The sequence below is a fragment of the Thalassospira profundimaris genome (assembly GCF_003326755.1).
In the GTDB taxonomy this organism is placed as follows: domain Bacteria; phylum Pseudomonadota; class Alphaproteobacteria; order Rhodospirillales; family Thalassospiraceae; genus Thalassospira; species Thalassospira profundimaris_B.
On sequence record NZ_JPWH01000004.1, the window covers coordinates 57672 to 265922 of the forward strand.

The 208251-nt window shown below is 54.4% G+C and carries 187 protein-coding genes, 3 tRNA genes, 1 pseudogene and 1 riboswitch (1 of these 192 cut by a window edge); of the genes and pseudogenes, 92 read left to right on the forward strand and 99 right to left on the reverse strand.

What is annotated here, in order from left to right:
* Nucleotides 1–104 carry the 5' portion of a hypothetical protein gene (locus tag TH25_RS06360; protein ID WP_114087592.1) on the reverse strand. The gene continues 85 nt to the left of window position 1, outside the view, so the window shows 104 of its 189 coding nt (coding positions 1–104); its start codon is at nt 102–104; its stop codon lies beyond the left edge, outside the window.
* Nucleotides 105–744: 640 nt separating this feature from the next.
* Here TH25_RS06360 and rpmB point away from each other — a divergent pair.
* A complete protein-coding gene (gene rpmB, locus TH25_RS06365; protein ID WP_073953319.1) occupies nt 745–1038 on the forward strand; it encodes a 50S ribosomal protein L28 in 294 nt (97 codons plus the stop codon).
* A 414-nt stretch (nt 1039–1452) separates the two neighbouring features.
* Entirely contained in the window at nt 1453–2019 is a 567-nt protein-coding gene (locus tag TH25_RS06375; protein WP_114087594.1) for an HNH endonuclease, read from the forward strand.
* Between the two features lie 165 nt (nt 2020–2184).
* Here TH25_RS06375 and TH25_RS06380 read toward each other — a convergent pair whose 3' ends face one another.
* Both TH25_RS06380 and TH25_RS06385 read right to left on the reverse strand, forming a co-directional pair.
* Complete coding sequence (locus tag TH25_RS06380; protein WP_114087595.1) at nt 2185–2709, reverse strand: disulfide bond formation protein B; 525 nt, start codon at nt 2707–2709, stop codon at nt 2185–2187.
* 35 nt (nt 2710–2744) lie between these two features.
* On the reverse strand, nt 2745–3326 hold the full coding sequence (locus tag TH25_RS06385) for a YqaA family protein (RefSeq protein WP_114087596.1): 582 nt from the start codon (nt 3324–3326) through the stop codon (nt 2745–2747).
* A gap of 203 nt (nt 3327–3529) precedes the next feature.
* Between TH25_RS06385 and TH25_RS06390 the strand changes: the two genes are divergently transcribed.
* A tRNA-Leu gene (locus tag TH25_RS06390) sits at nt 3530–3615 on the forward strand.
* Between the two features lie 718 nt (nt 3616–4333).
* Here the strand turns inward: TH25_RS06390 and TH25_RS06395 are convergent.
* Nucleotides 4334–4744 (reverse strand): H-NS histone family protein, encoded by a 411-nt coding sequence (locus tag TH25_RS06395; protein WP_114087597.1) that lies wholly within the window; start codon nt 4742–4744, stop codon nt 4334–4336.
* A 1122-nt stretch (nt 4745–5866) separates the two neighbouring features.
* Between TH25_RS06395 and TH25_RS06400 the strand changes: the two genes are divergently transcribed.
* Nucleotides 5867–7357, forward strand: a complete 1491-nt coding sequence (locus TH25_RS06400) for a methyl-accepting chemotaxis protein (protein ID WP_114087598.1) — start codon at nt 5867–5869, stop codon at nt 7355–7357.
* 196 nt (nt 7358–7553) lie between these two features.
* Here the strand turns inward: TH25_RS06400 and TH25_RS06405 are convergent, their stop codons facing one another.
* From TH25_RS06405 to TH25_RS06420, 4 genes are all read right to left on the reverse strand, one after another.
* Nucleotides 7554–10298 carry a sensor histidine kinase gene (locus TH25_RS06405; protein ID WP_114087599.1) on the reverse strand — a complete coding sequence of 915 codons (2745 nt, stop codon included), beginning with the start codon at nt 10296–10298 and terminating at the stop codon, nt 7554–7556.
* 3 nt (nt 10299–10301) lie between these two features.
* On the reverse strand, nt 10302–10526 hold the full coding sequence (locus TH25_RS06410) for a hypothetical protein (protein ID WP_114087600.1): 225 nt from the start codon (nt 10524–10526) through the stop codon (nt 10302–10304).
* Between the two features lie 31 nt (nt 10527–10557).
* On the reverse strand, nt 10558–10947 hold the full coding sequence (locus TH25_RS06415) for a response regulator transcription factor (protein WP_258549057.1): 390 nt from the start codon (nt 10945–10947) through the stop codon (nt 10558–10560).
* Nucleotides 10948–11103: 156 nt separating this feature from the next.
* Nucleotides 11104–12675, reverse strand: a complete 1572-nt coding sequence (locus TH25_RS06420) for a helix-turn-helix domain-containing protein (protein ID WP_114087601.1) — start codon at nt 12673–12675, stop codon at nt 11104–11106.
* Nucleotides 12676–12879: 204 nt separating this feature from the next.
* On the opposite strand from TH25_RS06420, the gene TH25_RS06425 reads away from it, so the two are divergent.
* From TH25_RS06425 to TH25_RS06445, 5 genes are all read left to right on the forward strand, one after another.
* Nucleotides 12880–14244 carry a substrate-binding protein gene (locus TH25_RS06425; protein ID WP_114087602.1) on the forward strand — a complete coding sequence of 455 codons (1365 nt, stop codon included), beginning with the start codon at nt 12880–12882 and terminating at the stop codon, nt 14242–14244.
* 115 nt (nt 14245–14359) lie between these two features.
* A complete protein-coding gene (locus TH25_RS06430) occupies nt 14360–15376 on the forward strand; it encodes a branched-chain amino acid ABC transporter permease (RefSeq protein ID WP_114087603.1) in 1017 nt (338 codons plus the stop codon).
* A 1-nt stretch (nt 15377) separates the two neighbouring features.
* Entirely contained in the window at nt 15378–16544 is a 1167-nt protein-coding gene (locus tag TH25_RS06435) for a branched-chain amino acid ABC transporter permease (RefSeq protein ID WP_114087604.1), read from the forward strand.
* Nucleotides 16545–16547: 3 nt separating this feature from the next.
* Nucleotides 16548–17309 carry an ABC transporter ATP-binding protein gene (locus tag TH25_RS06440; protein WP_114087605.1) on the forward strand — a complete coding sequence of 254 codons (762 nt, stop codon included), beginning with the start codon at nt 16548–16550 and terminating at the stop codon, nt 17307–17309.
* Nucleotides 17306–18061, forward strand: a complete 756-nt coding sequence (locus TH25_RS06445) for an ABC transporter ATP-binding protein (protein WP_114087606.1) — start codon at nt 17306–17308, stop codon at nt 18059–18061. The genes TH25_RS06440 and TH25_RS06445 overlap by 4 nt, the downstream gene beginning before the upstream one ends.
* 85 nt (nt 18062–18146) lie before the next feature.
* On the opposite strand, the gene TH25_RS06450 is transcribed toward TH25_RS06445, so the two are convergent.
* The gene (locus TH25_RS06450) at nt 18147–18401 is read right to left on the reverse strand and encodes a hypothetical protein (protein ID WP_147252990.1); all 255 of its coding nucleotides are present in this window, start codon (nt 18399–18401) and stop codon (nt 18147–18149) included.
* A gap of 181 nt (nt 18402–18582) precedes the next feature.
* On the opposite strand from TH25_RS06450, the gene TH25_RS06455 reads away from it, so the two are divergent.
* Nucleotides 18583–19056 (forward strand): Lrp/AsnC family transcriptional regulator, encoded by a 474-nt coding sequence (locus tag TH25_RS06455; RefSeq protein WP_114087771.1) that lies wholly within the window; start codon nt 18583–18585, stop codon nt 19054–19056.
* Nucleotides 19057–19147: 91 nt separating this feature from the next.
* Here the strand turns inward: TH25_RS06455 and TH25_RS06460 are convergent, their stop codons facing one another.
* The 4 genes from TH25_RS06460 to TH25_RS06475 form a co-directional block, all read right to left on the reverse strand.
* A complete protein-coding gene (locus TH25_RS06460) occupies nt 19148–19687 on the reverse strand; it encodes a cytochrome b/b6 domain-containing protein (RefSeq protein WP_114087608.1) in 540 nt (179 codons plus the stop codon).
* Nucleotides 19688–19689: 2 nt separating this feature from the next.
* A complete protein-coding gene (locus tag TH25_RS06465; protein WP_114087609.1) occupies nt 19690–19968 on the reverse strand; it encodes a PepSY domain-containing protein in 279 nt (92 codons plus the stop codon).
* A 197-nt stretch (nt 19969–20165) separates the two neighbouring features.
* Nucleotides 20166–21413 (reverse strand): saccharopine dehydrogenase family protein, encoded by a 1248-nt coding sequence (locus TH25_RS06470; protein WP_114087610.1) that lies wholly within the window; start codon nt 21411–21413, stop codon nt 20166–20168.
* A 52-nt stretch (nt 21414–21465) separates the two neighbouring features.
* Nucleotides 21466–22563 (reverse strand): carboxynorspermidine decarboxylase, encoded by a 1098-nt coding sequence (locus TH25_RS06475; protein WP_114087611.1) that lies wholly within the window; start codon nt 22561–22563, stop codon nt 21466–21468.
* A 539-nt stretch (nt 22564–23102) separates the two neighbouring features.
* On the opposite strand from TH25_RS06475, the gene TH25_RS06480 reads away from it, so the two are divergent.
* Nucleotides 23103–23582 (forward strand): VOC family protein, encoded by a 480-nt coding sequence (locus tag TH25_RS06480; protein ID WP_114087612.1) that lies wholly within the window; start codon nt 23103–23105, stop codon nt 23580–23582.
* A 9-nt stretch (nt 23583–23591) separates the two neighbouring features.
* On the opposite strand, the gene TH25_RS06485 is transcribed toward TH25_RS06480, so the two are convergent.
* A complete protein-coding gene (locus tag TH25_RS06485; protein WP_114087613.1) occupies nt 23592–24629 on the reverse strand; it encodes a LacI family DNA-binding transcriptional regulator in 1038 nt (345 codons plus the stop codon).
* A 235-nt stretch (nt 24630–24864) separates the two neighbouring features.
* Here TH25_RS06485 and TH25_RS25690 point away from each other — a divergent pair.
* From TH25_RS25690 to TH25_RS06530, 9 genes and pseudogenes are all read left to right on the forward strand, one after another.
* A pseudogene (locus tag TH25_RS25690) lies at nt 24865–26069 on the forward strand (ABC transporter substrate-binding protein).
* An 86-nt stretch (nt 26070–26155) separates the two neighbouring features.
* Nucleotides 26156–27040 (forward strand): carbohydrate ABC transporter permease, encoded by an 885-nt coding sequence (locus TH25_RS06495; RefSeq protein ID WP_114087614.1) that lies wholly within the window; start codon nt 26156–26158, stop codon nt 27038–27040.
* Between the two features lie 8 nt (nt 27041–27048).
* Nucleotides 27049–27942 carry a carbohydrate ABC transporter permease gene (locus tag TH25_RS06500; protein WP_114087615.1) on the forward strand — a complete coding sequence of 298 codons (894 nt, stop codon included), beginning with the start codon at nt 27049–27051 and terminating at the stop codon, nt 27940–27942.
* A 5-nt stretch (nt 27943–27947) separates the two neighbouring features.
* A complete protein-coding gene (locus TH25_RS06505) occupies nt 27948–29033 on the forward strand; it encodes an ABC transporter ATP-binding protein (RefSeq protein WP_114087772.1) in 1086 nt (361 codons plus the stop codon).
* Between the two features lie 40 nt (nt 29034–29073).
* On the forward strand, nt 29074–29820 hold the full coding sequence (locus tag TH25_RS06510) for a sugar phosphate isomerase/epimerase family protein (RefSeq protein ID WP_114087616.1): 747 nt from the start codon (nt 29074–29076) through the stop codon (nt 29818–29820).
* Nucleotides 29821–29832: 12 nt separating this feature from the next.
* The gene (locus TH25_RS06515; protein WP_114087617.1) at nt 29833–30981 is read left to right on the forward strand and encodes a Gfo/Idh/MocA family protein; all 1149 of its coding nucleotides are present in this window, start codon (nt 29833–29835) and stop codon (nt 30979–30981) included.
* Nucleotides 30982–31025: 44 nt separating this feature from the next.
* Complete coding sequence (locus tag TH25_RS06520; RefSeq protein ID WP_114087618.1) at nt 31026–32084, forward strand: sugar phosphate isomerase/epimerase family protein; 1059 nt, start codon at nt 31026–31028, stop codon at nt 32082–32084.
* A 91-nt stretch (nt 32085–32175) separates the two neighbouring features.
* Nucleotides 32176–33339 (forward strand): Gfo/Idh/MocA family protein, encoded by a 1164-nt coding sequence (locus TH25_RS06525; RefSeq protein WP_114087619.1) that lies wholly within the window; start codon nt 32176–32178, stop codon nt 33337–33339.
* 258 nt (nt 33340–33597) lie between these two features.
* On the forward strand, nt 33598–34170 hold the full coding sequence (locus TH25_RS06530; RefSeq protein WP_114087620.1) for a cysteine hydrolase family protein: 573 nt from the start codon (nt 33598–33600) through the stop codon (nt 34168–34170).
* A 78-nt stretch (nt 34171–34248) separates the two neighbouring features.
* On the opposite strand, the gene TH25_RS06535 is transcribed toward TH25_RS06530, so the two are convergent.
* From TH25_RS06535 to ehuR, 13 genes are all read right to left on the reverse strand, one after another.
* Nucleotides 34249–35442 (reverse strand): sulfotransferase family protein, encoded by a 1194-nt coding sequence (locus tag TH25_RS06535; protein WP_258549058.1) that lies wholly within the window; start codon nt 35440–35442, stop codon nt 34249–34251.
* Nucleotides 35439–36188 carry a hypothetical protein gene (locus TH25_RS06540; RefSeq protein WP_114087621.1) on the reverse strand — a complete coding sequence of 250 codons (750 nt, stop codon included), beginning with the start codon at nt 36186–36188 and terminating at the stop codon, nt 35439–35441. Before TH25_RS06540 ends, TH25_RS06535 begins: the two co-directional genes overlap by 4 nt.
* Nucleotides 36189–36212: 24 nt before the next feature.
* Nucleotides 36213–36488, reverse strand: a complete 276-nt coding sequence (locus TH25_RS06545) for a hypothetical protein (protein ID WP_114087622.1) — start codon at nt 36486–36488, stop codon at nt 36213–36215.
* Nucleotides 36485–37873 (reverse strand): arylsulfotransferase family protein, encoded by a 1389-nt coding sequence (locus TH25_RS06550; RefSeq protein WP_258549059.1) that lies wholly within the window; start codon nt 37871–37873, stop codon nt 36485–36487. The genes TH25_RS06545 and TH25_RS06550 overlap by 4 nt, the downstream gene beginning before the upstream one ends.
* A 365-nt stretch (nt 37874–38238) precedes the next feature.
* Nucleotides 38239–38733: an Lrp/AsnC family transcriptional regulator gene (locus TH25_RS06555; RefSeq protein WP_114087624.1), complete on the reverse strand. Its 495-nt coding sequence runs from the start codon at nt 38731–38733 to the stop codon at nt 38239–38241.
* Complete coding sequence (gene doeB / locus TH25_RS06560; protein ID WP_114087625.1) at nt 38730–39731, reverse strand: N(2)-acetyl-L-2,4-diaminobutanoate deacetylase DoeB; 1002 nt, start codon at nt 39729–39731, stop codon at nt 38730–38732. The genes TH25_RS06555 and doeB overlap by 4 nt, the downstream gene beginning before the upstream one ends.
* Before the next feature lie 87 nt (nt 39732–39818).
* The gene (gene doeA, locus TH25_RS06565; protein WP_114087626.1) at nt 39819–41000 is read right to left on the reverse strand and encodes an ectoine hydrolase DoeA; all 1182 of its coding nucleotides are present in this window, start codon (nt 40998–41000) and stop codon (nt 39819–39821) included.
* A 31-nt stretch (nt 41001–41031) separates the two neighbouring features.
* Nucleotides 41032–42024 (reverse strand): cyclodeaminase, encoded by a 993-nt coding sequence (locus TH25_RS06570; protein WP_114087627.1) that lies wholly within the window; start codon nt 42022–42024, stop codon nt 41032–41034.
* A 3-nt stretch (nt 42025–42027) separates the two neighbouring features.
* Nucleotides 42028–43056: a hydroxyectoine utilization dehydratase EutB gene (gene eutB / locus TH25_RS06575; protein WP_114087628.1), complete on the reverse strand. Its 1029-nt coding sequence runs from the start codon at nt 43054–43056 to the stop codon at nt 42028–42030.
* Nucleotides 43057–43070: 14 nt separating this feature from the next.
* A complete protein-coding gene (locus tag TH25_RS06580) occupies nt 43071–43853 on the reverse strand; it encodes a maleate cis-trans isomerase family protein (protein ID WP_114087629.1) in 783 nt (260 codons plus the stop codon).
* 89 nt (nt 43854–43942) lie between these two features.
* Nucleotides 43943–45226: a TRAP transporter large permease gene (locus TH25_RS06585; RefSeq protein WP_114087630.1), complete on the reverse strand. Its 1284-nt coding sequence runs from the start codon at nt 45224–45226 to the stop codon at nt 43943–43945.
* Between the two features lie 14 nt (nt 45227–45240).
* Nucleotides 45241–45825: a TRAP transporter small permease gene (locus TH25_RS06590; RefSeq protein ID WP_181847441.1), complete on the reverse strand. Its 585-nt coding sequence runs from the start codon at nt 45823–45825 to the stop codon at nt 45241–45243.
* Nucleotides 45826–45976: 151 nt separating this feature from the next.
* A complete protein-coding gene (ehuR, locus tag TH25_RS06595) occupies nt 45977–47374 on the reverse strand; it encodes a MocR-like ectoine utilization transcription factor EhuR (RefSeq protein WP_114087631.1) in 1398 nt (465 codons plus the stop codon).
* A 217-nt stretch (nt 47375–47591) separates the two neighbouring features.
* Between ehuR and TH25_RS06600 the strand changes: the two genes are divergently transcribed.
* Nucleotides 47592–48635 carry a TRAP transporter substrate-binding protein gene (locus TH25_RS06600; protein WP_114087632.1) on the forward strand — a complete coding sequence of 348 codons (1044 nt, stop codon included), beginning with the start codon at nt 47592–47594 and terminating at the stop codon, nt 48633–48635.
* Nucleotides 48636–48727: 92 nt separating this feature from the next.
* Here the strand turns inward: TH25_RS06600 and TH25_RS06605 are convergent, their stop codons facing one another.
* From TH25_RS06605 to TH25_RS06635, 7 genes are all read right to left on the reverse strand, one after another.
* Nucleotides 48728–49111, reverse strand: a complete 384-nt coding sequence (locus tag TH25_RS06605) for a hypothetical protein (protein WP_114087633.1) — start codon at nt 49109–49111, stop codon at nt 48728–48730.
* A 252-nt stretch (nt 49112–49363) separates the two neighbouring features.
* Nucleotides 49364–50761 (reverse strand): aspartate aminotransferase family protein, encoded by a 1398-nt coding sequence (locus tag TH25_RS06610; protein ID WP_114087634.1) that lies wholly within the window; start codon nt 50759–50761, stop codon nt 49364–49366.
* A gap of 39 nt (nt 50762–50800) precedes the next feature.
* Entirely contained in the window at nt 50801–52282 is a 1482-nt protein-coding gene (locus tag TH25_RS06615; RefSeq protein WP_114087635.1) for an NAD-dependent succinate-semialdehyde dehydrogenase, read from the reverse strand.
* Nucleotides 52283–52479: 197 nt separating this feature from the next.
* Nucleotides 52480–52746 (reverse strand): hypothetical protein, encoded by a 267-nt coding sequence (locus tag TH25_RS06620; RefSeq protein ID WP_114087636.1) that lies wholly within the window; start codon nt 52744–52746, stop codon nt 52480–52482.
* Between the two features lie 8 nt (nt 52747–52754).
* Complete coding sequence (locus tag TH25_RS06625; protein ID WP_114087637.1) at nt 52755–55946, reverse strand: ABC transporter transmembrane domain-containing protein; 3192 nt, start codon at nt 55944–55946, stop codon at nt 52755–52757.
* Nucleotides 55947–55989: 43 nt separating this feature from the next.
* The gene (locus tag TH25_RS06630) at nt 55990–56769 is read right to left on the reverse strand and encodes an MBL fold metallo-hydrolase (RefSeq protein WP_114087638.1); all 780 of its coding nucleotides are present in this window, start codon (nt 56767–56769) and stop codon (nt 55990–55992) included.
* A 325-nt stretch (nt 56770–57094) separates the two neighbouring features.
* Nucleotides 57095–58054, reverse strand: coding sequence for an acetyl-CoA carboxylase carboxyltransferase subunit alpha (locus TH25_RS06635; protein ID WP_114087639.1), 960 nt, complete (start codon nt 58052–58054; stop codon nt 57095–57097).
* 163 nt (nt 58055–58217) lie between these two features.
* Here TH25_RS06635 and TH25_RS06640 point away from each other — a divergent pair, with 163 nt between their 5' ends.
* Nucleotides 58218–58739 (forward strand): GNAT family N-acetyltransferase, encoded by a 522-nt coding sequence (locus TH25_RS06640; protein WP_114087775.1) that lies wholly within the window; start codon nt 58218–58220, stop codon nt 58737–58739.
* On the opposite strand, the gene TH25_RS06645 is transcribed toward TH25_RS06640, so the two are convergent.
* On the reverse strand, nt 58715–59128 hold the full coding sequence (locus tag TH25_RS06645) for a winged helix-turn-helix transcriptional regulator (RefSeq protein WP_114087640.1): 414 nt from the start codon (nt 59126–59128) through the stop codon (nt 58715–58717). The two genes, TH25_RS06640 and TH25_RS06645, sit on opposite strands and share 25 nt — an antisense overlap.
* Nucleotides 59129–59267: 139 nt before the next feature.
* On the opposite strand from TH25_RS06645, the gene TH25_RS06650 reads away from it, so the two are divergent.
* Nucleotides 59268–60290, forward strand: a complete 1023-nt coding sequence (locus TH25_RS06650) for a zinc-binding alcohol dehydrogenase family protein (RefSeq protein WP_114087641.1) — start codon at nt 59268–59270, stop codon at nt 60288–60290.
* A 66-nt stretch (nt 60291–60356) separates the two neighbouring features.
* Here the strand turns inward: TH25_RS06650 and TH25_RS06655 are convergent, their stop codons facing one another.
* Entirely contained in the window at nt 60357–61271 is a 915-nt protein-coding gene (locus tag TH25_RS06655; RefSeq protein WP_114087642.1) for a LysR family transcriptional regulator, read from the reverse strand.
* 97 nt (nt 61272–61368) lie between these two features.
* Here TH25_RS06655 and TH25_RS06660 point away from each other — a divergent pair, with 97 nt between their 5' ends.
* On the forward strand, nt 61369–62196 hold the full coding sequence (locus tag TH25_RS06660; RefSeq protein ID WP_114087643.1) for an NAD(P)H-dependent oxidoreductase: 828 nt from the start codon (nt 61369–61371) through the stop codon (nt 62194–62196).
* Between the two features lie 17 nt (nt 62197–62213).
* Here TH25_RS06660 and TH25_RS06665 read toward each other — a convergent pair whose 3' ends face one another.
* On the reverse strand, nt 62214–63200 hold the full coding sequence (locus TH25_RS06665) for an HpcH/HpaI aldolase/citrate lyase family protein (protein ID WP_114087644.1): 987 nt from the start codon (nt 63198–63200) through the stop codon (nt 62214–62216).
* A 689-nt stretch (nt 63201–63889) separates the two neighbouring features.
* On the opposite strand from TH25_RS06665, the gene TH25_RS06675 reads away from it, so the two are divergent.
* The 4 genes from TH25_RS06675 (at nt 63890) to TH25_RS06690 (ending at nt 70669) form a co-directional block, all read left to right on the forward strand.
* Nucleotides 63890–64726 (forward strand): GGDEF domain-containing protein, encoded by an 837-nt coding sequence (locus tag TH25_RS06675; protein WP_258549060.1) that lies wholly within the window; start codon nt 63890–63892, stop codon nt 64724–64726.
* A 177-nt stretch (nt 64727–64903) separates the two neighbouring features.
* Nucleotides 64904–66649 (forward strand): calcium-binding protein, encoded by a 1746-nt coding sequence (locus tag TH25_RS25630; RefSeq protein ID WP_181847443.1) that lies wholly within the window; start codon nt 64904–64906, stop codon nt 66647–66649.
* Nucleotides 66650–66744: 95 nt separating this feature from the next.
* Entirely contained in the window at nt 66745–68523 is a 1779-nt protein-coding gene (locus TH25_RS06685) for a calcium-binding protein (protein WP_114087648.1), read from the forward strand.
* Between the two features lie 76 nt (nt 68524–68599).
* Nucleotides 68600–70669 carry a calcium-binding protein gene (locus TH25_RS06690; RefSeq protein WP_114087649.1) on the forward strand — a complete coding sequence of 690 codons (2070 nt, stop codon included), beginning with the start codon at nt 68600–68602 and terminating at the stop codon, nt 70667–70669.
* A 97-nt stretch (nt 70670–70766) separates the two neighbouring features.
* Here the strand turns inward: TH25_RS06690 and TH25_RS06695 are convergent, their stop codons facing one another.
* Together TH25_RS06695 and TH25_RS06700 are read right to left on the reverse strand one after the other, a co-directional pair.
* Nucleotides 70767–71294: a glycine cleavage system transcriptional repressor gene (locus TH25_RS06695; protein WP_114087650.1), complete on the reverse strand. Its 528-nt coding sequence runs from the start codon at nt 71292–71294 to the stop codon at nt 70767–70769.
* 151 nt (nt 71295–71445) lie between these two features.
* Nucleotides 71446–71522, reverse strand: a tRNA-Arg gene (locus tag TH25_RS06700).
* Nucleotides 71523–71858: 336 nt separating this feature from the next.
* Between TH25_RS06700 and TH25_RS06705 the strand changes: the two genes are divergently transcribed.
* Entirely contained in the window at nt 71859–72974 is a 1116-nt protein-coding gene (locus TH25_RS06705) for a hypothetical protein (RefSeq protein WP_114087651.1), read from the forward strand.
* 153 nt (nt 72975–73127) lie between these two features.
* Nucleotides 73128–73538 (forward strand): DUF4169 family protein, encoded by a 411-nt coding sequence (locus TH25_RS06710; RefSeq protein WP_114087652.1) that lies wholly within the window; start codon nt 73128–73130, stop codon nt 73536–73538.
* A 234-nt stretch (nt 73539–73772) separates the two neighbouring features.
* Here the strand turns inward: TH25_RS06710 and TH25_RS06715 are convergent, their stop codons facing one another.
* The 3 genes from TH25_RS06715 to lipB all read right to left on the reverse strand — a co-directional run bounded on the left by TH25_RS06715 (nt 73773) and on the right by lipB (nt 76436).
* On the reverse strand, nt 73773–74306 hold the full coding sequence (locus tag TH25_RS06715) for a winged helix-turn-helix domain-containing protein (RefSeq protein ID WP_114087653.1): 534 nt from the start codon (nt 74304–74306) through the stop codon (nt 73773–73775).
* A 400-nt stretch (nt 74307–74706) separates the two neighbouring features.
* On the reverse strand, nt 74707–75720 hold the full coding sequence (locus tag TH25_RS06720) for a diguanylate cyclase (RefSeq protein WP_258549061.1): 1014 nt from the start codon (nt 75718–75720) through the stop codon (nt 74707–74709).
* A 32-nt stretch (nt 75721–75752) separates the two neighbouring features.
* A complete protein-coding gene (gene lipB, locus TH25_RS06725; protein WP_114087654.1) occupies nt 75753–76436 on the reverse strand; it encodes a lipoyl(octanoyl) transferase LipB in 684 nt (227 codons plus the stop codon).
* Nucleotides 76437–76555: 119 nt separating this feature from the next.
* Between lipB and TH25_RS06730 the strand changes: the two genes are divergently transcribed.
* The 5 genes from TH25_RS06730 to mgtE all read left to right on the forward strand — a co-directional run bounded on the left by TH25_RS06730 (nt 76556) and on the right by mgtE (nt 83218).
* A tRNA-Leu gene (locus tag TH25_RS06730) sits at nt 76556–76642 on the forward strand.
* 352 nt (nt 76643–76994) lie between these two features.
* Nucleotides 76995–78197 (forward strand): N-acyl amino acid synthase FeeM domain-containing protein, encoded by a 1203-nt coding sequence (locus TH25_RS06735; protein WP_181847444.1) that lies wholly within the window; start codon nt 76995–76997, stop codon nt 78195–78197.
* Nucleotides 78194–79090: a class I SAM-dependent methyltransferase gene (locus TH25_RS06740; protein ID WP_181847446.1), complete on the forward strand. Its 897-nt coding sequence runs from the start codon at nt 78194–78196 to the stop codon at nt 79088–79090. Before TH25_RS06735 ends, TH25_RS06740 begins: the two co-directional genes overlap by 4 nt.
* Before the next feature lie 279 nt (nt 79091–79369).
* The gene (locus TH25_RS06745) at nt 79370–81661 is read left to right on the forward strand and encodes an NADP-dependent malic enzyme (protein ID WP_114087657.1); all 2292 of its coding nucleotides are present in this window, start codon (nt 79370–79372) and stop codon (nt 81659–81661) included.
* A gap of 144 nt (nt 81662–81805) precedes the next feature.
* On the forward strand, nt 81806–83218 hold the full coding sequence (mgtE, locus tag TH25_RS06750; protein WP_114087658.1) for a magnesium transporter: 1413 nt from the start codon (nt 81806–81808) through the stop codon (nt 83216–83218).
* 99 nt (nt 83219–83317) lie between these two features.
* Here mgtE and TH25_RS06755 read toward each other — a convergent pair whose 3' ends face one another.
* Nucleotides 83318–85825: a bifunctional diguanylate cyclase/phosphodiesterase gene (locus TH25_RS06755; RefSeq protein WP_258549062.1), complete on the reverse strand. Its 2508-nt coding sequence runs from the start codon at nt 85823–85825 to the stop codon at nt 83318–83320.
* A gap of 428 nt (nt 85826–86253) precedes the next feature.
* Between TH25_RS06755 and TH25_RS06760 the strand changes: the two genes are divergently transcribed.
* Nucleotides 86254–87654: a class I SAM-dependent RNA methyltransferase gene (locus tag TH25_RS06760; RefSeq protein ID WP_114087660.1), complete on the forward strand. Its 1401-nt coding sequence runs from the start codon at nt 86254–86256 to the stop codon at nt 87652–87654.
* A gap of 89 nt (nt 87655–87743) precedes the next feature.
* Here the strand turns inward: TH25_RS06760 and TH25_RS06765 are convergent, their stop codons facing one another.
* Complete coding sequence (locus TH25_RS06765) at nt 87744–88244, reverse strand: SH3 domain-containing protein (RefSeq protein WP_114087661.1); 501 nt, start codon at nt 88242–88244, stop codon at nt 87744–87746.
* A gap of 200 nt (nt 88245–88444) precedes the next feature.
* Here TH25_RS06765 and TH25_RS06770 point away from each other — a divergent pair, with 200 nt between their 5' ends.
* Nucleotides 88445–89431 carry a 2-hydroxyacid dehydrogenase gene (locus TH25_RS06770; RefSeq protein ID WP_114087662.1) on the forward strand — a complete coding sequence of 329 codons (987 nt, stop codon included), beginning with the start codon at nt 88445–88447 and terminating at the stop codon, nt 89429–89431.
* Here TH25_RS06770 and TH25_RS24715 read toward each other — a convergent pair.
* Nucleotides 89423–89638, reverse strand: a complete 216-nt coding sequence (locus TH25_RS24715) for a hypothetical protein (protein WP_147252991.1) — start codon at nt 89636–89638, stop codon at nt 89423–89425. The genes TH25_RS06770 and TH25_RS24715 overlap by 9 nt on opposite strands.
* 69 nt (nt 89639–89707) lie before the next feature.
* Between TH25_RS24715 and TH25_RS06775 the strand changes: the two genes are divergently transcribed.
* The 6 genes from TH25_RS06775 to TH25_RS06800 all read left to right on the forward strand — a co-directional run bounded on the left by TH25_RS06775 (nt 89708) and on the right by TH25_RS06800 (nt 93661).
* The gene (locus tag TH25_RS06775) at nt 89708–90007 is read left to right on the forward strand and encodes a zinc-ribbon domain and TM2 domain-containing protein (protein ID WP_404969417.1); all 300 of its coding nucleotides are present in this window, start codon (nt 89708–89710) and stop codon (nt 90005–90007) included.
* Nucleotides 90008–90045: 38 nt separating this feature from the next.
* Nucleotides 90046–90507, forward strand: a complete 462-nt coding sequence (locus tag TH25_RS06780; protein ID WP_114087664.1) for an NINE protein — start codon at nt 90046–90048, stop codon at nt 90505–90507.
* Between the two features lie 190 nt (nt 90508–90697).
* Nucleotides 90698–91384, forward strand: coding sequence for a fumarylacetoacetate hydrolase family protein (locus TH25_RS06785; protein ID WP_114087665.1), 687 nt, complete (start codon nt 90698–90700; stop codon nt 91382–91384).
* Nucleotides 91385–91405: 21 nt separating this feature from the next.
* Nucleotides 91406–92203: an exodeoxyribonuclease III gene (gene xth, locus TH25_RS06790; RefSeq protein WP_114087666.1), complete on the forward strand. Its 798-nt coding sequence runs from the start codon at nt 91406–91408 to the stop codon at nt 92201–92203.
* A gap of 266 nt (nt 92204–92469) precedes the next feature.
* On the forward strand, nt 92470–93282 hold the full coding sequence (locus TH25_RS06795) for an AsmA family protein (RefSeq protein WP_114087667.1): 813 nt from the start codon (nt 92470–92472) through the stop codon (nt 93280–93282).
* A gap of 181 nt (nt 93283–93463) precedes the next feature.
* The gene (locus TH25_RS06800; protein ID WP_073954764.1) at nt 93464–93661 is read left to right on the forward strand and encodes a proteolipid membrane potential modulator; all 198 of its coding nucleotides are present in this window, start codon (nt 93464–93466) and stop codon (nt 93659–93661) included.
* Nucleotides 93662–93746: 85 nt separating this feature from the next.
* On the opposite strand, the gene TH25_RS06805 is transcribed toward TH25_RS06800, so the two are convergent.
* A complete protein-coding gene (locus tag TH25_RS06805; RefSeq protein WP_114087668.1) occupies nt 93747–95072 on the reverse strand; it encodes a deoxyguanosinetriphosphate triphosphohydrolase in 1326 nt (441 codons plus the stop codon).
* A 192-nt stretch (nt 95073–95264) separates the two neighbouring features.
* Nucleotides 95265–97154 (reverse strand): molecular chaperone HtpG, encoded by a 1890-nt coding sequence (htpG, locus tag TH25_RS06810; protein ID WP_114087669.1) that lies wholly within the window; start codon nt 97152–97154, stop codon nt 95265–95267.
* Nucleotides 97155–97414: 260 nt separating this feature from the next.
* Here htpG and TH25_RS06815 point away from each other — a divergent pair, with 260 nt between their 5' ends.
* Nucleotides 97415–97738, forward strand: a complete 324-nt coding sequence (locus tag TH25_RS06815; protein WP_114087670.1) for an HPF/RaiA family ribosome-associated protein — start codon at nt 97415–97417, stop codon at nt 97736–97738.
* Nucleotides 97739–97905: 167 nt separating this feature from the next.
* Here TH25_RS06815 and TH25_RS06820 read toward each other — a convergent pair whose 3' ends face one another.
* Entirely contained in the window at nt 97906–98538 is a 633-nt protein-coding gene (locus TH25_RS06820; RefSeq protein WP_114087671.1) for an NADPH-dependent FMN reductase, read from the reverse strand.
* Nucleotides 98539–98635: 97 nt separating this feature from the next.
* Between TH25_RS06820 and soxR the strand changes: the two genes are divergently transcribed.
* The 12 genes from soxR (at nt 98636) to ftsY (ending at nt 111141) form a co-directional block, all read left to right on the forward strand.
* Nucleotides 98636–99127, forward strand: a complete 492-nt coding sequence (gene soxR / locus TH25_RS06825; RefSeq protein ID WP_114087672.1) for a redox-sensitive transcriptional activator SoxR — start codon at nt 98636–98638, stop codon at nt 99125–99127.
* A 160-nt stretch (nt 99128–99287) separates the two neighbouring features.
* On the forward strand, nt 99288–102200 hold the full coding sequence (locus TH25_RS06830) for a helicase-related protein (protein WP_114087673.1): 2913 nt from the start codon (nt 99288–99290) through the stop codon (nt 102198–102200).
* Nucleotides 102201–102286: 86 nt separating this feature from the next.
* Nucleotides 102287–102700, forward strand: a complete 414-nt coding sequence (locus tag TH25_RS06835; RefSeq protein WP_114087777.1) for an RNA-binding S4 domain-containing protein — start codon at nt 102287–102289, stop codon at nt 102698–102700.
* Between the two features lie 281 nt (nt 102701–102981).
* A complete protein-coding gene (gene rpmH, locus TH25_RS06845; protein WP_073953396.1) occupies nt 102982–103116 on the forward strand; it encodes a 50S ribosomal protein L34 in 135 nt (44 codons plus the stop codon).
* A gap of 4 nt (nt 103117–103120) precedes the next feature.
* The gene (gene rnpA, locus TH25_RS06850; RefSeq protein ID WP_114087675.1) at nt 103121–103579 is read left to right on the forward strand and encodes a ribonuclease P protein component; all 459 of its coding nucleotides are present in this window, start codon (nt 103121–103123) and stop codon (nt 103577–103579) included.
* A gap of 17 nt (nt 103580–103596) precedes the next feature.
* Entirely contained in the window at nt 103597–103866 is a 270-nt protein-coding gene (gene yidD / locus TH25_RS06855) for a membrane protein insertion efficiency factor YidD (protein ID WP_258549066.1), read from the forward strand.
* A gap of 52 nt (nt 103867–103918) precedes the next feature.
* A complete protein-coding gene (yidC, locus tag TH25_RS06860) occupies nt 103919–105643 on the forward strand; it encodes a membrane protein insertase YidC (RefSeq protein ID WP_114087677.1) in 1725 nt (574 codons plus the stop codon).
* A 48-nt stretch (nt 105644–105691) separates the two neighbouring features.
* Complete coding sequence (gene yihA / locus TH25_RS06865) at nt 105692–106354, forward strand: ribosome biogenesis GTP-binding protein YihA/YsxC (RefSeq protein WP_114087678.1); 663 nt, start codon at nt 105692–105694, stop codon at nt 106352–106354.
* Nucleotides 106355–106404: 50 nt separating this feature from the next.
* Entirely contained in the window at nt 106405–107331 is a 927-nt protein-coding gene (gene argB / locus TH25_RS06870) for an acetylglutamate kinase (protein WP_114087679.1), read from the forward strand.
* A 159-nt stretch (nt 107332–107490) separates the two neighbouring features.
* A complete protein-coding gene (locus tag TH25_RS06875; protein WP_114087680.1) occupies nt 107491–108549 on the forward strand; it encodes a GGDEF domain-containing protein in 1059 nt (352 codons plus the stop codon).
* Between the two features lie 412 nt (nt 108550–108961).
* The gene (gene mtaB / locus TH25_RS06880; protein WP_114087681.1) at nt 108962–110209 is read left to right on the forward strand and encodes a tRNA (N(6)-L-threonylcarbamoyladenosine(37)-C(2))-methylthiotransferase MtaB; all 1248 of its coding nucleotides are present in this window, start codon (nt 108962–108964) and stop codon (nt 110207–110209) included.
* Complete coding sequence (ftsY, locus tag TH25_RS06885; protein ID WP_114087682.1) at nt 110206–111141, forward strand: signal recognition particle-docking protein FtsY; 936 nt, start codon at nt 110206–110208, stop codon at nt 111139–111141. The genes mtaB and ftsY overlap by 4 nt, the downstream gene beginning before the upstream one ends.
* Before the next feature lie 84 nt (nt 111142–111225).
* Here ftsY and TH25_RS06890 read toward each other — a convergent pair whose 3' ends face one another.
* Nucleotides 111226–112596, reverse strand: coding sequence for a diacylglycerol/lipid kinase family protein (locus tag TH25_RS06890; protein WP_114087683.1), 1371 nt, complete (start codon nt 112594–112596; stop codon nt 111226–111228).
* Between the two features lie 124 nt (nt 112597–112720).
* Nucleotides 112721–113224 carry a Dps family protein gene (locus TH25_RS06895; protein ID WP_114087684.1) on the reverse strand — a complete coding sequence of 168 codons (504 nt, stop codon included), beginning with the start codon at nt 113222–113224 and terminating at the stop codon, nt 112721–112723.
* Between the two features lie 194 nt (nt 113225–113418).
* Between TH25_RS06895 and TH25_RS06900 the strand changes: the two genes are divergently transcribed.
* Nucleotides 113419–113859: a hypothetical protein gene (locus tag TH25_RS06900; protein WP_258549063.1), complete on the forward strand. Its 441-nt coding sequence runs from the start codon at nt 113419–113421 to the stop codon at nt 113857–113859.
* 143 nt (nt 113860–114002) lie between these two features.
* Complete coding sequence (locus TH25_RS06905) at nt 114003–114596, forward strand: YqaA family protein (protein WP_258549064.1); 594 nt, start codon at nt 114003–114005, stop codon at nt 114594–114596.
* A 73-nt stretch (nt 114597–114669) separates the two neighbouring features.
* Here TH25_RS06905 and TH25_RS24720 read toward each other — a convergent pair whose 3' ends face one another.
* Complete coding sequence (locus tag TH25_RS24720) at nt 114670–114879, reverse strand: hypothetical protein (protein ID WP_147252992.1); 210 nt, start codon at nt 114877–114879, stop codon at nt 114670–114672.
* 347 nt (nt 114880–115226) lie between these two features.
* Here TH25_RS24720 and TH25_RS06910 point away from each other — a divergent pair, with 347 nt between their 5' ends.
* From TH25_RS06910 to TH25_RS06920, 3 genes are all read left to right on the forward strand, one after another.
* Nucleotides 115227–115754 (forward strand): RNA polymerase sigma factor, encoded by a 528-nt coding sequence (locus TH25_RS06910; RefSeq protein WP_114087686.1) that lies wholly within the window; start codon nt 115227–115229, stop codon nt 115752–115754.
* The gene (locus TH25_RS06915) at nt 115754–115996 is read left to right on the forward strand and encodes a hypothetical protein (protein WP_114087687.1); all 243 of its coding nucleotides are present in this window, start codon (nt 115754–115756) and stop codon (nt 115994–115996) included. The genes TH25_RS06910 and TH25_RS06915 overlap by 1 nt, the downstream gene beginning before the upstream one ends.
* Before the next feature lie 990 nt (nt 115997–116986).
* Nucleotides 116987–118456: an AMP nucleosidase gene (locus tag TH25_RS06920; protein ID WP_114087688.1), complete on the forward strand. Its 1470-nt coding sequence runs from the start codon at nt 116987–116989 to the stop codon at nt 118454–118456.
* Between the two features lie 66 nt (nt 118457–118522).
* Here TH25_RS06920 and TH25_RS06925 read toward each other — a convergent pair whose 3' ends face one another.
* From TH25_RS06925 to TH25_RS06950, 6 genes are all read right to left on the reverse strand, one after another.
* Entirely contained in the window at nt 118523–119956 is a 1434-nt protein-coding gene (locus TH25_RS06925; protein ID WP_114087689.1) for a serine hydrolase domain-containing protein, read from the reverse strand.
* Nucleotides 119957–120051: 95 nt separating this feature from the next.
* Nucleotides 120052–121209, reverse strand: coding sequence for an MFS transporter (locus TH25_RS06930; protein ID WP_114087690.1), 1158 nt, complete (start codon nt 121207–121209; stop codon nt 120052–120054).
* A 122-nt stretch (nt 121210–121331) separates the two neighbouring features.
* On the reverse strand, nt 121332–121916 hold the full coding sequence (locus tag TH25_RS06935; RefSeq protein ID WP_114087691.1) for a helix-turn-helix domain-containing protein: 585 nt from the start codon (nt 121914–121916) through the stop codon (nt 121332–121334).
* Nucleotides 121917–122017: 101 nt separating this feature from the next.
* Nucleotides 122018–122587, reverse strand: a complete 570-nt coding sequence (gene rsmD, locus TH25_RS06940) for a 16S rRNA (guanine(966)-N(2))-methyltransferase RsmD (RefSeq protein ID WP_114087692.1) — start codon at nt 122585–122587, stop codon at nt 122018–122020.
* Nucleotides 122587–124437, reverse strand: coding sequence for a pseudouridine synthase (locus TH25_RS25635; protein ID WP_114087693.1), 1851 nt, complete (start codon nt 124435–124437; stop codon nt 122587–122589). The genes rsmD and TH25_RS25635 overlap by 1 nt, the downstream gene beginning before the upstream one ends.
* On the reverse strand, nt 124434–125150 hold the full coding sequence (locus TH25_RS06950; RefSeq protein ID WP_114087779.1) for a gamma-glutamyl-gamma-aminobutyrate hydrolase family protein: 717 nt from the start codon (nt 125148–125150) through the stop codon (nt 124434–124436). The genes TH25_RS25635 and TH25_RS06950 overlap by 4 nt, the downstream gene beginning before the upstream one ends.
* A 294-nt stretch (nt 125151–125444) precedes the next feature.
* Here TH25_RS06950 and TH25_RS06955 point away from each other — a divergent pair, with 294 nt between their 5' ends.
* The gene (locus TH25_RS06955) at nt 125445–125879 is read left to right on the forward strand and encodes a nucleoside deaminase (RefSeq protein ID WP_114087780.1); all 435 of its coding nucleotides are present in this window, start codon (nt 125445–125447) and stop codon (nt 125877–125879) included.
* Between the two features lie 147 nt (nt 125880–126026).
* Here the strand turns inward: TH25_RS06955 and TH25_RS06960 are convergent, their stop codons facing one another.
* Complete coding sequence (locus TH25_RS06960) at nt 126027–126776, reverse strand: SDR family oxidoreductase (protein ID WP_114087694.1); 750 nt, start codon at nt 126774–126776, stop codon at nt 126027–126029.
* A 133-nt stretch (nt 126777–126909) separates the two neighbouring features.
* The gene (locus TH25_RS06965; protein ID WP_114087695.1) at nt 126910–127833 is read right to left on the reverse strand and encodes an AraC family transcriptional regulator; all 924 of its coding nucleotides are present in this window, start codon (nt 127831–127833) and stop codon (nt 126910–126912) included.
* 395 nt (nt 127834–128228) lie between these two features.
* On the opposite strand from TH25_RS06965, the gene TH25_RS06970 reads away from it, so the two are divergent.
* Entirely contained in the window at nt 128229–129737 is a 1509-nt protein-coding gene (locus TH25_RS06970; RefSeq protein WP_114087696.1) for a DASS family sodium-coupled anion symporter, read from the forward strand.
* A gap of 93 nt (nt 129738–129830) precedes the next feature.
* Here TH25_RS06970 and TH25_RS06975 read toward each other — a convergent pair whose 3' ends face one another.
* Nucleotides 129831–131438: an OpgD/OpgG family glucan biosynthesis protein gene (locus TH25_RS06975; protein WP_114087697.1), complete on the reverse strand. Its 1608-nt coding sequence runs from the start codon at nt 131436–131438 to the stop codon at nt 129831–129833.
* 267 nt (nt 131439–131705) lie between these two features.
* On the opposite strand from TH25_RS06975, the gene TH25_RS06985 reads away from it, so the two are divergent.
* From TH25_RS06985 to TH25_RS07000, 4 genes are all read left to right on the forward strand, one after another.
* A complete protein-coding gene (locus TH25_RS06985) occupies nt 131706–131960 on the forward strand; it encodes a helix-turn-helix domain-containing protein (protein WP_114087699.1) in 255 nt (84 codons plus the stop codon).
* 204 nt (nt 131961–132164) lie between these two features.
* A riboswitch (cobalamin riboswitch) is annotated at nt 132165–132365 on the forward strand.
* 155 nt (nt 132366–132520) lie between these two features.
* Nucleotides 132521–133546: an ABC transporter substrate-binding protein gene (locus TH25_RS06990; RefSeq protein WP_114087700.1), complete on the forward strand. Its 1026-nt coding sequence runs from the start codon at nt 132521–132523 to the stop codon at nt 133544–133546.
* A 2-nt stretch (nt 133547–133548) separates the two neighbouring features.
* A complete protein-coding gene (locus TH25_RS06995; RefSeq protein ID WP_114087701.1) occupies nt 133549–134583 on the forward strand; it encodes a FecCD family ABC transporter permease in 1035 nt (344 codons plus the stop codon).
* The gene (locus TH25_RS07000) at nt 134580–135362 is read left to right on the forward strand and encodes an ABC transporter ATP-binding protein (RefSeq protein WP_114087702.1); all 783 of its coding nucleotides are present in this window, start codon (nt 134580–134582) and stop codon (nt 135360–135362) included. The genes TH25_RS06995 and TH25_RS07000 overlap by 4 nt, the downstream gene beginning before the upstream one ends.
* Nucleotides 135363–135396: 34 nt before the next feature.
* On the opposite strand, the gene TH25_RS07005 is transcribed toward TH25_RS07000, so the two are convergent.
* The 3 genes from TH25_RS07005 to TH25_RS07015 form a co-directional block, all read right to left on the reverse strand.
* The gene (locus tag TH25_RS07005) at nt 135397–136023 is read right to left on the reverse strand and encodes a YfdX family protein (protein ID WP_114087703.1); all 627 of its coding nucleotides are present in this window, start codon (nt 136021–136023) and stop codon (nt 135397–135399) included.
* Between the two features lie 332 nt (nt 136024–136355).
* Nucleotides 136356–137099 carry a hypothetical protein gene (locus tag TH25_RS07010; protein ID WP_114087704.1) on the reverse strand — a complete coding sequence of 248 codons (744 nt, stop codon included), beginning with the start codon at nt 137097–137099 and terminating at the stop codon, nt 136356–136358.
* Nucleotides 137100–137656: 557 nt separating this feature from the next.
* Nucleotides 137657–138124, reverse strand: coding sequence for a hypothetical protein (locus tag TH25_RS07015; protein WP_114087705.1), 468 nt, complete (start codon nt 138122–138124; stop codon nt 137657–137659).
* Nucleotides 138125–138530: 406 nt separating this feature from the next.
* On the opposite strand from TH25_RS07015, the gene TH25_RS07020 reads away from it, so the two are divergent.
* Nucleotides 138531–139367, forward strand: coding sequence for a carbon-nitrogen hydrolase family protein (locus TH25_RS07020; protein ID WP_114087706.1), 837 nt, complete (start codon nt 138531–138533; stop codon nt 139365–139367).
* Between the two features lie 872 nt (nt 139368–140239).
* Here TH25_RS07020 and TH25_RS07025 read toward each other — a convergent pair.
* From TH25_RS07025 to purD, 5 genes are all read right to left on the reverse strand, one after another.
* On the reverse strand, nt 140240–140704 hold the full coding sequence (locus TH25_RS07025) for a hypothetical protein (protein ID WP_114087707.1): 465 nt from the start codon (nt 140702–140704) through the stop codon (nt 140240–140242).
* Between the two features lie 635 nt (nt 140705–141339).
* Nucleotides 141340–141807: a hypothetical protein gene (locus TH25_RS07030; RefSeq protein ID WP_114087708.1), complete on the reverse strand. Its 468-nt coding sequence runs from the start codon at nt 141805–141807 to the stop codon at nt 141340–141342.
* A 313-nt stretch (nt 141808–142120) separates the two neighbouring features.
* Nucleotides 142121–143581 carry a sigma-54-dependent transcriptional regulator gene (locus TH25_RS07035; RefSeq protein ID WP_114087709.1) on the reverse strand — a complete coding sequence of 487 codons (1461 nt, stop codon included), beginning with the start codon at nt 143579–143581 and terminating at the stop codon, nt 142121–142123.
* On the reverse strand, nt 143582–145039 hold the full coding sequence (locus TH25_RS07040; RefSeq protein ID WP_114087710.1) for a sensor histidine kinase: 1458 nt from the start codon (nt 145037–145039) through the stop codon (nt 143582–143584).
* A 119-nt stretch (nt 145040–145158) separates the two neighbouring features.
* Complete coding sequence (purD, locus tag TH25_RS07045; RefSeq protein WP_114087711.1) at nt 145159–146442, reverse strand: phosphoribosylamine--glycine ligase; 1284 nt, start codon at nt 146440–146442, stop codon at nt 145159–145161.
* Nucleotides 146443–146564: 122 nt separating this feature from the next.
* On the opposite strand from purD, the gene xseA reads away from it, so the two are divergent.
* The 3 genes from xseA to TH25_RS07060 are packed head-to-tail and all read left to right on the forward strand — an operon-like array spanning nt 146565 to nt 150651.
* Entirely contained in the window at nt 146565–148262 is a 1698-nt protein-coding gene (gene xseA / locus TH25_RS07050; RefSeq protein ID WP_114087712.1) for an exodeoxyribonuclease VII large subunit, read from the forward strand.
* Nucleotides 148262–149116: a M23 family metallopeptidase gene (locus tag TH25_RS07055; RefSeq protein ID WP_114087713.1), complete on the forward strand. Its 855-nt coding sequence runs from the start codon at nt 148262–148264 to the stop codon at nt 149114–149116. Before xseA ends, TH25_RS07055 begins: the two co-directional genes overlap by 1 nt.
* On the forward strand, nt 149113–150651 hold the full coding sequence (locus TH25_RS07060; RefSeq protein ID WP_114087714.1) for a gamma-glutamyltransferase family protein: 1539 nt from the start codon (nt 149113–149115) through the stop codon (nt 150649–150651). The genes TH25_RS07055 and TH25_RS07060 overlap by 4 nt, the downstream gene beginning before the upstream one ends.
* 8 nt (nt 150652–150659) lie before the next feature.
* Here the strand turns inward: TH25_RS07060 and TH25_RS07065 are convergent, their stop codons facing one another.
* The 7 genes from TH25_RS07065 to TH25_RS07095 all read right to left on the reverse strand — a co-directional run bounded on the left by TH25_RS07065 (nt 150660) and on the right by TH25_RS07095 (nt 157657).
* On the reverse strand, nt 150660–151148 hold the full coding sequence (locus TH25_RS07065) for a MarR family winged helix-turn-helix transcriptional regulator (protein ID WP_114087715.1): 489 nt from the start codon (nt 151146–151148) through the stop codon (nt 150660–150662).
* A gap of 120 nt (nt 151149–151268) precedes the next feature.
* Nucleotides 151269–151871: a hypothetical protein gene (locus tag TH25_RS07070; protein ID WP_114087716.1), complete on the reverse strand. Its 603-nt coding sequence runs from the start codon at nt 151869–151871 to the stop codon at nt 151269–151271.
* A 63-nt stretch (nt 151872–151934) separates the two neighbouring features.
* Nucleotides 151935–152834, reverse strand: coding sequence for a lysophospholipid acyltransferase family protein (locus tag TH25_RS07075; RefSeq protein ID WP_114087717.1), 900 nt, complete (start codon nt 152832–152834; stop codon nt 151935–151937).
* Nucleotides 152824–153798 (reverse strand): tetraacyldisaccharide 4'-kinase, encoded by a 975-nt coding sequence (lpxK, locus tag TH25_RS07080; protein WP_114087718.1) that lies wholly within the window; start codon nt 153796–153798, stop codon nt 152824–152826. The genes TH25_RS07075 and lpxK overlap by 11 nt, the downstream gene beginning before the upstream one ends.
* A complete protein-coding gene (locus tag TH25_RS07085; RefSeq protein WP_114087719.1) occupies nt 153785–155074 on the reverse strand; it encodes a 3-deoxy-D-manno-octulosonic acid transferase in 1290 nt (429 codons plus the stop codon). The genes lpxK and TH25_RS07085 overlap by 14 nt, the downstream gene beginning before the upstream one ends.
* Entirely contained in the window at nt 155074–155838 is a 765-nt protein-coding gene (locus tag TH25_RS07090) for a lysophospholipid acyltransferase family protein (RefSeq protein WP_114087720.1), read from the reverse strand. The genes TH25_RS07085 and TH25_RS07090 overlap by 1 nt, the downstream gene beginning before the upstream one ends.
* Nucleotides 155839–155842: 4 nt before the next feature.
* Nucleotides 155843–157657 carry an ABC transporter ATP-binding protein gene (locus TH25_RS07095; RefSeq protein WP_309471285.1) on the reverse strand — a complete coding sequence of 605 codons (1815 nt, stop codon included), beginning with the start codon at nt 157655–157657 and terminating at the stop codon, nt 155843–155845.
* Between the two features lie 247 nt (nt 157658–157904).
* Here TH25_RS07095 and TH25_RS07100 point away from each other — a divergent pair, with 247 nt between their 5' ends.
* A complete protein-coding gene (locus tag TH25_RS07100; RefSeq protein WP_114087782.1) occupies nt 157905–158732 on the forward strand; it encodes a BUD32 family EKC/KEOPS complex subunit in 828 nt (275 codons plus the stop codon).
* A 77-nt stretch (nt 158733–158809) separates the two neighbouring features.
* On the opposite strand, the gene TH25_RS07105 is transcribed toward TH25_RS07100, so the two are convergent.
* On the reverse strand, nt 158810–159943 hold the full coding sequence (locus TH25_RS07105; RefSeq protein WP_114087721.1) for a glycosyltransferase family 4 protein: 1134 nt from the start codon (nt 159941–159943) through the stop codon (nt 158810–158812).
* Nucleotides 159940–160872 carry a UDP-2,3-diacylglucosamine diphosphatase gene (locus tag TH25_RS07110; protein ID WP_114087722.1) on the reverse strand — a complete coding sequence of 311 codons (933 nt, stop codon included), beginning with the start codon at nt 160870–160872 and terminating at the stop codon, nt 159940–159942. The genes TH25_RS07105 and TH25_RS07110 overlap by 4 nt, the downstream gene beginning before the upstream one ends.
* Nucleotides 160873–161078: 206 nt before the next feature.
* On the opposite strand from TH25_RS07110, the gene TH25_RS07115 reads away from it, so the two are divergent.
* The 4 genes from TH25_RS07115 to TH25_RS07130 all read left to right on the forward strand — a co-directional run bounded on the left by TH25_RS07115 (nt 161079) and on the right by TH25_RS07130 (nt 163757).
* The gene (locus TH25_RS07115; RefSeq protein ID WP_114087723.1) at nt 161079–162035 is read left to right on the forward strand and encodes a diacylglycerol/lipid kinase family protein; all 957 of its coding nucleotides are present in this window, start codon (nt 161079–161081) and stop codon (nt 162033–162035) included.
* 136 nt (nt 162036–162171) lie between these two features.
* Nucleotides 162172–162519: an ArsR/SmtB family transcription factor gene (locus TH25_RS07120; RefSeq protein WP_114087724.1), complete on the forward strand. Its 348-nt coding sequence runs from the start codon at nt 162172–162174 to the stop codon at nt 162517–162519.
* Nucleotides 162509–163219 carry a glutathione S-transferase family protein gene (locus TH25_RS07125; protein ID WP_114087725.1) on the forward strand — a complete coding sequence of 237 codons (711 nt, stop codon included), beginning with the start codon at nt 162509–162511 and terminating at the stop codon, nt 163217–163219. Before TH25_RS07120 ends, TH25_RS07125 begins: the two co-directional genes overlap by 11 nt.
* A gap of 4 nt (nt 163220–163223) precedes the next feature.
* A complete protein-coding gene (locus tag TH25_RS07130; RefSeq protein WP_220151359.1) occupies nt 163224–163757 on the forward strand; it encodes an SRPBCC family protein in 534 nt (177 codons plus the stop codon).
* 216 nt (nt 163758–163973) lie between these two features.
* Here the strand turns inward: TH25_RS07130 and TH25_RS07135 are convergent, their stop codons facing one another.
* Both TH25_RS07135 and TH25_RS07140 read right to left on the reverse strand, forming a co-directional pair.
* Nucleotides 163974–165680: a methyl-accepting chemotaxis protein gene (locus TH25_RS07135; protein WP_114087727.1), complete on the reverse strand. Its 1707-nt coding sequence runs from the start codon at nt 165678–165680 to the stop codon at nt 163974–163976.
* A 230-nt stretch (nt 165681–165910) separates the two neighbouring features.
* Nucleotides 165911–167890, reverse strand: coding sequence for a BCCT family transporter (locus TH25_RS07140; protein ID WP_114087728.1), 1980 nt, complete (start codon nt 167888–167890; stop codon nt 165911–165913).
* Nucleotides 167891–168633: 743 nt separating this feature from the next.
* Between TH25_RS07140 and TH25_RS07145 the strand changes: the two genes are divergently transcribed.
* Nucleotides 168634–170787: a methyl-accepting chemotaxis protein gene (locus TH25_RS07145; RefSeq protein ID WP_181847448.1), complete on the forward strand. Its 2154-nt coding sequence runs from the start codon at nt 168634–168636 to the stop codon at nt 170785–170787.
* A 98-nt stretch (nt 170788–170885) separates the two neighbouring features.
* Here the strand turns inward: TH25_RS07145 and TH25_RS07150 are convergent, their stop codons facing one another.
* Complete coding sequence (locus TH25_RS07150; protein WP_114087730.1) at nt 170886–172235, reverse strand: TldD/PmbA family protein; 1350 nt, start codon at nt 172233–172235, stop codon at nt 170886–170888.
* Nucleotides 172236–172376: 141 nt separating this feature from the next.
* On the opposite strand from TH25_RS07150, the gene TH25_RS07155 reads away from it, so the two are divergent.
* Entirely contained in the window at nt 172377–173123 is a 747-nt protein-coding gene (locus TH25_RS07155; RefSeq protein ID WP_114087731.1) for a 2OG-Fe(II) oxygenase, read from the forward strand.
* Between the two features lie 94 nt (nt 173124–173217).
* Here TH25_RS07155 and TH25_RS07160 read toward each other — a convergent pair whose 3' ends face one another.
* Nucleotides 173218–174111 (reverse strand): AraC family transcriptional regulator, encoded by an 894-nt coding sequence (locus TH25_RS07160; protein WP_114087732.1) that lies wholly within the window; start codon nt 174109–174111, stop codon nt 173218–173220.
* Between the two features lie 157 nt (nt 174112–174268).
* On the opposite strand from TH25_RS07160, the gene TH25_RS07165 reads away from it, so the two are divergent.
* Complete coding sequence (locus TH25_RS07165) at nt 174269–174847, forward strand: hypothetical protein (RefSeq protein WP_114087733.1); 579 nt, start codon at nt 174269–174271, stop codon at nt 174845–174847.
* Nucleotides 174848–174886: 39 nt separating this feature from the next.
* On the opposite strand, the gene TH25_RS07170 is transcribed toward TH25_RS07165, so the two are convergent.
* Both TH25_RS07170 and TH25_RS07175 read right to left on the reverse strand, forming a co-directional pair.
* Nucleotides 174887–176410: a UbiD family decarboxylase gene (locus tag TH25_RS07170; protein WP_114087734.1), complete on the reverse strand. Its 1524-nt coding sequence runs from the start codon at nt 176408–176410 to the stop codon at nt 174887–174889.
* 209 nt (nt 176411–176619) lie between these two features.
* The gene (locus tag TH25_RS07175; protein ID WP_114087735.1) at nt 176620–177090 is read right to left on the reverse strand and encodes a hypothetical protein; all 471 of its coding nucleotides are present in this window, start codon (nt 177088–177090) and stop codon (nt 176620–176622) included.
* A gap of 245 nt (nt 177091–177335) precedes the next feature.
* Here TH25_RS07175 and TH25_RS07180 point away from each other — a divergent pair, with 245 nt between their 5' ends.
* Nucleotides 177336–177692, forward strand: a complete 357-nt coding sequence (locus tag TH25_RS07180) for a DUF4170 domain-containing protein (RefSeq protein ID WP_114087736.1) — start codon at nt 177336–177338, stop codon at nt 177690–177692.
* A gap of 12 nt (nt 177693–177704) precedes the next feature.
* A complete protein-coding gene (locus TH25_RS07185; protein ID WP_114087737.1) occupies nt 177705–178466 on the forward strand; it encodes a hypothetical protein in 762 nt (253 codons plus the stop codon).
* Between the two features lie 44 nt (nt 178467–178510).
* Here the strand turns inward: TH25_RS07185 and TH25_RS07190 are convergent, their stop codons facing one another.
* Together TH25_RS07190 and ubiA are read right to left on the reverse strand one after the other, a co-directional pair.
* Entirely contained in the window at nt 178511–179218 is a 708-nt protein-coding gene (locus TH25_RS07190) for a class I SAM-dependent methyltransferase (protein ID WP_114087738.1), read from the reverse strand.
* A 92-nt stretch (nt 179219–179310) separates the two neighbouring features.
* Nucleotides 179311–180255, reverse strand: a complete 945-nt coding sequence (gene ubiA, locus TH25_RS07195) for a 4-hydroxybenzoate octaprenyltransferase (RefSeq protein WP_114087739.1) — start codon at nt 180253–180255, stop codon at nt 179311–179313.
* Between the two features lie 58 nt (nt 180256–180313).
* On the opposite strand from ubiA, the gene TH25_RS07200 reads away from it, so the two are divergent.
* The 4 genes from TH25_RS07200 (at nt 180314) to fumC (ending at nt 184419) form a co-directional block, all read left to right on the forward strand.
* Nucleotides 180314–181114 (forward strand): 16S rRNA (uracil(1498)-N(3))-methyltransferase, encoded by an 801-nt coding sequence (locus TH25_RS07200; protein WP_073953464.1) that lies wholly within the window; start codon nt 180314–180316, stop codon nt 181112–181114.
* An 11-nt stretch (nt 181115–181125) separates the two neighbouring features.
* A complete protein-coding gene (locus TH25_RS07205) occupies nt 181126–182496 on the forward strand; it encodes a glutamate--cysteine ligase (protein WP_114087740.1) in 1371 nt (456 codons plus the stop codon).
* 107 nt (nt 182497–182603) lie between these two features.
* The gene (locus tag TH25_RS07210) at nt 182604–182906 is read left to right on the forward strand and encodes a chorismate mutase (RefSeq protein WP_114087741.1); all 303 of its coding nucleotides are present in this window, start codon (nt 182604–182606) and stop codon (nt 182904–182906) included.
* A gap of 121 nt (nt 182907–183027) precedes the next feature.
* Nucleotides 183028–184419 (forward strand): class II fumarate hydratase, encoded by a 1392-nt coding sequence (fumC, locus tag TH25_RS07215; RefSeq protein WP_114087742.1) that lies wholly within the window; start codon nt 183028–183030, stop codon nt 184417–184419.
* A gap of 74 nt (nt 184420–184493) precedes the next feature.
* Here fumC and TH25_RS24875 read toward each other — a convergent pair whose 3' ends face one another.
* On the reverse strand, nt 184494–184970 hold the full coding sequence (locus TH25_RS24875; protein WP_181847450.1) for a DUF2867 domain-containing protein: 477 nt from the start codon (nt 184968–184970) through the stop codon (nt 184494–184496).
* Nucleotides 184971–185255: 285 nt separating this feature from the next.
* Here TH25_RS24875 and TH25_RS07225 point away from each other — a divergent pair, with 285 nt between their 5' ends.
* The 4 genes from TH25_RS07225 to TH25_RS07240 all read left to right on the forward strand — a co-directional run bounded on the left by TH25_RS07225 (nt 185256) and on the right by TH25_RS07240 (nt 187688).
* Complete coding sequence (locus TH25_RS07225) at nt 185256–185804, forward strand: DUF2946 family protein (RefSeq protein WP_114087744.1); 549 nt, start codon at nt 185256–185258, stop codon at nt 185802–185804.
* Between the two features lie 40 nt (nt 185805–185844).
* Nucleotides 185845–186393: a copper chaperone PCu(A)C gene (locus TH25_RS07230; protein WP_114087745.1), complete on the forward strand. Its 549-nt coding sequence runs from the start codon at nt 185845–185847 to the stop codon at nt 186391–186393.
* A gap of 106 nt (nt 186394–186499) precedes the next feature.
* The gene (locus TH25_RS07235; protein ID WP_114087783.1) at nt 186500–186994 is read left to right on the forward strand and encodes a cupin domain-containing protein; all 495 of its coding nucleotides are present in this window, start codon (nt 186500–186502) and stop codon (nt 186992–186994) included.
* 49 nt (nt 186995–187043) lie between these two features.
* Nucleotides 187044–187688: a LysE family translocator gene (locus TH25_RS07240; protein WP_114087746.1), complete on the forward strand. Its 645-nt coding sequence runs from the start codon at nt 187044–187046 to the stop codon at nt 187686–187688.
* Between the two features lie 103 nt (nt 187689–187791).
* Here TH25_RS07240 and TH25_RS07245 read toward each other — a convergent pair whose 3' ends face one another.
* The 12 genes from TH25_RS07245 to tldD form a co-directional block, all read right to left on the reverse strand.
* Nucleotides 187792–188142, reverse strand: a complete 351-nt coding sequence (locus tag TH25_RS07245) for a hypothetical protein (RefSeq protein ID WP_114087747.1) — start codon at nt 188140–188142, stop codon at nt 187792–187794.
* Nucleotides 188143–188366: 224 nt separating this feature from the next.
* Nucleotides 188367–189362 (reverse strand): peptide ABC transporter ATP-binding protein, encoded by a 996-nt coding sequence (locus tag TH25_RS07250; RefSeq protein WP_114087748.1) that lies wholly within the window; start codon nt 189360–189362, stop codon nt 188367–188369.
* On the reverse strand, nt 189362–190351 hold the full coding sequence (dppD, locus tag TH25_RS07255; RefSeq protein WP_114087749.1) for a dipeptide ABC transporter ATP-binding protein: 990 nt from the start codon (nt 190349–190351) through the stop codon (nt 189362–189364). Before dppD ends, TH25_RS07250 begins: the two co-directional genes overlap by 1 nt.
* 6 nt (nt 190352–190357) lie before the next feature.
* The gene (locus TH25_RS07260; protein WP_114087750.1) at nt 190358–191302 is read right to left on the reverse strand and encodes an ABC transporter permease subunit; all 945 of its coding nucleotides are present in this window, start codon (nt 191300–191302) and stop codon (nt 190358–190360) included.
* Between the two features lie 14 nt (nt 191303–191316).
* The gene (locus tag TH25_RS07265) at nt 191317–192327 is read right to left on the reverse strand and encodes an ABC transporter permease subunit (protein WP_114087751.1); all 1011 of its coding nucleotides are present in this window, start codon (nt 192325–192327) and stop codon (nt 191317–191319) included.
* A 129-nt stretch (nt 192328–192456) separates the two neighbouring features.
* A complete protein-coding gene (locus TH25_RS07270) occupies nt 192457–194064 on the reverse strand; it encodes an ABC transporter substrate-binding protein (RefSeq protein WP_114087752.1) in 1608 nt (535 codons plus the stop codon).
* Nucleotides 194065–194457: 393 nt separating this feature from the next.
* Nucleotides 194458–195483: a threonine aldolase family protein gene (locus tag TH25_RS07280; RefSeq protein ID WP_114087754.1), complete on the reverse strand. Its 1026-nt coding sequence runs from the start codon at nt 195481–195483 to the stop codon at nt 194458–194460.
* A gap of 100 nt (nt 195484–195583) precedes the next feature.
* Complete coding sequence (locus TH25_RS07285) at nt 195584–196600, reverse strand: threonine aldolase family protein (RefSeq protein WP_114087755.1); 1017 nt, start codon at nt 196598–196600, stop codon at nt 195584–195586.
* A gap of 122 nt (nt 196601–196722) precedes the next feature.
* Nucleotides 196723–198990: a CHASE2 domain-containing protein gene (locus tag TH25_RS07290; RefSeq protein WP_114087756.1), complete on the reverse strand. Its 2268-nt coding sequence runs from the start codon at nt 198988–198990 to the stop codon at nt 196723–196725.
* Between the two features lie 26 nt (nt 198991–199016).
* Nucleotides 199017–200651, reverse strand: coding sequence for a FecR family protein (locus TH25_RS07295; protein WP_181847452.1), 1635 nt, complete (start codon nt 200649–200651; stop codon nt 199017–199019).
* Between the two features lie 13 nt (nt 200652–200664).
* Nucleotides 200665–202140 carry a surface lipoprotein assembly modifier gene (locus TH25_RS07300; RefSeq protein WP_147252994.1) on the reverse strand — a complete coding sequence of 492 codons (1476 nt, stop codon included), beginning with the start codon at nt 202138–202140 and terminating at the stop codon, nt 200665–200667.
* 264 nt (nt 202141–202404) lie between these two features.
* Nucleotides 202405–203838 (reverse strand): metalloprotease TldD, encoded by a 1434-nt coding sequence (gene tldD / locus TH25_RS07305; protein ID WP_114087759.1) that lies wholly within the window; start codon nt 203836–203838, stop codon nt 202405–202407.
* A 186-nt stretch (nt 203839–204024) separates the two neighbouring features.
* Here tldD and TH25_RS07310 point away from each other — a divergent pair, with 186 nt between their 5' ends.
* Entirely contained in the window at nt 204025–205299 is a 1275-nt protein-coding gene (locus TH25_RS07310) for a DUF3422 family protein (RefSeq protein ID WP_114087760.1), read from the forward strand.
* A 19-nt stretch (nt 205300–205318) separates the two neighbouring features.
* Here TH25_RS07310 and TH25_RS07315 read toward each other — a convergent pair whose 3' ends face one another.
* The gene (locus TH25_RS07315; RefSeq protein WP_114087761.1) at nt 205319–206386 is read right to left on the reverse strand and encodes a COX15/CtaA family protein; all 1068 of its coding nucleotides are present in this window, start codon (nt 206384–206386) and stop codon (nt 205319–205321) included.
* Between the two features lie 277 nt (nt 206387–206663).
* Between TH25_RS07315 and TH25_RS07320 the strand changes: the two genes are divergently transcribed.
* Complete coding sequence (locus TH25_RS07320; protein WP_114087762.1) at nt 206664–207221, forward strand: precorrin-2 dehydrogenase/sirohydrochlorin ferrochelatase family protein; 558 nt, start codon at nt 206664–206666, stop codon at nt 207219–207221.
* Complete coding sequence (locus TH25_RS07325; protein ID WP_114087763.1) at nt 207221–207964, forward strand: phosphoadenylyl-sulfate reductase; 744 nt, start codon at nt 207221–207223, stop codon at nt 207962–207964. Before TH25_RS07320 ends, TH25_RS07325 begins: the two co-directional genes overlap by 1 nt.
* The last annotated feature ends 287 nt before the right edge of the window (nt 207965–208251 follow it).

A 208251-nucleotide genomic window follows, 5' to 3' on the forward strand; every position in this document is an offset into this window, starting at 1 on the left:
CCCAGCGCGGCCAGGACATAACCGCTGAGATAGAGAACCAGGCCAATAACGGCGACCAGCAGGATGCCGATTAACGGCAAGGCGACTTTGGAATCGGTTTTCATCGATGCGTTGCTCCCCAAGCATGGGCCCATGAAAAGGGTCCCCTGAAAATCTGCCGGACTATACCACCGGGATTTGAAATCCGTTTTGACTAGGATCAATATCGGCGCGTGCTTTGTGTAAAGGGAAAAGCACTATTCTACCTGACCGTCAAATATTAACCGGTATCGAGTTTGCAAGGCGGGCAGGGATAGGGGAAGGAAAGGCCGTATTTTAGGCGCAACTTATTCGGTGTTGCGGATGGTGCGGGGCTTTTGTGCGGGGACTTTATATATAGGGCGCGATATATAGGTTGCGGCCATCCGGATGGGGTCGGCCGTTGACGAATCCTGATGTCATAATGGCGAATCCCGTAATATGATCGGGGCCGTGTTGGTGAGAGCATAAATATCGGGGCGGATATTTGTCGCTTTTGTCGATAAAACGGGGATTAATCGTGCCACAGGCAGGCGCTGCGCCGGGGCGAAACCGGTGAAAAACGACAATCGGCCCGGCAAACACAGAATTCCGCAGGAATTGGGGTAAATTGCACGGAAGAGGCTTGACGGCATCGGTTTGAGGCAGTATTAACCCGGCTCCAAGCGCGGGCCTGCGTGTTCAGGCCAAGCGTCCTTTTGCGAAATTAGACCAGGAGATCAGGTCATGGCACGTCGCTGCCCGGTATCCGGCAAAGGCGTTTTGGTCGGCATGAATGTGAGCCACGCCCACAATCGTACCAAACGTCGTTTTCTTCCGAACTTGCAGCAGACCTCGCTGTTGAGCGAAACGCTCGGCCGCTCGGTTCGTATGCGTCTGACCACCAATGCCATCCGCACCATCGAAAAACGTGGTGGCCTGGATGCGTATCTGATTGGCACGGCTAACACCAAGCTTGATGCCGATCTGCTTAAGGTTAAGCGTCAGATCGTTAAAGCTGCTGAAGCAAAAGCTGCCTAAGGCAATTTTGCTTTAACGAAGTACGAAGGTCCGTCTTTGGCGGGCCTTTTTGCTTTTTCAGATATGGCCGCAAGGCCGTAAAACAGCCGGACAATGCGTTCCGGCTGTTTTTACGTGTGCCGGGGCAATCGCGATTAAAGCGGATGAATTTGGCCATTCTGAACGGACGCGCTGCGGGCCGGTATTGTGGGAGGTTGCTGAAATATCGCCGGATTTTCCGGTGATTTTGCATTGCCGCGACTCGGCGTAAAAGCGGTTTTGCGCTTTTGGAAAAATCGTTTATAATCTTCTCAATCAGTGATTTATGCGTGCGTTACCACCCGTATGTAAAACGTCACAGGATATTCATCAGCCCCGTGTGACGAAGATGCTAGACAGGCGGTACGACTCTGTAAACACGGCGGAGCGGATGATATGTTTCTATCGCCCAATACGTGTCCGGCCCTTGTTCTTAACGCGGATTTTCGCCCGTTAAGCTACTTCCCGCTGTCTTTGTGGTCCTGGCAGGATACGCTAAAGGCGGTGTTCCTTGATCGCGTCAATGTTCTTTCCGAATATGACCGCGAGGTACGCTCGCCTTCCTTTAAAATGAAGCTGCCCAGCGTCATTTCCCTAAAAGAATATGTGCCGATCAAAAGCACACCTGCCTTTACCCGTTTTAACGTTTTTTTGCGGGACCGTTTTAGCTGCCAATATTGCGGCGAACGCCTGCCGGTCAATGATTTGACCTTTGATCATGTGGTGCCGCGCTCCAAGGGCGGGCGCACGAACTGGACCAATATTGTCGCGGCATGTGGTACGTGCAACCTGCACAAGGGAAGCCGATCGGTCAAAGAGGCTGGTCTTCATTTGCGCAGGCGGCCCGACCAGCCCACGATGCAGCAGTTGCAATCCATCGGACGCTCTTTCCCGCCAAACTATCTTCACGAAAGTTGGCGGGATTTTTTATACTGGGATACCGAACTGGAATACGATTTTTAAGGAAAGTTTTGCCGGGTGTATCGGGCGGAGGGCCTGAAAGCCCTTCAGAATATAAAAGCCGACGCAGGCAGGTGCGTCGGCTTTGCTGTTTTTTAGGGGGATCCCGCAAAAGGTGGTTTTGATTGGGCCTTGTGCGGGTATCGCTGGGTTCGTGGGATACCAGGCTCAGTTTTGGCCGATGGTGCGCATCATTGTGCTGCGGGGAGCCAAAAAGCAGAACACGGCCATCGCGATTGAGAAGAACAAATTGACCGTGGGCATGGTGATGCCAAACAGTTTCCAGTCAATTTTATCGCAGCGAACGATGGGTTGTGCCAAAAGCTGTGCCTTGAGGTCGGCAATGTTTGAGGCGCCGCTTGTCAGGCCGCCACACATTTCCGGGCCATCCCACCACAGTTCCTGAACGCCGACATGGTAAAAGGCAATGCCGGCACCAACGGCAAAGGCAACACCGCACAGATATATCAGCCCGCGTGACAGGCCTGGCTGACGGATCAGCAGCAGCGAAATAATGGCGAGACCCAGGACGCTGTAATAGGGGATGCGTTGATAGAGACACAGAATGCACGGCAGCAGTTTTTGAACATATTGCGCATAAAATGCAAAACCGAGACTACCCGCCGCCACCAGAAAAACAAACAGGCCAGGCAGCGGGGAGGGGGTGCGGCGACGGGAATATGAAGATGCCATCAGGCTTCCTCCATGACGCGTGTTGGTGACGTAGTCTAGATCAGGTATTTGATGGCGACAAAGCCGCCCACCAGCCCGACGATGAAAACCGTAAAGACAAGACCCAGACGTTTTTCGATAAAATCACGGATGGGCGGACCAAACTGCCAGATCAGCGCGGCAATCAGGAAAAAGCGAATACCGCGCGCCAAAACCGATGAGACCGAGAAAATGACCGGATCAAGCGATGTGACCCCGGAAAGGATCGTAATGACCTTGTAGGGGAAGGGTGTAACCCCGGCAATAAAAACGGCCCAGGCACCCCATTCATTATAATAGTCGCGAAATGTTTCAAACTTGCTGGCGTAGCCGTAAAAGGCCAATACGGGTTTACCGACACTTTCAAACAGGAAATGCCCGATTGCGTATCCTGCCAGACCCCCCAATACCGATGCGACCATGCAAATGGTGGCATAGCGCCATGCCTTGTTACGGGCGGCGAGAATCATGGGAATAAGCAGAATATCTGGCGGGATGGGAAAGAATGAGCTTTCGGCAAAGGCAATGATGGCCAGGGCAATGGTAGCATGGCGATGGGAAGCCAGGCTAAGGGTCCAGTCATATAGTCTGCGAAGCACCAGGAGCGACCTTTATTTCAGGCCGCATGGTTATGGGCCGTATGCTGAAGGATGGGGCGATGTAACTCTATTTGACGAGCCGCTGCAACGGTTTCTGACAGAAACGTGATCAACTTGTTTTTTTTACGCAAAGCCCCATTGACCAGCGTGAAATTCTCGCTATTATCCGCCCCCACGATGGACGGCGCATCAGGCGCCTTGCTGCCCCTGTGGCGGAATTGGTAGACGCGGCAGACTCAAAATCTGTTTCACTTTGTGAGTGGGAGTTCGATTCTCCCCGGGGGCACCATCGATTTTCTCTTCCCGGTATCTGCCAATGTTGGTTTTTGTGTCTGAAACGCTAGCTGCGTTGCCAGGCAGAATGTGCGTTTCCGGTGTTCCGGACAATGCCCGAATTTCCCACATCCCCTAAATTCCGGTGCGTCTTTCTTTTCCTGTCATGATAAAACCGGTTCCCCGATTTTGTTTGTTTTAAACCGGTTTTTGTCCAAACAGGGTTGAGCGCGCAACCTTTAAGGGTTATTTGAGCGAAAAATACATTGTTTTAGGGAGAGCCTTGGAAAAGAGAAAGTGCGTCTGCAAAATCTTTCGGGCAAGAAGGTGTATCGCCAGACGCAGGTCTTATGACACCATCGAGAGATTTTAGAGGGGGCCGTTTTGCGGGCATCGTTGGCAATGCCAACCGTGGTAAGAGCCCTTTTATATTTCATGCAAAACTTGAACAAAATGCGTAATTTCTGTGCTTAAACCGGTTTCGGGTTTAATCGAAAAGGGTGTCGGAGATGTTTCCCGGAAATATGAATTTGATTTTTCTCGGCAAAATTTTGTGCATCGAAAGCCGTGTTTGCATTGATCTGAGGGCGTTTTGAGCAAATGCGGCTTCGTCGCCGGATGCGAGAGTACGGGGTGGTACCTGCAACGGGCCGGATTTGTGTAAAATAAAACCTCCTGCCTGGAAAAGCAGGAGGTTTGGTCGTCAAAGCCACATTGCGGCGGCCCCGATATTCTTATTTTTCAAGTTCGGCAACGTGTGCCTTGTAGTTCGGATGTTCCGGATTGAGATAAGCCGGATCATTTTTAATGGCATCAACAGTCGTGCCTTTTTCTTCTGCCAGTTTCAGCACCCAACCGATAACGCGGCCACGACCCGTCCATGTTTCTTCGGGGTTAACCGGGTTGCGGTATTTCGGCGGTGTGGACTGTTTGCTTTTGGCCGGCGCAGAAGATGCAGCGGTTGCTTTAAAAACTTCCGGGTAAAGTTCGCGAATGGAAAAACCGGCATCGTTCAATTTCTGGTTAAATTCGGCGCGAAGGTCCTTGATGGCCTGTTCTTTTCGGTTCTCGACTTCTTCTTCCGTCTGCTCCATCAGCTCGCGCAGTTCTTTATAGCTCAGTTTTGAAATATCGATGGTGCTCATTATGTTTCTCCTGAAAACAATAAATTCATGTCCTACATAATGCCTATTCTTCCGGAGAGCAAGATGTTTTAAGAAATTTAAAAGCACGCCAAGATGCTTTTTTGATTATAGCAAATGTTACCCCGAATTGTGATCATTCCGTAAGCAACAATTTAAATTTGCTGATCATGGAGTTTTGTTGAAAAAATAATATGTAAAACAATGACTTGCGTGGCGTCGTTTGACTTTCTGATATGATGTTTCATATCGCACCCGTCGCGGTTTTTTCAAATAAAAACGATTCATCTGCATTTTTTGATACAATCATGAAATGGTTATGTGAAAAGCATATTTCTAAAATTGAATAAACGTCGCATACCGGAAGATAGATGATCTATATCAGTGTATGGTATTTTGCGATGTAACCGGATGTTGCGGTCTTTGACAGGTGGTTGGGAGTGCAGGAGCAGGGGGTGTCGTGCTCGCTATTGTATGCGGTTGTTTTGCATCAACAGGAACCAGCCTCAAAAAAATGAACCGACTATTTTGCGCCGAACCGCTCATTGGGTGATCGGTCTGGAACATCACGCGTATAATCAGGACAGATATGTGTTTTGCAGTGCGCCGTTTATCGGACAAGAAGGACAAACAGGGTGTTGATTGCGGCAAGCTGTTATTGTGCCGCCAAGGGCGAGGGCGAAAAACGGTCAGATTGATGAATTTGCGAATGAATGACGGCCCTGTAAGCCTGAAGTTTCGTTGAAATCGATCATCTCACAAGGAATTTACTAGCCAAAGGGGTTGGATTCTGTTTGTTTAATATACTAATGTATATTTCCTGATCTGGTTCTTTATTCTCCCCCGGCTTGTTTTGAGCGTGGTCAGGAGCTGGCTGATGAAATATCGGCAGTTTTCCGGCAAGCGGCACGATGCGGTTTGCGATCCGGCGACGTTTTTTCGTGTATCCAACGGTTCGTGTGATCCTGGGCCTGCTGCGGATTCAGCGGAACAGTTAACGCCAAAACAGGCAAAGAGATATTGACAGACGTGACGATGCCATTGGCGGATATGGGACATTTTGCCAGTTCCCAACATTCTTGATGAAACGATTGTAAAAAAAAATTGCTAGGGAAATAGCCAGTTATGTTCGGTTTAGGCCATATCAGTCAGCGCACGGCACGGGACTATCAACAGATCATCAGGGCGCTTGACAAGTCGGCGGCCGTTATTGAATTCAGCCTTGATGGATATGTTCTTCAGGCGAACGAAAACTTCCTGGCGGTTATGGGCTATCGTGCGGACGAAGTGATTGGAAAACATCACCGGATGTTTGTTGATGATGCCTATGCTCAAAGCACGGAATATAGCGATTTTTGGCGTAAACTTGCCAAAGGTGACTTTCAGGCCGCCGAATTTCGTCGGGTTGCCAGGGATGGGCGAACGGTTTGGATCGAAGCGTCCTATAATCCGATTTTTGATGGTGCCGGAAAGCCGGTAAAGATCATCAAATTTGCCTATGACGTGACGAAAAAGCGTGAGCAGCGCGCCGAGATGACCGGGATGCTGAATGCCATTCATAAATCGCAGGCGGTTATCGAGTTTGATCTTGATGGCACGGTGATTGATGCGAATGAAAATTTTCTGTCCGTTATGGGGTATCGGGGCGACGAAATTATCGGCCGTCACCACAGCATGTTTGTGACGGATGCAGAAAAAAACAGCCCTGAATACCGTGCTTTCTGGAAGTCTCTGAACGCGGGGCAATTCCAGGTCGGGCAGTTTCACCGGCTTGCCAAAGGCGGAAAATCCGTCTGGATCGAGGCATCTTATAACCCGATTTTCAATGCCGCCGGCGATGTTTACAAGGTTGTCAAATTTGCCACCGATATTACCGCGCAGGTTAATCTGCTTGTTGATCTGAAATCCATGATCGACAACAATTTTTCAAATATCGAGAACGCGATTGCCGATTTGCGTGGTATTTCCGGCCATGCTGTGGCGGCGTGCGGTGAAACGGTTGAAAATGTGCAAACCGTGACCGCCGGTGCCGAGGAAATGAGCCATTCAATCGCGGAAATTTCCCGGAATATGACAGAGTCACAAAATTCAACCGAGCAAATGGCGCGAGAAACCGTTGTTGCCGATGAATCAACCCAGCGCATGGCAAAGGTAGTTGATTCCATGACGGGAATTGTCGAGATGATTCAGGATATTGCCGGGCAGATCAATCTTCTGGCGTTAAATGCAACGATTGAAGCGGCCCGGGCTGGCGAAGCCGGTAAGGGTTTTGCCGTTGTGGCAAACGAGGTTAAAAATCTCGCCAATCAGGCGGCGCGCGCAACCAGTCAGATATCGACGGAAATTCAGGGTATTCAGGAAATCACATCCGAAGTTGTCAGCGCGTTACAAACAATTCGCAATTCGGTCGAAACCGTGCGGGATGCTGTTGGCGTGACATCGGAAGCATTGGGAGAGCAGAACCGTATTACCTCTGGTGTTTCCGAAAATATGCGTAACATGAACACGGCAGTTGGCCGTTTTTCGCGCAGTATTGAGGATATTCGTGAAACCGTTGAACGGGTCGCGCAATCGGTTGGGGAAACCCGCACGGCTGCGGAGGTCCTGGCGCGTTAAATTAGATTTTTGGGTTTTCTGCCGGTTGCAGCGTGATGGTCATCCTTGAGGGTTGGCTACCCCACAAGGGTCATCATAGTGACCCGGGAATCATGGTTGTTTTTCAGGGTCAAAAAATGTCCAGAAAGTGACGAATCTCGTGATTTGGAGTTTCGACTAACCATTTGTTATTACACAAAATATTTTTGCCTGATTTTTATCGTCTGGTCTTGGTGGCAGCCTGTGTGACGGGAATGAATACGTGAAATGTTGCGCCCTGTCCCTGCCTGCTTTCGACCCAGATGCGTCCGTGGCAATGTTCGATCACGTGTTTTGAAATGGCAAGACCAAGCCCGGAGCCCGACGGTCGGGGTTTGTCGCCGGGATATTTGCCGCCACGCGCAAATTTGTCAAAAATCAGCTCGGCCTCGTCAGGGGCAATACCGGTGCCATTATCGGATATTGAAACAAGGTAGCCATCCTTGTGTGTCGCCCCGCGCACAAAAACTTCCGGATTTTCCGGATTGGCAAATTTGGCGGCATTGGAAAGCAGATTAATGAAAACCTGTGTCAGGCGGTCCCGGTCAACAAACAGTGTTACGCTATCACCGCCAATATCGACCCGCAATTTGGCATTGCGGCTGTTAAGCAGGCCTTCCAGCGCATCAATGGTTTCGCGCAAGACGGCCTTGGGATTAATCTCGCTGGGGTGCCAGTCGGAATGGCCGGCTTCCAGGCGGGCCAGGTCCAGATGATCATCGATCAGGCGGGTCAGGCGTTCGCTTTCACGCACGATCACATTTAAAAACCGTTCGCTGCGCTCGGCTTCCAGGTCCGGCGTATCGACCAGAATTTCCGAAAATGACCGGATGGAGGTGAGCGGCGTGCGAAATTCGTGGCTAACCATTGTCAGGAATTCGTCCTTGAGTCGGTCGAGTTCCTTGAGCCGGTCATTGGCGGCGCGCAATTCGGCAGCGGCGCGTTCCAGCTCGCGCGATTTTTGTTCCAGCCGTTGGGAATGTTCAATGACATGCGAGGTTTCTTCAAGAATCTCGAGCACTTCATCGAGGCTGACCATTTCGCCCTTGGCAACGGATGATACCATCACCCGTGCGGATGCGGCACCAATGGAACCTGCCAGCAGCCGTTCGCTAAAGGCGATCATATCGGCATTGGCTTCGCCCTTGCCGCGCCAGGCGGTGTGGCGGGAGGTGCCATAATCGCGAAAGGCATGAAAGGCGCGTTCCCGGCCCAAAAACCGTTCGACCAGTTCATACAGGTCATCTATGGTGGCCGAAGACCGCCAGATCACGGTTTCCCCGCCCTTGCGCGAAAAGGCATCGACAAACAGGGTGGCCTGAATGCGTTCCAGTCCGCCCTGATTGGTAAACAGGCTAACGATAATAAAGCATCCGGCATTGAGCGCCATCGACCAGATCAGCGCGTGAGTCAGTGGCGAAAAATTATCCAGGCCAAACAGGGCCTCGGGCCGCAGCCAAGGGTGGCCAAAGGCGCCATCGGTGATCAGTTTCGGGTCAATCCAGCCGGAATCGGCAAAGGAAGGCAGCAAAAGCGTATAGGCCCAAATGGCAAAACCGGCGGCAAGCCCGGTCAGCGCGCCGGTTTTGGTGCCGCCCTTCCAAAAAAGTCCGCCAATCATGATGGGAATAAATTGTGCCGTGGCGGCAAAGGAAATCAGCCCGATTTCGGCCAGCGCATCGCCTGCCCCGGCGGACCGGTAATAGATATAGCCCATAAACACCACCAAAACGATGGAGGCGCGGCGGATAAACAATAACAGGCCGGTCAAATCGTCGCGTTCGGTCAGGCGCAACCATTTCAGGCGCAAAAGGGCTGGGATGACCAGGTCGTTACACACCATCGTCGAAAGGGCGATGGCAGCGACAATTACCATGCTGGTGCTGGCCGATAAGCCGCCAACATAGGCCACCAGTGCCAGAAAGGACTGCCCCTGGGAAAGCGGTACGGAGAGTACGAAAAAGTCCGGGTCGGCCCAGTCGGGCAGAAGACCCATTCCGGCAAGGGCAATGGGCAGGACAAACAGGTTCATGAGCAACAGATAGGCGGGAAACGCCCAGGACGCGGTGGCAAGATGGCGTTCATCGACATTTTCCACCACGATCACCTGAAACTGGCGCGGCAGGGTTAATATTGCCGCCATCGACAGCGCCATCAGGGTGAACCAGCGTGTCCCGCTTTCGGGTTGCAATTTAAGCAGGCTTGCCATTTGCGGGGTTTTGCTGGCCTGGCTAAACAGATCATCCGGGCCGGAAAACATGAAAAAGCAGACAAAAATGCCCACGGCCAGCAAGGCAAACAGTTTCACCAGGCTTTCAAAGGCTATGGCGGCAACCATGCCTTCGTGATGTTCATCGGCATCGATAAAGCGGGTGCCAAACAGAATGCCAAACAGCGCCAGACCCGTTGCCGCCCAAAAGCCGCTATCGGCAAAGATGTGGGATGTGGATACAAATGGTTCTGAAACAGAACTGCCCCAAACGGTTAACACGGTATAACTGGTGGCAACCGCCTTTAATTGCAGGGCGATATAGGGGGTGGTGCCAATCACGGCGATGAAGGTGACAAGAACGGAAAGCTGTGTGCTTTTGCCATAGCGCGATGAAATGAAATCGGCGATCGAGGTAATGCGGTGCGCCTTTGAAATGCGCAGCATTTTGCGCAGCAAAAACCACCATCCCAGAAAAATGACCGTCGGCCCCAGATAAATGGTCAGATATTCCAGCCCGTTGCGCGCAGCCGACCCAACCGCGCCATAAAAGGTCCAACTGGTACAATAAACGGCAATGGAAAGCGTATAGACCGTGGGGTTGCGCACCCAGGACCGCCCGGCGCGTGCGCGTTTGTCACCCCACCAGGCAATGGTATAAAGCAGGCCGACATAAATAAGCGATACGGCAATCACCATCTGGGAGGATAACACGGGTTATATATCCTCCGGCTGTTGGGCGCTTTGGCGCAATTTGCGGGTGATCCAGGCGCACAGGGCAATGAAAATCGCCCATCCGGCAAAAAAATAGACAAACAATACCGGTAGCCCGAACACAAACCCGTCCAGCGAAAACACGCCAACCAGTGGCGGTATCCAGGCCAGAAACGCGGTAAGGGCAAGAACCAGGGCACGTTCGGTCAGTTTTGCGGGTGGTCTCATGGCGGGGTGCCTTGTGACGGATGGCATGGCCTTAGGTGCTGGTGTTATCGCGTCCTAACAGAGCCTTTATGCGGGCCACAACATCACGGGTGGAAAAGGGTTTGGTGACAAAATCATCGACGCCGAGTTCCAGACCCTTGCGGCGGTCAATTTCGCGGGTCCGGGCTGTCAGCATCAGGATGGGAATGTGTTTTGTCTGCTCATTGGCACGTATTGTGCGGGCAACATCAAAGCCATCGCGTCCCGGCATCATGACGTCAAGCAGGATCATGTCAGGGATTTCCTGGCTGATCATGTCAATCGCACTTTGCCCGTTTGTGGCAATGCGCACGTCAAAGCCCTCCTTTTCCATCAGGAAGGCCAGGGATTCGACAATGGTTTCTTCATCCTCCGCAATCAGGACCGTTGGTTTGTCGGTCACGACGTTCTCCCCGATATTGGCTTTTTATGAGATGGGCCTTGTGGCGTTTATGCTTTTTATTTTGTTCGACTTTAAGGTGTGTCGGGCGGTTAAGCAATCGTGTTGATGTGAAAGCAGGGTATTTGGGCCGGTTTGGTCGGCCTTGGTCGTGTCTGCTCAGGTGGCCAGTTTGATCGGTTCTGACGGGGCGTGGGCCCGTTGCAGGCAGTCTGTTCGCGGGCATTGGCGACAATTGATGCCAACAGGAATGGCTGCCGATATATCATCCAGTGGCAGGCCGTCCGCATATACCACATCGCGGGCAAAGGCCGTGTCACAACCGATCATCACCGAATGCACCGATTGTGGCACGCGGTAGCCGCCTGTGCCGGTGCGGACCGCGCGCGCGATGAACAGATATTGGGTATGATCAGGCAATTGGATAAGTTGCGGGACGACGCGTTCTGGCGTCAGGTACGCCTCGTGAACCGCCCAGCGCGGGCAGGCCCCGCCATAACGCGGCAATTGCAGGCCCGATGCGGAAAACCGTTTGGAAATATTCCCGGCAATATCGGTGCGCAAAAAATGAAACGGGATGCCTTCCTGCCCCGGACGGCGCAGGGTGGTCAAACGATGGCAAATCTGTTCCCAGCTTCCGGCGAAACGCTGTTGCAGCATTTCAATATCATGGCGGAGTTCGCGGGCTTCGGCTGCGAAATTTTCATAGGGAAAAAGCAGGGAAGCCGCCAGATAGGAAAGCAAAGCCTGGCGGGCGCGGGTGCGGGCGGCATCTGTTGTCAGGCGGGATGAATTGAGGATGCCCTCAATTGCATCGGCCCCTTCAAGGTGGCACACCGCGCGTGCCGCGATAAACCGTGCCGATGTAATGGGCAGGGCACGGGAAAATTGCAGATGACGGTTTTTCCGGTTCCAGATATGGCCGCTGGCTGGCAGGTCTTCCGGGCGCAGGCGTTCAACAGTGGTCTTGTGGCGCGATTTCAGATGATTGATCAAGTCGGTTAAAAACAGCCCGCCAGAGCGGTCGATCCCGGCGCGTAATGTGTCGGCGCAATCTTCCAGTGTCGGGAAATGGTTGGCATTGTCATAAAGCAGGTCATCCACTTCCTCCGACGGGTTGGCAGCCGGGCGACCAGCGGCACCGCGCTCCAGAAAGCTGAAAATTTCGGTGGCCGATTCCGCGAGGCGTTCGGATTCCCGTACCAGCGTTGTGTTAAACCGGTCGCGCTGGGCCGGGGCCAGGTCGTCATAATGGTCAAAAATTTCGGCAACCGTGCGGATCGATGTGATGCGTGTCAGGATCGAATGGCTTGCTTCGGTCAGATAAGGGTCGTGGCTGAGACGTTCGGACAGCATATCGACATCGTCAAGGGCGCTGCGATAGGCGCGATAGAGCTTTAGCATCGCGTTGACCATTGCGGGCGCGGCAGAAATCGCGCCGGAAAATTCACCGCGATCAAGCGGGGCATCGCGAAAGACCGGGTCGGATGCCAGTTCGCCCAGATCGGAGAGCAGACGGCTTTCTTCCGATCCTGAAAGGGTCGAGGGATGAATTTGCAGGGCCTCGGCCAGGCGCAGCAGCAAGGCCCCGCCAATGGCCCGGCGGTTATGTTCAATCAGGTTAAGATAGGATGGCGAAATGCCTGCAGCGTCGGCAAGGGCGGTTTGCGTCATTGCCATATCCTTGCGACGGCCGCGAATGCGATGGCCGATGGGGGCCTGACGGGGCATGGCGCTTCCTTATTTTTGACAAAATTTACAAATTTTCATTTTCTTCATCCATATTTTTACAAAAAAAATGTTCTTAATCAACATGTTGTTGATTTATTTTCTTCCCCTCTTCATCCTCCTTGCAGGTCGCATAACAAAATAGCCACCAAAATTCCGGCCTTTGCATTTCACTGAAACGCATCCCAGCAATTGGGGAGGAACCCTATGTCCGAGAATAAAACCACCCGTCATGTCTCTCGCCGCACCGTTTTGAAGGGCTCGGCGCTGACGACGGGGGCGGCGATCATTGGTGCAAGTGCACCGATGCACTTTATTCGCAATGCCTATGCTGCTGATTCATTTCGCGGTGATCCCGGCAGCGGCAAAAGCGTTGTTTTGGGATTTAACGTGCCCCAGACCGGCCCTTATGCCGATGAGGGGGCCGATGAATTGCGTGCCTATCAACTGGCTGTCAAACACCTTAATGGTGAGGGTGACGGCGGTATGCTCAATACCATGAAGCCCAATAACCTTAAGGGAAATGGTATTTTGGGCAAAAAGGTCGAATTTGTTACCGGCGACACCCAGACCAAGTCGGATGCGGCCCGCGCCTCGGCCAAGCGCATGATTGAAAAAGACAATGTCATCATGGTCACGGGCGGGTCATCGTCGGGGGTGGCAATTGCCGTGCAGGGTTTGTGCCAGGAAATGGGCGTTATTTTCATGGCCGGGCTGACCCATTCCAACGACACCACCGGCAAGGACAAAAAACGTTATGGCTTCCGGCATTTCTTTAATGCCTATATGTCGGGCCAGGCACTGGCACCGGTGCTCAAGGATGAATATGGCACGGATCGCAAGGCTTACCATCTGACGGCGGATTACACCTGGGGCTGGACCCAGGAAGAATCGATCAAGGCGGCCACCGAAAAGATTGGCTGGCAGACCGTTAACACAGTGCGGACCCCGGTGGGGGCAGGTGACTTTTCACAATATATCACGCCTGTTCTTAATTCCGGTGCCGATGTGCTGATTTTAAACCACTATGGCAAGGATATGGTCAATTCCCTGACCCAGGCGGTTCAGTTTGGCCTGAAGGATAAAATGGTGAATGGCAAAAAGTTTGCCATTGTCGTTCCGCTTTATTCGCGCCTGATGGCACAGGGGGCGGGCGATGCCGCCAAGGGTATTTTGGGCACCACCAACTGGCACTGGTCGCTGACCGATGATGGCTCCCAGGCCTTTGTCAAATCCTTTGGTCAGGAATATGGCTTCCCGCCCTCCCAGGCGGCCCATACCTGCTATGTCCAGACCCTGCTTTATGCCAATGCCTGCGAAATGGCCGGGACCTTTGCGCCGTGGGAAGTGATCAAGCAGCTTGAAGGTTACGAGTTTGACGGCATGGGCAATGGTCCGACCCTTTATCGGGCGGCAGACCATCAGTGCTTCAAGGATGTGCTGGTTGTGCGCGGGAAGGAAAATCCGCAAAGCGCGTTTGACCTTCTTGAGGTCGTCAAGCATGTGCCGCGTTCCCAGGTGGAATATCCGGCCGATATGTTTGGCGGGGAACTGGGACCCTACAAGGTCTGATGTATCAAAAATGTGCCGGTGCCGGGAAAGTCCCGGCACCGTTTCTTTTCTTCGGGCCGGTTTGCGCGGTTCCGATCCCCAATTGACTTCAAATAGACGTTGTGGCGGATAGCTCATGGACGCGATTTTTCTGCAAATCCTGAACGGACTGGACAAGGGCGGGGCCTATGCCCTGATTGCGCTCGGTCTGACGCTGGTGTTTGGCACGCTTGGCGTGGTCAATTTTGCCCACGGTGCGATTTTCATGATCGGTGCCTTTTGCGCCGTCACGATGGAAAAAATTCTCACCCTGTCGGTCAAGGTCAAGGATACATCGGTCACTTTCTTTGATGCCTATAAGGAAACGCCCTATCTCGAACTCTGGTTTGGCAAAACCGGATCGGCCATCATTGACTGGGTCGTGCCAATTTCGATTGTTGTTTCCATTCCGGTGATGCTGGGCCTTGGCATTTTAATGGAACGCAGTTTGATCCGCTTTTTTTACAAGCGATCCCACGCCGAACAGATTTTGGTGACGTTCGGTTTGGCAATTGTCTTGCAGGAACTGGTCAAAAGTTTTTTTGGTGCCAACCCCATTCCGGTTAGTGCGCCTGATATTGTTGCCGGGTCGGCCGCGATTGGCAGTTGGATCGGCCTGGGCGATGCGGTGGTCTATCCGTGGTGGCGTCTGATTTATCTGCTGTTTTCCGTGGTGATTATTTCGGCTGTATTCTCGTTTTTGAATTTCACCACCTGGGGCATGGTGGTGCGCGCGGGCATGGCGGACCGGGCGACGGTGGAGTTGCTGGGCATCGATATTGAACGCCGCTTTACCATTGTTTTTGGTCTGGCAGCGGTGGTCGCGGGCCTTGCTGGCGTAATGTATACGCCCGTTCTGCCGCCCGATTATCATCAGGGTATGGATTTTCTGGTGCTGTCTTTCGTTGTTGTGGTTGTGGGTGGCATGGGGTCGCTGCGCGGCGCTGTCGCGGCGGGCTTCCTGCTGGGAATTTTGCAGTCTTTTTCCTCGATGACCGAGGTGAAATCGATCATTCCCGGCATTGACCAGATCATCATTTATCTGGTGGCCGTCATTATCCTGCTGACCCGTCCGCGTGGCCTGATGGGTCGCCGGGGCGTGATGGAGAGCTGACATGTCAAACACGCAAATTGCCACCCCGCGCCAGGACCTGATTTATATGGTCGTGCTTTCGGCGGTTGTTCTGACCATGCCGCTGTGGTTGCAGCCCTTTGGCGCGGCTTACCCCGACCTGATGCAGAAATTCATGATTTTTGGCATCTTTGCTGTCGGCTACAATATTCTGTTTGGTCTTACCGGCTATCTTTCCTTTGGTCATGCGGCATTTTTGGGGGTGGGGTCTTACACCGCTGTCTGGTCTTTCAAGCTTCTGTCGATGAATGTGCTACCGGCCATTATCTTTGCCGTTGTTCTATCCGGTTTGTTTGCGTGGTTGATCGGCTTTGTCTCGCTGCGTCGCTCGGGTATTTATTTCTCCATCCTGACCCTGGCCTTTGCCCAGATGTCCTATAATCTGGCTTATTCGGTGCTGACCCCCATTACAAACGGGGAAACCGGCCTGCAACTGGCCCAGGCGGACCCGCGCGTGCTGGATCGTATGGCCGGGATCGAGGCAACATCGGGCCTGCCCATGACCAATCTGTTCGGGTTGGAAGGCACGGGATATACCGGGTTTTATATTTGTGCGGTGATTTTGATTGTCTCGTTTTTCATCGCGTTACGGATTTTCCATTCGCCCTTTGGCATGAAACTGCGCGCGATCAAATCCAATCAGACGCGCATGTCCTATACCGGCTATAATACCCGGCCCTATTTGCTCACGGCCTTTATCATTTCGGGCATGTATGCCGGTCTTGCCGGGGCGCTTCTGGCGATGACGGACCCGCTGGCCGGGGCCGAACGCATGCAGTGGACCGCATCGGGCGAAGTTGTGCTGATGACAATCTTTGGCGGGGCGGGCACGCTGATCGGGCCGCTTTTGGGCGCCGGATTGATCAAGTATCTTGAAAACATCTTTTCGGCTTTCAACGATACGGTGTTGCACAATGCCTTTTCATTCCTGCCTGACTGGCTGAACAATATTTTAACCGCCATCATCAGCCCGTTTGTGGGCGAAGGCTGGCACCTGTTGCTGGGCATTGTTTTCATGCTGCTTGTGATCTTCCTGCCCGGCGGGTTGATGGAAGGCTATGGCAAAATCAGCCGCATGATCCGCGAGCGCCGGCAAAAACCCGCCAACGGAGCGTCTTCCGACAAACAGCATTCCACCGAGGAGGCGTGATCGATGGGCAATGTCATTCTCGATGTCACGGACGTCAACAAGCACTTTGGCGGGTTGCAGGCCTTAACCGATATTAATCTTCGGATCGAGGAAGGCACCGTTCATGCCATCATTGGTCCGAACGGGGCGGGAAAATCGACCTTTTTGAATGTGATTGTCGGCAGGCTAACCCCCAGCCGGGGGCGGGTGTTGCTGGGTGATCAGGTATTAACCGGCAAGCAGCCTCACGAGATCAACCAGCTTGGTGTGGCGCGGGTATTTCAAACGCCCGAGATTTTCCCGGATTTAAGCTTGCTGCAAAATGTCATGATTCCGGCCTTTGCCAAACGTGATGGGCAATTTGAATGCAGCATTTTCAAAAGTCTGTTTGGCGAACGCAAAATTCGCGAGGAGGCCGAACATATTTTGGAAGATGTCGGCCTGATTGCGGATCGCGATAAAATTGCCGGGTCGATGTCGCGCGGCGATAAACGCCGCCTGGAACTTGCCATGTGCCTGATCCAGAACCCGAAACTGTTTTTGCTTGATGAACCGACAGCGGGCATGTCGCGCCATGATACCAACCGCACGATCGAGCTTTTGCAACGCATCAAGCAGCGCGGCATGACCAAGATCATCATTGAACATGACATGCACGTTGTTTTCAGCCTGGCCGACCGCATCAGCGTTTTGGCGCAAGGGGCCATTATTGCCGAAGGCACGCCAGAAGAAGTGCGCAACAATCCCAAGGTCAAGGAAGCCTATCTCGGAGGAGAAACCCTATGAATGCACAGGTGCCAAAAACCAAGCCGGTTCCTGCCCGCGGTTCGTCTCCGGCGTTTTTTTCGGTCTGGGATCTGCACGCTTATTACGGCGAAAGCTATATCGTGCAGGGGGTGAGCTTTGACATTCGCGAGGGCGAAATTGTTGCCCTGTTGGGGCGCAACGGGGCGGGCAAAACATCCACCCTGCGCACCCTGGCCCGGATGGCTGACCCGGAATTAAAGCACGGCGAAATCTGGCTCGATCACCAGCCCCTGCACGACATGAAGGCCTGGCAGGCCGCACGCCTTGGCCTGCAACTGGTGCCCGAGGACCGCAGCATCATTCCCGGTTTGACGGTGGAACAAAACCTGGAGCTTGCACAGATTGCCCCACCACATGGCTGGAGCATCCAGCGTATTTACGAGCTGTTTCCCCGTCTTGGTGAACGCCGTTTGCAGGAGGCTGTGACGCTTTCGGGTGGGGAGCAGCAAATGCTGGCGATTGGCCGGGCATTGGCGCGGGATATTAAAATTCTGCTGCTGGACGAACCTTATGAAGGGTTAGCGCCGGTGATTGTGCAGGAAATTGAAAAAACGCTGGAAAGTGTCAAGGAACTGGGCATTACCACCATCATTGTCGAGCAAAACGCCATTGCCGCCCTGAAGCTGGCAGACCGTGCGATTATCATGGATAGCGGGCAGGTGGTGTTTGATGGCACCTCGCAGGAAGTGCTCGATGATCCTGAATTAAGGGATCAGTATCTGGCGATTTGATTGTTGCCAATATTTGAACCTCAAAAGGACCAGCATCGGCGGATGCTGGTCCTTTTCATTTGGGGGCGGGGCTGGCTGCGCGAAATCAGACGGGCCAGCAATCGCCTGTTTTACACGCGACATCAATTTGGTCGCGGGCAAGGCCAATATCATCAAGCAGTTCGGCAGGGGCATGTTTTAAAAAGGCGGTGTCGCGGGCAATTTTCCGTTTCTGGCGCCAGTGATGCCCCAAAAAAGGGAACCACGCCAGGATGCCCGTTATCAGTTCCAGCCCTGGGCGGGACTGGTGGCGGGCATGACGGGTTACATGATCAATATGGGTTGGCATATATCCTGACATGGCGGTGGCTCCCAGTTTGCTAATGAAGGATCGGAGCATTTCCGAACCTGATACAGACTAGAATTTTGGCCGTTCAAAAGGGTCGCAAAGTTGGGCAGATCTTGCGGTGTTTTCGCAAAATTTGTCGAAAAACGATTTCTTTTTGCAAGGAGCCTGGGCCATTGTCTGCAATGCGGATTGCATGCCGTATGACGATGATATTTGGGGAGAATTTGTTGTGGCGGCACTTGATCAGTTTGATCGCAAGATATTGGCGCTGTTGCAGGAAAATGCCCGCCTGACCGGCAGCGAACTTGCCGGGAAAGTGGGGTTGTCGGCGGCGGCCTGCTTGCGGCGCGTGCAGCGTTTGCGTGAAACCGGTGTGATTGAACGCGACATTGCTGTGGTGGACCCGCGGGTGTTTGGCAAACGCATGACCGTGATTGTCCTGCTGACATTAAACAGCGACCGGCCTGATCGCTATAATCTGTTGCGGGCGGAACTGGAAAAAACGCCCGAAATTGTACAATGCGATCATGTGACCGGAGCGCATGACATTGTTTTGCGGGTTCAGGTTGCCGATATGGAGGAATATGCCGCCTTCGTCGATCGTGTGTTGGTGCGCCCCTATATCAAACGCTATGAAAGCCTGGCGGTGCTGGGTCATATCAAGTGAGCCATCCCGGTTTTGCCGGTGACAAAGAAAAACCGGCGGAAAATGCCGCCGGTAAAGTTTGGGGATTTGGGGGAGAAGATGAAAAAGGCGATCAGCGAATGTCGCTGCTGGTGCCAAAGCGTTTTTTGCCGGTGATCATGGCACGCACCAGATTTTCGCGATGATGGTAACTGGCCATCACCACCCCGGCGACGTGGGCAATCACAAGCGCCAGCAGGGTATTTGCCAGAATTTCGTGGGTCTCCTGCACCCAGGCAACACCCCAGAAGGCATCGGTGGTTTGCATATAACCCGTGGTCGCCAGAAGCGCCATGCAGCCCAAAAGGGCCAAAATCATGGCACCCCCGGCAGGGTTATGCCCGAGATAGCGTTCCGCCTTGCCTGATGGAATATCGCGCAGATATTGCAGGGTTTTATCCGGACCATGCACAAACTGGCCAAAGCGGGCGTAATAGGGGCCGACAAATCCCCAGATCAATCGAAAGCCAATCAGGCCAGCGGCACAATAGCCGGCAATTTCATGCAGGTTTTTAATTTCGTCTGCGCTGAACCATGCCACCGCAAAAGATGTCACCAGGCTCCAGTGAAAAATGCGAACCAGCGGGTCCCAAACCTTTACGGTGGCTGCCATGATCAGTCCCCGTCTTTTTTGTTCACGGCTTCAAGCGATGCCGGGTCAAAAAAGGTTTCAACGCGGGCCCCTTTTTCATCCAGGGCATAAACTTCGTAACAGCCATCTTCGGTCTTGATGCGTTTGACCTTCCAGCCCTTGGCTTCCAGCATGGTTTGCAGGGCTTCGGGTTTTTGCCACTGATCCTTGGGGGCGTTGCAACTGATTTCTTCGGCCGAGGCCAGGGTGGGCAAAAAACCATAGGTGGAAAGGGCAACAACAGCAGCGAGAACTTTTAACATTGCGGGGTTCCTTGAAAACAGTGGAGTGTGAACAAGGGCAATGTGACGCGGTTATCTGACAGTTGGCTGAATTACCCGGTGTCTGACCTTCAGGCTGGTGTCAGCTTTATTTTGTGCCTGATATACGTTAAGCGCCATAAAAAAACGGCGGAACCTGCCCGCCGTTTTTCAAAATTCAAATGTTGTGTTTGCCGTGATCAGTTTGCGAAATCGAGGTCGCGGTCGCCATTGGCATCCTTGATGCGGGTCGGCAGACCCATATGGTTCAAAAGATGCAGGAACGGCTTTGCCGGCAGTTCTTCGATATTGGCCATTTTCTTCACATCCCATTCGCCCGATGCGATCAGCATGGCAGCGGCCACAGGCGGTACACCGGCGGTATAGGAAATGCCCTGGCTTCCGACTTCTTCATAGGCGTCCTTGTGGTCCGCCACGTTGTAAATCAGAACTTCGGTTTCCTTGCCATCCCTGGTGCCTTTGACAAGGTCGCCAATGCAGGTTTTGCCGGTATAGTCCGGTGCCAGCGAGCTTGGGTCCGGCAGGCAGGCCTTAACGACCTTCAGCGGCACAACTTCCTGGCCTTCGGCGGTCATGACCGGCTTTTCCGACAGCAGGCCGATATTGTTCAGCACGGTAAAGACATTGATGTAATGGTCGCCAAAGCCCATCCAGAAACGGACATTGGGCACATCAAGGTTTTGCGACAGGGAATGAACTTCGTCATGGCCGGTCATGAAGGTCTGGCTTTCGCCCACCACCGGCATGTCCCAGATTTTCTTGACCTCGAACATCTTGTTCGCCTGCCACTGGCTGTTCTGCCAGGAATAAACCGTACCGGTAAATTCGCGGAAATTGATTTCCGGGTCAAAATTGGTGGCGAAATATTTGCCGTGGCTTCCGGCATTGATGTCGATGATGTCGATGGACTCGATTTTGTCGAAATAGTCTTCAACAGCCAGTTTGGCATAGGCATTGACCACACCCGGGTCAAAACCGGCACCCAGAATGGCCGTTACGCCTGCTTTTTCGCATTCTTCGCGGCGTTTCCATTCATAGTTGGCATACCAAGGCGGCGTTTCGCAGATCTTGTCCTGTTCTTCGTGAATGGCAGTGTCAAGATAGGCCGCGCCAGTGGCGATACAGGCCGACATGACCGGCATGTTGATAAAGGCAGAACCGACATTGATGACGATCTGGCTGCCCGTCTCGCGGATCAGCTCTGCCGTTGCATCAACATTGGTGGCATCCAGCGCATGGCCTTTAAGAACACCATCCGCATTTTTAAGGTTCTTTTTGGCGTGGACGGAGTCAATGATCGCCTGGCATTTCGCAACGGTACGCGAAGCAATATGGATATCACCAAGGACGTCGTTGTTCTGTGCGCATTTGTGGGCCACGACCTGGGCCACGCCTCCGGCACCGATGATGAGAACGTTTTTTTTCATTTCAGGCCAAAAACTCCCTTTGCAAAACAGGTTAAATCTGTGGGTTCAGCCCTTAAGACAGGCTGGAAACGTAGTCATTGAAGTCGAATTCCCGAACAAGGCGTTCGGTCCCGTCAAGTTCGCGAATGGCGATCGAGGGCATGCCAACCCCGTTAAACCAGTTCTTCTTGACCATCGTGTAACCGGCCGCATCCTGGATCGAGATGCGGTCGCCGATTTCGATTTTGTTTTCAAAGCGAAATTCACCAAATACATCACCCGCAAGGCAGGATTTGCCGCAGATCATGTATTCATGCTCGCCCGTATTGGGGCTTACTTTGGCATTTTCACGGTAAATCAGCAAATCGAGCATATGGGCCTCGATCGAGCTGTCGACGATGGCAAGGTTTTTGCCATTAAACAGCGTATCAAGCACACTGACCTCAAGGGTCGTGCTTTGCGTGATCGAGGCTTCGCCTGGTTCGAGATAAACCTGCACGCCGAATTTTTCGGAAAATGCCTTCAGGCGGGCGCAGAATTTATCCAGCGGGTAGTTTTCACCAGTGAAATGGATGCCGCCGCCCAGGCTGACCCATTCCACCCGCGACAGCAGGCTGCCAAATTTGGTTTCAATATCGCCCAGCATCTGGTCAAACAGGCCAAAATCGGCATTTTCACAATTATTGTGAATCATGAAGCCGGAAATTTTGTCCATCACCGCCTCGACCTTGGCGACATCCCATTCACCCAGGCGCGAAAACGGGCGTGCCGGGTCGGCCAGGTCAAAGCTGGACGAGCTGACCATCGGGTTCAGGCGCAGGCCACGAACGATCCCTGATGCCTGATCGGCAAAACGGTTCAACTGGCTGATGGAATTGAAAATGATTTTATCGGCATTGTCGATGACTTCGGCAATTTCCCCGTCGCTATAGGCCACACTATAGGCGTGGGTTTCCTTGCCAAATTTTTCACGGCCCAGTCTGACTTCGTAAAGCGAGGACGATGTGGTGCCATCCATGTAATCGGCCATGAAATCAAAGACCGACCAGGTGGCAAAACATTTAAGGGCGAGCAACGCCTTCGCGCCGGAATGTTCGCGCACATAGGCGATCTTTTCCATGTTGCGCAGAAGTTTGGTCTTATCAATCAGGTAATAGGGCGTATGCAGCATCGTCTTCTAGTTCCTCGACCCAAGGCCCTGATGACAGGGACCGAAATACAATGCGGAAAACGTTTGTCTTGTGCAAAACGTTTCCAGTTTGCTTTGGCGTTCAAGCCCGATGCGCGCCAAGGCATTTACGTTCGTCGCAGGCGGGCATGACCGCCGCAATCAACTGTGTCGCGACCCAATAGCAGCGGGGGGCGTGGGGGTCAACACTATCGCCGTGTTCCCCGGCTTTGAGGAAATGGCGCAAAAGCATGCAACTCTCCGGATGCTGCCGGGGCGTTGATTATAATTGATTGAATTTATGTTGTAATTTTCCAATCGCAACCGCGAGATTTCGGTTTGATGAAACTTGTTTTTGAAAACATCCGCCTGGAGGGCAAATTGTTTTAACCGGGATTCTGGCTCGGGTGCCGATATGCAAAAGTGTTTCTGGCTAAAGGCTTTTTCGTGCTCTCTTTGCGTTTTGGCCACTTGATTGGCACAATTATATGCCTAAATCCTGTAGTGATTAAAAATACCAAGCGACAATAAAGGAGGCGCCCATGCCCGCACCTGTCAGCGTCGATCACTTGGCCTTTCCCGCGCGCGACCTTGCCGCCACGGACGACTTTTATTCCCGGGTTTTGAAAGCAAAACTGGTTCATGCCGAAAGTGGTTACAGTCCATCCTGGAAAAGCGATTATCTGTTGATCACGTTTGCCTTGCCAGACGGGACGCGCCTGTCCTTTTTTGACTGGCCTGCCGATACCGGCCCCTATCCCGATGACAGGGATATGCCCAATGATGTGTTTCATATCGGTTTGCGCTGTAATTCGCCGCAGGATGTGATTGCCTGGCAAAACCATTTGTTTCAGCATCGCATTGTCTATCACAGCGAGGATGACGGCAAAACGCGGCGTCTTTTCATCCGTGATCCAAATGGGATCCGGTTTGAAATTTTTGCATCTGACCGGGCCAAATCCTCTGATGACCAGGAACGGGCGGCCCGTGCTGTTTATGATGAATGGCAGGGAAAACCCTGAATTCCTGACCTAACACAGGGGCAGAGGTGCCGTACTGGCCCGTAAAACCAGTTCAAGTTCAAATACCGGCTGGGGGGGCATTGGTGCCTCTGCATCGCGGATTTTATGAATCAGGGCACGTGCGGCCGCCTCGCCGATTCGGCGGCGTGGCTGGTGAATGGTGGTCAGGGCCGGGATGCTGTGGGCGGCAAATTCCACGTCGTCAAAACCGATAATGGATAAATCATCCGGGACCTTGACGGCGTTTTGATGCAGTTCTGAAATCAGGCCGAAAGCCATTTCGTCGCTGGCGCAAAACAGCGCCGTCGGTCGGTTGTCTTTGGGCAGTGCCAACCAGTGTCGTGCCGCCTTCACCCCGCTTTCAATGGTGAAATCTCCGGTTATTTTCCAGTCCCGGGGGCAGGGCAGGTTATGTTTTTTCAGCGATTGCTCAAAACCCGCCAGTCGGTGCTGTGACAGAATGTTGTTTGTCGGGCCGGTGACATGGCCGATTTTACGATGGCCCAAACCCACCAGATGATCTGTTGCCATTACGGCACCGGCGAGGTTGTCAATGTGGAATGTTGTAACCGCACAATCGGAAATCCATTCGCAGGCAAAGACAAGTTGCGGTTTTTGCCGTGTTGCCCGTTTGAAATAGGATCTCGGAATATTCCCGTCCAGAATAATCGCGCCATCGATGCGGTTGGTATTGAAAAGGTTGCCAAAGGTGGCTTCGTCAATTGGCGGGAATTGGGAATCGGCAATCAGAATGTTAAAACCATACCCGGACGCAACCGCCTCAATGCCTTTCAGGACCCTTGAAAAGAAGCTGTTTGCCAGATTCGGTAGCAAAACCAGGATGGCGCCGGTGCCCCCCTTGCGCAGGTTTCTTGCACTGTGATTAATGGTATATCCGGTTTTTTCAATGGCTTGAAGAACCACTTCGCGGGTTGCCTCCGATACCCGGTCGGGAAAGGAAAGAACCCGGCTGACGGTTGCTGTCGAGACATTTGCCATTTTGGCAACATCTTGAATTCGTGGAATATTTCCTCTTTTTTCACTCATTTTTGTCCCCCCTAATGCCTCATGGCGGCAGCCTTGAGTTGAAAAAACCTTGACAGGTCACTGTAATCAGGTCATCGATAATGTAATCGATTACATAAACAGCTTAACGCATAATATCAATAATGTAATCGATTACATCGATCAGGGAAATTGTTCTGTGCTGGCACATCGGCAATTTCGTCATCGGGAGGAAAAAATGAAAACGTCAAGAATTGCACTTTTGGCCTCGGCATTGATGTGTTCGAGCGCATTTACAGCCCAGGCCGCAGATTTGGAAGTTATTCACTGGTGGACATCCGGTGGCGAGCAGGCAGCAGTTTCCATACTGGCAAAAGAATTTGATGCCAACGGCCAGGATCACTGGCGCGATTCTGCCATTGCCGGGGGTGAACAGGCCCGCGCTGTGGTGATGCAGCGCATTTTGGGCGGGGATGCCCCGCAGGCCGCACAATTTAACAACTCCCGCCAGTTTGAAGAACTGGCCGAGGCCGGGATGTTGCTGGACCTGTCTGACCTCGCAGAAAAGGAACACTGGCGCGATGTTATTCGCCCGAAAAGCATTTTGGAGCCGTGTGAAGTAGACGGCAAAATTTACTGTGTTCCGGTCAATATCCATTCCGATCAATGGTTATGGACCAACAAGGCCATTTACAAGGAAGTTGGTCTGCCAGAGCCGAAAAACTGGCAGGATGTGATAGATCAGGCCGATAAAATTCGCGATGCGGGCTATATATCCCGCTGGCCGTGGGTGGCCAGGGCTGGCAGGAAGACCTGACCTTTGACGACGTGTTTATGGGCGTGGGTGGCAAGGACCTGTGGAACAGGGTTTATGTTGATCGCGATGAAGACGCCGCCAAGAGCGAAGAAATGGCAAAGGTGTTTGAGACCTTTGGTAAATTGCGTGATCTGACGGACGAGGGATCGGCCGGTCGTAACTGGAATGATACCACCAGCCTTGTTGTACGTGGCAAGGCAGCAGCACAGGCGATGGGCGACTGGGCACGGGGCGAATTTGTTCTGGCCGGGAAAAAGGCCGGGGAAGACTATGGCTGTGTTCCCGGTCCGTCTGAAAATCCGGTTTTGACCACCGGTGGGGATGTTTTCATTTTCCCCAAACAGGATAACCCGGAAGTCGAGGCGGCACAGCTTCGTCTGGCCTCCATGCTGCTTGATCCTGATGTGCAGGTAAAATTCAACACCGCCAAGGGTTCCACACCTGTGCGTGGCGATGTCAATATGGCTTCGGCTGATGCCTGCATGCAAAAGGGTCTGGCCCTGCTGGAAAACGACGACAATATTGCGCTTCCAAAAAACGCGATCCTGTCTTCGGACACGGATGGGCGGATACAGGATCTTGTCAGTCAGTTTTGGACCACGCCTTCCATGACAATTGAAGATGTCCAGAACCAGTTTGCCGAAATTCTGCAGGATGGTTCCTGACTGTATCTGGTCGCGGTTTGGCCGCTTGAAGGCTGCCAAACCGTCCTTTTCATCTGACATTGTTGCCTTGGAACTGAGGATTTGCCATGAAACGCAAAACCCGGATGTGGTCCAATTTGTCTGCCAAGATTGCCAGCATTCCGATGCTGATCACGGCGGTGGGCGTTTTCATTCTCTGTGTTGCCTATTCGATCGCCCTGTCCTTTACCCCGTCCCGCTATTTCCCGAAATTCGATTTTATCGGGTTTGATCAGTATATCCGCCTCTGGACGACGGATCGCTGGACGATTTCGGTCTATAATCTTCTGATATTCGGTGTGCTTTTTATCGGTTTCTGTCTGGTGATCGGTTTCATTCTGGCCGTCCTGATTGATCGTAACATTCGGATGGAAGGCGTTTTTCGCACAATTTTCCTTTATCCCTATGCCTTGTCCTTTGTCGTCACCGGTTTGATCTGGCAATGGATGATGGATCCTGCACTGGGCATTCAGAATGTGGTGCGCAATCTGGGCTGGGAAAGTTTCAATTTTGCCCCGCTGACCAGTACGGAATACGCCATTTATGGCGTTGTTATTGCCGCCGTCTGGCAGGGGACGGGGCTGATCATGTGCCTGATGCTGGCCGGGTTGCGTGGTATTGACCGCGAGATTTGGAAGGCCGCACGGGTGGATGGCATCCCGCTTTGGCGGACATATGTTTTTATCATCATTCCCATGATCCGTCCGGTCATTGTCACGGCGGTTGTGCTCAAAGCGATCAGTGTGGTGCGGGTCTATGACCTGGTGGTGGCGCAAACCGGCGGTGGGCCTGGGATTGCAACCGAAGTTCCGGCCAAATTCGTCATCGATCATTTTACCGAGCGCGGCAATGTCGCCATCGCAATGGCGGCGGCAACCATGATGCTGTTGCCCGTGCTGCTGCTGGTTGGACCGTGGGTTTATAACGAATATGTACGCCGCGCGCGTGCCTAGGAGGAAACATGACACAGACACAAAATGCTGTGGCACGCGGCAGAAAACCCAAAAAAATGTCACCCGCCCGTTACGGCCTGTATGGCTTGCTGGTGATTTCGGCCACGTTCTTTTTAACCCCGCTTTACGTCATGATCGTCACCTCGCTTAAAACGCTGGATGAAGTGCGGCTGGGAAAACTGTTTGCCCTGCCGGAAACGGTGACATTTGATGCCTGGATCAAAGCCTGGAGCTCCGCCTGCACCGGTGTCACCTGCGAGGGGATTAGTCCTGGCTTCGTTAATTCCGTCCAGATCACGGTGGTTAGCGTCATCATCTCGGTCATGCTCGGCGCGGTGAATGGTTATGCCCTGTCATTCTGGCGCTATCGCGGCGCGAATGTGCTCTTTGGCATTTTGGTGATGGGGGCCTTTGTGCCGTTTCAGGCGGTGATTTACCCGTTGATCGTGTTTCAGCGCGAAATCGGTATTTTCGGTTCGCTCGCCGGGATCGTGATGGTTCACTGCATTTTCGGCATGCCCATTATCACGCTGATTTTCCGTAATTATTTTGCCTCGCTTCCGGAAGAACTGTTTAAGGCGGCGCGCATTGACGGGGCCGGTTTCTGGCAGATTTTTGTCCGCATCATGATGCCGATGTCTGTTCCCATCACTGCCGTTGCCGTGATTTTGCAAACCACGGGCATTTGGAACGATTACCTGCTGGGTCTGGTGTTTGGCGGGCGCGATAACCAGCCCATGACCGTGCAGCTTAATAACATCGTGACGACGTCGTATGGGGTGCGTGAATACAACGTCAACATGGCAGCGACCATCCTGACAGCCGCCGTGCCACTGGCGATTTATTTTCTCTCCGGCCGGTTCTTTGTCAAAGGCATCGCCGCAGGCGCAGTAAAGGGATAATGGCAATGACGCATGGTGTTTCAATACGTGATCTTTCGCTGAGTTTTGGCAGCCTTTCAGTGATCGATACCCTGAATATCGATATTCAGGAGGGCGAATTTCTGGTGCTGCTGGGGCCGTCGGGTTGTGGCAAATCAACCTTGCTCAATGTCATTGCCGGGTTGCTGGAGGCATCGGACGGCGAGGTCTGGATTTCCGGACGCAATGTGACGTGGGAGGAACCCAAGGACCGGGGTATTGGCATGGTTTTTCAGTCCTATGCCCTGTATCCGCAAATGACGGTGGAAAAGAACCTGTCATTTGGTCTTCAGGTTTCGGGCATGGCAAAGGCTGAAATTGCCAAACGGGTGGCCCGTGCGGCCGAAGTTTTACAGATTGAACCGCTGCTAAAACGTCGCCCGGCCGAACTTTCCGGCGGGCAGCGCCAGCGCGTAGCCATTGGCCGGGCCCTGGTGCGCGATGTTGATGTGTTTTTGTTTGATGAACCGCTGTCCAACCTGGATGCCAAACTGCGTGCGGAACTGCGTGTCGAAATCAAACGGCTGCATCAGAAACTTTCCAACACAATGATTTACGTCACCCATGACCAGATCGAGGCCATGACCCTGGCGGATCGTATTGCCATTATGAAGGGCGGGGTGTTGCAGCAGCTTGATACGCCACAAACCATTTACAGTCGTCCGGCAAACCGGTTTGTGGCCGGTTTTATCGGCTCGCCTGGCATGAATTTCCTGAATGTCGAGCTTGTTGAGGGTGAACATCCGGTCTTTATGATTGGCTCCACGTTTATTCCGGCAACCGGATATTCTTTTGATAGCAAAGGGTTTAAGGCCGGGCCTGTTACCTTTGGTGTGCGGCCCGAACATGTGGCAACCGGCGAGGCGGCAGAAAAACTTCCCTTCAGTATCGATGTCCCGATTGAAGTGATTGAACCGATGGGGGCCGATACGCTGGTCTGGTCCCGGTTCGAGGGACAGGAATTTACCTTTCGGATTGATTCCGAACATGACTTTCGGGTCGGCGACCAGGTTCGTATCGGTTTTGATCCCGCGCGGGCGTCGGTTTTCGATCCAAACGGCGACCGTTTGTAAGTTTTCATAAAAAGATATCGTAATCAGAGGAGACGAAGCGATGACTGTATCGTTCCAGCTTTTTAGTGCCCGTAACTTCCAGCCCTGGGAAGATGTTTTAAAACAGTTGGCCGGGCTTGGTTATCAGAATGTTGAAGGTTTTGGCGGTGTTTACGAAGACCCCAAGGCTTTTCGTGCCCTGATGGACCAAAACGGGCTGTCCATGCCCAGCGGCCATTTTTCCATCGATATGCTGGAAAACGATTTTGCCAAGGCGGCCGATATTGCGACCACATTGGGTGTGAAAACCATTATCTGCCCGTTTTTGATGCCCGATGCCCGCCCGGCGGATAAGGCCGGTTGGGTGGACTTTGCCCATCGTCTTGCGGCTGTGGGGCAAAAATGTGCTGACGCGGGATTCAAATTTGCCTGGCACAACCATGATTTTGAATTCAGAGCACTTTCGGACGGCACCATCCCGCAGGAAATTATCCTCGAACATGCGCCAGATATTGGCTGGGAAATGGATGTGGCCTGGGTCGTGCGCGGCGAGGCAGACCCGTTTGCCTGGATCGAACGTTTTGGTCCGCGCATTTGGATCGCGCATCTTAAGGATCTTGCCCCCAAGGGCGAATGTGCCGATGAAGACGGCTGGGCCGATTTTGGCGAAGGGGTGATGAAGTGGGGCGAGTTGCTTGCCGCCCTAAAGGCCCAGGGCCAGACCAGACTGTTTGTTATGGAGCATGACAAACCCGCCGATATGGCGCGGTTTGCCCGTCGTTCACTTCAGAATTTCAACCAGCTTTGAGGAGGGCGCGCAATGACCAGAACCCTGGGTGTTGGTATTGTGGGCTGTGGCAATATTTCGCAGTCCTATTTAACGCAGGCACCGCGTTTTCGCGGGATCGAAATTCGCGCCTGTGCCGATTTGAACGAGGATGCCGCCCGTGCGCGTGCCGATGAATTTGGGGTGCGTGCCGAAACCGTCGATGGTCTTCTGGCAAGCGACGATATTGACATCATCCTGAACCTGACCATCCCCTCTGCGCATTACGCGGTATCGCGCCAGGCACTGGAAGCGGGAAAACATGTTTATTCCGAAAAGCCCTTTGTGCTGGATGTTGCACAGGGGCAGGAACTGGCAAGGTTTGCCGAGTCCAAAGGGCTGCGGGTTGGTTCCGCCCCCGATACCTATTTGGGGGGCTCCCACCAGTTTGCCCGCCATTTGATTGATCAGGGTGTGGTTGGCAATATCGTGGGGGGCACTTGCCATGTCATGAGCCACGGTATGGAACACTGGCACCCCAACCCGGACTTTTTCTTTAAACCGGGGGGCGGGCCGATCCTGGATATGGGGCCATATTACGTGACCAACCTGGTGCAATTGATCGGCCCGGTCAAACGGGTGGCGGCAATTTCGTCCACCCCCGCGCCCGAACGCACCATTACCAGCCAACCTCGCAATGGCGAGAAAATTACCGTGGAAACACCCACCACCATTCAGGCGGTGCTGGAATTTGCCAATGGCGCGGTTGTGACGCTGGGGGCAAGCTGGGATGTCTGGAAAAACGGTCATGCCCCGATGGAGCTTTATGGCGCGAACGGCACGTTGCTGGTGCCTGATCCCAACTTCTTTTCCGGCGATGTATCGCACAGCGAAAGGAATGGCGATTTCGTAACCGGTCCGACGGGGTGGGATCATCCGTTTGGCATTGCCAATCGCGACCTGCCCGATGGTCGCAAGGTTGCCGATTATCGCACGGCGGGACTTGCGGATATGGCAATGGCGATTGTCGAGGGGCGGGTCGCGCGATGCGGGCTGGATGTTGCCCTGCATGTGATTGATGTTCTGACATCGATTTTGCGTTCGGGCGAAACCGGCCAGTTCGTCACACTGGAAACCACCTGTGACCGGCCCGAAGCCCTGGGGCCGGATGCCGCCCGTGCCCTGTTACACGATGCCGGTTAAATCGCGCGCCGTTAGAAAAACACACCAAAAATAAAGGAGGTCCCATGTCGCGAACATTAAAAGGACCGGCATTGTTTCTTGCCCAGTTTGCAGGGGATGACGCGCCATTCAATACCCTCGATAACATCGCCCGCTGGGCGGCTGGGCTGGGTTACAAGGGGGTGCAAATTCCCAGTTGGGACAGCCGGTTGATTGATCTGGAACGTGCGGCGACCAGTAAGGATTACTGCGATGAAATTCACGGTATCCTTGCCCGGCATGGTTTAACCCTGACAGAGCTTGCTACCCATCTTCACGGCCAATTGGTGGCGGTGCATCCGGCCTATGATGAATTGTTTGACGGTTTTGCCCATCCCTCGGTGCATAAAAACCCCAAGGCACGGCAGGAATGGGCGGTTCAGCAGATCGAACATGCCATTGCGGCATCGGCCAATCTGGGCCTGGGAAATATGGGGTCTTTTACCGGGTCGCTGGCCTGGCCTTATATTTACCCCTGGCCGCAACGCCCGGCAGGGTTGGTCGAGGCCGCCTTTGACGAACTTGCCAAACGCTGGCGGCCCTTGCTGGACAAGGCTGACGCGGCGGGGGTGAATATCTGTTATGAAATCCATCCCGGCGAGGATGTGTTTGATGGTGCCACCTTCGAGATGTTTCTGGATCGGTTGAAGGGGCATTCACGGTGTAATATCCTGTATGATCCCAGTCATTTTCAGCTTCAGATGCTCGATTATCTGGATTTCATCGACATTTACGCCGACCGTATCAGGATGTTCCACGTCAAGGATGCCGAATTTAATCCCAGCGGCAAACAGGGGGTTTATTCCGGCTATCAGGGCTGGGTCGGACGGGCGGGTCGGTTCCGCTCGCTCGGCGACGGGCAGATTGATTTCGGGGCGATTTTTTCCAAACTGACGGCACTGGGCTTTGATGGCTGGGCCGTGCTGGAATGGGAATGCGCCTTGAAACATCCGGAAGACGGGGCGCGTGAGGGGGCGGCCTTCATTCGCGATCATATCATTCGGGTGACGGAACATGCCTTTGACGATTTCGCCGGAAGCGGGGTGGATGATGCCACCAACCGGAAGATATTGGGCCTGTCCTGAGTGATCGGCTGATGACTGGCCTGGTCTGAAGCAGGCCAGGCCATTCCCAAGGCCACATAGACGCATAATAACAGACGACAAGGAGATTTCGATGGTTGGACCTGCAAACGACCCCGCAAGCCCGCCCCGCCGTTTGCGGCTTGGCATGGTGGGCGGGGGCCAGGGGGCCTTTATCGGCGCGGTACATCGTTTGGCCGCCCGGATGGATAACCGCTATGATTTGGTCGCTGGCGCTTTGTCATCCCGGTCGGATGTGGCGCGGGCATCGGCGGCGGAGTGTTTTATCGCCCCGGACCGCGCCTATGACGATTTTCGGGAAATGGCACAGCGTGAAGCCGAACGCGAAGATGGCATTGAGGTGTGTGCTATCGTCACCCCCAATAACCTGCATTTTCCGGCAGCAATGGCGATGCTGGATGCCGGGATTCATGTGATTTGCGACAAGCCGCTATGCATGAGCGTTGAGGAAGGCGAACAACTTGCCGCCAAAATCGAGGAAACCGGACTGCTTTTTGCCCTGACCCATAATTACACCGCCTATCCAATGGTGCGCGAAGCCCGCGACATGGTGCGCAGTGGCAAGCTGGGCAATATCCGGCTGGTGCAGGTGGAATATCCGCAAGGCTGGCTGGCAACGCCGGTCGATAACAAACAGGCAAGCTGGCGGGCGGACCCGGCCAAGGCCGGGCCGGGCGGAGCATTGGGCGATATTGGCACCCATGCCCATAACCTGGCGGATTTTGTCACCGGCTTGGAAATTTCCGAACTGTGTGCGGATCTTTCCAGCATGGTCGAAGGGCGTGCACTGGATGACAATGTTCAGATATTGCTGCGTTATAAAAACGGCGCGCGCGGCATGTTATGGGCCAGCCAGGTGGCCATTGGCCATGAAAACGGTTTGAAACTGCGTGTGTATGGCGACAAGGGCGCGATTGAATGGGCCCAGGAACATCCCAATCACATGTATTTCCGCCAACTCGATGAACAGCCCCGCCTGATGACACGCGGCGGGCCGGGAAACAGTGCCGCAGGCGGACGGGTACGTGTGCCTTCCGGCCATGCTGAAGGCTATCTGGAAGGCTTTGCCACCCTTTATACCGACTTTGCCGACCAGCTTTGTGCCCGGATTGATGGTCATATCCCCAATGCCGAGGCCGCCCTGGTGCCCGGTATTGCCGAAGGGCTGAACGGGATGCGCTTTATCGAGGCGGTGATTGCCTCCTCGCAGCGCGGTGCAAGCTGGACCAGTATGTAAGTCCTTTATAACGACATTCATGGCTGAATCAATGGCAATCGGGGCGGTACAGTGCGTAAGCGGGTACCGCCCTTTTTTCGTCAGGTTGGTGTTAAAGGCCGGGTGCCGGGGCCGGGTATTCAATGTAACGCATTATTCTGTTGGTCATGTTTGATCATTTTTGTGCTAAAAATTACATATCGATGTTATGAGGGGCATATTGTGAATGATGGACCATTATCCGTTTGCAGAGGTGGCCTTTGCTGGAAAGCTTGACGCATGAAAAGCGCCCTTTTGATTATTGATGTGCAAAAAGCCGTGCTGGCAGACGATGATTTGTTGCCGGATCGTCGCAAAATTGTGGACGCCGCGTTTGATAGAACGGTGGAACGGTTGCGCCAGCTTCAAATAAAGGCGCGAGTGGCAGATGTGCCGGTAATTTTGGTGCAGCACGATGGCGGCACGGGCGACTTGCTGGAACGTGGCAGCGATGGCTGGCAAATCCGTGACGAGATTGCACCGTTAGCTGGCGACATTGTTGTTGAAAAACGCAGTGCGGATTCCTTTTACAACACCTGCCTGTCGGCAGTTTTGGCGGAACATGGCATTACCCATTTGGTGGCGGGGGGCTGCATGTCGCAATATTGTGTCGATACCACGCTGCGCCGGGCAGTGTCGCTGGGCTATGACGTCACCTTGATTGGCGATGGTCACACCACGTCTGACACGGCAAGCCTGCCCTATGATGATATTGTGCGTCATCACAACGAAACACTGAACAATTTCCGGGCTGGGACCAGATTTATCCGGCTGGAAAATGCCGCCGATATTTCGTTTGCCAAATGTGACTAACTCTTTGGGCCGGGCCCAAACACACCTCGAAGCCGTGACTGCCTGGGGCGTGTTTGGGGTGCTTTGATCTCGGCAGGTTTAGGCGCGTTTGTTACTGTTGCCAATTTCGGCAGGTTGTTGGTCATCGGCCAGGTTTTCATAGCCAAACCGGGCGGCGGCGATGCCGGTCAGTTCGCGAATGGTGGTGATTTCCGCATCGCTGAATTTGGGTTTGTAATAGCCGGGGGCATGGATGGTCGGTGCGACGTCATCAATGATGCTCCCGGCATTTTCCATGTCAACATGGGCAAAAAGCCGTTCAAGCTGTTGGCGTGGCGCGGCAACAAAATCCTCGTAACGGACGACCAGGGTCGCCTCGCGCAATTTCGGATTGATCGACAGACGGTCAGCCAGGAAATGGTGCAGATTGGCCCAATATTGGGCCCAGCCTTCAACCTCGCGGCCTTCTTCCCACAGGGCGGCGATTTGCCGGGTGGTGTGGGTATCGCCAACATTGATCGGGCGGCGGTCCAGGCCAAATTCGTAATGGCCGACGCGCTGCATATGCGCCAGCGCGCGCGGATTACCCTCTTCACCTTTGCAAAACAGGCTGTGTTGCTTGGCAAGGGAGGCAATATGCCAAAGCGGGTCACGCACCGGTAGCACAAAGCGCGCATCGGGAAATATCGAGAGCAGATATTCCATGCGCGTGATCAGGTAATTGGCCTTTGAGACATAACGCGAGCCACCCCTAATCGCGATCATTTTACGGATATGGTCACGATAGAAATTTTCAAAGGCCTCGTTGCTGACCTCACTACCCAGCACGTTGCTGTGATTGATATCATGCAAATGGTCAAAAAACGCCATCCAGATCACTTCCTCGAAGGCTTCGGGGCTTTCGGGCGTGATATTGATGCCATCGGCATGGGTGCGTTCCACGGCCACCTGCTGGCGCGGTTTGGGGGCCAGGTCAACGAATTTGTTCCACAGATAGGGCGTAAAAACCGGCGGATAATCGCGGTAGCGATGGGTGGCTGCTGCCGGGTGCTTCGCCAGTGTTTCAAGCAGGATAGTACTGCCGGAGCGCGCCAGCCCGGCAACAAAAACCGGCTTTTCGATGGTGACATCGGCAATGGCGTCACCGGCCATTTTGGTGTCGAAATTGCCAAAACTGATCCAGCGTTGCGGATGATCGGCAATTTGCCCGCTAATCCAGTGATCCCACCCCGAAACATGAAAAGCGGCACCCTTGGACGGCTTCTGGTCGCTGGTTTGTGTCATGTTGTTCATTCGATGCGGAATCCTTTTTTAATCGCCACGGAAACCACAATCAGCATGACAAAGAATGTCAGCTCCCATCCACGCGCCCAGGACGGGCCGATAGGGATGATTTCCTGTGCCGGAAGGTCAAAACGGATCTGCTGGATCGGCGTGTTGTCGGGCAAATAACCCGCCGGATTACCGATCAGGGTATTCCACCACTGTTTATGCCCAATGACGGGAACAGCGGCCTGAAGGGGGATGACAATGTCGCTTTTGCCGGTATCGGTGGTGGTGGAAACCCGCACAATCGGGCAGGCCCCGCCATTTTCCGATACCGGGCGTGTGCCAATCTGTTCGACATGGGCATCGCCCGGCAGGGCGGTAATGGTGGTTTGGGTGCCCGGGGCCGGGCACGTATAGCCATATTCTTCATCCATCCAGACCAGCATGGAAAGGGCGGGCAGCGATGCCACCACTGCCGGGATCAGAATAACGCCAACAAGTTTCAGGGAATGTCCCAACTGGGCCTTTGCCAGGCGCATGCCTTCGCCAAAATCCTCGCCGTCATCCTCGGCCATTGCCTTGCGCGATTGGGCAACGTCCTCCTTGACCTTTTTGATGCGCTTTTGCGGTGACAGCACCGCATAAAGGGCCATCGAGATGATGGCGCAGATCACCGACCAGGCGATGATACGGCCCAGTGGGCCGAATGCGTCGGCCATAAGGGCATCAAGCCAGTTAAAGGCGGGGGCAGGCCAGTCAAAAATACCCATGAGATTTACCGTATTCCTGTTGGCTTAGGCACTGTGTTGATCAGACTTGGCGGCGGTGGCCTGTGCGTTTGCACTGGCAGAGGCATTTTTGCGCCGCTTGCTGCGCATCATTTTGCGGATCGGCCACAACAACACAAATCCAATTGCCACGCCAACAGCGGCAATAACAGCCCACAATGCGCTTAGCAGGCTTAAACCGGCACCCGGCCCGACATAGGCCTGGGCGGGCATGGCGGTCAGAAGCGGGGCCAGGGCAATAACGGCACCGGCAATGCTCAGGTTTTTAAGGGTCGGCTTCATTGGTCTTCTCCTTTCGTGGGGGAAGAGAACAGCGCGGCGCGGTCGTCAAAAATGCGCTCGGCCTGTGAAACGATGGGGATCAGTTTTTCGCCGGGTTTTTCGGGGTTGTCGCGGCGGATGGGGTTATAGAATTCCCATACAATTTCGCCATCTTTATTTACCTCAAACAGGCGTCCCGGCGTTGATTCCGTGATCAAAGTGTTGCCATTGGGCAAACGTTCCTGATCGGACCGGATGTCGCTATAGAAAAAGTGGTCTTTGTCGCCGTCATATTCCCAGGTAATGCCCCCGGTTTTCGGGTCAAACTGAAGGACTCGGGACATTCCGGCATCGGGGTCATCCAACTGGCCCTGATTGTCAAACAGCAGGATATCGCCATTGGGCAGAAGGTCCGGGTCATGCTGGCCCAGCCAGGGGCCGCGTGTTGCCCAGACGATTTTTTCCTGGTCCAGGTCCAGCACGGCAATAATGCCGAGATCGCGGAAGGACAGCAAAACGTCGCCTTCCTTGCCATAAGGGAAGTTTTTGGCCGTCTCGGCGGTAATCACCTCGATCGTGTTGGTGTGCAGGACGTCTTCCTTGGAATAATACGGCGCAAAATCCAGCAAATGGTCATAAGGCGAATTGATCATCGCATCGAGGATGGAAACCTTTTTGATCTCCTTGCCTTCGGGCGAGAGCACAACGGCAAAATCATCGAGACGCGGCGGTTTAAGCTGGGTACGATAGGGGTAGCTATTGTTGCGGAATTCCTGGGTCAGGGCATAAACCCTGCCATCCTTATCGACGGAAAAGTCGTGATGGGCCGTGCCCAAATAGCCCCAGACAACATTTGAATCCTTGTCGATCCTTGCCAGGCCATAGCCATAGGGCGTGTCGCCTGCGGCGGTATATTGCACAATCAAATCGCCATTGGGTTGCATCTTGGCGGTGTGCCAGTGCATATATTCGTCTTTTTGCGGGTTCTTGATCGGCGAGCTGTCATTGTAGATTTTGCTAAAGGGCGTGTTCCATTCATGAACAATGTTACCCTTCATATCGATCAGCACCGCATGGGGGCCATCGCCCGAAGAATAGAGCGTCAGGCCATTCTGGGCGCGGTTTTCATCATAAACGGTAACGCCCTTTTTGTCGTTCCGGGCGGGCGACCAGAAATCCAGTCGGCCAATGTCGTTATACTGGGTTTCCTTTTCCCACAGGGCGACACCGGCCTTCCACGCATTGCGCAAATATTGCGATGGCGGAATATCGGCCAGCATGATTGTAGCACCGGCCGAGAAGCTGAGTGCAGCAATGCCCACGATAAAAATGGCAAAAAAGCCGCGATCGCCACCTTCATCATCCGATGGGGGCGGTGTCCGGTTTTCTTTTTCTGGTGACGGCACGCCTAAAACCTCCAAATTCATCCATGCCCGAAGGTTAAACAGGCCGCGGGGCAATTTTACGGCTAATCGTCGGGTAAATAGGGCCTTTTAGCCGCTTTTTGCCCCGGTTTCGCCAAATAGTTTAATTTTTGTGGCGTTTTACACGGTTGTTCTTTTTTAATTTGCGGTGCATGGAAATAACGTCATTTTGCGATATTTAATCGATGTCTAAGGTTTTGAAATACGGTAAAAAATACGGTGGCATATGCTAATATTGCATTGCAGGACAGGGCGGCTTGATCGGCCAAAATAAAAGCCCTGTCGCCAGCGAATGGCGATGCAGGGCTTTTTGCCTTTGGGGCGGGGTAAAAACACCCGATTTTGGGTTATTTTTGCCGTTTCGGCAGGTCAATGAGCGATTCCAGCGGCGGATCAGGGGTGAATTTCACCTTTTTGGTGACGATATAGGTGAAATAGCGGTCAATGCCGATCCGCGCGATCAATAAACGGTCGATCAGGCGTTGATAGGAATCGACATCCCGACACAGAATTTTCAGCATGTAGTCCACACCGCCGCCAAGCGCGTAACATTCGGTGATTTCGGGAATGTCCTGCACGGCGCGTTCAAAGGTGCTGAAATCTTCGTGCTGGTGATTGCGCAGGGTAACTTCTGTCATCACCAGAGTTGGTTTGGTCAGTTCTTCAAGATTGATACGGGCGTGATAGCCGGAAATAACGCCCAGATCCTCTAGGCGTTTTAGCCGTTCCCAGCACGGGCTTGGCGAAAGGTTCACCGCCTCGGCCAGTTTGACCTTGGTGATGCGCCCTTCGCGTTGCAGCGTGAGCAAGATCTTCAGATCCTGTTCATCAAGCCGGATCATGCAGGCACCATATCGGCAATGACAGCAAGGCAATCGCCCATTTTGATTTGGCCGGGATAATGGCGGCAGGACAGGATGCCATCGCGCGGTGCCGTATAGACGGTGGCGGGCACACCGGTGCGCTCGGTGTCGTAAATCCGGGCCAAAACCTCGCCTTTTTTGACCGTTTCGCCGAGGTCAATACAGGGTTCAAACAGCCCGGTATTTTCGCTGGCAACAAAACAGCTGCCATCAGGCATATCCAGCATCACGCTTTTTTCCGGCAGGTCAATTTCGCCTGAAACAATCCCGGCATGGATCAGGAAATTGCGCACGCCACGGTCCGCAATGGCCACCCGTTCAGCCGTGGTCGCACCACCGCCGCCCAGTTCGGTGGTGACAAAGGTTTTACCGGCTTCTTCAACCACGGTGTCAAACATGCCAACACTGTCAAGTTCCAGCATCATCATCGAATAGGGGGCACCAAACGCCTGCATGGCGGCAACACAGGCTGCTTCCTGCTTTTTGTCGGGCAAAACGTGAACCGCCGCAAAGGGCACAAAATCCAGCGTTTTGCCGCCCGAGTGCATATCAAGGACAAAGTCTGCCTCAGGCACCAGATAGCGGAAAACATAATCGGCGATTTTTTCCGTGACGGTGCCATTGGGGCGACCGGGAAAGGTGCGGTTGAGGTTGCCCTTGTCGATGGGGGATGTGCGCGAGGCATTTTGAAAGGCCGGATAATTCATGGCGGGCAGAATAATGATGCGGCCGGTAATTTCTGTTGCCGCCAGGCTGCTAGCCAGTTTGAACAGCGAAACCGGGCCTTCATATTCATCCCCGTGATTGCCACCGGTCAGAAGGGCGGTGGGGCCCTCGCCATTTTTAATCACCGTGATGGGGATCATAACCGCACCCCAGGCGGAATCATCGCGCGAATAGGGCAGCTTTAAAAAGCCGTGAAAAACCCCGTCGGTATCGAGCGGGATGGTTGGCGTGATGGGGGAGGCATGTGTCATGGGCCGTAATCCTTGATGAAAAGGCAGGGTTGCCGCGACCTTCGGCAACCCCGGTTTATGGATATGTGCAACCGGTAGGCACGGGGGCTAGTTTTTCACGAACAACTGGCGTGGGAAGTTGGTCAGTGTTTTTGAGCCCTGTTCCGTGATCATCAGGCTTTCGGTAATTTCAATGCCCCAATCCTCGAACCACAGGCCTGGCATGAAATGGAATGTCATGCCCGGTTCCAGCACGGTACGGTCGCCAGGCCGCAGGCTCATGGTGCGTTCGCCCCAGTCGGGCGGATAGGAAAGCCCGATGGGATAGCCACAACGGCTGTCTTTTTCGATGCCGAATTTTTGCAATACGCCAAAAAACGCCTTGGCAATATCCTCGCAGACATTGCCGGGTTTTGCCGCTTCCAGACCGGCCTGAAGGCCTTCGATCAGGGCACTTTCGGCATCGAGGAATCGCTGGTCCGGATCGCCCAGGTAAACCGTGCGCGAAAGCGGCGCATGATAGCGTTTGTAACAGCCGGCAATTTCAAAAAACGTTCCCGCATCATGGGGGATGGGTTTGTCATCCCAGGTCAGATGCGGCGCACTGGCATCTACACCCGATGGCAGCAGGGGCACAATGGCCGGGTAATCGCCGCCAATGCCTTCAACACCGACAATACCGGTACGGTAAATTTCCGCGACCAGTTCGTTTTTCTTCATGCCCGGTTCGACAACTTCGATAATCCGTTCGTGCATATATTCGACAATACGCGCGGCCTGGCGCATATAGAAAATTTCCTGCTCGGATTTGACGGCGCGCTGCCAGTTTACAAGGGCGGTGGCGTCCTTGAAGGTGGCATTGGGCAGATGCGTTTGCAGCTGCAAATAACAGCGGGCCGAAAAATAGTAATTGTCCAGCTCCACCCCGATATGGCGCGTCCCCCAGCCGCGTGATTCAATAATCTCGGACAGGTAATCCATCGGGTGATGGGTGGTGTTTTGCACAAAATAGTCCGGATAGGGAATGATCCGGTCATGGGGCATGTAAACGGTGCGTTTTGCCCCGTTTGAATCCTGTGACCGTCCATACCAGATGGGATCATCCTCGATCGGGATCAGGACACATTGATGCACGTAAAAGGACCAGCCGTCATAGCCGGTAAGCCAGGCCATGTTTGACGGATCGGTCACGATCAGAAGATCAATGCCCTTTTCGATCATGGCTTTTTTGGTTTTATCCAGTCGCACGGCATATTCTTCGCGCGTAAAATTCAATTCAACCTGGCTCATTGCAGGCCTCCAAAGCAGGGCAGCGCCCTAATCAGGAAACGATCTCGGTGCCGGCATTCGATGCGTCGCATCTTTGCCGGGCGAGGGTGGCGATTGCGGTGTCCTGGACACCTGTTCCGGTCAGGTCGCAAAGCGTAATCTGCCGGGCGTCGCTGCGCCCCATCGCAGATCCGGCAATGACCTGACCCAGTTCTGTCTGGCGACTGTTGGCATTAGCCAGTCCGGCATCAATGGCGTGATGAAGTTCGCCAAGAATGCGGCACTGGGCCGTGCTGTCGCAGACATAAAGATCCGCCCTGGCAAACAGGGCCGGATCAATTTCGTTTTTATGTTCGGCGTCCGAGCCCATTGCCGTCACATGGGTGCCCGGGGCAATCCAGTCCGCCTGAACAATCGGGCTTCGGGCCGGGGTGGTGGTAACAACGATGTCCGCCCCGTCGCAGGCGGCCTTGCCATCGTCGGTGGCGGAAACGGCGATACCCAGATCGCGGCTGGTGTCGCGGGCGGCTTTTTCCGCCCTGGCAATATCGCGCCCCCAAATGGTGGCCGTGGTGATGGGCCGCACCAGTGCAAGGGCCGCCAGTTGCAACCGGGCCTGAACGCCGGTGCCAAAAATGGCGGCGTGGCTGGCATCCTTGCGGGCAAGATGACGGGCCGCAACACCACCCGCCGCAGCGGTACGAATGTCAGTCAAATAGCCATTATCAAGTAAAACCGCCTCCAAAAGCCCGGTTTTGGCGGAAAACAGGTTCATCAAGCCGTTGACCGAGGGCAGCCCCAGCTTGGGATTGTCAAAAAAGCCGGGGCTGATTTTAATCGCAAAGCTGTCTACCCCCGGCACATAGGCGGTTTTGACGTCAACTTCGCCGTTGTGATCCTCGATATCCAGGCGCAGGATGGGTGGCATGCGCACATCCTGTGTTGCCAGGGCATGGAACGCCTCTTCGACGCATTTGATGGCATCAAGGTCGAGGGTGACAACGTTGCGCAATTCGCTTTCGGTCAGAATCCGGATATTGGGCATGAGTCATGCTCCCTTTTCACTGGATGCTGGTTTGGACTGTTCTGCCTCTTGGGCAAGGTCAACATCTTCGCCGCCAATGATGCGGCGATGCAGGCCCATATCGATATTGCAGCCGGTGCTAAGTACTACGGTGCGACCGGGATTATCGATCAATCCGGCGCGAAGGGCGGCAATGCCAACGGCGGCAGCCCCTTCGATCACCTGTTGGTCATCGACATAGGCGGCACGAATGCCATCGGCAATCTGGGCTTCGTTGACCAGAACAAAATCGTCGGTCAGATCGCCGCACATATCGAATGTATACATATTGTTTTCGCCAATGCCACCACCCAGGCTGTCGGCAAGGCTGGGCCATTCGCGCACCGAGGTCGGCTTGCCCGCTTGCAGGCTTTCGATCATGGCGCAGCCGCGCTCCATCGAAATACCAACGACCCGGATGGCCGGATTAATCGACTTGGCCGCCAGCGCCACACCGGCCAAAAGTCCACCCCCCGAAAGGGGCACCAACAGGGTTTCGGCATCGGGCAGTTGCTCCAGCACTTCGACACCAAGGGTTCCCTGTCCGGCAATCACATCGGCATGGTCAAAGGGCGGCAGCATGATCATGCCGTCGTCTTTGACCAGGCGATCCACTTCCTTTTGGGCTTCGTCCTGGGACTGGCCCGAAATCAGGATTTCAGCACCCTGGGCGCGGATACCCGCGACCTTGTTTTCTGGTACCAGTTCGGACATGCAAATGACCGCACGAACCCCGGCATTACGCGCCGCATTGGCAAGTGCACGGCCATAATTGCCGGTGGAAACACCGACAACGCCTTTGGCCTTTTCATCATCCGTCAGGCTTAAAACGGCATTGGCCGCCCCGCGCAGTTTAAAGCTGCCGGTATATTGCTGGTGTTCGCATTTCAGCCACACCGGGCTTCCGACATGGTCAGATAGGCTCTGGCTGGGGCGAAGGGGTGTATTTATCACATGTCCGGCGATGCGCTTGCGGGCTGCAAGGATATCGCCAAGGGTAATCGGCTCTTTCATTGCGACCTCGTTGCTCAGGCGGTTGGTGGTTTATGGTCAAACAGGCTGCCAAAACCCGTGACGGGTTTGTCATAATTCATCAGGTTCAGGGCGTGCCAGACCAGGGCCTGATTGCTGGTAATGACCGGCTTGCCCAAAAGCTGTTCGGTGCGTTGCGCAATTTCGGCAGACCGGATGGCGGTGCAGGAAATGAACACCGCATCGGCATCATCGGTATTGGCCTTAAGGGCTGCTGCCATAATTACGTCAGGCGGGATGGCCGTCATATCCGGGTCGTTTTCCAGGCCAAAACCAAGGATACGGGTTGGCTCAAACCCCTGTTTGGCAAAGCCGTCGGCGACTGCGGCGGTTACATCCAGAATATAAGGGGCGACAATGGCAATTTTTTGCGCCTTCACGCTACTTAGCGCCATATGTGACGCCAATAAGGGATTGGTAACGTTGCAGCCCGGCATGCCTTCCCGGATCAGGGCGGCAATCCGGTCTGATCCGTTAACCACCGTACCGGATGTACAGCCGAAAATGGCAACATCAACACCAAAACCGGGCAACAGGGTGTGGGCGGCACGCGGTAAATCATCGGCCATTGCCCGCAGGCTATCAACCGTGATGGGGTTGGCATTGGCAATGCGCGTGGTGAACAGGCGTACATCATTTGGCAGGATGTGGCGCAGGTCATCTTCACTGTTAAAGTCGGTTGCCAGCGTAATCAGCCCGACCCGGCCTGCCGGGCCCACCGGGTCGGGTTTGTAGCTTATATCGGCCAGCTCTGGTGTGATGCCGGTAGGGGCTGACATCGTTTATTGCTCCGTCCAAACAGTAACGTCGTTGCCAAGGCCGAAAACCGGGGTTTCCGCCCCGGTTTTTTGACGGGGCGGAAACAGTGTTAACGGAAGGCGGTTTCAGGCAGAAAGGTTGCGATCTGCGGGAAGAAAATCAACAGAACCGCTACCAGCAACAGCATGCAGATAAAGGGTGGTGTGCCCTTGATGACTTCGGCATAGGGTCGCCTGAAGATGGCGATGGCCGTGAAAATGTCGCACCCGAACGGTGGTGTTGCCGACCCGATTGCCACCTGCAATGTCACCAGTGTCCCGACCAGGATCGGATCAATTCCGGCATTGTTGACCAGCGGCATGAAGATCGGCGTCAACACCAGAATGACCACAATCGGGTCCACGAACATGCAGCCAATGAAAAAGGCAATCGAGATGGCAAACAGGATGGTGTAGGGACCGGCACTATCAAGGGCCAGCGCGCCAATCACCGCCTGCGGGATCTGGGCGAAGGAAATGACAAACGAAAATGTCGTGCCTGCACCCACCAGAATAAACACCACAGCCGTGATCAGCCCGGTGGAGCGGGCAATTTCCAGCAGTTCGTGCCATTTGACGGACCGGAAAATGAGGACTTCAAGGATGATGGCATAAATTACCGAGACGGCGGCAACTTCGGTCGGGCTGACCCAGCCCAGATAAATACCGCCAACAATCAGCACCGGGAACATGATGGCGGGTCCGGCATTGATCACGGCCTTGCCACGTTCAAGCCAGGTGCGACGCGGGATGGTGGGAATGTCGTGGTGTTTCGCATACCAGACCGAATAGGCCGAAAACAGCAGCAAAATCAGCACACCCGGGCCAATACCGGCAATGAACAGTTCGCCGATGGAAACCTTGCCGACCACGCCAAACACGATCATGCCGATCGAGGGCGGGATCAGAAAGGCGATGTCACTGGCATTAATGATCAATGCCATTGTGAAGCTGTCTTTATAGCCCGCCTCAAGCATTTTGGGGCGGAGCGGCCCCCCCATTGCCACCACGGTGGCCTGGGTGGAACCGGAAACCGCGCCAAACAATGTACAGCCTAGTGCCGTTGTTACGGCCAGGCCGCCGCGGATATGGCCAACAAAGGTCATGGCGAGGTCGATCAGGCGGCTTGCGGTGCGGCCTTTGGTCACAATATCGGCCGCGAAAATGAACATTGGCACCGCAATCAGCGCAACGGGGCTGATACCGCTGACCATTTGCTGAATGATTATCTGGTGCGGGATGGGCATGAAAAACGCAAAGGCAATGACACTGGCCGCTGCCAGCGGCACCATCATGGGAAAGCCCAGCAAAAGCAGGCCCAGCATGACGATGATGATTGTTGTCCCTAAATCCATTGTTTTCCTGCCCCTTAAAGATGCGTATCAAGATTGTCGTCATACGTATCCTCGACCCGGTAAGACAGGTGCACACCTGGCTTGAGAATGTTGGTCAGGGCAGCAAGGACAAACTGGATGCCGGTTACAGTCAGGCCGAAAGGCACAATCAGCACCGTGTAATACATGGGAATGCGCAGCGAGGGGGTCAGGCGGTTGGTCTTGATCAGTCCGGCGACATAATCGATTGAATAATACGCCAGAATAAACAACAGGGTCGCCGTTCCAAGTGAAACGATGATCATCAGAATTTTGCTGGCAGCCGGTCCCAGCATGTCGGAAAAGGCCGACATGCGAATATGACGCCCCATGCGTGCCGCTTCCGAAATGCCGACAAAGGTGACAAGAATGATAAGGAACGTGTTGAGTTCCTCGGAGAAAAACAGGCTGGAACTGAAACCGAGGCGGGCAACCACATTGGCAACGGTGTTGATTGCCATGATGATGATGCTCCAGCCGAGCAACTGACGTTCGACAACCGAGAGCCAGTCATCGATTTTTCTAAGTACATGTAGCGCCGTGCGGGATTGCACAGGTGCTTCGCCGTCTGATCCTGACATACGACCTCCTTGCTGCGCGTGCGAGACATTCATTTGGAACGCGTTGTTATACGAACGGTTCCCTCCCACGGTTATTCAGTCTGCTTCACGCCGTAGTTCAGAATAGAAACGTGTTTGAACGGTTCAATGTAATTTTTGTGTCATGACAAAATCAGTACATCACATCGAACGCATGGACGCCGGGCATCTGTTCCATTGTATGGCGTATTTGCATGAGCCCGCGATGCAGGCTGGGTGTATCAATGGCACCGCCAATACAAACCCGGATGGCATTGGGCCGTTTGACCTTTACGGTCATGAAGGGGTCCGAAATGGTGACGGCGACGCCGTTTTTCCGCAATTCGGAGGCAAACCATTCTTCCTGCCAATGGTCGGGAATGCGGATCCAGGCTGAAAGCGAGGTGGGATGATGGCGAACAACGGCATCGCCCAAGACTTCGGCAACCAGGCTTTGGCGTTCGCGCATCAGGGCGCGCTGCACGGTGACGGCCTGGGCAACCACGCCATCCTCGATCCAGCGGGCGCCGATTTCGGCAATCAGCGGTGTTCCCATCCAGCCGGTTACGCGCAAAACGCTGCTTGCACGAATTGAAAGATGTTTGGGAACAACAAGGTACCCTGTTCTCAGGCCGGGCATGACAATTTTGGTCAGGCTGGAAATATGAAATCCCAATTGCGGGATAAAACTGGTGACAGGCGGCAGGTTTTGTTCCAGCAGTGGTCGGTAAACATCATCCTCGATCACGTAAACGCCATGCTGACTGGCAATTTCGGCGATGCGTTTGCGCCGTTCCAGGCCCATCAAACAGTTGGTCGGGTTGGTATAGACCGGGGTGATGACAAGGGCGCGAATGGCGCGTTGCTGGCATTCACGTTCAAATGCTTCGGGTAAAATGCCTTCGTCATCGGTCGGCAGCGCGCCCAGTTTAAAGCGCAAAACGCTGGCCGTGCCAATCACGCCATGATCGGTCAGGCTTTCGGTCAGTACCACGTCGTCGGGTTGCACGATGGAGGCCAGGGCAATAAAAACCCCCTGGGCGGCCCCATTGGTGACGATGGTATGTGACGGGTCCGCAGTGAGCCCCATCCCCGCCAGCCATTTAACGCCCACCTCGCGATGATAATCAAAACCGGCGACCGGTCGGCAGCTTTCCATCCACGGTTGGTGCGGGTCTTCCGCCAGGCGCTGGTGCATCTGGCGGGAAAGATCATTGTGAAAGTCGGTATAAGCGGCACGTACGATCGACAGATCGATCAAATCGGGCTGGCGATTATCCAGGATAAAGGATGCCGCCCGGTCGGTCAGGCGGGCCTGAACAAAGGTGCCGCGCCGTCGTTCGGACCGCAAATAACCCTGGCGTTCGACCTCTTTGTACGCGGCACTTACGGTCTGGACGCTGACTTTCAGGTGATAGGCAAGGTCGCGGTGGGTCGGCATTCGCACGCCGTGGCGCAAGCGACCGGACTCGATATCGGTAATGATTGCTTCGACCAGTGCCTTGTATTTCGGGCCTGTATCACCACTCAGATCCGTCGTTGGTAGCCACATTTTGCTCGTTCCACCCTGTGTTTTGAGACTAGCCTAACATGGTCGGGTGGCGTTTGGGTAGGTCGTTATATTTTTGTCATGAAACAAAACACTCATTGACCTGATGCAGGAACATTTCAAAACTTCGTGCGTTCAGACAAACGACGTATCTATGCAAACCGCCGCCTGCTCTGTTTGGACGCAGGGTTGTAGTGGCACAATAAGGGAGACTTCTGTAATGAGTTTGACAAAGCTCTTCAAGGCGACCCTGTCTGCCGCAGCCGTATTTGCGGTTGCAGGTACGGCAATGACTGCGCAGGCCGAGGAATGGAAATTCGCCATCGAAGAAAGCACCGGCGACGTCCAGGATTTGTACGCCCAGAAATTTAAAGAACTGGTTGAAGAAAAATCCGGTGGTGATGTTGATGTCACCATCTACACCTATGGCCAGCTTGGTACCGAAAATGACATCACCGAACTGACCGCATCGGGGGCGATCCAGTTCTCGAACGCATCGCCCGGCCATCTGGGCACGTTTGTGCCGGAAATCCAGGTTTTTGGAGTTCCTTATCTGCTGTCGCAGAATAATGAAGTGAACAAGGAAATCCTGTCGAAAAGCCCGACCATCTACAAGGGTCTTTCCAAGGATTTTGAAAGCAAGGGCCTGAAGCTTTATACCATGTATCCGGAAGGGGAAATGGTATGGACCACCAAGAAGGATGTGGAAGCGCCCAAAGACCTGAACGGGGTCAAATTTCGTGTGATGACATCGCCGATCCTGATTGACAGCTATAAGGCCTTTGGCGCCGATCCGGTGGCATTGCCGTGGGGCGAGGTGTATTCGGGGCTTCAGACCAGCGTGATTGATGCGCAGGTGAACCCGATTTTCTTCATCGAAAGTGCGAAATTCTATGAAGTAACCGATTATCTGGTTTATGCCGGTCAGCAGCAATATACCACCACGGTCGTCACCAACGACGCCTTCTACAAAGGTTTGTCGGACGAGCGCAAAGAGATGCTGAAAGATGTTAAATCGGAACTTGATGATTACATTTTCAAGGCTCAGGCCAAGCTGAATGATGAAGCACTTGCGAAAATCAAGAAAGCCAAGCCGAGCATCAAAGTCATCAAGCTGAATGCCGAGCAGCGCGCCAAGTTTGAAGAAGCATCCAAAGGTATTGGTGAGAAGCTGGTTCAAGAAGTTGGTGGTGACACCAAACAGGTTCTTTCCGATCTGCGCAAGGAAATTGCCGAGAAAGAAAAAGAACTTGGTAAAGAGTAAGGTGACTGTCTGACTGTTCACAATGCTTTTGAACGGTTAACCCTGTCGCATCCTGTGCGGCAGGGTTTTGTTTTGGTGTGACGGAGAAAAAATCAGATCGTAAGCATGGGAATGGGGCGGCGCAGGGTTATCCAGGCAAAAAGCCCCATCGAGGCAAGTTGCAGGAAGAAGCCGATATAGAAAGGCAGGGAAGGCCCCCCAATCTTGATGATTGCGATGCCGGCAGCGACAATCAGCGTGCCGGTAATTGCAAGAAAAACCTGGCTTTTATCCAGCCCGTCATAGTGTCGACGGCTGATGCGATAATAGGTGCCGTAAAGCGCCAGCCCGGTCCAGCCGACGAGAATGATGTAACTTGCCCCCGGTAGCACGGTTTCATGCACCGGATTGCTTAGAAGTGTTTGAAAGTTGAACAGCATTTCGCAAAAGGCAAGCCATGCGGCAGCTGTCCAGCATAGTCGCGGTAAATTGGTCATTTCAGTTCCATCTTTACAGTAGCGATAACTATGCTCTTATCCCCAAGAGTATATCGTTTATTCGTTTTTTATAATTCTAAAGGATAAGTTTTTGCCGCGCAATCGGCAGTATATATTATTTTTGTTGCATATGAGGCGTCGCGCTTGCGAAATTCGTTGAAGGCAAAGTGCTTTAAAATGCCAAACCGGGCCGAACACGTGTTCGACCCGGTCAGAAAAGCAGTTTTCAGGCGGTTGACGACTTGAAGAGATTTATTTTGCCGCCAGTTCGTCCGCCACGGCGTCAACTGCCTGTTTGGCGATATCGACAACCTTTTCAACTTCGGCCTTGGTGATGCAAAGCGGCGGGGCAAAGCCCAGGATATCACCATGTGGCATGGCACGCGCGATCATACCACGTTCAAGGCACGCGGCTGAAACCTTGGCGCCGACTTTCAGGTTCGCATCAAAGCGTTCCTTTTTGTCCTTATCGGCGACAAATTCCAGGGCGGCCATCAGGCCAACGCCACGTGCTTCGCCCACCAGCGGATGGTCATCAAAGGTTTCGCGCAGCAGTTTCTGGAAATAGCCGCCAGTTTCGGCGGAATTGCCGGTAAGGTTTTCGCCATCGACGATATCAAGGTTGGCATTGGCCGCAGCTGCACAAACCGGATGGGCCGAATAGGTCCAGCCATGCCCGATCGGCCCCATTTTGTCCGAACCCTGCTCCAGCACCTTCCAGACCCGTTCGCCAATGATAACACCCGACAGCGGCAGATAGCCCGAGGAAACACCCTTGGCAATCGTGATCAGGTCCGGTTTCATGCCGTAATGCTGGGATCCGAAATAGCTGCCGGTACGGCCAAAGGCGGTGACGACTTCGTCGGCAACCAGCAGAATGTCGTATTTGTTCAGAACAGCCTGGATGGCTTCCCAATAGCCCTTTGGCGGGGTGATGATGCCGCCCGTGCCCATAACCGGCTCGCCAATGAAGGCGGCAATGGTTTCCGGGCCTTCACGCAGGATCATTTTTTCCAGATCATCGGCACAGCGTTTGGCGAATTGTTCTTCGGTTTCGCCGGATTCCGCATTCCAGTAAAAATGCGGGCAGGTGGTGTGCATGATCGGCGCGCGCGGCAAATCAAAGGCGTTATGGAAGGTGGCAAGGCCGGTCAGGCTGCCGGTCATGATGCCCGAGCCATGATAGCCGCGCCAGCGCGAGATGATTTTTTTCTTTTCCGGGCGACCGAGGATGTTGTTGTAATACCAGATCAGCTTGATGTTGGTTTCGTTCGCATCGGACCCGGACATACCGTAATAAACGCGCTGCATGCCTTCGGGCGCACTTTTGACAATGCGTTCGGACAAACGAATGATCGGTTCGTTCCCATGCCCGACATAGGTGTGGTAATAGGCCAGTTCCTTGGCCTGGGCATAAATCGCATCGGCAATTTCGGTGCGACCATAGCCCACATTGACACAATACAGGCCGGCAAAGGCATCCAGCGTTTCCTTGCCTTCGGTGTCATGAATGTAAATGCCCTTGCCGCCATTGATGATACGGTTTGGGGTTTCACCGTCGGCGTGCTGGCGCATGTGGGTCGAGGGGTGCATGAAATGCGCCCGGTCCATTTTTTGCAGTTCGGCGGTGTTGTTTTTGATCACATTCATTTTCTTCTCCCGTTGAGGTTTGGAGATGTATTGCCAGCCTTAGAAGGCCGCGCAGACATATTTAAGCTCGGTGAATTCTTCCATGCCGTGGCGCGATCCTTCGCGCCCCAGCCCCGATTGTTTGACGCCGCCAAATGGCACCGACGCGCCGGTGATTTTCACGCAATTCAGGGCGACCATGCCGTATTCCAGCGCGTTGGCAACGCGATTGGCGCGGGACTGGTCGTTGGTATAAAGATAGGACACAAGGCCATATTCGGTATCGTTGGCGCGCTGAATGACTTCATCCTCGCGATCAAACGGGATAACCGCTGCCACCGGACCAAAGGTTTCCTCGTGATAGATCTGCATGTCTTCATTGACATCGGCCAGAAGGGTTGGGGCATAAAACAGCCCCCCCATTTTCAGGCCCCCTACCAGGACTCTCGCCCCTTTGCTGCGGGCATCTTCAACATGTTCTTCGCATTTGGCGACTGCACGGTCGTGCATCAGCGGGCCGATTTCGCTGTCTTCATCGAGGCCGTTGCCAACGCGCAGCTTCTGGATTGCGCTGGCAAAGCGTTCCAGAAAATCTTCGTAAATATCGCGATGAACAAAAATGCGGTTAGCTGCCAGGCAGTCCTGGCCGCTGGTGGCAAATTTTGCCCCCATCGCGTGGCTGACGGCCGCGTCAAGATCAACATCGGGGAATAGAATGAACGGCGCATGGCCGCCCAGTTCCATTGACATTTTCTTGACTGTCTGCGCCCCTTGCGCCAGCAGCAGCCGGCCAATCTGGGTGGAACCGGTAAAGGACAGGGCACGGACTGTCGGGTTGCCGCAAAGTTCGCCGACAACCGGGTTGGGATCGCCGGTGATAACGTTAAATACACCTGCCGGGATACCGGCCCGTTCGGCCAGTTCGGCCAGGGCCGTTGCCGAAAACGGTGTTTCGGTGGCCGGGCGCACGATCATGGTGCAGCCTGCGGCCAGGGCGGCGGCGGCCTTGCGCGTGATCATGGCACACGGGAAGTTCCACGGGGTGACAGCGGCCGTTACACCGACTGGTTCGCGCCGGATCGACATGGCGCGGTTGGGCAGGTGCGATGAAATGCTTTCGACATTTACCCGTTTGGCTTCCTCGGCATAAAATTCGACAAAGCTGGCGGCATAATCGATCTCGCCACGCGACTCATTAATCGGCTTGCCCTGTTCCAGGGTCATCAGCAGGCCGAGGTCTTCCTTGTTTTCAATCAGCAAGTCAAACCAGCGGCGCAGGCGTGCGGAACGTTCCTGGGGCAGCAGGGCAGCCCAGTCCGGGAAGGCCTTGTTGGCGGCTTCCACCGCACGGCGGGTTTCGGTGACACCCATATTGGGGACCGTCCCCAAAAAGCTGCCATCAAACGGGTTGGTGACTTCGATAATCTGGCGATTGTCCGCCGAGCACCAGCGCCCGTCGATATAGGCGTGTTCGCGCAGCAGTCGCAAATCGGTCAGATTGCTTAACGACACACAACGCTGTTCTTTCAATTGTGCCGTCATGGGAGCCTCCTTAAAAACGGCCCGGCCATTTTGGTTATGCCGGGTCTGCCTGTTGAACTAAAGGCAGCCTAACAATAATGGCGCAGAGGAGGTTTCCGAAGGTGGCGCTATTTGTTGCGTTTTTTTTGGCAAGGAGGGGGCTGGAGGGATGTTTTTTCTGCGAGCTCACGCAGAAGGGAGGCCAGGTGTGTGTAAACTTATCGGGTATCCTGATGATCTGCCTTGTTTTGTTCATCGATCCAGGACCTAAGCTCGCGGCGTTTTTTCTGCCGTTCAAACAGGGTCCGAATGATCAGGACCAGAAAAACCAGCACCAGCAGGCTGGTTGTGGTGGGAAAAGCAAAGGGAAGGCCGATCACCACCATGAGTGCGCCCGCCAGACTGCCGCCTATAACGGCAAAAAGGCCGAGAATAAGCAGCAGGGCAACAACGGCGGCAATCAGAATGGCGGCAATTTTATTCATCAGTCCCTTTATTCCCGGTTTGATAACTGTTTGGTGGTATGGTCCAGACGTTCGGCCAGAACACGCAGCAACTGAAGAGATACAGCCTGGTCTTCACGGACAAGACCCAGGAATTCCGCTTTATCGAGTTTCAGGACGGTCATGTTTTCGACCGCACGAATGGTGGCTGAACGGGGCTGATCCACCAGCAGGGCAATTTCGCCAATCACTTCCTTCGGTTCGACATCTCGCAATTTCAGGGTCTGGGCTTCGTCGGTTGTCAGCCAGATTTCACCGCGACCGGAAATCACGATAAAGGCTGCATCACCCGGTTCACCCTGTTTGACGATGACCTCGCCACGCTTATAGGTAAGACGCGGGCTGGTAAATGCCAGCAGTTTGATGACATTGGGGTCAAGTGCCGAAAAGAGCGGGATGGTGCGCAGCAGACGGACTTCTTCCTCGATGCTGCCATCTTCTGCCGAACCGATATCGCTTTCGGCGGTAATGGCGGCTGCGTCTGTTGTCGGGTCTTTGGCGGTGGTATCTTCCTGTGTGTCACGGCGTGTCAGTTTGCCGTTGGACATGTGCAGCGCAGTGGAGAAATGCTCGTTTGGCATATCGGCTCCGTCCACCCAGATCAGACTGAGATCGCTGGCATTTTGCGTCAGATATTTTACCACCTGGTCGCGGGTTTCATTGTCAATAGCCGACAGGGCCTCGTCAACGACAAGGATGTCGGGATTTTTGATCAGGGCACGGACCAGCGTGATTTTCTGGCGCAGGCTTTGTGACACGCGGCTGCCGCCGACACCAACATCGGATTCCAGGCCAAGCGCGATCAGGGCTTCATAAAGGCCACCATCGCGGGCAATTTCAAACAGGACCTCGCCAACCCGTTCTTCCGAATGCGCACGACCATAGGCAAATCTGCCAAACAGCAGGTTATCCAGGATAGAGGCTGCTGCCGTGTATTTTTCGGCATCAAAGAAGTCGATTTCGCTGGCGAGGTCGTCGGGGATATTTTCGTGGAATTTGGGGCGCGCCTTTAGCACCAGATCGCGGAAATTGTCGTCCATTACGCGCAGGCGGTGACGGGCCGGAGTCAGATTCATGGCGACTTCCAGAAGGCGCAGCCGGTCTTCTTCGCCAATATCATTAACTTCGACGCCCTCGATACGTTTGAGCATGTGTTTGACATCGCTCAGTTCGTCGGCGGAAATGAAGCTGTAGCGGTCAAAAAATTCGTGTCCTGGTGGCAGGCCGGTGAACAGCTCGATCATCAGATCAAGCATGTTGCGGCCCATTTGAATCATGGGCTCATACAGGCCGTTTTCGCGCAAAACCGCCTGGAAATAGGGGTGCGACAGAAAGCTTCGCCGTTCGTAATTGGGGTTGACCGCAACGCCGAAGATCAGGTTGATGCCAACAGTGGCGTTATCGTTATAGCGGTTGATGTCAAACGGTTCGACGAGATCGGCCAGTCCGCGTTCGGCCAGAAGTTCCTTAAGGCGCGGGCGGGCGGCAAGCACCGCCTGTGAAAGGTTGGGGCGCAATTTGGGATCAATGCGGCGGAAAAGACCAATGCGGTAAATGTCGCGGTCCAGATGCACGACAGAAAGCAGCGACAGCAATTCGCTGTTAAGCTGGTCAAGCGATTCATAACCAGGGCCGGTATAGTCGATCCACTGTCCGCTGGGGTCATAGGGGATATTGCCTGACCGTTTGATTTCATCAAACATTTCTGCCGTCAACTGATTGGGCAGATCGGTCGGCGATGCCAGTTTGATGTCCTCGACCAGATTGGGCGGGGGCAATGTGTCAATTTCGTTCTGGCTGTCGCCTTTTGCCGCGTCGGCATCAAACTCTATTTGCGGGCGGTGTTTTAAACCATAAAGCAGGTTGTCCGAAATGGTGCCGTGGAAAAGATAGGAATCCGGCCCGACATAGGCCATGCGTTGCCCCAGGAAGGATGCAGGCAATTGTGCTGCATTGACATCGGCAAACTGGATGCGCCCGCTGGTCGGGTTTAACAGACGTACCAGCAACCGGGCGAGATGGGATTTGCCACTGTCTGCCGCCCCTGTCAGCAGGGCCGACCCGGGCAGGGGCATGTTGAACGACACATTTTCAACCACGCGTGTGCCATCATCATCCATCCAGGAAACGGCATAGACATCCAGGGGCGATTTCAAATGATCCGCCAGCGGTGCGGTCAGTTCATGTTCCTGGTCCAGGTCGGGCAGTTCAAATTGTTCGTAAAGCTGGTCATATTTGATATGGGCGTCAGCCAGGCGCTGGTAATAGGCCAGAAGTTCCTTCCAGGGGGCGGACATATCCTTGTAGGCGGCAAGGGCGGCGACAAGCGCCCCAAAGGACAGATCCCCCTGAATGACCAGATAACCGCCAATCGAATAAAAGAAAAACGGGGTGATCTGGGCAATGAAGTTATTAAGGAATTTGATGAAAAACTTGCGAAAATAGATTTCCTTGCGGATTTCAAAAATCCGGCCCATGCGCTGGGTATAGCGCATGAGTTCATAGCCCTGGGTATTGTGGGCACGAATGTCGGTCGCGCCGCTGACGGTATCGCCGATATGTTCGGAAAGACGGCGGATATTTTGAACGCGATCCTTGCCAAGCTGGTTTACGCGCCGCTGCAATTTGGGAATGATATATCCCTGCAACGGGTAAAACGATACTGCCGCCAGGCCCATCAGCGGGTCCTGAATGAAGATAAAGGCCGAAATGGTAATCAGGATACCGCCCTGATAAACCGGCAGGGAAAAGGCCTCGCCAAAAAAACCGCCCAGAGGTTCGGCCTCGGCGGTGATCATGGAAACGATTTCGCCCTGGCTGGTCTTGCGGAAATGCGGCAGCGGAAAGCGCAGGACGCGTTCATACAGGATATAGCGCATCCGGCGCAAAAGCCGTTCGGCCATGACCCCGGTATAAACATTGATCAGGTATTTAAAGCCGCCATTAATGAAAACCAGGGCCAGAAAAATGCCCGACAGGCTGAACAGATATTCAACCTGGTTAAGTTCGATCCCCAGAATATCAAATGGTTCGCCTGCACCGCCAATCGCCTTGTTGACGATCATTTTGGGCAAATCGAGGGAATAATACAGAAACGGAAAAGACAGGACCGTAATGATCAGAAGAATGATCTGTTGAATGCGGCTGTGACGCCAGATATAGGCAAATACCGACTGCGGCATGCACGTTTCCCGTTATACTGCAATGCCCAACCGGGACATCCGGTCAGGCCAGGTCAAAGCTTTGTCCCGGCAAAATAAAACCGCAAAAACCGTCGGCGACGGCATCTGGCTTTGCATAGGCCGGATAATGATAAAGCCACATTTTGGCTTTGATATCGTCGGGCAGGGTTTTTAGCTCGTCATAATGTGCATGTACACCCGAACGGCGCGGCCCGAGTTCACAATCCTGAAAGATGATATCGGCCTTGCGATAATAGCCCATATGGGCGTCAGGATCGAAGATGGCATCTGTTGTAATAAAAAAGCGGTTTGACGGGGTTTGGCCAAACAGCGCGTATGACAGCATTTTGCCTTCTTCAGCAACAATGTGATCAACCGGCAAAATGGTGATATGTGCGTCGTGCCAGTCAAACGTGCCGGTTGCTGACAGGGGTTTGACGTTGAAATAGGTATCAAGTTTGCGGTCCCCCCGGTCGCTGACTTCCAGTCCCCCACGCAGGCTGTGTTCCCATAACGGGTCAATCAGCTCATCGACAACATACAGGTCCACCCGGTGCTGGTTGAAAATGAAATAGTTGCTCAACGCAATCCATTCCAACCCTCCGATATGGTCCGAATGAAGATGGCTGACATAAATGGCATCAAAATCCTTGGGCCATAACCCAAGGTGATGCAGCGCATGGCGTGCATCGGTCCCGCAGTCAATCAGCATCCGTGCCAACTTGCCGGTATCGGTATTTGTTGTTTCCAAAATCATATTGCTTTGGAAATTATCGGCCGCGGTACAGAAGGCAGATCCTGTGCCCGCAAACGTAAGCTTCATTCCCCAACTCCCCTTTCTTTGGGAAAATCTTAGACGAGGAACGCCCTGCAGAACCACCTTAATTTATTCAATTTTGCAGGGGGTGACGCGTTTTATCCGGCATCGTGCCGGTTTTTTGCCAATTTTCAGCTTTCAGTGCCGCGAAAATAACCCGAAATGATGGTCGCAGGCGAAATTTGACAGGGGAAACCAAACTGTCGCGCGTTACGATATCTTGTCATATCTGATGCGTCTGCATATCGGGGACTCGGCCTTGGGGCATATAATAAAAAAGGGTCAGCACCAAATCTGGCCTGACCCCTTTTTAAGATCGGAAAAAACTGGATCAGTTGATACCTTGACGTCCCATTTCCAGGAATTTGTCGCGACGGCGGGCCTTCAGAACGCCCCCTTCAAGATCGGAAAGTTCGATCAGCGCCTTTTCAATGGCATCGCCGACCATTTTGCAGGCATTTTGCGGTTCACGCTGCGCGCCACCCAGCGGTTCGGCGATAACATCATCAATCACGCCAAGCTGCTGGAGGTCCTGTGCCGTCAGGCGCAGGGCCTCGGCGGCTGTTTTGGCTTCGTCGCCGGAACGCCACAAAATCGAGGCGCAACCCTCGGGTGAAATGACGGAATAAATTGAATTTTCCAGCATCAACACGGTGTTGGCTGTGGCAAGCGCAATGGCGCCACCCGAACCACCTTCGCCGATAATGACCGAAACCAGTGGCACCTTGATATCAAGGCAGGTTTCAATCGACCGGGCAATGGCTTCGGACTGGCCGCGCGCCTCGGCATCGGCCCCCGGAAAGGCTCCGGCGGTATCAACAAGGGTGACAACCGGGATGTTAAAGCGTTCTGCCATGCGCATCAGACGGATGGCCTTGCGATAGCCCTCGGGCTTGGCCATGCCGAAATTGTGCTTCACACGGGTTTCGGTGTCACGGCCCTTTTCATGACCGATGACCATCACACTGCGACCGCGCAAACGGGCCAGGCCGCCAATGATGGCTTCGTCTTCGCCATACAGGCGGTCGCCTGCCAGCGGGGTGAAATCATCAAACAGATATTTGATGTATTCCACGAAATGCGGGCGATCCGGATGGCGGGCAACCTGGGTTTTCTGCCAAGGGGTCAAACGGCCATAGGTGCTTTGCAAAAGCTTGGTCAGTTTGTCTTGCAGGCGCGCAACTTCATCGGCAATATTGACTTCATCGTCATTGCCGCTTAAGTGGCGGAGCTCTTCGATCTTGCCTTCGAGTTCGGCGATCGGCTTCTCGAAATCCAGAAAATTGTGCATCAGGACGTCAAATCCGGCTGGGAAACAATGGTGCGGAACATACGTGATCAGTTTGCTACGTCAAGGGGCGAGCACAAAAAGGTGCGACAAATTCAAGATTCCATCCTATCATTGACCAAATTGCATGGAATTCGCGCCACAGATTTTGCTTGATGGAAAGAATATGTCTACAAATTTGCATATTGCCCAACTGGTTTCCCCTGATATTTCCGATTTTGACCGTCTTGTGGTTATTTTAAAGGAAGCCTTTGCCTTTCAGGACGGCATCGTTAATCCGCCCAGTTCCGTGACCCGTGTTGACACCGCCGAACTGCAATGGCGTTTTGAGCGCGACACCGTTCTGGTCGCGCGGGATATGGATCGTGGTGGTGTTATCATAGGCCAGGTCTGGATCGAACAAACCCCTGAAGATGCCTATCTTTACAAGCTGTCGGTGGATAAGGCCGCTCATGGGCAGGGTATTGGCCGGGCGCTGGTGCAGGCGGCACTGGAATATGTTGCACGTAACAGTACGATTTCCCGGGCGCGCCTGAATGTGCGCAAGGAACTGGATGGCAATATTGCCTTCTTCAAGCGTTGCGGTTTTGCCATTACCGACACGGGCACCCATGATGGTTTTGATCAGCCAACCTTTTTTATCATGACCCGCGATATCGGGCGTCATGAAACGCTTTCGATCGCCTGAGACGCGGGCGGCTTGCTGACGGCCCGGGGGGCTGGGGTCTCTTCGTTTTTTGCGGCGTAATAGGGAACATTCTTTTCGCCCCAGTCCTTTAACGCCAGAATGATGGCGCTCAGGCTGTCGCCCTTGGCGGTCAGGCTGTATTCCACGCGCGGGGGGACTTCGGCATAAACCTCGCGATGGATGATGCCATCCTGTTCCAGTTCGCGCAGCTGGCGGGTGAGCATGCGTTGGGTCACACCGGGCATGAGACGGCCCAGTTCGTTAAAGCGTTTGGTGCCGTCCAGCAGATGAAACAGCACAACGCCTTTCCATTTTCCGCCAATCACCGTCAACGCACCTTCCACAGGGCAGCCTGGGCTTCGGTCGGGCGGGCAGTTGAACTTTGTCATGCGTCCTCCAAAACGGCAGAAAAGCCCAATAGTATACAAAGTGTCACTAGTGGCTTAAATTGTGCGTACTTACCTTGACTGTGATTATCAGGTACTTAAATGGCATACGCAAATCAAACCTCGGTAAGGAGGAACGATCATGAAAGCCATTGGATTAAAGGTTGCCCGTCCCGTCAGCGATGAAAACCTGTTTGAACAGACCGAACTTGATGCGCCCAAACCGGAAGGGCACGATATTCTGGTTAGAGTCAAAGGTGTTGCCGTTAATCCGGTGGATTTCAAGGTTCGCCGGGGCAAGGCCGATGACGGAACCTTCAAGGTGCTGGGCTGGGATGCTGCCGGTATTGTTGAAGCCGTTGGCGACAAGGTTACGCTGTTTGGCAAGGGCGATGAAGTTTGGTATGCGGGCGATATTACCCGTCCGGGCTCAAACAGCGAATTACAGCTTGTTGACGAACGTATTGCTGCGTTGAAACCCAAAAAGCTGGATTTTGCAGCCGCAGCCGCCCTGCCGCTGACCACCATTACCGCGTGGGAAGCGATGTTTGACCGCATGAAGATTGATCGCACGGCCCTTGAGGCCAATCAGGGTAAAAGCATCCTGATTATCAATGGTGCAGGCGGTGTTGGGTCAATTGCCATTCAATTGGCAAAGATGGCGGGTTTGCAGGTGATTGCCACCGCATCGCGCCCGGAGACCATTTCCTGGGTGACGAAAATGGGGGCGGATCATGTCATCAACCATCACCAACCGCTTAAGGAACAGCTTGAAGGGGCGGGTTTTGCCACGGTGGATTATGTGCTGTGTACATCGGAAATCGACGATTATTGGGATGTAATGTGCGATCTGGTGGCACCACAGGGCCATATCGTCAGCATTACCGAGGCCAAAAACAACCATAATGTTGATTTGCTCAAGGCGAAATCGGCCAGTTTTTCCTATGAATTCATGTTTACCCGCTCAATGTTCCAGACCCCGGATATGATCGAACAGCATAAATTGTTAACCGAAATGGCCGCCCTGGTGGATGCGGATGCCATTCAGGTTACGACCGGCGACCATTTTGGGGCGTTAACCCCGGAAAGCCTGCGCAAGGCCCACGCCGTGCTGGAAAGCGGCAAGGCGATTGGCAAGATCGTTTTTGACGGGCTTGGTGCCTGAGAGCGCGACCTGCCGAATGACAGATAAAAAGGCCGGACCGGTGCAACTTTGCCGGTCCGGTTTTGTTTATCGGGTTTGGGCCGTATCGCGCATAAGCTGGTAAATCCGGTCCCGTAACCAGCGATGCAGTGGGTGGGTTGTTGTACGGTCATGCCAGACCAGCGCCATGTCAAAGCCCGGAACCGGCAGCGGCGGGGGCAGGATCTGCAGGCGGCCCTGGCGGTTTTCTGCGACCCGGCTGGGCACAAGGGCGATCATGTCGCTTTGGGCAATAATATCGGGCACAACCAGAAAACCGGGGGCGGACAGGCACACCCGGCGGGTTTTGCCCACCCCGGCCAGGGCGGCATCTGCCGGGCCTGCAAACCCGCCCCCCTCGGGCGACACCATGACGTGATCAAGCTGGCAAAAGGTTTCAAGGTCCAGCCTGCCCTTGATGGCAGGGTGGCCGGGCCGGGCAATGGCGACATAGGTTTCATGGTATAGATGGCGCATATGCAGGGTTTCGGGTGCGGTTTCCGGCGTGGTCAGGGCCAGGTGAATGTCGCCACGCGCCATTGTATCATCAAGCCGGGCTGTATCAATGGTGCGCCAGGACAGGCGAAGGCCCGGTGCCTCGTTTTGCAGGATGTGCAGCAAAGGCAGCAAAACCGAATATTGCACATAGTCACTGGCCGCAATGGCGATGGTTGCCGTGATGTTTGCCGGGTCAAACGGGCTGGTTTCGGCAATGACACGGCGCACGGCCTCAATCGCATCATGCAGCGGGGCCTGAAGCTCCAGTGCGCGTTCCGTCGGGATCATCCCGCGCTGGGATGGCAGCAATAACGGGTCATTTAACAGGTCGCGCAGCCGTGTCAGCCGGGTTGAAAGGGCCGGTTGACTTAGATTCAGGCGGCGTGCCGCGTGGGTCACATTGCGTTCGGCCAGCAATGTGTCGAGTGTGACCAGCAAATTCAGGTCCAGTTGCTCGATATTCATTGAATTTATACCAGAACATAAAAACTTCGATTTCAACGATAGCAGAGCAAGGCGCAATCATCATCCGATAATCTGATCGCTTAATAAGGATGACGTTGTGAAAAAGATTCTGATTGTCCATGCCCATCCCGAAGCCAAATCGCTGACCAGTGCGCTAAAGGATGTTGCGGTTGAAACCCTGCGGGCCAAAGGGCACGAGGTGCAGGTATCGGACCTTTATAAAATGGGTTGGAAGGCCTGTGCCGATGGTGATGATTTTACCGACATCACCCAGCCGGACCGGTTGCAATATATTGTCGAATCCCGTCATGCCTTTGCATCAGGCACGCAAAGCCCGGAAATTGAAGCCGAACAGCAAAAACTGTTATGGGCCGATGCGGTGTTATTTACCTTTCCCCTGTGGTGGTTTAGCGCACCTGCCATCTTAAAAGGCTGGTTTGACCGGGTATTTGCCTTTGGTTTTGCTTATGGCGTGGGCCAGCATGGCGGGGAACGCTGGGGGGATCGTTATGGTGAAGGCGTTATGGCCGGTCGGCGGGCAATGGTGATTGTGCCCATAGGCGGCCGCGCCCCGCATTATAGCGACCGTGGGGTGAATGGCAGCCTGGATGATATTTTATGGCCTATCCAGCATGGAACGCTGTTCTATCCCGGTTTCGAGGTGGTCCCGGCCTTTCCGGTGTATCAAAGCGACCGGATGGAGAATGAAAACTGGGGCAAGGTTCGGGCGGATTTGAAAGACCGGCTGGACCAGTTATTTACCATGCCAACCATTGCCTTTCGCACCCAGAATGGCGGGCATTATGATGCGCATCAGCGCCTGAAGCCCGGCCTTGGTGCGGGTGCGGGGGGCACGCATATTCATTTGCTGCAATCCGGGGATCCGGTTGAAACGGTTCCCCGGCCGGCGCGTACCCCCCGCTAACGCCTGTCAAGTGCCGCTTATTTTCCGTCTTTGGCGGCAATAATGTCGGCCTGGCGCACCATGACTTCGGCCTGCTTGATTGATGCAATATCGATCAGGCGGCCATCCAGGGCCACGGCACCGGCCCCTTCATTCTGGGCCTTTTCCATGGCTTCAAGAATGCGTTTTGCTTTGGTGACTTCGGCTTCCGACGGGGAATAAACCTCGTTGGCAAGGGTGATCTGGCTGGGATGGATGGCCCATTTGCCCTCGCACCCCAAAACCATCGCCCGGGCCGCCTGGGCACGATAGCCTTCAGGGTCGGAAAAATCGCCAAACGGCCCGTCAATCGGGCGCAGACCATTGGCACGGGCGGCCACCACCATGCGGGCAATGGCGTAATGCCACATATCGCCCCAGTGATAATCCCGCGGGGCATCGTCATTTTTATCGGTCAATACGCCATAATGCGGGTTGGGGCCGCCAATGCCGGTGGTCATTGCCTTGGTCGATGCGGCATAGTCTGCCACGCCAAAATGCAGGCTTTCATTGCGTTTGGAGGCGGCAGCAATTTCATGAATATTTTGCATGCCTAGGGCGGTTTCAATGATCAGCTCAAACCCGACGGGTTTTTTGCGCCCTTTGGCGGTTTCGATCTGGGTTGCCAGCATATCCAGGGCATAAATATCCGATGCCGTGCCAACCTTGGGGATCATGATCAGGTCCAGGCGGTCGCCTGCCTGTTCAAGCACATCCACCACATCGCGATACATATAATGGGTATCAAGGCCATTGATGCGCACCGATAAAACCTTGTCGCCCCAGTCGATATCATTGATGGCGGCAATAATGTTTTTGCGCGCCTGTTCCTTGTCGCGCGGGGCAACGGCATCTTCCAGATCCAGGAAAATCGCATCGGCCTTTGATTTTGCGGCCTTTTCAAAAAGTTCGATCCGGCTGCCGGGCACGGCAAGTTCGGAGCGGTTCAGGCGTGCGGGGGCCGGGGTCGGTGTGGTGAAGCTCATGTGTTTCTCCTTGCTGCATTGCGCAATGGCAGCGCCAAAAATGCGCAATGGCGATCAAACCTGTACCTGTACCGGGGCCTGCCTGGGCAGAAAAAGCGGTCTGTTGTGTTTTTGTGCCGCCTTGTTGGCCTGCATGTTAGCAACATTATTGCGCCCGCGTCCAATTCGACGTTGGTTGGAAGGCGGTATTAATATCGGATCGCGCGATGACAAGACATGGACCAGGACGTTTTTTCCCGTTTTGCGCGAAGGGACGAATAATCGTATGAATTTGAAACTATTGTAGGAATATGCCGGGTTTTAAACGTATATTGCCGGTCAATTTTCAAGAATAGACTCTAGCGGGCCAGGATTAAATGCGTCGAGCCTTCTTTGCCTGTATATCAGTTGCGTTGATACCGTTGTTGATTTTATCGGCGGTAACGGCACTGGCATTTTTGAACCGGGCAGGGATTCTGCCTGAGGGGCTTTTTGGTTTTGTCGAATATCGCCCGTTTTTGTTTGCAGGGCTGGGCGTTGTGCTTGGCGGATGGTTTAATCGCGGGCGTGTTGTTTACGCGATGCTGGTTCTGGTTATGTGTTACTGGTTTTTCGTCGGTGCCCAGGCCTTTTTATCGCCACAAGGCGTCAGATTCCTAAAAGTTGCGACACTATATATAATACCGGCCAATCTTGTCTTGATGGCGTTCATGTCTGAACGCGGGGTTTTTCGCAAACGCGGGGTTGCCCGACTCCTGGTGCTGGCATTGCAGTTTTTTGCCTTGATGTTGTTTGCGACCCGCCCGGATGTTTCAGATGGGCTCTATCGTTTGTTAAATATGCGGTTTATCACGCTGGGCGGTCCGGTCGATGCCTTGCCGCAAATGGCCCTGGTGCTTGCGTTTATCGCGACGCTGGTTCTGCTGGCACGTGGGCGGTCGCTTGAATTTGCCTTTTTCTGTACCTTGCCGCCGGTTTTTGCCGTTTTCCTGATGGATGCGCATTACATTTCCTTTGCCTATCTTGCCGCGACAGGGGTGATTTTGGGGGGCGTTGTCCAGGAAGCATGGCGCATGGCCTTTGTTGATGATTTAACCGGGCTTTCCGGGCGGCGGGCGCTGGGGCATGCAATGGCGGAACTGGGCGGAAAATACTGCATCGCCATGCTTGATGTTGATCACTTTAAAAAATTTAACGACAGCCACGGTCACGATGTGGGGGATATTGTTTTGCGCAAGGTTGCCCGCGAGCTGGCCCATTGTGGTGGGGGCGGCAAGGCGTTTCGCTATGGCGGCGAGGAATTTTCCATTCTGTTTTCCGGGCGCGATATGGCCAGAGTTTACGAAACACTGGAAAACCTGCGCAAGAAAATCGCCACCAGCAAAATTACCCTGCCGGAATCCACCCGTCAGGTGGGGATTACCGTTTCTATCGGTCTGGCTCAGTGCGCAGAAAATGAAACTGACCCCTGGGCAGTGTTAAAAGAAGCAGACGGCAGGCTTTATTGTGCCAAGGAAGCCGGGCGTAATCGCATATTTGCCGGTTGAAGCTGTTGTAATTCATAAATTACTTTGTAGTATTTCAATATTCATTTCAAATAACGACGAAATAACTTCCGATTACGTCATTTTTTGTTTGGATATATTTAGTTTTTATCCGTTTGTCTTGTTTAATTTCTGGTAGTAGCCTTTTCGCATTATTCACCTGCATAAAGGGATATGGCGATGGCGACCATTACCGGGACCAGCGGAAATGACGTGCTTGGTGGAACCAGCGACATTGACCGGATTGACGGTCTTGCCGGGGATGACCGGCTGACTGCCGTTGGCAATGGTGATGTGCTGATCGGTGGTGCAGGGGCCGATACCTTTGTTTTTAACGAACAGGGGCAAAATGCGACCCTGTCCTATGCCAGTTCAGCCACCGCGATCAGCGTTTTTTATGATCCCTATGCCGCCCGCCTTGATGCCAGCGGCGGCGATGCCACGGGCGATAGCGTTGCCAGCACGGCCGGCCGCGTTGATTTGACAATCGTGGGATCGGACCATGATGACAGCTTTGATGGCAAAAACGTCGTTTTTGAAGGCGGCGGCGGAGCGGACCATTTTGAAGGATATAATTACGTCAGCTATGCCCATTCCGATGCCGGGGTAAGCGTTAACCTGTCCACGGGGACAGCAAGTGGGGGCGATGCCCAGGGCGATAGCTTTGGCACCTATTTCGGCCTGCAGGGTTTGATCGGGTCTGCCCATGACGACCATTTGACCAATTCGCATTACAGCGCGCAATGGATGGATGGGGGTGCCGGGGATGATGTGCTGACCGGGTCATCATCGATGGATACATTGCTGGGCGGGGATGGGGATGACACCCTGCTGGGTGGCGGTGGAAATGATTACTTGGCAGGCGGTGCCGGTGCCGACCATTTTGAAGGTGGCGCGGGTATACTGGATTCCGTGCATTATGACACGGTCGACGCCACCACCGGCGTTTATGTGGACCTTGCCACAGGTGAAGGGCAGGGTGGTGACGCCACCGGCGATACCTATAGCGGTGTTGAAGTGGCCTATGGCACCAATTTTGAAGACACCCTGATTGGTGATGATGGCGGCAATGTCCTGAGCGGCCTTGGCGGTGATGATTTTATTTTTGGCGGCGGCGGCAATGATTTCCTGCGGGGCGATGAGTTTGGCGCGACCAGCAGTGATGATTACCTTGATGGCGGTGCCGGGAATGACGACCTGGATGGTGGAGGCGGCAGCGACATCCTGATTGGCGGGGATGGTAATGACATCCTGACCGGCGACCTTGGCGGGGACCTGTTAAAGGGCGGGGCCGGTATTGATACCCTTGATTACAACGACCACGGCGAAGGCGGTGTGCATGTCAATCTTGCGACCGGCCTTGCCGAAGGCGAAAGTGCCGATGGGGATGTGTTCGAGGATATCGAGAATCTGAGTGGTTCACGCTATGACGATATCCTTGTAGGGGATCAGGGCCGCAATATGATCGAAGGCCTGTTTGGCAATGATATTGTACGCGGTGGCGACGGGCATGATGGCCTGCGCGGTGGTGCGGGTGATGACACGCTGGTTGGCGGCGATGGCAACGACCTTCTGACCGGTGATGGCGAAAATGCCCACGGGGTTCATGGTGCCGATACCTTCCTGTGGGAAACTTTTGAAGGTGGTGCAGAGCGTGACCGCATCACCGATTTTGGCAGCGAAGACAAACTGCAATTCAGTGCGGAATTCCAGGACAAAGCTGGCATTCACGATTTCACCGATTTCCTTGCCCATGCCGAACAGAACGATACCGGCGTTTATGTCGATTTTGCTGATGGCCGGCATTACGGCTATGGCGTGCAGATCGATGGCATTGATTTGTCTGATCTGCGTGAAGTCAATGTGCAGTTTGATGCCTCCGATACAGACACAACGGACGCCGGGATGGGCGATGCCCTGATATAGGCCCGCACGCAGCAGGAACCGGGGCAGGACATTGTGCGAATGTCCTGAGGCATGCCCGTAAATCTGATTTAAATCTGGTGTAAGGGAGCAGGAAGATGACAACTACCATTATCGGAACCATTGGCAATGACGTGCTGACTGGCACAGAGAGCATTGACGAGATTTACGGCCTTGCCGGGGATGACCGGCTGACTGCGGTGGGCGATGGTGACACCCTGATCGGCGGTGCCGGTGCCGACCAGTTTGTGATCGAGGAAAGCGGTCACACCGCAACCCTGTCCTATGAAGGATCAAACGAGGCAATTACTGCCGTTTATGGCGGTTATTCGCGGCCTTATTTTTTGCTTGAGGGGGGGGATGCGACCGGTGATTCCCTTGATTTCCCCGAATATGGCACCGAACTTGGCATTATTGGCACTGACCATGACGATGTTTTTCGGGGCTACTGGACAGCCGCCGAAGGCGGTGCCGGGGCTGATCATTACTACAACCTGGGATATGACAGTTCGATCAGCTATGCCCACTCGCCCGAAGGTGTTTCCGTTGACCTTAATACCGGTGCGGCATCGGGTGGAGACGCCGAAGGCGATGTGATTGAAGTGGTGCATAATCCCCCCGGTCTGATCGGGTCGGAATTTGATGATTATTTGGTCGCACGGTTACGCGGCAATGCCGCTCTTTCGGGCGGTGGCGGCAACGATGTGCTGATGGGCGGTGATGCACACGATTTCATCCGGGCGGGTGACGGTGATGACATCATCCATGCCGGGCCAGGCAATGACAATATCACTGGCGGACCCGGTGCCGACCTTATTGATGGTGGGGAGGGGGATCGGGATGTCGCAGGTTATACCAATGACGATGCCGTGACAGGTGTCAATGTCGATTTGGGATCGGGCATTGGCTGGGGCGGTGATGCCCAAGGCGATATCCTGATCGGGATCGAGATTGTGCAGGGCAGCCCGCTGGATGACCTGTTGATCGGCGATGAAGGCGATAACGAATTGCGCGGGCGTAGCGGCAGCGATGTATTGATCGGTGGTGCCGGTAATGATCGCCTTGAGGGCGAAGCAAGTTATGATGAAACCAGTAGCGATGACACCCTGTTTGGGGGTGCTGGCGATGATGGCCTGCGCGGTGGTGGCGGCAACGATATCCTGATTGGCGGCACCGGCGATGATGGTTTTAATGGCGGCGAAGGTGCCGATATCATAGATGGTGGCGACGGAAACGATCTGGTTTCCTACGGTTATGGTCGGGTGGATGACCCTGCTGTGCATGTCAATTTAACCACCAATGAAAGCTATGGCGGCGAGGCCGAAGGCGACACCATCCGCAACATCGAAAACATTAATGGTGGCAGCGGTGATGATGTTCTGGTCGGAGAAGCCGGGCGCAATGTGCTGTATGGCGGTCAGGGCGAAGATGTGTTGCAGGGACTTGGCGGCCACGACCTGCTGATTGGCGGCGCCGGTTCCGATATCATCGAAGGTGGTGATGGAAACGATTATCTGGTCGGGGGATATATGAATAGCGACTATCTCGACCAGGGTGACAGCTTTGTCTGGAATGTTTACGAAGGCGGGGCGGAACGCGATCGGATCGTGGATTTTGTCGCGGGTAAACGCGGCGATCACATTGTTCTGGGTGAAGATTTTCAGGACAAAGCCGACATTCACGATTTCACCGATTTCCTTGCCCATGCCCAACAGAATGATACCGGTGTTTATGTCGATTTCGCCAATAACGCCCATTATGCCTATGGCGTTCAGATTGACGGCATTGACCTGTCTGATCTGACAGACGCCAACGTGGTGTTTAACGAACCGGATACGGAAACGGACAGTACCGGTTTTGACGATGCTCTGGTCTGAGCAATCGTTGCAGCGGACCCGGCAGTTTTATTCGATCTGTATTTTCCTTCACGAATGATTGGAGCGAGACGGAAAAATGGCAAGCATCATCGGCACCAATGGAAATGACGTGTTAACCGGTACGAATGGCCTTGATCAGCTTTATGGTCTTGCGGGGGACGACAGACTGATTGCAGTGGGCGACCGCGATGTTCTGGTGGGGGGTGAAGGGGGCGATACTTTTGTTATCGATCAAAGCAGGATCGAGGTAACGCTTTCGTATCAGGGGTCAGAGGAGGCGGTTCATCTTGATTATCGGTTAAGTGATGCCGCATCGCATGCCGAGGCGATTTTTTCGGCATCGGGTGGAGATGCAGAGGGCGACAGTATCGTTGCCCGGGAGTCGTTTGGTCGCCCCGAGATCAGCGTTATTGGCAGTGACGGTGACGACCATATCACGGGTGACTTCAGCTATGTTGAAGGCGGTGCCGGGGCGGACATTATTCACCTTGAAAAAGGCAGGTATCTGTATTCGCATCCGGTACTTGATTATGGGTCCTCCGATGCTGGCGTGCGGCTTGATCTGAATGACGGTATCGGGCATGGCGGCGATGCCGAGGGCGACCAGGTCACGCTTTCCGGTGAAGTTCAAAAGATTCAAATTCACGGCAGCGAATTTGACGATGCTTTTGTCGCGCAGAAGGATACTTTCACCGATTTTGAAAGTGGTGCCGGTGACGACATTTTGATCGGCAACTCCCAATTGGACCATTTCGATGGTGGCAGTGGTGATGACTATATGGAGGGCGGAGGCGGCAACGACACCTTTTTGGGGGGAGACGGGGCCGATTACATGCTGGGCGGGGCAGGTCAAAACAGTCTGGATTATCTCGCCTCCGATGCCGGGGTGAATGTGAATTTGCAAACCGGCGAGGGGCATGGTGGTTATGCGGAAGGCGATACCATTCTTGATATCCGAGATGTCAGCCTTAGCCAGTTTGACGACGTTGCCACGGGATCGGACGGGGATGATACCCTGTTTGGCCGGATGGGCAGCGATACCCTTTACGGTGGGGGCGGGGATGACAGGCTGAATGGCGAGACCGTATATGGCGGGGCTGGCGATGACAGCATTGGTAATGACAGCAATGAATTTGAGGGGGCGGATGAAAACCCCGATACCTATTATGACGGCGGCGCAGGAGATGACTCGGTTTTTGCCGACGGGGTTGGACACGACATTCTGCTGGGGGGCGCGGGCGATGACTGGATGGAAGCCGGTGGCCGTTTTGACCCTGCGGTGACAGGCAACGCCACCTTATGGGGGGGCAGTGGTGATGACTGGCTTTTTTCTCACGACGCTGGAAGTGATACCCTGTTTGGCGGCAGTGGCAATGATACCCTTTATGGGGGAGAGAATGGTGATGTCATGGATGGTGGCAGCGGTTTTGACACGCTGTTTGTAACAAGTGATCCCGACAGCCCCGTAACAGTAGACTTGGCGACAAGCGAGATTTCGGGCGGGCATTACGAGAATTCCACAATTCGAAACATTGAAAGCCTGCACGGCAGTAGCGGGGATGATGTTTTCCTGGGTGATAATGGTCGCAACCAGTTTTACGGAGGCTGGGGTAACGATACGCTTGACGGTCGGGGTGGCGATGATTTTTTGCGCGGCCTTGGTGATGATGACGACCTTATTGGGGGTGACGGGCGTGACCGGCTGGAAGGCGGGGGCGACAGTGATTATCTCGCGGGGGGAGATGGTCACGACGTGTTGCAGGGAGGCGAGGGTCGCGACATTATCGAAGGGGGGGATGGCAACGATTATCTGATTGGCGATGTGCATCACAGTGCGTTTGGTGTGGCCGCCGATACCTTTTTATGGGACGCGTATGAGGGGGGTGCCGAACGTGACCGGATTGTTGATTTTCAGGCCGATGGCCGCAATGCGGATTACATCAGGCTGTCCGAAAATTTTCAGGACAAATCGGGTATTTACGATTTTGATGATTTTCTCGCCCATGCGCAGCAAAATGATACCGGGGTTTATGTCGATTTTGCCAACGGATCCCATTATCAGTACGGCGTGCAAATTGACGGTATCACACTTGATGAGATTGACGAAGATCACGTCGTTTTCGCAGATGAAACAGTGCTGAGCTGAACGGCCAAACGCCCTGATGTGATATCAGGGCGTTGTATTTTGGTGTTTGGGCAGTAAAGCCGGGCCTGTCAGCATGGCAGATCAAAGACAAAACGCCTTATTTGCCAAGGGTGTCGAACTTGAATAACAGGCGCATCGACCCTGCCGTATTGGCAAGGGTTGCCAGGCACGCGGCGGCGCGATCCTCGGGGATGGCGACGGCAAAGCGGGTGGTGTAAACGCGGGAATCGTTTTCGTTGGTCGCGCTGGCGGCCAGTTGCACGATATTGGCATTAAATTCGATAAATATCTCGGATAACCGGGCAATCAGGCCGGGCTGGTCGATGCCGGAACATTCGATGAGATGGGTTGCGCCGGGGGTATCTGTCAACACAGGGGCCGGTTGAATGGCCTCGACGGTGATTTCGGCCTGCTCCATTGGCAGTTCACACAGGGCGGCTTCGCATTCGGTAATCGGGCATGTATCGGGAAGCTCGCATGTCGTAATGAAATTCGCGCGTCCCCGATCAAGCACAAAACTGGTCGCGCCAAGATTGACGCCAATGTCAAACAGACGGCTGGAAATGTCAGATACCAGGCCAACACGGTCAGCACAGGATATGGTGATGCGCGTATTCGCGTTCATTGATAAGGCTCCGTCATATCGAGATATGTCACAGACTATCAATGAATTGCCTCAGGCGCCATCACAGGCAGGGGGTGTGCCGTAATTATCTTGCTGTTTTGAATGCGGGCAAAATGACAAAGGCCCGACGCGTTAACGTCGGGCCTTTCAATGGCGCGCCCGGAAGGATTCGAACCTCCGGCCTTCTGATTCGTAGTCAGATGCTCTATCCAGCTGAGCTACGGGCGCTTCGTCTTTGTTTCCGCCGGGTTGCGATGTGTGCTCCCCGTCGGCGGAGCGGAACTTATGAAAACCCGTTGCCCTTTGCAAGCGGTAATTTTCAAAAAAGTGTATTTTTTCTTCGAGCCCGTAAAATATCGCCTCTAAGTGGCTTTGAGGGGCGCTGTTTTCCGCCAAGTTGGCGATTATCGCTATGTTACGGGGAAAAAAGGGGGAAATGCGTCTTGTTCCGGGGGGAACCCTCTATTAAGATGCTTTTCAATCCCAGGGGAGCAGGGGCTTGTTTATACATAAAAAAGCAGGCTCAGGGAGATTCGCTTATTCCTACTTAGGTAATTGATCGAAATGGCCGTTCGCAAAACCTACCTCGCCGTTTTCGGCGTCGCCCTGCTGCTAGGCGGGTGTTCCAATTCTACCGATGCCATGTGGCCGGCACTTAGCGGGGAGGATGCCGGATCATCGGCAACCCAAACCAGCACGGCACAGAGCGATATCGGAACCGGGGCCCCAGAGGCCGACGTGATGCGCAGCACACAGCCTTTGACGGGTATGTCCACGACGGGCACTTTTGTCGGGACCAAAGTTGAAAGCATGCGTCAGGAACTGAACCGCCTGAAATCCGCGCTCAATACCCACAACAATGAATTGCAAAGCCTGCGGGCCCAGACCGTAAGCCATTCGCAGGCTTATCATGGCACCGTGGCGGCGATTAATGCCCGCTTGCAGGTTGGCACGACGCCTGGCAATCCGGTGCTGGTGAAGCAGTGGAACCAGGCACAGCAGGAACTGGACCGCGTTAATGGCGACATCGCGTCGCTTAATTCGCTGGCAAATGATGTTGCGGCTGATTCGACCCTATCCACCTTCCTGCTGGAATCGGTCCGGTCTGCCTATCAGGTTTCCGGTGCGGTTGACGAGGATCACCGCCAGCTTGCGATGCTCGAAGATGAAACCAACCGGACTTCGGTGCTGATTGATCGTTTGCTAAGCGAGATCAGCGAGGATTTGTCCCGTCAGACCACCTATATCGCCAATGAGCGTTCAAATCTGAATGCGCTTTCGCTTGCCGTTAAAAATGGCGAGATTTTTGGCCAGTCTCTGGCGACAAAGTCCGCGCCGACCCAGCCGGTTGCAGCAAATCGCTCTTTGCCCGACTCGGAAGATCGCCCGCTGGTGGTGATTCGCTTTGACAGTGCCAGCGTGAAATACGAACAGGCACTTTATAACGCCGTGAATCGTGCGCTGGAACGTCGCCCTGATGCGACCTTTGATATTGTTGCCGTCACCCCGAACCGGGGAACACCGGCACAGGTCGCACTGAACAGCAGCAAGGCAAAGCGGGATGCACAAAGTGTCGTGCGGTCCCTGACGGATATGGGCATGCCCAATTCGCGGGTACGCCTGTCGGATTCAACCAGCTCGTCGGTTTCGGCGAACGAAGTACATGTTTACGTTCGCTAATCAGTTTCGATCCTGATCAGTTGAACGGCCGGAACAGGGCACCTCGCGCGAGGTGCCCTTTCTTTTTTGGGCGATCTCGCATGACACCAGGGCCCGCCATGTATGATAAAATCTGCTTTGCATGAGGCTCGGACAATGCAGGAGAGCGAGAAAATGGCGGATATTGTTAATCTGCGCCAGCATCGCAAGCACAAGGCGCGGGATGAAAAGGCAAAAAAGGCAGATGCCAATCGAATCGCCTTTGGCCGAACGCGGGAGGAGCGCGAGCTCAGTAAAGCCGCAAAAGAGATGGAAGATCGCAAATTGGCGGGGCATCGTCTTGCGCAGGACATGAACAAGATCGGAACGGAGGCAGAGCAAAAGGATGGAGGCAGCCTTGATCGGGCGAACGCCGCTGGAGCGAAAGCCGGGAAAGAGGCCGAGAGCGTGACTGCGGAACAAAATGATGCACCTGTATGTGCGATTAAAAAATCATCCGATACAGATGACAAAATCCTGTCGGATAAAAAACGCAGTGACAATGGGTCAAATATTGTATCGCTGAGCCCTGATACTCGGCAGTAATGCGGGGTCGCGATGAATTTTCGTCAACGCAGGAAACGTTGGCTGCCGGGCCCGGTAGAGAAAAATACTCCGGGCAATAAGACGGCATATTTTGGCGCGCCACCGCATCGTGCAGCTTTGCACAATGTCAGAGAATCTTTTTGTGCCCTTGCCTGAAAGTCGCAACAAAATCAGGTGCACGGCACATTTGGGATGTCAAATAACAGACAGTCGCAAAAACGGTCGCACGGGCAATTAGCCGAGCAGCGTTTCCTTTTCGCGTTTGTCCTGGTCCAGGGCCTCGTCCCAGCCCATCAGCCAGTCTTCATGTTCCCGGCTGTCAGCGGGATAGGGGTTTTCCGTCAGGCGGTGGGCACCAAGCCCGGCCGAAAAGCCGTAATTTACCGCAGCATTGGGAATCGCCCGGCTGGCCGGGGCATGTTCACGATAAAGTCTGTGGCGAAAGGCGGGTAAGGAGCACAAAACCCCGGCATCAATGCCGAGCGGATAGGTGATCAGCATGGCCTCCCCCAGCGGGGTGATGGATAATGTACCATCCTGGGCAATGTGGATCAGACCGGCCATTTTTAATTGCGATGAGGCATATTCAATGCGGCTGCACAGGGCGGGGGTATCTTGCAGGACGATCTGGGTTCCGTCTTCATCGCAGCAAAATAGCGACAGAACCTTTTCCTTCAGGGCTTGCTGACCCAGACCGGCCGACGCAGAGCGCAGCACCGTCAGCATCAGGGCGGGATCACCGGGGATATAGTCTGTTGTGGTCGTCATAATGGGCCTCCGTCTTTGGCGAAACGAATTCCCTCCCAAGGGTAATTTATAAACCGGCCTTAATATAAACAGCCGTGTTTTTATTATTATAGTTTGCAGATATGTTTCAAACTTGTGAAGACAAGAGTGCGCGGCAGTAGAATTTTTGTGAACTGTTGGTGAATTTTGCAATCACAGGTATGGGAAGCTGTTGTTTATACGCGAAAAATCGTATGTGTTTCCCGTTTAAGTAGTTTTTTGATGATCTTATAAAGGTTTTAATATTACGTTTGTCACGCTTTTAGGCGCGCTATCACAGCGGCAGTTATTATTTTCGGAATCCTGAAAGCTGTGAACAACCGTCACCGGCGCGGCATTTTATAAGAACGGGATCCCGCGGTTGGGCAGGCGGTGACGAATATTATTTGTTGCCTGTTTCGGCAGATTCTGGTGAACGCCACAGGCGTACACGATTGCGCCCGCTTTCCTTGGCGGCATAAAGCGCCCGGTCAGCCTTGTCGATGATCTGGTCAATTTTGCGATCCGGCAGGATGGGGGCAGCGCCGATTGATGTGGTGATGGAAAGCGAGACATCATTTTCCAGTGTGACCGGTGACGCCTCGATGACGCGACGCAGCCGTTCGAGAATGCGTGCTGTCTGGCGCATGTCGGCATTGGGCAGGCAGATCAGGAATTCTTCGCCGCCATAACGGTAAACCTTGTCAAAGGGGCGGACATGCGATTGCAAAATACCGGCAATTGTTTGCAGCACAAGGTCGCCTGCCTGATGCCCGTGGGTGTCGTTGACGGATTTGAAATGATCGAGATCGACAAGGGCAATCGCGGTTGGCGACTGAGTGCGAATCGACCTTTCCCGCTCGACTTCCAGGTCCGAGAGCATGGTTTGCCGATTATAGGCGCCGGTCAATGGGTCCACATTGGATCGCGCGGTGCGAAAGGCCCGTTCAAGGCGGCGGATTTGGCTGAAAAACGATTCGGCCCGCAAGGCCATGACATCATATTCGGCGACATCAATTTTGCCGTTGCGGTCAAAATGCTTCTGCACGCGCCGGGCGGCATTGTGAAGCTGTTCGTGTGTGGTGGCAAGGGCATGGATCGCAGGCTGGTCAATCAGCCGGTTATGCTGGTTCAGCGCATACCAGGCCCCAAAATTGCAGTCATGGTTGTTGGCATGGTCATGATCTGGCATGTCCGGAAGGCCGCTTGCGCGTGACTCCTCGTCCCCCACGATCAGGTGACGATTCCATTCCAGAACCAGCGCAATATGCTCCGAAAGGGCGGTTTCAAGTTCTTGCAAAATCTCCCGTTCCGCATCGACAAAATTGCCATCGGCGATGCTATCGGGCATGTCCGACTGTTGTCCGTCAGACGGATCAGACCTGCGGTTGCTCTTGTCGTTCTTCGGGTCAGGCATTTTGCGCGGTTCCATCGTGATGGTGGGGACTATCAGGCACCTTCGCCTTGTGACGTTGCTGATGGAAGCGGAAAAACGTCATCGAAAGTTTGTGTCAGCAGGGCATCAAGCTGCGCCATTGTCAGGTCGATTCCCAGGTCTTTCAGGCTGGTAACACCGTGTTCTGCAATGCCGCACGGGACGATGCCGCCAAAATGTGTCAAATCCGGGTTTAGGTTAATCGCAATACCATGAAATGTGACCCAGCGACGCACCCGTACACCAATGGCGGCAATTTTGTCTTCGCGGCCATTGCCCCGGTCAACCCAGATGCCCACACGGCCATCGCGTCGTTCGCCTGTAACGCCAGCCAGGGCAAGTGTGCGGATAATCCATTCTTCCAGATTATGCACATAGGCCCGCACATCGCGTCCGCGCTTGCGCAGATCCATCATCAGATAAGCCGTGCGTTGCCCCGGCCCATGATAGGTATATTGGCCGCCCCGCCCGGCGTTATAAACGGGAAATCTTTGCGGATCGACCAGATCCTCGATTTTTGAACTGGTTCCCGCCGTGTAAAGGGGGGGGTGTTCGACCAGCCAGATCAATTCGCCCGCATCGTTATGGGCGATGGCTTCGGCACGCGCTTCCATTTCGGCAAGGGCCTCGGGGTAGGAAACGAGCTCTTTTGCCACCCGCCATTCGGGCTTTTGGGCACTAAAATCGATACTTTTCATTTTTCCTGTCAAATAAATGAAAACTCCCCTTGATTGGGGGTGTCCTTTTTGCTATCTCCCTTTCCGCGCCAAGGCAAGCCCGCAACGTTACCTCACAGGGCTTGTTGCAAACATATTATGCGGTCGTGGCGGAATTGGTAGACGCGCAGCGTTGAGGTCGCTGTGGGCTAACCCCCGTGGAAGTTCGAGTCTTCTCGACCGCACCAAAAAGGCCTTTCTCTGGAAGCAGGGAAGGGCCTTTCTGATTCTGGCAGTATTTTCCGAAATAAAACAAAAACACCGTGATTTTGCGTTGGCCTGTGCTGTTGCTCTCGGAGGGCCTGTCGCGACAGTCCGTCGTTGTGTTGCTTTGCCAGGCCATTGAAAAATTTCTGCAATCAGTCATGGATAAATACCTACGCCTGTATATTATACAGATCGCTTAGGGGTATAAAAAGAAGTCAAGACCATTTCTAAATGCACCCGGATGACGAAGGCCTTTGTCGCACTATGACGGCAAAGGAATGGGGCGCTGTGATTGGGGATGTTTGCCGGATTGGGGGAGTGCACAGCAAAGCCATGTCTATTCGGATTAAAGTTGCCAAAACCGACAAAGAACTAAGTGACGTTTATCATTTGCGTTATCAGGTTTATCAAGACCACGGCCATTTTGCCGATAAATATGACGGGGCAGTGGTTGACCTGTATGACGCCGTTCCCTCTGTTGCGAATCTGATTGCCTATAGTAACGATGTTCCGGTGGCGACCATTCGGGTTAACCGTGATTCGGAACTGGGTTTACCGGCTGACCATGCCTTTGATTTTTCCGGCTATCGGCAAAAAGTAACGGAAGAACGACGCGTTGCAGGGCTTGACGCACCGTTATTTGCCAGTGCCGGTATGCTTGCCATTGCCGAAGAATGGCGCAACCGCCGCTACGTGTTTGGCGGCCTTCTAAGGATGGCGGCCGATATTGGTCATATGTGGGGCGTGACCCACATTCTGGCGACGGTCAATGTGACGACGGCGGGCATTTATGAAAGGCTGGGCTGGCACCGTTTGGCCGATCCGGTGGTAGTTGGCGGACTGGGTGTTGAAATTCTGCCTTTTGCCTCGCCAATGGAGCCGATGTATCGCTGGGCCTTTGGCATGTTCAAGGACCAGAAAGGTCTGTTGGACCAGTTTAGCGGCTGTTTTCAGTGGTATCTGGTGGATGGCGGTACGGAAATTTTTCGTCAGGAAGATGTCGGAGACGAGGCCTTTTTGATTACGAAAGGCAGTGTTGACATCATGCGCCACCATGACGGGTCGGACCGGACCCTGCGTTTGGCGAAGTTGGGGGCGGGTGACATGTTTGGTGAATTGTCATTGATCGATTCATCGCCCCGTTCGGCAACCGCCGTTGCCAGCCGCAATACCGAACTGGTTGTCATCAATCGTGATGTTTTTTGGCAAAAAAGCAATGAAGACCCGCAGCGCCTGAAGGACCTGATGCAAATCCTCTCGGAGCGGCTGCGCGATGCCAATAATCTTGGCATGATATATGCCTGCGGGTCGGATGACGAGAGACTGGCCTATTTTACCAATCGCGTGCGTCGTGGTGCCATTCCGGATCCGAGGGACCCGGAAATTTTAAAATCGCGCATGTCGATTGAAGAATTTGCCGATATGGCGCTGGTGACGGTGGAGCAGGCCGAACGATACCTGGGCCATTTGCAAAACCAGGGAATACTGGAATTTACAGCACGACAGATCACGTTTTTCGGGGGCGAAACGAAGTGAAAGAAGATACCGCAAGTTCAACGGCCTATACCGTCTTGCAGGGCCTGGTTTATGTGGCGCGACGCACACAACACAGCTATCTGGTGCCAGACAATGTAAGGCGGCTGGGCGAATGCGTTCTTTCCGCATCCGAAGAAGGGCGTGCCCGCCTGGCGGAGCTAGATAAACCCTTGGTCGGCCTGAAAGTCGGCATTCGTGAATTCATATTTCTGCCGGGCATTACCCTGCATTATATTTTGCGCAAACGCTGTATCGAGGATAAGGCCCGTGCTGCCATTGCCGGTGGTGTCACACAGGTGGTCAGCCTGGGGGCCGGGTATGACAGCCTGATCTTTCGCCTGTCCTGTGAGTTTCCCGATGTGAATTTTATCGAGATCGATCATCCGGCGACTCAGAAATTCAAGGCGGATGCGTTTGACAAAACGCCGGAATCGCAGGCTGGCCTGGCACGGGTGAATTATTTGAGTGTTGATTTCACCCATCAGAATATCGAAGACCGCTTGCGCGGCTTTGACCATTTTGACCCGTTCCGACCGACTTTGTTCATCAGCGAAGGTGTTACGGTTTATCTGACCGAGGAAGAGGTAACACATATGTTTGCCTCTATTCGCAATCTGTCGGGCGCGGGAACACAGTTTCTGTTTACCGTGGTGGAGCCGCATGGCAGCCCGCGCAGCAATACCCGCAAGGCGCTGGCCTGGTATCTGAACTTTATTGGTGAACCCCTGAAATGGACGATGGAAGCGCCGAATATGGAGGCGTACCTGAAAAAGCAGGGCTGCGAGCTGCATTCGCTTGATGCGACAGACCAGTTTCGTGAAAAATATATGGACCCGGGACGTCGTGCCCGTTTGCATCACGGCGAATATGTTGTTCTGGCTGAATTTGTCTGATCGCCCGCTTTATGGCATGGCAGGGGGGCGGGTAAGCCACCCCTGCAAAACCGGAATGATCTTATCGTTTTCAGAAGACCTTCGGGGCATGATATGATTGCCAGATGCCATTGGATTTTCACAAGGCACTACGAGAAATATTCTTGTGCAGGCGAACTGAATGCTTCTCTCGATGTGATAATTCCACTAGGTTGGCCGGTCCCACACGGCCAAGAATTTTCAGGGCTTAATCCACTTTAGGTTAATTTCGCCTAAATACCTGAAGTTAAAGGTATTAATATGACAAACAGAAACGACAAGCTGCGTGAAGCCGCTTTGGACTATCACCGGTATCCCACCCCCGGAAAGCTGGCAGTTACGGCAACCACCACCCTTGCCAACCAGCGTGATCTGGCGCTGGCTTATTCGCCAGGTGTTGCCTTTGCCTGCGAGGAAATCGTCAAAGACCCGGAAACGGCGGTGCATTACACCGCGCGCGGCAATCTGGTTGCCGTGATCAGCAATGGGACGGCGGTTCTGGGTCTTGGCCCGATTGGCCCGCTGGCATCCAAGCCGGTGATGGAAGGCAAGGCTGTCCTGTTTAAGAAATTTGCCAATATCGATGTGTTCGATCTGGAAGTGAACGAACTCGACCCGCAAAAATTCATCGATATTGTTGCTGCTCTTGAACCCACCTTTGGCGGCGTCAATCTTGAAGACATCAAGGCACCGGAATGTTTCATCATTGAAAAGGCGCTGCGCGAACGCTGCAATATTCCGATTTTCCACGATGACCAGCATGGGACCGCCATTTGCGTGGCCGCAGCCGTGCGCAACGGCCTGCGCGTTGTTGGCAAGGACCTGGAAAAGGTCCGGCTGGTGGCATCGGGTGCCGGGGCTGCGGCCCTTGCCTGCCTGAACCTTTTGGTGTCGATGGGCCTGCCGCGTGAAAATATCACCGTGACCGACCGATTTGGCGTGGTTTACAAGGGCCGTCAGGAAGAAATGGACCCGTGGAAAGCGGAATATGCCATTGAAACCAATGCCCGCACCCTGGATGACGTGATTGAAGGGGCGGATATTTTCCTGGGTCTTTCAGCACCCAACATTATGGGCGAAAACGAGCTGCGTAAAATGGGCGAACGCCCCATTATCATGGCGCTGGCAAATCCGACCCCCGAAGTCTCGCCGGAACTGGTCAAGGAAATCCGCCCCGATGCCGTGATGGCAACGGGCCGGACGGATTATCCGAATCAGGTGAATAACGTTCTTTGTTTCCCGTTTCTGTTCCGCGGCGCGCTGGATGTGGGGGCGACGGAAATTAACGAGGAAATGAAGATCGCGGCTGTCGAAGCCATTGCCGACCTGGCAACAGCCGAAGTTTCCGACATTGTTGCCACCGCTTATGGCGGCGAAGAACTGAAATTCGGGCCGGAATATCTGATTCCGAAACCGTTTGATCCGCGCCTGATGCTGGAAATTCCGCCGCGTGTTGCCAAGGCGGCAATGGATAGCGGCGTTGCCAAGCGCCCGATCGAGGATTTCGACGCCTATCGCCAGCAGCTTGAAGGCTTTGTGTTCCGCTCTGGCCTGGTGATGAAGCCGGTCTTTGATATGGCACGCAGCCACAAGAAACGGGTTGTTTACCCCGAAGGCGAATCGCGCCGTGTGTTGCAGGCCTGCCAGGTTCTGGTTGATGATGGTGTTTGTCATCCGGTCCTGATTGGCCGGCGCGACGTTATTCTGGAGCGGATTGCCGAACTGGGCCTGCGCATTGTGCCCGATGTGCATGTTGAAATTCACGACCCGGATGATAACCGCCATTTCGAGCAGGACTGGCAGGATTTCCACAACATTATGGGCCGTCGCGGGATTAACCCGGAATATGCCCGTTCCATTGTACGCACCCGTCCGACGGTGATTGCCTGTTTGATGCTGCGCCGTGGCGAGGTGGATGCAATGGTGTGTGGTTGCCAGGGCGGTTTCCTGCGACATTTGCGCTATGTGCGTAATCTGGTGGGCCTGCGCAAGGGTGTGACCGATTTCTCGACCGTCAATATGATGATCATGAAACATGGCACGTTCTTTTTGACCGATACCTATGTGTCGGTTGACCCCACGCCCGAACATGTGGCCGAAACCACCATCATGGCGGCCGATGTTGTGAAACGGTTTGGGATTACGCCCAAGGCGGCGCTGATTTCGCATTCCAATTTTGGCAGCCACGAAAATCCGTCGGCCTGCAAAATGCGCGATGCCCTTAAAATCATTCGCGTTCAGGCGCCGGATCTGGAAGTGGAAGGTGAAATGCACGCCGATGCAGCCATTTCGGAAACCATCCGCAACCGCATTTTCCCCAATTCGATGCTGAAGGGATCGGCCAACCTGTTGGTCATGCCGACCCTGGATGCGGCCAATATTTCCTATAATATGGTTAAAATGCTGGGGGATGGTCTGCCGGTTGGTCCGATTCTGGTGGGGGCGGCGAAATCGGCCCATGTTGTCAGCCCGTCGATTACCGTGCGTGGTCTGGTTAATATGAGTGCGATTGCCGTGGTCGATGCCAATGATCGGGAACAGTCCCGCATTTAAGCGCGTTAGTATTTTGCGGGCGTGTCCCGCACTTGACCAGGCAAAAACGATGGCGCAATAACAGCCGTGCCGGACGGATTGGTCCGGCACGGTTTTTGTCTAAAGGGCAGGCAAAACGGCACAGCAGCAACCGGGGAGGGGCCGATGACTGACATCAACGAACTTGATCGTCCGGAAAATACAGTGTCATCGGCTTCTGGTAGCGAGGATTACGTTGATCTGACCCCGGAATATGCCCGCGAAATTCTTGATGCCCTGCACGAAGAAGATACTCCCCGCGTCGAGGAACTGGTTGGCGAACTGCACTTTGCCGATATCGCCGACCTTCTGGGCTGGGCGGGCAGTTCGGAACGCCAGCAGCTTGTTGATGTTATCCGCCCGGATTTTGACCCGGAGCTTTTAACCGAACTTGATGACGAACTGCGTGAGGAAGTCATTGCGCAGTTGGGTACCGAGGTGGTGGCCGAAGCCATTTCCGAGCTCGATTCGGATGACGTGGTCGAGGTCATCGAGGATCTGGAGGAAGCAGACCAGCAGGAACTTCTGGGTGCCCTTTCGGAAATTGAACGTGCGCGTGTTCAGGAAGCCCTGTCCTATCCTGAATATACCGCTGGCCGTATTATGCAGCGCGAACTGGTCGCCATTCCCGATTACTGGAGTGTTGGCCAGACCATCGACTTTTTACGGTCTGCCAAAAACCTGCCCGAAGATTTTTACGACATTATTGTGGTGGACCCGCGTTATCGCCCGGTGGGGATGATGCCGCTGTCGCGCGCGATTCGCACCAACCGCCCGGTTTTGGTTCGCGATGTCATGGAAACCGATGATATGCGCACCGTTCTTGTTACCGAAGAACAGGAAAATGTCGCCCATCTGTTTCGTCAGCGCGACCTGATTTCGACACCGGTGGTCGATGATAATGGCCGCCTTGTTGGTGTGATCACGGTCGATGACGTGGTGGACGTCATTGATGAAGAATATGAAGAAGACATGATGCGCATGGCCGGTGTTGGCGAGGAAGATGACCTTTCCAGCGCGGTTCTCGATACCACACGATCGCGTTTTACCTGGCTTTTGGTTAATTTGGGCACGGCGATTGCCGCATCGATGGTGATTGGCCTGTTTGAACATACCATTCAAAGCCTGGTGGCGCTGGCTGTGTTAATGCCCATTGTTGCCTCGATGGGCGGCAATGCCGGTACCCAGACCCTTACCGTGGCGGTGCGTGCCATTGCCACCCGTGAACTGACCAGCACCAATGCCTGGCGCGTGGTGCGCAAGGAAGTGGCGGTTTGTACTCTCAATGGCCTGGCCTTTGCCGTGCTAAGCGGGGCGGTAAGCTGGTTCTGGTTTGATGATTGGCGCCTGGGGGGTGTTATTGGCGTTGCCATGATCATTAATTTGATCGTGGCCGGGGCCGCCGGGGCCATTATCCCGCTGGCGCTGGAACGTGCCGGGGTGGATCCGGCTGTGTCCTCGTCGGTGTTTTTGACCACGATTACCGATGTTGTCGGTTTTTTTGCCTTTTTGGGGTTGGCGGCGGCCTTTTTGTTATAATCCCAATTAGGTAACGTCGGGCAAGGTTTTGGGCAAGGTTCGGCCAGTGATGTCTGGCGACTCACCCGTTTGGCTTAATCGCCATGTTTATGGATCGTCTTATGATGGATCAGGGATTATCTGGCGTTTAAGAAACTTGACCGTGGCGGTGTTTGCCACGGGCGGTGAAAAAATAAAGCCCTGGATTTCATCACATTCGGCCGTGCCCAGCATGGCAAGCTGTTCTTCGGTTTCAACACCCACCGCCACGACGCGCCGGTTCAGGCTTTTGCACAACCGTGTTGCCGGGCCAAGAACGCTGTTTTCAGGCTGTTCATCCAGTTCGACGTCAAACAGGGTTTGTGACAGTTTAATGCGCTGAACCGGAAACCGTTTAAGATAGCGCAGCGAAGACTGGGTCGCCCCGAACTGATCGAGTGTCAGGCTGATGCCCGCTTCGGCAAAGCGATAGAATTGGGCCAGGGAATGTTCCGGGTCGCGCATGGCGACTTCTTCGGACACCTCTATTTCAATCAATCCTGGCTGAATGTCGTGTTGTTCGGTTTCTTCATGGATATTTTTAATGATGTCGGCCTGGATAAACTGGCGTCCGGACAGGTTGAGGGCGACAGGAACCGGCTGGTAGCCATCTGTGCGCCACTGACTGATTTGCTGACAGACCGATGAAATAATCCAGCGGCCCAGCGGCGCGAGAAGCCCCGTCCGGTCTGCAACCGCAATAAAATCATTGGGCAGGTGGCGTAGCCCGCTATCATCATGCCAGCGTAACAGGGCCTCAAACCCCGTAAGCGTATGATCGGACAGGCGGAAGCGGGGCTGATATTCCAGGGCAAACCGTTTTTCGTCCGCCGCACGGCGCAATTGTGCCTCCAGTGAGAGGCGTGCGTGCATGACATTGTTCATGGTTTCGACGAAAAAGCAGTAGGAGGATTCCGCCGATTTCTGGGCACGATACATCGCGGCATCGGCATTGGCCAGCAATTGCGAGGGGGCCCGTGCGTCATTGGGATAAAGGGCCACACCAACACTGACATGCAGGCGAATCTCCTCTCCACTAATCGGAATGGGATGGGAAATCGCCTCGACAATGCGTTCTGCAACCAGGGCGGCCCCTTCGGCTTCGGAAAGGTCCGTCGCGATAATGGCAAATGTGTCGCCCGACAGGCGCGAGCAGGTGTCTTTTTCGCGCACGGTTGCCCGTAACCGGCCGGAAATGGAGCGCAATGTCTCGTCACCGACATCGGACCCATATCGGTCGTTCACGGCGCGGAAATTATCGATATCGACCGTCAGGACCGATAACAGTTTGCCATAGCGTTTGGCATGGGCAACGGCCTGGTTCAGCCGGTCGTCAAACAGGGCCCGGTTGGGCAGGCCCGTAAGTGGATCGTGGGTCGCAAGATAGCGCAGCCGGTTGACCGCCGCATTGGCCGCCGGGTTATGATGCAGCAATACATCGATCTGATCGCTATTTTTGTCAGATGGCGTCATCAAAAGATCGCAGACGACGTGAACCCCTTCCGCGCTGCGTATGACCCATTCCCGGCGGACTTCGGTTTCGCCCTGGGTGATGGCCGAAAGCAATTTGTCCTGGGCGCGCTGGGATGACGTGCCGTCGGACTGAAATTCAGGGGCGAGATTATAAAGACGGATAAATCCGTAATCTTCTTCACGCAGGTCAAAAAAGCTGGCCGTTTCGCTGGACATGGCAAGCAAATGCCCGTCCGAACGATTGATGGTCAGGGCAAGGTCACTGATATTTTCGCGACCACGAATATGTTGCAATTTGTGCGGTGCCCGGGTTTCGCGGCGATTGGCATAAAAAAACAGTAAACCGGAAAACACGACTGCCAGAACAAGACCGGTGATCGAAACCATTCGCGGGGTGTTTGCGTTAATACCGGCGGTAACCGGGGCGGGGGTCACATCAATATCCCATTTATGTCCGGCCGCATTGACCCTGCTGCTGCGGGTCAGGTTCGGGTCATTGCCATTGCCCTGCATTTCAAACAATACGCTGGCATTTTCGCGCACGCGAATGGTGTAATCGGCCAGATAATCGCTGCCAAGAATGGTGGCAAGCATGGTGCGAATACGGAAAACGCCATTGACCATGCCGATGATTTCTCCTTCCGGGGTAATCACGGGCACATAGGCGGCAAAGCCCCGTCCGCCCTGAAGAAGTTCGAGCGTCGGGGTGATTTGTGTCTGGCGCTGGTCAAATGCCATATCAAGAACCGGCCCCGCCACGGGATGACGTTTCAGATCCGCCCCCATAGCCGAGACATTCCCCTTGATCGGCGCGACGTATTTTATGATGTAGTTGGGCGATATCCAGTTAACGGCCTGAAGAGCCTCGAAACGCGATTGCAGGGGGGCGGCCTGTGCGATGTATTGCCGTTCGTCCTCGGGCGCGTTGCCGCGCCAGTTATCGGCGAAATTTTCCAGCGCGTGCAAATTGGCATTGATGGTTTCGCCAATTCTGTCGGCCAGGTTCACGGCCAGTAATTCCGCATTTGCCCGCAGCGCCTGTTCATTTTCTTTTTTGATCTGTTGGGCAAAAAACAGCGATGCGCCACCAATCAGGCAGAAACAAACCGCTGCCATAATCGCAGCTCGCATGTTGAAGACCGACTTGTTTTGATCCCGACCCGTATCAGATATATCTGCTGCGTCCTGCATAGGCTCCCCATTTTGTTATGCAGGTTGGTGCGCCGGCCGTTTTTGTGGCCAGACCTTCCCCTTTTAAATGGCAATTGCAGGCAATTACCAATGTCCACTCGCGTATTGGGGGCGCAGCTTATCGGATTTCGGGCGGAATGTGTCGCAAAATGTGCAAAATGTTATGTCGTTCTCTCAATAGGGCGGCTTTCGTCATCGCGCAGCCGTCGCCCGTGATCCACCCTAGGCAGAAGGGCCCGGAACCCCTATAACGGGGCGGCGTTTCCCGGCGCATAACTGCCCTGGATTGAGCCGCCCTGTTTTGGTCGCCGTCGGGATGTAAAACAGGTTCATCCTGCAAAAGAGATATCGACATGAAAAACCGTTCGCGCAATTTCCGTTCCCGTTCCGGGCGTCGTGGCACCGCGCCACGCCGTGATCCGATGGTAGGCAAAGAGGTGGATGTCCGCATTGCCGATATTGGTGCGCGTGGCGATGGGCTGGCGGAAACCGCCGCGATTGATGGCAAATCGGTTCTGGTTTATGTCGATGGGGTGTTGCCCGGCGATGACGTGCGCGTCAAACTGCGGCAAAAGCGCGGGGATGGTTATGGCGCGGAGGTCATGGCTGTTCATGCCCGACCAAAGGCCCATGCCGATGCAAAATGCCCCCATTATGAAAAATGCGGTGGCTGTTCGCTGCAACATCTGCCCGACGATGACTATCGTATCTGGAAACGCCAGCGCGCCGTGCAGGCGGTAAGGCGCGCGGGTATTTCGGACGATGCCGAGGCGGAAATGCTGGTCGGGACGCTGGAAACATCCCCGCCATCAAGCCGTCGCCGGGCGGATTTTTCGGTGATTTGCACGCAGGATGGCGTGTTTGTCGGTTATGCAGAACGGTTTAGCCATCATATTGTCAATGTGCCGGGCTGTGCGGTTTTGGTGCCGGAAATTGTCGAATTTCGCAATCACTGCCAGTCATTTCTGGAAAGCCTGCCGCGTGACAGTGCCGGTATTGTCAAAAGCATTGTGATCAATGCCGCCGATAATGGCCTGGATGTGGTGATTTCCGCCAGCGCCGAACCGGACCTGGATATGCGCCAGGGCCTGGCAGAACTGGCTGATTTTGTCGATCTGGCGCGTATCGCCTGGAAAACCGGCGACAACCCGACAGAACCTTTGGCCCAGCGCCGTGTTCCCGAAGTTCATTTTGCCGGTGTCGCGGTACCTGTTCCCGCCGGTGGCTTTTTACAGGCGACCCGGCAGGGGGAAAAAGCCTTGACGGCTGCGATGGCCGATGCCCTGGCACATATCCCGGCCCGTCAGGTTATTGACCTGTTTTGCGGGATTGGCAGCTTTACCTTTTCGTTGGCCTTGCAGGGCGACCGCCGCCGGGTACTGGCCGTAGAGGGGGATGATACGGCTGTGCGGGCCTTGCAATATGCTGTTGGCCGTGCCGCCGCCCCGATCGAGGTTTCCCGGCGCGATCTGTTTCGTCAGCCGCTTGATGCGGATGACTTGAAAAATGCCGATGTCGTTGTGTTTGACCCGCCGCGCGCCGGGGCGCTGGCCCAGTGTGAAATTCTGGCAGATTTTGGCCCGGAATGGATTTTGGCCGTGTCGTGCAATCCGGCAACCTTTGCGCGCGATATTCGCCTTTTGCGCAATGGCGGTTATGAATTGCAAAAGGTGGTGCCGGTAGACCAGTTTTTATGGTCTGCCCATCTGGAACTGTTTGCCGTTTTGCGCCGTGCATTGCCTGCGGCGGCGTGAAACCCCGGCACGTAGCCCGCAGCCAATCGGGCAGGGTTGATATGATGAATTGATGTTACCGGCAGGCCCGCCTGCCGGGCGGCACGATGTTACTCGATGGCCTCGTTGTCATAAACGCCCCAGATACCCTCGCGCTGAACCCAGCCTTCGTAGTCCTGAAACTGGATCTGGCACCAGTCAACGCCTTTGGGGCAGGTTTCGACCTTGCCAACAACGCCGTTTTTAACCAGGGCAATGCGGCGCGCGCTTTTGTCGGCCGCGGCATACATGGTGATTTCATCAGCCGTGACAATCACATAACGGGTCCCGATCAACAGGCTTTGATGCACCCATCCCTCGCTGCCTTCCCAGTCCCGCACCTTGCGCCAGGTGTCAAATTCCGAAACCACCTCCATTGGCAAATGGCTGCGCTGATAAATCCAGACCTTGGGATAACGCAGGCCCGGCCCGGAACGCAGATGAACCTTGTCAGACCGCAGTGCAACAAAACGCGGAATCGGCAGGCCCGATTCCTGTGCGATGGCAAAATTCGGCAGCAAAATTCCGCAAAGAACGATCAGTGAAAGGAGCTTTCGCATCCTGGCAGGCATGGGGGTGGTTCCCTTTTCGTGGTCTGGTACCCGACTTTATGGTCAAAACCGGATGTGTAAGAAATAAAATTACAAAAAACGCGTCAAAATTCTTGCTTTCGTACCTTGGGACGTGGCATCACTGCAATGCGGCAAGATGTAAATGACCCCTTATCCGATTTTGCCAGCAAAAGAGTTAAAAGACCGCATAGGATCGGCAGATGACCAAGAAAAAGCCCCTCGTCATCGTGACCCGCAAGTTGCCGGAAGCGATTGAAACCCGCATGATGGAACTGTTCGACAGCCGTCTGAACATCGACGATACACCGATGGACAAGGCTGCCCTGATCGACGCGGTGAAACATGCCGACGTGTTGGTACCCACCGTAACCGACCGTATCGATGCCGCCGTTCTGGCGCATGCCGGGCCGAACCTGCGGCTGATTGCCAATTTTGGCAATGGTATTGACCATATCGACCTGCAAACGGCCCGCCAGCGCGGCATCACCGTGACCAACACCCCCGACGTTTTGACCGAAGACACCGCTGATATGACAATGGGCCTGATCCTGTCCGTCTCGCGCCGTGTCGGCGAGGGCGAACGCCTGATCAGGTCGGGCGACTGGAATGGCTGGGGCCCAACCCTGATGCTGGGGCATCGTATTTGGGGTAAAAGGCTTGGCATTGTTGGCATGGGGCGCATAGGCCGTGCCTTAGCGCGCCGGGCGAAGGGTTTTGGCCTGTCGGTGCATTATCATAATCGTCGCCGTGTTCATCCCGATATTGAAGAAGAACTTGATGCCACCTACTGGGAAAGCCTGGATCAGATGTTGGCGCATGTCGATGTAGTGTCGGTCAATTGCCCGCATACGCCAGCAACCTACCATCTGCTGTCGGCACGGCGGTTAAAGCTGTTGCAACCCCACGCCATTCTGGTCAATACGGCGCGCGGCGAGATTGTGGATGAAACCGCCCTGACGCGGATGTTGTCCAATCAGGAAATTGCGGGTGCCGGCCTTGATGTGTTTGAACATGAACCTGCCGTAAACCCGAAACTGATCGAGCTGAACAATGCGGTCTTGCTGCCGCATATGGGCTCTGCCACCATCGAGGGCCGGGTTGATATGGGCGAAAAGGTGCTGATCAATATCAAAACCTTTGTCGATGGACATACGCCACCGGACCGGGTGATCGAAGGGTTATTGTAATCCATCCCTTTGCCGGTTTTGCCGTGATTGAAAGCCTGCCGCTCTTTGAGTTGGCAGGCTTTTTTCTGGGAAGTATAGATTTTTTATACTTGTTATTAGTATTGCCGCTTTCTGCTCCTGCAAAGGTATAGATTTTAAAAATCTATCTTGTTTTTTGAATAATATTTGTTGTTTATTCCCGTCTGAAAACAAGGTTGGGCCTTCCATGTTTATTGATGCTTTCGATCAATGTGGAAGTCGATTACAAAAATATTAAAGAAATAAAAGGAACGACACGTGATTTATTGTACTTCCTGCGGAACTGAAATGTCAGAAGCTGCTGTTGCCTGTCCGAAATGCGGGCAGCCCAATTCGCTTGCTGAAGGGCCTGTTTCCCCCAAAGGATTCGTCCCGACATTACTGCTTTGTCTGTTTCTGGGTGTTTTCGGTATTCACCGGTTTTACGTCGGCAAGATCATCACCGGTATTCTGATGATTTTAACCTTCGGTGGCTTCGGGATCTGGTCGTTTGTTGACCTGATCATGATTATTGTTGGCAGTTTCCGGGACAAAAATGGTCTGCCGGTTAAACGGTAGGGTTTTTGTGTCGTCTCGTTTAAGTGCAGGTGAAGACGATGAATGAGACCAACGAAACAGACCATGTGCCTGATTTGCTTGCAAAGCCTGAAGACGGCAAGTTTTGCGCCATGTGCGGGCGAAAAATGCCTGTGGAAAGCCCGGCTTGTCCGGCGTGCGGGCATCCGTGTGCGCAACCGTCTTCGGGGGCGGCTTCGCGTTCTGATGATGTTAGTGAGAAGAATTTTGGTACGGCCGTGGCATTATGCGGGGTGTTCGGAGTGTTGGGGATCCATCACTTCTATCTCGGGAACATTTTGCACGGTATTGCAGACTTCTTGTTATGTATCGTCGCGTTTACCTGTTTTTTCAGCAATGATCCCTCGCTGATACCGATCGGGTTTCTTTTGCTGTTAACGGACCTTGCACATACCTTCTGGGTCATGATCCGGTTATTTACCGGCAAAACCCGCGATGGTTATGGCAAGCTGGTGCTGTATCCCGGGCAAATAAGATCTTGACCGGACCGGGCATTCACACAAAAAAGCACTTCGTTTCTGGCGGGGTGCTTTTTTGTTTGGCACGATCACGCAAAAGCCATCTGCTGACATATCCTGACAGGGGATAGGGAATTTTGCGTGTTGCGGCATTTCCTTTTGTCGCAGGCTTCGCTATCACTGGGGCATAAATGTTTTTCAGGGAGTTCCCCAGATGGCCTATCTGTTTGCGCCAGCCCAACCCGTGACCGTGCCGATTACGGGCAGTGATGATGTTTTTCCGGTAAACCGCATTTTCTGTATCGGCAAAAATTATGCCGACCATGTGCGCGAAATGGGGGCCGACCCGGCAAGCACGCCGCCCTGTATTTTCATGAAACCGGCCAATTGCCTTAAGGTTGGAAACGGTGCGCTGGCTTACCCGTCGGCGACGGATGATTTGCACTATGAGGGCGAATTGGTTGTGGCTCTGGCCAAGGGGGGCAAAAACCTGGATAACGCCGCGATAGAAGAGGCGATTTTCGGTTATGCCTGTGGCCTGGATATGACCCGCCGTGACGTGCAAAGTGACCTCAAAGACCGGCGCCTGCCGTGGGATATGGCAAAATCGTTTGACGATTGTGCTGCGATTTCCGCCATCCGCCCCAAGGCCGAATGTGGTACCCCGGCAGATACCAATTTGAAACTGTCGGTAAATGGGGAAGTACGGCAGAACGACACCACGGCCAAAATGATCTGGCCGGTGATTGATGCGCTGGTACATCTTTCCACCCTGATCGAACTTCGCGCGGGCGACCTGCTTTATACCGGAACCCCCGAAGGTGTTGGTGCCGTCTCCCGGGGCGATCATATGGATGTTGTGATCGAAAATGTCGGTTCCCTTTCAGTGACCCTTAAATAATTTAAATAAACGGAGCCGGTTTTGAAAATTGTAAGCTGGAACATCAATTCGGTACGTTTGCGCATTGACCAGGTGACGCAGTTTCTGCGTGACCAGCAACCCGATGTGCTGTGTCTTCAGGAACTGAAATGCCCGGACGAGCATTTTCCCCACGAGGCCTTTGAAGGGCTGGGATACAGGCATCGCCATGTGCATGGCATGAAATCCTATAACGGGGTTGCCATTGTCTCGAAGCTGCCTTTCACCAATACCGAGATCAAACATTTTTGCGCCAGGGAAGACCGCCGCCATTGTATGGCCACGTTTGAAAACGGCGTTGAAGTGCATAATTTTTATATTCCGGCAGGTGGCGATGAACCGGACCCGGCGATTAACGAAAAGTTCGCCCATAAACTGTCCTTTTTGCAGGAAATGACGCAATGGTGGACGGAGCACCTGCAGGCTGGTGCCGGTCGCAAGGCAGTTCTGGTGGGGGATTTCAACATTGCCCCGTCCGAATTTGACGTCTGGTCGCACAAGCAGCTTTTGAAGGTCGTCAGTCATACCCCGGTCGAGGTCGAGGCGCTGGAGCGGTTTCGCAAAAGTGGTGATTTCATTGATGCGGTTCGCGAAATCTATCCGGAACCGGAAAAGCTTTATAGCTGGTGGAGCTATCGGTCCCGCGACTGGCGCCAGTCCAACAAGGGGCGGCGTCTTGATCATGTCTGGATTACACCGGAAATGGCCGGATCAGTTACCAAGGCATCGGTATATGATACCGCGCGCGATTGGGTGAAACCGTCTGACCATGCGCCGGTGATTGTCGAACTTCGAGTCTGATCCCGTTATTTGGGGTCTTTTCCCCGCCTGTGGTGTGGCCTGATTTAGGGGGGAAGGCCCTTGGACAGGAATGGACATTTTTGCAGCACAGGCGGGGTATCTGCTTGAAAAAGGGTGAATTTTCTTCCGCCTGTGTCTGTTTTATGGGAAACTTTCCCCGGTTTATGGGGGATCATGTCATTATTGGCGATAAGCAGTTCAGGCGCGGGAGATGATTCCGGAGGCGGGCTGCTTTTTTCGTTTTGTCCGGAAGTAGGAACACAGAGATGCGCAAAATCCTGATCGGCCTGACGGTCATTGTTCTGATTGTTGTCGGGTTTCTGGTTTATGTTTATGCCAATCTCGATTCGATTGTGAAATCGACAATCGAGGATGCCGGAACCCGCGTAACCCAGGCGGAGGTGACGGTTGACAAGGTTAAAATCGAAACCACACAGAACACGGCCCGCATTACCGGGTTAAAAATTGGTAATCCGGCTGGCTTTTACAGTGATTATGCCTTTTCACTGGGCGATATTTCGGTCGTGATTGACGGAGCATCTTTGACCGGTCCGGTCATCCATGTGGAAAAGGTGGTGATCGAGGCGCCTGCCATTACTTACGAGGTGGGTGACAAGACCTCCAACATTGCAACGATCCAGCGCAATGTTGAAAGTTTCATCAGCCGTGTGTCCGGTCCGGCGGGGGAAAATGCCACCAGGGATGCCAAGGAAATCAATCAGGACCAGGAAGGTACCCGTGTGGTGATTGACAATGTCTATATCAATAACGGTTCGGTCGCGATTTCGGCCAGTTTTCTGGGCGGGAAAAAGCTTTCGACCGCGTTACCTGATTTGCATCTGACTGATATTGGCCGCGACAATAATGGTGCAACCCCGGCCCAGGTGGCCGAGGAAATTCTTTCTGCCATTAACACCGCCGTTATCAAGTCAGTATCCCGGCTGAATGTGGATGGTTTGATGCAGGGGGTCGGCAATTTGGGCAAAAGCCTTGGTGATGGCGGCAGCAACCTTAAGGATGGTGCTGATGCCGTGGGAAATGCGGTTAAGGGTTTATTTGGCAGCGATACGTCGAAATAGGCTAACATGCTGCCGGAAATGCGGTAATTGCCCCGCCAGTCGCGCAAATACGTCGTAAACTTGCCTGATTTTATTTGCTATAGTGTTTTCGAGGGAATGACCGTCAGACAAGGTTGCGCCAGCGGTTTTGCGATGAACTGTTTGGATGGTTTGCCATCCGTCCGACAACAAGGAAAATGAAATGCGTTTGCTAATTGCAATACTGTTGCCCTGGCTTCTGTTCTTTACCATCGGCCGACCAATTGCCGGTGTTATTTGCCTGATTTTGCAGCTCACCGTTGTTGCATGGATTGTGGCGGCGATTTGGGCTGTTTATGCCTTAAGCCAGTATAACACGGACAAGAAAATCAACTCGGCGATGGGCAACAGAACCTTTTAAGTCCGCCTGGCCGTTATTTGATCGTGTAACCGGCACAGGTTTCCTGTGCCGGTTTTTTATTAAATGTGCTGGTTTCGGGCGTTGTTTATCGGCCCTGCGACCCTCCAATGTCCCGTGTCAGGCGGGCGGCAAAGTCATCTGTCATGCCGGAAATGTAATCCAGGATGAACAGATAAAGGCTGTAAAGATTGCCGCCGATGGGCATGTCGTCCCGGCCAATCAGTTCACGCACACGTGCGGTTCGATAGCTGATATCAGTTTCGCTTTGCGCCTGATGCAGTTCCAGGGCCGCCCGGCAAAAGGTATCAAGCAGCACTTCTATGCAGGCAAAGGCACCAACCTCGATCTGGACCTTGCGCCGGTTCAGAATGATCTGCTGTTCGGAAAATGCCTTGGCCCGCAAAATCATGTCGTTGTAGGGACCGTCAACGTAAGTCAGAAGGTCGCCCTCCATTTCGCCCGCCAGCAGGGTTTCTTCATGGGTCAGAAACGCATCGCAAATGGCTGATAAAAGACCGGTCATGATACGGCCGCGCAGGAAATTCATTTTCCGGGTAAGGCTGGTTTCACGGTGATACTCGGCAGGAATATCGGTAATGCAGGGTTTGATCAGGTTTTCAAAAACCTGAAAATCGACAAGCTCCAGTTCAATGCCGTCTTCAATATCGATCAGGGCATAACAAATATCGTCAGCCGCCTCGACCAAATACACCAGTGGATGGCGGGCATAACAATGATGGCCCCGTTCAATCAGGCCGGTGACATCGGCGACCTTGGCGAGCAGCGGCACTTCCTGCTGAAAGGCGCCAAATTTGCGTTTTTCGGGAAAGGGGCTGTTAATCGCCGTCCACGGATATTTCACAAAGCTTGCAAGGGTCGCGTAGGTCAGGCGCATTCCCCCGTCATGCAGGCCGGTGCGCTTGTTGGTCAGCAGGCGAAATCCCTGGGCATTGCCCTCAAAGGTTAAAAGGTCGGCCTGCTCCCCTTCTGTCAGGGGGGCTAAAAATTTGGGGTCGGCTTCGGCAAACCACTGACGGATGGCATATTCACCGGCATGACCAAAAGGCGGATTGCCAATATCGTGGGCAAGGGCGGCGGCCTGGACAATGGCGGCCATGTGGTCTGCTTCCACATGGTCGGGTAGGTGTCCTTTTTCCGCCAGGCGATGTCCCACCATCAGGCCCATCGAACGGGCGACGCAGGAAACTTCTAGGCTGTGGGTCAGCCTTGTGTGGATATTGTCGTTTTCCGGCAGGGGGTGAACCTGTGTCTTGCGTTGCAGCCGGCGAAAGGCCGACGAGAAAATGATGCGGTCATAATCCTTGTGAAAGTCCGATCGCCCAAACGTCCCGACAGATGAATGTCTGGAGCCCAGACGGGCTGGAGAGAGCAGTTTTTGCCAGTTCATCATCTGTGTTGCTTCCTGAGGTGATCAATCCTGTGGTCCATCATGACCCACAGGTCTGACATAATCGTAAAAGAGGGCTTGTGAAAAGCCCTTGCCAGCGACTTTTTACCCGAAACAGGGGCAGGTATTTCCTGAATAAAAAGTGGCGCGTCTTACAACGCGCCACCATAATTTAAGGTCGGCTTTGTCTGATATTCAGGCCCCGAGGCCCTTTTCCATCACGCTATCAAGACGGCGGGCAAAGGCGACCGGGTCGGGCAGGGATTCGCCTTCCAGGATGCGTGCCTGGTCCAGCAAAAGCTGGGCGGCATCTTCTAAAACCGGGGCCTTGGCATCGGCCTTTGCCAGGTCCGAAAGTTTGCGGATCAGGCTGTGTTTCGGGTTGATTTCCAGGATGCGCGCGCTGACATCGTCAACGCGGTTATGCTGCTTCATCAACCGTTCCATCCGAAGGTCCATGTCGGTTTCATCGGCAATCAGGCAGCAGGCCGAACTGGTCAAACGGTCTGACTCGCGCACATCCTTCACATTGGTACCCAGCGCAATCTTGATGGCGGCAATCAGGGTATCAAGATCGGCATCGTTGACGGCTTTGTCTTCGGTGTCGTCCTTTTTGTCGTCGCTGGCATCATCGGCTTTGACGTCATTCAAATCGGCACCACCCCTTGTGACGGATTTGAATTCTTTATCGTCGAATTTGCCAACGGCGGGCATCCAGAATTCATCCACAGGGTCGGTCAGCAGCAGCACTTCAACGCCCTTGGCGTCAAAACCTTCAAGCTGCGGGCTGCGGCGCAGGGCATCCACATCTTCCCCGCTGATATAATAGATGGCCTTTTGGCCTTCTTTCATGCGGCTGACATAATCTTCCAGGCTGCTCCAGCCATCGACCTTCGATGATTTGAAACGTGCCAGTTTCAGGATGCGGTCGCGATTGGTGTAATCCTCGTAAAGGCCTTCCTTCACGACCGAGCCAAAGGCTTCCCAGAAAGTGTTGTAGCCTTCGACATCCTTTTTGGCACTGCTTTCAAGCTCGGAAAGCAGCTTTTTGGTCAGGCCGTTTTTGATTTTGGTCAGAAGCGGATGGTCCTGCAGCATTTCGCGCGACACGTTAAGCGGCAGGTCCTGGCTGTCGACCACGCCGGAAACAAACCGCAACCACGGCGGCAGCAATTCATCGGCCCCTTCGGTGATGAACACCTTGCGGACGTAAAGCTTCAGATGGCCCTTGCGTGACGGATCATACAAATCGAATGGGCGCATGGTCGGAATATACAGCAGGCCGGTATATTCAATCGCGCCTTCGGCCTGATAGTGGATGGTTTTCCACGGATCGTCGAACGCATGCGAGCTGTGCTTGTAGAATTCCTTGTATTGCTCTTCGGTGATTTCCGATTTCGGCCGGGTCCAAAGGGCCGAGGCCTCGTTCAGGGTTTCATCCTCGCCGTCCCCCTTCATCAAAACAACCGGAATGCCGATATGATCGGAATAGGTTTTGACGATATGGCGCAGGCGGTATTCTTCGGTGAAGTCCTTGGAATCTTCGGTCAGATGCAGGGTGATTTGCGTGCCATGCCCCTCCATCTCGGCTTCGGCGATGGTATATTCACCCTTGCCGTCCGATGTCCATTTCCAGGCCTGCTCTTCGCCCGCCTTTTTGGTGGTGACTTCCACCTTGCTGGCCACCATGAAGGCCGAATAAAAGCCGACGCCAAACTGGCCAATCAGATCGACGCTTTTTTTCGCGTCTTTTGCCTGGGTCATGGCCTCGACAAATTTGGCCGTCCCGGAATTGGCAATCGTGCCCAGATTTTCCACCAGGTCGGTTTTGTTCATGCCAATGCCATTATCGATAATGGTCAGGACATTACGCACATTGTCCGTCATCAGGCGAATTTTAAACTCGCTGTCTCCGGCAATCAGTTCGGGCTTGCCAATGGCTTCATAGCGCAGCTTGTCACACGCATCGGATGCGTTGGAAATGAGTTCGCGCAGGAAGATGTCCTTGTTGGAATAAAGCGAGTGGACAACGATGTCGAGAAGGCGGCTGACCTCTGCCTCGAACCGCATTTTTTCTTCCGTCATGACCTCTGTTTTCTCCTTTGGGATCAATGGACTTGCCATCACTTTACGAGGATAAAAATATATACCGCGTGATTGCAGCCTGCTTGATATGCGTCAACACATCTTGCAGCGCAAGCCCTGTATCCTACATCTAAAGGAACACGGTTTTTCCCGGCACCCGTAAAACGGTGTCGATCCTGCCCCGGGATGGGCAACATCCCGGATAAAAATGCAAGGTATCATACCTTGTGAACGTCCAAGGCTTAAACAGGAGGCCACATATGAAGGTTCCCGTGCAAATCACCTATCGTGATGTTGATCAGTCCGATGCGCTTGACGAGCGTATCCGTTTCAAGGTGGAGAAACTGGAAGAAACCTTCGATCGTATGACATCGTGTCATGTGGTTATTGAAAAACCCCATTCCTCCCATGCCCGCCCGCAATATTCGGTCCATTTCGGCATTAATGTTCCGGGTAAGGAAATCATGGTCAAGCGTGATAGCGCGGATCACGCCCACGAGGATGTCTATATCGCCCTTAAAAACAGTTATCAGGCCGCACGTCGCCAACTCAAGGAATATGCCGAAAAAATGCGCAACCATTAAACCGGTCGGTATCAGAATCATTCCCTAACGGGTTGTGAAAGGACAGGGGCGGCGATGATGCCGCCCCGTTGTTGTTTTCGGGGGCCGGTGCCGGCTGGTTGTCATTTTGGCACGCGGGCCTCGTGGAACCCGGACACCGGGTTTGGGCAATGCAATGGCGGCGATCATCAGGCAAACTGGTTCTGCAGCGCGCCAGACAGACCATGTGCTGTATGTGTTTCCGTTATGGCAGATTGTTCAAGCGTTCGCAGGGGCAGGCGTGCCTCGCGCAGGGCACGGGCCCACCATTTCAGATCGTCAAGCTGCCTTTGTACCGCCAGTTTCGCATTTGCCAGGTCATGGGGACGGCCATGATCGTCAAAACAGTCCCAGACATTGGCAAAGCTGACGGTTTCGCGAATGGTGGCGACATGCAGTTCGCCAAATACATTGCGCAATTGCTCGGCAGCACGCAGCCCACCGGAAATGCCGCCATAGGTAATGAATCCGGCTGGTTTGCGATGCCATTCCTCCCGTGCCGAATCGATCAGCAATTTCAGTTCACCGGTAAAGCTGTGGTTGTATTCCGGCGTGATAATCAGATAGGCGTCGGCTTCGGCAATGGCAGGGCGAATTTGGCTGCTGGCGGGGCTGTTAATCCGTCCCCCCTGAGGGGCATGTTTGATCTGGGCGGGGTCGATGGTTTCAATGAGAAAATCACCATCCTCCAGAATGATCGGAACCAGCCAGTTCGCGATGGTATCGCAAAATCGACTTTTGCCAGCACTGCCATACACGATTGCCAGATTCAAACGTTCCATCCTTGCATCCTCTGTTTTTTGTTCAGGGATACCTTTTCTAAAACCTCAACATATATTCAGGTCAAGTGAATTTATGTTTCTTGCGACGAGATAAAAAATGACCGCAGAAAAATCAGTATCCGGCCCGGCAAATGGTGCGGTTTTATCGGTTGGTGACGTGGCGGCGCGCACGGGTGTGGCGGTTTCGGCGATCCATTTCTATGAACGTCAGGGATTGATCCACAGCATTCGGACCCAGGGAAACCAGCGGCGTTTCAATCGGGGTGTTTTACGCCGGATCGGCATTATCAAGGTGGCACAGCGCACGGGCATCCCGTTAAACGAAATTCGCGAAGCCCTTTCCAGCTTGCCAATTGATCGCCCGCCAAGTGCACGGGACTGGCGCAATCTGTCGTCGCGCTGGCGTGATGATTTGAACACCCGTATCGAACAGCTCACCCGTTTGCGCGATCAGTTGGGAACCTGCATCGGGTGTGGTTGTTTGTCGCTGTCGGATTGTCCGTTGCGCAACCCTGACGATTATCTGGCCCGTGACGGGGCGGGGGCGCGTTTGCTTGAAAGCGGTGGCCACGACGAAGGCGCAACCTGACATGACTTAATGCCTGGCTGGGGCAGGGTGGAAAATGCTCCGGGACTCGGTGTTTTATTCCGGGTAGCGGGCTCAATGCTTGACTTCGACGGGGCAAAGTGTTGAAAAGCCCAAAGACCGGTGGTTTCCGTGTCCGGTAGCCACCTGCTGGAAGAGTTTTATGCAGATTTCAACCCGATCAGGTCCCCGTATCCTTGCCGTTCTGGGGCCAACCAACACCGGCAAGACCCATCTGGCAATGGAACGGATGTTGGCGCATACCACGGGTATGATCGGCTTTCCGTTGCGCCTGCTGGCGCGGGAAAACTATGACCGTGCCGTTGCCAAGGTTGGCAAGGGGGCCGTGGCCCTGATCACCGGGGAAGAACGCATTTTGCCGCCGCGTGCGCGCTATTATCTGTGCACGGTCGAGGCCATGCCGGTCAATATGCCGGTCGATTTCATGGCGATTGACGAAATCCAGATGTGCGCGGACCCGGAACGGGGCCATGTCTTTACCGACCGCTTGCTGCATGCCCGTGGGCGCTATGAAACCATGTTTATGGGGGCGGCAACCATTCGCCCGGTGATTCGCCAGCTTGTCGACAATGTCGAATTTGACACAAGGGCGCGGTTTTCGACTCTCAGCTATTCCGGCCCGAAAAAAATTCAGCGATTGCCCGCACAGTCCGCCGTGGTGACATTTTCCGCCCAGGAAGTCTATGCCGTGGCCGAACTGGTGCGCCGCCAGAAGGGCGGGGCGGCAGTGGTATTGGGCGCACTCAGCCCGCGAACGCGCAATGCCCAGGTCGAGATGTTTCAGAACGGCGATGTTGAACATCTGATAGCGACCGATGCCATTGGCATGGGGCTGAACCTGGATTTGCAGCATGTCGCCTTTGCGGCCCTGTCCAAATTTGACGGGCAGTTTCATCGCAATCTGAGTGCTGCCGAAACAGCCCAGATTGCCGGGCGCGCCGGCCGGCACATGAATGACGGCACCTTTGGCGTGACCGGCAACCTGAGCGGCATTGATCCCGATATTATTGAACAGATCGAAGCCCACGAATTTGATGCACTGACAAAGGTTTACTGGCGATCCGCCCGGCCCGATTTCCGGTCGGTTGAAGGATTGCAGAAATCATTGCGTCGCCTGCCTGACAACCCGACGCTGATCCGGGTGCGCGAGCCGGTGGACGAGATCATGCTTGATCATTTGTCGCATAGCGAAGACATAGCGCGTATTACCCGTTCGCCCGACCGGGTAAGGCTGTTATGGGAAGTTTGCCAGATTCCGGACTTCCGAAATATCCATACTGACGCCCATCCGCGCCTGCTTGCATCCATCTACAAATTCCTCTGTCAGCCAAAAAGCAGGCTGCCAACGGACTGGATGGGCGAACAAGTCTTGCGTATGGATCGTTATGATGGTGATATTGATCAGTTATCTTCACGGCTCGCGGGGATTCGCGTCTGGACATATGTTTCGCACAAGCATAGCTGGCTTGATGACGCGAATCATTGGCAGGAGCGTACGCGCGCCATTGAGGATAAGCTGTCAGATGTGCTACATGAACGGTTGACCCAAAGGTTTGTGGATCGCCGGACCTCGGTTTTATTGAAAAGTCTCAAGGACAAGTCTGAACTCATGTCTACCATCACTGCGAATGGTGAAGTCCAGGTCGAAGGTGAATTCGTCGGCCGATTGGAAGGATTCCGTTTCATTGCCGATGAAACAGATGCCGCTTTTGAAGGCAAGGCAATTGCCAGTGCAGCCCGTCGTGCACTGAGTGGTGAAATTGCCCAGCGTGTCAAAACACTGGAAACCGATGAAGATGGCCAGTTCGCCGTGAATGGCAAACTGGAGATCCTGTGGAACGGTGCGCCGGTCGGTACCCTTAAAAAGGGCGATACGGTGTTAAGCCCGGAAATCAGCGTCATCGACAGCGAATTTTTTGATGGCCCCACGCGCGAACGCGTGCGCGCGCGGTTGCAGACATGGCTCAACAGCCATATCGAAACCCGTCTTAAAATGCTGACCCGCTTGCGCGATTGTCAGCTTACCGGGCCTATTCGGGGTCTGTTGTTCCAGCTTAACGAAGGTTTGGGCTGTGTGCCACGTTCGGAACTTGAAAGCCTGATCAAGGATCTGAGTGACGAAGACCGCAAGGCGCTGGCAAAACTGGGTGTGCGCCTGGGCGTGGAAACGGTTCATGTGCTTGATGCCTTAAAGCCGGACCCCGTTGAACTGCGCGGTATTTTGTGGGCTGTTTCGCGTGAATTGGAAGAATTGCCCGAATTGCCGCCGGCTGGCCGCACCTCGGTTCCCAATGATCGCAGCAATTCCAAGGGCTTTTACCTGGCCGCTGGCTATATGCCGGTGGGGCCACTTGCGGCCCGCGTTGACATGCTGGAGCGTTTTGCCGCCCTGTTGCGCCAGAAAGCCCGTGAAAATGATGGCAAAGTGCGCCCTGATCCCGATCTGCTCTCGCTTTTGGGCTGCACGGTTGAACAGGCCGAAGGCGTGTTTACCGCGCTTGGCTGGCGGGCAGAGATTGTGAAGGTCAAAAAGGCCCCGGCTGTAGCTGAAGCACCTGCAGCCGAGGTTGCAGACAGTGCCAAAAGTGCTGAAGGCGATAAAACGGCTGAAAATGCTGAAATTGCCACGGCGGGCGAATCGGAAACTTCTGTTGTCACCGAAACACCGGTTGCGACCGATGCGGCAAATACGGCGGAGGCATCGGCTCAAGCCCCTGCCGCAACGACCGAATCGGCTGATGATGCGGCAAGCGGTGAAGACGAGTATGAAGAAGTTAAATTCTTCGTTCGGGTTGATCGTCGCAAACGCCATAACCCCGGCCAGAATGCCCGGGGTGCGCGTCATAACCAGCAGGCTGCTGGCGAAGGTCGTGGTGCTGGAAATCGTGGGGGCCAGAAGGGCGGGCCGCGCCATGCCAAGGGCGGGCCGAAATCGGGTGCCAAGGGCAATGGGCCGCGTTCCGGTGGCAAACCGCAGGCGGCAGCCAAGAACAATCAGATCAACGAAGATTCGCCCTTTGCCAAGCTTAAGGAAATGCTGGCCGCAAAAGGATAATTCCTGGTCGGCAGCATCAAACTGAATATCGGCCTGTTGTGGAAACGCAGCAGGCCGAAACTGTTTATAAACGGGAATTGCGTGCCATGATGTCTGATCCGGAAGGTGGAAAAATCCGCATTGATAAATGGTTGTGGTATGCGCGGTTTTTTAAAACCCGCTCGCTTGCCAGCAAGGCCTGCCAGGGCGGGCATATTGTGCTGAATGGAACAACCGTTTCCAAGGCCAGTGTTGCGGTGGGTCCGGGGGACCGACTCCAGTTTTTCCAGGGGCCGCATATTCGCATTGTTGAAATTGTGGCTGTGGGCATCCGCCGTGGGCCCGCCCCGGAAGCCCAGGCCCTGTATGCGGACCATTCACCACCCCGGATTAAAAAAGCCGACGCCAATGCCGATATTCGCACGGCTGAAGTGGCCGTGCGCGAAACAGGTAGCGGCCGCCCCACCAAGGCCGAAAGACGCGCCCTGGATCGTTTGCGTGGCGATGGCGGCCCGGATTGATCGCCGGAAACATGTTTTCTGTTGCCTGTGTGAACGGGCGATTCGGTAAAATGCGGCCATGTTGCGGTCGAAAGAGCGTTGACTTTGCAGGCGTCGCCGCTTATCCACTGCGATCTTGCGTTCCAATTTGATGCCGCGTGTGACAAAACCCGCCGCGATTGCCGGATTTCGGCGAAAAACGGCCTAAATGGCGGTGGCGTGATTGACAGCGCAAGTGGGAAGCCCTATACAGCGGACCTCGAATTTTATTGGATTACCTTCATTAGAACGGAGTATGTGCAGTGAAACGCACCTACCAGCCCAGCAAACTCGTCCGGAAACGCCGCCACGGCTTCCGTTCCCGCAACGCGACCGTCGGTGGCCGCCGCGTGATTACCGCACGCCGCGCCAAGGGCCGCAAGCGTCTGTCGGCCTGATCTTGTGACCGTTACGGTGGAACGCCTGAAAAAGCGTGCGGAGTTTCTTCGTGTCGCCGGGACCCGCCGTAAATGGGTTACAGATGGTTTGATCCTGCAAGGTGCACCGCGCCCCGGGGTCCAGCCAGAAGACCAAAGCGCCGGAGAAGACCGTTTCGCCCGAATCGGTTTTACCGTCACCAAAAAGGTGGGCAAGGCCGTCGTACGCAATCGCGTTCGGCGGCGTTTGCGTGCTGTCGCCGACCTGTTGGCACCTGAAATGGCTTTGCCCGGCTGGGATTATGTCGTGATTGGACGGCAGCAAACCATCGAGCGGCCCTTTGATGCCCTGGTCGAGGACATGAGAACTGCCTTGCGGCGTATACCTGACGCCAAACCATCCTCTGCTGACCGATCGCGCCCTGCACGGGGCCGGGGCAAGGCACGAGGGGGGCCGCGTCAGGCGGGAGGGTCGGTAAAATGAGTCCTCTTGCACGCCTCATGCAACTTGCCGTTCGCGGTTATCAGCTTTTTTTATCTCCCTATGTTGGGTGGCAATGTCGTTACCAGCCAACCTGCTCGGCCTACATGATGGAGGCTCTGGCGAAACATGGGGCATTGAAAGGCGGCTGGATCGGGTTTAAACGGATCATGCGCTGCCATCCTTGGGGCGGACATGGTTATGATCCCGTTCCCGATTGTGGTTGCGAACGCAAAGAGGCGCCGCCGGACAGAGACCCTCGGTCCTCGGCGCTTTCGTCATATAGATAGAATAAACAGCCGGTCAGGCCCCGTGGCCGCCGGACGAAAGCGGAAAGAGGCGATGAACGAACAACGTAACCTCTGGATTGCGATTGCAGTATCAGTCGTAATCCTGGTCGGGTTCCAATTCCTTTTCCCTCACAAACCTGATCCCCAGGTTCGCGAGGCGCAGGTGCGCGAGCAATTGGATGTCAATAAATCCACGGCGCCGCAGCCTTCCACGTCGAGCGCGGCCCCGTCGGCCCCGGGCGGTTCCACGGCCGCTCCGGTTGAGAACCGCAGCGAAGCCCTGGCAACCTCGCCGCGCATCGAAATTGATACGCCGCGTGTAAAGGGCTCCATTCGTCTGGTCGGTGGTCTGATTGACGATATCCAGTTGCAGGATTATCGGGAAACCGAAGACCCCAAAAGCCCGCTGATCCACGTTCTGAACCCGGCCGGGTCAAACGATGCCTATTTTGGTGAATTTGGCTGGGTTGCCGGCGAAGGCGAAAAAATCGCCCTGCCGGGCAACGACACCCGCTGGCAGGCTGACAGCGAAACGCTGACCCCGGAAAAGCCCGTTACCCTGACCTGGGATAATGGCGAGGGGCTGATTTTCAAGCGGACCATCTCGATCGATGACAATTACATGTTTTCGGTCAAGCAGTCGGTCACGAATAACAGTGGCAAATCGGTTTCGCTTTATCCCTATGGTCTGATTTCGCGTCGCGGTCTGCCGCACACCTCGGGCTATTACATTCTGCATGAAGGTCCGATTGGTGTTGTTGATGGCTCGCTTAAGGAAATCAGCTACAAGGACCTGATGGAAGATGACGGCACGGTTAGCGAGAAATCGACTGGCGGCTGGGTTGGCATTACCGATAAATACTGGCTGGTTGCCCTGGCACCGCCCAGTGACGAAAGCCTGACAGCGCGTTTCAGCCATCATATGGCGAACAATACCGACAAGTTCCAGGCTGATTATCTCGGCGCTGCGCAAACGATCGCCAATGGCGAAAGTGCGAGCACCGAAAGCCACATGTTTGCCGGGGCAAAGGAATATAAACTTCTGGAAGCCTATTCCGAACAGTACAATATTAAGCTGTTTGATCGTGCAATCGACTTTGGCTGGTTCTGGTTCCTGACCATTCCGTTCTTCCAGATCCTGCAATGGATCAACCATGTGATTGGCAACTTTGGTTTGTCGATCCTGGCCTTTACGGTTCTGGTCAAGGCGGTGATGTTCCCGCTGGCGAACAAGTCCTATAAATCCATGAGCGGCATGAAAAAGCTGCAGCCGAAAATGACGCAGATTCGCGAACAGTTCGCCGATGACCGTCAGCGTCAGCAGCAGGAAATCATGGCCCTGTATAAACGTGAAAAGATCAACCCGGCATCGGGCTGTCTTCCGATCGTTGTGCAGATCCCGGTATTCTTTGCGCTTTATAAAGTGCTGTTCGTGAATATCGAAATGCGTCATGCGCCGTTCTTTGGCTGGATCCAGGACCTGTCGGCACCGGACCCCACCACGCTGTTTAACCTTTTTGGTCTGATCGACTGGACCCCGCCGCATATGCTGATGATTGGCGTCTGGCCGCTGATTATGGGGATCACCATGTTCCTCCAGCAGAAGCTGAATCCGGCACCGGCGGATCCGACCCAGGCCAAGATTATGATGTTCCTTCCGATCATCTTTACCTTTATGCTGGCTAAATTCCCGGCAGGTCTGGTGATCTACTGGGCATGGAACAACACGCTGTCGATCATTCAGCAGCGATACATCATGTACCGGATGGGGGTCTGACGACCCCCGTCTTCGGGCCGCTCTTATGGCGGGCGGATACGGAAAATAATGACCGAAGCAAACATAACGGCATCCTTATTGGTGCCGACTTACAAAGAACACCAGATCGAAGCCGGGCGCCTGCTTTTTACGCGCCCGGTGACTTTCATGTTGGGGGTTGCCAAGCTTGAGCAACTGCCCGCCGAAGACAAGGTCGAGATCTGTTTTGCCGGCCGATCAAATGTCGGCAAGTCCAGCCTGATTAACGCGCTTTGTTCGCGCAAGGATATGGCACGGACATCGAATACCCCTGGCCGTACTCAGCAGCTTAACTTTTTTGACCTTGATGGTGCGTTTAACCTGGTTGATTTGCCCGGTTATGGCTTTGCCCAGGCGCCCAAGGATGTGGTGCGCAGCTGGCAGGGGCTGATCAGGCATTATCTGCGCGGGCGGGTCAAGCTGCGCCGTGTTTTCGTCCTGATCGATTCGCGCCACGGCTTTAAGGGTGCCGATCTTGAAATGATGAAAATGCTCGACGAGACGGCTGTTTCCTATCAGGTCGTGCTGACCAAGGCCGACAAACTGAAAAAAGGCCAGATGGAAAAGCGCATTGCCGAAGTGGTCGCAGCGCTGAAAAAACATCCCGCCGCCCTTAACCAGATTTTTGCGACTTCCAGTGAAAAAAATACAGGTATTTCGGAATTGCGTGCCGAGATCGCAAGCCTGTTATAATGATAGACGATCGCGTTTCGTAATACGCGTTGCATGAATTGGGGAGCCCTATGAGCGAAGATATCCGTCCGGAAGATGAAAATTCTGAATCCAGCGCATACCGGACTTTGGCCCGCGCCAAGGTTCTGTCGGAAGCTTTGCCCTATATGCGGCGCTATAACGGCCAGAAAATAGTGATCAAATATGGCGGTCATGCCATGGGCGACCCGGAGCTTGCCCGCCTGTTTGCCCAGGATGTGGTGTTGCTCAAGCAGGTTGGCATGAATCCGATTGTGGTTCATGGCGGCGGCCCGCAGATCGGCCAGATGCTCAAGGAACTCAATATCCAGTCCGAATTTGTTGATGGCCTTCGCGTTACCGACCAGCAAACGATTGACGTGGTTGAAATGGTGCTGGCGGGCAAGATCAACAAGGAAATCGTTTCCAACATCAATTCGTCGGGCGGGGTGGCAGTTGGCCTGTGTGGTAAGGATGCGCATCTGATTACCGCACGTAAACTGACCCGCACCAAGCGCGACCCGGAAAGCAATATTGAAAAGGTTCTCGACCTTGGCTTTGTGGGGGAGCCGGTTGCGGTGAACCCCCATGTGCTCGATTGTTTTGCCAGCACGGATATTATTCCGGTAATTGCACCCATAGGTGTTGATGAAAACGGTCAGACTTACAATATCAATGCAGATACCGCTGCTGGTGCCGTTGCAAAGGCAGTGGGTGCGCGTCGCCTTTATATGCTGACTGATGTGAAAGGTATCCTGGACCAGGAAAAGCAGTTGGTGCGCGATGCTGATGTTGAAAGCATCAATGCCATGATTGCCGATGGGACGATTTCAGGCGGGATGATCCCCAAAACCGAAACCTGCCTTGATGCGGTTCAGAATGGCGTGGAGGCCGCTGTCATTGTTGATGGACGGGCGCCCCATGCCGTGTTGCTGGAATTGTTCACCGAACGGGGGGCCGGTACGATGATCCGGGGATAATTCCCGGGCGCCCTGCTCTGCTGTTGATGGCAAAGATGTGTTTGTCGCACGGATTGATGTATAATCGCTGCTCGGTCACGCAAGGGGTCTGGGGTGCGGTTTTGCAGGTTGTTTGTGTGTTAAACTTTGCCGCAAAAGATTGTGTGGAGCACAAGTAAGGTGACAACAGAGTCTCCTCTTAAATCCCGTTATTGGGACACTGCGTCTGCGACGCTTGATGTATTGCGCGAATATAACCTTTCGCCGGTACCTGAAGTGTTCCATGTCTGGTTTGTTTATTTTGCCGATGAAAATCCGGATATTTTTCGTGCGCTGGATATTGCCCGCCAGCAGGGAACCCGGATTGATGAAAAGCAGCTTTTTGATCTTTATCAGCAGTTTATTCTACACCCGCAGATGGCTGAATTTTTGCTGCAAGGGATGGATGATTTTGCCGATGTCATTGATCATAGCGAGCACAGCATAGGTTCTGTCACAACCGAGTTAAATGTTTATGGCAAGGTTCTGGAAGAAGTTGATGCCGTGTTGCAGCGCGATGGCTGCAAGATGGAAGTTCTGGGGCTTGTTGCCCGTCAGACCCGCCAAATTCGCCAAAGCGTTTCGGCGCTAAGCGAACAGCTTGAAACCTATCATCAGCAAATTACCACTCTTCAGGTTGAATTGGAAAAGGCACGTGAACAGTCTTTTACGGATGGATTGACCCGCGTTTCCAACCGTTTGCATTTTGAACAATTGCTGAGCGGGCTTGCCGAGGACCTGGATAATGAGACCAATATCCAGCCCTTTTGTCTGATGCTGATCGATTTGGACCAGTTTAAACAGATCAATGACCGTTTCGGGCACCGGGTGGGCGATGAAATTCTGGTTCTGATCGCCGGAATACTGAAATCAACGATCAAGGGGCGCGATACGGTCGCACGTTATGGGGGCGACGAATTTACCATTCTGCTGCCGCAAACCAGACTTGATGAGGCGCAATCCCTGGCAGGAGAGCTTTGCAACTCAGTCAGGGTGCGTGAAGTGAGGGCGAAATCCTCGGGGGTTTCGTTTGGGCATATGACAGTCTCGATTGGCGTTGCCGAATATCAAAAGGGGGAAGGGGCCGCGTCCCTGGTCGATCGCACGGACAAAGCCCTGTATCTGGCCAAACAGGCAGGCCGGGATCAATATTGCGTTGCTTTCCCTTCGGTTGATACGGTCGAACCGGCAGGATGTTAAGTCGGTTTGACGATCAAAACATGCGCTGAAGCCTGTCGTGAAACCAAAAGGCGGACGCATGGCAGAATTGTGCGCATGATCATAATCGTCGCTCAGGTCTGTGGGGCGGTTTTGATTTATGCCGTGTTTATGTCAGAAAATTGATTTTTTCGTTCTATAACAACCCATTAAATCTGTTTGCTTGGGCGCGGTAATTTGGTTTTGTCGAAAGAAACCGCGTGCTTGAAGGCATGGTCGCACAGGGTCGGGTGCGGCTGCGGTCTTGCAATCATCGGTGCAAAAGCGTATGTAACCAGCGCCTGACAGCGATTGTTGCTGCCGGGCCATCTGGCGTTTGCGGCAGCGATGGACCGCGATAGTGCCAGAAACAGAATGTGTTTCCGTATTTACCGCCAGCCTTCGAAAGCCGAGCATGACAGAGCCGCGCGTCATTACATTTGGTTGCCGTTTGAACACCTATGAATCCGAGGTGATGCGCGACCACGCCAAGGCCGCGGGGCTGGATGATGCCATCATCATCAATACCTGCGCTGTTACGACCGAGGCCGAACGCCAGGCGCGGCAGAATATTCGTCGCCTGCGCCGCGAAAATCCGGATGCCAAAATTTTTGTGACCGGCTGTGCCGTGCAGGTAAACTCGGACAAATTTGCCGGGATGAAGGAAATCGACCGCATTTTTGGCAATGATACCAAAATGAAGGCGGAAACCTTCATGGATATCAGCCATGAGCGCGTGATCGTAAATGACATTATGTCGGTTGAGGAAACCGCCAGCCACCTTGTTTCCGGCTTTGAAGGCCGGGCGCGTGCCTTTGTCCAGGTTCAAAATGGCTGTGATCATCGCTGTACATTCTGCATCATTCCCTTTGGTCGCGGGAATTCACGCAGCGTGCCACTGGGCGAAATTGTCACCCAGGTGCGCGAACTGGTCGCCAATGGCTATGCCGAGGTGGTTTTGACCGGCGTAGATATTACATCCTATGGCCATGACCTGCCCGGCAAGCCGACATTGGGGCAAATGGCGCGCCGGTTGTTGGCCCAGGTGCCGGAACTGCCGCGTTTGCGTATTTCATCGGTCGATCCGGTGGAAATTGACGAAGATATTTTCCGCCTGATCGAAACCGAACCGCGCCTGATGCCCCATATGCATATCAGCCTCCAAGCGGGCGATGACATGGTGCTCAAGCGTATGAAACGCCGCCATCTGCGCCAGGATGTGATTGATTTTTGCCAAAAGGTTCGCGCACTGCGCCCCGATGTGACCTTTGGCGCCGATATTATTGCCGGTTTCCCCACCGAAACCGATGAAATGGCCGAAAATACCCTGCGCCTGGTTGAAGAATGCGGGCTGATTTACCTGCATGTGTTCCCTTATTCATCGCGCCCGGGCACACCGGCGGCAAAGATGCCCCAGGTTGCCAAGGAAAAGCGCAAGGAACGTGCGGCTGCCTTGCGCGATGCGGGCGAGATTCAGCTTGCGGCATTTTTGCAATCGCGTGTCGGCATGGTGGAAAATGTGCTGATCGAAAAGGAAAATACCGGCCATACGGAGCATTTTGCTCCCGTTGAGCTTGATCGCGTGATAGAACCGGGCACAATCGCCAAGGCCAAAGTCATTGGCCATAAAGACGGAAAACTGATTGCGGAGCTGATGGTATGAGTGAAGAGGGGAAAAAAAGCTGGTTTGCCCGATTGAAGGACGGGTTGAAACGGTCCTCCTCGAAACTGACCACCGGCATTGCCGATATTTTTACCAAGCGCCGTCTGGATGATGATGCGCTGGAAGAATTTGAAGATCTGCTGATCACATCCGACCTTGGCGTTACCACGGCGGCAAAGCTGAGTGGTGAATTGGCAAAAACCCGCTTTGATAAAGAAGTGGATTCGGCCGAAATCCAGGAATTCATTGCCGAGGAAGTCACCAAAATTCTGGACCCGGTGGCAAAGCCGCTGGTGCTGGACCCTGCACGCAAGCCTCACGTGGTGCTGGTGGTGGGGGTTAATGGCTCGGGCAAAACCACCACCATTGGCAAACTGGCAAAATCCTATAAGGATCAGGGACTGAAGGTTATGATGGCGGCGGGCGATACCTTTCGCGCCGCAGCGGTGGAGCAGCTTAAGGTGTGGGGTGAACGCACCGATTGCCCGGTCATTTCGCGTGATACCGGTGCTGATGCCGCAGGTCTTGCCTATGATGCCATTGAACAGGCAAAGCGCCAGGGTATGGATTTGCTGCTGATTGATACGGCAGGCCGGTTGCAGAACAAATCCCATTTGATGGACGAACTTAAAAAGATTGTTCGGGTGATTCGCAAATGCGATGAAACCGCCCCGCATGACACGTTGTTGGTGCTCGATGCCACAACCGGTCAAAACGCGCATTCCCAGGTTGAGCTGTTTTCGGAGGCTACCAATGTTTCCGGCCTGATCGTGACCAAGCTGGATGGTACGGCCAAAGGCGGTGTTGTGGTGGCGCTGGCAGAAAAATTTGGCAAGCCGGTTCATGCTATTGGCGTTGGCGAAAGTGCCGAAGATTTACGCCCGTTCGAGGCCCGTAATTTTGCCCGAAGTCTTGCTGGTCTGGCAGACTGATTTTTGTTTCCACATAAAAACGCCGCCAGGACATCGATCCAGGCGGCGTTTTTGTGGCGTTACCTTTTCACGATTGAAAAAGTGTCAGCCGGTTTCTGTCGAGGAGACGGCGGACAACTGGCCTTCAAGCTCTGTCAGCGTTGATTTCAGCGTCAAAAGGCTGGATTTGATCTGGTCGGGTTTGTCGTCGATGGGGCAGGTTTCAAGCGTGCCCAGAAGCGGCGCGATTTGATTGAGCAACCCGGTTGCCAGACGTTCATCAAGATCGTTTAAAACCCATGACAGTGCCTTGTCGCGCAGGGTTTCCAGGCTGTGGAAATCCGGGTCCGGCGAGGATAGGGGCAGGCCGTAGGGGCGCAGGTCCAGTTCAAGCTGGCGGACAATACCGCGCAGTTTGCGCGATTCATCGTGGCAAACGGCTTTGAACTGCGGGCTGGACGCAATGTTGTAAATTGCTTCAAGCCGGATTGTCAGGTCTTCGGTATCAATGGTGATGTCATTTAGGGCATCGGCATCCGGGATGTCATTTTCCCCCGGGGCGTCGCCAGTAAAGGCGTTGGGGGCAAACACGGTCAGGGCCGCACGGTCCAGCGTAAAAGTTGCCGGCAGTTTGCTAATGATTTCGCCATCCGCGAGGATGGGGTGTGGTTCAGCGCAGTCGATATGAATTTCGTCGCATTCCATTGTCAGGGCCAGTTCGGATTCATCGACGGATCCAAATAACAGGGCCGCGCCAATATCCATTCCCGAAAGCGTATCGACATCGGCCCGAATGGCAAACACATGCAGTTTGCCATCATCAAGGCGCTTGTTTTCGCGCGGGCGCAAACCGCCGCCAAAATACTGGCCGTTGGTAACGGTTAACTGGCGCAGTTTCAAATGCTGCTGGTCATGCCCCGCACAGGTTACGTCCAGTTCCAGCGGGGTCATTTCATGCCAGCTTTGCCAGTTGGCAACCGCATAGCTGATCGCCCCGGTCCAGCGTTTGAGGTCCGGATTAATGCGTTTGCGCGCATCGGCCGGTACGCCGATAGAGGCGGCATTGACAAAACTTTTGCCATTCACCCGGCCAATATCAAGCTGGGCCAACTGGCCGTTAATGGCGGCCTGGGCTGCTTGTATCGGGTCGTCGGGCAGTTTCAGGCTGCGGGCAAAATCATTGGCGGTGCCAAGGGGCAGGGCCAGCAAAACTGTGCCAGACTGGCAAATCGGGTCGATGACCGCATTGATTGTGCCATCACCGCCACCAATGGCGACAATATCGCCAGATGTGGTGTTGGTTTTGATTTGCCCTGTCATGGCCTCGGGACCGTCGCAGAAAACCAGTTCTGTCTGGTATCCGGCATCCTCGAATACACTGCGCAAAGCCTGGGCCCCGTCGCGGCGCCATTTTTCCGGGACCTTGGTGCGCGTCAGCAGCATCAGAACCTTGCCGGTAAGATCAGAGTTTTCCACCTTTGGGGTCTCCCTGTTGAGCAAAACCGCGGGAACGTAGCGTGCGGCACCTTACTATAGGACGTTAATATTCATAAAAAAACCGGCGCCTTTATGGCGCCGGCCGATTTTCGCGCAGGGATGTTTATGCCAAAGTGGCACGCAGCATCCAGGCGGCTTCTTCATGCACGCCAATGCGTGCGGTCAGCATGTCTGCCGTGGTCGGGTCATCAACACTGTCGGCCTCATTGACACCTTCGCGCAGAAGCTTTGCCATTTTCTCGTGGTCCTCAACCAGTTCCCGGATCATCTCCTCAGTGCTGAGAAGTTCGGTTTCGTCGGTAATGATCGAGTTTTTGATCATGGTCGAAAGGCCGGTCGGCGCATTAAAACCAATGGCACGAATACGTTCTGCCATGTCGTCATTGGCGCTGTGCAGGTCTTCGTACTGTTCTTCGGTCATTTTATGAAGCGAATAGAAGCTTGGCCCCACCACATTCCAGTGAACGCCGCGCACCTTTCCATACAGAACATGCGTTGATGCCACAATCTGGGTCAGCATTTCCGAGAGTTTGCGGCGATCCTTGCGCTCCACGCCGGTTTCAACGGGCAATTCCTGGGCGACGCTTTGCATATTGCTCTCAGCCATAAGTGACTCCTGTTTTTCGTGCGAGTTGGTAAGTTGCATCAACTTGATGATTGCCCATAGAACGCCTTTGAAAAGACAAGGTTCCAGATAAATAAATAACGGTGAACGGGAACATCATCTTGTCCATCCCGTTATCAGGTCAAGGCAACGTCAAATAAAGATGTCGCTTGATTAAACAAAAAACGGAGGTTGTGATGCTTGCAAAAGCAATGTTGATGGCTGGTACGATTATGGTTTCGTCGGCGGTTGTGCTTCCGGCATATGCAGATTCGATGAAAACCGATGACGCGATCGAACACGATGCAACCGAGATGAAGCAAGACGCCCAGAATAAGTATGAAGAAGCCAAGGACTTTACCTACGACAAGAAGTCCGAATTCATGGAATGGGCTCAAAAGCAGTCTGATGCTCTGGGTGAACAATATGACGAGATGAAAGAATCCGCATCCGACAAGGGTGACAGTACCTGGGATGCCGTAAAAGATGCCTGGAACGATGCCAAAGAAAACCTGAGTGCGGCAATGGACGATGTTCAGGAATCCTCTGCCGAAACCTGGGAAGATGTGAAGGCCGAGACCGTTGATGCCTTAAACGAGGCCCAAAAAGCACTCGATGACAAGTCCGACGCCCAATAACCGACATCACAACCATTTTGGGCGCGTGTCAGTCCAAGGGTGCTTTGACCCGCCCCGGCTTTTCCGGGGTGGGTCATTTTCATATGGAGACAGTCTCCGGTAAAAATTCCGGATTTATAGTGCGGCGATGAAAGCAGAGGCCAATGAACCAGATGCAGGGCGACGACATGAACGAAACCAGCCGTGGCGGACCCCGATGGTGGCGGCGTGTACGGCACTTGCTGGAAGGGCTTGCCAAAGGGAAGCGCGGGCTGGCCGGTGTGGCGACTGCTTCATTTCTGGAAACGACAATTATTCCCATTCCCGTCGAAATCATTGTCGCGCCCCTGATGGCCGTTTCACAGAAACGCGGCCTGAAAATAGCCACGGCGACCCTGATTGGCAGTGTGCTGGGGGCGGTTATGCTTTATTTTCTGTCGCTGTGGGTTTTTGATGATGTCGTTAATCCGTTCCTGGACTGGACCCAGGGGCATGAAGAATTTGATCAGCTCAAACAGCGCTTCCACGAAGGCGGTTTCTGGCTGGTATTTATTATTAGTGTGACACCCGCCCCCATGCAGCTTGCAGCCCTGGCCGCCGGAGCAACGGATTATTCATTCTGGATGTTTTTTACCGCGATTTTTCTGTCCAGGGCGATTCGCTATTATGGACTTTTCGCGATTGTTCACCTGCTGGGCGTTGGATATGTGCGTTACTTTGCCGGAAAAAAGCAGAAAAAATGGCAAAATAGTGCCTGAATATTGCAAGTAATTGCCTTGTTTCCTGAAACAAAAACGCCCGGTGAAATTTTCCCGGGCATTTTTTTTGCGGTTATTCGGCTTCGATGCGAAAATCCGTGGTGGTTTTACCCTCGACTTCGGGGGCGTCAACGTCCTCGGCGACCAGTCCCCGGCGAATTAATTCGCGGATTGCAGCTGCCCGGGTGGGCATTCTGTGCTCGAAACGCCAGTCATCAATGACCTTCAGTTCATCGTCATCGAGCATAATCTGGAGCTTTTCCGTCCGTTTTGAAGTGGGCACTTTGTGCTCCTTTGCTCATCCGCGCCCCTGGTTTGGGGGGGCGGAAACCATTGATATTCGTAGGTTTCAGAAATTTTTGAGTAAGTGACGTTACCTCCGTTTTCTCCGTAACTCAACCACAATACTGATTTTAATCAGAATACGGACATTCATCAATATAAGTAAAGTAATCAAAGTATATAAGGTTGGTATTGTCATGATGTTATTGAGAGTGTTGATGTTATTCACCCTGCGTTAGTTGTTTATACTGTGTATAGGGAGTGTGTTGATGTAGTGAAGTATACGAAATTACTTGGAATATCTCTGGTGTTTGTTAGGGTTGGTCATCAACAAAAACGGAGGTTGTGATGTCGGGCCAAGTAATGAATGAAATCGAAGATCATGTTCCTGCACTGCGTCGTCATGCTTATCGACTGACCGGGTCCCAGGACCGTGCAAACGATCTCGTTCAAGACACTCTGCTCAAAGCCATCAGCAAACAGGACAAATTTGAAGAGGGGACCAGCCTTAAGGCCTGGTTGCATCGTATTCTGTTTAACACCTTTATTTCTGAAGTGCGCCGCACCAAGACACGAGGCCATCATGTGGACTGGGATGATCTTGGTGATGTCTATGGGCATGGCAGCAATCAGATCGCGCGTTTGCAGCTTCGTGACGCGGATCGCGTTCTTGATGAACTTCCCGAGCAGGAGCGTCAGGCCATTCTGTTAACGACGGTAGAAGAAATGTCCTATCAGGACGCTGCCGAGTTCATGAATGTTGAAATTGGCACAGTAAAGTCGCGTGTTGGTCGCGCCCGCCGCAAGTTGCGTGGCATGGTTGGACAAATTGAAACACGTGAACATGTTTCCCGTTTTGTATCGGAGGCAAGTTAATGGCAGCAGTTCTTGCTATTTATGGCAGGGAAGACATTCTGAAGTATGTGCAGGGCAATATCGAAACGGATGCTGACAGGCACGAAATCGAACAGCTTGTCCAAAGCGATCCAATGGCAGCAAAAACCGTTATCGATATTGAAAAAGGTCATGTAAACGACACAAAAATGGTCGACTTTCTTCAATATCGCCGCGTACAACGGCTGAAGAGGTTAGCCAAGTCTGTTGGCCTGCTTCACTAGACTGTGACATACGGGATTGTCATCTTTTCCCTCAACGTCTTTTTTGTTCAATCCCGAATTGGGCCGGTTTCTTGTATAGAAGCCGGCCTCTTTTTATTTCGTGATTACTATTTTCTTCAATATTTGTATGTTTTTCAATATATTGGCGTCTTTTTTGTAGTGATGTTCCTACTTTTTCCCGGGTCGCGACTCGAAGATATTAAAGGAGCAGTTTCGTATGCGAGTCGCTCCGGGCGTGTGTTTTTTGGCAAATATGACCTCTGTCTTGCCAGGCTGTATCGTTGTGTCGGGTTTGGGTGCGGCAGCGATCTGGGGAAATATCTCTGTGTTATTTGATCCTGATGCCGGGGGCGAACGCTTTTCGGCGTGTTGGCAGGTTTGGAGCTCAATTTCCCGGTTTATTTGAAGCTTGCATCCGCACCATTTTTAGCGTATCAAAAACAAATGACCAGTAGTCATTTATTGGTTTTCGGCAAGTGTGCCTCTTGTCGAACTGGGGTTGTGGTCTTTTTCCTCAACGTCTTATCAGCCCCTTTCCTGGGTCGGTGCTATTGCTCCGGCCCTTTTTTTATCTGTATTTCTCTGTTGTTTGCTGGCTTTCCCCGCTTTGGGGAACGCTTGGGGGCATTTGTGCGTGATAATCCTTTTCTGACCCAATAAGTGACTATTGGTCATTTGTTGGGCGTTTGCCCCATTTCCTTCCTTTGACCCCTTGGCAGTCGCCGGGGTGTGAACCGCCGGGTGATGCGTTTCTTTGCCGATTGTGGCAAACTGTCATTTGGAATTTTTGAAAATTATGGGCAAAATTTATAATTGGTGTCGCCCAATGCCGTGGAATCAGGCGCTTTTTTGCACAATTCCGGTTTTTGGATTACTCGGGGCAGGCTGGGGGGGCATTTCACGATTGCGCAATTGGGGGGTTGCCAGAACCGGGTTGAGCGGTGATACATCTCTCGCTCACAACCAAAAAGAATAAAAAGGAGCAATATTATGGTATCCGGAATTCACGGATCGGTTCGCGATCTTTTTGAATTTACCGATGCAGACAGGGCACTGGCCCGTATTCGCGATATTTACGATACTGGCGCAACCGCCGTGCGCGAGGCCTTTACCCGCTTTGGCGAAGGGCAGCAAACGTCGCCTGTTCGCGCTTATTACCCGTATCTTGGTATCGAGGTTCCGCCCGAAAAGCTGCATGTTGAAAGCACGCTGTCCTATGGTGCGCCGCGTGATCCAGGGGTTTATGGCACCACGCTGACACGCCCGGACCTGTTTGAGGAATATTACCGCGAACAGATCGAGCTTTTGCTGAAAAATCACGATGTTCCGGTTGTCGTCGGGGTGTCCGAGCGGCCCATTCCGTTGCCGTTTCTGGTGGAAACCGCAACCGATGCCATCGGCCCGACCGACATTCGCCAGTTGCAGATGACCTTTGATATGCCCGATCTGGCGCGGACAGACGATGACATTGCCAATGGCGTGCATATCCGCACGGGCGATGTGCCCAAGCCCCTGTCGCTGTTTTCGGGCGAACGGGTGGATTATTCTCTGGCCCGCCTGCGGCATTACACCGCAACCCTGCCGGAGCATTTCCAGAAATTCGTTCTGTTCACCAATTACCAGCGCTATGTCGATGAATTCATCGAATATGCCAAATCGCAACTTGAAGACCCCAAAAGCCCCTATGTCGCCTTTGTCGAGCCGGGGCCGGCCGTGCATGTGCGCAAAAACGCCCCCAAAAAATGGCAGGCAGGTGGGGAAGCGGTTAAACAGCTTCCGCAAATGCCATCTTACCATTTGATCCGGGAAGATGGCCTGGGGGTGACGCTGGTTAATATCGGGGTTGGGCCCTCCAATGCCAAAACCGCGACCGACCATATCGCGGTGCTGCGCCCGCATTGCTGGCTGATGCTGGGCCATTGTGCCGGTCTGCGTCGCAGCCAGCTTCTGGGCGATTATGTTTTGGCACATGGCTATGTCCGGGATGACCATGTTCTGGATTCCGACCTGCCGCTGTGGATTCCGGTGGCACCGATTGCCGAGGTCCAGGTCGCCCTGGCAGATTCCGTTGCCAAAATCACCGGCCTGACAGGCAAGGAAATGAAAGCACGGATGCGCACCGGCACCGTTGCCACCACCGATAACCGCAACTGGGAACTGCGTTACAGCGAATTGTTCGTTCGCCTGAACCAGGCCCGCGCGATTGCGGTGGATATGGAAAGTGCCACCATTGCCGCCAATGGTTTCCGCTTTCGTGTACCCTATGGCACGCTTTTATGTGTGTCCGATAAACCGGTGCATGGCGAATTGAAACTGCCTGGCATGGCGAACAATTTCTATCGCCAGCGGATTGGTCAGCATCTTGAGATTGGCCTGCAAACCATCGAAACCCTGCGCGCTGAAGTTAATCAGCTCCATTCGCGCAAACTTCGTTCGTTGGACGAGCCTGCCTTTAGATAATTTTGTCGCCAGACAATGTTTTTCAAATAAAAGTGCCCCGCCAAAGATATTTGGCGGGGTCTTTTATTACTTGTTTGTGTTCCGGGATTCTTGCGCTTCGTCTTGCTTGTCCGCGTTTTCCTGATGCTCTGGGAACAGGGCAGCGATACCGCCGACAAATTTGTGCAGGTCAAAGGCCTTTGCCTTGCGGGTCAGGCCAAGCCGTACAATCACCAGATCTTTGGATGGAATAACGCTAAGCGATTGTCCATCATGCCCCAGCGCGAAAAAGGCGTCGGCCGGGATGGCCGGGGTGTCGGCGGGGTGTTGCCCGTCGGATGGCAGTTTAAGCCACCAATGTGCGCCATACATGCCGTTTGGCGCGTGCGGTGCCGGGCTGGTGGCATGGGTAACCCAGCCTTCGGGCAACAGGCGTGTGCCATTCCAGATGCCGTCCTGCAAATAAAGCTGGCCCAGTTTGGCCCATTCGCGCCCGGTTGCGTGCATGAAGCTCGATGCGACCAGATAACCGTCACTATCGGTCTCGACCACCGCATGATTCATGCCCAGTGGACGAAACAGCAATTCGGCCGGCAAAGCCTGATATTGCTGGATCGACCGGCTGAGATTGCGCATGGCGGCTGACAGGACATTGGTGGTGCCGGAACTGTATTGCCATTCGCTGCCCGGTGTTGCCACCAGCGGTTTGGATACGGCCAGTCCGGCGGCGCTGGGCGCGACAAACAGCATCTGCACCACATCGGAAATCGGGTTCCAGTAGCTTTCGTCAAATTCCAGGCCGCTGCGCATTTGCAGCAATTCATCATAGGTTATTTTGGCGCGCGGGTCGTCGGGCTGGGTATCCCATTCGTTAATGCTGACGGGATAATTAAGCGGCGGTAACATGCCGGTCATGCGCATCCGCCCCAAAATGGCGGAAAAGGCGCTTTTGGTCATCGACCAGCCGGTCAGCGGGGTGTTGACGGAAATACCACTGGCATAGCGTTCGGCCACAACCTGCCCTTTATACAGGATGACAATGGCGCGCGTGCGACGGCTGGGTTTCAGTTCGGGCTCATCCATTGCGGCGGCCAGAATATTGTTTAACTGGCGCCGGTCCACCGCCGGGGGTACGGGGGCTGTCATCAGGGGCTGGGGGGCAATCGGGCGCAAAACCGGGCTGCTGTTTTGCATGCTGGTCGCGTTTTCCGGGTTGGTCAGGGTACAGCCCATATTGGGCCGATAAACGGCAATCCGGGTCCGAAAGCCAAAGGCATGGGCACTTACGGTTTGGTGGCGCAAGTCAATATTGGCGGTAATCAGCGAGAGCATCGGGTTATTGTCAGCCAGCACATCTTCCTTAAGCGCGCGTTCCGAGGATAACCCGCTGACAAAGATGCGCGAACACATGACCTTGGCGGTGTAACCCGCCCCAACCGGGGCCAGCCAGATGAAAAAGCCGGAAACAGCAACAATAATCAGCAGTACCAAACCGACAAATATGGCTTTCAGCCAGGCCATTCCACATCCTTCACCCTTGTTTTGCGCAAGGGAAAGTCGCCCGCTTTGATCTTTTGGTCAAGGGGTGGTTACCGTAAGGATGTGAAATATCCCATTCATGCCACAATGCGGATCCGCTTGCCTGCAATGGTCATGGCCAGCAGATAGAACAGGGCAAAGGCCATTGCCGCCCCGTGCCAGGCAAAATCATCAATGATCAGGCCGGAAACCGGCGGAATGATCACGACAAATATTTCGGCAAATTGTGCAAGCATCCCTTGCAGGGCCGGCATGGAAAGGGTTTTGCCGGCAATGCGCGGCAACAGGGCAAAACACGTACCCGCGACGATGCCCTGACCGATATTGAAGGCACATAACACGGCAACCACCGTGATCAGGCCCGGGGCACTGTAAATGATGGCAATGCTAATCGCCATAAGGGGAAGACCGAACAGCAGCAATACCCGCCCCTGAACATTCCGTCCCAGCAAAATACCGCCCAACAGGGATCCGCCAATATTGCCAATGATGGTGGTGACACCAATGATGGTGGCGGCCATTGTCAGGCCAATACCCAGCCTGTCCATCAGCATGGCGGGCATAAAGGCCACGGTTGCCGATGTCGTACCGCCAAAAATGGCAAATGTCAGGGAAACGGCCAGGGCATTTTTATTGCGCAATACACCCGCGATGCCGCTGGTCAGGGACCGGCCGAAACCCTCGCGGGCGGGGGCGGTTCGCAGCATGAGCGGAAGAATGAAGACCAGCCCCGGAAGCGCACAACCCAACACCGCCGCCCGCCAGCCCAGCCACGCGCTTAACCCGGCACTGATCCAGGTGCCCAGCGCAATGCCGACCGGCACAAATGTGCCCCATAACCCCATCGCCAGTGCGACCACGCGCCGATTCCCCAGATGTGTCATCCAGCTTGGCGCGGCGACAACAATCAGCAAATAGCCAATGCTGGTCAGAAACCGGCCAAGATATAAAAAGGCAATATGATCAGCCTGTGAAAAAACCAGTGCGCCCAGGGCCATCGTGATGACCCCGGCCATGACGGCCTTCTTAAGGCCCAGCCGTGCTGCCCATATCCCGGAAGGCAGGGCGCAAAGGGCTCCGGCGGCGGTAATGAGCGATGCGACCAGGCCAAACTCGGCTTGCGACAGATCGAACTGGCCGCGCAGCATATTCGCAATCGGGCCGACCAGCCCCACCTGCATTGAGGCGCAAAGTCCGGTTCCATACAGAAAAACAATGGGCAAAAAGGCACGCATGGCAGTTCTTTCTGGTTTTGGATTGCGTGCTTTTAGCGTGTTGCGGCCATTAGGGCCACGTATGAAATATGCGTGTGAACCGGGGCAAGAGATGGCCTGCCGGTTTTGCCCATGAAAAGGTTTCAATCAGCGGTCGGTTTCTGGTCAAAGCCGGTCGTCAGGCGCACCGCCCGTCCGTCAGACAGATAAAACCGCTCCCATAAAATATAGCGGTCAACAATGCGCATGGGGGCCCCATCGCGCGGGGAATTGGCAAACAGGATATGGTCGGACTGGTCATCATGCCAGCCAATATGATGCAGCTTCTTTTCGGCAGCGGCAATTTCGCGATTGGCAAATCGCCACAGGGAAACACCCAGTAATTCGGTTTCATCGCGCTGCCATTCCTTTTGGCGCGGCCCGGATGAACATAACAGCCGGTGGCTGCGATCCTCGATCAGATGAACGCGCTGCCTTGATTGCGATACCAAACGTTTTAACGCCTGATCCAGGCGGAAATTGCGGTTGTGCGTCATCATGTCGCAGAGCAATTTTTGCTGAAATGGTGCGGGAGATTGAAGGTCCTTTTCCCAGCGCGAAACCGTTGCCTGTGTGACCCCCAAAATATCGGCCAGCCGTTGCTGTTTGATGTCAGCCGCGCGTCGCCAGTGCCGCAATTTCTGGCCAAAGCTGGCGATATTATCGGCTATGTCGCGGGTATGGGGCATGGCTGCGCGATACTGTTATGACAAGATCGACAGAATACCGCGCAGGCCCGCCCTCTTCAAGAAATTGGGCAGGTTTCCTGGCAATGGTTCTGCCCAAGCAGTCAAGAATATAACCGCATCATATCAATCTGGCAGCGGCCATATTTGCGGGTATCGAGAATATCGATGCCGGGAATATCGGTCATCGCGTCGCGCGGGTCGCGTTCGGCGATGATCAGGGTTTTATCATCAATCCATCCCGCTGCGCGCAGGGCCTGAATGGACGGCGTGATCAAATCCTGATGATAGGGCGGATCAAGGAAGATTAGGCTGGCAGGTGTGCTTGCCTTGACCGGCCTGGTGGCATCGGCGCGCCGGGCGCTGGCGCGGTCTTCCAGTTTCAGGGTTTTGATATTCTCGTCAATCGCGGCAAGGGCCTTGCTGTCGCGGTCAAAAAACACCGCCTTTTGCGCCCCGCGTGACAGGGCCTCAAGGCCCAGCGCGCCGGAACCGGCAAAGGCATCAAGCACAATCCCGTCATAAAGCGGGTTTTCATCCTCTTCATACCAGCGGCTGGCATGGGACAGAATATTAAACAGGGCCTCGCGAACGCGATCCAGGGTCGGGCGCACATCCTTGCCTGCCGGGCAGGCAAGGTTACGGCCGCGCAGGCTGCCACCAACAATGCGCATTAACGATCCCCTCCACGTCGGCCATTATTTCCACCACCGGGGCGGGAGGAACCTCTGGGGCCAGCAGGACGGTCGTTCTGGCGGTTATTCTGGGTGTTGCCTCCTGCATAACGCCCACGTCCCTTGTTGGTCGGGCGGTTCGTTGTATCGCGGCGGGTGTTATCGCCCTCGTCACGGTCACGCCGGGCATCGGGTTTGCCACGCCCTGCCGGACGGTCCGAACGTGCCTCGGGGCCGGACCCGCGTTTGGCATCATTGAAATCATCGCCACGGTTTTGCTGGTCACGGCGGCCGCTGCGGCCACCACGTCCGGCAAAGCCGCCGGTTTGTTGCTGGCTGCGGAAGGCATCATTGCGATCAGCATCATTATTGCGGTTCCGGTTGCCACCGAATGACCGGCTTGTATCGTTTCCATCGCGGTTATCCCGCCTGTCCCGGCGACCACGGAAGCTGTCGTTACGATCGCCACGATCATTGCGCTCGTTGCGGTCATCATGGCCTGCGCGGTTATCCGGGCGGCCTTGTCCGCGCGGTCCGCCGCTGCTCTGGCTGTTGCGGCCACGATAACTGCCTTCCGAACGTTCGCCACCGGTGGTGTGATCATTGCGGAAACCGCGATTGGGGTTTTGGTTCCGTTCCGTACGATCGCCGCGATCAGCGCGATTATCACGATCTCCACGATTCGGGCGATCATTCCGGCCGCTGCGGAAATCATTGTCACGGTTCCGGTCGCGTGCATCATCGCGGTTGCCAAAACCACGGCGCGCGCCAGTTCCACTTCCGGTATTCTGTTCCTGGCGGTCACGGTTAAACGGGCGTGCGCCACCACTGCGGTGCTGCGTCGAACCGCCAAAACCACCGGTATCATCGTCGCTGCGGTTCCGGTCAAACCGTTCTTTATTACGGTCTGCCGGTTTGCGGGCTGGAGCGGCCTTTTTCGGGCGCGGTTTGGTGGCACGGCCATCGCGGTCCGGGTCGGCCTTGCCGCCTTCACCGTTAAAAAAGCCGGCAAGCTGTTCTTTCATCACCTTGCCGGTGATTTCATCAATTTCACCCGGTGCCATTTTACCCAGATGGAACGGACCATAAGACAGGCGCATCAGGCGTGTAACCGGCCAGCCAAGATGTTCCATCACCCGGCGGATTTCGCGGTTTTTGCCTTCGCGCAGCGTTACGGTCATCCAGGCATTGGTACCTTTCTGAACGTCAACTTCCGCCTGGATCGATCCGTAATTAACCCCGTCAATCGTAATGCCGTCTTCAAGCTGTTTGAGCTTGGCGTCGTCAATAAAGCCATGCACACGCACACGATAACGGCGCGCCCAGCCGGTGGAGGGCAGCTCCAGATAGCGTGCCAGTTCGCCGTCATTCGTCAGAAGCAACAAACCTTCGGAATTCAGGTCCAGCCGACCGACCGAAATCACACGCGGCATATGTGGTGGCAGATTGTCAAATACCGTTTCGCGGCCCTGTTCGTCACGGTGACTTGTTACCAGCCCGCGTTTTTTAAACAGGCGCCACAGGCGCGGTTTTTGTTTTTCGGGCAGGGGGGCGTCATTGACATAAATAATGTCATTGTCGGTTACGGTAACCGCCGGAGTATCCAGGCGCTTGCCGTTCAGCTTGACTTTGCCATCCAGAATAAGCTGTTCGGCATCGCGGCGCGAACAAACGCCGGACCGGGCAATGCGCTTGGCAATGCGTTCACGCGGCAAGTCTTCTGCCGGGGCGCTTGCTGTGGCGTCTTTCTCTGCCTGTGCCCCCGCATCGTCCTGCGGCATTTCCGCATCAAATTCGTCTTCGATGTGCGGGTTTTCCTGTGACGGGGCGTTGTTTGCCTTGTCGGTCATTTCCGGGCCTCAATGATCAGGGCGTCGAAGATTTTGGCATCTCCGGTGCTGATGTGAAATTCGGGATGCCACTGCACCCCAAGGCAATAACGATAACCGGGATGTTCAATCCCCTCGATCACGCCATCAGGCGCGCGCGAATTGATGATCACGTCCGGTCCAACCTCTGCCACGGCCTGGTGGTGGGCCGAATTGACAGATAAATGATCCACATTGTCGCAAATGCGCGCCAGCAGGGTGCCTGCCTCCACTGTTACCTCGTGTCCGGCCTCGTCACGCGGGTTGGGCTGTTCATGGGGCAGGCAGTTTTCAACACTATCGGGGATATGCTGAATAAGCGTGCCACCCAAAATAACGTTCAGCAATTGCTGCCCGCCACAAATACCCAGTACCGGCATATTGCGCTTTAACGCGCCTTCGGCCATTGCCCATTCAAACTTTGTGCGGCGGTCCTTGGTGATCACGCTGTCATGGCGTTCCTCGGCCCCAAACAGGGACGGGTCAACGTCAAAGGCCCCGCCGGTCACAACCAGGCCGTCAATCAATTCCAGTAATTCGGGGACCAGTTCCACCTCGTGGGGCAGGGGCATGGGAATGCCGCCAGCGGCGACAACGGCCCCGGCATAATTCTGGCGCAGCGCATACCACGGAAATTTCGAATAGCCACCGGGCTCTTCGGAATCAAGGGTGATGCCAATAATCGGTTTTTTCATCTGATTGCTCATGGGCGCTGTTTAGCCTTCTCTCGGAATCGGGGCAACGGCTATCATAGGGTCGGGCTGGTTTATCGCGATTTTTAACATGCTTTTTCGCAATCATGTTCTGTCATGTTCTTAAACGGCCCGTTTCAGGCGATGGTGACAAGGCCCGATCATAGGCATTACATGACAAATTGAAAACAGGTCACTAAAACGAAGCGCGGGCAACGCACCTCAAATTTGCCGATTCATCGAACTTTTAACGGATGCAAACAAACCATGACGTCCCCCTTTACGGTCAATTCATTTATGGACCTCGCCTTGCAAGAAGCCCGCGCAGCGGCTGCACGCGGCGAGGTGCCGGTTGGGGCTGTGGTGGTGGATGGCACAACGGGCGAGGTTCTGGCATCTGCCGGGAATTTGACCGAAGCCAACAATGACCCAAGCGCGCATGCCGAAATTCTTGCCATTCGGGCGGCTGCGGCAAAACGTGGCGAACCGCGCCTGCCGGGCTGTGATTTGTATGTCACCCTTGAACCCTGTCCGATGTGCGCCACGGCCATTTCCTTTGCCCGCATTCGCCGGGTTTATTTTGGGGCCTATGACCCCAAAGGCGGCGGGGTGGATCATGGTCCGCGCATCTATCAAAGTTCAAGCTGCCATCACCAGCCCGAGATTTATGGTGGTATCGGGGAAACAGAAGCCGCCGATTTGCTGCGCGAATTTTTTGCTGTGCGCCGGTAATTCTGTGATTTCAGTGCCTGGGGGTAAAATAAAACCGGCCCGTTTATGGTGAAACGGGCCGGTTTTCCTGTTTATCGGCAGTCTTTAATTCGATGTTTGCCAATAAAGGTCAGTGTGCTTTGGCAAACCGCCTTGCCATTTGATGGCTTATTTAGACAGGGCAACCGCATCGGCCCCGGCTGGCAGGCGGGTCGGGCAGTTCGGGTCGGTTGCGGCCTGCCATACGGCTTTGGCGACGTCTTCGCTATAGGTCAACATATCGACCGGTTCCTGTTCGAAATTGGCAAAAACGTTTTGGATCTGGTCGTTATAGGCGTCGTGGAAACCGCCATTGTTATGGATCAGAACACGTGCATTTTGGCCAAATTTGGTTGTCGGCGCACGTCCCGGAAGAACAACACGGGCCTGCACATTAAAGGGTGCCAGTTCCAGCGCCAGGGAATCGGTAAAGGCATTTACCGCTGCCTTGCTGGCACTATAAACCGCAAGCATCAGAAGCGGTTTTAACGTGACCGACGAGGTAACGTTAATAACGACACCGCTTTTGCGGGCGCGGAATTGCGGCAAAAATGCCTGGGTCAGGGCGATGGTGCCAAATGTGTTGGTTTCAAAAATCTGGCGTACGATATCCATCGATGTGGCTTCAACTGCATTAATCCAGCCGATACCGGCATTATTGACCAGAACGTCAATTTCACCGGCGGCCTCGACGGCCTGTTTGATGCTTTCTTCGCTGGTTACATCCAGGGGCAGAACCTGCAGGTTTTCAGCAGGGGGTAAAACCGCATCATCGGGTTTGCGCATGGTCGCAATGACCTTCCAGCCCTGGGCGAGAAAATATTGGGCGGTTTCAAGGCCAAAACCGGATGAACAACCTGTAATCATTACCGTTTTCATGGACAGTCCTTTCTGTCGGGGGAACCGTTCATGATATAATTTGTAAAATCCGGATTATCTATAACAGGTAATCCATAATTCGTGCGAATCAGTCCAATCTTGCGATGGGGTGCCCAAATCGCATTCTGATGGATCATTCCTGTATGTCGGGTTCGGGGCTTTCCTGGCGTCCATATTGTGCCGGTGGGCAGCCAACATGGCGCGAAAATGCCACGCTAAATGCGCTGGCTGATCCATACCCCACCTGCTGGGCAACTTCGGCGATGGTGCATTTCTTCTGGCGCAGTATTCTTTGGGCCAGCGACATGCGCCAGTTCAGCAAATAATCCATCGGGGCTATGCCGACCGATTTTTGAAAACGGTCAAAAAAGGCGGAACGCGACATACCGGCACGTTTGGCAAGCTCGGCGATGGTCCAGCTATGACCCGGTTTTTCATGCAGGGCCCGAAGGGCGATGCTTAGTCTTTCGTCGCTCAGCCCGCGCAGCAAGCCAGGGTTTGCCTTCATTTCCGGGGCGGATCGCAGGGTTTCGATCAACAAGGCTTCCAAAAGATGTTGCAGGATAATTTCGCGCGCCGGGCGGTTTGCGCGGGCTTCGTCGGCGACCAGCTTTGCCAGTACACCCAGCCTGTTTTCGCCGCGCACCACGATCATGTCGGGCAGCAGTGGCACCAGCACGGCGGCATCGGGGGAATCAAACACGCAATAGCCAATTAATTGCTGGGTATCGGGCGGGCCATCCTGCCGGCCGACGCGAAATGTGCCATCTTCAAGTTTGACGGGTAATTGCCCCACTCCACGCGGTGGTGGTGCCGGGTCAACACTTGCCATGCTGAAACTGTAAGCTGCAGGGACTAACACAAAATCACCGGGACCAATAATGACCGGCTCTTTGTTTTCAACGTTCAGGCAGGCCTGCCCGCTTAGCATCATGCCATAATAGACCTTGCCGGTTTCATAACGCTCCACCCGCCAGCTTCCCGCTGCGCTGAGCATTTTTGAAAAGGGTGCATCGGGTTTTAACAGCGAAACAATTTCAGCAAGCGGGTCGGACATGCGGGAGAAGGTCTTTCATCGGGCATTGGATGGGACAATTCGTTAAACCAGCTTATCGCCTTAACCGCCAACGGCCAAAAAGAAACCTGCCATCAAGGCCGGGCTTGCATCGGATATTAATTTGAATCTCACTTTTCCAAGTCGGGAAGGTGCTGGAATATCCATGTGCCAGAAAGCGATTGAGCGGGCCAAGGGGCGCGCGTATTTCAAATCCCAAACAGCCATCACCAGCCCCAGATTTACGGTGATATCGGGGAAGTTGAGGCGGCGAGATTGCTCCGGGATTTTTTTGGATCTCTGCGCTAGATCAGAAAACTGGTTTTAATACAGGTTTAAGTTTCAATCAGATTTGGGGGACTTCCTTATCGGGATCACCAGAAGCTGATGGAAAATTGATGTCTGAAAAACTGCGTTCGGCCACTGATGACAAAATACCGTTGCGTGGCCCTGCAAGTGGGCTGAATTTCGGTTTAATTGCCGCGCTTGCCGCCTTTATTGCCATTATGCTGTTACCAACACCCGAGGGCCTGCCCATTGCCGGGCAGCGGATGTTGGCGATTTTTATTTTTGCCGTGATCATCTGGATTACCGAAGCAATTGATTTTGCCGTCAGCGCCATTGTTATCGCCGCCATGATGGCGGTCGCACTGGGGCTGTCGCCCGATGTCAGCAATACCGACACCCTGTTGGGCACCTCAAAGGCGCTTGGCACCGCCATTACCGGTTTTAGCAGCCGGGCGCTTATTTTGGTGGCCGCAGCCCTTTTGTTATCAGCCGCCATGACCCTGACCGGGCTGGATCGCCGTATTGCCATGATCGTGCTCTCGAAGGTCGGGGCCAGTGTCAGCCATATTGTAATTGGCAGCATTGTTGTTGCCACCCTGCTGGCTTTTCTGGTGCCCAGCGCGACTGCGCGTGCGGCGGCGGTTATCCCCATCATGATGGGCATTGTCGCGACCTTTGGTGCCGGGAAACAAAGCCGCTTTGCCGGTTTGCTGATCATGACAACGGTGCAGGCGGTCAGCATCTGGAATGTGGGTATCAAAACCGCTGCGGCCCAAAACATGGTTGCAGTCGGTTTTTTACAGCGCACCCTGGGGCTGGATATTACCTGGCTGGACTGGTTTGTGGCGGCTGCACCTTTTTCGTTGCTGATGTCGGCGGCGTTGTATTTTGTGATGATGCGCATGATGCCGCCCGAACATGAAACCGTACCGGGTGGTCGCGAAAGTGTGGCCGCCGCGCTTAAGGAAATCGGCCCGATGACCGGGGCGGAAAAACGCCTGTTAAGCGTTTCCTTGTTGCTGGTGTTTTGCTGGGCTACCGAGGGTGTGTTGCATCACTTTGACAGTGCAACCCTGACGGTTCTTGCCGTGACTTTCCTGTTATTGCCCGGTGTGGGCGTTATGAGCTGGAAACAGGCCAATGCCAAATTTCCCTGGGGCACGATTGTTCTTTTTGGTGTCGGTATCAGCCTTGGGTCGGCCTTGCTCAGCACCGGGGCGGCATCCTGGCTGGCAAAGTCGGCGGTGGATATGTTTGGCCTGTCGGGCTTTGGCACATTGGGTATTGTTGCCGTGCTGGGCGGTTTTTTGATTGTGATCCATCTGGGCTTTGCCAGTGCCACGGCCCTGGCTTCCTCGATGATCCCGATCATCATTGCCGTGCTTCAGCAAATGGATAGCGGCAGTGTCAATGTGTTTGGCACAACCATTTTGCTGCAATTTGTTGTCAGCTTCGGGTTCATTCTGCCGGTCAATTCCCCGCAGGGCATGGTCGCGCACGGGACGGATACCTTTGCGGTGAAGGACTTTGTCCGTACCGGTCTGGTGTTAACCGTGATTGCCTATATGTTAACGCTGGTCTTTACCGCCACCTATTGGAAATGGCTTGGGCTGGCATAGTAACCATATATCCAGAACAGACAAACCCGCCCTCAAAAGGCGGGTTCGCTGTGTCGGATGCCGGGGTTAATGCCGGTCCTGATACGGTGGTTGTTATTTTGAATCCCAGTTTTTCAGGCCGGGCAGATGCTGGAACATCCAGGTTTCAGACAGCGGCCCGTCGCCCCGTTTGAGATACATGCGCATATCAACCGGGTCATTGCCCTGAACTTCCAGGTCAAACATGGCACGCCACAGACGGGTATCGGGGATCGGTTCGGTTTTGATGCGTGACAGCTTGCCGCGTGAAACCGATACAATCGCTTCGGGATATTCGCCGTAAGCCAGGGTTCCCAGAATATCGCCTTCAAAATCGATCACAAATTTTGTTACGCCTGCCGGGCGGGGCAGGCCTTCCTGTCCGCCACGGCCCAGACGGGTGGCCTTGACATGGGCCAGTTTTTCCAGCGGATAGGGGTTATGTGCCTGCCAGTATAAACGATACCGGAAATTATAGGATTGCCCGGCTTTTGCCGGGGCCTCGGGCACCCAGAAGGCGGCAATATTGTCGTGAATTTCATCATCGGTCGGAATTTCAACAAGCTGCACGGCGCCTTTGCCCCAGGCACCCAGCGGTTCCACCCACAGGCTGGGGCGGCGATGATACAGCACCCCATCGAGATAATGTGTCACATCGCGGTCACGCTGCATCAGGCCAAAGCCACGCGGGTTATCATCGCCAAAGGCCGATGCGCGGGTGACTTCGGGGTTGTTAAGCTGCCGCCAGATGCGTTCACCGCCCCCGGTCCACAGGGCCAGCCCGTCGGAATCATGCACTTCCGGCCGCCAGTCCATACGGAACGGGCGGTTTTGCTCGGAATACCAGAACATGCTGGTCAGCGGGGCGACGCCAAAACGTTCGATGTCTCTGCGAATGAACAGGAATTTTTCCACATCCATCGTCACACCCTTGCCCCGCGTCAGGTAAAAACGATAGGCACCGGTGATGCTGGGACCATCCAGCAGGGCATAAACCGTGACCGGGTCTTCGGCCTTTTTCGCGGGTTCGATGTAAAATTCGGTGAAATCGGGAAATTCTTCGCCTTTCTGGGTGGCGGTATTGATGGCGATACCGCGTGCCGAAAGGCCATATTGCCCTTCATCGCCAATGGCCCGGAAATAGGATGCGCCCAAAAAGGCCGCCCAGTCCTGGGTTTTCCAGTCATCACGGTGAATGTCTTCATGCAGGCGGAACCCGGCAAAGCCGATATTTTCCGACAATTTGCGCGCCGGGCTGTCGGCGGGCATGTCAAAATAGTCGGTTTTGTATTTTACTTCCTGCGATTTGCCATCTTCAAGCAGGAACATATGCACCGGTTTCTGGAAAAACTGACCCATATGGAAATAGGTCACGGGATAAATGCCTGACCCGTCCGAGAACGGGGCAAAGTCCCGTTTGTATTTCAGTTTGCCATGTTCGGCATAATCAATCTGTTCCAGGATCGCCTTGTCCGGGGTTTTGGGAGCGACATAGGGTTTGGCTGCCATTTTGCGGGCACGTTCGACCAGCGCGTCAAAACTGAATTTCTGCTTTTTGCCCAGTTCCAGCTTTTTGACGGCATCGGCGGCAAAGGCCTGCTGCCAAAGCGACATGCCCGGCAAAACCAGACCGGCAGCCGCAGCGGACTTTAAAAATTGTCGGCGCTGTGCAGAAGTGTCCATCGAAATTATCCCTGTTATATTTTTGATTTGCACAAACTTGCGAAATAGTGTGGTGGCAATTCGGACAAAGAATGGCGAATTCGCGGCTAAATATATCAACGCGCAAGTTTTTGAATTGATCCCGTTTTCGATGGCTGCACACCATTTTGTGCGATTGACTTTTGGCGCGATGATGCAGCGTTAATTATACGGCTGTGAAGGGGATCTCATATTACGCTGTAGCGTAAAAAAATAAATTACGCTGTAGCGTAAAACGGAGAGGTTCCTATGAAAATCACGGCGCGAACGCCCGATCAAATTGGTAATGCTTTGCGCCGCGTGCGCAAGGCCAAAGGCATGACGCAAAAAGATGTCAGTGCGCGCACCAATTTACGGGTGGCGACGATTTCATCCCTGGAAAATGGGGACCCGGGCACGCAAATGCGCACAGTGATCAGTGTGCTGGCCGCCCTTGATCTTGAATTCGTTGTTCAGGACCGCATCCAGGAAAGCCAACCCAGCATAGAGGATATTTTCTCGTGAAGCCGGCACGACGTATTTGAGAAAACACTCGCCCTTTTACCCGATGATTTTCCGTTGGATTTATGCGAAGCGGTGGCAAGCGGCATAAAGACCCGACACCGGATATTGGGTTTGGGGCTTTCCAGGACGGGGGCAGGGCAGGGTTGAATGCCAATGTTTTTCCCGGCATCTGGTATCAAACGCCTTGACGATGGTCGGTCCTTATGGGACATCGTTTTTGCCGGTATCCTTTTTGGGATAGAGGGAATTCAAAACGGTTCGGTTCTTTCGGGCCGTTAAACGAAGCTGCCCCCGCAACTGTATGCGGCGAGCATGTCCTGATCACGCCACTGGGGTTTGCCCGGGAAGGCCAGGAACATGTGATAACCCGCGAGCCAGGAGACCTGCCGGCAATCGTGACGACAGACTGGGCGGGGTGCCCCGGAGATGTCCTGCTACTATCTGCCTGTTATGATACGATTGACATAACGGACTGGATTTATCGGGATTTTCTTTTAGTTCTCTGGTTCTTTGCCGGTTTGTCGCTGGATGTAACGGTTGTTCCTGTGAAAGGACATAACATGACCAGCGTTTTAAAACGGCTTGTCGCTGCCGGGGTGTTTGCAGCGGGCCTGTCTAGTGTTGCCGCTTCCGCGCAGGCAACAGATTATCCCCTGGAAATTCAAAATTGTGGCCGCACTGTTACCTTTGATCACGCGCCAAAACGTGTGGTCTCGCTGGGGCAAAGCAATACGGAAATTCTGTATCTTTTGGGGCTTTCGTCAAAGGTTGTGGGGACGGCGGTGTGGTTTGACCCGGTCATGCCGCAATTTGCCGAGGCCAATAGAAAAATCCCCCGCCTGGCGGATAATGACCCGTCCTTTGAAAGTGTGGTTGGACAACGCCCTGATCTGGTAACGGCGCAATTCCAGTGGCATGTGGGGCCAAGCGGTATTGTTGGCACAACTGCACAGTTCGACGAATTGGGTATTCCCGTCTATGTTGCCCCGGCTGATTGTGTGGGCAAGGATAACAGCACCGGTGGTGACGGCACGCGCACCGATGCCTTTTCAATGGATCTGATCTATAAGTCGATTCACGATCTTTCGTGTATTTTTGATGTCGAGGATCGTGGCGAGAAGCTGATTGCCGGGTTGAAACAGCGTGAACAGGCCGCAAAGCAGGATGTTGCCGGATTGGCGCATCGTGATGTTTCGGCGGTTTTCTGGTTTTCCAGTTCGGAATTGCATGCCGACCCCTATGTGGCCGGGCAAAAGGGCGCACCGGGATATATCTCTGGCGTGCTGGGTTTAAACAACGTGATCAAAAGCAATGATGAATGGCCGACGGTGGGCTGGGAAACCATCGCCCGGGCGGACCCGGACATTATTGTGATTGCCAAAATGGACCGGCGGCGTTACCCGGCCGATGACTGGCAACTTAAAATGAATTTCCTGAAAACCGACCCGGTCACAAGCCAGATGAAGGCGGTTAAAAACGGCCATATCGTGGTGATGGATGTGATGGGAATGGACCCGACCATTCGTACCATTGATGGTATAGAGCAACTGGCGGCGGCGGTTAAATCCTTTGGATTGGACAAATAGGCATGGGCCTGTTTGCGCGGACCGTTTTCTGGCAACGCATTGGCGCGGCAGGTATCGCGCTGATGCTGCTGGCTGCGGCAATGGCGTTTGCAACATCGATCGGTGAAACATCGATCCCGATCAAAACCGTGATCGATGCGCTCGCCAATCATGTTTTTGGTACGACGCACCCTGTTGATGCCATTGATGCCGGGATTATCTGGAATTACCGCCTTAGCCGGGCGGTGGTTGCGGCCTCCTGCGGGGCGGGGCTTGCCGTTTCGGGCGTCGTTTTGCAGGCCCTGCTGCGCAATAGTTTGGCCGACCCCTATTTGCTGGGTATTTCGGCCGGGGCATCGACCGGTGCCGTCAGTGTTGTGATCCTCGGCCTTGGTGGCGGGATGCTGTCGCTGTCAATGGGGGCCTTTGCCGGGGCGCTGGTGGCCTTTGTTTTTGTCAGTTTACTGGCCCTTCAGGCCGGGCGCTGTCCAGGGGCGATTATTCTGGCCGGGATTGCCGGGTCGCAAATGTTTAATGCGCTGACATCCTTTATCGTCACCAAATCGGCCAATGCCGAACAGGCACGCGGCATCATGTTCTGGCTTTTGGGCAGTTTAAGTGGTGTGCGCTGGCCCGATGCCGCCCTGGCCGTGCCGGTGATTGGGGCCGGTTTACTGGTGTGTCTTTGTTATGCCCGTGCACTGGATGCCTTTACCTTTGGCCGGGAATCCGCCGCATCACTGGGTATTCCTGTCCGGCGCGTCCATGTGTTGCTGATAGGGACATCGGCCCTGATGACAGCGGTGATGGTCAGCATTGTTGGTTCCATCGGTTTTGTCGGGCTGGTTATTCCGCATGCGGCGCGGTTTTTTGTGGGTGTGCGGCATGGTTTGTTATTGCCGCTGGCAGCCCTGATTGGCGCATTGTTTTTGGTCGGCGCGGATGTTGTTTCGCGCATTATTCTGCCTGGTCAGGTGGTGCCGATTGGTGTTGTGACCGCCCTGGTGGGGGCACCGGCCTTTGCCCTTATTTTGTGTCATCGGCGGGTGTTGCGATGAGCCTGGAACTGGTTGATGTTACATGGATGGCGGGCTATCGGAAGATTATTCACGATGTATCGCTGAAGGTCCGGCCCGGCGAGTTTTTGGGGCTGATCGGCCCGAATGGGTCGGGTAAAACCAGTTTGATGTCCATTCTGGCCGGGGTGCGTCGTCCGTTGCGTGGCAAGGCCCTGATGGGTGGGATGGAAATGCATAAAATGGGCCGTCGCAAGCTGGCGCAAAATATCGGCTTTGTCGAACAACAGGCCGATACCACCGATCGGTTGACTGTCCGTGAAGCTGTGTCGCTGGGGCGTATTCCCTATTTGAGCCTGCTTTCCCCCTGGTCATCGCGCGATGATGAACAGGTCGCCCGGGCGCTTTTGGATGTGGATATGGCCGATATGGCGGGTCGTTATTGGCAAACGCTTTCGGGTGGGGAAAAACAGCGTGTGCATATTGCCCGTGCGCTGGCCCAGGAACCAAAATTTCTGTTGCTCGATGAACCGACCAACCATCTGGATGTGCGCCATCAATTGGGTTTGCTGGAATTGGTGCGGGCTTTGAAAGTCACGGCGGTTGCCGCCCTGCATGACCTTAACCATGCTGCCCTGTTTTGTGACCGCATTGCTGTTATGAGCGAGGGACAATTGGTTGCCGTCGGTACACCGGCGGAAATCCTGACACCGGCACTTTTGCAGGATGTTTTTGGCGTTACGGCCGTGGTCGAACAGGACATGCAGGGAAAATGTCATATCCGTTATGCGGTATCTGAAAAACAAATGCCGGGCGCATGATGCGTCCGGCACTGCGGCGGAAATCAGAATTGTATCAGGAATGAGCCGGTACCACCGTGCTGGTGGTTGAAAATTGCGCGGTTTGAACGCCAAGATCCTGTTCAACCAGTCCAAGGGTCTGATTGGCCTCGCGGGGCTGGTTATTGGTTAACTGGGTATAGGCCAGGTCAAGATTACCACGGGTTTCGTCAAACGGCAGGATCACGCGGCTGATCTGGGCGGCATTGCTGACCTGGTTTCCGGCCGAAAAATCCTGGTCAAAAACAACCGGACCGGAAATGACGATATTGCCGGTAGCCCCATTGTTATACATGTCCGAAAGGGTGGCACGGGCATCATGCAGCAGTTGTCTGGCACTGTCGCGATCGCCGTTTGAAAGCGCAACCCGGGCCTGGTGAATCTGCTGCAAAACGGTTTCACCCTGCTGCGAAAAATCGGTTTTCATCGCCGGGCTATCGGAGTTTGGCTGTGCCATTTGGGTTTGTTTTGCCTGCCAGATGTCATATGCCTTGCGGCCACCATGCGCGCCGGCGGTGTTGTTCGGAACAACTGTCTTATAGGTGCCGTTTTCGGCAGCACTGGCAATGGCCGGGGTCATGGCAAGAGCGGAAACACCAAAAGCCAGCGTAACGATGGCAATGTTGCGAGACAGGTTTTTCATGAGGGTCATCCTTTGCGAGGGCGCGGTTGAAATAGTGAACAGGTGGGATGCAGCGAGACGGGCTGTTATGCGTGTCGTTGAAAGCGACATTTGCCAACAGCAATGCAGCGACTGTGCCAATTATTAACTAATTGAAAAATAATGATTTTATTTTGGGCGGCGTTGTGTATCGGGGTGGATGGTGGTTATTTCCACCATTTGGCGGTTGTTTTTGGGTTGTGAATGGTTGGCTTCATCTGTCTTTGGGGAACGGATGGTACTTGGCCCAGACCGATTAAAACAAATGCCGGGCGCACGATGCGCCCGGCTGTGAAGCGGTCAACAGGATAGGATCAGGAATTGGCAGGGGCCACGGTGCTGGTGGTCGAAATCTGGGCTGTCTGGACGCCAAGGTCCTGTTCAACCAGCCCAAGTGTCTGATTCGCCTGGAAAGAATGGTTGTTGATCAATTGGGTATAGGCCAGGTTAAGATTGCCAAGGGTGCTTTCAAACGGCAGGATCACCTGATTGATCTGGGCATCTCCCTTGATCTGGTTTCCGGCTGAAAAATCCTCGTCAAATACCAGCGGACCGGTAATCACGATATTGCCTGATGCGCCGTCATTATACATGTCCGACAGGGTGGCGCGGGCATTGTGCATCAGTTTTTTGGCGGTAACGTGGTCGCCAGCGGAAAGCGCGACCCGGGCCTGGTGAACCTCCTGTAAAACCGTTTCACCTTTTTGCGAAAAATCCGCCTGCATGGCCGGGCTGTTGAGGTTGGGCTGGGCAAGTTTGGCCTGCTGTGCCTCCCGAATATCATAGGCCTTGCGCGCACCATGCGGACCGGCATCATTGTTGGGAAGAACTTCATGGCTGACCTGCGGGGCTGCATTTTGGTCGCCCGATGTTTCCGGGTGGGTTGCCAGCCACATGTCATGTGCTTTGCGTGCCCCGTGGGCACCAGCGGTGTTGTTCGGCGTTATCGCCGGATACATACCGTTTTCCGCGGCATTGGCGATGCCAGGCGACATGGCGAGACCGGAAACACCAAAGGCCAGAGCAACGATGGCAATATTGCGCGACAGATTTTTCATGATCGTAGTCCTTTGCAATAACCCGATTGATTGAATAAACAGGCCGTCCCGGACGGGGTGATGGTCGGTGGGGCGCACTGCTTGTCGTTCAAAGCGACATCTGCCCAAGGAATTGCATATGGCGTGCCAGATATTAAGTTATTGATAAATATAACATTTATTTGCGGGTGGTATCGTGTCATGCGCAAGTTGGTGGTTATTTCCACCATCGGGCGAAGGTGCTGCGGAGAAGTGTGGTTCTTTTCACCGGTCCGTTCGCGATTATGGGCATGATCAATTTCTTAAAACACGGCTTTGTTGCGCCATTCTGACGGGGGCCGCATTTTTGCGGTCTTTGGTTTCTTCAAAACGGGCCCATCAAAAAAATGCCGGACGCATGGTGCGCCCGGCATGAAAGTGGTTCGTCATTGCTTGGGAAAAGCGGGAGAAGAGAGAAAAAGAGAAAAGGCGTTTGGGGCAGATTCTTCAGGCACGTTCAGAAGAGGGAGAGGGCACAGGTGCCAGGGGAGCGCAACCTGTGCCCGGTGAACCCTATGAAACAGGGGATCACCTTAGCTTTAATTGTTGACCGTCATGGCCTGGCTGCTGGCATCCGACTGAGCCGAAGCAGCCTGCTTTGCCAGCCAAATGTCATGTTCCTTATCGGCACCATTGGGACCGGCATGATTGTTTGGAGCAATCTGGTCATTCACCTGCTGGGCGGTATTGGGGTTGTAGGGGGCGTCGGGATGACTTGCGAGCCAGACATCATGTTCCTTGCTGGCCCCGTTCGGGCCGACATGGTTGTTGGGCAGGACTTCGTGGCTGACCTGCGGGGCCGCATTCTGGTTGCTGAAGGTTTCAGGATGGCTTGCCAGCCAGATGTCATGTTCCTTGGCACCGCCATTGGGACCGGCATGGTTGTTGGGGACAATTTCCGGATAGGTGACGTTTTCAGCAGCACTGGCAATGGCAGGCGTCATGGCGAGACCGGAAACACCAAAGGCCAAAGCAACGATGGCAATATTGCGCGACAGGGTTTTCATGATCGTAGTCCTTTGCAATAACCCGATTGATAAGGTGAACAGGCGGTCCCGGACGGGGTGATGGTCATTGAAGGGCCGTGCTGCTTGTCGTTTAACGCGACATCTGCCAAAGGAATTGCACATGCTGTGCCAGAATTTAAATCATTGAAAAATAATGATTTTATTTAAATGTGGCCTATTGCCATTGGTGAACTGGTGGTTATTTCCACCATTAGACAACTGCGTTGCGGGTAATTGTGGTGCTTTTCACCCGTTTGTTGGCGATGAAAGGAAAATGTTTGCTCTCGCTGGACGAAAAATTCCGGCCTTATATAGCAAGTGCCACAAAATGAACTTCTTGCAATTTCCAGGTTCTCAAAGCTCTTGAAACGATCGAGAATGCAGGTCTGAGTTCAGGAGAATATGTGTGAAAATTGCCGCTGCCCAAACTGCCGTTTCAAAAAACATATCAACGAACGCTGCACTCATTCGGCAGGTAATTTCGGACGTCGCCCAAGATGGGGTCAGGCTCGTTAATTTTTGCGAAGGGGCTCTGTCAGGATATTCGAAAGCGCAAATCGCCTGTCCGGACGATTGGCGGTCCTTTGACTGGGGAGTATACGAAGCGGAATTGAGGAGCATCGCCGATATCTGCGGCAGGCTCGGTGTTTTCGCAGTCGTCGGCGGAGCACACAGACTTTCGGCAATGAAACTTCCACACAATAGTGTTTATGTCTTCTCGGATTCTGGCGATCTGCTGACAAGGTATGATAAGAGGTTCCTCTCGAACAGCGAGGTCAACGGCTGGTACACGCCGGGAACCGAACCGATCATATTTGAGGTCGATGGGTACCGCTTTGGTTGCGCCATCTGCATCGAGTCTCAGTTCCCTGAAGTGTTTATCGAGTACGAACGGCTGGGAGCTGATGCAGTGCTGTTCTCGTCGTATGGAATTCCCGAGCATTTTCAAATTGCCCTCAGAGCGCATGCCGGTCTAAATTGCCTATGGATAAGCGCAGCGACACCTGCACAAGAAGCACACAAGGGTTCTGCGGGGATTATCGGACCGGATGGAAAGTGGGTTGCTCTTTGCCAGACGTGCGATGACATAAGCTTTACAACTTCCGTTCTTGACCGCCTCGATCCCGAATACGATGTCCCCCTTCAGAAGGCCCGTCCGTGGCGTGCAAAAGCGCGTTTAGGCGAAATTTACAGAGAGAAGATGACTGCGGATCACAGGAGCCGGAACCGAAATGGATATTGATGATCGAGACCTGCGGTTTCCTACTTCAGCTCTGCTCTTGCCGCGTCATTAACACCTCGTTAACTGGTTTACCAATGTCCGACTGATATGTGTCGAGCCTCCTGTCATTCAATAATCATGTTCAGAGAGGGACGACTGGAGTATCCGTCGTTGTCGTTTTCGCCGCGTCAGAGGATGTCGAGAACGACGTTGCGGTTGTTCTTGCTATTGAGAAGCTCGGTGACGCGCCCACTCGACGAGTGTCATGATAACGTGCGTTTCGCTTTCGGTCTTGCTGTGGGTGCCGTAGTTCTGAAATCCGGATCGTAGAACTGGATAACCTTCTCGAATTCGCCCTATGTTCTTCGAGGGGTGCTATCTGCGGGCGCAAATCTTCAAGCTGGGCAACGATACCGGCCAATTTCCCCTTCAAGTCACCGACATCTGCCGCCGTATGCAATACTCCTTAACCTCTTCAGGAAATAACACCGGACCTCATCAGAATCTTGTGGCACTTGCTATATAATGCCGAAAAATTCCGGGCGGATGTGTTTCTGGGGGATGGTTATAGCGTTAGAGGCGATAATGATAGTCCATGCACGCTAAGCGGCTTTCCCCTGGCATCTTTTTTGTTTTCCTTTCCAGCCCGCTATTTGACGCCCCGGAATTTTTGCATTCAGTCGCTAAAAACAAATGCCGGGCGCGTGAGGCGCCCGGCAATGAAGCGGTTTGGGGAATGGGGATAGAATTGGCAGAATGGAATTGGCGGGGTGAAAGGGGCATAGGGTATGGGGCAGCAGGTTCTACAAGCGGGGGGGAATGACACAGGTGCCACGGGAAGAAGCGACCATATGTCTGGAGAACCTGCTACAATACCATTCAGTTTCTTATTATTAATTGTTCGTCATGTCCTGGTTGTTGACATTTGACTGTGCCGAAGCGGCCTGTTTTGCCAGCCAGATGTCGTGTTCCTTGCGAGCCCCGTGTGCACCGGCGGTATTGTTTGGTACAATCTGGTCGTTGGCCTGCTGGACAGTATTGGGGTTGTAAGGTGTTTCGGGGTGGCTTGCGAGCCAGATATCATGTTCCTTGCGGGCCCCGTGTGCACCGGCAGTATTGTTGGGCACAATTTCATGGCTGACTTGCGGAGCGGCATTCTGGTTGCTGGCCGTTTCAGGGTTTTGTGCCAGCCAGATATCATGTTCTTTGCGGGCACCGTGCGGGCCGGCATGGTTGTTTGGAACAATTGCGGCATAGGTGCTGTTTTCTGCGGCACTGGCAATCGCAGGTGTCATGGCGAGAGCGGATACACCAAAAGCCAAAGCAACGATGGCGATATTGCGCGACAGGGTTTTCATGATCGTAGTCCTTTGCAATAACCCGATTGATTGAATGAACAGGTGGCCGCGGACGGGGTGATGGTCGGTGGGCCGGCTGTTTGTCGTTAATGCGACATCTGCCAAAGAAATTGCATATGCCATGCCAAAACATAAACTATTGAAAAATAATGATTTTATATAAATATGGCATTCCTGCTTGGCCGAAGTGGTGGTTATTTCCACCATTTGACGGCAAATGGTTATTTTAACGCGTCAGGGTGGCAAGATTTTCGCCGGTATCACCGGAAATGTTTGTCTCAGCGGCGGGATATGGCATTTTTTTTATGGTTAAGCTGGCTTTTCCGGCCTGATTTATCGACTGACGAGAGAATTCGATCAGATAATGTTACGCCCGGCCCTGAAGTGTTTGCTCGGGCCATCTTTGCGTGATTTTGCATTGTTTGTCTGATCGGCCCCAGGTCGCAACATGCCGGTTTTACAAGAATCAGCATTTCCGGGTGTACGACAAATGCCGGGCACAGAATGTGCCCGGCATTGATATGATTATACAGGTGATCAGAAGCCTGCTGGTATCAGGGGACGGTTTTTTAAAACCGCAATCCTGTTTAATTCGTGATCGCGAAGGCAACCGCCTGAAATCGGGTGTTACGCGTTTATTTGTTGCCTGCCGTTGCGGCGCTGTCAGAGTTTGTCTGTGTTTTGGCAGCCTGTTTGGCCACCCACATGTCATGTTCCTTGTCTGCGCCATTGGGACCGGCATGGTTATTCGGAACTACTTCGACATCTGCTTGTGGTGCGGTATTCGGGTTGTAGGCGGCGTCCGGATGCTTGGCCAGCCACATGTCATGTTCTTTGCTTGCACCGTTCGGACCGACATCATTATTCGGAACAACTTCATGGCTGACTTCCGGGGCTGCATTTTGCGCCGGGGCGGTTTCAGGGTGCGTTGACAGCCAAATATCATGTTCCTTGCTCGCCCCGTTCGGACCGGCATGGTTGTTGGGGACAATGGCCGGGTAGGTGCTGTTGTCGGCGGCACTTGCGATGGCTGGTGTCATGGCGAGCGCGGAAACACCAAAAGCCAGAGCAACAATGGCAACATTACGAGACAGCGATTTCATGATGGTCGTCCTTTGCAATAATCCGATTGATCAAATAAACAGCTGGCTCCGGTCAGGATGTTGGTCGGTGAGGCCCGGCTGTGTGTCGTTGATAACGACTTCTGTCAATGGAATTGCAGTTCCTGTGCCATATTCTAATGTATTGAAATTAAAAGTATTTATTCAAATGTGGCATTCCTTTATTTCGCCAATGGTGGTTATTTCCACCAAGTGGAAGGGGAATTGCGGGTGACGATGGTTCTTTTCACCCGCGTCGGTCTTATGAAAGTGGCAGGCGGATGACTTGCAGGGGGCATGGCGTGTCAGTTTGGTGTTAGTCCGTTTGCCCCGGTGCTTCCTCCAGGCCATATTTGCGAATGCGATAGCGCAGGGTTTCGCGGGTGGTGCCAAGGGCCCGCACGGTTGCCATGACATTATAGTCATTTAATTCCAGTGCTTTGCGAATGATTTTTTCTTCCATTTCCTCTAGCGACACTGACCCGTCCAGCGGCAGGGTGATGGCGTGTTTGGGCGTCGGCTGGTGCTGGTCCTGGTCCTGGTCCTGGTCCTGTGTCACAGGTTCGGATATGCTGGTGCCATCCTGTTGCGGCATCGTTGATGGCGACGGATGAATTCCCAACCATTCGCCGGGAAGATCCGGGCCATTTGCCAGCATGACCGATCGTTCAATCACATTGCGCAATTCCCGCACATTGCCCGGCCAGCTATAGGATTTCAGAATGTTCAATACGGCGGCAGGCACCCGTTTTACCTGTTTTCCCGAACGGGCATTAAATTCGACAATCAGGCTGTCAACGATGGGGGCGATGTCCTCGACCCGGCTGCGCAAGGCGGGCAGCGATAGTTCAAACACCGAAATGCGGTGATACAGGTCAAGGCGGAAATTACCCTTGGCCGATTCCGCCCGCAAATCGCGGTTCGAGGCGGCAACAAGCTGAATATCAACCGATATTTTTTCTTCCCCGCCCACCCGGCGAAAACTCTGTTCCTCGATCGAGGTTAAAAGTTTCGATTGCAGGCCAATATCCATTTCGCCGATTTCATCCAAAAACAGGGTGCCGCCGTCGGCCTGTTCCATCAGGCCGCGATGGCGGCCCTTGGCCCCGGTAAAGGCACCCGATTCATGGCCAAAAAGTTCGGATTCCAGCATGTCCTTGGGAATCGCGGCACAGTTAAGGTCAATAAACGGGCCTTCCTTGCGTTTTCCCGAATAATGCAGGATTTTTGCAACCAGCCCCTTGCCCGTCCCGGTTTCACCGCCAATCAGGATGCTGGTAATCGGCACATTGCCAAGCTGTCCCAGCATGTTGCGCACCTGTTCGGCGGCATCGCTGGGGCCGATAAAACTTTGCGGGCTGAATTTTGAAACGGCCTGTTGGGTGGTGTCGTTGATGCGCTGTCGGGCCTGTGCGCCGCGCGTCGCCGTGGCAATCGTCAGGTCCAGCTTGTGAAAATCCAGGGGCTTTGCCAGAAAATCCAGTGCGCCCAAGTCGGCTGCGCGTTCAATATCCTTGCGGGTGCCATAACCGGAAAGGAATATCCATTCCGATTGAACATTCTGCTCGCGGGCTTCTTCCAGAAAATCCAGGCCATTGCCATCGGGCAAATTCATGTCAGACAGGACGATCGCCGGGGCAAAACCCAGTTCTATAAACAGCCGCCTTGCATCCTCGATCCGCGGCGAGAGGGTGACGCGCCAGCCTTCGCGCTCGAACCGGCGTTTAAGCTCGTTTCCCAGAAGTCTTTCATCTTCGATGATGGCAATGGTTTTCATTTATTTGCCCTCGCATGGCAGAATGATTGTTGTTTGTGCACCGCCCAGCTCGCTTTTATCCAGGCGCATTTCACCGCCGTGACTGCGGACCAAATGGTCGATAATGGACAGGCCCAGCCCGGCACCGTTGGGTTTGGCCGATTGCAGGGGACGCAATCCCTTGCCCAGCAATGTTTCGGGGTATCCGGGGCCGGAATCCGATATTGTCAATTGGGCGGTGTTATCCTGTGTGACAAAGCGGACAAGGATTTTCCCCGGATGATCGCCCATTGCCTCGCAGGCATTTTTCAAAAGATTGAGCAAAATCTGGCGCACCGTATCACGCGGCAGAAAAACATCATCCGCCGTGATTTCCGATGTCATGGTGATATGTTCGGGCAGGCGATAGCCAAACAGTTTAATCACATCGCCAATCAATTGTTCCGCCGGGATTGTCACGGCCTCTTCATGCAGGAAAGGACGGCTTTGCAGCAGGGAATTTAACAACCGTGTTATCCGGTCCATTTCCTCGGTAATCAGGGTGATGCGTTCTTTATGGTCGGCATCGTCGATTTCGATTTCCAGATTATGCAGCGCCATTGAGATACCGGAAATGGGGTTGCGCAGTTCGTGCGCCAGCCGGGCGGAAAATTCGCCAATCGCGGCAAGGCGGGCACCATTTTCCAGTTCGTCCTGCTGGCGCAACAGGGTTTCGGCAGCGGCCCGCACCTGTGCCTGCAATTGTTCGGTATATTCGCTTTGTTGCCTGGCGGCATCGCGCAGGCGGGTGGTCATATCGTTATAATGGGCGTAAATCGGCGTTAACGGGTCATTGTCTGACAGCGGACGAATATTGGAAAATTCCAGGTTGCCCACATTATCAAGCAATTCGGACAGACGGTTAACCGCGCGAAAGGACCGTCGCTGGAACCAGACGATCAGGGCAATCGAACAAAATGGAATGATCGCCAGCGCCACCAGGGCCACGGTCATTTCCTGATTGGCCGACTGGCGTGCATTTTTGACGGTTTGCTGTTGCAGGCGGCTTTCTTCGGCATTGATTTCGCGGATCAGCGATAATGCACCCACAAGATTGCTGCGCGGATTGTCGATTGGCGGTTTCAGATAATCATCAGCAGCTTGCAAATTTTGTGGTGTTGCGTCCGACAGCGCGCCACTGGCGATTTGTAACTGTTCAATATTGTTGCGAATCTGGTTCAGGTCGGACGGATCCGGTGGAACCTGGTTGCCAAGATGCTGCACCAGCAATTTGCTGATCCCGACATCAATTTGCTGAAGTTTGTGAAGGTAATGGATGTGATGTTCCAGCGGGTCAAGCCGGCTTGCCGACCGCCATGCCGAATAGGCCAGAAAAGCCAGCGACATCATCAGTCCCACAGTGGCAAGCGTGATCGAGACTTTTAAAGGGCGCAGCAGTGTTTTTCGCGCCGAAGTGTGGCTTGCGCTGGAAGTTTTCATACAGGCTGTTCCTGAATAAGACGGAAGTGCCGTGACCTGTTCTGGCGAAAAGGTCACGATAGAGGCAGGAACAGACTGTACTAAAAAAAGATTACGGCAAACAGATGATTGCCGTTTCGTCAGTTCTTTTCCCGCGCAATGGCCCGCCAGCCAATGTCACGGCGGCAAAAACCCTCCGGCCAATCAATTTTATCAACCGCTTCATAGGCGCGTTTTTGTGCTTCGCGAACATTATTGCCCCGTGCGGTGATACCCAAAACCCGGCCACCAGTGGCGGTCAGGCGGTCGCCATCCATTTGGGTGCCAGCATGTAGGATTTTAACCTTGTCCAGCGCATCGGCTGCCGCAACATTGCGAATTTCCGTGCCCTTTTCATAGGACCCCGGGTAGCCCTTTGCGGCCATCACAACGACCATTGCGGTTTCATCAAACCATTCGGGTTTCACCTGGTCCAGCGTGCCGCTGGCGGCACCATCAAGAATATTAAGAATATCGGATTTCAACCGGCTCATCAGAACCTGGCATTCCGGGTCGCCAAAGCGAATGTTGTATTCGATCAGCTTGGGGTTTTCGTTTTCATCAATCATCAAACCGGCAAACAGCACCCCCTTGAACGGGTGGCCTTCGGCGGCCATGCCCTTGACGGTCGGTATGATGATATCGCGCATCACGCGTTCTTCAACGGTGGCGGTGAAAACCGGGGCGGGGCTATAGGCGCCCATGCCGCCGGTATTGGGGCCGGTATCGCCTTCACCAACCGCCTTGTGGTCCTGGGCTGCGACCAGCGGAATAACATTTTCGCCATCGCAAACGGCAAAGAAGGATGCTTCCTCGCCGGTCATAAATTCCTCGATCACGATTTCCGCGCCAGCATCGCCAAATTTGCCACCCACCATACATTCGTCAATCGCGGCGATGGCGTCGTCAACTGTCTGGCAAATCGTCACACCCTTGCCAGCGGCCAGGCCATCGGTTTTCACCACAATCGGCGCACCCTGTTTTTCAACAAAGGCTTTGGCATCGGCCGGGGTGGTAAAGCGGCCATAGGCGGCCGTCGGCACGCCGAATTTGGCAACCATATCCTTCATGAAACCCTTGGAGCCTTCAAGCTGGGCGGCCGCCTTTGAACAACCGAAGGATTTGATCCCGGCGGCGTCAAGGGCATCAACCAGGCCTGCGACCAGCGGGGCTTCGGGGCCAACAACCACCAGATCAACAGCATTGTCGCGGGCGAACGTAACCAGCCCTGCAATATCGCCATCGGAAATGGCGACACATTCGGCGGAATCGGCAATACCGGCATTGCCCGGTGCACACCACAGTTTGGTCAAACGCGGGCTGCGCGCAATCGCCCAGCATAATGCGTGTTCCCGTCCACCGCCGCCAACGACCAGAACTTTCATGACTTTTACCCCGACTGCTTGATGGTCCAGATGTGATCCTTTAGGCTTCACATCCTCAGTGCGTAACAAATTACGCAACCGCGTTAATAATTCACGCGGGCTTTTAGCATAAAGTAGCCTTGATGACGCAAGATTTGTTCGACCCATATGCCCCGCAACCGCAACAAACCGGCAATATGCCGGAATTTTCGGTATCCGACCTGTCCAACGCGCTGAAACGCACGGTCGAGGATGCCTTTTCATTTGTCCGGGTGCGTGGCGAAATTTCCGGTTTTAAACGTGCGGCCAGCGGCCATCTTTATTTGGCACTGAAGGATGACAATGCCGTGCTGGATGCGGTGTGCTGGCGCGGTGTTGCCAGCAAACTTGGCATTTCGCCCGAAGATGGCATGGAAGTGATCGTCACCGGGCGCTTAACGACCTTTCCGGGCCGGTCCAAATACCAGATCGTGATCGACAGCATGGAAGTTGCTGGCGAAGGCGCGCTTCTGAAATTGCTGGAAGATCGCAAAAAGAAACTGGCTGCCGAAGGCCTGTTTGATGCGGATCGCAAACGCCCCATTCCGTTTTTGCCCGAGGTGATTGGTATTGTTACCTCGCCGACGGGTGCCGTGATTCGCGATATTATGCACCGCCTGCGCGAACGTTTTCCGCGCCGGGTGTTGTTATGGCCGGTGCTGGTGCAGGGCAAAGGGGCGGCTGAACAGGTGGCCAATGCCGTGCGGGGTTTCAACGAATTACTGCCGCATGGCGATATTCCGCGCCCCGATGTGCTGATTGTCGCACGCGGTGGTGGCTCGCTGGAGGATTTATGGTCCTTTAACGAGGAAATCGTTGCCCGTGCGGTGGCGGACTCAACCATTCCCGTCATTTCGGCGGTGGGGCATGAAACCGATACCACCCTGATCGATTTTGTCTCTGATCTGCGGGCACCGACACCCACCGGGGCCGCCGAAAAGGCCGTACCCGTGCGGCTGGATTTGCTGGCCCAAGTCAATGACGACGGCCAGCGCCTGATTGGCGCGGTGCGCCGATTGGCGGGGGATAAACGCATGGGGCTGGAAAGTGCGGCCCGTGCGCTGGGCGACCCGCGTCGCATGCTCGAAGATCGGGCACAAAGCCTTGATAACTGGTCGGACCGGTTGCCGCGCGCCACGCAATCGGTTTTGCAGCAGGCACGCGCCCGGCTGAACGAAACCGCATCGCGCCTGGCAAGCCCGCGTGAACAGCTTTCGGAAAAACGCAACCGGCTGGAAAATGCCGGGTTGAAACTGCAAACCGTGATGGACCGGCAGGTGCAGCAGCAAAAATCCCGACTGGATCGCGCCGCAGCAGGCCTGCGCCCCAACGATGCCAAAAACGAGATTCGCCGCAATAACCGCCAGATCGAGGATTTGGGGGATCGTTTGAAACGTGCGGCGCAAAATGCCCTGGTTCGGGAACGCGAAGGACTGGCGCGGTATGATCGTTTGCTGGAAAGTTTTTCCTATCGCAATGTTTTGAAACGTGGTTTTGCCGTGGTGCGTGATGCTGACGGCAAATTGATCGATCATGCCGCCATGCTGGCAATGGGGCAGCATTATCGCCTGGAAATGCAGGATGGCAGTGCGGATATGCAGCTTGCCGGAGATCAATCTGTTGCAAACAGCCCTGCAACTGGCACCCCCACACCGCAGACCGAAACACCTTCCCGTTCCACGGCACCCGATCCGCAGGCCGAAACTGCTGCCACCAGTCCTGCTGTGGAAAAACCCAAAAAGCCGCGCCGTAAAAAAGACCCCACCCCCAAAGAAGATGACCGTCAAGGGAGCCTGCTATAATGCGTTCAAAATTTGTTGCCGTTGCCTTGACTTTGATGGGGGTGATGATTGCCGAACCACTGACCGCCCGCGCGGCGGAACCGGTTTATAAAGGCAGTTTTACCCAGGGCGGGATTGTTTTTGGTGAAACCACACCGGGTACGGCGGTAGAACTGGACGGCGAAAAAATTGACACCATCGCGCCAGATGGCAACTTTGTGCTGGGCTTTGCCCGCGATTATGAAGGTCCGGCCACGGTGACGCTGTTGCACAAGGATGGCAGCACCGAACAGTTTACCTATCCCATCACCCATCGCACCTTTGACATTCAGCGCATTGATGGCCTGCCCAAAAAAATGGTCACACCCGACCCGGCGGTGATGGACCGTATCCATGATGATTCCCGTCAGGCGCGCGACGCCCGGGTCGCCCGCTATGATCAGGAATATTATAAATCCGGGTTTATTTGGCCTGCAACCGGGCCGATTAGCGGTGTTTATGGATCACAGCGCATTTTAAATGGCGAACCGCGCGCCCCGCATTGGGGTGTGGATATTGCCGTGCCAACAGGTACGCCCGTTGTGGCCCCGGCTGACGGGGTGGTGACACTGGCCCATCCCGATATGTATTTTTCCGGGGCAACCCTGTTTGTGGATCATGGGCTGGGTGTTGTTTCGGCCTTTTTGCATCTATCTGAAATCGATGTCAAAGTGGGTGATGTGGTCCATAAGGGCGATGTTATTGCCCATTCGGGTGCCAGTGGCCGGGCAACCGGCCCGCATTTGGACTGGCGGATCAATGTGGGGCCAACGCGTATTGATGCGGCCCTGTTGGTACCGCCGATGGAACAGGTTTTGGCAGGGGCGAAAAAATGAAAATACGGGGCGCGGTGGCGGCAGGACATATCGAAACAGCCCGCGCCGCGTGCGACGTGCTGGAAGCTGGCGGGACGGCCTTTGATGCCATCATCGCCGCCATGTGGGCCGCCTGCGTTGCCGAACCTGTTTTGGCCTCCCTTGGTGGTGGCGGGTTTTTAATGGCCCGCCCGGCGGGTAAACCACCGCAGCTTTATGATTTTTTCGTTGAAACACCCCTGGCAAAGCGCCCGGCGGAACAGTTGGAATTTGAAAGCCGTATCGCCACCTTTGCCGGTGGCGTGGAGCAGGAGTTTCACGGGGGGTATGGCGCGGTGGCCACACCGGGTGTTGTGGCAGGTTTGTTTGCCGTGCATCGTGATCTGGCCTCTATGCCAATGGCTGATTTGGCAGCTCCGGCGCGCGGCCTTGCCCGTGATGGCGTGGTGGTAGACCCGTTTCAGCATTATGTGATGAATATCGTTACTCCGCTTTTGGGTTTTTGCGATGAAACCCGCAAAACATATGGTGCCCCCAAAGAAGACGGCGATGATTTCAAGGTGATCGCTGCCAATACCCGCCATCAGCAACCCGAACTGGCCGCATCGATTGATGAATTGGTGCAAAATGGGGCGCAGGGTTTTTATCGGGGCGATTTGGCCGCCGCATTGGTTAAGGCCTGTGCGCAATCGGGCGGGTATCTGACGGCGGATGATCTGGCGAAATACCGGGTTCTGATACGTGACCCGTTACTGATACGCGGGCGGCAGGGCAAGTTTGTGCTTAATCCGCCGCCAGCCTCCGGCGGGGTTTTGGCAGGCTTTGGCCTTAAACTGGCGCGGGATCTGGATTTGGGGGCATTTGGCGATGCCCGCCATCTTGATGCGCTGGCAGCTATTTTGAAAACGACCTCGGTTGTGCGCGGTGAATTTGGCGCTGCCCCCTCTATTTTGGGCGACGAATTTTGCGAAGGCTATCGCACGCTGATTGGCGATCGTCCCTTAACCCAAAACGGCACCACCCATATTTCCGTGGTCGATGAATTGGGCAATCTGGCCTCTGTCACCCTGTCTAACGGATCAACGTCCGGGCGGATGATTCCGGGAAGCGGTATTTTACTTAATAACATGCTGGGCGAGGCCGATTTATCGCCCGAAGGGTTTCACAACTGGCCGTGCGGCGTGCGGATGACATCAATGATGACGCCCGCCCTTTACCTTGCCAATGATGGCGCGCTGGTGGCCCTGGGCTCGGGTGGGTCCAACCGCATTCGGTCTACCATGATGCAGGTTTTGCTGAACCTGGATGTGTTTGACATGTCGCTCGAAGACGCGATTGTCGCCCCGCGTTTGCACTTTGACGATGATTTGCTGTCGATCGAGCCGGGCTTTGATACCGATATTCTTGATCACCTGCATTTAAACGAACAGCACCGCTGGCAGGAAAGCGATATGTTTTTTGGCGGCGTTCATGCTGCTTCGTTTAACAGTTTTAGCCACAAGCTGAATGCCGCCGGCGATGCCCGGCGAAATGGGTGCGGTTTCATACTCTCCTGAGCAACGGATTAATCCGGTTGCAGGACCGCGCCGACATCAAGCAATGGGGCGGCATCGATTTTTTCGGCATTCATCATCGCCGCGACCCGCTGCAGAGAGGATAACATTTGGGTTTTCTCCCAGACGGGCAGTTCTTCGAACTGGCGAATAAAATCTTCCTGCAACAGATTGGGGGCATTGGCGATAATGTCGCGGCCCGCCTGGGTCAGGTCGGTATTGACCACGCGCTTGTCGGTCTGGGAACGTCGCCGTTCCATCAAACCGCGCTGTTCCAGGCGGTTAAGGATGGTTGTCACCGTGGCCTGGCTTAGGGATACGTGGCTTGAAATGCGTTTGACCGTGACATTTCGCATCTCGCCAATGGCGCGCAACACCATGATTTGCGGAATGGTCAGCCCGTAAATTTTCATGATGCGTTTGGAATGCAGGTCCGTTGCGCGAATAATCTGTCGCAGGGTGACAAGAACTTCCTGCCAATAGGGGTGCTGCTGGTCCATTGGTGAATCTTTTATGCTGAATGTTTGGCGCACATTTGTTGAAAACGGTGGGCTGGCCCGCCAGTGCGCTATCGGTTAACGGTGTTTGGGTCCAGAATCAAAGAAAAAAGATAACAGGCTTTATCCTCGAAACCGGCGCAAATAAAAATAAAGGCCGCCAAAGACCGCACATAAAACAGCGATCCCGCACGCAAATACAACGAGTTTTTCGCGCCATAATGACCTGGACCGGCGGTCTTCCATGTATCCCAGCACACGTTTGCGCAGGTTGTCCATGTCGGGTGTCAAATTTCGTGCCGGAATAAAAAGTGGTGCGCCCGCGCGCGATAACAGGTCGTTGGCTGTATTGACCCGGTCCGTATAAATCGCAAACCGTTCCTCTACCGTCTCAAGGTCTTGCAGGGGGCTGTTTGTTGTTTTGGCCGATTGCGTTCGGGCCTTTATCATCGTGATCGGAGGCTGCATCAGGGTGTGATAGGGGCCAGTAAGACACGCCCGCAGGGTTCGGGGTTTTGACTTGCAGGCGATGACCTGACCGGATGCAGTATCAAGGGCGTTTTGCAGGCTTTGTTGCAAATCCAGCTCGAACCGGGCGATGGTGATACGCAATTCAATGGCTTTGTTCCGAATGTCGCTTTGTTCGGATGCGTGTGCTGGTATGATAAAAACAACCGTCAGCAACAGTATTGTGGTTATATTGCTCAGCAGGTGTCGCAGGCACACGGTAGGGACCTCGCGGGCATATCGAGACGCATCACATCATCAAATGCCGGTTTTGTCGCTGTCTTAATCGGGCCAGCGGCGATGTACCCACAGCCATTGGGCCGGGCGTTCACGAATCCAGCTTTCGATAATGGCGTTAACTTCCGTCATGATCTTCAGCATGTCGGCACGGCGATCATTTGTTTGAACGATATCGAGTTGCGGGTAGAACGTCATGCGGAAATGTGCCCCTTGCAGACGTTCCAGCCGTAGCGGGACGATCGGGGCATCGTATTTCAGGGCAAATTGTGCCAGCGAAGGGGCTGTCATGGCATCGCGGCCAAAAAAGGGCACGGCGATGCCATCATTCATTTTCTGGTCCACCAGCATGGCAATATGGCCGCCTTTGCGTAAAAAGGCGGTCAGTTTGCGGGCACCTTCCGGGCCCTTGCGGACCATTTCGCCTTTAAAACCGCGCCGGGCCTTGGTGAAAACACTGTCGACCCAGGGGTTGTCCGGGGCGCGATAAACACACATCATTTCCATGTCCATCGCGCGGGCCAGCAGCATGGCGACTTCCCAGTTTCCGGCGTGGGCGGTAAAAAACTGTCCGGCCTTGTCATCATTTTTTAACGCCAGACCATTTTCCAGGCCCACTACCTCCAGCCGGTCTGACCCAGGCTGGATTTTGTGAATATGGGGCACTTCGGCAACACTGCGGCCCAGGTTTTCCCACATGTCCCCCAGCATGGTTTCGATTTCGCCAGGGGATTTTTCGGGAAAGGCGCGTTCCATGTTGCGGCGCGCCCGGCGTGTGACTTTGATTTTTTTGCCAATTTTCCGCCCGATCCAGCCGCCAAAAGCCGATGCCGTGTCAATGGGCATCATGGCAAACAGCCAGTAAAACAGGTTTGTCACAAAGCCTTGCAGCGGATAGCTGACGTAATATTGAAATGTGCTGATATTTTTGGTTTTACGCGCCATTGGCAAATACTGTTTCGATTAATTGGGTTATGCCCGGCAAATCATCAAATTCGAGGGCGATACGCAGTGTCTTTATGCCGTGTCGATCGCCCAAGGGCAAGCGGACCAGGTCTTTTTCCGTTGTCACCAGCATGGCACCGGCCCGGCTGGCATCCTTGCGCAGGGCGGCCAGTTCGTCGGGACTGTAAAAGTGGTGGTCGGCAAAGTCGCGGGCAATAACCACCTCCGCCCCACAATCGCGCAAGGAGTGATAAAACTTCCCGGGACGCCCGATGCCCGCAAAGGCGAGGACTTTTTGATCGGTAAAATCGCTGGCGTTTTCTGGCCGGATTTTGGCATGAAATACCGCAACATGTTTTGGCATTTGCTTTGCCAGGCCGGTTTTATCCTTGCCAATGATAATGGCAGCGCGGACCCGTGAAAACCCGCTGGCAAGGGTTTCGCGCAAGGGACCGGCGGGCAAAACCCGGCCATTGCCAAATCCGGTTGCCCCGTCGATAACGACAATGCCCAAATCCTTGATCACGGATGGATTTTGCAAACCGTCATCCATAATGATCACATCCGCACCAGCCACGGTAATGGCATCGGCCCCGGCTGCGCGATTGCGCGAAACCCAGGCCGGGCCTTTCTGGCTTAACAAAAGCGGTTCATCCCCCACGTCGTGTGCGGTATCGGACGTGGGATCCACCCGATGCGGTCCTTTTTGCGTGCCGCCATATCCCCGGCTTAGAAAATGGGGCTGATGACCAACGCCTGCGAGAATGTCATATATCGCCTGTGCTGCCGGGGTTTTTCCCGCCCCGCCAACGGTAAAATTGCCCAGACAAATGACAGGGCACCCTGGATGCAGGGCCGTTGTGGTGGCATTGCGCCATGCCGCACCGGCCCGCCACAGCCAGGATGCGGGCGATAGGGCACGGGCGATCATATTATCGGTTTGCCAAAAATCAGGGGCGTGCATGTGGCCCCCGACTAGCCACCATCAAATCGTCAATCGCCGACATGGTTCTTTCCAGAACCTCGGCTTTGCTGTTGGCGTAATTGCGTGCCGCATCCGTCAGGGCATCACGGGCGGGCTGATTGGTCAAAAGCTGGTCAAGCTGGCGTTCAAGGTCGGCCTCATCGGTGCAGGGGCGTGCGGCCCGCTCCGCCAGCATTTCCTGGCTGATTTCGGCGAAATTGCTCATATCCGGACCATGCAAAATGGCACATCCCAGCCGGGCCGGTTCCAGCGGATTTTGCCCGCCGCCCACGCACAGGGTTTTGCCGATAAAGCAAATTGGTGCCAGCCGGTAGTAAAGGCCCATTTCGCCAATGGTATCGCCCAAAAACACATCGGTATCGCGCGATATGATATGATCCATGCTGCGCCGGGCGACGCGCAGGCCCTTGCCCATCAGCATGGCCTCAACGCCGGTGGCCCGGTTGGGGTGGCGCGGCACGATAATGGTCAGAAGATTGCGGTGTTTTTCGCGCAACCGTGCATGAATGGCCGCCGCAATGCTTTCTTCGCCTTCAAAGGTGCTTGATGCCAGCCATACCGGGCGATCGCCGATCTGGTCACGGTAGTGATGCAGGATCTTTTCATCAACCGGCAAGGGCAGGGCCGCAAATTTGAGGTTGCCGGTTGTCACCACATTGGGCGCACCCAGTTCGATAAAACGGGCGGATTCATCGTCGGTTTGGGCCAGAACAACACTGAAACAGGCCATGACCGGACGAATGAAAGAGGAAAAACGGCGATAGCTTTTAAAGCTGCTTTCGGAAATCCGGCCATTGAGCAGGGCGATCTGGGTGCCTGCCTTGCGGGCACGGGTCAGGATGTTGGGCCACAGGTCACTTTCCAGCCACAGGGCAACATCAGGCCGCCAGTGATGCAAAAAGCGGGCAACATAAACCTGCCGGTCCACCGGAATGAATTGGTGAATGACGTTTTTGGGCAGGCGTTCGTGCATCATCCGGGCCGATGTAACCGTGCCGGTTGTCACCAGAATGGCAAATTCAGGATAGTCGCGTTGTAAACGGTCAATCACGGGCAGCGCGGAAAGGGATTCGCCCACACTGGCGCCATGAATCCAGACAAGCGGGCCGTCGGGCCTGCGGCGACCGGGATGGCCGAAACGCTCGCCAATACGGCCGGGGTCTTCCTTGCCGCGGTTTTTACGCCGGTGCAAATACAGCCCCACAATCGGGCCCAGTATTCGTGTCGCTGCACGATAGGCGTAAAACAGGGGCATTATTCGCTCTCTCCCGCATCACGTGCCGCGCGTTTCTGTTTAACCGGTTCGTCTGGTCCGGCGGGTTCGATCACCTCAAGGCCATAATACCGGTCATGCTCCTGGGTCAGCTTGATCATGCTGTTTTCCAGTTCCAGCCGCTTGGCCTCCAGGCCGTCATTATCCATGTCAGTGGGGACATAAATCGGGGCACCCCAGCAAAATACGCCGCGCGAGAATGGCAGGGGGAGCACAAAGCGGTCCCAACTGCGCATGACCCGGCGTTTGGATGTGGAAAAAGTCAGCGGAAAAATGGGAACGCCGCTCAGGCGGGCGGCCGATATGATACCGTTGGAGGCGTGCATACGCGGTCCGCGTGGTCCGTCGGGCGTCATGCCAATAACGTGGCCCGCCTTAAGCGATTTCAGTATGGCGCGCAGGGCGCTTGCCCCGCCTTTTCCCTTGCCGGTAGAGCCGGCGATGGTGTGGATGCCGAAATGCCCGATGGTGCGCGAAATGATTTCGCCGTCCCGGTGTGATGAAATCAGCATGTTAAAGGGGACGTCCCCACCAACCACCCGCCAGGTATAGGGCATCATCAACAGGCGCTGATGCCAGAAGGCGACAATAAAGGGCTTGCCCTCGCGCAGCATTTCGCGAGGCAAATCGGTGCCTTTTTGTTCCCACCTGCCGGTGTAGCGGATTACACGAATGTAAAAGGCCGCCAAACGGCACAGGGTGGCCCGTGCCTGGCTGCTTTTGACGATTCCCTTATACCATGCCACGTTTTCAGTCCTGATTTTTCACCAGATGAGGATGTTTGCCCGGTTCTTCCGAGAATTGCAGGTTATAAAGGTTGGCATAGGCACCGCCAAGTGCAAGTAATTCTTCGTGTTTTCCTTCTTCGATTAACTGGCCACGATGAATGACACAAATTTTGTCTGCATCAATGATGGTGGAAAGACGATGGGCAATGACCAGGGTGGTGCGGTCTTTCATCAATCGGGCAAGGGCGGTCTGGATATGGCGTTCGGATTCCGTATCCAGTGCTGATGTCGCCTCGTCGAGCAACAGGATCGGAGCGTTTTTCAGCATGGCGCGTGCAATCGCGATGCGCTGGCGTTGTCCGCCCGAAAGTTTCACACCATGTTCGCCAACAATGGTGTCATAGCCGTTTTCAAGCTCCATGATGAAATCATGGGCGGCGGCATTGCGGGCGGCCTCGATGATTTCTTCTTCGCTGGCACCGGCCCGGCCATAGGCGATATTGGCGCGCACGGTATCGTCAAACAGCGAAACTTCCTGGCTGACCAGCGCGGTCGCACCACGCAGGGTGGCAAGCTGCACGTCGCGAATGTCCTGCCCATCCACCGAAATGCTGCCGCTATTGATGTCGTAAAACCTTGGAATCAGGTTCAGGATGGTCGATTTCCCGGCACCGGACTGCCCGACAAGGGCCACAGTTTGCCCGGCGGCAATATCGATATTGATGTCGATCAGGGCGCTGGTTTCGTCATCGCTGTTATAGGCGAAATCGACATGCTTGAACGTGATGCTGCCGCCCGAAACCTTTAACGGTTGGGCATCGGGTTTGTCTTTAATGTCGGGTTCAAGGTCCAGAATGGTGAAAACGCGTTGCGACGCAGCAAGCCCTGCCTGCAAATTCATATTGATATTTGCCAGGCGTTTAACCGGTTCATAGGCCATCAACAGGGCGGTAATAAAGGCAAAAAAACCGCCCGCGTCATTGCTGCCCTCGATCACGCGATAGCCGCCATAAACGATGATCACGGTCACGGCAACGCCGCCCAGTGTTTCCATGATGGGGGAGGAGCGGGCACGCACCTTTTGCGCCTTGAAATTCAGGCGGAAAATATAATCAACCAGTTTGCCGACCCTGGAGCATTCATATTCTTCCATGCCATAGGCCTTGACGTGGCGCACTCCGTGAAACGTCTGTTCAAGCAGGGTGGCAAATTCGCCGATTTGTTGCTGGGTATTGGCCGAAACCTTGCGCATCCGGCGTCCCAGCTTGGCAATGGGCATAATGGCAAGCGGAAAGACAAAAATCGCGATAAAGGCCAATTGCCAGTCTTTGGAAAACATGACACCAATCAGGAAAATCGCCGACATCAGGTCTTTGCCAAAACCGGTCAGACTTTCTGACACGGCCGAGCGCATGGCACCAACGTCGCTGGTAAAGCGCGCAATCAGCTTGCCGGTATTGGTGCCGTGGAAAAAGTCGATGTCCAGGCTCATCACCTGTTTATATAGCCGGTTTTGAATATCGGTCAGAATACGCCCGCCGACATAGCTCATCATCACCGATTGGCCGTAATTGCCAAACCCCTTTAGGGCAAAGGTAATCAGCACGGCCGCCCCAACGGGAAGCAGCATGGTGCCGTTTTTATTGATGAAGATCTCGTTGATCACCGGGTCCATCAGCCATGCCGATGCACCGGTTGTTGCGGCAACAACAACCATAAAAAACAGGGCCAGAACAATTTTGCCGATATAGGGGCGAACCGCTTCGCGAACGATCCGCTTGACCATCGGCCAGGTGTCCCAGTGATCGGCGGTATGATCGATATTCTGTTTGGACAAAAAGATATTCCTGACTTTTATGCGCAAGGTGATAACCGGCACGGACAAAGGCTGCCGGTTTGCCTTGATTTTGCCTTTTATCAAGGCCTGATTATGCCTGATTTTACGTGCAGTTTGCTATCATGCTGATGGCGCCACGGCAAGCATCCGTATATTGAAAGATAGTCACCAAAATGTAACAATAATGGTTGGGAATGCCCGCAGCAAATGCGGGCTCCATTGAACATGGTTGATTAAAAAACAAAAAATGAGCAAACAACTTAAGGCCGAGATCGAAGGCGCCCTGTTAATGGGGGCCAAAGGTCGTGTATTTCCGCTGCACTGGCAGGGCCGGGATTTGTGGGTCAAACAGGCGGTCGTTTCCAAGCACAAGGTCTGGCATCGCCTGCAACGGTTTGCGGCGGGACTATTGGCTATTCCCATGCTGCGCCCCACTGTGTCCCCCGGCGGGAAGCCCGGGCTGGATGAAGAAACCAGCCATCTTTTGCGGATGCGTGAACATGGCGTACAGGTTCCCGAACTGGTCATGACCGGAGAGGCCTGGATTGTGCTGGGCGATAACGGCAGTATTTTGAAAGATCATGTCAAAACCGCCCTTGCCAACGGCGAGGATGCGAAAGCCCGCGACCTGATTGAAAAGGCCGCCCGCGGCCTGGCTGATTTGCATATGCGTGATTGCGCGCATGGTGCGCCGCTTTTACGGAACATGACGCTGCGCCATGACGGCAGCATCGGTTTTATTGATTTCGAGGAAGACCCCGAAGGATGTATGCCCGTTGCCGATGCCCAGGCGCGGGATGTTTTGCTGTTTCTGTTTTCCATTCAGCGCGAAATAAAAAAACACCCCGATCTTTTGCATGTGGGATGGGAAACCTATCATGACCAGGTTGGTGAATATGCCAATGCCCTGCGTCCTTTATCAAAGGTGCTGCGCCGGATTTTCCCGATTTATCTGGTGTTGATGATGTTCCGCCGCTGGCTGGGAACCGATGCCCTGAATGCGGTGCAAACATATCAGATTCTGTGTCGTGATATTGATCCACGCCAGTTGGCGCGCAAACAGCGCCCGGCCTGACTTTGTGCCCACAAGCGCAAGGCACGCAATCGCGCGTCTGTTGATGATCCGGGTTTGCTCTTTAAAGACAAATGGCTTTATTGCGCCGGTTGAGGTTGCGGGGTCCTGATATCCTGTTCGCCGCTTTCGGTGTTATCCTCCGGCGCAATATTGGCGGTGGCAAGTCCCTCGGTAACAGAGATGCGTGTTGCGGTTTCACCGTCATATCCGCCCGAAAAGGGCGCAAGATTGTGCAAAAACTGCTGGGCCGAATTATGCCAGCTATAGTGTTCAGCCAGGGCACGGGCATCGTTCCGGTCCAGTTTCAGGGCATCAAGGGCGGCCTGGCGAAGGTCGTCGTTAATGGCACCGGCCTTGGTGTCGCGCACGATATCGGCCGGGCCCTGCACCGGGAAAACGGCAACCGGTGTGCCCGAGGCCAGGGCCTCGAGAATGACCAGGCCAAAAGTATCGGTCTTGCTGGGAAAAACAAAAACATCGGCCGAGGCAAAGGCAATTGCCAAGTCTTCACCGGTTTTTTTGCCAAGAAATTGCGCCTTGGGAAATTTGTGCTTTAAATCATTTAACTGCGGACCATCACCAACGACAAATTTGGTGCCGGGCAGGTCAAGATCCAGAAAATGGCCGATATTCTTCTCCACTGCCACCCGCCCGACAAATAACCAGTGGGGTTTGGGAAAATTACCAAAGCTGGCATCTTCGCGCGGATGAAACAGGTCCAGATCGACCCCGCGCGACCAGATATGCAGGTTCTCGAACCCCCAGTTTTTCAACTCGTCGCGCAGGGATTCCGTGGCAACCATGACGGATTGCGACTTGCCGTGAAAACGCCGCATCCCACGATAGGAAATCGATAGCGGCAATTTGGTGCGCGCATGCAGATATTCGGGAAAGCGGGTGTGATAGGCGGTGGAAAATGGCAATTTGCGCTTCAGGCAATAGGCGCGTGCGGCCTGTCCCAGCGGCCCTTCGGTGGCAATGTGGATGGCAACGGGCTGCATTGCATCAATCATGCGCGACAGCTTGCGCCGGGCAAAAATCGCCAGTCTTATTTCCGGATAGGTCGGACAGGGAATGGTTTTAAACTGGTCGGGCGAAATGATGCGTACATCATGGCCCTGTGCAATCAATTCAGCACGAACCGTTTCCAGCGTTCTGACAACACCATTGATCTGCGGGCGCCAGGCATCGCTGACAATCAGTATTCTCATGCTGTTTTACCAATCGGATTGTTGTTTTGGGTGTTTTTTGCCGTAACCCGGCCAGTGGCAGCCGACGGCGCAGTGTCCGGGGTGGTTGCGCTGCGAAACAGCGACATCAAACGACCCAGACCCGCACTTGCCGGGCTGCTGGCGGAAGTGCCGCCAATATAGCTCATTGCCATATTGCGCATATCGGCCCAATGCAGCAGTTCCAGCTCGCCATCCTTGTGTTCGACAAGGGCGGTGCAGCTTTCAACCCAGTCACCGTCATTGCAATAGAGCACATTGCCGATCATGCGTTTTTCAGCGTGGTGGATATGGCCGCACACAACCCCGTCCACCTTGCGTTTGGTGGCGGCATGGGCCACGGCATTTTCAAAATCGCAAATGAACTGAACCGCGTTTTTAACCCGGTTTTTCAGATAGGCCGACAGCGACCAGTACCCATATCCCAGCTTGCGCCGGGCGGCATTGAAATAGCGGTTGAGCATGATGGCAAGGTTGTAGGCCGTATCGCCGAGATAGGCCAGGCAGCGGGCATATTTGACCACCCCGTCAAACTCGTCGCCGTGAATGACCAACAGGCGTTTGCCATCGGCAGTGGTGTGAATATCGTTCATCCGCACATCGACATGGCCGAATGTCATGTCAACAAATTCGCGGGCAAATTCGTCATGGTTGCCGGGGACAAAAATCACCTTGGCGCCGTTTCTGGCTTTTTCCATGATATTGGTAATCACGGCGTGGTGGCTCTCGGGCCAATACCAGCTTTTCTTCAGGCGCCAGCCGTCTATGATGTCGCCGACCAGATAATAGGTGTCCGCCGTGACTTCATTTAGAAAATCTACCAGCAGTTCCGCCTGGCAGCCGCGTGTGCCCAGATGCACATCTGAAATCCATACCGTGCGGTAGTGGGGTTTCGTGTTCATTGCTGTCATCTTCGCCCTCCAGGTCCCCCGTGCAAAGGATGGTCAGGCACCTTGATTATTGGGCTCGACCAATATCTGAATAAAACAAAAGACACGAATATATAACCCGTTCACAGAAATTTATCAGTATTGAAAGGATTTCGTTACATAATTACTTTTTTATAGGACGTTCCGATAAATTATTTTTCATTTTTATTACAGGTAATATTTGTTTCATGATGGGTGATGGCATTACCATTATTTTCAATCCGCGGGCCGGGGGGAACAAGCAGCGTTTCCTGTCGGCGATTTTGCAACGTGCAGGGGTAAAGGCGGAATTGTTACAAACCACCCATCCCGGTCATGCCCGCGAGTTGGCACGGCGGGTGCGGGCCGGCCGCAGGCTGTATGTGGCCGGGGGCGACGGGTCGCTGAACGAAGCCCTGAACGGGTTGCTGGATGCGCAGATTGACGGGCACGAGGTGCCGCCCCTTGGGATCATTCCGCTTGGTACGGCCAATGTTTTGGCCGTCGAGGTCGGGCTGGGGGTAAATACCCGTGCTGTTGCCAGCTATATCCATGATCCGGTTTATGTCTGGGTGCGGCCGGGGCTGTTGAATGGCCGGGCGTTTTTTCTGATGGTGGGGATTGGGGCAGATGCCGACACGGTTGCCAATGTATCGCTAAGGTTGAAACGCCTGATTGGCAAGGGGGCCTATGTGCTTGAAGGTTTGCGCAACATTGCGTTTCCCCGTCATCGCGATTTCGAGGTGCATATTGGTCGCGATCAGTACCGTGTTGCCGGGGTTGTCGCCACCCATGCCAGCCACTATGGGGGTAAATTCATCATTTCGCCCGATGCGTCGCTAACCGAAAATAAGCTTGATGTGGTGATGATGCCCGCCAGCGGCAGCCTGGCAACGGCGCGCTATGGCCTGGCCCTGACGATGAACCGTCTGTTTCGCCAGTCCGATGTCAGTGTGGTGCGGACCGAACGCTTGACGATTACCAGCCATTGCGGCCCTGCCCCGGTGCAAATTGACGGCGAAAATGCCGGTGCCCTGCCCTGTGAAATCAGTTTGTCACCCTATCCGGTTCGGCTGCTGGTTCCGCGCGCCTATTTTAATGCCACCAGCCAGAAAGACGGGCAGATGGGGGCATCTTCCCAGCCACTGCAAATCGCCAGTCAGTGACGCCGATAAGCCCTGATCTGACGGTGTTCCCGCCTATGCCGGGTGCTTTGGCATGTTTCGGGTGATGCCGCAGGAAAAAATGGCGCCTTAATACTAAAGTAATTGCCTAACTATTTTTCTCGTGATAGTTAGGCATATGCTTAACCAAAAATCAGACCTTAATCGCCTGTTTGGTGCCCTTTCGGACCCCGCCCGTCGCACGATGGTTGAACGGCTTAGCCGTGGTCCGGCACCGGTGAGCGAGCTTGCCAGCCTGTTGCCGATGTCATTGCCATCGGTCATGCAGCATCTGGGTGTGCTTGAAAATGCCGGTATCGTCCGATCTGAAAAGGTCGGCAGGGTGCGAACCTGTTCGATCGCACCCGAGGCCTTCAGTGCTGCGGAACACTGGATCAATGCGCGCCGGACCCAGTGGGAACAGCGCCTGGATCGCCTGGGTACCTATCTTGCCAGCCAGTCAGAGGAGCCTGACGATGCCCCATGATCATGCCGGTTTAACGCTGCATATGCACCCGCTGGCATCCTATTGCTGGAAGGTGCTGATCGCGCTTTACGATGCCGATATAGCCTTTGAGGCTGTGCAGCTGGACGGGTTACCAAAAAACGACAGCGCCTTTACCGATTTATGGCCGCTGGCGAAAATGCCGCTGTTACAGCATGGCGCCAATGTGGTGCCGGAAACCTCGATCATTATCGAATATTTGCAACTGCATTTTCCCGGCAAGCTGCGCTTGATCCCGAAAAATCCTGATCAGGCCCTCGAGGTGCGGCTGTGGGACCGCTTTTTTGATCTTTATGTGCATACGCCGATGCAAAAATTTGTATCCGACGTGCTGCACCCCGAACAATCGCGCGATCCTGCCGGTGTCAGCGAGGCGGGCGAAACCCTTGAAACCGCCTATGCCATGCTGGAAAAACGGATGGAAACGCGGCGCTGGATGGCGGGGGATGTCTTTTCCATGGCTGATTGCGCGGCCTTTCCGCCGCTTTTTTACGCCGATGCCATCAAATCCTACCGTGCAACGCACCCGGCCCTTGCCGCCTATTTTGAACGCCTGTTGCAACGCCCGGCTATTGCACGTGTAATCGATGAGGCCCGGCCCTGGATGGCCTATTTCCCCTTTGTTGACGGGCTTGAACCCCGTTTTCGCCCCTTTGCCGATGTCCCCCCCAACAAGGAATGATGTTATGACCGATAGCAAACATGATAACGGCGATTTCATTGATGCCCATGCTGCCGCCCGGGCGCGTATTCCTGAGGGGGTAAAACGGTCTGTCGTGCATGCGACCTTTAGCCTGGAACGCACCTATGATGCCTCAGTCGCGCTGGTGTGGAAGGCATTGACCCTCCCCGAAGCAAAGGCGCAATGGTTTGGTGCGCCCCCCGAAGAACTTGAAGTTCTGGAAAGTAATATGGATGTGCGCCCGGGTGGGCGTGAAAGGCTGAAGGGCCGCTGGGTCAGCAATGTTGTTTCAACCTTTGATGCCACATATTACGACGTCATCGAAAATGAACGTCTGGTCTATTGTTATGAAATGCATCTTGATGACCACAAAATATCAGTTTCCATCGCGACCCTTCAATTACAGGCTATTGGCAAGAAAACCCGCCTGATGCTGACCGAACAGGGTGCCTTCCTTGATGGTTATGACGATGCTGGTTCGCGCGAACATGGCACCAACGAACTGTTTGACAAACTTGGTACTGTTTTAAGCCAGTAACTCCGGATTTTCGCGGAACGTGCGCGATGATGCGTGCGGCCTTTGTCGCGAATGGTAGATCGAAAGATATTCCGGCTTGATGCCATATGGACAAACCCAAATAAATACGGGCGCTAAGCAAGCGAATACTTGCATCTTGCAAACGAAGACCGGAACAAGCTGATCCCGGTCTTCGTTTTTCATGGGGACAAAGTCTTTAAGGCAGTCTCAAGGCTGTTAACCGGCCCGGACTTTGGCAATGAAGCTGTCTACTTCGCGCCGCAGGTTTTCTGCCGATGTTGAAAGTTCGCGTGCGCTTGACAGAACCTGTTCGGCCGCCGCCCCGCCTTCATTGGCGGCTTCGCTGACCTGGGTAATCGCACTGGAGACTTCCTGTGTCCCGGCGGAGGCCTGGGCGACATTTTGCGCGATTTCCTGGGTGGCGGTGTTTTGTTCCTCCACGGCCGACGAAATGGACGAGGCCGTTTCGCGGGTGCGCGAAATCACTTCGGAAATATCGCGAATGGCATCCACAGTGGTGTGTGTCACTTCCTGCACCTCGGCAATATGACTGGTGATGCTTTCGGTGGCTTTTGCCGTTTGGGTGGCAAGGTTTTTGACCTCTGATGCAACAACGGCAAAGCCTTTGCCCGCTTCACCTGCGCGCGCCGCCTCGATGGTGGCGTTTAGGGCCAGAAGGTTGGTTTGGGCGGCGATGTCCTGGATCAGATTTACGACCTCGCCAATTTTTTGTACCGATTCGACCAGCCCCTCGGCCGTGCGCTGGGTTTCGGCCCCTTTTTCCACCGCGATTTGTGTGACATCGGATGAATGAACAACCTGTTCGCCAATCTGGCGCACGGATGCGGCCAGTTCTTCGCAGGCGGTGGCAACGGTTTCAACATTGCTGCTGGCCTGTGTGGCGGCAGCAGAAACCGTACTGGATTGCGTGTTGGTTTCGTTGAGCGAACTGGTCAGGGTTTGGGCGGCTGTTTCCAGTTCGGTCGCGGTCGAGGCGACAATCGTCACGATGGCACCAACTGTTTGGTCAAACTGGTTGGCAAGGTCATTCATGGCCCGTTTTTTGTCTTCAAGGGCTTTTTGTTCGGCGCGTTCGGCGGCCTCTTCCATTTCCCGGTTGCGGATCATATTGGTCTTGAAAACTTCCATCGCACTGGAAATTTCGCCAATTTCATCGCTACGGTCCGTCCCATAGACCTCGACATCAAGCTTGTTGTTTGCCAGCGCGTTCAAGGCGCCGACGATCTTGCGGATCGGTTGAATAATGCCGTATCGCGCGATGACAAATCCCAACCCGATACCGAGGGCAAGACCAACAATCGCGACAATGATCATGACAGTAATGCCGTTGGTAAAGGTGTTGTCGGCGGCCGCAACAGCGTTTGACAATCTGTCCTGGGCATAACTGACATAGGTGCGAATGCTGTTATTAAGGTCCCTTGCCTCCTCGCGGTTGTCGCGGGCCTGTGCCAGAAGGCTGCTGGCAAGTGTTTGCCGGTCGGTATTGCCATCGCGGGCGTTGGCGATGGCCAGAAGCTCGTTAATGCTGTGTTCATAAATGTCGTAACGGTGTTTTACATCCTCCAGCAGTTCAAGCCGCCTTGGACCTGCCGTTTTTGATGTTTCCACGATTATGGCTTCAAACTCGGCGGTTTCGCTGGCGATGGTCTTGTTAAGATCCGCAATTGTTTCAGGCGAGGGATCTGCGGCAATCCGAAATTTGGCACGATTTAACGAAGTGATCAATCTGGTCAGGCGCAAGCCGTCCAGGGCCTCGTTTGCCGCAGTCTCCTGGATTTTGGAAGACTGATTCATGGTGTTTAAGCCGTGATAGCCGTTCACGGACACGGCGATAATCGCGATCGCCAGTACGGCTATGATGGCAAAGATCTTGGTTGCAATACCAAATTTTCCCAGTTGCATGTCTCGTCTCCCGATTTGGAGAAAAATGTCACCGGCTTGTGCCAGTCGTTTATATTTTAGTTAAGCAGGGTGGTTCCTTTTCAGGGTGTATAGATGCACTATACATTCAGCCATAAATTGAGGGCGCAGAAAAGAAAAAAACGATCCGGCGATATTGCCGGATCGTTTTGCAACCAAATGAAATGTTGTATCAGAAGCCCACCCCGTGACCGGGGTGGGGATGTCTGGTTTCAGGCTGTGGAATGCAGGAAGTGCCGGTGCTTTTCGTAATGATTGAGCACATCGGCAATAACCTGTTCCCTGTTATAGCCGTAAATGTCGTAATCCTGTCCGCCATCGAGCAGGAAGACTTCCGCACGGTAATATTTGCCGGATTTTTGCGGTGATTTGAATTCAGGGAACGCAAATTCCGGCATGGTATAGCTGCGCAGGCGCACGCCATAGACAAAATCCTGAACATCACCATGCGAGATTTCCAGCTTTACTTCGGTTTCAGTGTGGGTCACATCAACCTGAAGCTCTGTCTCCCGTAGCTCGACCGCGACGCTTTCCAGGGCCGGAATGGCGACTTCCGCCATGAAAACCTTGCATTTTTCAAGCTTCGGATAGCTGACAATGGTTTGCAGACGTTTGCGCCACGGTACATGGGCCCCATGAACCGATGTGACAGGCGCAAGTCCCATACTGTTCTTTTTGATTTTTTCTAGACGCAGTCCCTTTAGCAATCCGTAACACACAAACAGCATGACGGCCGAAAAGGGCAGGGCTGCTGTCAGAGAGGCGGTTTGCAGAGCGTTTAATCCCCCCATAACAAGCAGCACCGCGGCGACAACGCCTTCGGTAAGCGCCCAGAATATCCGCTGCCAGACCGGCGGATCTTCCTGGCCGCCCGATGTGATAATATCAATCACGAGCGAGCCGGAGTCCGATGAGGTGACAAAGAAGGTAATCACCAGAACAGTCGCGATCAGCGAGGACACACTTGCAAACGGGAAGTATTCAAGGAATTTGAACAGGGCTGTCGAGATTTTGTCGTCGACGGCTGCGGAAATCTGCCCGGCAGCGGATCCCATGTCCAGCCACATGGCGGCATTGCCAAAGAAGGTCAGCCAGATAAAGGTGAAACCAACCGGGACAAACAGGACGCCGATGACAAATTCACGAATGGTGCGACCGCGTGAGACGCGGGCAATGAACATGCCGACAAAGGGCGACCAGGCAATCCACCAGGCCCAGTAAAACAGGGTCCAGCCGCCAATCCAGTCATTGGGTTCATAGGCAAACAGGTTAAAGGTCTTGTTGACCACTTCGCTCAGGTACAGGCCAACATTCTGAACCAGGGTTTGCAGCAGATAAACCGTCGGTCCGACCAGCAGCACAAACAGCAGCAGGGCAAGTGCCAGAAACAGGTTCAGTTCCGAAAGACGTTTAATGCCGCTGTCAAGTCCGGCCACCACCGACAGGGTGGCACAACCGGTAATGACGGCGATCAGAATAAGCTGGGAAATTTCCGATTCCGGAATGCCGAACAGATAATTCAGCCCGGAATTAACCTGTAACACGCCAAGCCCCAGTGAGGTTGCCACACCAAACATGGTGCCAAGCACGGCAAAAATATCGACGGCATGACCAATCGGCCCGCGAATGCGTTCGCCAATCAGCGGATAAAGAGCGGACCGGATGGTGAGTGGCAGGTTGTGGCGGAAACTGAAATAGGCCAGCGACATGCCAATCACGGCGTAAATGGCCCAGGCATGAATCCCCCAGTGAAAGAATGTCGTGGACATCGCCTCGCGGGCGGCATCCATCGTGCCACCGGGCCCGACGGGCGGGTTGTCATAATGCAGGATTGGTTCGGCCACACCGTAAAACATCAGGCCGATCCCCATACCGGCACTAAAGAGCATGGCAAACCATGAAGTGTAGCTGTAATCGGGCTCGGAATCATCCGGTCCCAGTTTGATTTCCCCATAAGAGCTAAAGGCAAGTCCCAACGAAAAAATCAGGAAAACAGCCACGCTTAGCATGTAAAACCAGCCAAAATTGCCGGTCAGCCAGCCCTGAACAGTGTCAAAGGTATTCTTGGCTGTTTCCGGCAGGGCGATGGTAAACAGAACCAGCAGAAAAATAAGAATTGCAGAGCCAAAAAACACTGGCGGAGATAGCTGTGACTTCGGTTTGTCCGCCACCTCGTTTTCTGAAGTTGACATAAAATTTGCTCCAGATAGTCGGTTTCCTCAATTAACCCCGATCGGGGCCACATGTGTCTTGTCGAATTGGAAATGCCCCAAATGGACAGATGAATTGGTCCTGTCCGCCGCAATCATTTCATAGTCGTGCGTGATTTTCAAATCGCGCAAAGATGGAAATAATCATGGCTGAACGCTCCCCTTTTAAGTCAACGCGCCAAAAGTGTGGATTGTTCCATGCGTTGGTATGTGTCGTTATATGTCCGGGCGCGACTTAAGGAGGGAGGCTGTTCGTTTGCGAAAACTTTTGCTGAAAATTGCCGGTAGGAATGGCCATCTGCCATGACCGGGACATAGCAGCAAGGCGCAATCATGGCGTTTATACGGGTTGTGAAAAGACGATAAGGCTGTTTTTTCGCGATATTGCGAATCGGAAATGGCATTTTTGCGATGGGATTTTCCGACAAGTTACTATTATTATTTAAGTTTTTTATTTGAGCGTATTTAATTCAAATGTTGTTTTGTTGAAGGTCTGCAGATAGCATCAAATATAAATCATAAGTTTCGCTGTCGCATTTTTTATTATACTTTTGGGTGGGTTTGCGCGGCGAGCATGAATGGGTTTCAAATCGGGGGTATTCTGGTCTGACACCACGAGTTTCGGTACAGGCCAGTCAGCGACAGATTGTCATAAGCGACAGCATATCAGGTCTTTGGCAGGTTCTTGCGCTTGAAAAGCATCCCTATTGATGTTGAGCGTTACGATGACAAAACCGAAGTTACATCGCATTTCTTTTCGCTTACCGGCGATTTTGGTCGGTCTGATTGCTGCTGCCAGCCTTGCAATCGTCGCTATTTTGTCTTTCCGCTTTTACGAAGCACGGATATTCGAGATCGCCGAGCATCTGTCGGCAATGAACAATGCCAAGAAGCTGGCCCTTGATAATTATCTGGGCACGATCACCGAAGATTTGGATATACAGACCAAAAATCCAACAGTCTTTGCGGCGCTTGGCGACTTTAAAGCCGGTTGGGAAAAGCTGGGCGGGAATGCAGGCGAGACCCTGCAAAAACTTTATATTGCCGATAATCCCAACCCGCTTGGCGAAAAGCACCGCTTGGATGATGCCGGTGATGGCTCCGACTGGAGCGCCATGCACCGAATTTATCACCGCTATTTTCGGACCTTCCTGGAAGATCGGGGCTATTACGATGTTTTTCTGTTTTTGCCTTCCGGTGACTTGGTCTACACGGTTTTCAAGGAACAGGATTTTGCCACGAATGTGGTAAACGGCAAATGGCGTGATACCGGTTTGGGCGAGATTTTCAGGGCTTCGCTTGAGAAATCACATCTTGGCAAGCCGGTTTTCATCGATTTTCAGCCCTATGAACCCAGTTACGGTGCGCCAGCCAGCTTTATTGCCGAGGCCGTGTTGGACCCGCAGGGAAAAGTTGCCGGTGTTATTGCGTTTCAAATGCCTGTTAATCGCATTAATCGCATCATGCAGATGTCGGAGGGGATGGGAGAAAGTGGTGAAAGCTACCTTGTTGGCAAGGATCACCTTATGCGTACCGATTCACGCTTTTTGCCTGATTCAACAATCCTTCGCCAAACCGTGACAGGAGATACGGTGGATCTCGCCCTGGCGGGCAAAACCGGTACGAAGCATATTACTGATTATCGTGGTGTGCCGGTTATTTCCAGTTTTGCACCTTTTGGCTTTTTGGGGACCCAGTGGGCGCTGATCAGTGAAATGGACCAGGCCGAGGCCCTGGCACCAGTGAAAACAGCAATATTGTGGGCGGCGGTTATAACGCTGTTGATTCTTGTTGTGGCGGCGATTATCGCGCTGTTTTTTGTCAAGTCAATCACCCGGCCGATCAATCGTATTGTGGGAGGGCTGACAGAACTTGCCGAGGGCAACCTGGATATTCAGGTATATGGCGTGGGCCGCCGTGATGAAATTGGTGACATTGCCAATTGCATGGATGTGTTTAAACAGAACATGCAGCGTACCCGCGAAATGGAACGCCAGGCCGCAGAGGCAGAACAACAGGCCCGTGAAAACAAACGCTGCGAGATGGAAGCGCTGGCCAATGACTTTGAAAGCAGTGTCGGGGCCATCGTCAGGCTGGTGTCAACATCGGCCAGTGATCTTGAAGTGACGGCTAAAAACCTGACGGTTTCGCTGGATCAAACCAACAGTCAGGCCAGTGCCGTTGCTGCTGCGGCGGATGAAGCCAGTCGCAATGTCGAAAACGTTGCCGCCGCGTGCGAGGAGATGCAGCGCTCTGTCAAACAGATCGGGGATCAGGCCGGGCGTTCATCGGCACTGGCGACCAATGTGGTCAGCAATGCCAACAATACCCGCATCGCCGCAGAAGGCTTGGAGAGTGCCGTTTTGCGGATCGGCGAAATGGTTGACATGATCGAGGAAATTGCCTCGCAAACCAATCTGTTGGCCTTGAACGCCACCATTGAGGCCGCACGGGCTGGTGACGCAGGCAAAGGTTTTGCCGTTGTGGCATCGGAGGTTAAAAATCTTGCCAGTCAAACCGCGCGTGTGATTACCGAAATTACCGCGCAGATTGCCGAGATTCAGACCGTGACCCAAACAACGGTGGGATCGATCCGGGATATTTCCGGTATTCTTGACGAAAGCCTGCAATCGGCGGAAACCATTTCGGCAACGGTGTCCCAGCAGGACGCTGCCACAAGTGAAATTGCGCAAAACATGTCGGAAGCAGCCCAGGGCACCAATGAGGTGTCCGGGGCGATCACCCGTGTCAGCGAGGCGGCAATACGGGGCGGGGCGGCAGCGGCCCAAGTACTTTCAAGTGCAAGTGACCTGTCACGCTCGGCCGTGTCGTTGCAAAATAAAATGGAGGTCTTTTTGCGTCAGATTCGCGCAAACTGATCGATAGTTCCTGTGCAAATTAAAAAACGCCCCGCAAACATTTCGTTTGCGGGGCGTTTGACTTTTAACGGCGCATAATCTGGCCGTCCGTAATATGGTTATTGTCCGGCCACTGTCATGCCATCAATACGCAGTGTCGGGGCGTTGGTGCCATATTTAAAGGTCAAATCATTGGCCGGGGTGACGGCTTTGAACATTTCCTTCAGGTTGCCCGCAACCGTGATTTCGGATACCGGATAGGCCAGTTCGCCATTTTCAATCCAATAGCCGGATGCCCCGCGCGAATAATCACCCGTAATGCCATTCACGCTGCTGCCGATCATTTCCGTAATATACAGGCCCTGTTTGACATCGCCGATCAGGTCTTTGGGCGAAAGGGTACCGGGTTCCATATATAGGTTGGTGGTCGATGGCCCCGGCAGGCTGCCCGCCCCGCGCGATGCGTTGCCGGTGGATTTCAAACCAAGTTGGCGGGCGGATCGCAAATCAAGGATCCATCCCTTGAGAACACCATTCTCGACAAGGTTGCGCTTGCTGTTGGCGACACCCTCGGCATCAAACGGTTTGGAACGCAAGCCGCGTTTGCGGTGTGGATTATCTACAATGGTAATGCCAGGGCTGAAAATTTCCTTTTCCATCATATCGATCAGGAAACTCGTACCCCGGGCAATGCCAGACCCGTTAATGGCCCCCGCCAGATGCCCGACGATCGAGGCCGAGACCCGCGGGTCCATGATAATCGGTACCTGTGTGCTTTTGACCTTGCGCGGGTTGAGGCGACGCAGGGTCTTTTCGGCGGCCATGCGGCCAATGTCGGCAGGGTCGCGCAGGTCGGTTGAGAAAACCGCACTGTCATAATCATAATCGCGTTCCATTGCCGTGCCGGTCCCGGCCAGGACCGATACCGAAATATGGCTGCCGCTGCCGGCATAGCTGTTGGCAAAGCCGTTGGTGGCCGCCAGGGTAATCTGGTGGCGGCCCCAACCGGCGTCCGACCCTTCGGAATTGGTGATACCCTCAACCGAGCGGGCGGTTTCCTCGCAGGCGCTGGCCCAGGCGATCAGTTTGTCCTGGTCCACTTCGCCCGGTTCGCACAGTTCCAGCCCGTCAATATCGAATGTTTCGGCCAGTTCGGATGGGTCGGCAATGCCGCAAAAAGGGTCTTCCGGCGCGTTTTTCGCCATTGCGACACAGCGTTCCACCAGTTCATCAAGCGCGGCATCACTGGTATCGGATGATGAAACGACCGCCTGCTTTTTGCCAATCAGCACCCGCAGGCCCAGATCGGCCCCTTCGGATCGTTCCAGTTTTTCAAGCTTGCCCAATCGTTGCGACACCGAAAGCGAGGTGCCTTCGACGTAAACGGCATCGGCGTCGTCTGCTCCGGCTTTTTGGGCACGGCTCAGCAGGTCATTGATGCGATCAAGCGTCATGTCAGTTTTGGGCATGGATATTCCTTTTCACACAAAGTGTCTTCCCACCGTTATAGGTAGCCAAAGGCCATTGCGCAAAGGGGAACCGCCCATTTTACCGGTTTCACGGCAAATTTATCGGTCTTCTGGCGGTAAAAACAATTTTTCGGGGGAAAAATGAAAGGCACTATTCTGGAAAATGCCGGACGGGCGAAATTCTATCACGCGCCCTTTGTTCATGCCGTGATCGACGATGCCCTGGACCCGGCCCTGTTTGCGCAATTAAAGGCCAGCCGCCCAACAATGGCAGGACAAATGGCGTATGCGCAGTCAAAGGGAAATAATCGCATTCCGGTTTCAGCCCGTCTGTTTCGCGATCTGGATTTTTATCCGCCGTGCTGGCGTGCATTTGCCGCCCGTCATGCGCGGGCGGATATTTATTTTGCCATTCGCGCCCTGTTTGGCGATCTGTGGCCGGGCGATCAGCCCGTCCTTCAGGCCGGGCACACCCGGTTTGGTTTGCTCGAAGCCGACAGTTTTGAAAATCATGATGTTTTATGCGATGCAAGGCTGGAATTGATCAGCCCCTCGCGCGTGGCGGGCAGCCATCGCCGCGCCCATCTTGATGCGCCAAACCGCCTGTTTTCAGCATTGCTGTATTTTCGCAGTGATGATGACGATACCAAGGGCGGCGGCCTTGATTTGTTTGCCTGGAAAAACGGCCCGGTGCCCAACGCCAAAACCGCGTTCGAGGTGCATGACGCGGCGGTTGAACGGGTGCTGACAGTGCCCTATCATGCAAACCGTCTGGTGATTTTCCCCAATAGCATCAATGCCCTGCACGGAGCCGAGCCACGAGACGCCAGCACTCACGAACGGGCCTATATGTTTATTACCGCTGAAATGGAACAAGACTGGTTTTAAGGTGCTGGCCAAAATCAACACATCCGCCGCCCGGCAGAACTGCACTGGATTTAGTCCTTGAACCGGGCGACGGAATTTGGCGGACGGAATTGGTTTAGGCCGCCTTTTCAACAGGTATCCAGATTTCAACCCCACCGTTACCGGTTTCGGGGTCAAATTCCCGGCCATAGCATTCAAATTCGGGGGCAGAGAGGGGCCTTAGGTTTGATTTGGGTAAATAATCGTTCCAGATGGTAAAGGTTGTGGCGCGAATACCTGAAATATGCCCGCGATGGGTGAAAACGGCGTAGGTTTGCGGGGCAATGTCGATCACGGATAATTCCGGGTCGGTGATTTCGGCCGTCGCGGAAATGGCAACACCGCAAATATAATCAAAATAAACGGCTTTGTCGTTCTGCGCCGATGTGGGGGTGTCGTTTGTGATGTTGCTGCAAACACCATAGGTTTCATACCCGCTTTGCCCATCTATGTTGCCAATCCAGGGAATGAATTGCTGCCATTGCGCGGGGATGGCGGTGCTGCTTTCCACACTATAGCGGCGTTTTAGGCCGGCGATGCGCAAATGGTCGCGTTTTTCAAGGCGCGGTTCTTCAATTTTCACAATCATATGGTCCGACATGCGTAAACACTCCTGCAAAACAAGGGAATCAAGATGTCCACGACGACGAAGATCGTCCGGCGTTATCGCGAAATGGTCCCGAAAGGCACGGCTGAAGGCCTCGTGCGAGGTATAACCGGCTTCAAGGGCAATGTTTAGAATGTTTCGCCTGGCAAAATCCGGATGCACCAGTTTTTGCGCTGCGCGCGATAATTTGCGTGCCCGTGCATAACGCATCACCGACATGCCCGTGGCAATCGCAAAGGCCCGCATCAGATGCCGCGACGAGATGCTGCATTTTTCGGCCAGTTCGGTTAAATCCGGGCTGGTTTCGGCATCGGCCTCAATATGCGTTTCAATCAGCCAAACGGCCTTTTCTGCCGGTGTCATGCAACCTCCGTTGTGGATACATGTGTGCTATAGCCCTTGCCACGCCGCCAGATTTGATAAAAAGCGACCTTTATCCCGCTTTCGCCAGTCTTTTTTAACTTTGCCCTGTAATAGTCCTGCCCAAGGTCTGAAAAAATTATCCCCGATGGAGAGCACAATGTCCAAATTTGCCCCCCTGTTTGTTTTGTGTGCATTGGCAGGAGGCATTGTTACGAACGGGTCTGTCTGGGCGGCGGACACACTAAAAGGTGAAGGTGTAAAATCGCCAACTGAAAAACCTGTAACCGGGCCGGTGACAGATGCCGATCTTTACCATGAAATGCGCCTTCAGGCCGGGCAATATGCCGCGCAAAACCGGCATCAAATTCTGGTGGGGGATTTCACCTGTGACGGGCAGACCGACCGTATCGCAGGATGGGTGGACCGTGATCATCCCGACGGACCGTTTTTTGATGTCCTGTTTGTCACCCGCGAGGGCGGCAAGTTGGGTTCGGAACTAAAGCATATCCCCTTTGCCCAGGATAAACAGTTTGCCCTGTGTGTGGCCGATGATACCGCCCCGCCGCCCATGAGCTGGCAACAGGTGGAGCCCGACTATGTGCGCGATGTTGTGGGAAATGCCGATTTGTGCACCACGGCGGTGCGGATCGAGGATTTCATGTGTGATGCCCCGCAATTTTACTGGAACAAAACAGCGGATAAAAACGGCGATCACTGGGTTTTTTATCGTAACTGACAAAAACGGGCCGTTTGCAGGAAACGGCCCGTGAGTGTTTTACTTCCAGATTTTGCGACCGCTGCCGGGCAGGCCGTAGCGGTCCCATTTTTCATCAACACGATCAATGATGTCATCGGGCATATACAGCTTTTCGCCCCATTCGCGATGCGTTTCCGGCGGCAGCTTGTTGGTGGCATCCAGGCCGAGTTTCCCACCCAGTCCGCTTTCGGGGGATGCGAAATCCAGGTAGTCAATCGGGGTGTCGGTGACGGTGGTAATGTCGCGCACCGGGTCCATGCGGGTGGAAATGGCCCACATCACGTCTTTCCAGTCGCGCACATTGATGTCGTCATCAACCACGATCACGAATTTCGTATACATGAATTGCCGCAGGAAGGACCAAACCCCCATCATCACGCGCTTGGCATGGCCGGGATAGGCCTTTTTCATCGACACAACGGCAATCCGGTAGCTGCATCCTTCCGGTGGCAGCCAGAAATCGACAATTTCGGTAAATTGCTGCTGCAACAGGGGCACAAACACATCGTTCAGGGCCTCGCCCAAAACCGATGGTTCATCTGGCGGGCGGCCGGTGAAGGTTGAAAGATAAATCGGCTTTTTGCGCATGGTAATGGCGCTAATGGTGAAAACCGGGAAGTTTTCGACCGAATTATAATATCCGGTATGGTCGCCATAAGGGCCTTCGGGGGCATATTCGTCCAGCGAGACATGCCCTTCGAGCACGATTTCAGCGGTGGCCGGAACCTTGAGCGGGATGGTTTTGCATTCCACCAGTTCCACCTTTTCCCCGCGCAACAGTCCGGCAAACTGATATTCCGACAGGGTATCGGGCACGGGGGTAACGGCGGCCAGAATGGTGCCAGGGTCCGCGCCCAAAACAACCGCACAGGGCAGGGGCTCCTGTTTGCTGTTTTTCCAGCGGGCATGGTGCTGTGCGCCGCCACGATGCTTGAGCCAGCGCATAATTGCTTTGTCCCTGCCCAGCATCTGCATGCGGTAAATGCCCAGATTGAACACATCGCGCTTGTCACCGCCCTTCTCGCCCACACTGGGGCCCTGTGTGACTACCAGCGGCCAGGTAATCAGCGGGGCGGGTTCGCCGGGCCAGCATCCCTGAATGGGCAGTTTGCCAAGGTCAATATCATCGCCGGTTAGCACAACTTCCTGACAGGGGGCCTTGGAAACCGTTTTGGGCTTCATCGCCATTACGGTTTTTGCCAGCGGCAGCATCGAAAAGGCTTCTTTCAGGCTTCCCGGTGGTTCGGGTTGCTTCAGGAAGGCCAGGGTTTCGCCCACTTCGCGCAGTTCTTCGGGCTTGCGGTTCATGCCCGCTGCCACCCGTTCCACCGTGCCAAACAGGTTGACCAGAACCGGCATGTCATATTTGCGGCCATCCTCGCCCACAACATTTTCAAAAATAACCGCCGGTCCCCCCTCGGCCAGAAGGCGGGTCTGGATTTCGGTCATTTCGAGATGGGGCGAAACCGGTTCGCTGACACGAACAAGCTGGCCTTTTTTTTCAAGGTCGGCAATGAAATCGCGCAAAGACTGATAGGGCATGGCACCGCAATCTTGTGGGGCGGGCGGCGAAAGCAGGGCCCGCATGGGACAACATGGTCACAGGTGGTAATACGATGCGCGGGACTTGTCCAGTATGTGGCGTGTTTGCCCGGGCATATAAAAATTCCCGTGCAAAACCGGTTTGCACGGGAATGGTTTTGGGGCCGCATTGGGGGCGGCCTGTGTGGAACGCCCGATGGGCAGGGGCTTTATGACTGGGTCATATAACGAACGTCACCATCATTGTCGACGGTGGCAAGCTGCCCGGCCTTGGTATAAACAGTGGCGCAATCGTCATCTTCGCTGCGATCCCACAGGCACAGATATTTGCTTTGCTCGACGGTCCACAGGCGTTTTTTCATGCCGCGATCCCCGTCATCGTCGTTCCAGGTCAGGGAAGCGACACCATTTTCAAAATAGGTGACATTCACATTGGCATCTTCATCGCCATCCCGATAGGAAAAGGTGCGATTATTGATCGCCGATACCAGCGCTGTTCCCGTCAGGGGCTGATAGCCCTGATTGACCAGCACGGTTCCGGCCTCGGTCATGTCGGTGCTGTCAACGTCGATGTCGGTGCTGTTAACGGTGGTGGTTGATCCGCAGGCCGAAAGGGTTATCGCGGCCCCCAGCGAAATGACGCCAATCATACCGGCTTTTTTAATCTGCTTTGCTCGCATTATTCTTTTCCTTGTTCTGTTGTTTGAAACAAGTTCCGGGGCGGTTTGTTTTCAAACGCGCCGTATATGAAAGACTTGCCTGTAAACTTGTCGATTCCGCGACGGTCATGCGTCACTTGCATGGCAATATTATTGAAATTGTCGGTTTTGGTTCTTATCTCGATTGGTTATACAGTGGTCGGAATCGGTCGCATTTCCCACGAATGCGGTATTTCACATCATCAAGACAACGTAAGGACGCACAGATGGCCAATTACTGGGTTATCGGGGGCACCTATCAGGATACCGGTTTTGAAAAGCCGATTGGCGACGAAACCAGAGTAGGCCCGTTCGGAACATTTGAAGACGCCGAAAAAGAATGGTCGAAACTGGCCTGGCAGTCGGTTGACGATGCCAATTCGCGTTATCGTATCGAACGGCTGGACGAATACTGGGTCGTCGGCGGTGAATATGAAGATACCAGCTTTGAAAAGCCGGTTGGCGGTTCGGAAGAACGCCACGGTCCCTTTACCAGCTTCGAGCAGGCCGAAAAAGAATGGTCGAAACTGGCCTGGCAGCATGTTGACGACTGCAATTACCGTTATCGTGTTGTCGAAGGCTGACGGCCGAAACACATGTTTGCGGTTTCGGACACGCATTTTCTGGAAGATGAACATCTTCGCCATCAGGTTGAAGGCCATCCGCGCGCGCAGGAACTTCTGCGCGCGCTTTTATATCCCTATGCTGCACCGGACCATGACTATGTTTTGCGCAACCGCGCCGTAACCCCGCTTTATACGCGCGGCAGGTTCGATCATTATATTGATCGTTTTGTTGGCGGGCGCGTCCCGGTGATTGCGGCGGGGTCTAACCGGTCTCCGCGCCAGTTGGCGCGCAAATTTTCCCGGTTTTCCGGCAATACGGAAATTCCGGTGACAATGGGCTGGATGGAAAATTACGATATTGTTTATTGTGCCCATCTTACCAGTTATGGCGCGGTTCCCGCGACCATTTTGCCATCACCGGGCACGGTGGTGCGGGTGGCGATAAACTGGTTGCTGCCCGATCAGCTTCATCACATGCACGCCACCGAAAGCCTGGGGGATCATTATGATTACCGGCAAATTCCGGCGGCGGGCATTACTCTGGATTGCGGGCTGACGGTGCGCCGGGCCGGGGCTTATATTGCGCGTTATGGTGTCGAGTTTTCGACGGGCGATATTTTTACCCTTGCCGATATCAAGGTTGAAAACCGCCAGTTTCCCGAACGCAATCAATGGCAAATGCTGCAATATGTTGCCCGGCGCGCCGGGCAGGTTGCCCACCCCGATTTTATCTTGCGTCTTATTGATGACGAAACGTTCCGGCGCGCACAGAACGGCAGGCGTACGGCCTGACAATGGTGTGACCGGGGGTATCAAGCCCTGTTAAAACCGGCTGGTTAAAAGCCCCGATCCGGCAGTAATTGCCATACGCGGGTAAATTTGCTTTCTTTATCCTCGACGGCAACATCAACCGGCACGTCATAGGTTTCCAGCTCGTCAATATTGCGCGTCGGGGCATAGGTGCGGCCCGGGTCCGCCAGGATCACCCGCGTGCCCAGCAGCGCTTCCCCCATCAGCCATTGCAACACCGCATCGGCCATGTCCTGCTGATAACAGACATCGCCGGCGAAAATCACGTCCCAGCGTTTTTCCGGCCCGTTTTCACCCACCAGATTATCGGTTACGGTGGCAAAGCTGACATTGTTGCGGGCCGCATTGAGCCGGGTGGCGGTAATGGCAACCGGGTCAATGTCGTTTGCGGTCACGTCGGTGGCCCCCATCATGACCGCGGCAATCGCCTGCATCCCCCCGCCACAGGCAAAATCCAGCACCTTTTTCCCGCGCACCAGATCGGGGTTATCCAGGATATAGCGGGTAATGGCCTGCCCGCCGGGCCAGGCAAAGGCCCAAAAGGGCGGCGGAATATCCAGCACGCCCAAAATATCCTCAGTCGCCTGCCACAGCGGCGTGATGTGCGTTGCCAGATACATTTCAATTTCCGGTGCCAGCGGCACACGTGCCGGAACGGTAAAGGTGGCAATCAGATCGGCAAATTGCGGATCATCCACCCGGGGCACCAGCGCATCGGCAAAGACATTTTCCATTGTGCGCGTTTTCCTGTGTTACCGCGATAAAGCTGCGTCCCCTTACGTGTTTTGCACGGGTCATGCAACAGTCTGATGAAAGGCAAAATACTTTAAAATGCCCCGCTATGGCCGACCACGTTGGCAATGATGATGGCAGCCGTGACCAGCAGGGCAAAATCGCGGTTCGATTTAAACCGTTTCAGGCAATTGGCGGCATCGTTTATATCCACCGTTTTCACCTGCCAGACCAGATGCAGGCAGCTTACGGCCAGAAGTGGAAAATAAACCCAGTGCAGCCCGGCCAGCCCGCCCGCAATCGCCAGCATGGATGTGGTAACGCAATAAAACCCCAGCGCCCATTGTGGCGTGGCATCACCGAGGCGAAGGGCCAGCGATTTAACGCCGATTTTAATGTCGTCATCCTTGTCCTGGTGGGCATAGATGGTGTCATAACCCAGCGTCCAGAAAATGCCGCCAATATACATTGCAACCGCCGCAGGCGCGATGGTGCCGGTGACGGCCGCCCAACCGACAAACGCGCCCCAGTTAAAGGTCAGCCCCAAAAAGGCCTGGGGCCAATAGGTAATCCGCTTCATGAACGGATAGGTAAAAACCAGCGGCAGCGAACAGATGCCAACAATAATGGCCTCGATGCGAAACTGCACCAGCACGGCAAGGCCGATCAGCAATAACAGGCCCAAAAAGGCAAAGGCCTGCCAGATTTTAACCTGGCCCGAGGGAATGGGCCGGGTGGCGGTGCGCTCTACCTTGCCATCATAATTGCGATCGGCCAGGTCATTTACCACACAGCCTGCCCCGCGCATCACAAGGGCACCAATGGCAAACAGCACAAACATCACCCAGTTTGGCGCCCCATCGGATGCCATCGCGCTGGACCACCAACAGGGCAGCAACACAAGCCATGTGCCAATTGGCCGGTCCATGCGCGCCAGCTTTAGATAGGGCCGCACGGGGGCGGGCATGTATCTGTCAACCCAGCCATCGGTCGGCATATCGTTTTTCGTCCGATTTAACGGTTGGTTGACCTGTGCCATAATACCCCTAAACCCTGTAAGATGTTTGCCAGTTTCAAATCTGTTCCGGGAAGGCCCGATGCACCAAGATACACCACGCGCCCGCCAAAGACTGTTTGTTTCCGATGCCATTACCGCCGGTGCGGAAATGGCATTGTCACCCGAACAGTCTCATTACCTTGAACATGTCATGCGCCTCAAGCCCGGAACACCCGTAAAAATATTTAATGGGGCCGATGGCGAATGGCTGGCCACCATTTCCGAACTGCGCAAAAAGAAGGGGGCTGTTACGGTTGAAAGCCGCTTGCGTGACCAACAAAACAGCACCGGCCCGGCTTTGGCCTTTGCGCCGATCAAAAAACAGCGCCTGGATTTCCTGATTGAAAAGTCGGTTGAACTGGGTGTGACGCGCCTGATGCCGATTATTACCGCGCACAGCATTACCGACAAGGTCCGCCTGGACCGGTTGCAGGCCCAGGTGATAGAGGCCGCCGAACAAAGCGAACGCCTTGATGTGCCCGAAATTGATGCGCCGGTAAAACTGTATGACTGGCTGGCAAATTGGCCGGAAAACAGCCATTTGCTGTTTTGTGATGAAACCGGCTCGGGATCACCGATTGGTGAATACCTGACAGAATCCTTGGCAAAACCTGCTGGCTCGGTTATCGACAACAACAATGTTGTTAACCATACACTCGTGATAGGACCCGAAGGCGGCTTTGCACCAGATGAAATAGACCGGATCAGAAAGCAGTCCTTTGCCACGGCTGTCAGCCTTGGCCCGCGCATTTTGCGGGCCGAGACGGCAGCCATTGCCGCATTGGCCGTTTATCAGGACCGGATCGGCGACTGGTCAACCCGCCCCGTCACGAGAGATTAAGGAAGACCCTTATGAGTGTCAGTGCCGCTACCGGGGAAAGCCCGGAAATTGAAAGCCGGGCGCAGCTTGTTGAATGGTTCGAGTCCGGGTGCAAACCCAAACGTGACTGGGCCATTGGAACCGAGCACGAGAAATTTGCCTTCACCCGCGAAGATTTGCGCCCGATCCCCTATGAGGGGGAACGGGGTGTCAAAGCCCTGCTAACCGCGCTTGCCGAGCGGTTTGACTGGGACCCGATCCTTGAAAATGGCAAGGTGATTGCGCTTTCCAAGGATAAATGTTCCGTCTCGCTGGAGCCGGGCGGGCAGATCGAACTTTCCGGTGCGCCGCTTAAAAACATTCACCAGACCTGTGGTGAAGTGCACCAGCATCTGCATGAAATTCGCGAAGTTTGCGCCGGGCTGGATATTGATATGCTGGGTGTCGGGCATAACCCGAAATGGGCGCGCGATGACATCCCCTGGATGCCAAAGGGCCGTTATGACATCATGCGCAACTACATGCCCAAGGTGGGTACACTGGGCCTGGATATGATGCTGCGCACCTCGACCATCCAGGTCAATCTGGATTTCGACTCCGAATCCGACATGGCGCATAAATTCCGTACGTCCCTGGCATTGCAGCCGGTGGCAACCGCCCTGTTTGCCGCATCGCCCTTTGTCGATGGCAAACCCAGTGGCTATCTGTCGTCACGGTCCCATGTCTGGACCGATACCGACCCGGACCGGTGTGGCATGCTGCCCTTTGTGTTCGAGGACAGCTTTGGTTTTGAACGCTATGTCGAATATATGCTCGACGTGCCGATGTATTTTGTCTATCGCGACGGCAAATATATCGATGCGTCTGGCAAATCGTTTCGCGATTTCATGGCGGGCAAGCTGGATGTTTTACCAGGTGAACGCCCAACCATGAATGACTGGTCGGATCATATGACAACGGCCTTCCCCGAAGTGCGCCTGAAAAAGTTTTTGGAAATGCGCGGGGCCGATGGGGGCCCGTGGCGCCGTATCTGTGCCTTGCCCGCCCTGTGGGTTGGTTTGCTGTATGACAGTGCCAGCCTCGATGCCGCCTGGGAACTGGTCAAGGAACTTAGCGTTGCCGAACGCGAAGCACTGCGTAACGATGTGCCGCGCCTTGGGATGCAGACACCGTTTAAAAACGGCACCGTGCAGGATTTGGCAAAGGACGTGCTGGCGATTGCCAAACAGGGCCTTAAAAACCGCGCCAAGCTGGATGGTTATGGCGATGATGAAAGCCATTTTCTGGAAAGCCTGGAAGATGTGGCCGAAAGTGGCCGCACGCTTGCTGATGAATTTCTTGATCTTTACGAAACCCGTTGGGAAGGGTCGGTTGATCCGGTGTTTCGCGAATACGCCTATTGATTTGAAGGCTGCATTAAAATGGTTCAAGGGCGGTGGTAAATCCATCGCCCTTGTTGTATCAGGCTTTACGTCAAATCTGTTTGCCCACCGAAAGAGGATGCCGGGTTATGAAAGCTGTGCCATGTGAAACCATGCAGGAAGTCCGCGACAATGTGGACCGTCTTGACCGGGTTTTGGTTGGCTTGTTGGCTGAACGGCTGGGCTATATCGAACAGGCGGCGCGCATCAAACAGTCCCGCGATGCGGTGCGTGATGAAGACCGCATCGAAGATGTGATTGCCAAGGTCAAAGCCCAGTGCAAAATTGACGGACTGGATGAAAACATCGCTGAACGGCTGTGGCGCTTCATGATGGAAGACTATATCGCCCATGAATTCGTTAAATGGGATGAAATCCGAAAAGACGGCTAAATTACGGATCGGAAACAACAAAATCCTGTCTGGCGCTGGCGGTTGAAAAACCCGGCACTATATCTGGCGCAATGCCGGGTTCCCGCCCCGGTCAGTATGTTCTGACACGGAGGATTTTATTGTGACCAGTCAAACCAGCACCCGTACTGAAAAGGATACGATGGGCGAAATCCAGGTGCCGTCGGATCGGTATTGGGGCGCACAAACCCAGCGTTCAAGTGAGAATTTCCGCATTGGCGGCGAAAAAATGCCCGAAGCCCTGATTCGCGCCTTTGGCCTGCAAAAGCTGGCGGCAGCACGGGCCAACCGGGCCTTGGGCAATCTCGAACCGAAAATTGCCGATGTTATTCAGGCCGCTGCCCGCGAGGTGGCCGATGGCAAATTGTCGGATCATTTTCCACTGGTGGTGTGGCAAACCGGTAGTGGCACGCAAACCAACATGAATGCCAACGAGGTGATTGCCAATCGCGCCTGTGAATATTTGGGGGCGCCGCTGGGGCAGCGTGAACCGGTCCATCCCAATGATCATGTCAATCGGGGGCAATCCTCGAATGACAGTTTCCCGACCGCCATGCACATTGCCGCCGTGATCGAGATCGAGGAACGCCTCAAACCTGCCCTGCGTCATTTGCGCGAAACGCTGGAGGCCAAAAGCAGGGCCTTTGGGAAGATCGTCAAAATTGGCCGCACCCATATGCAGGATGCCGTGCCGGTAACATTGGGCCAGGAATTTTCCGGTTATGCGGCCCAAATCGAACTGGGCCTGGACCGCATTGAGGATGCCCTGAAACGTCTGACCAAACTGGCCCAGGGCGGCACGGCACTGGGGACCGGCCTGAATGCACCGGACGGTTTTGATGAACAGTTCGCCCGGGAAATCAGCAGTCTGACCGGTCTGAAGTTCGAGACGGCAGCCAACAAGTTCGAGGCCCTGGCCGCCCATGATGCCTGTGTTGAAATGTCGGGTGTGATGAATGTGCTGGCCGCATCCCTGATGAAAATTGGCAATGATATTCGCCTGCTGGGCTCTGGTCCGCGTTGCGGGCTGGGTGAATTGATTTTGCCTGCCAACGAACCGGGATCCTCGATTATGCCGGGCAAGGTTAACCCTACCCAGGCCGAAGCCCTGACAATGGTTTGTGCCCAGGTGATGGGCAATCATGTTACCGTTTCGGTGGCGGGATCCAACGGGCATTTGGACCTGAATGTGTTCAAGCCGGTGATTATTTATAACCTGTTGCAATCCATTCGCCTGCTTGCCGATGCGTCGGTCAGCTTTGCCGATCATTGCATTGCCGGGATCGAGGCGGACGAAGAAAAAATCAATAGCTATGTCGAACAAAGCCTGATGCTGGTCACAGCTCTGGCGCCGCATATTGGCTATGACAACGCCGCCGCCGTTGCCAAAAAGGCGCATAAGGACCGGTCCAGCCTGAAGGAAGCCGCCATCGCGCTCGGGCATCTCGATGCCGAAAAATTTGATGAATTGGTGCGCGCCGAGGATATGATCTGACAGGCGGTATCCGGGCCGTGATGCGATAACGATTTTAGCTTTTATTTGGCCGGGTTGTGAATGCCCGGCCATTTTTATTGCGGAAATGCCGCCTTAAGCATGGTGGGCACAATGACCCGGTGAAACGGCATGATGGTTGCCAGATAGGCCCGGCCAAACATGTTGTGGCGCTTTGTCAGCGTTGTGGCTCGGATCAGGGTTTGGTCGGGGCTGTCATGTTCAACTTCCACCAACAGCCTGAAATCAAGGTGCTTGTCATCCAGGCCCAGCGTGATCGAGGATTCAGATCGCGCCATGATGGGAAAAATACCGATAATGTTCGGATCCGTGCTGTCTCTTGCGCCAGATTTCAAACCAAACGGACGGACGACCAGATCGCGAAACCGCATTAAATGAACCACCCAGTCTGGCCGGGATGCCATAATTTTATGCGCCGCCATTTCGGGCGTGATGGCGTTGTTTGATGTGCGAATGGCAAAGGCATCGGCCCAGTCGGCATTTGGCATGGCAACATGAGGCAGAAAGACCGGAACGAAAGAAGGTTGGGCCATGTGGCATTCCTTTTCGGACAAGGCGATACGGTCAGACGGAACTGTCGCATCAAATGCGGGCAACCATAGCGATAAAATGCTGATTTGTCTGGTCTTTATGCGGTTGTTTGCCGCTTTTTGGGTTGTGGCCTCGGGCGGGGATATTGCAGGTGTAAAAAATGCACGTCCCGGCCTTTCAGATGGGCATGTAAAAAATCGCTGCAAAAGTGCGCTGATTAAAATTTCGGCGGGACAAATTGATATAGGATATTGCCGGGCAACCATCGATTGGGCATATCATGTCCCATGACAGCAGGAATTTCAGCATACTGGCCGTTCTCTGCCTCAGTGCCCCTGGCATTGCGCGCAGGGGGGCGGCGCACCCGCGATGGTGTTCAATGCTCCCCGCAACATGGTCTGCGGGTGTGGGGGCTGATTTTTGTTGTCTTGCTGGCCTCTCTGACACAGGCGGGTGTCCCGCTTGCCCTGCATGGGGCAGGTGGCAGCGGGCCGGGTTCGTTAACGGCTGCCTCGGATGTTATTTATATCTGTACTGGCAGCGGTATACAGCCTGTTCGTCTGGACGCGTCGGGGAACGCCAGTCGTCGGGGTGGTGTGTCTTCGCTGGCGAGCGAGGGCCAAAACACCCCGGTAAACGGCAAATCGGCGCCCTCTCATGCCTTTTGTGCACATTGTGCCTTTTGTCATGCCTTGCCGGTTTTAACCGCCGAATTTTTGCTGTCCCATCCGGTGGCACAAACCCGGATTATTCGTCTGGTTGCGGGTAAGGGGGCGCGCCATGTGAGGGCAATTTATGGTTTCGCCGCAAGGGGGCCACCTGTCGTTCCTGCCTGAACAGCCCGGGAATTATTCACATTCAGACAGGTAGAGCATCATGCGTAAATCATTCTTTGCCGGAGCCGCGATTGTGGCTGCTTTGCTGGCATCTTTTCCGGCCTTTGCCGGTGATATTTCCATCTCCAACGCCTGGAGCAAGGAATCCATTGGCCGGGTTCCCAACGGGGCCGTGTTTTTCACTATTGAAAATGCCGGTGCCGAGGACCGTATTATCGGGGCAACATCCAGCCTTGCCGATAAAACCGAACTGCATACCCACATTATGGATGGCAATGTGATGAAGATGCGCCAGGTTGACGGCGGGGTGGAGGTGCCAGCCCACGGTGCGGTGGCCTTCAAACCGGGTAGCTATCATGTCATGCTGATCGGGCTGCATGATCCGCTTAAGGCGGGGCAGCATATTGCCCTGACCCTGCAATTTGAAAAGGCGGGGGATGTGCCGGTGGATGCCGAAGTGCTGACCCTGGATGAGGCCTCTAAAATGGCCTCTCATGGTGCCATGAAAATGGACATGAAACAGGGTATGAAACCGGACATGAAAGGCGCGATGGATCATTCTGGCGGCATGGGTAAAATGAAAAACTGACGGCTGTGACGAGCGGCAGTTGATTGAGGATGAAAGGGGAGGCGGATTGAACTGCCTCCCTTTTGTCGTCATGATCGATTTTTTATCTGATCAGGACGATGCCCCGATGCCCACAATTGACGAACTGATTGCCCGGCTGAACCTTTTGCCGCATCCCGAAGGCGGTTATTATGCCGAAACCTATCGCTCGGATGAAACCACCAATCCCGGCGGGCGCTATCCTGATGGTCGCGCGACCGGTACGGCGATATATTATCTTTTAACCCCCGATACCTTTTCGGGGATGCACATTCTGACCTCCGACGAGATTTTTCATTTCTATCTGGGCGATGCGGTGGAGCAACTCCAGCTTTTTGCCGATGGCCGCCACAACCTTGTGGAAATCGGCACCGACATTTCCGCCGGGCAGCGCCCGCAAAGGGTGGTGCCCAAAAATGTCTGGCAGGGGGCGCGGTTAAAACCGGGTGGCACATTTGCCCTGCTGGGCTGTACCGTCGCGCCGGGTTTTGATTTTGCCGATTTTGCGATGGGCAAACGCGCCGACCTTGTGGCCCGCTGGCCTGCGGCAACCGATATGATAACGGCCTTGACCCGGGATTGATTTTAAGGCGCAATTATCGGAATAAATTTGCGACGGATCGGGGAAAATAATGTCGTTTGATACATGGCTGGTTTTTATGGGTGCCGCCTTTGCGCTGTCCATTGCACCAGGGCCCAACAACCTGATGGCAATGTTTAATGGCGCACGGTATGGCGTCGGGGCCTCTGCCTTTGGCGGCATTGGCCGTTTGCTTGCATTTGCCCTGATGATTGCGATTACAGCAACCGGACTGGGGGTGGTGCTGGCAACCAGCGAACTTGCCTTTGTCGTCATCAAATGGGCCGGGGCGGCCTATCTGGTTTATCTGGGCATCAAAACCTGGCGCAGTACTGTTGCATCGGCAAATACGGACGATGTGGACCCCGCGGAAGACGCGGTTTTGGGGCGGCGTCCGCGCGCCATTGACCTGGCCCGGCGGGAGTTCCTAACCGCAATGGGGAATCCCAAGGCGATCCTTATTTTCACGGCATTTTTCCCGCAATTTTTGACGGCACAGCATTCTTATGGTTTGCAATTTGCCATTATGGGCGTGACGTTTTTGGCAATGGAGGCCTGCGTCTTAATGGCCTATGGCCTTGTGGGCGGGCAGGTAAAGGGCTTTGTGCGTTCTGCCCGGCATTTGCGTATTTTAAACCGTGTGAGCGGCGGTGTGCTGATGGGGGCGGGGGCGATGCTTGCCGCTGCGCGCCGTTAGTCGGGGGGCTTTGCAAACGGCTGATACCGGAACACAACATTGCCGGTGATGTAAAGTAGAGAAAACGGGCTGTCGGTTTTGGCAGCCCGTTTGTCTTGCGGGTTTAAGTGCTGCTGCCAAAGAGGCTTATCAGGCAAGTGACGAATACCACCACGGTTAGAATGGCCAAAATATAGGCCCAATACCGTACTTTGATGAAAAAGATGCTGTCGCCGCGCTTGAGCAACACCATTTCCCCGGTCTTTTCATCGCGCAATTCACGGCCCTTGTCGGACCGTTCCAGCCAGCGCACGGTTTGAAACGCGGCCAGAGTCGCACCCAGGGCGACAATCGCGGGGAATATTTGTTGGGGAACAAATTGTTCCAGCAATGCGCAGGCAAACATGGCGATCATTGCGCCAACCAACGCGCCCAAGGGCAGTAAAATGCCCCATCCTCTCCAGATAATAAACATGTAATCCTCTGTGTTTGCTGTTTTTATTCTTAAGCTCGATGCAGGGGATTTATGGCGCAGGATGATGTGTTGCGAAACAAAAAATTTCGTTTCGCAGCGCATATGTCATGGCTTTGAAAATATTCTGCGGGCATTTGCAAAATAAATAACGGGACGCAAAATGTTTTGCGTCCCGTTATTCCGTTCAATTCGGAATATGGTTTAACCACCGATATTGTATGAAATCAGGAAATTTCCTCGACCCGGTGGCAGGCGACTTCGCGGCCGTCAAATACGCGCAGTTCCGGGCGCACCTGGGCGCAATGCTCGGTCGCAAACGGGCAGCGTTTATGAAAGGCACAGCCCGACGGCGGATTGATCGGCGAGGGGAGTTCGCCGGTCAGCGGTTCGGATTTTACCCGCTGGGTCGGGTCAATTTTTGGCGCCGATGCCAGAAGTGCGCGGGTATAGGGATGGAGCGGACGGTTGAACAAATCCTCCGTCGGGCCTTTTTCCGCCACCCGGCCCAGATACATCACCATCACGTCATCGGCAATGTGCCGCACCACTGACAGGTCATGCGAAATGAACACATAGGCGACATTCATTTCGTCCTGAAGGTCCATCATCAGGTTCAAAACCTGGGCCTGAACCGAAACGTCCAGCGCGGAAACCGGTTCGTCGGCGACAATGACTTTTGGCTCCAGAATCAGCGCACGCGCAATGGCGATACGCTGGCGCTGCCCGCCCGAAAACATGTGCGGATACCGCCCGTAAAATTCCGGGCGCAGGCCGACCTTGGCCATTGTGTCGCGCACACGTTCCTGGCGTTCCTTGCGGCCCAGCCTGTCCATGTTCAGCAAAACCGGCTCTTCCAGAATTTGCCCGACCTTCTTGCGCGGGTTAAGCGACCCGTAAGGGTTCTGGAAAATCATTTGCACGGTACGGCGAAACAGCTTGGCATCCTTTTCCGAAAGATTGCCAACCGCCGCGCCATTGATTTTAAGCGCGCCTGATGACGGCTTTTCAATCAGGGTTAACTGGCGGCCCAGGGTGGATTTGCCACAGCCCGATTCTCCGACCACCGCCAGGGTTTTGCGGGCTTCAAGCGAAAAGGAAACCCCGTCCAGTGCCTTGACCGTGGCGGTCTGTTTGCCCAAACCGCCACCGACCGAATAATGCCGCGCCAGATTGTCGCCTTCCATCAGGGCAACACCGGGTTTTGACTCAAGAAAGCTCATTATGCGGTCCTCCCGGTTGGCTGGCCGTTATCATCAAGCGGATAGAAGCACCGCACATCGCGCCCGTAATAGTCTTCCACCAGCGGCTGTTGGGCCACACATTTGTCGGTGGCATAGCGGCACCGCGGTGCCAGCAGGCAGCCATCCGGCCGGTCGTGGGCGCCTGGCACCACGCCAGGGATGGTACGCAGGCGATCATGGCCTTCGGACCGTTCCGGCAGGGCCTCCAGCAGTGCCTGGGTATAGGGGTGGCGCGGTGCGGCAAACAGGCCGTCCGCCGGGCCACTTTCAAACAATTGCCCCGCATACATTACCTGAATGCGGTCCGCTGCCTCCGACACCAGCGCCAGGTCATGGGTGATCAGGATCAGGGCCATGTCACTGTCGGCCTGCAATTTCAACAGCAGATCAATGATCTGGGCCTGAATGGTGACGTCAAGGGCGGTGGTCGGTTCATCGGCCACCAGCAGGCGCGGGTTACATGCAATCGCCATTGCAATCACGATACGCTGGCTCATCCCGCCCGAAAGCTGGTGCGGATAGGCCGTCATGCGTGATTTCGGGTCGGGAATACCGACCTGGTTGAGCAGGTCAAGGGTGCGTTCCCGGCGCTGGCGTTTATTACCGCCTTCATGCACCTTCAGGGCTTCCATGATTTGGGCTTCAACCGTGTAACACGGGTTAAGGGCCGACATCGGGTCCTGAAAAATCATGGCAATGTCTTTGCCGGTGATTTTGCGGCGCTGGCGGGCGGGCATGCGCAACAAATCCTGCCCGTCAAAGGTCAGGCTGTCGGCGGTGACGCGACCGGGATAGTCAATCAGCCCCATCAGGGCGAGCGAGCTTACCGACTTGCCAGAGCCCGATTCACCCACGATGCCCAGAACTTCTCCGCGATCGACCGAATAACTGACAGAATCAACCGCACGGAAGGGATTGTTTTCCGAGCCAAATTCCACCGTCAGGTTTTTTACTTCTAATAATGCCATGACGATTTACCGCTTCATCTTGGGATCAAGGGCATCACGCAGACCATCGCCCATCAGGTTGAAGGCCAGCACGGTGATCAGGATACACAGGCCGGGGAAGGTGACGATCCACCAGGCCGACCCCACGAATTCGCGGGCATTTGCCAGCATCGATCCCCATTCCGGTGTCGGGGCCTGGGCCCCAAGGCCGAGAAAGCCAAGGGCGGCCGCATCCAGAATGGCGTTGGAAATACCCAATGTGCCCTGCACGATCAGCGGGGCGGCACAATTGGGCAGGATGTTGACAAACATCTGGCGCAAGGCCCCTGCACCGGCAATTTGGGATGCGGTGACATATTCCTTGTTCAGCTCCGAAATCACCGAGGCACGGGTGAGGCGCACATAATGTGGTAACTGCACAATCGCAATGGCCAGCATCGCATTGATCAGACTGGGGCCAAGGATGGTCACAATTGCCAGTGCCAGCACCAGGCTGGGAATGGACAGCATGATGTCCATCACCCGCATGATGCCAATTTCAACCCAGCCCCGGAAATACCCGGCCGACAAACCCAGGGTCACGCCAAAGACAACGGAAATGATGACCACGAACAGGCCGATAAAAACCGAAAGCTGTGCGCCATAAATCAGGCGCGACACCATGTCACGGCCAACGGCATCCGTACCCAGCAGATATTCCATTTTGCCGCCTTCCTGCCAGGCTGGCGGCATTTGAATGGCGGACCGGTCCTGAATGATCGGATCATGCGGGGCGACAACCTGGGCAAAGACAGCCAGGAAAACGACGATTGCCACGATGATCAGGCCCGCAAGCGCGCCCCGGTTTTGCCGAAAATAATGCCAGAATTCGGCCAGCGGCGAGGGCGGCTTTGCCACGATGCTGGCTTCAAGCTCCTGAAGGGCGGCATCGTCCTGATCGGTTGATGTGGCGGGATTTGGTGATGTGTTCATAACTTTGCCATCCCTTAGCGCGTGTGACGAATGCGGGGATTGATCACGCTATAGGTCAGATCCACCATAAGATTGACCATCATGATCATCATCGCGATCAGAAGAATCCCGCCCTGAATGGTCGGATAGTCGCGACGGCTGACCGCTTCGACGATCCATTTGCCGATACCGGGCCAGGAAAAGATCGTTTCGGTCAAAATGGCACCCGCGACCAGCACGCTGACCTGAAGGCCAATGACGGTGACAACCGGGATCAGGGCATTGCGCAGGGCATGAACGATCACAACCTTGGCGGGGCTTAACCCCTTGGCCCGGGCCACACGAATATATTCCTCGCGCAGAACTTCCAGCATCGAGGAACGGGTCATGCGGGCAATCACGGCCATCGGAATGGTGCCCAGCGCAATGGCAGGCAGAATAAGATGCTCCACCGCATCCAGGAAGGCACCTTTCTGGTCGCTTAGAAGTGTGTCGATCAGCATGAAACCGGTGGTCGGTTCGATGAAATACAGAACCGACAGGCGACCGGAAACCGGCGTCCATCCCAGAAAGACCGAAAAGAACATGATCAGCATCGTTGCCCACCAGAAAATGGGCATCGAATATCCGGCAAGCGAAACGGTCATGGTGGTGTAGTCAAAAATGCCGCCCCGGCGGACAGCGGCGATAACACCCAGCGGCAGGCCAACGACAAGCGCAAACAGGATCGCGACAACACCCAGTTCAACCGTTGCCGGGAACAGGGTCAGGAATTCTTCAAGGACGGGTTTTTTCGTCACAAAGGACTTGCCAAGATCGCCCTGGAATACCCCCAGAAGATAATGGAAATATTGCATGATCAGGGGCTGATCAAAGCCGTATTGCGCCTTTAGCTGCGCATAACGCGCCGCATCAACACCGCGCTCACCGGCCATCATCAGGATGGGGTCGCCGGGAATGAGGCGGATCAGGAAGAAGACCAGCAGCGTGACGCCGAAAAATGTCGGGATGATGTCACCCAGTCTGCGGAAAAAGAATCCTAGCATGCCTTGGGGCCTTTTTGCTCATTCAGGCACGCAAAGATTGTGCGCCCTTGAACGTTCTCTCTCTTGTATTGTCCGGGAATGCGAAGAGGCCCGGAGCAAACCGGGCCTCTCGACATGATGATGGTGCGATTATTCCTTGATATCGACACCGTAGAAGATGTGACCACCAAACGGGTCAATCTTGTAGTTTTCGACTTCAGCGCGAACCGGCTCGAACACGATCGAGTGTGCGATGGTTGCCCACGGGTCCTGTTCTTTGAACACAACCTGTGCCTGTTCATACAGACGGGTGCGTTCCAGAACGTCAGACGTGGTCTTGGCCTGCTGAATCAGATCGTCGAAGTCCTTGTTGCACCAGCGTGAACGGTTGGACGACCCAACAGCATCACAACCCAGCAGAACGGCCAGGAAGTTGTCGGGGTCGCCATTGTCACCGGTCCAGCCCATCAGGAACGTACCCTGTTCGCCCTTTTTGGTGCGTTCCAGATATTCGCCCCATTCATAGGAAACGATTTTGGCCTTAACGCCGATCTTGGCCCAGTCCGCCTGGATCATTTCGGCCATGCGGCGTGCATTCGGGTTATAGGGGCGCTGTACCGGCATCGCCCAGATGTCGGTTTCAAAGCCGTTCGGGAAACCGGCATCGGCCAGCATCTTTTTGGCGGCTTCCGGGTCATAGGGATCATCAACAACGTCGTTGTTATAAGACCAGATCGTCGGCGGAATCGGGTTTTTCGCCTTGGTACCGGCACCCTGATAGATGGCTTCGATGATGGCATCCTTGTTGATTGCCATCGTCAGCGCCTTGCGGACTTCGGTTTTGTCCAGCGGTGCTTTTTCGGTGTTGTAGCCCAGATAGCCAATGTTCAGGCCTTCCTGGCTCATCAGGTTGATGGACGGATCGGCATCCATCGCCTTGAGGTCGGCCGGGTTCGGATAGGGCACGACCTGGCATTCGCCCGCCTTGAGCTTCTGGAAGCGCACGGTGGCGTCCGGCGTGATGGCAAAAATCAGATTGTCAATCGGTGCCTTGCCTTCCCAGTAGTCCGGGTTGGCTTTGTAACGGATCACGGCGTCTTTCTGATACTGAACAAACTGGAACGGGCCGGTGCCGACGGGCTGCAGGTCAACCTGTTCCGGGGTGCCGGCTTCCATCATTTTATCGGCATATTCGGCCGACAGGATGGAGGCAAAGTCCATTGCCATATTGGCAATAAACGGTGCTTCCGGGCGGTTCAGAACGAATTTCACGGTGTAATCGTCAACCTTGACGATGTCCTTGATCAGTTCGGGCATCGACATGGCGTTGAAATATTCGTAAGAGCCGCCGCTGACGCCATGATAGGGGTTGTCTTTGTCCCACATGCGGTCAAAGGAATACATCACGTCATCTGCGTTGAAATCGCGGGTCGGCGTGAAGAAGCTGGTGGTCTGAAACTTCACACCTTTGCGCAGATGGAAGGTGTATTCCATGCCGTCAGCCGAAACATCCCAGTTGGTGGCCAGGCCCGGAACAATGGTGGTTGTGCCGCGCTTGAACTGGACCAGACGGTTAAAGATGTTCTTTGACGTCGCATCAAAGGTGGTACCCGTGGTGTAAAGCTGCGGGTTGAAGCCTTCCGGGCTTGCTTCCGAGCAATAAACCAGGGTTTTTGCCGAAGCGGCGCTCGGTGCGGCCCAGGCCGTCGTCGCAACAAGGGCCGCGCCCAAAGTCGCTTTGACCAAAGTCGATTTCATGTATATGCCTCCCTCAAGGCTGGTCCGAACCTGTCATCATCACCACGCAGTCTCACCCGCTGCCGGGATGGGGAACATGTCCGGGCTGGTTAACCCGATCCAACACGAATGCTGGTTATCGTCGTGCGAAAATAATCAGGGTTTTTGCGTACCGTCAACGGTTGCTGAGGGATTTTGCGTATATAAAAAAGCAAGCGGACACATGAATTTATGTCAAGTGTTTGTTATTTTTATGAAATTATGGCCTATTTTTTTCGTTGGCAGCTATGCGTTTTTTTCGCGGCAGCTTTTGCCACAACGTAAAAATGCGCCGCCGTTATGTAAAAACGGGGCGCATTTCCATTTTTCCTGTCGCGTCGGGATTCGTTCTTTTTTTCAGATAATTAGTTAAATTCAGCCCTGTTTTAACCGCGTTCCAAGGGCCATGATCGCCTCAATATCGCTGTTCCAAGCTGTCACAAATCGATACGCATTGCTCCCCAGGGACGGCCAGTTATGGAAAATCAGCCCGCGATCGCGCAGGCGGGCGGCCGTTTCAGGGGGCAGAGAGATGAAAAGCTCGTTTGCTGCCCCATCGATCAGTAGTTTACCGCCCTGTTCGCTCAGCAGGGCGGCAAGGGCCTTGGCTGCCTCATTGGCGTTGCGCGCATTTTTAAGCCACAGATCATCCTGGATATAGGCCGCAAGCTGTGCGGCCAGATACCGGTGTTTGGAGAGCAGATGACCGCTGCGTTTGCGGGCCAGTTCGGCCTTTTGGCGCAGGGATGTGTCAAACAGAATGATGGCCTCAACAGCCAGTGCACCATTTTTGGTGGCCCCAAAACTGAGCGCGTTGACCCCGGCCTTCCAGGTAATGTCGGCCGGGTGGCACTCCAGCGCCGCCACCGCATTGGCAAAGCGGGCACCATCCATGAACAGTTTTTTGTTAAACTGCTGGCACACATCGCCAATCGCGGCGATTTCGGCTTTGCTATACACGCCGCCCAGTTCGGTAGACTGGGTTATCGCAACACATTCCGGTGTAACCGAATGCACCCCGCGATCCACCCGGCTTTCCAGATAGCTGCTTAAGGTTGCGGCCTCCAGTTTGGCCGCCGGCCCATCCATGGGCAGCAATTTTGCCCCGCCGGTAAAATGGGCCACAGCGGTGGATTCATCTTCGTTGATATGGGCTTCGTGGTGGCACACGATGCCGCCATAGGGGGATACCAGTGTGGAAAGGCTAATGCAGTTTGCTGCCGTGCCGGTGCTAACGGGAATAACGGCAACCTCGTGATCAAACAGTTCGGAAAAGGCGTGATCGAGCGTTGCCGAAACATCATCACCGCCATAGGCCGGGGCGTTGCCCTGGCATTGTGCATCAATCGCGGCCTGAATTTCGGGGCAAACCGGCGTGACATTGTCAGAAGCAAAGTTCATTTTGGGGTCTTTCTGTTGTGGCGCGTTGGGACGATGGTTGCGATGGTGGCGTGAGGTGACGGGTGGTGACGATGACGTGCAGCAAACTTGTCAGACGGGACTAAAGATTTTGCGGCAGGTTGGCAATATCCTCAAGCGGGCTGTTCCAGGCGGTGACAAAGCGATAGGCCCCTTTGCCAACGGCAGGCCAGGGCCGAAAGACAAGACCCGCCGCCTGCAATGTCGCCGCCAGGTCATCCTCGATCCACATAAACAGTTCGTTCCCTTGGGGCGGGTGGGCCACACGGGCCCCCAGGCTGCCCAGCGATTGCGCCAGCAGTTTTGCCGCCATATTGGCGTGACGGGCGTTTTTCAGCCACAAATCGTTTTCCAGATACGCCAAAAGCTGGACGGCCAGATAACGATGTTTGGAAAACAGGTGCCCGCCACGTTTACGGGCTTTTTCCGCAGTCTTGCGCAGGGTTTTGTCAAACAGGATAATGGCATCCACCGCCAATGCGCCGTTTTTGGTCGCGCCAAAGCTTAGCACATCCACACCGGCCTTCCAGGTGATCTCCGCCGGGTGGCAGTCTAGCGCGGCAATGGCATTGGCAAAGCGTGCCCCATCCATAAACAGGCGCATGTCATGTTCTTTGGCAACCCGGCCAATATCCTGAATTTCCGCAACACTGTAAACCGCTCCAAATTCGGTGGCCTGGGTAATGGCAACACATTCCGCCTCGACGGCGTGAACAGGGCGATTGCGATGCGCGCTCAAAAAGGCATCCAGCGATCCTGCCTCGATCTTGGCCGACGGGCCATCCATCGTCAGCAATTTTGCCCCGCCACCATAAAAGGCAACACCGGTGGATTCCGTCTGGTTGATGTGGGCTTCGTGATGGCACACCACCCCGCCATAGGGGGACACCAGCCCCGAAAGGCCAATCAGGTTGGCGGCTGTGCCCGTGGCAACCGGGATGACACAACAGTCGGTTTCAAACAGGTTGGAAAAGGCGGCGTCAAGCTGTGCAGATTCTTCGTCCTGCCCGTAAGGCAGGGCGCTTTTTTCCGACTGGGCGGCAATGGCGGCAAGGATTTCCGGGCAAACCGGCGACACATTATCGGATGAAAAATTCATTTGGGTCCGCTTACATAAACTGGCTGTTTGCTTTTACCATTGGCCGATAAAGGCCGAATTGCAAGCATAACAAAACCCGCCAGTATGGTGCTGGCGGGTTTGGCGAGATCCTGGCAAAGGTGTTATTTGCTGGTGGCAACAAACACGCCATCCCAGTCCGGCCCCGGCGGGGTTTGCCGGAAGGCGGCAATGCGCTCCTCGTACATGTCATACAGAACCGAAAGGTCGCAGACGGTATTTTTGCGCAGCTCCGCCAGCAGATTTTCGACCTGATCCCAGTTTTGGGCGCGATAGGCCTTAATCATGGCCTCATGCGTGTCGGCCAGGGCGGCAAAGTCCTTGTTTGTGCGCAGGTCGTGGTCGCCCAGCACGGTAAAAATCTCGACAGCTTCGCTTTTGCCCTTAACGGCAATCAGGTCCAGTTGCAAAACGGCAAAACGCTGCGATACCTTGGCGGCGGTCTCCTGGCCAATCACAATATCGACGCCATAATTTTTCGATTGCCCCTCAAGCCGCGAGGCCAGATTAACCGCATCGCCCAGCACCGAATAATCAAACCGCTGATCCGATCCCATATTGCCAACCACACAGGTGCCGGTATTAATGCCAATACCAATATTAAGCGGCAAAAAGGCTTTGCCGTCGGCTTTTGCTTCGGCCGCGCGTTCGGCATTCAGGCCACGCAGGGCCACAAACATGGCAAGCGCGGATTCACAGGCCTTTTCCGGGTGCAACGGTACATCCAGCGGCGCATTCCAAAAGGCCATGATGCAGTCGCCCATATATTTATCAATGGTGCCATCACGCTGCAAAATACAGCTTGTAAGCGGGGTCAGCAGGCGGTTGATCAGTTGGGTCAGGCCTTGCGGGTCGGATTTGAAGCTTTCGGAAATGGTGGTAAAGCCGCGCACATCACAAAACAGCAGGGTCATGTCGCGCATTTCCCCGCCCAGTTTTAACCGTTCCGGGTGCTGTGCAAGTTGCTCTACCAATGCAGGCGACAAATAGGTTGAAAAGGCCCCGCGCACCTGGCGTTTTTCGCCTTCGGTCCGCATAAAGCCGATCAAGCTGCCCGAAAGATAAACCAGAATGGTCGCAAGGCTGGCATATAGCGGATCTATTAGCATGTGATGGGTGCGAAAGGCCCACCACGAAAAGCCAACGGCACCGCCAATCAGGGCGACCCCGACAATTGCGGGCCAAAGCGCCCCCAGTCGCGGAATGGCAAATACAAAAAACAGGCCGATGATGACAATCGCCAGTGTTTCTGCCTGTGACGCCCAGTAGGGCCGCGACAGAAATTCCTGCAACAGCATCTGTTCCATCATTTCCGCATGGACCTCTACCCCCGGCAAAACCGGGTTTAACGGCGAGGAGCGCAAATCAAGCAGCCCGGCGGCACTGGCGCCGATTAAAACCGCCGTGTCCTGAAGTGCAGCTTCGGGTATATTGCCGTTTATCACGTCGGCTGCGGAAATATAGCGTTGCGGTTCATGCCCGGTGAAATAAACCCACATATTGCCTGTGGCATCGGATGGAATGGTTAACTGCCCCACACGAATGGCATCCACCCCGTCCGATGTGGTCCAGCTTGCTGCCCCGCTGGCACCGGAAAGGCGCACATTCATGGTGCGCGGGGCATCCTGCATCACGCGCAGCATTTCCATCGTCAGGGTCGGATAAACCGGCTTGCCAATTACCGGCTGTTTGGCATCAAGGGCCAGTAACAGGGGCACGCGACGCACTATACCATCTGTTCCCGGTGTCACATTGATCAGGGCATTGCCCGCTGCGGCCTCCTCGATTGCGGGCAGGTTGGTCGCCGCACCCGAAAGGGTGGGGATATATTCGGCAATATGGCGCCCTTGTGCTCCGGCGATCGCAAAATTGCCGACCTGCCGGGGAATATGAACCAGTTTCCCGTCCGTAAGCTGGGTCGCGGTGACAATTTGTCCAACACCGCCAATAAACTGGGCAAACAGGGCATCATGGTCCGGCAGGTTGGCGGCAAGTTTGCGAATTTCGGCGGTGTTGTCATCCTGCGGCCAGTCTGCCACCACCCGGTCTGGCGATGTGCGGTCCGGTTCGGCAAAAATGATGTCAAAACCGACAACTGCCGCGCCCGCCATGCGCAATTTGTAAATCAGTTCGGCCAGGCGGGTGCGCGGCCACGGCCATTGGCCCAGTTCGGCCAGGCTTTTATCGTCAATATCGACAATGCGCACCCCGACATCCTGAAATGTGCGCGGGGCGATGCGTTGATAGGTATCAAACACATTCATGCGCAACTGCCCGACCAGCGGCACATCCTGCCAGCGCAAAACAACACAGGCCATCAGAACCAGCAGCGGAACCAGATAATGCAGAATGCCGGACAGCTTTTTGCGCATGAAAATTCCGTTATTCGATCACGGGCTTATTGCCCTGGTCCAGTTGGGGGAATGTCCCCGGGGCCTTCCTTGGTCAGCTCGTAGGACCCCTTGACCGGGTCAGGGACGGCATTGGTGGAAAGTTCCACCTCGACGCTGGTCGGTGTTTTGAAGACCACCTTGCCATCACAGCCGATCTGCACACAGCCTTCGCTCATGTCCAGGAAATCCTTGGTGGTGAAAATGACCGGGCCGCTGCTTTCGTCGTCGTAATATCGCACCATGTCCATACGATTATTTGGCTCGTTTGTTGACTGTCCCGGATCGATCGTCATCGTGCTGAAGGATGGGGACTCCACAATGTCGCTGAAACGCGACGCAATATACCGGCTGGAGAAATCGACAGTCGTTTCCGAGAAATAGCTCAGCCCCGCCCCCTCGACCGACTGGGAGCCGGTATAGGTTCCTTCCGTGATCCCGCGCATTGCTTCGTAGGTTGCCGCGTCCGTCGATGTTCCCGGATTGTTGTTGATATCCGGGTCATTGTGAACATCTGTCGTCGTCTGCGAGGTTTCGTTGCTCGCGGTGCTTGATGTGGTGGTGACAGTGCTTTGGGTCATCGCCACGTCCAGTGTTCCGGCCACGGTTTGGCCAGTCTGACTGTTGGCCGTTGACATGGTATTCGTGCTTAGCGGGGCGTTTTCCCCGCCGCCCGAAGAAGATGTGCCCGCTGATGATGTGCCAGAGCCATTATTTCCATTCCCGCCACCGTTTCCGTTGCCATTGCTATTGTTATTGCCATTGTTATTGTTATTGTTATTGTTATTGCGGTTTTGTGGTGAAGGGCGCGTGACCAGGCTGCTCATATCCAGCCCGGCCAGTTCGGCGGGAAAGCGGGTGGGCGGTGTCACGGTATCGCCGGTGATAAAGGCCCCAAACCCTTCGCTTGAAAGCGGCTGGGTCACACCATTAAGCGATGTCAGTTCAACAGCACCGGGACGGGAGCCGGAATCATTTCGGCCTGCTCCCGGACCCAGATTGACAACCCCCACAATTGGCCCGGTCGGGATTTGGCCCCCCAACTGGTTTTGGGCAAATTGCATTGTTTGTGATGACCAGTTGCCGCCCGGACCCACAGGACCGTTGCTGCCGCGGCTGGCTGCTGACGGATCCGCAATTGACACCAGGAATTGTGTGCCCCGAATACCGATGGATCCCACCGGCAGGTTGATTTTCATGGTTTTGGGGTCGTTATGGGCCAGCTTGCCGGTCAGAACGCGCACAACGCCGCGCGTGATGCTGGCCGTCATGTGGCCCTGATTGTTCGACGGGTCATACACAAAATCGTCAATGGCGATTTCGCTATTGGGGCCGATGGTAAAAACCGTTTCATCCATCAGCAATATCTGCATGCCCGACCCGGCCGAGGACGTAATATAATCGCCCAGATAAATCGGCTGGCCGCTTTCAACCTGGGTGCCGACAATGCCCTTGGCTTCGGCCAGTTCCACTTCGCCGCGCACAGCGGCACTGACACCGGCCTGTTCGCCGCGCGCAAAGGCGGGCTGGCTTGACAGGATGCTGCCAACGGCCAAAAGGCCCAATGTGCCCCGCATCACGGGGCCGGGGCGGTGCTTGCCTGACGGGTGGATCGCAGCATGAGGATTGTGTGATCTGGTCATATCGCGTCTCCGGTTAAAATGCCCAACGGCGCGACAGCAGAAACTGTGTGCGCCAATTGTCATAGTCGTAGTTGGCAATATTGGATGAAGTCGCCTGGTATTCTTCGGTTATCGACCAGGAAATCGGGGCGAGGAAGTTATATATGCTTTGGCCGGTTTCGCTTTCAAACCACGATGCCTTCATCAGGTTAGAAAGGTTCGAGCCATAAGAAATCCGGGCGCGCAGAGGGTAATCCTTGCGTATGATCGGGTTGCTGCCCGTAACAAGCGAGTCCGCGTTCTGATAGCGGTCAATACCATAGGAAAAACTGCCCAGAATATATCTGCCCCCTTCAAGAAGCAGCGTATGGCTGAGTTCCGCCTCGACCGTGCGATAGGTATAAAAGCTGCGCGCGGCTCTTTTACGCGCAAGCGTCATGCCAAATGTCGTGCGGTTCTGGTTGTCCCAGGCATAGGTGACACCCGCCTTGCCCTGATAGCGTTGCCCCGAACGCAGCGGCAGGGCCGCGGAATCTGGTGTGGCGCCATAGCGTTCGTCAAAATAGCTGGTCTGTCCCCATAATGTTGTATCGGGCTGTATTTTCCAGTCCGCACGCAGGCGCGCCCCGCGCGAGGTCAGGAATTTTTCGTTGTTCAGTTCGGCTGCTGTCTGGATCAGGGTGGGGGTGATGGTCAGGTAAGGGCTGCGCCAGTGCCCGCCCACTTCAAAACTTGCGGTACCGACATCAAGGTTATCAAGCCGAACCTGGTCATCATAATATCCGGTGACACCGGCAAAAATGTCATGCCCGGCCTGATAGCCCAGATCATAGGTAATGTCGTAATGGGCCGCTGCCATATAGCCGAAATCGGATTGATGCCGGTCTTCGCTATTGGTGATCGGCTGCAGGGATCCCAAAACAAGGCGTTCATCATCGGTTGGCGCGGAATTGCGGTTGCTGTCATAATGCACCCCAAAACTGACCGTCAGGCTTTGTTTTAACCGCTGGCGGCGTTTTTTGATGGCATCAAGATATTGGTCAATCTGGGCCGCAACTTCCGGGCTGATTGGCAGGGCGCGCAGTTTTTCAAACTGGGTCTGGGCAATATCCAGGCTATCGAGGCGATATTGAATGATCGCGTAATACAGGCGAACGGGGGCGAGGTCCGGGTCCAGGATCAGGATGCGTTCCAGCGTGGCCGATGCGCCGCGAATATTGCCCTGTGCCATTTGCGCCTTGGCCCAGCGGAAATTCAGCACAATATTGTCCGGATCGCGCAAAATATCGGCATAGGTGATGCCTTTGCCATCATCAGTACTCAGCAGGAACTGCGATTTTTCCGCCGCGTTGGACAGTTCCTGAAACTGTTCCTGCATTTCGGCAGATCGTTGTGCCGCGTCAACGGCAGAAGGTTCCTGTGCCTGTGCACCCCCCAAGGCAAACAGCGAAATACCAGCACAAATGCCAGCAACGGCAAACCTGCCGCACCGTAAATTTGATAAGGACAAATCAAGACCCCAGTTTTCAGGTTGGCGCAGCAGTGCTTCATGAAAATGCACAATTTGGTTCGCCAACTCTCCCCACAATATTCATTGAGGATAAACGTAACGGGACTTGTTGAAAAGTTCTAGATCGCTATTCGTTTGGGCAGATTCGTCTAAAAGCATTATGCTTTCGGATGTAAAATGAAATGTCGCCGCCACAACAAAAAAGGTGCCGCCTGAAAAGACAGCACCTTCCTTAAGGGGGTATTTGCCAATCAGCGGTCGATTTTACATCGCGGTGCCACCAACGGTCAGCCCGTCAATGCGCAGGGTGGGCTGGCCCACGCCAACCGGCACGCCTTGTCCGTCCTTGCCACAGGTGCCAATACCGTCATCCAGTTTCATGTCATTGCCGATCATGGAAACCTTGGTCAGGCTGTCCGGTCCGTTGCCAATCAGGGTCGCACCCTTGACCGGTGCGCCCAGTTTGCCATTTTCAATCAAATATGCTTCGGATGCCGAAAACACGAATTTGCCTGATGTAATATCGACCTGCCCACCGGCAAAGTTCACCGCGTAAATGCCTTTTTTCACCGATGCCAGAATTTCTTCGGGGTGATGTTCCCCGCCCAGCATATAGGTGTTGGTCATGCGTGGCATGGGCGCATGGGCATAGGATTGACGCCGCCCGTTGCCGGTGGATTTCACCCCGGTCAAACGGGCATTCAGGCGGTCCTGCATGAAGCCTTTTAAAATGCCATCCTCAATCAGCACCGTGCGTTGGGTCGGTGTGCCTTCATCATCGATCGACAACGACCCGCGCCGGTCATGAATGGTGCCATCATCCACCACGGTAACACCCGGGGCGGCAATGCGCTGGCCTAACAGCCCGGCAAAGGCCGATGTGCCCTTGCGGTTAAAGTCACCCTCAAGGCCGTGACCAATGGCTTCATGCAGCAAAATGCCCGGCCAGCCCGGCCCTAAAACAACGGTCATTTCACCGGCCGGGGCGGCAACCGAATCCAGGTTGACAATCGCCTGGCGCAGGGCCTCGTCCACGGCGGATTTCCAGGTTTTTTCATCAAAGAACCCGTCAAATCCAATGCGCCCGCCTTGCCCGTGCGACCCGCTTTCCATCCGGTCGCCATCCTTGACAACGACAGAAACGTTAAAGCGCACCAGCGGGCGAATGTCGCCAATGCGCTGCCCGCCGGACCGCCAGATCTGCACTGCCTGCCAGTTGCCGGAAATGGAGGCCGAAACCTGTGACACGCGCGGGTCTTTGGCGCGCGCATAGGCATCGATCTTGCCCAACAGGTCCACCTTGGCTTCAAAGGTGGCTTCACCCAGCGGGTTTACATCGGTGTAAAGCGATACATTGGTGCCGATCGAGCCCAAATCCACCTTGCCAGAGCGGCCCGAGCCAACCGCCTTGACGGTTTCGGCCGCACGCCCCACGGCTTCGTTGGAAAGTTCGTTGGAATGGCTAAAGGCGGTGGCTTCATCGGCCACGGCGCGCAGGCCAAAGCCCTGGGCGGTATCAAAATTGGCACTGCGCAGGCGGCCATCATCCCAGGTCAGGCTTTCGGACTGGCGGTATTCCAGAAAAAGTTCGCCATCTTCGGCAGCAGATAACGCATCATTCACCTGGCTTTCCAGCCGGTCACGATCCAGTTCGCCCTTGGCGAAAAAGAGGTTATCGGTTTTGTTCAGATCGGTCATAAAACCTCCTTGGCCGTCACAGGCGCGCTGCGCGAATGACGCGTGATTCTGCCCTGTATGATGCAAAACCCCCGACAGTATTTTCCCTTACGGTTTCAGGCTATCTGTCATCACGGCTTTTGGTTATACAGGGTTCTATAATCATCCTATATAGACCGGCAAAGGCGAAGATGAAAGCCCGTGGCAATGTTTGTTGAACATCCCCTGCGTATCGCCCTTCACAATGAAATTCATGCCCGTCCTTTTGGTGGGGTGGAAAGTCCGGTGCGTTGTACCTGTCTGGCCTTTCACGCGGGCGAGGACCTGGATGGCGAGGTCCGCGCGCATTTTCGCGGATTTTGCGACCGCTACACCCTGACACCCCCTGCCGAAGACCAGAAATATTTCGAGGCCTCGTGCGACGGCTTTACCGTGATCTGGGAACGTCACGCCGAATTTACCGTCTATGTTTTCAAACGCGAGGCCGCCTTTGATCATCCCTTTGACGACCCGGTGATTAATTTGATCCCGCGCGACTGGCTTGAAACCGTGCCGGGGCAATTGCTGGTCGGTTTGCATATCGCAATGGATCAAAAGGATCGCAGCAGTGATGATATTGCCCGCCTGTTTGATTATAACGGCCTGACGGGCAGCCGCGTTTTGGGGCGCGGGGCCTTGATCTGGACCGATTTTCGCCTGCATGGCGACGGGTTTGGCCGCATCCTGATCCGTGATCATGGTCTGGAACGCTTGCAGGCCGGGCGTCTGGTTCAGCGGTTACAGGAAATCGAGGTCTATCGCATGATGGCGCTGCTGGCTTTCCCTTTGGCCCATTCCGCCACCCCCAAAGTGTCCGAGATTGATGCGCGTCTGTCGGCGATTACTGCCGAAATGGCGAGCACAAGTCACACCAACGACGAAGAAACCCTGCAAAAACTGACCGACCTTGCCGCCCAGACCGAAGAAATGGCCGCCTCGCTGAATTACCGCTTTGGCGCGGCCCGGGCTTACTACCGCATTTTGCAGGCCCGTCTGGTTGAACTGCGCGAAGACCGCATTGAAGGCATGCAAACCTTTAACGAGTTCATGGAACGCCGCCTGGCCCCGGCAATGCGTACCTGTCAGAATATCGGCGACCGGCTGGAGGTCTTGTCCAAACGGGTGGCGCGGGCCAATAATCTGTTGCGCACCCGGGTGGATATTTTGCTCGAAGCGCAAAACCGCGACCTGCTTGCCAGCATGGATCGCCGGGTAAAGCTGCAATTGCGCCTGCAACAAACCGTCGAGGGGTTATCGGTCGCCGCCATTACCTATTATGCCGTTGGCTTGCTCGGCTATCTGTTCAAAGCCCTGAAAGGGGCTGGCATCCCGGTCAACGACGCCGTTGCCAGCGGCGCATCGGTGCCGGTGGTGTTGGCAATCATCTGGTTTTCCATGCACCGCATCAAAAAAGCCCTGCACCGGGATGACGGGCAGGGCTAGGGCACTTTTTAAGGCTCAGTTAAGCTGGATCACGCAGTTTGTAGGCGCAATATGTGGTGGCCGCGATGAGCAGTACCGCACCGGCCTGGTGCGCGACACCCAGCGGCAGCCACACCACGCTGAGCAGGGTGGAAATGCCCAGGGCGACTTGCAGGCACACGGCGGCCAGCATCAGGTGGCAGGCGTGTTTTTGAGCAGCCGTAATATCCAGCCGGGTGGTGCGCCACCAGAAAAACAGCACAACACAGAAGGTCAGTTTTGCCAGCCAGCGATGGTCAAACTGGATGGTTTTAATATCCTCGAACGGCGCCAGCCAGGCTGGGTCATAAGCAAACAGGCCGCTCGGGATCAAATGCCCGTCCATCAGCGGGAAGGTATTGTAAATAAATCCGGCATTGGTTCCGGCGACAAAACCACCGGACAGGGCGGTCAACAGGATCAGGGCAAGCACACCCAAAATACGCCGTGACTTGGCCGTTCCCACCGGGCGCGGGGCATATTGCTGCAGGCCGACCCATAACAGGGAAATGAAAATAATCAGGGCCAGGCCAAAATGCGCGGTAAGGCGATACTGGCTGACATCGGGGCGGTCTACCAGGCCGCTCATGACCATGTACCAGCCCATCAAGCCCTGCAAACCGCCCAGTACAAACAGCCCGGCCAGCTTCCATTTGGTGGTGCCATCAATGCTGCGTTTGACCAGAAACCACACAAAGGGGATAAAATACACCACGCCGATCAGCCGCCCCCACAGGCGATGAATGAATTCCAGCCAGAAGATCGACTTGAAATCGGCCACCGACATCCAGGCATTGATTTTCTGGAATTCGGGATATTGGCGATATTCTTCATACAGGCGTTGCCAGTCCGCCTCGTTGAGCGGCGGGATGATGCCGGTAAAGGGATGCCATTCCACAATCGACAGGCCCGATTCCGTCAGTCGTGTCAGCCCGCCAATCACCACCATGACAAACACCATGAAGGCACAAAAAAACAGCCACAGGGCCACCGAACGATTGGTCTGTAGTGTTGTATTCCCGGTCAGGCCGGTGGCAGGGTGAAGGGTGGGGGAAGCACTGCGCGACATCGAATCCTCTGGCTTGGCAAGGCAAATCTGACCGGCACTATAGGCTTAAAATTCCGGTTTTTGTACGAAAAGCCGCATCGGACGGCTTTGCAGGTCTGATCACAAAATCGTCATTGTCCGCAGGGCTTTGTAAAGCATCCTTTTTCAATAACATAACATTTTAAACACTAAAAAATTGTTCAATACAAATAAAACACATAAAAAATGTATTGAATTGAATAAAGCACACCCTCATAGTGCAATCAACAAACAGAAAACCGTATTCAGAGGATCGACGATGTTTCCCATCAATCTGGACCTGGGCCGCCTGTCGGTGGCGCTGGTTGGCAATGGCGAGGCGACGTTAAACCGTTTGCGCCAGCTTGACGGTGATGGGGCCAGATTTGTCACCGTTTACAGCGAAGAGCCGAGTGCCGAACTGGCCGACCAGGCGGGCGACCGCCTGCACCGTTATCTGCCCAATTCTGCCGATATCAATGCCGTTGCCATCCTGTTCGTGGTGGACTTGCCCGAGGCCAAAGCCGCCGAACTGGCAACCACCGCCCGCGCCGTTGGCACAATCGTAAATGTCGAAGACGTAAAGGACTATTGCGATTTTTTTAACCCGGCCCGCGTGCAGCGCGGTGATCTGGTTATAACGGTATCAACCAACGGTCATAGCCCCCGTCTCGCCGGGCGCATTCGCCGGGCAATTGAAAACTGGCTGTCCCCGCATTGGGGCGAACGGCTGGGGGAGCTTGCACACCAGCGCGCCAAATGGCGCAAATCCGGGGCTGATATGAAACAGCTTGTCCGCCTGACGGATGACTATATTGACCGGCGGGGGTGGTTGTAATGCGCGTGATGAGAGAGGACGACATTGTCACCGGCGGCAGCATGACAGTGGATGAAACCACCGAACGGGCGCGCAAATTGCTGGATCGTTACGGCCATTTGCAGGGCATTTCCCTGATCGAGCCAATGGTGCATGAGGAATTTGCCGGTAAAATCACCATGACTTCGTCCTTCGGGACGGAGGCCGCGGCTCTGCTGGCCCTGGTGGCCGAAGTAGACCCGAACCTGCCGGTAATTTTCCTTGATACCCGCAAGCTGTTTGGCGAAACGCATCGTTACCGCGAACAGTTGGTGGATCAATTGGGCCTGACCAATATTCGCATCATGCGTCCGGACGAGGAAAAGCTGAAAGCCGAAGACCCGGAAGGCATGCTGTTTGCCAAAGATGGCAATCGCTGCTGTTTTATCCGCAAGGTCGAACCGCTGCAGCGTGCCTTGCAGGGCTATGACGCCTGGCTGACCGGGCGCAAACGCTTTCATGGTGGGGAACGGGGTGCGTTGCCGGTGATTGAAACCGCAGGAACCCGCATCAAGATCAATCCGCTGGCTGGCTATAACCGCCAGGATATCGAGGATATTTTTGAAAACCGCGCCCTGCCGCGCCACCCGCTGGAAGCCGAAGGCTATATGTCAATCGGCTGCATGCCGTGCACGGATCGCGTGGACCCGACTGTTTCGGATGTCCGTGCCGGTCGCTGGGCCGGGCAGGACAAAACCGAATGTGGCATTCACTATATCATCTAAACCTTATGTCTTTTTGCTGATCATCCCGTTATCAGCCGCAACTTGCCCTGCCCGGTTTCCCGGACAGGGTATTTTTTTGCGTTGTAATCAGGCTGCGAACCGTTGATACATTTTTGTATCAAGCATCAACATTGATGTATCAGCTATCAAGTGCGCTGCGACCGCCAATCAGCACGGTTTCAACCTTGATATCGCGCATTTTCAGATAGGCGGTTTCGGCATCCAGTTTGACCGGGTCTTCGGCCAAAATCACCAGATGGACACCCGCAAAAACCTATCGCGTCAGG

What these genes read in the sequence shown, in the direction of transcription:
- doeA (WP_114087626.1), bottom strand. Translation starts at nt 41,000, where the DNA reads ATGAGCCAGGTTGAATTGAATTTTACGCGCGAAGAATATGCCGTGCGA.
- mgtE (WP_114087658.1), top strand. Translation starts at nt 81,806, where the DNA reads ATGACTGACATCAACGAACTTGATCGTCCGGAAAATACAGTGTCATCG.
- soxR (WP_114087672.1), top strand. Translation starts at nt 98,636, where the DNA reads ATGACCGCAGAAAAATCAGTATCCGGCCCGGCAAATGGTGCGGTTTTA.
- TH25_RS07115 (WP_114087723.1), top strand. Translation starts at nt 161,079, where the DNA reads ATGATGGGTGATGGCATTACCATTATTTTCAATCCGCGGGCCGGGGGG.
- TH25_RS06685 (WP_114087648.1), top strand. Translation starts at nt 66,745, where the DNA reads ATGACAACTACCATTATCGGAACCATTGGCAATGACGTGCTGACTGGC.
- TH25_RS07200 (WP_073953464.1), top strand. Translation starts at nt 180,314, where the DNA reads ATGCACCAAGATACACCACGCGCCCGCCAAAGACTGTTTGTTTCCGAT.
- TH25_RS06745 (WP_114087657.1), top strand. Translation starts at nt 79,370, where the DNA reads ATGACAAACAGAAACGACAAGCTGCGTGAAGCCGCTTTGGACTATCAC.
- ubiA (WP_114087739.1), bottom strand. Translation starts at nt 180,255, where the DNA reads ATGGCACAGGTCAACCAACCGTTAAATCGGACGAAAAACGATATGCCG.
- TH25_RS06500 (WP_114087615.1), top strand. Translation starts at nt 27,049, where the DNA reads ATGACACAGACACAAAATGCTGTGGCACGCGGCAGAAAACCCAAAAAA.
- TH25_RS06895 (WP_114087684.1), bottom strand. Translation starts at nt 113,224, where the DNA reads ATGGCTGAGAGCAATATGCAAAGCGTCGCCCAGGAATTGCCCGTTGAA.
- TH25_RS06510 (WP_114087616.1), top strand. Translation starts at nt 29,074, where the DNA reads ATGACTGTATCGTTCCAGCTTTTTAGTGCCCGTAACTTCCAGCCCTGG.
- TH25_RS07240 (WP_114087746.1), top strand. Translation starts at nt 187,044, where the DNA reads ATGTCGTTTGATACATGGCTGGTTTTTATGGGTGCCGCCTTTGCGCTG.
- TH25_RS07190 (WP_114087738.1), bottom strand. Translation starts at nt 179,218, where the DNA reads ATGGAAAATGTCTTTGCCGATGCGCTGGTGCCCCGGGTGGATGATCCG.
- TH25_RS06640 (WP_114087775.1), top strand. Translation starts at nt 58,218, where the DNA reads ATGTCTACAAATTTGCATATTGCCCAACTGGTTTCCCCTGATATTTCC.
- TH25_RS06430 (WP_114087603.1), top strand. Translation starts at nt 14,360, where the DNA reads ATGGACGCGATTTTTCTGCAAATCCTGAACGGACTGGACAAGGGCGGG.
- TH25_RS06820 (WP_114087671.1), bottom strand. Translation starts at nt 98,538, where the DNA reads ATGGAACGTTTGAATCTGGCAATCGTGTATGGCAGTGCTGGCAAAAGT.
- TH25_RS07105 (WP_114087721.1), bottom strand. Translation starts at nt 159,943, where the DNA reads ATGAGAATACTGATTGTCAGCGATGCCTGGCGCCCGCAGATCAATGGT.
- TH25_RS06720 (WP_258549061.1), bottom strand. Translation starts at nt 75,720, where the DNA reads ATGCCTGACCCGAAGAACGACAAGAGCAACCGCAGGTCTGATCCGTCT.
- lpxK (WP_114087718.1), bottom strand. Translation starts at nt 153,798, where the DNA reads ATGCACGCCCCTGATTTTTGGCAAACCGATAATATGATCGCCCGTGCC.
- xseA (WP_114087712.1), top strand. Translation starts at nt 146,565, where the DNA reads ATGACGCAAGATTTGTTCGACCCATATGCCCCGCAACCGCAACAAACC.
- doeB (WP_114087625.1), bottom strand. Translation starts at nt 39,731, where the DNA reads ATGACACATGCCTCCCCCATCACGCCAACCATCCCGCTCGATACCGAC.
- TH25_RS06425 (WP_114087602.1), top strand. Translation starts at nt 12,880, where the DNA reads ATGTCCGAGAATAAAACCACCCGTCATGTCTCTCGCCGCACCGTTTTG.
- TH25_RS06495 (WP_114087614.1), top strand. Translation starts at nt 26,156, where the DNA reads ATGAAACGCAAAACCCGGATGTGGTCCAATTTGTCTGCCAAGATTGCC.
- TH25_RS06380 (WP_114087595.1), bottom strand. Translation starts at nt 2,709, where the DNA reads ATGGCATCTTCATATTCCCGTCGCCGCACCCCCTCCCCGCTGCCTGGC.
- TH25_RS06830 (WP_114087673.1), top strand. Translation starts at nt 99,288, where the DNA reads ATGCAGATTTCAACCCGATCAGGTCCCCGTATCCTTGCCGTTCTGGGG.
- TH25_RS06545 (WP_114087622.1), bottom strand. Translation starts at nt 36,488, where the DNA reads ATGAAGCCGACCCTTAAAAACCTGAGCATTGCCGGTGCCGTTATTGCC.
- TH25_RS06375 (WP_114087594.1), top strand. Translation starts at nt 1,453, where the DNA reads ATGTTTCTATCGCCCAATACGTGTCCGGCCCTTGTTCTTAACGCGGAT.
- TH25_RS07185 (WP_114087737.1), top strand. Translation starts at nt 177,705, where the DNA reads ATGTTTGCGGTTTCGGACACGCATTTTCTGGAAGATGAACATCTTCGC.
- TH25_RS06580 (WP_114087629.1), bottom strand. Translation starts at nt 43,853, where the DNA reads ATGTCAGCCCCTACCGGCATCACACCAGAGCTGGCCGATATAAGCTAC.
- TH25_RS06625 (WP_114087637.1), bottom strand. Translation starts at nt 55,946, where the DNA reads ATGCCGCAGTCGGTATTTGCCTATATCTGGCGTCACAGCCGCATTCAA.
- TH25_RS06915 (WP_114087687.1), top strand. Translation starts at nt 115,754, where the DNA reads ATGGCAGCAGTTCTTGCTATTTATGGCAGGGAAGACATTCTGAAGTAT.
- TH25_RS06515 (WP_114087617.1), top strand. Translation starts at nt 29,833, where the DNA reads ATGACCAGAACCCTGGGTGTTGGTATTGTGGGCTGTGGCAATATTTCG.
- TH25_RS06955 (WP_114087780.1), top strand. Translation starts at nt 125,445, where the DNA reads ATGGACCTCGCCTTGCAAGAAGCCCGCGCAGCGGCTGCACGCGGCGAG.
- TH25_RS06925 (WP_114087689.1), bottom strand. Translation starts at nt 119,956, where the DNA reads ATGGCCTGGCTGAAAGCCATATTTGTCGGTTTGGTACTGCTGATTATT.
- TH25_RS06475 (WP_114087611.1), bottom strand. Translation starts at nt 22,563, where the DNA reads ATGCTGCATACGCCCTATTACCTGATTGATAAGACCAAACTTCTGCGC.
- TH25_RS06695 (WP_114087650.1), bottom strand. Translation starts at nt 71,294, where the DNA reads ATGAACGCGAATACGCGCATCACCATATCCTGTGCTGACCGTGTTGGC.
- TH25_RS07005 (WP_114087703.1), bottom strand. Translation starts at nt 136,023, where the DNA reads ATGAAAAACCTGTCTCGCAACATTGCCATCGTTACGCTGGCTTTTGGT.
- tldD (WP_114087759.1), bottom strand. Translation starts at nt 203,838, where the DNA reads ATGACCGATCTGAACAAAACCGATAACCTCTTTTTCGCCAAGGGCGAA.
- TH25_RS07325 (WP_114087763.1), top strand. Translation starts at nt 207,221, where the DNA reads ATGCGCGTGATGAGAGAGGACGACATTGTCACCGGCGGCAGCATGACA.
- TH25_RS06635 (WP_114087639.1), bottom strand. Translation starts at nt 58,054, where the DNA reads ATGCACAATTTTCTGGATTTCGAGAAGCCGATCGCCGAACTCGAAGGC.
- TH25_RS07295 (WP_181847452.1), bottom strand. Translation starts at nt 200,651, where the DNA reads ATGACCAGATCACACAATCCTCATGCTGCGATCCACCCGTCAGGCAAG.
- TH25_RS06395 (WP_114087597.1), bottom strand. Translation starts at nt 4,744, where the DNA reads ATGAGCACCATCGATATTTCAAAACTGAGCTATAAAGAACTGCGCGAG.
- TH25_RS07130 (WP_220151359.1), top strand. Translation starts at nt 163,224, where the DNA reads ATGACCGATAGCAAACATGATAACGGCGATTTCATTGATGCCCATGCT.
- TH25_RS06965 (WP_114087695.1), bottom strand. Translation starts at nt 127,833, where the DNA reads ATGTCCGACCCGCTTGCTGAAATTGTTTCGCTGTTAAAACCCGATGCA.
- TH25_RS06735 (WP_181847444.1), top strand. Translation starts at nt 76,995, where the DNA reads ATGTCTATTCGGATTAAAGTTGCCAAAACCGACAAAGAACTAAGTGAC.
- TH25_RS07265 (WP_114087751.1), bottom strand. Translation starts at nt 192,327, where the DNA reads ATGCTAGGATTCTTTTTCCGCAGACTGGGTGACATCATCCCGACATTT.
- TH25_RS07040 (WP_114087710.1), bottom strand. Translation starts at nt 145,039, where the DNA reads ATGAAAACTTCCAGCGCAAGCCACACTTCGGCGCGAAAAACACTGCTG.
- TH25_RS07165 (WP_114087733.1), top strand. Translation starts at nt 174,269, where the DNA reads ATGTCCAAATTTGCCCCCCTGTTTGTTTTGTGTGCATTGGCAGGAGGC.
- TH25_RS06610 (WP_114087634.1), bottom strand. Translation starts at nt 50,761, where the DNA reads ATGAATGTGATCAAAAACAACACCGCCGAACTGCAAAAAATGGACCGG.
- TH25_RS07250 (WP_114087748.1), bottom strand. Translation starts at nt 189,362, where the DNA reads ATGAGCTTTCTTGAGTCAAAACCCGGTGTTGCCCTGATGGAAGGCGAC.
- TH25_RS06760 (WP_114087660.1), top strand. Translation starts at nt 86,254, where the DNA reads ATGAAAAACCGTTCGCGCAATTTCCGTTCCCGTTCCGGGCGTCGTGGC.
- TH25_RS06960 (WP_114087694.1), bottom strand. Translation starts at nt 126,776, where the DNA reads ATGAAAACGGTAATGATTACAGGTTGTTCATCCGGTTTTGGCCTTGAA.
- TH25_RS06920 (WP_114087688.1), top strand. Translation starts at nt 116,987, where the DNA reads ATGGTATCCGGAATTCACGGATCGGTTCGCGATCTTTTTGAATTTACC.
- lipB (WP_114087654.1), bottom strand. Translation starts at nt 76,436, where the DNA reads ATGAAAAGTATCGATTTTAGTGCCCAAAAGCCCGAATGGCGGGTGGCA.
- TH25_RS06935 (WP_114087691.1), bottom strand. Translation starts at nt 121,916, where the DNA reads ATGCCCCATACCCGCGACATAGCCGATAATATCGCCAGCTTTGGCCAG.
- TH25_RS06630 (WP_114087638.1), bottom strand. Translation starts at nt 56,769, where the DNA reads ATGAAGCTTACGTTTGCGGGCACAGGATCTGCCTTCTGTACCGCGGCC.
- TH25_RS06525 (WP_114087619.1), top strand. Translation starts at nt 32,176, where the DNA reads ATGGTTGGACCTGCAAACGACCCCGCAAGCCCGCCCCGCCGTTTGCGG.
- TH25_RS06710 (WP_114087652.1), top strand. Translation starts at nt 73,128, where the DNA reads ATGGCGGATATTGTTAATCTGCGCCAGCATCGCAAGCACAAGGCGCGG.
- TH25_RS07155 (WP_114087731.1), top strand. Translation starts at nt 172,377, where the DNA reads ATGAAAGGCACTATTCTGGAAAATGCCGGACGGGCGAAATTCTATCAC.
- eutB (WP_114087628.1), bottom strand. Translation starts at nt 43,056, where the DNA reads ATGAAAGAGCCGATTACCCTTGGCGATATCCTTGCAGCCCGCAAGCGC.
- TH25_RS07100 (WP_114087782.1), top strand. Translation starts at nt 157,905, where the DNA reads ATGAGCAAACAACTTAAGGCCGAGATCGAAGGCGCCCTGTTAATGGGG.
- TH25_RS06605 (WP_114087633.1), bottom strand. Translation starts at nt 49,111, where the DNA reads ATGACCAATTTACCGCGACTATGCTGGACAGCTGCCGCATGGCTTGCC.
- TH25_RS07025 (WP_114087707.1), bottom strand. Translation starts at nt 140,704, where the DNA reads ATGAAAACCCTGTCGCGCAATATCGCCATCGTTGCTTTGGCTTTTGGT.
- TH25_RS06600 (WP_114087632.1), top strand. Translation starts at nt 47,592, where the DNA reads ATGAGTTTGACAAAGCTCTTCAAGGCGACCCTGTCTGCCGCAGCCGTA.
- htpG (WP_114087669.1), bottom strand. Translation starts at nt 97,154, where the DNA reads ATGACGGAAGAAAAAATGCGGTTCGAGGCAGAGGTCAGCCGCCTTCTC.
- TH25_RS25635 (WP_114087693.1), bottom strand. Translation starts at nt 124,437, where the DNA reads ATGACCGACAAGGCAAACAACGCCCCGTCACAGGAAAACCCGCACATC.
- TH25_RS07015 (WP_114087705.1), bottom strand. Translation starts at nt 138,124, where the DNA reads ATGAAAACCCTGTCGCGCAATATTGCCATCGTTGCTTTGGCCTTTGGT.
- argB (WP_114087679.1), top strand. Translation starts at nt 106,405, where the DNA reads ATGAGCGAAGATATCCGTCCGGAAGATGAAAATTCTGAATCCAGCGCA.
- TH25_RS07310 (WP_114087760.1), top strand. Translation starts at nt 204,025, where the DNA reads ATGTTTGTTGAACATCCCCTGCGTATCGCCCTTCACAATGAAATTCAT.
- TH25_RS06785 (WP_114087665.1), top strand. Translation starts at nt 90,698, where the DNA reads ATGGCCTATCTGTTTGCGCCAGCCCAACCCGTGACCGTGCCGATTACG.
- TH25_RS06795 (WP_114087667.1), top strand. Translation starts at nt 92,470, where the DNA reads ATGCGCAAAATCCTGATCGGCCTGACGGTCATTGTTCTGATTGTTGTC.
- TH25_RS07085 (WP_114087719.1), bottom strand. Translation starts at nt 155,074, where the DNA reads ATGCCCCTGTTTTACGCCTATCGTGCAGCGACACGAATACTGGGCCCG.
- TH25_RS07140 (WP_114087728.1), bottom strand. Translation starts at nt 167,890, where the DNA reads ATGTCAACTTCAGAAAACGAGGTGGCGGACAAACCGAAGTCACAGCTA.
- TH25_RS07030 (WP_114087708.1), bottom strand. Translation starts at nt 141,807, where the DNA reads ATGAAATCGCTGTCTCGTAATGTTGCCATTGTTGCTCTGGCTTTTGGT.
- TH25_RS06440 (WP_114087605.1), top strand. Translation starts at nt 16,548, where the DNA reads ATGGGCAATGTCATTCTCGATGTCACGGACGTCAACAAGCACTTTGGC.
- rsmD (WP_114087692.1), bottom strand. Translation starts at nt 122,587, where the DNA reads ATGCGCATTGTTGGTGGCAGCCTGCGCGGCCGTAACCTTGCCTGCCCG.
- yidD (WP_258549066.1), top strand. Translation starts at nt 103,597, where the DNA reads ATGCAACTTGCCGTTCGCGGTTATCAGCTTTTTTTATCTCCCTATGTT.
- TH25_RS07120 (WP_114087724.1), top strand. Translation starts at nt 162,172, where the DNA reads ATGCTTAACCAAAAATCAGACCTTAATCGCCTGTTTGGTGCCCTTTCG.
- TH25_RS06950 (WP_114087779.1), bottom strand. Translation starts at nt 125,150, where the DNA reads ATGAAAAAACCGATTATTGGCATCACCCTTGATTCCGAAGAGCCCGGT.
- TH25_RS07235 (WP_114087783.1), top strand. Translation starts at nt 186,500, where the DNA reads ATGCCCACAATTGACGAACTGATTGCCCGGCTGAACCTTTTGCCGCAT.
- TH25_RS06815 (WP_114087670.1), top strand. Translation starts at nt 97,415, where the DNA reads ATGAAGGTTCCCGTGCAAATCACCTATCGTGATGTTGATCAGTCCGAT.
- TH25_RS07280 (WP_114087754.1), bottom strand. Translation starts at nt 195,483, where the DNA reads ATGAACTTTGCTTCTGACAATGTCACGCCGGTTTGCCCCGAAATTCAG.
- TH25_RS06615 (WP_114087635.1), bottom strand. Translation starts at nt 52,282, where the DNA reads ATGACGGCACAATTGAAAGAACAGCGTTGTGTGTCGTTAAGCAATCTG.
- TH25_RS07160 (WP_114087732.1), bottom strand. Translation starts at nt 174,111, where the DNA reads ATGACACCGGCAGAAAAGGCCGTTTGGCTGATTGAAACGCATATTGAG.
- TH25_RS25630 (WP_181847443.1), top strand. Translation starts at nt 64,904, where the DNA reads ATGGCGACCATTACCGGGACCAGCGGAAATGACGTGCTTGGTGGAACC.
- TH25_RS06445 (WP_114087606.1), top strand. Translation starts at nt 17,306, where the DNA reads ATGAATGCACAGGTGCCAAAAACCAAGCCGGTTCCTGCCCGCGGTTCG.
- TH25_RS07205 (WP_114087740.1), top strand. Translation starts at nt 181,126, where the DNA reads ATGAGTGTCAGTGCCGCTACCGGGGAAAGCCCGGAAATTGAAAGCCGG.
- TH25_RS06435 (WP_114087604.1), top strand. Translation starts at nt 15,378, where the DNA reads ATGTCAAACACGCAAATTGCCACCCCGCGCCAGGACCTGATTTATATG.
- TH25_RS06705 (WP_114087651.1), top strand. Translation starts at nt 71,859, where the DNA reads ATGGCCGTTCGCAAAACCTACCTCGCCGTTTTCGGCGTCGCCCTGCTG.
- TH25_RS07320 (WP_114087762.1), top strand. Translation starts at nt 206,664, where the DNA reads ATGTTTCCCATCAATCTGGACCTGGGCCGCCTGTCGGTGGCGCTGGTT.
- TH25_RS07065 (WP_114087715.1), bottom strand. Translation starts at nt 151,148, where the DNA reads ATGGACCAGCAGCACCCCTATTGGCAGGAAGTTCTTGTCACCCTGCGA.
- TH25_RS07290 (WP_114087756.1), bottom strand. Translation starts at nt 198,990, where the DNA reads ATGCGCAAAAAGCTGTCCGGCATTCTGCATTATCTGGTTCCGCTGCTG.
- TH25_RS06585 (WP_114087630.1), bottom strand. Translation starts at nt 45,226, where the DNA reads ATGGATTTAGGGACAACAATCATCATCGTCATGCTGGGCCTGCTTTTG.
- TH25_RS07210 (WP_114087741.1), top strand. Translation starts at nt 182,604, where the DNA reads ATGAAAGCTGTGCCATGTGAAACCATGCAGGAAGTCCGCGACAATGTG.
- TH25_RS07000 (WP_114087702.1), top strand. Translation starts at nt 134,580, where the DNA reads ATGAGCCTGGAACTGGTTGATGTTACATGGATGGCGGGCTATCGGAAG.
- TH25_RS06620 (WP_114087636.1), bottom strand. Translation starts at nt 52,746, where the DNA reads ATGAATAAAATTGCCGCCATTCTGATTGCCGCCGTTGTTGCCCTGCTG.
- TH25_RS06675 (WP_258549060.1), top strand. Translation starts at nt 63,890, where the DNA reads ATGTCTGAACGCGGGGTTTTTCGCAAACGCGGGGTTGCCCGACTCCTG.
- TH25_RS07260 (WP_114087750.1), bottom strand. Translation starts at nt 191,302, where the DNA reads ATGAACACATCACCAAATCCCGCCACATCAACCGATCAGGACGATGCC.
- TH25_RS07145 (WP_181847448.1), top strand. Translation starts at nt 168,634, where the DNA reads ATGACAAAACCGAAGTTACATCGCATTTCTTTTCGCTTACCGGCGATT.
- TH25_RS06555 (WP_114087624.1), bottom strand. Translation starts at nt 38,733, where the DNA reads ATGATCCGGCTTGATGAACAGGATCTGAAGATCTTGCTCACGCTGCAA.
- TH25_RS06970 (WP_114087696.1), top strand. Translation starts at nt 128,229, where the DNA reads ATGTCTGAAAAACTGCGTTCGGCCACTGATGACAAAATACCGTTGCGT.
- TH25_RS07110 (WP_114087722.1), bottom strand. Translation starts at nt 160,872, where the DNA reads ATGACAGCAATGAACACGAAACCCCACTACCGCACGGTATGGATTTCA.
- TH25_RS06930 (WP_114087690.1), bottom strand. Translation starts at nt 121,209, where the DNA reads ATGCGTGCCTTTTTGCCCATTGTTTTTCTGTATGGAACCGGACTTTGC.
- TH25_RS06975 (WP_114087697.1), bottom strand. Translation starts at nt 131,438, where the DNA reads ATGGACACTTCTGCACAGCGCCGACAATTTTTAAAGTCCGCTGCGGCT.
- TH25_RS06995 (WP_114087701.1), top strand. Translation starts at nt 133,549, where the DNA reads ATGGGCCTGTTTGCGCGGACCGTTTTCTGGCAACGCATTGGCGCGGCA.
- TH25_RS24875 (WP_181847450.1), bottom strand. Translation starts at nt 184,970, where the DNA reads ATGGCCCAACCTTCTTTCGTTCCGGTCTTTCTGCCTCATGTTGCCATG.
- TH25_RS24715 (WP_147252991.1), bottom strand. Translation starts at nt 89,638, where the DNA reads ATGGAAGGCCCAACCTTGTTTTCAGACGGGAATAAACAACAAATATTA.
- TH25_RS07285 (WP_114087755.1), bottom strand. Translation starts at nt 196,600, where the DNA reads ATGAATTTTTCATCCGATAATGTGTCGCCGGTTTGCCCGGAAATCCTT.
- TH25_RS06570 (WP_114087627.1), bottom strand. Translation starts at nt 42,024, where the DNA reads ATGCCCAATATCCGGATTCTGACCGAAAGCGAATTGCGCAACGTTGTC.
- TH25_RS07175 (WP_114087735.1), bottom strand. Translation starts at nt 177,090, where the DNA reads ATGCGAGCAAAGCAGATTAAAAAAGCCGGTATGATTGGCGTCATTTCG.
- TH25_RS06535 (WP_258549058.1), bottom strand. Translation starts at nt 35,442, where the DNA reads ATGAACAACATGACACAAACCAGCGACCAGAAGCCGTCCAAGGGTGCC.
- TH25_RS07035 (WP_114087709.1), bottom strand. Translation starts at nt 143,581, where the DNA reads ATGAAAACCATTGCCATCATCGAAGATGAAAGACTTCTGGGAAACGAG.
- TH25_RS07230 (WP_114087745.1), top strand. Translation starts at nt 185,845, where the DNA reads ATGCGTAAATCATTCTTTGCCGGAGCCGCGATTGTGGCTGCTTTGCTG.
- TH25_RS06420 (WP_114087601.1), bottom strand. Translation starts at nt 12,675, where the DNA reads ATGCCCCGTCAGGCCCCCATCGGCCATCGCATTCGCGGCCGTCGCAAG.
- TH25_RS06715 (WP_114087653.1), bottom strand. Translation starts at nt 74,306, where the DNA reads ATGACGACCACAACAGACTATATCCCCGGTGATCCCGCCCTGATGCTG.
- TH25_RS06590 (WP_181847441.1), bottom strand. Translation starts at nt 45,825, where the DNA reads ATGTCAGGATCAGACGGCGAAGCACCTGTGCAATCCCGCACGGCGCTA.
- TH25_RS06650 (WP_114087641.1), top strand. Translation starts at nt 59,268, where the DNA reads ATGAAAGCCATTGGATTAAAGGTTGCCCGTCCCGTCAGCGATGAAAAC.
- TH25_RS06465 (WP_114087609.1), bottom strand. Translation starts at nt 19,968, where the DNA reads ATGTTAAAAGTTCTCGCTGCTGTTGTTGCCCTTTCCACCTATGGTTTT.
- TH25_RS07075 (WP_114087717.1), bottom strand. Translation starts at nt 152,834, where the DNA reads ATGGCGCGTAAAACCAAAAATATCAGCACATTTCAATATTACGTCAGC.
- TH25_RS06455 (WP_114087771.1), top strand. Translation starts at nt 18,583, where the DNA reads ATGCCGTATGACGATGATATTTGGGGAGAATTTGTTGTGGCGGCACTT.
- TH25_RS07180 (WP_114087736.1), top strand. Translation starts at nt 177,336, where the DNA reads ATGGCCAATTACTGGGTTATCGGGGGCACCTATCAGGATACCGGTTTT.
- dppD (WP_114087749.1), bottom strand. Translation starts at nt 190,351, where the DNA reads ATGGCATTATTAGAAGTAAAAAACCTGACGGTGGAATTTGGCTCGGAA.
- ehuR (WP_114087631.1), bottom strand. Translation starts at nt 47,374, where the DNA reads ATGTGGCTACCAACGACGGATCTGAGTGGTGATACAGGCCCGAAATAC.
- TH25_RS07245 (WP_114087747.1), bottom strand. Translation starts at nt 188,142, where the DNA reads ATGTTTATTATCTGGAGAGGATGGGGCATTTTACTGCCCTTGGGCGCG.
- TH25_RS07135 (WP_114087727.1), bottom strand. Translation starts at nt 165,680, where the DNA reads ATGCAACTGGGAAAATTTGGTATTGCAACCAAGATCTTTGCCATCATA.
- TH25_RS06900 (WP_258549063.1), top strand. Translation starts at nt 113,419, where the DNA reads ATGCTTGCAAAAGCAATGTTGATGGCTGGTACGATTATGGTTTCGTCG.
- TH25_RS06835 (WP_114087777.1), top strand. Translation starts at nt 102,287, where the DNA reads ATGATGTCTGATCCGGAAGGTGGAAAAATCCGCATTGATAAATGGTTG.
- yidC (WP_114087677.1), top strand. Translation starts at nt 103,919, where the DNA reads ATGAACGAACAACGTAACCTCTGGATTGCGATTGCAGTATCAGTCGTA.
- TH25_RS06985 (WP_114087699.1), top strand. Translation starts at nt 131,706, where the DNA reads ATGAAAATCACGGCGCGAACGCCCGATCAAATTGGTAATGCTTTGCGC.
- TH25_RS07150 (WP_114087730.1), bottom strand. Translation starts at nt 172,235, where the DNA reads ATGCCCAAAACTGACATGACGCTTGATCGCATCAATGACCTGCTGAGC.
- TH25_RS06800 (WP_073954764.1), top strand. Translation starts at nt 93,464, where the DNA reads ATGCGTTTGCTAATTGCAATACTGTTGCCCTGGCTTCTGTTCTTTACC.
- rpmB (WP_073953319.1), top strand. Translation starts at nt 745, where the DNA reads ATGGCACGTCGCTGCCCGGTATCCGGCAAAGGCGTTTTGGTCGGCATG.
- TH25_RS07315 (WP_114087761.1), bottom strand. Translation starts at nt 206,386, where the DNA reads ATGTCGCGCAGTGCTTCCCCCACCCTTCACCCTGCCACCGGCCTGACC.
- TH25_RS06905 (WP_258549064.1), top strand. Translation starts at nt 114,003, where the DNA reads ATGAACCAGATGCAGGGCGACGACATGAACGAAACCAGCCGTGGCGGA.
- TH25_RS06505 (WP_114087772.1), top strand. Translation starts at nt 27,948, where the DNA reads ATGACGCATGGTGTTTCAATACGTGATCTTTCGCTGAGTTTTGGCAGC.
- TH25_RS07225 (WP_114087744.1), top strand. Translation starts at nt 185,256, where the DNA reads ATGACAGCAGGAATTTCAGCATACTGGCCGTTCTCTGCCTCAGTGCCC.
- TH25_RS06645 (WP_114087640.1), bottom strand. Translation starts at nt 59,128, where the DNA reads ATGACAAAGTTCAACTGCCCGCCCGACCGAAGCCCAGGCTGCCCTGTG.
- TH25_RS07010 (WP_114087704.1), bottom strand. Translation starts at nt 137,099, where the DNA reads ATGAAAAATCTGTCGCGCAATATTGCCATCGTTGCTCTGGCCTTTGGT.
- TH25_RS06755 (WP_258549062.1), bottom strand. Translation starts at nt 85,825, where the DNA reads ATGGCAGCGGTTTGTTTCTGCCTGATTGGTGGCGCATCGCTGTTTTTT.
- TH25_RS07055 (WP_114087713.1), top strand. Translation starts at nt 148,262, where the DNA reads ATGCGTTCAAAATTTGTTGCCGTTGCCTTGACTTTGATGGGGGTGATG.
- TH25_RS06765 (WP_114087661.1), bottom strand. Translation starts at nt 88,244, where the DNA reads ATGCCTGCCAGGATGCGAAAGCTCCTTTCACTGATCGTTCTTTGCGGA.
- TH25_RS06480 (WP_114087612.1), top strand. Translation starts at nt 23,103, where the DNA reads ATGCCCGCACCTGTCAGCGTCGATCACTTGGCCTTTCCCGCGCGCGAC.
- TH25_RS06520 (WP_114087618.1), top strand. Translation starts at nt 31,026, where the DNA reads ATGTCGCGAACATTAAAAGGACCGGCATTGTTTCTTGCCCAGTTTGCA.
- TH25_RS07125 (WP_114087725.1), top strand. Translation starts at nt 162,509, where the DNA reads ATGCCCCATGATCATGCCGGTTTAACGCTGCATATGCACCCGCTGGCA.
- TH25_RS06910 (WP_114087686.1), top strand. Translation starts at nt 115,227, where the DNA reads ATGTCGGGCCAAGTAATGAATGAAATCGAAGATCATGTTCCTGCACTG.
- TH25_RS06470 (WP_114087610.1), bottom strand. Translation starts at nt 21,413, where the DNA reads ATGAAAAAAAACGTTCTCATCATCGGTGCCGGAGGCGTGGCCCAGGTC.
- yihA (WP_114087678.1), top strand. Translation starts at nt 105,692, where the DNA reads ATGACCGAAGCAAACATAACGGCATCCTTATTGGTGCCGACTTACAAA.
- TH25_RS06780 (WP_114087664.1), top strand. Translation starts at nt 90,046, where the DNA reads ATGAATGAGACCAACGAAACAGACCATGTGCCTGATTTGCTTGCAAAG.
- TH25_RS06655 (WP_114087642.1), bottom strand. Translation starts at nt 61,271, where the DNA reads ATGAATATCGAGCAACTGGACCTGAATTTGCTGGTCACACTCGACACA.
- TH25_RS06770 (WP_114087662.1), top strand. Translation starts at nt 88,445, where the DNA reads ATGACCAAGAAAAAGCCCCTCGTCATCGTGACCCGCAAGTTGCCGGAA.
- mtaB (WP_114087681.1), top strand. Translation starts at nt 108,962, where the DNA reads ATGACAGAGCCGCGCGTCATTACATTTGGTTGCCGTTTGAACACCTAT.
- TH25_RS06665 (WP_114087644.1), bottom strand. Translation starts at nt 63,200, where the DNA reads ATGAGCTTCACCACACCGACCCCGGCCCCCGCACGCCTGAACCGCTCC.
- TH25_RS06485 (WP_114087613.1), bottom strand. Translation starts at nt 24,629, where the DNA reads ATGAGTGAAAAAAGAGGAAATATTCCACGAATTCAAGATGTTGCCAAA.
- TH25_RS07270 (WP_114087752.1), bottom strand. Translation starts at nt 194,064, where the DNA reads ATGAAATCGACTTTGGTCAAAGCGACTTTGGGCGCGGCCCTTGTTGCG.
- TH25_RS06690 (WP_114087649.1), top strand. Translation starts at nt 68,600, where the DNA reads ATGGCAAGCATCATCGGCACCAATGGAAATGACGTGTTAACCGGTACG.
- TH25_RS06540 (WP_114087621.1), bottom strand. Translation starts at nt 36,188, where the DNA reads ATGGGTATTTTTGACTGGCCTGCCCCCGCCTTTAACTGGCTTGATGCC.
- TH25_RS06400 (WP_114087598.1), top strand. Translation starts at nt 5,867, where the DNA reads ATGTTCGGTTTAGGCCATATCAGTCAGCGCACGGCACGGGACTATCAA.
- TH25_RS06990 (WP_114087700.1), top strand. Translation starts at nt 132,521, where the DNA reads ATGACCAGCGTTTTAAAACGGCTTGTCGCTGCCGGGGTGTTTGCAGCG.
- TH25_RS06530 (WP_114087620.1), top strand. Translation starts at nt 33,598, where the DNA reads ATGAAAAGCGCCCTTTTGATTATTGATGTGCAAAAAGCCGTGCTGGCA.
- ftsY (WP_114087682.1), top strand. Translation starts at nt 110,206, where the DNA reads ATGAGTGAAGAGGGGAAAAAAAGCTGGTTTGCCCGATTGAAGGACGGG.
- TH25_RS06805 (WP_114087668.1), bottom strand. Translation starts at nt 95,072, where the DNA reads ATGATGAACTGGCAAAAACTGCTCTCTCCAGCCCGTCTGGGCTCCAGA.
- TH25_RS06410 (WP_114087600.1), bottom strand. Translation starts at nt 10,526, where the DNA reads ATGAGACCACCCGCAAAACTGACCGAACGTGCCCTGGTTCTTGCCCTT.
- TH25_RS07170 (WP_114087734.1), bottom strand. Translation starts at nt 176,410, where the DNA reads ATGCCCTATCAGTCTTTGCGCGATTTCATTGCCGACCTTGAAAAAAAA.
- TH25_RS07060 (WP_114087714.1), top strand. Translation starts at nt 149,113, where the DNA reads ATGAAAATACGGGGCGCGGTGGCGGCAGGACATATCGAAACAGCCCGC.
- TH25_RS06460 (WP_114087608.1), bottom strand. Translation starts at nt 19,687, where the DNA reads ATGGCAGCCACCGTAAAGGTTTGGGACCCGCTGGTTCGCATTTTTCAC.
- purD (WP_114087711.1), bottom strand. Translation starts at nt 146,442, where the DNA reads ATGAAAGTTCTGGTCGTTGGCGGCGGTGGACGGGAACACGCATTATGC.
- TH25_RS06450 (WP_147252990.1), bottom strand. Translation starts at nt 18,401, where the DNA reads ATGTCAGGATATATGCCAACCCATATTGATCATGTAACCCGTCATGCC.